This is a genomic window from Mucilaginibacter sp. L196 (assembly GCF_009765905.1).
In the GTDB taxonomy this organism is placed as follows: Bacteria; Bacteroidota; Bacteroidia; order Sphingobacteriales; family Sphingobacteriaceae; genus Mucilaginibacter.
Genome location: NZ_LMUO01000015.1, coordinates 746,927 through 977,612 on the forward strand (window position 1 = coordinate 746,927; position 230,686 = coordinate 977,612).

Consider the following 230,686-nt stretch of genomic DNA (forward strand, 5'->3'; position numbering starts at 1 on the left):
CGGAGCGCGCCAGCGCTTTCGACCGACAGGGTGGAGATATTTTATAATCAAAACGACAGCGTGCTCATATCGCCGAAAGATCAGGCTGAGTTTATTGAGCGGTTAAAGGCGGTTAATGGGGAGATAGTCTGAACCTTGATTCGTTTGATTTTGGGATTTTCTTGATTTTGATTGGCATGTGGAATCAAGGGAATCTTTTAATCCGTTTAATCATGGTTCGGGCTATTTGTAAAAGCAGTGCCGGTGCTGGTATTAACGGTAGTCCAACTTAATATTAAACAACTAGATAATTTTTTCGATAGCTGTTTTCACATTGCGGGCAAACTGTTCAGCTTCATTTTCATGTATAATAGTCACCTTTACATCATTATTGCTTTGTGATAATGTATCTTTAATAAAAATATTTAAATGTTCACTTGTCTTTGGTGACGTTGTTAGAAAAAACAAATTCATCTTTTCATTTGACGACTCAAGTTCTTTGATAATACCAGACCATTTATATACTTTGGTTTTGATTGAATCTTCTCGTTTTAAATCAAAAGAAAGGCTTTGATAGCAGTTCCAAACTCCATTTTTCCAAGCCTTATCAAATTTAATCTGATCATTATGCGTTTTGATTGTATGATCTTTCAATCTTGGAGTAATTCCTAACCTATCAAAATGAGCTTTGTACACTTTGGTCCAAACATAGGCGTCGGTATGAACTTCTTTGCTCGCATCAATATTATATTTATCAACTAACCGTTCATATAAATCATCTAATGCTTTTCCTGCATCCAGATCTAGTCCATATTTTACATTAGAAAGGTAAAGCGCACTATCATCTTGTACTAGAATTTTTTTTGTTATATCCGACAAATTATAGTCTTTTTCGGAATCAAAAGAATTACTTGAATTGAAAAAGTAAAGATCTAAGTTTACAGAGCGAATTTCCTTCTGAAAATGCTTCAGTGTGTTTAGTAAGAAATAGCCATTAAATTCCTCAAAAAAATTAGATATTCGACTAAATTTATTTAGCATCTTAGCTTCAAGGAATCGACCAGTAGGTTCAAATAATACAATGCCCACATTTACAAACTCGCCAGTAGTTCGATCGTGGAGATATCTGATGATTTGATACTCGAATTTTTTCATAATAGTATCCTATTTAATTCGCTCGTAAATATATCAGCGCGTGACATTAATGTATTTAAGTGTTTTTTAATCTCGTCAACTTGTTCAGTTAACCAATCAGGAGGTAAAATGGTTTCTATTTTATCCCAAAATGAATTATCAATTAATTCAAGTTTACTTTGGAACGAAGAATAATCAAATTGCTTTCCTTTTAATCTATTGAAACAAAAATTGTCGTTAATCCAATTTAAATCTTGTGACCGAATTTTCCAAGGTTCGGAATTTCGCAAAAAGGACAATTCCATTGTAAATCCGAAAGCAAGTTCATGATCGAAAATAATTATCTCATCACCGTTCGTCAAAAAATTTGGTTTTTCAATTCTCCGATCCGCATTGCTTATAAAAATATCGAATGCGTAAAGTTCGATAAGTTTATCTTCGAGAGAACTGCTAATTGTTTGATCTTTTATAACGGAATAATAGCCAGTTTTATATTCGTTACCGAAATTAAATCCTAAGCTATTGCTAGCAACTAGATAATTATCATTTCCTCGCATCAGTTCAACGAATTCATCTGAGATATGAATAATTACAGGTTCGGGAACATTAAAGTCAAGTTCTTTAGCTATTAAAGCAGCAATCAACTCACGAGCACTTGCCTCTGGAGACATGCGCTGTGCTCCTATAAATTTAATAACATAATCTGACTTTATTCCAGTTTGTTCGCATATGCCTACGACAAGTTGCGGCATTGTAGTACCGGATTGAAGAATTTCGCCAAATGCCACAGCGTGGACAGTTGGCAAGAAGTAATCAGGATGTGATAGTTTAAGCACTGCGCATAATTGTGATCTGCAAATTTACGCTTTTCTGCTTAATATAATTTATTTTATTGCGCATCAGAATTTTGATAGAGTTTAGAGATGTTTTTAAAGTTTTTGTTAGTAAGTTAACCGGTACATACAAATTTCGGGAAATGGGTTGGGATAAGTGCTGACAGTGTTTTGTCATATTGGTATTGCATTGATTTTTATGTGATTGCAACGATGGAGTAGGGTCGTCGCTCATACTCGAGTACCTACCCATAACATGTTTGTTTAAATCCTGTTTTTAACGATTTTCCGCCCCCGCAGGAAACTAAACTAAAACTTGCTTAAAATAGCCATCTTTATAATACTCATTACAGCAAACATGAAAACAGTATTTGACAAAACGACAAGAGATGAATTGATCAGTAGGATCGATACGGTTAACGAAAACAGCCAGAACGAGTGGGGCAAAATGAGTGTGTACCAGGCGCTGAAGCATTGCACCCTGTGGGACGAATGGATACAAAGTAATAAAAACAACAATCAGGCATTCATTGGCCGTTTGTTTGGGAGAATGGCCTTAAAAAAAATACTGAAGAATGAGGCCCCTTTGGCACGTAATACACCCACGCTTAGTGAACTTAAAGTAAAAGAAACCAACGGCGATATTGCATCAGAAAAAAAGAAGTGGATTGCCTTGATTAACGAATATGTTCATTTCTCGAACCCCGGTTTCGTCCATCCCTTCTTCGGGAAAATGACAAAAGAACAGGTCGGGCAAGTGGCTTATAAACTGACCACCATCTGCGGCAATTTAATTGTTAGATCTGCTTTTTTATGGTGCTTAAAGTGGTCATAACTCAATGAATAGCCACGAAAGTTCCGCTCCTCATCTTCCAACAAAACACTCTCCTCTCTTTGCAATCTCCCGCACTTTGCTATTTTTACAACATTATCCATTATAAGCGCTTAAGAACATGATCACAATCAATACCCACGCTGAATTTGAATCTTACTTAGGTAAGGAATTAGGCACATCCGGCTGGCATACCATTACCCAGGAACAGATTAATAAGTTTGCCGATGCAACCATCGATCATCAATGGATACATACCGATGAGGAAAGGGCTAAAAATGAAGGACCTTTTGGAGGCACTATAGCACATGGATATTTAACGGTATCGTTACTACCTTACTTCTGGCACCAGATAGCAAATGTGCAGAACCTTAAGATGGAAATTAATTACGGTATTGAAAGCATGCGGTTTGCCCAGCCGGTACTGGTAAACAGCAACGTAAGGCTTATAGCAAAGCTTGCAGGTATAGTTAACCTGAGGGGCGTTACTAAAGCTAACATTGGCGTTACCATGGAAATTGAAGGCCAGAAAAAACCTGCTTATGTTGGCGAGGTGGTTTTTCTTTACCATTTTTTGGATTAAATTTAGGGCTTAAATAATATTTATGGCCCGAATTTATTTTAACCGTTATAAGACTTTCTTTTTGCTGATTGGCCTGTTGTGCATCAACGCAGTAGCGTATGCACAATCGTCTATCCCGTTTACCATTACGGCGCAGGGCCACATCATGGTAAAAGCTAGTATAAATGGCGTTGAGGGTAATTTTATATTTGATACCGGTGCGGGATTAACGGTTATTACTAAAGCATTTGCCTCGAAAATTAATGGGGCGGCTAAAGAGGATGGTGGTTTAACATTATTCCGCGCAACGGGCGAAAAAATGACTGTCGACCTTTACAAAGCGAATATCTTATCGTTAGGTAGCTTTGTAGAGCAAAATCCGCAGCTCACTATTGTTGATGCCATTTTTGGTGAGATAGATGGTTTGATATCTTTAATGAGTTTCAGGAACCAACCCTTCACCATCGACTACAATAAAAAACAGATCGTATTTGAAACCGGCGAAACACTTGCCGCGATAAAAAAACAAGGTTCGATAGTACCCTTACAAATGGACATGTCGCGCGATAAAACGCTTGATGTTTTTGTTTACGTAGTGGTGAACAATAAGCTCACCCTGCAATTTTGTATTGACAGCGGAGCGGGTGCCAATATTTATCGTATCAATGGCAAATACATTTCGGCTTTGGGGGTTGATACCGCGGCTGCCGTTAAAACCTATCATCCAAGTGAATTTAACCCTCAAATTAAAACGGTTATTTATAGCGCTAACTTACAATCACTGGCTATTAAGGGTTTTCCTGCTATTAACGTCCAAAATGTTAAGACCCAATTTATTGATGGTTTAATTTATGACGGCATTGTATGGTTAAGCTGGATAGGTAAGCAAGTCACTTTTGATTTACCGCACAGCGAGATGGTGGTGAGGTAGATGTGATTCCAAAAATCACTAATTTCGCACATCACATGGAAAATCAACTGACCGTTTTTCTAAAAAGCTTTGGTACATTTCAGGATGCTGATACGGCCCTAATAGCCGCGGCAACCGAAAGTCGTATTTACCACGAGGGTGATTATCTTTTTAAATCGGAAAAAATTTGCAGGGAAATGTTTTTTGTTTGCAAAGGGGTATTGCGGGTTATGGTGGTTAATGAACAGGGCCACGAGGTAACGCACTTCTTTCTAAAGGAAAACCAGTTTTGCAGCATACTAAATAGCTTTAACAACCGGGTTGTAGCCCATGAAAGTATACAGGCAGCCTGCGATGCTGAAGTATTGGTTTTCAGCCGTAAAAACCTGGATCAACTTTATATTCAAATTCCTTATTTAAAAGAACTCATCACCCAAATCACCCACCAGGGTTTGCTGGATAAGATCGCATTGAGGAATAGCTACCTGGGGCATGATTCCACAGCGCGTTATAAATTATTTCTGTCGCAGCAACCGCTTGTTGCTTCGCAGGTGCAATTGGGGGATATTGCTTCTTATCTGGGCATTACTCCCCAATCGTTGAGTCGCATCCGGAAAAATATTCGCTAAAATCGCTTTTTACCATTTGTTAAGTGTATTGGGGATGCGTTTTCGGAAATTTGCTTCATCTAAAAAGAAGTATAATTATGAAAAACCAAACATCGGAACAAAATGGATTTTTAACCGGTAAAAAAGTAGTAATACTTGGTGGTAGCTCGGGCTTGGGCTTGGCAACTGCGATAGCAGCTTCACTAGCAGGAGCTGAATTAACCATCGTATCCAGCAATCAGCAACGTATTGATAAGGCAATTAAGCAATTACCCAAAGGCGGCAAAGGGCTGGCAATTAACCTTACTGATGAAGAGCAGGTGCAGGAAATGTTTACCGAGATAGGTGCATTTGACCATTTGGTTTATACTGCTGGTGAATCGTTAGTATTGAAAAACATAGAAGATGTAACCGTTCAGGACGCGAAAAGCTTTTTTGATTTGCGCTACTGGGGTGCTTTTACGGCAGTGAAATACGCGGCGCCACATATCAATGCGGGCGGATCGATAACCTTAACAGGTGGTGTTGCCAGCGCAAGGCCGGGGAAAGGATGGTCGTTAGGGGCGAGCATTTGCGCGGCAATGGAAGGGTTTACCCGTGCTATGGCTATTGAACTTGCTCCATTAAGAGTAAACCTGGTATCACCGGGTATGATAAGAACTAATTTATGGTCGGACATGCCGGATGCTGATAGGGACGCGATGTATGAACATGTTGGTAATGGTTTGCCTGTAAAACGCGTAGGCGAGGCAGAAGATATTGCCCAAACTTATATCTACCTTATGCGGCAACAATTTAGTACCGGCCAAATTATAATTGCAGACGGCGGGTACGTGCTGGTATAATAGCTTAAGATTAGTGTGAAAAACAGATGCTTTTTGATGGGAAATGAACAAAAAAACGACTTTTTGGAGTGTTTTTCAGACTAAAACGGGTGTTTTTCGTCAGAAAATCGAAATATAAAGCATCTGAAAATGGCCTTTTTAGATATAAAAAGGCCATTTTTTGGTATAAAAGTGTACCATTTGTACCAGGTGTTCCATTTGTGTCGTGATACAATAATGTTGAAATAAATAACAATTTGATTACCTCTGTTTTCCGTCTTTTTTATACGTTTGCCGCCAATGGAACACGTATTAGATAACCCGGGCTGGAACGCGCTGATCTCGGGGAATAAACATCTCGCTCACGGTGATGATCAGGTTAGGTATTTCGCTTCGGAGGTTTCGCCCTTCATTGGGCTGAGGGATCAATCGGATAAGCAGTTCCAGGTGCTGTATGATATGATAGCGCATGACGGGCCTGTAGGTTTTATCACCAATATAGAAACAGAAATACCTGAGATGTGGAAGCTGATACAGCCCAATAAAGCATTCCAGATGATATACAACCTACCGGCTGATCCGCCCGCGGTTGAGATTGAGATCGTACCTTTAACAGAACAGCATGTGCCCCAAATGCTGGCGCTCACTAAATTGACCAACCCGGGGCCCTTCGCCGAGCGTACTATAAATTTTGGCCACTACTACGGTGTTTTTGATGGTGATAAGCTGGTAGCCATGGCTGGGCAACGCCTGCATATTGGCGAGTACGCCGAGATCAGCGCCGTTTGTACCCATCCTGACTATTTAGGCAGGGGGTATGCTAAACAATTGCTGCTGAGTCATATCCATCGAATCAGGGCGGCTAAAAATGTTCCTATACTTCACGTTCGTACGGATAACCACCGGGCTTTACGGGTTTATGAGAGCCTGGGGTTTAAAGCGAGGGCTATTATCTACTTCAATATTCTGATGAAGAATAAGCAGGGGTGATCCTATTTGTAATTTTCCTAATTTGAAAATATCATTTGTTCTTTAGTTAAAAAACCAATACTGGCAGGATATTTGCGCATTTTTCAACGAAATGTGCGCAAATATGTTATTGTGGAAACCATAGAAAAACAGTTAAAGTATTGGATGATCTGATCTGGATCAACAGTGACTGTATCGCAGGATTTGATCATGCGAGTAATTTATAGCAAAGCCGCACTCATTAATAATGGTACGGTTTTTTTGTTTTTATTCAGTCCTCTTTAACAATATGTTAATATGGGTAAATTATACTTGTAAACATTCTGCTTTCAGTATAAATTAAAAAATGAATGTAAGATGGACAACACCCCAATAAAATCAAGCCAAACTGTTCCTATGTGTCCTTGTGGACAAACAGAAAAAGCGAATCTCGCAAGAATCAGGCGTACAGCTTTTATGAAGTTTTTTTTATTTTGGTTGCCTTTAAAGCGATACAAGTGCTATAAGTGCCAGCAGAATAAATGGATTATGCAGTCTAACTAAATTGTCATAAAAATTAATATATATGATTATGGTGTAGGTGCATATGGTTTCAAAAAACTTTTTAATATATTAAATCGTATCTTTGAAAACTAGTTTTTTATTTTTATCAATACCAATTTCGTGATTATATTAATTTTCTTTTTGGCTCACTGGTTTCTTTCCCTGTTTTTCCAAACATTTTTTCTTCATAGATACGTATCGCACAAGATGTTCTCAACCAACAAGTTTAATGAGCGCATTTTTTATTTGCTGACGTTTGTTTTCCAGGGATCGTCATTCTTAAACCCTCGTGCATACGCAATTATGCACCGTGAACACCATGCTTTTAGCGATACCGAAAAAGATCCGCATTCGCCACACTTTTTTAAGGATGTGTTCCAAATGATGATGTACACCGCGACCAGCTACAAGGCTTATGAAAGCCGTTTAAAAGAACCTGATGCGCAATTTGGTGGCCATTACCCTGAGTGGAAATTTATTGATACTGTAGGCTCAAGCCTGGCAACCCGCATAGGCTTTGGTGTGTTGTATGTTAGTTTTTACGTAGCCTTCGCTACACATTGGTGGATGTTTTTATTATTGCCGATACACTTTTTAATGGGCCCTATCCAGGGTGCTATTGTTAACTGGTGTGGCCACAAATACGGTTATTCTAATTTTGATAATAACGACAAATCAAAAAATACAACTCCATTTGATTTCTTATTATTAGGCGAATTATTCCAGAATAATCACCACAAACGCCCAAACAACGCCAACTTCGGTGCACGTTGGTTCGAGGTTGATCCGGTTTATCCAATCATGAAGTTTATGCACTGGATACGCCTCATCAAATTAAAGCCAGCAACCTTAAACAGGTAATCCTAAAATTTTTACTGAACAGTTCATTTTCAATCTGCACATTTAAAATTCATCTAAAATGAATGTATCTAAATTAGCGCAAGGCCTTCGCGGCTCCGAGATCATCAAAATAGCCGGCGAGATAAACGAATTAAAACGCCAGGGAAAAAATATTGCCAACCTAACCATTGGCGATTTCGACTCTAATATTTACCCAATCCCTGCCGAAATGAAGGAAGGCATCATTGCTGCTTATAACGATAATCAAACCAACTATCCGCCTGCGGATGGTATGTTGAGCCTGCGCGAAAGTGTATCTTCATTTTTAAAAAGCAGGTATAATTTAGATTACACCCCTACACAAATTCTAATCTCAGGCGGTTCACGCCCTTTGATATATTCTATATTTTTGGCTGTGGTTGATCCCGGCGAAAAGGTGGTTTTTCCTACCCCATCATGGAACAATAATCACTATTGTGATTTGCTTGGTGCCGAATCAGTAATGATTGCTACTCGCCCCGAAAATAATTTTATGCCTACGGCGGATGAGATCCGTTCGCATTTAAAGGGAGCGGCTTTGCTGGCATTATGCTCGCCATTGAATCCAACCGGTACCATGTTTGGTAAAAAAGATCTGGAAGAAATCTGCGACCTGGTAATTGCCGAAAACAAAACCCGTGCAGGAGGCGAAAAGCCTTTGTACTTATTATACGATCAGATCTATTCGCAATTAACCTTCGGTGCTCACGAGCATTTTAACCCGGTTAGTTTGCGTCCTGAATTAAAAGACTACACCATATTTGTTGATGGCTCATCCAAATGCTTCGCCGCTACCGGCGTGCGGGTAGGCTGGGGTTTTGGCCCTGCCAACGTGGTAAACAACATGAAAGCCATCGTAGGCCACATGGGTGCCTGGGCGCCAAAGGCCGAGCAGGTAGCCATGGCTAAATTTTTAGCCAACGACACCTACGTAAATAACTACCTGGCCCAGCTAAAAACCAACATACAGGCCAGCTTAAACACCCTGCACGAAGGCTTCCAGCAATTAAAAGCTGAAGGTTTTACAGTTGATTCTATCGAGCCAATGGGTGCCATATATTTAACCGTTAAGGTTGATTATAAAGGCAAAACCACACCCGATGGAGCGGTATTAAACAGCCCTGCCGATATTAATTTCTATCTCATCAAAGAAGCAAAAGTGGCATTGGTGCCATTCTCCGCTTTCGGTACCGATGAAGATCTAACCTGGTTCCGTGTATCCGTAGGCGCAATCACCCTACAGGATATCCAGGCGATGATCCCGAGGATTAAAGAGGCCTTGGGTAAGTTGAAATAAGAATTTGTCTGAACCTGAATTTATGGAATTTGAGAATTAATCGAATTTAAAAGCATTCTGCCCATTCTTTAATTCCATAAATTCGAGTTCAGACAATATTTGGGCGTTCCCGCTGATAGAAGCGGGCGGGCTGTGCGTTCATACTGCTTCAGGCCTTAAGCGCAAGGCCGGTATCTACTCCCATCCCTAACGCAGAATATCCAATTAGTAAATAAAAGCACCAACCCTCCGTTAACCGCAAAATTCGGCATCGGCTGGTTCGGCAACCACACCAGAAGTTCAAGCACTGAACATTCAAAGAAGCAGGCGCAGCCGAGAGTTTTCTTTTGGTTACTTTTCTTTTGGCGGTCAAAAGAAAAGTGACACCTAGCGTAGCGATACCAGCGACAAGCAAATATTGCAAATTCTACAAAAGCAACTAATCTTCAATTAACCATCTCTACTGACAAAACAGTGTCAGCACTTATCCCAACCCATTTCTCGAAATTTGTATGTACCGGTTAACTGCTCTTGCGAAAGGGCCAATAATGTTCTTTGAAGTATTGAAAATCAAACCAGGAAAAAATACTTGCGCTCGTTTATAGGAAGTAATAGTTTTTCGCATTTTAATGTTGTCATCAAGAAAATATTATTCATTAAAAGCATTATACTGATAATATTAACATGGGTGGAAATATGTTTATATTTACAGATATTTACCTATTCCTATCAATAGTCTCAATGAAAGAAAAGAAAATTAAAAAGGAAGATGCTTTAAGCCTTATAGAAAAAGAAGAGTCGCATTTCTTTGATCATAAGGCCTTAGAAATATCTGGAGCCAAAACTCAAAAAATAGCTATTGCATTTGCTAATGCGGATGGTGGGGAATTTTTAATTGGAATTAAAGATCCTAAAGATGAAGCAGATCCAAATAAAAGATGGAATGGCGCTAAACCATCGAAAATTTTAACTCTCACTTACAAGCTATTTCGGAAATTCAACCAACTTTAGATTTTAGCTGCACATTTTTATTTTGTGATGATTTCCCGGGATATGTAATGCAAATTAAAATTGAAAAAAGTGCAGGCGTGCATGAAACTTCCGGAAAAGAAATTTACGTCAGAAATGGAGCCCAATCGTTAAAAATAACTGACAAACAAAAAGTTATTGAATTGCAATTTGCAAAAGGGGCAACTTCATTTGAAGATTTTGTAGTTGTCACAGTTCCGCCAGAATCTACATATGAATCTAAAGAAATAGCCTCATTTCTAAGTGATTTTTCTCCCCGTACAGAGCCGCTTGAATATGTAATTAGTGAGAATTTAATTGATTTAAAAACGTATGATCCTCGGGTGTCAGGGCTGCTTTTATTTTCCGATAATCCTTCAGCTCTGTTGCCTCGAAAATGTGCCGTAAAAATCATAAGGTATGAAACAAGGGAGGACGAACCTGAGCGAGATTACTTAAAAGAAACAATTTCTGTTGAGGGAGCTTCATATCATTTAATAAATCAAACGGTTAAGATTGTTTGTGAGATAATGTCCAGTATAAAAGTTTGGACACCACAAGGTCTCAGAGCAATGGAATATCCACCAGAAGCTATATGGGAAATCATTACAAATTCCATTATTCATAGAGATTATTCGATATCTGATGATGTTCAGATTATGATCTATGATAATAGAATTGAGGTGATTAGTCCGGGTAAATTACCGGGTTATGTAACCGTAGAAAATATTTTAGAATCAAGGTATGCCAGAAATCATAAAATTGTAAGGACATTAAGTAAGTATAAAAACGCACCAAATAAAGATATTGGAGAAGGATTAAATACGGCTTTTGAAAAAATGAAAGAGTGGAAGTTGAAATCTCCTATTATAGAAGAACTGGAAAGAAGTGTAAAGGTAATTATTCCTCATGCACCCTTAGCAAGGCCAACTGAACTTATATTAGAGTTTTTGCAAAATAATCCTACAATCAATAATAGACAAGCACGTGAACTGACAGGAATAAAATCAGAAAATTTGGTGAAAGTTGAGTTTTATAAACTTAGGGACGAAAAATTAATAGAGCGCGTTCCCGGTTTAGAAGGTCCAGCTTCAGCATGGCGATTAAAATAATATCCTTTTTTGGTACACGCGACCTGCGTGTACCAAAAAATTAACCCGCGTGTGTTATTTAAATTACAAGCCCCACATCTCTAACCCAATTACAGCGAATATCGGCTCGCGCAGTATAAGCGAAAAGCAGGACTACCATTTAATAGCAGCATCGGCACTGCTTTTCCAAATAAGTCTGAACTATGATTAAAAGGATTAAAAGATTTCCTTGATTCCACTTGCCAATCAAAATCAAGAAAATTCTCAAATCAAGCGAATCAAGGTTCAGACAAAATAAAAGGTTTCTCTACCTTTGTATGTTTAGGTAATTCAAACATGGCCGATAATATATTAGAGCTTTTTAATCCACAAACCAAATCCTTAGCCTTTAGGGTTCTTTCTTTTGATGATGCCGGTTATTTTAGTGGCTTAAATAAGTATAATTATTTTTCACTGATTTTGATTTTACAAGGCGAGGGGAGTGTTACCGCGGATGTTTCCGAATTTAGTTTTAATCAAAATAGCCTCATGTGCTTTTCGCTTTACCAACCATTTAAAATCACAGCAAATGACGAATTAAAAGGGATTATGGTCAATTTTCACCCGGAGTTTTTTTGCCTTCATAAACATCGTCACGAAGTTTCCTGCAATGGTGTTTTATTTAACAATATCTATGAATCGCCGGTTATTAATTTAAGCGAAGAAGAAAGGGAGTCGCTTTTAACAACCATCATGGGGCTTAAAACTGCAATGTCGAGCCCGGGCACGGCACAATTGGAGCTGCTGATCTCTTATTTGAAAATATTGCTTATCAACGCTTCCCGGATCAAAATTGATCAGCGGCATCCGCAGGGTACGCGTTTGGAAAAAGAGCCTGAGGCTTTGAATACTTTGAAAGATGCGATAGAGCAGCACTTTAAAGTATTGCATAGTGCTGGGGAATATGCGGAACTGCTTAATATGTCGATAGCCACATTAAACAGGCTAAGCAAAAAGTATTTCAATAAAACATTGTCAAACCTGATAGCGGACCGGATAATAATAGAAGCGAAACGACAATTATACCTTACTGCAAAATCCGTTAAATTAATCGCTTTTGAGCTGGGCTTTAATGATGAATTTTATTTCAGTCGTTTTTTTAAGGGCCATGTAGCTATCTCGCCCCAATTTTTCAGAGATACTGTTGGGGTTGACCAGGAAAACGCTTAATGCTTTGCAATAGTCGGTTAAGATATTCTTTGTCCTAAATATCCATGTTAATATAGGATTTATCCATGTTGTTTCAGCAGGCATAACCTCACATTTGTATCATGAAAAACGAAAAACGATACCCGCTGCCTCCATGGGATATGGAAACCGCGGCTGAGAAACTGCAGTTGATTGAGAACGATTGGAATAGCCTTGATCCCGAAAAAGTGATCGTGAATTATACCGAAGATGCTGAGATGCGTTTTGGAACAGCATTTTTAAATGGCCGTGAAGAGATCAAACAGTTTCTGATTGCTAAGTGGCAGAAAAACCTGCAATTTAAATTGAAACTGGATTTATGGGGAGCACTCAAAGGCCGTATGGCTGTAAGGTTTGAGTACGAATGGAAGGATACTGAAGCTAGATCATATAAAACTTACGGTGTTCAGGTTTTTCAATTTGATGATGACGGATATGTGCAAATGAACTTTGCAAGCTATAACGACGATCTTGTCAAATAGTAAACGGTAAAATAGTCTGAACCATGATTTAGCGGATTAAAAGATTCCCCTGATTCTACCTGCCAACCAAAATCAGGAGAATCCGTAAATCAAGCAAATCAAGGTTCAGACAACCATCAGAAAACTTACGAAGTTTTAAAAACTTCGTAAGTTTATTTCCGCCAATCCATCCGCTCTTCGCTCCAAACTCCCGCACCTTAATAAAAAACCTAAAATCCATTTGTAAATCACACAAAAACATCTATCTTTGCAGTCCCGAAAATGCGGGGTATAATAAACGTTTAATTAATTTAATTTAAAGCAAGTGAATACGTTAAGTTACAAAACTGTCTCAGCCAACAAAAAAACCGTTAACAAGCAATGGGTTGTTGTTGACGCACAAGGCGAGATTTTGGGGCGCTTGTCCACTAAGATCGCAATGATCATCAGAGGAAAAACCAAGCCAGATTTTACCCCAAACGTAGACTGTGGTGATAATGTAATAGTTATCAACGCAGACAAGGTTAAACTGACCGGAAACAAATTCAGCGAAAAGCAGTATGTTTCTTACACTGGATATCCAGGAGGTCAGCGATTCATTTCTCCTAAGGAGTTAATGGCAAAACATCCAACACGCGTAATTGAAAAAGCGGTTCGTGGTATGTTACCTAAAAGTCGTTTGGGCAAAGCATTGTTTGGCAATTTGCATGTATATGCAGGCGCCGAGCATCCTCATGCAGCACAAAACCCAACAACCATTTAATTTTTAAAGGAGAAAAGAAATGCCAACAACAACTAACACTTCGGGCAGAAGAAAAACAGCAGTTGCACGCATCTACCTAACAGATGGAAGCGGAGCAATTATCGTAAACGGTAAAGATTACAAACAGTATTTCCCTACATTGCCTTTACAATACATCGTTACACAGTCAACAGAAGTTTCTGGTTCAACTGGTTTGTTTGATGTTAAAGTAAATGTTGCAGGTGGTGGTGTAAAAGGACAGGCTGAGGCCGTTCGTTTAGCTATCGCGAAAGCCATTGTTGAACTAGATCCTGAAAAGAAACCTTCACTACGAGCTAAAGGTATAATGACACGTGATGACCGTATGGTTGAGCGTAAAAAACCAGGTCGCAAAAAAGCACGTAAGAAATTCCAATTCAGTAAACGCTAATCAACAAAGGAGGACAACAAAATGGCAAGAACAACATACGACGAATTACTGGACGCTGGTGTACACTTTGGTCACCTTACCCGTAAATGGGATCCGAAAATGTCACAATACATTTTCATGGAGCGTAACGGTATTCACATTATCGATTTAAATAAAACCTTAACTAAGGTTGAAGAAGCTGCTGCAGCTATAAAACAAATTGTAAAATCAGGCCGTAAAGTATTATTCGTAGCTACAAAGAAACAAGCGAAAGATATCGTAGCTGAATATGCGAAAAATGTAAACATGCCTTTCATCACCGAAAGATGGTTAGGTGGTATGTTAACTAACTTTGCAACTGTACGTAAGTCAATCAAAAAGATGTCAAACATTGATAAATTGACTAAAGATGGTACTTACAGCAACCTTTCTAAAAAAGAAAGACTGATGATACAGCGTGAGCGTATCAAATTAGAAACTTTGTTAGGTGGTATATCGGATCTTAACCGTTTACCTGCTGCATTGTTCCTGATCGACGTTAAAAAAGAACACATCGCGGTATCTGAAGCATTAAAGTTAAATATCCCAACCTTCGCGATGGTTGATACTAACTCTGATCCTTCAAACATCGATTTCCCTATCCCTGCGAATGACGACGCTACCAAATCAATTTCATTGATCACCGGTATCATCATCAAAGCTATCGAAGAAGGTTTGGAAGAACGTAAACGTGAGAAAGATGACGAAGCTGAAAAAGAAGCAGCCGCCGCGAAAGCTAAAGCAGATGCTCCTGAGTCAGTAACGCCAGATAGATCAGCAAACGAAGGTGGCAAAAGAAGCCGTACTAAAGCAACAACTGCTGAAGTAGCAGAAGCTGCTGCCGAAACCGGTACCGAGCCAGCTGAGAACGAATAATAAAATTTAGTTTAAAGTTGAAGGTTGAAAGCGATAAGTTAATTCTTATGGCTTTCGACTTTCAACTTTTCACTTTCAACTTTAAAATAAAAAACAATGTCAACAGTACAAATATCTGCAGCTGATGTGAACAAATTGCGCCAACAAACTGGTGCAGGCATGATGGATTGCAAAAAAGCTTTAACTGAAACCAATGGCGATTTTGAAGCTGCTATTGATTTTTTAAGAAAAAAAGGTGCTAAAGTTGCTGCCAGCCGTCAGGACAGGGAGTCAAACGAAGGTGTTGTTATCGCACGTACATCTGCAGATGGCAAACGTGGTGTGATCATCGAGTTAAACTGCGAAACTGATTTCGTGGCTAAAAATGCTGAATTTATTGCTTTTGCTAACGCGATCGCAAATGAAGCGGTACAAAACAACCCTGCTTCTATCGAAGCATTGAGCCAGTTACAAATTGATACCGAAACTAACCGTGGTACCATTGCTGAAGCAATTATCAGCCGTACAGGTACAATCGGCGAAAAAATCGGTGTATCTAAATACGAAGTTATCGAAGGCGAAAAAGTTGTTGCTTACATCCACGGTAATTTCCGTTTAGGTGTATTAGTTGCACTTAGCGCTAACGCTGCCGGTGTTGAAGAAGCAGGTAAAGATGTTGCGATGCAAATTGCAGCTATGAACCCTGTTGCTTTAGATAAAGACGGTGTTGATGCTACAGTTATCGAGCGTGAATTAGAGATCGCTAAAGATCAGATCCGCGCTGAAGGCAAACCTGAAGAAATGGTTGAAAAAATCGCTGCAGGTAAGCTTAACAAATTCTACAAAGACTCAACTTTACTAAACCAGGAGTTTGTAAAGGACCCATCTAAAAACGTTGCTCAGTTTTTAAGCACCGTTGATAAGGGACTAACAGTAACCGCCTTTAAGCGGGTAGCTTTAGGAGCTTAAATATATTATCCCCCTCGTTTATTAACGAGGGGGATTTTTTTTGCAATATTGTTTTCCAAATGGTTATTCTTAACAAATTGTCATTCTGAGCGGAGCGAAGAATGACAAATAAAAAAGATATTTTTTATGACCACTGCCCTCCACAATCTCCAACTCATCTCCGATGGTGTGATCACCAGCGGCAAGGCCATTTTAATTGATGGCGAAAAGATCATCGATGTTATTGATGATTCTGCTATTCCACAAGATTTTAATAAAATTGACCTGAACGGTGCAAATGTTGCCCCGGGATTGATCGACCTGCAAATTTATGGCAGTGGCGGCAAGTTGTTTGGCGGTAAACCCGAAGTGTCGGCATTGGAAAGGATGGAGGAAGACCTGCTAGGTCAAGGCACAGTAGGATTTTTTGCTTGCATTGCTACCAACAGCGATGATATAGTGGAACAAGGCATCGCGGCAGCCAAAGCTTACCGCGAAACAGCCAAAGGCAACTTTTTAGGTTTACACTTGGAAGGCCCGTTCCTGAATTCCGTAAAACGTGGTGCGCATCCTGAGAAATACATCAAAAAAGGTACAATGGACTTGGTGCGCCGATGGATTGAAAGCGCCGACGGTGTGATCAAAATGATGACCATCGCCCCGGAATTGCAAGATCAGGAGGTGGTTGATTACCTGAACGATCATGGTGTGATTTTATCATCCGGACATAGTAACGCTACTTATCAGCAAGGCAAAACATTTCTAAATAATCCTGTAAAAGCGGTAACGCATTTATTTAATGCGATGCCACCAATGCATCACCGCGAGCCGGGCTATATACCCGCCATCTTCGAAGAAAAGCCATACACCAGTATCGTAAATGATGGTGTTCATGTTGATTTCACGATGGTTCGTTTAGCTAAACGCGAGTTAGGTGATAAGCTGTTTTTTATTACTGATGCTGTTACCACAGCCACTGAAGGAACGTATCAACATGTGTTTTCCGGCGATCGTTATAGCATGCCCGACGGAACTTTATCAGGGTCATGTTTAACTATGCTTAAAGCAGTGCAAAACGGTGTGGAGCATGTTGGCATAACTTTGGCAGAGGCTATCAATATGGCTTCATTATACCCTGCTCAGTTGGCATCGTTACCAACAAAAGGAAAAATAGCAGCCGGTTATGATGCCGACCTGATTGTTTTTAATGCAGCCTTTGAAGTGCAGGCAACTGTGTTTAAAGGCGACTACTTAACAAAGTAGATATATAATTTTAACATTAGATTTATTTCTATAATTTTGACAAACTCTCCTCATGCGATATAAAAGAATCCTACTAAAACTTAGCGGCGAATCCCTTATGGGTGACAGGCAATACGGTATTGATAACAACCAGGTATTGCAATATGCAAAAGATATTAAAAGTGTTTTTGATGAAGGTATCGAAATTGCGATTGTTGTAGGAGGCGGTAATATTTTCAGAGGCCTTAGTGCCGAAAAATCAGGTATGGAGCGTGCCCAAGCTGATTATATGGGAATGCTGGCAACCGTTATCAATTGCATGGCCCTTCAAAATGCATTGGAAAGCATCGGAGTAGAGACCCGCCTGCAATCGGCCATCAAAATGGAACAGATCTGCGAGCCTTACATCCGCCGTCGCGCGATGCATCATTTAGAAGTTGGTAAAATTGTAATTTTTGGAGCAGGTACAGGTAATCCTTATTTTACTACCGATACCGCTGCTTCCCTTCGCGCTATCGAAATAAAGGCCGATGTAGTATTAAAAGGTACCCGTGTTGATGGTATCTATTCTGCCGATCCGGAGAAAGATCCATCTGCAACGCGTTATGATGAAATTTCTTTCCAGGAAGTGTATGACAAAGGTTTGAACGTAATGGATATGACCGCCATTACCCTTTGTCAGGAAAACAACTTGCCTATCATAGTTTTTGATATGAATAAGGAAGGTAATTTTATGAAAATAGCTAAAGGCGAACCAATCGGTACTTTAGTAAAATAGATAGCCTAGTTACTATAAGAAGCTGCTTAATAGCGATAAAACTATCGTCATTGCGAGGTACGAAGCAATCTCTACATAAGTAAGTCTGCTATGTATAGTTTAGAGATTACTTCGTACCTCGCAATGACGTTTTGTGTTTGTATGAAAATAAGATTGAACCATTTTAAACAATTTCCAAGGATGGCCTTAGCGCCATGCTAATAAAACACCTTTGAGGCTGAAGCCTCGATATTCAAATAAATAATTTTCATTCTGCCAAAAAACTACATGTGGGTTAATTACGTAAAATAATTAACAAACAACCCGTATGAAATCGCTTTGTATCGCCCTTTTTGTATTGTTTAGCATGTCGGCAGGCTTGCCAAATAAGCCTGTTGAAAAACTGGATGTTAAACGTTTCGCTGGTAAATGGTATTCATTATACTCCATACCAACCATGTTTGATAAAGGCACGCGCGAAACCACGGCTACTTACACGCTAAACAGCGATGGTTATTATAACGTACTTACCTGTGCAAAAAAAGGTACTGATGAAGATATTCATACCTACAACTCCAAACTATTTCCCCAAAAAAATGGCGAACTGAAGGCCCAGTTCATTTGGCCTTTTAAAATTGATTATTGGGTGATAGACCTTGCCGATGATTACTCCTATATGGTAGTAGGTAACCCTGATCATAAATTTCTGTTCATCATGAGCCGCAAGCCATCAATGGATAAAAAGCTGCACGATGAATTGGTTGAAAAATGTAAAGAAATGGGATACCCGGTAGATGAATTGACCGCGCAGAGGTAAACTATATGCTCACCAATTTGTCATTCCGAGGAACGAAGTAATGATGATAGATTTTGAGATTTACGAAGTTTTAAAAACTAAATCTTGAATTTGGAAGATCAAGAAGGGTGTCATAGTGAGCGTAGTCGAAGTATGTGGGCGGGCCTCTGCGCCAACCCTTCGACTACGCTCAGGGTGACACCCACTACACATAACTCACGTTAATTTAAGTGCAATTTTCGTCCCCGCAGGGCTCTCTAAGAGAACCCTGCGAACTCCCCCAAAACAATTTTCTATTTATACGCTTTGTAGAGTTGAGATTAGATAACCCTAAAATCATACTTTTTACTATTTTTGTCAAAAATCTATATCGATGAGCGAACTCATTAAAAAACAGGTGACTGAAACAAAGGCTTTAATGGACAAAGCCATTGACCATTGCGAAAACGAATTGCAAAAAATACGTGCCGGTAAAGCAAGCCCTGCTATGCTGGATGATGTGTATGTTGATTATTACGGTACCGCTACGCCATTAAGCCAGATTGGTAACGTAAACACGCCAGATGCCCGTACCATTGTGGTACAGCCATGGGAAAAAAATATGTTAGGCCCAATTGAAAAAGCGATAATGGAAGCCAACCTGGGTTTAAACCCTCAGAACGATGGTATCATTATCCGCTTAAATGTTCCGCCATTAACAGAGGAACGCCGCCGTGATTTAGTTAAAAGAGCTAAAGGCGAGGCCGAAACAGGAAAGATCGCTATCCGTAACCTGCGTAAGGATGCGAACGAAAAAATAAGAAAACTAAAAACAGAAGGTGTTTCAGAAGATGAAATGAAAGTTGGCGAAGCCGAGATTCAAAAATTGACTGATGCCTATATTATCAAGGTTGATCGGCATTCTGAAGCTAAGGAAAAAGATATTATGACGGTGTAAATACCAACCTAATGTCAAATTAAAGGGAATGAGCTACTTAGCCATTCCCTTTTTTTATTTTTGCATCAAGCATGAAAATACTCTTATCATATCTTAAAAAACACCGCTGGATAGTAGCCTCCGCATTGTTATTTGCAGCGATTAACATCGGTTTTTCTTTACTTGATCCATATATCTCCGGCCGGATTTTCGACACCGTGATCAACCAACATAATAAGCTGGATTACCATGTATACCTTTCCAGGGCGCTTAAACTGGTAGGTTTAGCTATTGGCGTTGCGATGGTATCTCGTATAGCAAAAAACTTTCAGGATTATTTTACCAATATTATCACACAAAAAACAGGTGCAGAAATGTATGCCGATGGTTTAAAGCGCTCCCTTGAATTACCTTACCAGGTTTTTGAAGATCAGCGCAGCGGCGAAACTTTAGGCATCCTGCAAAAAGTACGTTTAGATTGCGAAGCGTTTATTACTTCGTTTATTGGAGTATTATTTGTGAGTATTACAGGGATGACGTTCGTAATAGTGTACTCGCTGTTTGTGAGCTATAAAGTAACATTGGTATATGTTGCCGCTATCCCAATTATCACATTCGTGAGCGTGGTGCTGAGTCGCCGTATCAAGAAAATTCAACGTAGCATTTTATCTGAAACAACCGCTTTGGCAGGTTCAACAACCGAATCATTAAGAAATATTGAATTGGTAAAAAGCTTAGGTTTGGTTAAGCAGGAAATTAACCGCTTAAATAATACCACCTATAAAATATTAGGTCTCGAGCTTAAAAAAGTGAAGTATGTACGTAGCATGAGCTTTGTGCAGGGTACAACCGTAAACTTTGTAAGGAGTACTATGGTTGTGGTATTGTTGTTGTTGATCTTCGGGCAAACTATTACTCCGGGTCAATACATCAGCTTATTGTTCTACTCTTTCTTTTTGTTTAACCCTTTACAGGAACTTGGTAATGTGATTGTTGCCTGGCGTGAAGCAGAAGTTTCTTTAGGTAATTTTGAAAAGATTTTGAATACGCCGGTTGATGAGAAGCCGGAAAAACCGGTATTGTTAGAAACTGTTAACAAACTTGCTTTTGATAACGTAAGCTTTAAACACCTAACTGCCAATCGCAACGCGCTTAACCACATCAGCTTTGAAACTAACATCGGCGAAACTATCGCTTTCGTTGGCCCATCAGGTTCGGGTAAAACTACTTTGGTGAAATTGCTGGTAGGTTTATATCAGCCTTTAGAGGGCGATATTTTATACAACAATGTATTAAGTAAGGATATTGATCTTGACCAATTGCGTGAAAAAATTGGTTTTGTAACACAGGATACCCAATTATTCTCTGGTACTATACGTGAGAACTTATTGTTTGTACGCCCCAATGCTACGGATGCTGAGTGCATGCAAGCTCTTGAAAAAGCCGCTTGTCAAACCTTATTAGCCCGTGCGGACCGTGGTTTAGATACCGTGATAGGTGAGGGTGGTGTAAAAGTATCAGGTGGTGAGAAGCAACGTTTATCCATTGCCCGTGCTTTATTGCGCAGGCCTGATATTTTGGTATTTGATGAGGCTACCTCTTCACTCGATTCATTAACCGAAGAAGAGATCACCGAAACCATTAAGGATGTATCTGTATTTGGTGATCACATCACGATATTGATCGCCCACCGCTTATCAACCATTATGCACGCCGACAGGGTTTATGTGCTGGAGAAAGGCAATATCATCGAATCCGGCAAACACACCGACCTGCTCGCCCAAAAAGGCCTTTACTACGCCATGTGGAGGCAACAGATAGGTGAGAAGGATGTTGTGGAGGCATAAGGTTTATCTTATTCTATTTAAGCGCGTCATTGCGAGGAACGAAGCAATCTCTACATAAGTAGGTCTTGTTATTTGATTTGTACAGTATAGAGATTGTTTCGTTCCTCGCAATGACGTTTGTATTTAAGCAATGCACTTTGTTGGTGTTGTCACCAACAAATAAATTAATCTTCAGTCTCAGTCCTATTAATATCCTCTAGTCCCAGCGGTATCAAATTCTTAGTTTTGAAGTAGGTAACAGTTACCACTGTCAACGTAACGCACCCACCAAAAAGCACAGCAGGAATTAAACCCATAATACTTGCGGCAGTGCCCGATTCAAAATCACCGAGCTCATTTGACGAACCAATAAACATGGAGTTTACTGCCGATACCCTGCCCCGCATCTGGTCGGGGGTAAGTAATTGCATAATGGTGCCACGAATAATTACACTTACGCTATCAAATGCACCCTCAACAAACAGGAAGAATAGAGAAAGATAAAAGTTGCGTGACAGCCCGAAGCAAATAATAGACGCGCCAAAGCCGGTAACAGCAATCAATAAGTTACGCCAGGGCCTGTTCATGGGTGAAAACCTCGACATGGCCAGCATGGTCAACACGGCCCCTGCCGAACCTACCGCACGCATAATCCCAAGGCCTTCGGGGCCTACTTTTAATACTACGTTGGCAAAAGCTGGTAATAAAGCCACAACGCCGCCGAAAAACACCGAGAATAAGTCCAGACTCATCGCGCCCAACATCATCTTGTTTTTAAAAACAAAATTTATACCCTCGCCAAGGCTGGTCCAAATATCTTCTTTCGGTTTAAAAACCGCCGGGTATTGCTTCAGGAAGTAAACTAATATTAATGCTACCAGTATAAAAAACAGGATAACGTAAAACGTTGCTGTAATACCGGCAAATCCATAAATTAACCCACCTGCTGCCGGGCCTAATATGGATGCTATTTGCCAGGTCGAACTGCTCCATGTGCTACCGTTAGGGTAAAGTTCTTTGGGGATGCTATGGGCGTAAATGGTAAATGTTGCCGGGCCAAAAAAAGCTCGTGCTACGCCATTGCAAAATATCATACCGTATATAATCGGTACTATCCAGCCTGCATGTATATATGCCCCCATGCTTTTAAGCGTAACGATATACATTACCGCCGAGGATAAAAATACGCCGGTATAAATCCACAAAAGCATTTTTCTTTTTTCAGATTTATCAGCGATGTAGCCGCCATATAAAGCGATTCCTACTGCCGGGATAGCTTCGCTGAGGCCAAGCATGCCCAGGGCAAATACACTTTTAGTTAGCTGGTAAATATAAAAACCGATAACAACGGTTTGCATTTGGTAAGCGAAGGTAAAAAAGAAGCGCATGCCAATGTATGCGCGAAAATCCTTGTATCGTAAGGCTGCAAATGAATCTTTTTTGGGTTGACTGAGTGGGTCGGGCACTATGTTATTGGGGTTGATGTGGGGTAAAAATACTATTTATACCGCAATTTGCGCCGATTGAATATATATTATCACCGTAAAATTACATTTAGGATATTTTATCCCAACTCAAACCCTGCTCTTTTGATTGCAGCGAAAGATGCAAAATCTGGTGCTCAGGATTCGTCAGTTGTGGGTCAGCCTCAAAAATACCTTCCACAATTTTGCGTACCTGTATTAATAATTGCTGGTCGGTTGCCAGGTTTGCCATCTTTAAATCAAGCACGCCACTTTGCTCGGTACCTTCAATATTGCCGGGGCCGCGCAACTCTAGGTCTATCTCCGCTATCTCGAAGCCATTGTTGGTTTTAACCATCGTATTGAGCCTTTTGCGGCCATCGTGGCTTAGTTTGTGGTTGCTCATGAGTATGCAATAGGATTGTTCGGCACCGCGCCCTACACGGCCTCTTAGCTGGTGTAGCTGCGACAGGCCGAAGCGTTCAGCATTCTCGATGATCATCACAGAGGCATTGGGTACGTTAACACCCACCTCAATTACCGTGGTGGCCACCATAATATGCGTTTCACCTTTAATAAAACGCTTCATCTCGTAAGCTTTCTCAGCGGCCTTCAATTTGCCGTGAACAATGCTAAGCTGATAATCCGGCACCGGAAACTCATGGCTCATTGTATTAATGCCATCCTCGAGATTTTTCAGGTCGAGTTTCTCACTTTCTTTAATCAGTGGATATACTACATATACCTGCCTGCCCAGGGCAATCTCCTGTTTCATAAAACCGAACATCCGCAATCGCTGGTTCTCATAAAAATGAACTGTTTTTATAGGCTTGCGCCCAACGGGTAACTCATCAATTACCGATATATCCAAATCGCCATATAAAGTCATGGCTAAAGTTCGGGGTATAGGGGTAGCCGTCATTACCAAAATATGGGGAGGAATAACATTTTTTCGCCACAGTTTGGCGCGTTGTTCCACACCAAAGCGGTGCTGCTCATCAATCACCACCAGGCCAAGGTTCTTATATTGTACCTTATCTTCGATGAGGGCATGGGTGCCGATCAGTATTTTAAGTTCACCGCTTTCTAACCGCTGGTGTAAAACCTTTCGTGCCTTTTGCGGGGTTGAGCCGGTAAGCAGGGCCACCTCAATAAAATCATCGCCCACTAAATCTTTAATAGTTTGATAGTGCTGATTAGCCAAAATTTCTGTGGGTGCCATAATACAGGTTTGGAAACCGTTGTCAATGGCTATCAGCATGCTCATTAAAGCTACCACGGTTTTGCCGCTGCCAACATCGCCTTGCAGCAATCGGTTCATCTGTACGCCGCGCTGGGTGTCCTGCCGAATCTCTTTTAAAACCCGTTTCTGCGCATTGGTTAGCGGAAAGGGGAGCTTATGCTCATAAAAATCGTTAAATATATTACCAACAGTGCCGAATATATTCCCCTTAAACTTTAAAGTGCGATGCATCTTGCTTTTCAGCATCCGTAGTTGCAACAAAAATAATTCTTCAAACTTTAATCGATGCTGCGCTTCGTTCAACGCGGCGGCATCACCCGGGAAATGGATGTTGCGGTATGCGGTAGCTTTATCAACTAACCGATATTTATTGATAATATATTGGGGGAGATTCTCATGAATGTCCTTAGCGCATTGGTCCAGCAGCGTAGCAACCAGCTTTTGCAGGCCTTTGCTATCCAGCATAAACTGCTTTAGCTTTTCGGTAGAACTATATGCAGGCTGTAAAGTTAAGTTACCATTACGTGCCAGATTAGCCGGTGAGTAAAGTTCCATCTCCGGATGCGCCATTTGGGCTTTGCCGTTAAAAAAGCCAGGCTTACCAAATATCACATACGCTTTGCCAGGCACCAGCGTTTTCTCCATCCACTTAATACCCTGAAACCATACCAGTTCCATCACGCCAGTATCGTCCTGCGCCTGGATGACTAGGCGCTTGGTGCGTTTATCGCCTAAAAGTTCTTTACTGGTAATACGGGCAATAACCTGTACATAGGGCAATTCAGGCTCAATGTCGCGTATTTTATAAAACCGGGTACGGTCAATATACTTATACGGGAAATGCCTAAGCAGGTCCTCAAAGGTAGCCAGCCCTAATTCCTTTTTCAGAACACCCGCACGGGAAAGGCCTACGCCTTTTAAATACTCAATGGGTGTTTGAAAAGGGTTCAATAAAAAGCAGTTTAGCTATGGTGGTTAAACTAAATATCAGGATTTTAACGCGGTAACAGAAATTTCCACATTTACATTCTTAGGTAAACCTGCCACGGCCACAGTTTCGCGTGCCGGGAATTTATCGGTAAAGTATGAGCCGTAAACTTCATTCACCTGTGCAAAATTCTGCATATCGGTTAAAAAGATAGTGGTTTTAACAATATGCCCGAAACCGATACCCGCCTCAGTTAATATCGCCTTGATGTTTTCCATTACCTTGGTTGTTTCGGTTTTAATATCATCCAAAACCAATTCACCGGTAGCGGCGTCAATAGCCACCTGGCCTGACACAAAAATAAAATCGCCGGCAATAATAGCCTGGTTGTATGGGCCTATAGGAGCAGGGGCATTAACGGTATTGATTACGGTTTTCATGTATGTGTAGTAAATTTATGATGTAAGATAGATAGTGATTAGCACGACAACTAATGCTTTAATATAAACATATCGATAAGTTTCCAGATGATACCCAGCACAAAAACGGTAATAGCGATGGCATTGATGATATGCATCACTTTAAGGTTAAAGCTGGTAGGCCGGTTAGGATCTTTTTTTCTGAAAAAGTACATATACAAATATAAGCAGAAGCAAAAAGATTTATGCAAATATAAAGCAACAAAAAAGCCTTCCGAATCTCGGAAGGCTTTTTTCAATATATTATTTTATCTAATAATTATTGGTGGAATTCAACACGACGGTTAGCCACGCGGCCTTCTTCTGTTGAATTGTCAGCTATTGGATGAGTTTCACCGTAAGCTTTGATTTTTAAATGTTTAGCTTCAACACCTGAGTTAACAAGGTAAGTTTTTACTGATTCAGCACGGTCTTTAGATAGACGCATGTTGTGAGCAGCAGTACCTTCAGATGAAGCGTAACCAGCTAAAGTGATAGTTTTACCAGAAGCACGTAGATCAGATGAGCTAGCATCTAACGCTGGGTAAGATGAAGTTCTTAATACTGAGCTATCAAATTCAAACTGGATGTTAGAGAAAGGAGATGCTTTAACTGAGTCCATTTTAACTGTATCCTTAGGGAATACAATAACGCAACCAGAACCATCAACCACGCTACCAGCAGGAGTGTTAGGGCATTTGTCAAATTGATCAGATACACCGTCACCATCAGAATCTTTCTTCAAGTCAGCAACTGCAGTTTCAACGTTAGTTACACGACCTTTTAAAGCTTCAACTTCTTGACGTAATGCTGCATCATATAATTCATCATACATCATTGCAACTGGGTTAGCCCAAGCTAAAGCTGGTTTTGATTTTGTACCTAAAGTGAACTCTAAACCTGCGTAACCGTAAGCATAGTGATCTTTTTGAGGATAACCTGAGTTAGTTCCGTCAAAGTTGTTAGCATCAATAAAGTTCTCAGTGTAACCTAAGTTTAATGCAACAACATTAGAAAGGCGGAAATTAACACCTGCACCTGCATCAAGTACTAAGTTGCTGATGTAATGTTTGCTTCCGTCAGCATTGTCAAAATCAATTGCTGTTCCGTTAGCAAGTGTACCTGTAGGGCGGTACTGAGCTAAACCTGCACCACCTTTTAAGTAAAAGTTTACAGTTCTTTGGCGGTGTAAGTAGTCCATATCAATGCTTGCAAAGTTATAGCTACCGTTTAAAGTTTCTTGGTAGAAATTGGTTTTGTAGGCACCTGGGTTGTTGCTACCATTGTTACCTTTAACCTGGCCACCTGTCAAATCTAATTGAGTTGACCATGATTGAGCCCATTGTTGTTTTAACGAAAGGCCGTAACCGTAATCAATAACTGCTTTTGAAAAACCGTTATTGCGGCTACCAGTTAAAAGTGCGTCACCAGTAACACCACCGTTAATACCAATGCTAAATGTTCTGTACTGTTTTGCTCCACCAAATACCTTGGCTGAAGACATGTCAGAAGATGTCTTAGTTGTATCTGTAGTTGTAGTCTGCGCGCTAGCGATTCCTACAGCCATCAAACTTACAACCGACAATGCTACTGTTTTCTTTAATGTAGAATAGTTCATAGTTTTAAGATTAAACAATTTAATTGTGATTTTTTTTCAAAATTAGTAATTATGTTTGAAACGATTACCAAATTTTGTTCCAAAAATCATATTACTTATACAAATAAAGTAAAAAGATTGTTTAAATAAAGTTGATAAATACACCTAATATGAAATATCTACCTGTAAATCAGCAGCTTTTTCTCTATAATAGAAAAAATTTCGTTTCGAGATTAAAGCCCTCATCCATAGCTATTTTCAATGCAAATGATGAGTTTCCACGTAGCGGGGATCAAACTTTTGTATTTAAACAAAATGCTGACTTTTTTTATCTCACAGGTATCGATCAGGAGCAAAGTATATTAATTTTATTTCCTGATTGTCCTAATACACTATACAGAGAAGTACTGTTTTTAAGACAAACCAGTGAACATATTGCTGTTTGGGAAGGACATAAGTACACTAAAGAGGAGGCAAAACAGGCATCGGGCATTGACAGTGTGTTTTGGCTGAGTGAATTTGACGCTATTTTACATAGCATTATAAATTACGCGGAGAACATCTATATCAATACAAACGAAAATGATCGTTTTAGCTTTGATGTGCCGTACCGCGACCTTCGTATGCTGGATAAATTGCGCGTACAATATCCATTGCATCATTATCAGCGATCGGCTCCAATTATGCGTGATCTGCGGGTAGTGAAATCTGAAATTGAGATCGAGCTGACTAAAAAGGCTTGCGCTATTACCCGCGATGCCTTTATCCGCATACTTAAATTTGTAAAACCAGGGGTTGCCGAATATGAAATTGAGGCCGAAATAACGCATGAGTTTTTAAGGCAACGTGCAACCGGGCATGCATACTCACCTATAATAGCATCCGGTAAAAATGCCATAGTGCTGCATTATATCGACAATAACCAGGTTTGTAATGATGGCGATGTGATCTTGTTCGACTTTGGCGCCGAGTACGCGAACTATAATGCCGACATGAGTCGCTCGATACCCGTGAACGGCCGTTTTACAAAACGCCAGCGCCAGGTTTATGATGCGGTATTAAAGGTAATGCGTGAAGCCACAAAGCTAATTGTAGCCGGTGCCATATGGAATGATTACCATGATGAAGTTGGTAAAATAATGACCAGTGAATTAATCGGCTTGGGCTTATTGGATAAACACGATGTTGAAAAACAAGACCCTAAAATGCCTGCATATAAAAGGTACTTTATGCATGGTACATCGCATCATTTAGGGTTAGATGTGCATGATTTTGCCAGTAGATACAAACCTTTTGAAGTTGGAAATATTTTAACCTGCGAGCCGGGCATCTACATACCACAAGAAAGCTTAGGCATCAGGCTGGAGAACAATATATTAATTACCAAAGACGGAAATATCGACCTGATGGCGGATATCCCAATCGATGGTGATGAAATTGAATTAATAATGAATTCTTAAGCTCTAAGTTCCCCTTCCTGGGGGGCGCGAAGGAGACGCGCAATAGCAGGGGTGAGTTTCTACGCTATGCTAATAATATTCATCCAAAAATTTATACAGATTAAATTCAGGATCAACTAAAGCTTTGGCAATATCTTGCTGAAGCTTTTTTTTGTCGATAGTAGCCATTCTCTTTTGCTGAATCAACTTGTAGGCTTTATCAGCAAGTAACATTTCCTTGCGATGATGTTTTTTATTTGCGGCAGATGCAATGAAATTAATAATAGCGCCAACTCCATCTGCCTGTGATGCCACACTTTTAAAAACCGGAACCCGATCAGTTAGTTTTTTAAGGTTATTGGCAAAAATATCTGCGCCCTCGCGATCAGCTTTATTAACGATAAAGGCATCTGCAATCTCCATCAGGCCTGATTTAATGTTTTGTATCTCGTCGCCACTCTCGGGCACTAATACCACCAGGGTAACATCAGCAAGGCCAGCAATCTCCACTTCGCTTTGGCCAACACCAACTGTTTCCACAAAAATATAATCAAATCCGGCGGCACGCAGCACATCGGTCATCTCAATTGTTTTTGCAGATAATCCGCCTAATGATCCGCGTGTAGCCAGCGAACGTATATAAACTTTAGGGTGATTAAAATAAGCCGACATCCGTATCCTGTCGCCCAATAAAGATCCGAAGTTAAAAGGGGAGGTGGGGTCAATAGCTAAAATAGCTACTTTATTATCCTTAGCGATAAGATCACCAATAAGCGCGTTAACAAGTGTGCTTTTACCTGCCCCCGGAGGCCCTGTTATACCTATAATAGGTGTGGGGTTAATAAAACGCAGACTTTTTAAAAGCTCATCGGCACCACGCAGGTTATTCTCAACAATGGTTAAAGCCCTCGCGACCGATTTAAAGTTATCGCTGTTTAAAGATGATAAAATATCGGGAGCGGTTTTTAATGCCATTGCAGTGCAAATGAAAATAAATTACCACAAGTTATTTAATTATTTGCCCGAAAATTATTTGTTTAGATAAAAAAGCGAATATTTACAGGATCAATACATATTAATATAGTGTCAAAACCATCCATACTGCTCACCTTCGATTCCATGAAATATCCAAACTCTGGTTTTTTCTCCTTCGGGAAAAGCCTGGGCGATGCGATATTGACTCAAAATAAAGCACGTTACAGGCTGTACTACTATGTACATAAAAGGTCGACGTACTTATTTAACCGGAAAGTAAGCCTCGTATACCTGTCAAAGCTTCATAAACTATTTTTCCCTGAGCCGAAACGATTTGAGCTGATCCATTTTACCGACCAGTATTGCAGGTTAAAGCCACAAAAGGTAAAAGGCAAAAAAATATTAACCATACACGATATTAACCCGGTACACGAGCAGCGTAAATCTTCAAAAAAAATAGAAAAACACCTTAATAAATTAAGAGGCTATATAAATGCTTGCGATAAGATTGTAACCATATCAAATTTTGTAGCTAAGGATATTTTAAAATATTTTCCGGAGGCTGAAGGTAAGGTGAGCGTGATATACAATGGTGCCGATCAATTACAGGTTACCGAAGGCCATACACCAAAATATCAACCTAAAAAAGCATTTTTATATACTATAGGATTTGTAGCCCCAAAAAAGAATTTCCATGTATTACCGCCTTTATTGGTAGGTAACGATTACGAATTGATTATAGCAGGTGTAGAAACACCCTATAAAAGTGTGATAATGGAAGAAGCGCAAAAGTTTGGCGTTGCCGATAGGGTTAAAATAACCGGCCCGATAAGCGAGGACGATAAAGCCTGGTATTATAAAAACTGCGAGGCCTTTGTTTTTCCATCCATAGCCGAGGGCTTTGGCTTACCGGTTATTGAGGCCATGCATTTTGGCAAGCCGGTTTTCCTGTCAACCCATACCTCGCTGCCCGAAATTGGTGGTGATGCCGCTTTCTACTTTGAAAACTTTGAGCCGGAAGTTATGCAAAGCGCTTTCGCGAAAGGCATGGAAGCGTTTAAAACCAATGATATGCAGCAAAAAGTTATTACCCATGCCATGCAATTTGATTGGCAGAAAACGGCCCGCCAGTATCTGAAATTATACGATGAATGCCTCGGTTTATAATGACAATTTAATTATAGCGTTAATTAGCTAATTACTTTAGATTTGCATTCTTTTATTTAATTATTTGATGAAGACATATTTCAGGCTACTCTCTTTTGCAAAACCCATCGAAAAGTACGCCATACCATACATTATATTTACCCTGCTTTATGTAGTTTTTAGTACAACGGTGTTTACCTTGTTAACACCGCTTATGAACACGCTTTTTTCTGCAGATAGTAGTGCAACGCATGTTGTACACGCTATGCCAAAAAGCGCTTTAGATGTTACCGGCTGGTTTAATTATTACATGGACTACTTTATACGTACGCATGGTGCCTGGGGCGCATTGCAGTTTGTATGTATGACGCTGATAGTAACCATATTTTTAGGTAATTTTTTCAGATACCTATCTGCCCGCACTATGGAAAATCTTCGGGTACATACACTGTTAAATCTTCGTCGCAGGGTTTTTAATAATGTAATGGATATGCACCTGGGCTTTTTTAATAACGAGCGTAAAGGCGATATTATATCAAAAATCGCATCAGATGTACAGGTGGTACAATACTCGGTTACCGGTACATTGCAGGTAATATTTAAGGAGCCAATTACCCTGATTGCATTTATGGTAATGCTGTTCATTTATTCAACCAAGCTTACCCTTTATTCGCTGATGGTGGTGCCTGTATCAGCCTTTATTATCTCCAAAATAGTTAAGAAGCTTAAATCACAAGCGATAGCAGCGCAGCAAACTTATGGTAACATGATTAGTTATCTTGATGAGGCACTATCGGGAGTTAGGATTATAAAAGCGTTTAATGCCACCAATTTTATCAAAAATCGTTTTGATAACGAGAACGTCAAATATTCAAAAATAATGCGTTCAATGGCCAGGCGGCAGCAGTCTGCCTCGCCGGTCTCCGAGACGCTATCAGTAACCATGATCTCCTGTATAGTGTTATATGGGGGCTATCTTATCCTCAACCATAAATCAGATCTTAACGCCGGGCAGTTTATTGCCTACATAGCTATATTTTCACAAGTAATGCGCCCGGCTAAAGCTATTTCTGATTCCTTTAGCGGAATACACTCGGGCATAGCGGCAGGCGAGCGAGTATTAGCACTTTTGGATGAAAAACCCGCTATTGTTGATGTGCCTAATGCTAAACCCATCGGCGAATTTAAACAAGCCGTTGAATTTAAAGATGTTTCTTTCGCCTACGGTGATAAGAAAATTTTACAAAACATTAATATAACCGTTCCGAAAGGAAAAACCATTGCACTGGTTGGCCCGTCGGGTGGTGGTAAATCTACTTTGATTGATCTGATACCGCGTTTCATCGTGCCACAATCAGGGCAGGTATTAATTGATGGGGTTGATATAGCAACCGTTACGGTTGATTCGGTAAGAGGTTTACTGGGTATAGTAAACCAGGAGTCGATATTATTTAACGATTCTATTTTCGGCAACATTGCATTTGGTAAAACCGATGCAACTATGGAGGAGGTAATGGCGGCTGCTAAAATTGCCAATGCCCATAACTTCATCATCGAAACAGAAAAAGGCTACGAAACCAATATCGGCGACCGCGGTACCAAACTATCAGGTGGGCAAAAACAGCGTATTTGTATAGCCCGTGCGGTACTGGCTAATCCGCCTATCATGTTGTTGGATGAGGCTACATCTGCATTAGATACTGAATCGGAAAAATTGGTACAGGATGCCTTAAACAACCTGATGAAAAACCGTACCTCATTAATTATAGCACACCGTTTAAGCACCATACAAAACGCGGATTTGATTCTTGTGTTAGAGAGCGGTAAAGTTGTGCAGCAAGGCACTCACCAGGAATTGTTAAGCCAGGATGGCTTGTACAAAAGGCTTATCAATATGCAAACCTTTAACGGGGACTGATATAATCAATAGCTTTTTTATATTTTTCGATAGTAACCGGCCAGCTATAATTGTCGGCAACGTATTTTTTAGCGTTGTGGCTTAAAATAACAGTGTCAAAATCCGGTTTAAGTATGGCATCCAACGAGTTTTTGAAACTCTGATAATCATTAAATAAGAATCCGGCATTGCTGTTATTAATGTGGCCCTTTAAAACTTCACATTTCTCATTGGCTATAACCGGCACGCCATAAGCCATGCTTTCCAATGTTACTAACGACAGGCTTTCGTACAGCGATGGGATAACCAAAGCTTTAGCCTTTAAAAGCAACGAGGTTTTAATATCATCAGCTACAAAGCCAGTTAATATAATATCCGGATTGGCAGGTGCATCCATAAATAGCTCACCCACAACAACCAGCTTTAAATTGCTATTCGACGTTTTTTTATAGGCCGAAAAATAATCAAACAGTGTACCGCAACCTTTTGATGGATCAACGCGGCCAATGTATATCAAAAACGGATCTCCGGGTTTTATTATATCATCAATAATTTGTGGCGCTATCTCTTTCGGTGGATCAATCCCCACACCAACAATTTCTGAAAATATGGCTTCGTTATGAAATTGCTGATTCACAAAATGCTTCTCACTTAAAGTATTATAAAGTATAGCAGCGGGCTTTTTAAAAAATTCCTTGAATATATTTAAGTAAATAGGTGGTTCGTCATGCGCAGTTGGTACCAAAATTGATTTTTTCGGCGCTGCATTCATCCCAAATACAGTAGGGTAATATAAATAGGTGAAAAATATAAGCGCATCGTAGTGGGACTGATTCCCGGTAAGATAATTGACAAGGGTTGGTATATAAGGCCCCTGGCATTTTATCCATTCCTCTTCCTTTTTTTGGATAGCATCTGTAGGTTGCACCTTTTCAAAGGCATTTAATAAACCAAACAAGCGTAAGGCTTTTTGATATAGCCTTCGTTTACCAATTAATAGCCGGCTCAATGAGTTGAATTTTTTCCAGTTTCTTGATTCCTCCACTGCAAATCTGCGTACGGTTATGTCATTTACAATACTAATTCCCTCAGTATACTCATTCTTCCACGATAAATAATCTTTGGCGCATGAGGTAAGCACCTCAACATCATAAATATCTTTTAACTTTTCAGCTATAATCCGGCAGTGGTATTCGGCGCCGCCGTTAACTTCCAAACCATAGCGCTGCACAATAAAGGCTATTTTTTTTCTCAAAATCTATCTGGTCATTGTACTGCTTATGTAGCAATAGTATCGTAAAAATTGTTTTGCAGTACCTGTTTATTAATATCCTTAATATGTATCAGGCAATAATCTTCGTTTTTTGATGGCAGGTAAAAATGCTTTTTATAACCTATCACTTCTTCGTGCACAGCATTTTTCCATTTTATTACCCCATTTAATTTAAATATCCTGAATTGGTAGTCCGGGAAGTTTACGCGGTTGTTCTCGTCAATATTCCACTTCCACTGGTTTATATGTTCGGTGGTTAAGCCATTCACAATATTTATTCTCGGCACCAAAAAACAGTCGCGCTTACTTTTTTGCCTTAATATCTTTTTAATCTGCCTCACTAAAGTCTCCTTCGGTATCTCATCAGCATCAATCTGAAACAAGTAATCGCCTTTGGCATGTGCTATAAGCTTGTTTTTAAATGTAGCAAAATCATTGTTAAGCCTGGATTCAATAACAACCACCTTGCTTCTGTAATTATCAATTACCTCGGTAGTGGGGGCATCTTTATTGGTTACATCCTGCAAAATAATAATCTCATCATCCTCATCAATAATAGGGATCAGCATAGCAAGTAGTTTACTCAGTTCAACCGATTCGTTACAAACGGTAATGCCGTATGATATTTTTATTTTTTTTCGTGTAAAAAACATTACTGAGGGGAATTAATAAGTTGCTTTTCGTGAGTTGCGGGTTTAAGTATCCGGATGGTAAAAATGCTGAATTTTAAATTAAACCGGTCCTTTTTAAATAATTTTTCAAAAAAAGTGGCAGGTGCGTTTATTTGTTTGGTGATGATTTCATTAATACGCTGAAGCTTATTGAATGTTTTTTCGTTAACATCATTTCCATCCAGCGTTATTAAAACATCATTATTTTTAGCCGAATTTAAGGGTTTGATCCTGTTTTTTAGGATGATGTTTGTATTTGGCTGTTCCTTATTAATATAATCCGAAGCATCAACATCAATATATATTACCGAGCACCATGGCTCTAGTTTTGCAAGCAAATTTTCATTGCCGTTTTGTACCACCAGGCCAATATCATACTTGTTTTTTATGGGTGATGAGTTTTTAAATCCCCACTTGCGCACAAAGTTTTTATTGGAGTTTGCTTCAATTTGTGCCGTTCTGTTTTGATACTCCTCAGAAAAGCGTGAAGTTTTACTCACAAAGTGATAACAAATAGCATCAAGCAGGGTAAGCGTTTTTAACCCGGATAATCGTAACCTTAAAATCAGGTCATCATCCTCACAAAACATCGGGTTATATAAAGGGTCGAGGCCGCCAATAGTTAACAGTACCTGCCTGTTGGCACATAAAAAAAACGAGGTGCCGGCATCTGGAATAATAGCATCTTTATTTTTCTGCTGTATCTCAAGCGCGAATTGATATAAGCCGTTTTTATCCAATGTATCAACATCAGCGCCAAAATCTTTAACAATTTTTCCCGGTCGTTCATCACCCGAAAATATGGGCGGTTCAATGGTAGTGTAATAAATTACTAATTGCTCGGCAACATGCTTTTCCATGTTCTCGATAAATCCGGGTGTAAGTACCACATCATTATGTGCAAAAGTCACATATTCACGGGTTGCCAGTTGTGTGCATTTGTTAAAGGTATCCGAAAAGGTTTTGTCTTCGGTAGAAATGAAATAAATAAGATTTTTATCCTGTAATGAATTTATCCATTCATGTGTGCCATCGGTACTGTTATAGCTTGTAAATACAATTTCAACATCCGGGTATAATTCGCGTGTGGTATAATAAAAGTTCTTGCTGTATTCCAGGTTATTTTTTAACCCAACCAATAAAGAGATATTGTTTTTTATTGAATTCATTGGTTGTTTAACTAAATTGAGCTGTATTTTTATTGTGAATAAGCTCTAATTGTAAATCTTTCGATGCAAAGATAAGTACTTGTTTACGTAAGCCCTATTTTAGCAGGTATTATACAATGGAAAAAAAAGTAGCCGTAATAATACCCTTTTATAGGGAAGAATTATTACACAACGAAAGTGTATCACTACATCAATGTTTTAAAATTTTAGGTAACCATACTATCATAGCCATAAAGCCCGAGAGGCTGGTTTTACCTGAAACTATTACTCAATATCCTTTTTCTAAGATTACCTCTTTTAATAATAGTTTTTTTGCTAATGTACAAGGCTACAATAGGCTAATGCTTTCTGCTGAATTTTATGATAAGTTTATTGACTACAAGTACGTTTTACTATACCAGTTAGATGCATTTGTTTTTAAAGATGAGTTGCTTTATTGGTGTAACCAGGATTTTGATTATATAGGCGCACCTTGGATGCGAAAAAAACAATACCCGAATATAATTATAGCCACACTGTCAAAAGGATTACAATATTTTGCTAAACGCTATGATATTAAGAAACACGGATTGCCTAGCAAAAAGCAATTTGATGATAGTGTAGGGAATGGTGGGTTTTCGTTGAGGCATGTGCCTTTGTTTTATAAAATATGCGTAGAGCACCGCGAGAAAATAATTGAATATAATAAGCATACCACGCATCATTTTAATGAAGATGCTTTTTGGGGAATTGAGGTGAATCGTAAAAAAAGAGTATTAAACATACCTGATTATGCAACAGCCCTGAAATTTGCTTTTGAGATGGCACCCGGGCGGGCTTATAAAATTAATAATAGTCAGCTGCCATTTGGCTGCCATGCATGGGACAAGCATATTGATTTTTGGAAGGATATATTTAAGCAACAAGGGTACACTATATAGCTATCACCGTTTTATATGGAAAATTTGCCGCTGGTTTCAATAGCTTTATGTACTTATAATGGTGAAAAATATCTATCCCAACAGATAGATACTTTGCTGGCTCAAACCTATCATAATTTAGAGATTATTGCCGTAGATGATTGCTCAAGTGATAACACACATAATATCCTTTTAAATTATGCTAAAAAATATCCTGGTTTTACTGTTTACAGGAATGAAATAAATGTAGGTTTCCTGAGAAATTTTGAAACTGCTTTAGGATACTGTAAAGGCGAATATATTTCGTTTTGTGACCAGGATGATTTATGGCATCCGAATAAAGTAGAACTAACTGTTGCCGCTATTAAGGATAGTCAATTTGTTTATCACGATTCGGAATTTATTGATGATGATAATAATTTGATGGGTAAAAAAATGTCTGACATCTTTAAATTTTATCGTGGAGACAGGCCTGAACCTTTTTTGTTAGACAACTGTGTGTCGGGCCATGCAATGCTTGTCAGGCGCGATCTCATAAAACATGCCCTACCTTTTAAAAAAGGTTTTTATCATGATTGGTGGTTAGCTTACGTAGCTACCAATGTTGGAAAGATAGATTTTATACCGGATTGTTTGGTGCAGTATAGACAGCATAAGGGTAGCAATACAGATTTGCTGGATCTAAGCAAAGTTGAAAAAAGAAAACTTGGGGCTGCATCAATAACAAAAAAGTTGTTAAACGAAAAACGATGGCTTGAACATTGTTTAAGTTATCAGGAAAACAAAAATCCGGAATTTGTTAAAACGCTTTATCAACTATATATTGGAAGATTTAATTCTTTTACTGCCATAAGCTTTTATCTTTTCTTAAAAAAGCATGCAGATGTACTTTTCTTTTTTCAAAATTGGAAAAAGAAGGCGCTATATAAATATATATGGGGGTATAAAGCCAAGAATTATTGGTATTCCTATGTTAGGCCTAATAAGGATAAGATATTAAAACTTGAAGATTAATATATCAGCGCCGGTGATCACCCGAAAAAATACGTTTTAAACACATAATATTTCAACTTCCAGTAAAGCCCCGATTTTTTATAAAATTTATTCTTTAGTACAGCGTAAGCAATGCCGGATGGGAATTTTAACGCAACCAGCCTTTTTATAAATTCTTTAAAAGTCACCTTTTCCATATAAACACACTCGGCGGCTGTAAAAGCCCCAACATTTATAGGCAAATAATCTTTCCATTTGTTATGTAATATTAAGGTATCCTCCATCCATTCACGGCTATATTTTCCTTCAGAAAGGTGATTGATTAATATTTCATAAGTAACGGCTACTTTATAACGCGACCCAACGGCTATTGAATAGTCAATGTCATAAACATGAAACCCTTTGAACGTGTCTTCGTCAAACTTAAATTCAGTTGCAACCTTACTTGTTGTAGCCAAGCATACACCATCAACACATGCTACACGTTCAAGTAAGCTGTTTTTAGGATTTCTATAGTCATGATAAGTTTCTTTTTTTGAGTACTTGTAGCTTTGAATAATATTGCAAAAAGTGTTCTTTACACCTAATCCTTCCCAGGTTGATGGTGTAAATGGTTTATAACTGCCTCCAACAACACCGAGCAAACCAATATCTATGTTATTGTCAAAAATATTTTTTAAAATCGCGCCCCAGTTATCAGTTTTTATAATAATATCCTCATGCATAAAGCAAAGTATATTATACCTGGCTTGTTGTATGCCGCTGTTATAAATTTCGCAAATGCCTTTGCCGCCATCGCTGTTATTAATTGCTATTATCTCAAAGGGCACGCCAATAGTGATCTCAATATTTTCGGTAACCTGTTGTAATTGGTTGGGATCAGCCGAAGCGATTATTATGGAGATCATTTAATTTAAAGGCAGATTTACGCTTGCAAATATAACAATCAATAAAAATAATGGGTAGTGCCACACAAGGTATAAAAAATGGAGATTAGAGATCGGGTTATAAAATAAAGGCTATCATGAAACACAAATTCAACAACACCAGCCTTTAAATATAAAACCCTACCCTCTAATCTCCATTAAAGATTAGCAGATCAGGATTTAAAGCTCTTATCACACAATACCCAAACCAAGCTTTACAATCCTAATCACTAATCTGAAATCTTATTTAGTCAAACTTAATACCTAAGCCAATTTGAAACACCTGGTTGCGGTAATCAGGTACGTATGAATCTCCGTAACCGTCACCCTGGTTAAAGTCTATGGTATAACGTGCACGTAACTCAACGTTCTGGTTAAGGTCAAAACTAACGCCAATTACACCATCAAGAAAAGTGTTGTTGCCATTATTATTGTTTTGATGATCCTGCTCTGTAACGGTAAAGCCGCTACTGTAAGTGTTAGTAGTATTGGTTAAGAACGATAATTGTGGGCCAATCAGGAAGTTAAACCCCGGTGTTAATTTAAATTTAGCTAACAACGGCACATCAATAAAATCTTCACGCGAAGTAAAATGTCCATCAGGTGTGTTTGCACTATATCCCTTTTGTGAGTATAAAACTTCAGGCTCAAAAGATAGTGGATAAATCAATGGTACTTCAAGAAATAAACCCGCGTTAAAACCTGCAATTGTACCGGTACTAACTTGATTATCATAACCGGCTACAGTATTTGCAAGGTTTAAACCACCTGTAACACCAACTCTTACGCGATTAAAATCGTCGTGATTGTCTTCTTCTCTTTGTCTGTGATGTCTAACTACACGTCGTGGGCCATAATAATATTCCTGCGCGCTAACCGAACCTGCAAACACGAGGCCCATTGCTAATAGTAAAAGAACTTTTTTCATGTTTTCATATTTTAATATAACACATAGAGTAATTATTAAACCAAAGGTTTATTTTACTTTGTATTTTTTTTACAAGGTGAAACTAAAACCATGCCATACAATTTAAGTTTTACCTACATTTGAACCATGGCCACTATCAGAAAAAGCTTTATTTATAGCTTATTGTTAACCTTAAATTTTATTACCGTTAGCGCATTCGCGCAAAAAGAAAGCTATATACAATCATTAAATAAGCAAAACCATTGGGTCGATTCGGTATTTAAAAAACTTAACCGGAGACAAAAAGTGGCGCAGTTATTTTTTGTGCGGGCGCATACTAACCTGGGGTTGACTTATGAAGATTCGGTAGCTAATGTCATAAAAAATGAACAGGTTGGCGGTTTAGTGTTTTTTCAGGGAGGACCGGTGCGGCAGGCGCAGTTGATCAATCGTTATCAGAAAATATCAAGGGTGCCATTAATCATAGCTCAGGATGGAGAATGGGGTTTGGGTATGCGCCTGGATTCAACTATCTCATATCCTTACCAAATGACCTTAGGCGCCATACAGGATAATACCCTGATTTACAAAATGGGGCAAATGGTAGCTTATGATTTTAAGCGCATGGGCATGCAAATGAATTTCGGGCCCGATATGGATATTAACAATAATCCGGATAACCCCGTGATTGGTTACCGCTCCTTTGGTGATAATAAATATAATGTGGCCGCTAAGGGCATAGCTTACTTTACCGGTATGCAAAGCGAAGGCTTACTCACTACGGCAAAGCATTTCCCAGGCCACGGCGATACCAATGTAGATTCGCACTTTGATCTGCCGTTATTACCTTTCAGCAGGGAGCGTTTAGACACTTTAGAAGAGTATCCCTTCCGCGAAGCGATAAAAGCAGGCATCAGCGGCATTATGATAGCCCATATGGATATTCCATCGTTAGATAGCACCAAACATCTGCCATCAACATTATCCCGCAAAATAGTAACAGGTATTTTAAAGGATTCGCTGGGTTTTAAAGGGCTGGTGGTTTCTGACGCGATGGAAATGAGAGGCGTTGTGAAATATTTCCCTAATGGTGAGGCCGATGTAAGGGCATTTTTAGCCGGAAATGATATTTTAGAACTATCGCCAAACTCAGAACTGGCCATCAAAAAAATCAGACGGGCTATTCGTAAAGATGAAATAACGCAGGCAGAATTTGATACCAAAGTTAAAAAAGTACTGGCGGCAAAATATTGGGCAGGCCTGAATAATTACCACGAAACGCCAATAAACAATTTAGTTGCTGAGTTAAACCGCCCGGCAGCAAAAGAGCTTGTAAGCCAATTAAGCGATGCTGCTATTACACTTTTAAAAGGCAATGCAGCCTCGTTGCAACTTAACCCGATTATTAAAACCGCGATAATAAGCATAGGTGGCATGCAACCAACCGTATTTCAGCAGGATCTGACGCACTGGTACGTGAATAGCCGAATTTTCATGATCAGTAAAAATGAATCTGCCAGTGATGTGAAGAATCTTTTAACCGTATTAAAAAACTACGGACAGGTTTATATCAGTATTCATGATACCCGTATTCGCCCGCAAAGCAAGCTTGATTATAATGTATATGTTAAACAACTCATCACCGAGCTTGCCTCACGCAGGAATACGGTAATAAGTGTTTTTGCCAATGCATATGCTATTGCCGGTTTGCCGGGTATTGAAAAAGCAGGCGCATTAATGGTTGCTTATCAAAACAGCGACTACCTGCAACACTCAGCAGTTAAGGTTATTACACAGCGTTTAAAACCAAGCGGTAAACTATCAGTTAGTATAAATGAGTACTTTAAAAACGGTGCAGGCATAAGTTTATAAAATCATGGACAAAAAAATCAAGGTAATTGTAACCGGCGCAACCGGCATGGTAGGCGAGGGCGTAATGCACGAGTGTTTACTCAACCCGCAGATTGAACAGGTATTGATCGTAAACCGGAAACCATCCGGCTTTACCCATCCAAAGCTTAAGGAAATTATTCATGCTGATTTTTTTGATTTGTCGCCCATTGCCGATCAGCTTGCAGGATATGATGCTTGTTGCTTTTGTCTCGGCGTTTCCTCAGTAGGTATGAAAGAGCCTGAATATTACAAACTAACCTATACCCTTACCATGCACTTTGCTGAGACGGTAGTTAAACAAAACGCTAACATGACTTTCTGCTACGTATCGGGAGCTAGCACTGATAGCACCGAAAAAGGCAGTTCGATGTGGGCAAGAGTAAAAGGGAAGACAGAGAATGATTTAACGAAACTACCCTTTAAGGCAGTTTATAATTTCAGGCCCGGCGGCATGCTGCCTACTAAGGGATTGAAAAATACATTGCCTTACTACAAGTATTTTATATGGTTATTTCCGATTATGCGAAAATTCTTTCCGAAAACGGTTTGTACCCTTGCGGAAGTAGGCCAGGCTATGATCAATAGCACATTGATTGGTTATGATAAACATGTTTTAGAAGTGCTGGATATTGTTAAGCTGGCACATGAGGGCGAAGTGGAAAATTGATGGAATTATAGTAAATTTGAATATGAAAATAGTTCCTGTAGTTAGAAGGTCTGTACTTAAAGATATTGATGAGGGGTATGAAGATCTATTATATTGGCTTTCAAAATCTCCGCAGGAACGTATGGCGGCTGTAACGCAATTGCGCTCCCATAGTCTTACCCCGGGACAACGCATCGATAAATCTGTTGTTATAAAAAGAAAGCTTCATTCATGACTCTTGATAAAGATTTCGAAGACTTTGTTTTCTTATTGAACAAGTATGATGTTAATTACATGATAATTGGGGGATATGCATTAGCTTTTCACGGCAGGCCGAGACATACGGGTGATTTAGATATTTGGATCGATGTATCTGAAGAAAACGCTCGGAAAATGTTCAATGTTATTAATGAATTTGGACTGGCATCATTAGGTTTAAAAATTGAAGATTTTTTAGAAAAGGGGATTATTACTCAAATTGGTTATCCGCCTTTGCGAATTGATATCTTAAATGAAATTGATGGCGTTCAGTTTAACGAAGCTTATCAAAATAAATTAATCATCGATATTGATGGTTTGCCAATAAGTTATATTAGCTTGGATGATTTGATCAAAAACAAACAAGTTAGTGGGCGGCAAAGAGATTTAAGCGATGTAAGTGAGTTAAATAAATTAAAAAAGAATAAATAGTTCTCCCACCTACCTTTTATTCTTATATTCTTACATTCTTAAATTAGGAAATATCCATTTACCTTACTATGCAACCATCTGCCAATAAATACAACGAAAAATTTCAGGAAGCTTTAGCCAACCTTAACCCTGAGCAGTTGGCTGCGGTTAATACAATGGATGGCCCGGTGCTGGTGGTTGCAGGGCCGGGTACTGGTAAAACCCAGATTTTGGCGGCACGTATAGGTAAAATTTTGACCGATACCGATGCCCTGCCCAACGAAATACTTTGCCTTACTTATACCGATGCTGGCGCTATTGCCATGCGCAAGCGTTTATTTGATTTTATTGGACCGGATGCATACCGGGTTAATATTTATACTTTCCACGCCTTTTGTAACGAGATCATCCAGGAAAACCTGGAATATTTTGGTAAACTAAATCTGGAACCATTGTCGGAACTGGATGGCGCTATGCTGTTCCGCGAGTTGGTGGATGAATTTCCGAATGAGCATTTATTAAAGCGTTTTACAGGTGATGTTTATTTTGATGCACCACGATTAAAGCGCCTATTCTCCACCATGAAAAGTGAGGGCTGGAGTGAAGAATCTATTGCGGCAGCTGTAAAAGAATATTTAGACGACCTACCTAATCGTGAAGAATTCATCTATAAAAGAGCCAATGCCAAAGCAGGCATAAAAATTGGCGATCCGAAGCAAAAGGATATTGATAAAGTTGCTGAAGCGATGCAAAAGCTGATGGCTGCTGTTAACGAGTATAAAAACTATTCGGCTAAAATGGCCACCAATAACTGGTATGATTATGACGACATGATCATCTGGGTGCTAAAGGCTTTCCGTGAAAACGAGGAAATATTGCGCAAATACCAGGAGCGCTATCAGTATATTTTGGTTGATGAGTTTCAGGATACCAGCGGTTCACAAAATGAGTTGTTGAAATTTCTGCTGAACTACTGGGAAATCCCTAATGTTTTTGTGGTGGGCGATGATGATCAATCCATCTTCAAATTTCAGGGTGCTAACATGAAAAACATCCTTGATTTTGCGAACGATTATGTGAGTACCTTACACACCGTAGTGCTTAAACACAATTACCGTTCAAATCAGCAAATTCTTGATATTTCCAAAGCGCTTATTAATAACAATAACGAGCGTTTAACCAGTCAGCTTGCGCTGGATAAAGATTTAAGAGCATCGCATCCTCGTTTCGGTGAGCTAACTGTTCAGCCCACCATTCGCGAATATGAAAACCCCGGCAAAGAGGTAGTGGACGTTGCCATGCAGATTAAAAAACTGATTGAAAAAGGCACACCGCCAAATGAAATCGCGGTGATATACCGCAATCACAGTCAGGTTGAAGAATTACTGCAATATTTAGATGTTGAGAAGATAGCCGTTAATACCAAACGTAAAATTGACATACTGGAACAGCCTTTCGGCGAAAAGATCATCACGATTCTGCGCTACCTCGCTATGGAAATGGATTCGTCCTACAGCGGTGATGAATTGCTGTTCGAGATCATGCATTATGATTTCTTCGGCATCGCGCCGATTGAAGTGGCTAAGGCAAGCATCGCGGTAGCAAAAGAAAACTATGCGACCGCGTCTAATAATCAGCCTAAAACATCATTACGAAGGTACGTAAGCGAAATGCGAACACCAACACAACCGGGCTTATTTGATACCGTGCAGAATGTGGAAATGAAATTCCTCATCAACAATATTGACTTTTTATTGAAAGAATCAGTTAGCGTTACGCTGCAACAGTTCTTCCAGCAGGTGATCGGTAAAATGGGTATCCTGCGTTACATCATGCATCAACAAGATAAAGGTACGTACATGCAAATGTTGACTAGCTTTTTTGATTTCCTGAAAGATGAAAGCCGCAAAAATCCTGAGATAAAGCTAAGCGACCTGATATTGACCATCGACCTGATGAAAAAGAATAATATCCGTTTGAGCTTAAATCAAATGATATTTTCTGAAAAAGGCATCAACTTTTTAACCGCCCACGGCTCAAAAGGATTGGAATATGAGTATGTGTTTTTCATCGGTTGTGATAAAAAAACGTGGGACAGCAAAGGCCGGAATACAGGCTTCAGTTATCCGGATACCCTAACGCAAACTAAAGGTGATGACATCGCCCAAAAAGAAGAATCGCGTAGGTTATTTTATGTGGCGCTTACCCGTGCTAAACAATGTTTGATGATCTCTTATTCAAGTACCGATAAAAACGGCAAGGATCAGGAATCGTCGCAATTTGTAGGGGAAATTTTGGCCGATACGCATTTACAGGTACAACATCCACAGGTTAGCGAAGAGGATATGATCGGCTTTTACGCCACCCAGTTTAATGTGGATGATAAGCCAAAAGTTGAATTGCTGGATACCAACTATATCAATCAACTCCTGCAAAATTATACCCTTTCGGTAACACATCTGAATAATTACCTGGATTGCCCGTTGCGGTTTTATTTCCAGTGTTTAATCAGGGTGCCATCGGGTAAAAGTCCTTCCGCTACGTTTGGGCAGGCGGTGCATTGGGCGCTTAACCGTACATTTAAAAAGCTGAAGGAGTGGGGCGATGAATTCCCGCCTACTGAGGAGTTTATGAAGGAATTCCGCTGGTATATGTACCGCAACCGGGATTCATTTACTAAAGAAGAATTCAAATTGCGTCTTGCCTACGGCGAAAAAATAATGCCAGCCTACTACGAGCAAAATATTACGCATTGGAACAAAGTTGCTGTAACCGAACGTGCTATTAAAAATATTGAAATACAAGGTGTGCCGATTAAAGGTAACCTGGATAAAATAGAGTTTGAAGGCAAGAATGTAACCGTTATCGACTATAAAACTGGTAAACTTAAAAATGCCAAAGATAAACTGGTAGGTCCGACAAATGATCAGCCCAACGGTGGCGATTATTGGCGCCAGGCTGTTTTCTACAAAATACTAATAGACCACGACCGCACAAACGATTGGCAGGTGGTGGGTACAGTGTTTGATTTTGTGGAACCGATAAAAGATAACGAGTACCACAAAGAAAAAATATTTATCACTGCCGAAGACACCGAAACAGTTACAGAACAGATCACCTCAGTATACAAAAAAATAATGGCGCATGATTTTAATACCGGCTGCGGTAAAAAGGAATGTGACTGGTGCCATTTTGTAAAAAGCAATTTTAACCAGGTTGAAGGTGTAATGGAGGAAGCCGAATAAAACTTTTAATTAGGATTGCATTCTTTGGTGAAGTTTAATAAATTAGTACTGAATTACTTAAACTTATTACATGGCATTTGGCTTTACTCCTAAATTTGAACAGGACCTTGAATTAAATGGGCTTGACCCCAAACACTACCTTGCTATTGCACTGGAAACAGTAAAAAGCTTGGGTTGGAGTGTGAGCTACACCAGCAAAAGTGGTTTTATTGCGATTGTTGGTGGTGGAATGTTTAAAAGCATGGAAACCTTCCAGGTGTCCACACATGATAATAGGGTATACATAGTCAGTAAAAATGCTAAAGGTGGCATGTTTGACTGGGGTAGAAATAAGAAGCACGTTAATGAATTTATAGATGCTTTCATAAATGTTCAGGCCAATTTATCAGAACAACAATTAGATGATAAGCTGACAGAATTAACACCTGTGTTTGAATCTACAGACGAGGATAGATTAGCGTTGCCACCAGCGAACTTTAACGATAACATAAAAAGCTTCTTTGAAATCTTCGTTCCCCGAAAGGGATTTTTCGTTACCCCATTAATTATTGATGTCAATCTTCTGGTATTTATATTGATGGTGGCCTCGGGCGTAAGCTTTTTTGAGCCTACAACCTTAGACCTGTTACATTGGGGCGCAAATTTGCGTGTTATGACTTTGGAAGGCCAGTGGTGGCGGTTAATTACCAATACCTTTTTACATATTGGCATATTTCATATCCTATTTAATATGTATGCACTGTTATACATAGGGTTGATATTAGAACCTTATATCGGAAGGGCCAGATTTGCAGCAGCCTATTTGTTTACTGGTGTAATTGCAAGTTTAGCAAGTATTTATTGGCATCCTCAAACGGTAAGCGCCGGTGCTTCAGGAGCAATATTTGGGATGTATGGCGTTTTCCTGGCTATGCTAACCACAAATATTATTGACAAGTCGGCACGCAAACCATTGCTAATGAGTATTGGTGTTTTTGTGGCGTATAACCTGATGAATGGGATGAAGGAAGGTATTGATAATGCGGCACACATTGGCGGGCTGGTAAGTGGTTTAGCAATTGGGTATAGTTTTTACCCGAGTTTAAAACAACCATCACAACCAAGGTTAAAATATATAACCATATCGCTTCTTCTTATCGCAACGTTAAGCACATCATTCGTTATTTATCAAAATATCCCAAAGGATACGATCAAGTATGACGCTTATATGAAAGATTTTGCCACGAATGAAACGGCAGCGCTTTACGTGTTTTCATTACCCAAAAACTCATCTAATGATGTTGTAGCCTCGGCACTAAGAAACAATGGACTACCTAACTGGGATAAAAATTTATTGGTACTCGATTCAATGGATAAACTTGATCTTCCGGCAGAATATACTGCACGAGTGTATACACTAAGAAAATATTGTAAATACAGAATTAAGGTATATAATTACGCTTTAGAAGATTTAAACGAAAATACAAATGCCCACCGTGATTCAATCGTATATTATAATCAAAATATTAAAGCCATAATTGATAGTTTGAAGGGTGGGGCTAATTAAAAGGGAGATGAATTAAGACTGTTATGACACTGCAATTACGATACTAATCTGTCTTATACAAAACGTATCAGTATTACCCACTTCTGTATAAATCTGCCCCTGTAATTGCCCATAGTTTTGTATCAACATTAAAAAACAAAGCAATGGCAAAAACAATTTTTATTACTGGAGCTTCCAGAGGATTTGGAAGAATATGGGCAGAAGCATTTTTAAAACGTGGCGACAAAGTTGCGGCAACTGCAAGAAATTTAGATACCTTAAATGATTTGGTAGCTACGTATGGCGATGCTATATTACCTATACAATTAGATGTAAACGATAGAGCAGCTGGTTTTGCCGCTGTTAAAAAAGCAAAGGAAACATTTGGCAGTATTGATGTATTGATTAACAATGCAGGTTTTGGCTTATTTGGCGCGATTGAGGAAACTACCGAGCAACAGGCACGCGAACAAATTGAAACCAATGTGTTCGGCTTATTATGGATAACACAGGCGGTGCTGCCGATTATGCGTGAGCAACGTCATGGGCACATTATCCAGGTATCAAGTGTATTGGGTGTGGCTACATTGCCGGTATTGGGCATCTACAACGCATCAAAATTTGCGGTTGAGGGTTTGAGTGAAACTTTAGCAAGCGAAGTAAAGGATTTTGGAATTAAAGTTTCTCTGATAGAACCTAATGGTTTTTCAACCGATTGGGCCGGCGCGTCATCATCACAAACTGAGCCAATTGAAGCTTATGCAGGTATTAAAGCAGCTTTCCAGGCAGGGCTTACCGATGACGCATTTGGTGATCCTGAAGCAACCACCCCGGCAGTTTTAAAGCTGGTTGATAGCGAAAACCCGCCGCTTAGGTTGTTTTTAGGTAAGGTTGCTTATCCATGGGTAAAACAATTGTACGCAAGCCGTTTAGCTGAATGGGAAGAATGGAGCGAAGTAGCAACAGCCGCTCATGGTCACTAATTAAATTCTATTTTATCGTGACAAACCTACGCCGATTTCGATGTAGGTTTGTTTAATTTATCTCAGCATGAAACACTTCACAAGCATTGCCGAACTACATAAATACAACGGCTTCCCGCCACCTGAGCACCCGCTGATCAGTCTTTTTCAATGCAACAAAACCTGTAACATCGGGGATCGGGAATTTACCTCTGATTTTTATATGATCGGTTCTAAAAAATTGAAATCGGGCGTGGTTTTATACGGCCGCACTAAGTACGATCATGATAATGGCTCAATGTCGTTTTATAAACCGAGGCAAGTGGTTGAATTTAGGAATCTGGAGTTTGAAGAAGATGGTTTCCTGATATTTATTCACGAAGATTTCTTAAACGGACACGTACTGCATAACGAGATAAAAAAGTATGGTTTCTTTGATTACGAAGCCAACGAAGCACTGCATTTATCGCCAAGGGAAGAAGAAATAGTGTGGGACTTATTTCATAAAATACAAACCGAATACAACAGCAACCCCGACGAATACAGTCGCGATATTATGTTAACGCATATCGATTCCATGTTAAAATATTCGCAGCGATTTTATAACAGGCAGTTTATAAATCGGACGCAATTATCAGGCAAAACAGTCTCCAAATTCAACAACTCGTTGGCAACCTATTTTTCAAACGGTGGATTAGCTAAAGGTTTACCTACGGTAAATTATATGGCTGAGCAGCTAAACCTTTCGTCACGCTATTTGAGTGACTTGCTAAAAAAAGAAACAGGCAAAACCGGACTTGAACTGATCCATATCTATTTAATATCGGAAGCAAAAAACCTGCTGACGGTAGCCGATCAAAGCGTATCAGAAATTGCGTATGCCCTAGGTTTTGAAAACCTCCCTTACTTTTCAAGACTCTTTAAAAAAGAAGTAGGCATCAGTCCAAATCAGTTTAAAAAGCAGTTTTATAATTAATGATCTGATGATGGTATCACCACTTTCTTTGTCTTATCGCGTTTAGCAACAAATAATAAAAGCGGTAATACAATCGCGAAGAATGATCCGATCAGGAAAAAGCCATCCAGATAGCTGGAAAACGAAGATTGTTTAACCACCACCAGCTCGATTAGCTGCATAGCTTTTTGCTTCGCATCCAAAAAACCAAAACCCTTCTGCTGAAACAGTTGAGTATAGCTATTGATGCGTGCAACCGAAATCGGATTATCTGATGTGATATGCGTGATCAGATCCATACGGTGCGAGGCAATTCGCCTGGCAACATAGGTATTGATGATGGAGATGCCAAATGAGCCGCCCAGTTGTCGCATCATATTATTTAACGCCGTGCCTTGCGGCATATCCTTTGCTTCCAGCGATGAAACGGCGAGTGTGCCTAATGGCACGGTTAGCAAAGCCATGCCTATCGCCCTAAAAATTAAATTCAAAGTAATATCTGATGCCGGTGTTTGCAGGTTAATTCTTGACATTGACCAGTTAAAATAGATAAAACATAAAAAGCCCAATAAAACAATTAATGCCGGTGATACGCCCTTTTGTAGCAGCTTACCGGTTATAATGAGCGCCAAAACGGCTACGATAGATCCGGGTAATAATAGCAAGCCCGATTGCGTAGGTGTAAAGCCCAGTAAACGTTGCGCCACAACAGGTGTTAGGTAAATAGAGGTATACATCCCCATCCCGGTAATAAAAGTGAGTACAGCGGCAATGCTTAATGATCTGAACCTTAAAATATGCAGATTGACCACCGGGTTTTTGGTATGCAGTTCCCATATAATAAAAGCGGTAAGCGATAGCGTTGCCAGTACGGTTAAAAAAGTGATGTAATCCGCCGCAAACCAGTCGTCGGTTTGGCCCCGCTCGAGTACTACCTGTAAGGAGCCGATGCCGACAATTAGCAACATAATACCCAACCAATCTATCTCCCTGATCTTTTGTTTGATCGGTTCGTACAAAAAGAACATACAGGAAACCGCCGCGGCTATGCCGATAGGTACGTTAATATAAAATATCCATGGCCAGGAATAATTTTCGGTAATATAACCACCTAAAGTTGGGCCAATTGTTGGGCCGATAAAAATCCCTATACCAAACAAAGCCCTTGCGGTTGCCTGTTTTTCCTTCGGGAATAATTCATAAACTACCGTTGCCGATACCGATAATAATGCACCGCCACCTAATCCTTGTAGAAACCGGAATGCCACTAACTCCCAAATACCTGTAGCGTTACCACACATAAATGAGCAAACAGTAAACAATATAATTGAACCGATATAATAATTACGCCGCCCCAGGTTATTGGCTAAAAAACTGGTCATGGGGATGATGATCACATTAGCTATGGCGTAAGAGGTGATCACCCAGGATGTATCTTCTAAAGTTGCACCCAAATTACCGCTCATGTAATTGAGGGCTACGTTTACTATGGAAGTATCAATTAGTTCCATAATTGCTGCAGCAATTACGGTGATGAGGAGGATTTGTCTTTTTAGTGGGCTCATATATATTATACCAATCGGTATATTTTAAAATGTGATTTTATGTAGATTTTTCCATGTGATCCACAAATATACCAATTGGTATATTTTATAATGATAATGGATGCCAAATGACGTAGAAATGGCAATGAACTCTGTTTATTCTCAAAAAGCAAATCCATCAGGTAGTGTATGCTTCCTCGATTTAGCTTTTTTGTAATAATGTGGTGATAATGTAAAAAATCGGATTAAATTTAGCCAGCTATTACGTATTTATAAGGTACATGTAATATAATTGCACCTTAATATAACTGACACGTATCACCCCTATTAATAAGGCATCTGCCTTAAAATTTACATTGATGAAAAAAATACTCATTATTATTATCGCCTGTTTACCGCTATTTACATTTGCACAGGTTGTTAAACAAACTGATCTGGTTGAATATATAAACCCGCTGATGGGTACGGCATCTAAGCCCATCATGTCTAACGGTAATACCTATCCTGCTGTGGCTGTTCCTTGGGGCATGAATTTTTGGACGCCGCAAACCGGCAAAATGGGAGATGGCTGGCAATATACCTATGATGCTGATAAAATACGCGGCTTTAAACAAACGCATCAGCCATCGCCATGGATGAATGATTACGGCATGTTTTCTGTATTTCCTGAAACCGGGAAAGTGATCATCGACGAAAATAAACGCGCCAGCTGGTTTTCGCACAAAGCCGAAACCGCCAAACCATATTACTATAGCGTTTACCTAGCCGATTATGATGTTACCACCGAAATTACACCAACCGAACGTACTGCAAACTTTAGGTTCACATTTCCTAAAAGCGATAGCTCACATATTTTGATTGATGCTTTTGATAAGGGATCATATGTAAAGATCATACCCGAAAAGCACGAAATAATAGGCTATAGCACCCGGAATAGTGGCGCTGTTCCTGCTAATTTTAAAGATTATTTTGTTATTTATATTGATAAGGATTTTACCGGCAATATCTGGCACGATAAAGATATTGAAGAAAATGCATTAGAATATAAAGGCGATCATGCAGGGGCTATCATCAGCTTTAAAACTATCAATGGCGAAAAGGTGCATATGCATGTTGCTTCGTCCTTTATTAGTATTGAGCAAGCCGAGCTGAATTTAAAACGCGAACAAGGAACCGATAGCTTCGATGCTACCGAACAAAAAGCAAAAGCCATCTGGAATAAAACTCTTAACCATGTACAGGTTGAGGGTGGCACAATCGATCAGATGCGCACTTTTTACTCCTGTTTGTACCGGATGCTTTTCTTTCCGAACCGTATGTATGAGGTTGATGCCAAAGGGCAGATAGTACATTACAGCGTTTATAATGGCAAAATTATGCCGGGCTACTTGTTTGCAGGTACCGGCTTTTGGGATACCTTCAGGGCTTTATATCCGTTCCTGAATATGGTTTATCCGTCCATCGTTAAAGAAATGCAACAAGGCTTAATAAACGATTATAAAGAAGGTGGCTGGCTGCCTGAGTGGTCGAGCCCGGGTTATGCCGATTGCATGGTGGGCAACAACTCCGCATCGGTAGTGGCAGAATCATATGTGAAGGGCCTGCGCGGTTATGATATTGAAACTTTGTACAAAGCATTAATCCACGGCGCCAACAACACCGGGCCAAACGCTACCGGCCGTATCGGGGTGGATTATTACAACACATTGGGCTATGTGCCCTATGATGTAAATATTCATGAAAACGCTGCCCGCACGTTAGAATATGCTTATGACGACTTTTCAATCTATACCTTAGGTAAAGCGCTTGGTAAACCGGCATCAGAGATCGACATATACAAAAAGCGGGCAATGAACTACAAAAACCTGTTTGACCCTAGCACAAGGTTAATGCGCGGTAAAAATAAAGATGGTTCATTTGAAACACCTTTTAACCCGTTTAAATGGGGCGATGCTTTTACCGAGGGTAACAGCTGGCACTATACCTGGGGTGTTTTTCAGGATGTACAGGGTTTGATTAACCTGATGGGCGGAAAACAAAATTTTGTAGCCAAGCTTGATTCTGTATTTACCCTGCCACCAATATTTGACGATAGCTATTACGGGTACACCATACATGAAATACGCGAAATGCAGGTAGCTGATATGGGACAATACGCGCATGGGAACCAACCCATTCAACACATGATTTACCTATACGGCTATGCAGGCGAACCATGGAAAACCCAATACTGGGCCCGCGAAACCATGAACCGGATGTATAGGGCAACACCTGATGGTTATTGCGGTGATGAAGATAACGGCCAAACATCGGCATGGTATGTATTTTCGGCGATTGGTTTTTACCCGGTATGCCCGGTTAGCGGGCAGTATGTGTTAGGTGCGCCACTGTTTAAAAAGATCACCATTAATTTGGAGGATGGTAAAAAGCTTATCATCAACTCGCCAAAAAACAGCGCCGATAACAAATACGTTAATACCATGACCTATAATGGCAAACCGTATGACTTAAACTGGGTTAGTCACCTGGCTTTAATGCAGGGAGCTGTTATCAATATGGATATGTCTGCGGCACCTAATAAAGCCCGTGGCATCAAAGCTTCGGATGTGCCTTATTCATTATCAAATGATAAATAAATAGAATATATCAAATCATTACTAAACAAAAAAGCTTGCTGATTCAGCAAGCTTTTTTGTTTAGTAATATATTATAAGTTAATTATAAACAGGATTTACCTCTGATGGCGCTAAGTGTATTTCAGGTATTTTGCTTGCTTTCTCAGTTGGTGATTCTTTATCTATATCAATACGTACAACCGGACCATCGGCGGAAAGCTCACTACCCGGTACTTTTGATTTAAATATAGGCCAAAGTAATTGCGCGTACCATTGGTCGCCCTCGTAATGAGAAATACCGTAAGCTTTTGGGTATTGGCGTGATATTAGCGCGGTGCCAAATATAATATCCCACAAAAAGAACATATTACCAAAGTTGCCTTTGTAATAGCCTACGCCATCATCAGTAGTTGCCGCGTGGTGCGCATGGTGTGTTGCCGGGGTTGATATTAAACGCTCCAATACCCAGGCAATAGGATGTAATGCTTTGTATTTGTAGAATGGTTTATCCCACGCAATACTAGAGTGGGCAAGCGTAGTAATAGTTGATTTAATTAATCTTACCGCAATAGCAGGTATACCCAAACCAAGGTAAACTAGTGCCGCTGTTAAATATGTCTGCGAAAAAAAGAGCGTATAAATAAGATTTTGACGGCTTGCCATTGCCATACCCATATAGTTAGCCGAGTGGTGGGTACGGTGAAAACGCCATAACCACGGGATTTCATGGTGCAGGCGGTGATACCAGTATTGAGTTAAATCGTCGGCAACAGCAATAATGGCGAAACCCCATAAAAATGGTACCCAGCCAAATACATTTTTAAATCCGGGTAAGGCGTACGGTAAAAATTGCAGCGCGTAGTAAGCGAAAGCCGGCCGTATAACCAGCCGTGGCAACGTAAAGCAGGTAATATCTACCCATCTTTCGTTTTTAGGCCACTTCCTTTTATATAACCCGAATGAAAATTCGAGTACCCCGATAAAGAATACCAGGAATGGAAATCCAAAACCGTTAAGGTTTTCCACTATTTTCTTTATGAACTCAATCGTTGCTTCCATTGTTCAAATTGGTTTTGTTGGTTACTGGTTTTGTGTTAGCTGCTTTTTGGGTTTTCTTTTCCCATGGTCTTTGGCCGGTTATGGTAAATGTTAAAAACATTAATGCAATCGGCAGCAGATAGATAAATAGGCTCAAAGCCACGTTTCTTACTATCCGCTCTTTGGTAGCTTGTTCAATTTTCATGGTTTATTAGTTTTATTAGTTTTTGAAATTTGTTGCTGTGGTTTTGGATCACCGCCTAACGCTTTTTGTGTGACCCACAAGCCACCTGCGATAATGATAAAAGGCACCAGGGTGATAATAATACCAACCAGGATTTTTTTACCTAAAATGGATACATCTGATAGTGTCATATATAAATTAGTTTTAATGGTTTATGATTTAGTTATAGCCGGGATTTTGTTTCAGTTTTGCATTCTGCTGTATTTCCACCAATGGAATTGGGAATAAGGTGTTTTTTGAAGTAGCTGCAGATTTTGCAGAAATTTTATGCAAGGCATCAACCAAAACTGTACCGCCCTGGCGCACCAGGTCAAACCAGCGGTGGCCTTCCTGTATAAACTCTTTTCTTCTTTCCAGAAAGATCGAATCCCTGAAAGCAGCTTGGTTAAGGCCCGGTGTTAAGTTGGCTATTTGAGCACGTGTTCGTACCTGGTTTATTGCGGTGTAAGCATCGCTAGTTGGCCCACCGTTTATTTCATTTAATGCTTCTGCTTTCATTAGCAATACATCCGCGTAGCGTAAAACCGGGTAATTAACGCCACTTAAACTTTGTGATGATAAAGGGCTAAGACTATAATCAACAAACTTGTTAAAATATGGCGTGTAGGCATTGTTATATACTACATTTTGCCCTGTAGCGGCATTGTAAACGGTATTGTAGAAAGTAACTGATCTGCGGGTATCATTGGCACTAAATAGGTTATATAAGCTAGTATCTACAGGTATATCAATAGGGAAGGTGCCAGTATTGAATGAGGTGAAACTTTCGCTCAGGTATTGTGTGCTGTTTGCTTCGCCTAAATTGGTTTCAAACTGTACCGAGAAAATGTGTTCAACACCATTCTTGGTTGCTTTCTGAAAAGCATCATAATAATTAGGGAACAGCGCATACCCATAGCCACCGTTTATAACCAAGTTAAGCTGGGTAAGGGCATCCGGCCAATCCTGTTGTGTTAAGTATACCTTAGCTAATAAAGTGTGCGCGGCACCCGAGGTTGCACGACCTAAATCGGTAGAACTATATGATTTAGGCAGATTGGTAGCATCTTCTAAATCGGCAATAATCTGTGTATAAACATCAGCAGCGGGCGTACGTGCAGTCAATAAATTATCAATATTGGTGCTGTTGGGGTTATGCAATACTAAAGGCACATCGCCATACAGGCGTACAAGATCAAAATAAAGTAAGGCCCTGATAAATTTAGACTCCCTTACCAAACGCGCACGTAATGTGGTGTCCATTTGTATTGTCGGGACATTATCTATAGCGATATTAGCACGGTTAATGCCATAATATAATTGCTGCCAAACCTTTTGCACACGGCTGTTTGCCGATATATAGGTTTCAGTACCCAACGCTCTTACATCGGGGTTGGTATTGCTTGGGCTATATAGCTGGTTATCGCTGGCATTTTCTACTAACAGATTTAATTGCCTACCGTACAGCGGGAAGTCACCTGCAGGGTCGCTGTTTAATGTGCTGTAAACAGCATTTACAGCCGATGTAGCATCAGATGTGGTTTGATAAAACTGAGAGGATACGATAACTGATTTTGGGTCCTCCGATAACTTATTGCAGGATGTTAGCCCAACGACTGAACCGGTCAGTAATAATATAATTTTATATGGTGATATATTTTTCATTTTGTTGTGTTATGGATTTAATTAAAAAGTGACGTCAACGCCCGCTAAAAATGTGCGTACAGCAGGGTAGGTGCCATAGTCAATTCCCTGTTTGGTATTATCGTTGTCGTAAAAGTTTACTTCCGGATCTAGTCCGCTGTATTTAGTTATGGTTAACAGGTTTTGGCCGGATACATAGATCCTTAATTTCTTTGCTCCAATTTTTGAAGCAAGGTTGTTGGTAAACGTGTAGCCTAATGATGCATTTTTAAGTTTTAAATATGATCCGTTTTCTACATAGCGGTCAGTTACCTGTGGCACCGGCGAGTCCGTAGCGCGTGCAACTGTACCATTTGGATTTGTTGGGCTCCATCTGTTTAATAAAGTTGCCGATGCATTTTGGGTAAGTGTTGGGCGCTCTAAAGTTTGCTGCAACAGGTTGAATATTTTATTGCCGTATGACCCCTGGAAGAATACTGAAAGATCAAACTGGTTGTAGCTAAATGTATTGGTGATACTACCTGTAAACTTAGGCTGGGCGCTACCAAGGCTGTGTTTATCGGCGGTGGTAATTACCCCGTCGTGGTTGTTATCTACATACCTGGTATCACCTACTTTTTGAGGCACACCATTTAAAAGCGGTACGCCTTTAGCAATATCAGCAGCGGTCAATAACCCCTGGGTTGAGTATCCCCAAAAAGTACCAACCGGTAAACCAACCTGTACAATTACTGGTGATACCTGCCCCGTTGGTGCTACAGGAAAATAACTGCTAACACCTGGGCCCAAGCTTAATACCTTGTTACGGTTTTCGGCAAACTCTATGTTGGTTTTCCATGAGAAATGATCCGTTTTTACGTTATCAGTATTAATACCTAACTCAATGCCTTTATTTTCAACACTACCCACGTTTTCTAGCTCACTTGCATAACCTGAGTATAAGGGCAATGGTACGTTAAGTAAAAGATCGGTAGTTTTTTTATAATAAGCGTCGAACGTAAGGTTAACCCGGTTATTAAACAAACCAAGATCAAGGCCGGCATCATATTGTGTAGTAGTTTCCCATTTAAGGTTAGGGTTATCTATTTGTACAGGTGATATACCCGTTACCAGCTTACTGCCAAAATAATAATTGGTTGGCGCTAATGCGGCTAATGAGCTATATGGTGGCACCTCTGAGTTGCCTGTTTGCCCTGCACTTACCCTTAGTTTTAAACTGCTGATGTCCTGTGCCAGTGGTTTAAAAAAGTCGTTCTTATCAATGTTCCATGAAAAGCCTGCTGATGGGAAATAGCCCCATTTATTATTGGCCCCTAACTTAGATGAGCCATCCGCGCGTGCAGAAACAGTTAGGTTATAAATATGCAGATAAGAATAATTCACCCTTGCCAAATAAGAATCCAAAGCTTGGCTGGCAAAGCTTGATGTTGGCAAATTAGCCACACCTGCATAAGAAAGATTATTGTAAGAGGTTAAATCATTCGGGAATTTTTGGGCAGATGCTGTTGATGATGAAAAACGAGTGTATTGAGTGGTATAACCCGCCAATATGTTTAAAAAGTTGGTGTTGTTAAAGGCATGATCATAAGTAAGCGTGTTCTCATTCAACCAGCTTAACTCATTACCATTCCCTATTGATGCGTAACCTTGATCGGCATATCCACCAGATGTATTCGATGGCGCGTAATAATCCTGAACAGTATTTAGTATATCAACTCCGGCGGTTACTTTTAAAGTAAGGTCGGGTAGTATCTTATATTCACCGGCAACATTACCTAATACACGTGTTAATGTGGTAGTGTTGGTTGTGGCAGTTATATCCTGTAATGGATTAGTTGGTGTGGCAATATAGGGGCTATTAGTATAATAACTACCATCTGGATTTGTTATTGGCGATGTTGGTGGGGTTAGCAATAAGGTTGCAAATGCATTGCTAAAGTTAATGCTGTTGTATGCACTACCTACAAGCTTGTTTTCTATCGACTGGCTGCCAAAAACGTTGGTTGATATTTTAAACTTGTCGGTTACATTTTTTTCATAATTAACCCTTGCAGAATACCTTTTGAACCCGGTATTTAAAATAGTACCCTGTTGGTCAAAATAATTACCTGATATCAGGTAACGGGATTTTTCATCACCGCCAGATATAGATAACTCTCCATTATATTCAGGTGCATTCCTAAGCGCGGCATTTTGCCAGTTTGAACCTGTTCCTAAAGCAGCTAACTGTGCAGGGGTATAAGTTGGTGCAACACCATCGCTTAAGTTTATATCGTTTACTAATGATCCCCATTGTGAGGCATCTAACAGATCAAGTTTTTTAGCGATGGTCTGATCGCCAAAATAACTGCTGAAGTTAACATTGTTGGTGCCTTTTTTTCCTTTTTTAGTGGTGATGATAACCACACCATTGGCACCATGTGAACCATAAATAGCAGTTGCCGAAGCATCTTTTAATACTTCGATGGATTCAATATCACTCGGATTGATGGTAGATAATGCGTTTACACTGGTACCGTTTGAGCCTACGTTCGCATAGTCGTTATCATTATAAATAATAAAACCGTCTATCACATAAAGCGGTGCATTACCAAATGAAATGGAGTTACCGCCACGTACCCTGATGGTAGCGCTACTGCCCGGCTGGCCGGAATTTTGTGTAACCGCTACGCCAGATACTGCACCCTGTAGCAAATTATCAAATGAGGCGGCAGGTTGATTTAAGATGTTTTTTGGTACTGATCCGATAGCACCTGTCAGATCACTTTTTTTCTGTGTACCGTAGCCCACTACAACTACATCGTTCAGTTGGGCAATGTTTTCGGCAAGTTGTATGTTAACCGGGCTGCCATTGGCAACAACTTCCTTGGTTTTATAGCCAATAAAGCTTACTACTAAGGTGTAAGGTAGCTTTTGGCCGGTAACAAATGTAAAGTGGCCATTTGAACCTGTAGTTACCTCGTGGGTTACGTTTTTTATACGCAGGGTAACACCGGCTATGGGTTGTTTGCTAACGCTGTCAACAACGGTACCTTCAATTCTTGAGTTAATTACAGGCACATCTTTTTGCTGCGCGAGGGCAGAGAAAGGTATAATTAAGAATAAAAGAGCTTTTAAAAACTTATTTAGTACGTGTTTTGCATGGATATATATTTCCATATATTTAAATGTTTTATGTTAATGATTCAATTCGTTCGTAAAACTTTGATGATCAGTGTGTGATTCGCAGTCGTTGCTGATCCATCATGTAATTAACCGGCAAGGCTTCCTTGCCGGTTTGTTTTTATAGGTAAATTTAAAGGGCCATTTGTATCTTCTTAATTGTAATGTAAGGACTGTAAATTGCACATGCCATTGCCTAAGCAAATCGCACTCATGTAACAATAAATAAATTTTAAGGTGGAGGTTGGTATTTTAGCAACAACAACAGGCACAACACATCCGCTGTACCGGGGCGGTACTCAAAGCGGTTAATGTATTAATGTAAAAATGTAAAAAAGCTTTCATTGCGTTTGTTCTACGCAGCAAATATATAAAATAATTTAAATATTCTAGTAAATGTGTAGATTTTATAGAATATGTGCGATGTAAATCGAATTTACATTCAGATTCAGCTCAAAAAAATCAAAATAGTATCAAATTTATATCTTATATATGGCTATAAATGCTGTTTCCCTACCAAATCTTCATAAAATGTAGCAGCGTTTTAGTGTGTATGCGAAATCGTAGAAAATGGAATAATCCATTCATTTAATTGTTTCATCTACAATTATAATTTATATTTTTACGTTGCAAGCCAATTGTAATATGAAACCAAAATTATACTTGTTATCACTATTGTTGATATTTTCCTGTATTAAATCACAAGCCCAAACAAGCGTTAGCATAAGCTTTCCTGCCGACTCAGGATCAGTTAAAATAAGTAAATACATCTATAGCCATTTTGCCGAGCATTTAGGCCGGGGAATATATGATGGTTTTTATGTCGGCGATACTTCCAAAATACCCAATACCCACGGTGTTAGAAATGATGTAATCGCGGCATTAAAAAAAATGAAGATCCCGGCCCTTAGGTGGCCTGGCGGCTGTTTTGCCGACACTTATCATTGGAAAGACGGTATCGGCCCTAAAGATAAAAGACCATCTATAGTAAACCGCTGGTGGGGTGGCACGGTTGAAGACAATAGCTTTGGTACCAACGAATTTTTAAATATGTGCGAACTGCTGGGTGCTGAACCTTACATCTCTGGTAATGTGGGCAGTGGTACTGTTCAAGAGCTGTCTGACTGGGTCTCTTATGTAAGTTCTGATAATAAAAACCCGATGTCTGACCTGCGCCGTGCCAATGGGCGCGATAAACCATGGAACGTAAAGTTCTGGGGCATCGGTAATGAAGCCTGGGGTTGCGGCGGCAATATGGCGCCTGATTATTATGCAAACGAATTCAGGAAATACTCCACCTTTATGCCGGGATCTGACAATACCACCAAAATTTACAGGATCGCTTCCGGAGCGAATTCTGATGATTATAACTGGACAGAAACTCTTATGAAGCAGATCCCGCTAAACCTGATCGAGGGAATCGCTCTGCACTATTATTCTGTTATTGATTGGGACCACAAAGGTCCGTCAACCAAATTTAATGAGCAGCAATATTTCACCACCATGAAACGCGCCCTGTTTATGGATACCCTGATCACCAAACATTCCCGTATTATGGATAAATATGATCCGAAGAAAAAAGTCGGCTTGGTGGTAGATGAATGGGGCGGCTGGTACGATGTAGAGCCGGGCACTAATCCGGGTTTCCTGTTTCAGCAAAATAGCATGCGCGATGCCATGATCGCGGGCGTAACCCTAAACATATTCAATAACCATTGCGACCGTGTACGTATGGCTAACCTGGCACAATGCATCAATGTATTACAAGCGGTTATCCTTACCAGTGGCAATAAGTTAATACTTACGCCAACTTACTACGTAATGGAAATGTACAATGTGCATCAGGACGCTACTTTATTGCCGATAACTATTAATAGCGATGATTATGTGTTAGGTAATGAAAAGTTGTCGGCTATTTCTGTATCTGCATCAAAAGATAAAAATGGCGTGGTACATATATCGCTTGTAAATATTGATCCTGACCATGTGCATAAGATAAAGCTTAACCTTAACGGCAAAAAATTTGCTGCCGTTACCGGAAGGATACTGGTTTCAGCCAAAGTACAGGATTATAATTCCTTCGATAACCCAGGAAAAATAAAAACAGTAGCTTTTAACGGAGCAGCTTTAAAAGGAGATGGCCTGGATGTGAGCCTGCCGGGTGCATCGGTAGTGGTACTTACATTAAATAACTAAGATGAAACTGATCAAATATACAATGCTATTGGTTATGCTGTTTGCAATGCAAATAACAATTGCGCAGACCGATAACACATGGAATGGTAAAAAATGCGCAGTTGTATTAACCTATGATGATGCGATTAATGTTGATTTAGACAACGTTATCCCCGCGCTTGACTCGTTGGGTTTTAAAGCGACATTTTACCTGATAGGCTCATCGCCGGTAGTTAATTTAAGGGTTAATGAATGGCGGGCAGCAGCAAAGCACGGGCACGAATTGGGTAATCATTCTCTTTTTCATCCATGTGATGGTAGTTTGCCCGGACGTGGGTTTGTAACCGCGGATAATGATCTAAGCAAATACACCGTAACCCGGGCCGTGAATGAGATCAGGGTAAATAACACCTTACTAAAAGCTATTGATGGTAAGGACCTGAGGACCTTCGCTTATCCATGTGGCGATCTGACCGTATGCGGACAATATTTTTATGATCAACTGGCAAATGAGTTTGCTGGCGCGCGCGGGGTAATGCCGGGATTACAAACTATAGATGAGGTAAACCTAACAAATATTGAATGCTATGGTATCAACGGGCAATCCGCCGGTTATATGATTGATCTGGTGAAAAAAGCCATGGAAACACATACACTGCTTGTTTTTCTTTTTCATGGCGTAGGCGGCGGGCATAGTATCAATGTTTCCCTTGGTGCCCACAGCGCGCTGCTGCACTATTTGAATCAGAACAAAAAATATATATGGATAGCGCCTATGGTACAGGTAGCGTCATATATAAAAAGCCATCAAACTGTCGCCTCTGGCAAAACAAAATAAATGTTTTTGTTATTATATTATTAGGTATTAATTAAAATATATAATACTTAACTTAGTATATACCAATTATAACATACTATGACTACACTCGATAAAATTAAATTTTGGGGTGATCATCACAATCCCAAATGGCTGGTGTTTTTTAGAATTGCACTTGGCCTGGCGCTTGTTTGGAAAGGCATCGCGTTTATATTAAATTTAAATGTACTTGCCGATTTTCTGCACGATACCGGCTTAACGGAGAGTATAAGTGCTTCGGTATCTATCTCAGTATTAGCAGATTTGATTATCGCGCTGCATCTGATCGGTGGTATTTGTATTGCTTTCGGTTTGCGTACCCGCTTGTTCTGTTTGCTTAACTTACCTGTTTTATTAGGGGCCGTATTTTTGATAGGCCTGAAAGAAAGCGTTTTAAAGCCCTATTCCGAAATATGGTTATCCATAATAGTACTTATAGCAATTATTGGGTTTCTAATTGAAGGCAACGGGCAAATCGCGGTTGAACACGAGGCACGGGAAACAATCACCTAGATTCCCGTTTTAAATCCAGTAATTTCCACCCATTTTGCAAGGTCTTTTTCGCAAGAATAGGGCCTTTTTTATGTCCCTAAATTCCAACCCATGCTGTACTGTACCACGGTACAAGTGGAACAGGTGGTACACTTGGTACACTTTTCGCCCCAAAAACGCCCGAAATGACCCTGAAAAGGTGGTTTTTACATTGGTTTTAGAGTGATTTTTTACTGAAAAACACCCATTTTATGCAAAAAAAAGATTAAAAAATGATATTTTTTGCTTGTTTTTCGTCAATTTTTGGTGAAAAAATACGTGTTTTTATAGCTTTTGGATTGCGTTTTGGCACAGATTGAAACAGCAGTACATGTCATTTTTACTGGTTTAAGAGTTAGCACCGCGCTCTTAAATCAAATTATAAAATGAAGGACTCCGTCCGGGTAAAGACCGCGATAGCTATTGCACCGTAAAGCTTTTCGTTTCGTACGCCAGACGGAGTCTTTGTTTTTCATGCCGGGTTTAAGAGTGCGATGCTAACTCTTAAACCAGTGGGGCTTTGAAAGTATTTATTGATATGTATTAAAAAGTCCCCTATGCTGGCGCAAGCCCAATGTCATTAAGTTAAGCCCCACCTAAATCCTCCCCGGTAGGGAGGACTTAAAAAAAACAAACGCGGGCGAAGCTAAAGTCTCCCCTTCCGGGGGAGATTTAGAGGGGGCTATATGCTTGGCGCCCCCTTAACTTAATGACATTGGGCGCACGCATTCTGCGTATACTGTCTTCAGATTTAGCCGGAACGCGATTCCAACCCGTACATCCCTAACCGATTTGCTTATGTTACTTATCGGATGTTTTGCCCATGGCATATTCTATACCACCCAAAATATGTTTCAGGTAAAGCGGATCGGTGTATGATTCATCGGTATGGCCCAATTCAGTATAAAAAGCCCGGCCACCATCATAATTATGATACCAGGCCATAGGGTGGTTATCACCCATTTTAGCAGGGCCGGCATCATAACTTTTTTCATCAATTTTAATCAGCACATGCAAGTCGTTTGCCATCCACTTAAAATTGTACCACTCATCTTTTCGTTTCCAGTGCCGGGGCAAATGCCTGGTGGCTATATTGGTCGAATCTACCACATCCAACACGGCCTCCTGTTGGGATGGATGGGCACTAAAATATGCGCCAGATAGGTTGCCGTACCACTGCCAGTCGTAACAACAATCAGTAGCGGCGTGGATGCCTACATAGCCGCCACCATGTTCAATGTATTGCATCAACGCGTTTTTTTCGTCTTCTGTAAATAACGCCGAGGCTTTGCCGGTGGTGCTTAAAAAAATAATAGCCGCATACTGTTTTAAGTTAGCCGGTGTGAATTTTGAGGCATCCGACGTGGTATCAACGCCAAACTGATTTTCAAGCCCCAATTTTTGTATGGCAATATTGCCTGCGGCGATACTTTGATGATGATAACCCGCGGTTTTGCTAAATACCAATACTTTTAACTGCTTATGCAGATCAAGCAGCCCGGAATGGGCGTCAAAATTGATAGCGCGTGAATCATGGGTTGTTGCCACCCTAATAGGCGAGGCGCATAACAGGCCACCCCATGTCAGCACAAGCGCAAGTAGTGCCGGCCTTAAGTCTTTCTTGTTCATAAATTGATTTTGGTTATAAACGGTAAGCCGTCGGTTACTGATTTTATGCAAATCAATAAAAGACGATTAAAAATTCATTAACAGATGATTAACATTAGCGTTGCTAAGTTGTGAAAAAAGCGGCAATATTCAGCCCGTGGTCAGTGTTTTTCATAAGTGTTCGAAAGATGAGATTTGCTTTTTTTCAAATGAATTTTTTATAAAAAGAGAGGGGTGTCATGCTGAGGCACTCGAAGCATGAGCGTAAAGGCCTTTGCCCACATGCTTCGAGTGCCTCAGCATGACACCCTTTTTAAATCTTCCGAACACCTATAGTGTTTTCACCGCACCACCTTCACCGTCCCTTCAGTTGGCGTAAGCGTGCCGGATGTGCTGCCTTCTAACTATTTTCGACCCTCTTTCCGGCTTGCCGGAGAGAGGGTCGAACAGCGCAGCGCATTCGCGGTGAGTCAGTTGTACACCTAAAAACTATACAAATTATCACCCCCATTGGCTTAAAAACTTACCAAAAGGCTCTTTATACTGTTCACCCACAGGGATATTTATGGTGTCGATTTGAACGGTGTTCCGGGTAATGGACTTAATTTTATCAAGCGAAACTATAAATGAACGGTGTATGCGCATAAAACGTTTCGCGGGTAATTTTTCCTCTAATGCCTTAAGGCTGGTAAGGGAAAGTATTGGCTTTTCGCTGCTCGTTAACCACACCTTTACATAGTCCTTTAACGATTCTATATAAATAATATCATTCAGCGCTATACGCACCAGGTGATATTCAACCTTTAAAAATAAGTATTCATTTTCAACTGTATTATTTTCCGCTGTTGGTTTGCTGTCGGGGCGGTTAACCAATTCATAATAGGCCAGCGCCTTGTTGGCTGCCCGCGAAAATTCTTCATAATTAAACGGTTTTAACAGGTAATCCAAAGCATCAACTTTATAACCTTCCAAAGCAAACTGGTTATAAGCGGTGGTAAATATTACACGTGGTTTATGGGTATTGCTGTGGTCCAGTATGCGGGCCAGCTCAATGCCGTTCAAATCCGGCATTTGAATATCTAAAAATATCAAATCAATTTTTTGCAGATGCAGATCCTTCAAAGCAGCTATTGAGCTTGAATATTTACCAACGAGGTTTAAAAATGGAATTTGCTCAATAAATGAACAAACCAACCCAAGGGCTAGTGGTTCATCATCTACGGCTATGCAATTCAATATCATTACAGGTTGAGCGTTAAGTGAATAATATATTCGTTAGTTTCAGTCGAGGTATTGATCAGCAATTCGTGCTTGCCCGGGTAAAGGATTTCCAACCTGCGACGGGTGTTCTCAAGGCCAATGCCTCCATATTCATCAACTGGGATATTGGGGTTCTTAATTATAGTATTTTTCACCTTCAGTTTTAGCTGGTTGTGGTATTGGGTAATCTCAATATCTATTTCACTCGGTTCGTTTACACTGGTGCCGTGTTTAAAGGCATTCTCTACAAAAGGCAAAAAAATCATTGGCGCAACAGGTATATCAACCAGGTTTTCAGGTTGTTCAAATTTAATCTTTACTATGTCGGTGAGCCGCAATTGCATCAGGTTTATAAAATCTTTAATAAAGTTAATCTCCTGGCTTAATAGCGTATGCGATTGCTGGGCTTCATACAATAAATAGCGCATCATCCGTGATAATTGGTGAATAGCCGCGCGTGAAGTTTCTGCATCAACATAAGTTAGCGCGTAAATATTATTAAGGGTATTGAAGAAAAAATGCGGATTTATCTGGGCCTTCAAAAAGGAGAGTTCCGATGATACCTTCTCCTGTTGCAGCAACAGGTTCGATTGCTTATCGGCCTGCCATTTTTGTATGGCGGTTATACTGGTACCTATACCCAAAACTAAGGCAATAATGATGAAATCCACAACATCAAAATGGGAATGCTCATCAGGCCGGTGATGCCCCTGGTGCCTGAAGGCCGCCTGCATTAGTGCCGGAAGATCAAGCCATTGATCTGAATACTTATTAACGAGTAAAAAGGCAGTTATAGTTAGGACAATGAAAAAGAAATAATAACCCGTGCGACTTTTAAGTAAAAAATTGGGCATCAGGATGCCTGAATTAATATAATATGCACCTGCCAGCAGGCATAGGGCAATTACTTGCTTTATCCACAATTGATAAGGCACGGGAATATCGCCCGTTAAAGGCTGGTAAAAAAATATAGCCAGACCAAATACGCCCCATACCAGCACATGGATAATGATGGCGATAAACCGGCTATTGTTTTTTTGAATGATCATGAGGACAATAGTACAAATGATTGCGACTTACAGCAATTAAAACCGATAAGGACTTACTCTTCACCGATAAAGGCAAAAAACTAATCTATAAAGCGTCGCTGCTCATAAATATAAAACTTTAAAAGTATACAAAGTGTGCTCCGTCTATGTTTTAGTGGTGCCCGTCTATTTGATTCTTTGCCTTAAAAACAAACAGGCTTTTTTGTAGCATGAAGATCAGATACTTTTTATTTGCACTGCTACTATTGGCTTTAACACAAGCTGATGCGCAAACCGGCCGGTTAATTAAGGGTACAGTAACCGATTCAACTAAACTTTCGGTTATTGGCGCTACGGTTAAATTATTAACCGGTACGGATAGCCTGGTGACCACTACTGATGCTAACGGCGCTTTCGCTTTCGCGGCTGTAAAAGCAAGCCAGATTAGCTTGGTGGTAAGCTCAATCGGTTATGATCCTATCCGTCGCCGCATTATGTTGGATAATGCTACCACGCCGGTTTATTTGAAGCCGATCGTACTTAATATTTCCACCAATACATTAAATACGGTAAACATTACCGCCATTAACCCGGTAAAAATTAAGGAGGATACGGTGGAATTTAACGCCGCCGCCTACCCGGTAAGGGATGGCGCCATGGTTGAGGATGTAATTAAAAAACTACCCGGTGCCGATGTGGACAAGGATGGCAATGTAACCTTCCAGGGTAAAACAGTAAGCAAAGTAAGGGTAAATGGTAAGGACTTTTTTGGGGGCGATATCAAAACAGCTACCCAGAATTTACCCGCCAACGCGGTATCAAGCATACAAATGGTAAACGATTACGGTGACCAGGCAAACATCACCGGCATCAAATCCGGCGAACCTGAAACGGTGCTAAACATCAACGTAAAACCCAGCTTGAACAATGGTTACTTTGGCCAGGTGAGCGGCGGAGATGGTCGCGATGCGATACCGCAGATTGACGGTACAAAAGACGACAACCGCTACATAGGGCAGGCAAACTTGTTTAGTTTTAGCGGGGATAGACAGATAGCGGTTTTGAGTAATTTTAATAATACCAACACCAGCCTGTTCAATTTCGGCCCTCCGGGAAGCCAGACGCCTACTAACGGTATTACCACCGCGCAGTCTATCGGCCTTAACTACCGCGATTCCTGGGGCAAAAAAATCACCGTTTACGGTAGCTATAGTTACTCCAATAATTCGGTGAACCAGCTAACATCTACCATACAAAATAACATCTCGGTAACCGACCCCACTACTAATACCTCCAGCAGTACCGAGCACGATTCGAAAAAGAATCACCGTTTTACTTTCAACATGGAGTACAAACCCGATACCCTTAACTATATAAAAATAAGCCCGTCTTTTTCATACGCGGGAGTTAATACCACTGCCAGCGGCTCAAATATGCTGGCGAATGATACGGCTACGCTATCTAACTACAACTATAAAACTTTAAGTAATTCATCAGCCCCCAATTATGGTATAAATGTATTGTATAACCACCGCTTTAATAGCCACGGCAGAAACTTTAGCGTTGATGTAGGTGCAGGCAGGTCGACAAGTGAAGCCTATGATAATCCGGTTTATACCTATATCAATACCGCCGCGACCGCACCTTTAGATCAGTTCATTAATACCAACAGCCATACTGACACCATCGGGACATCGGTTTCTTATATCGAACCTTTAGGCAAACATTCTTACTTTGAGGCCAACTATAAATATCACCGTGCCTATACAGCTGCCGATAAGGAAACGGATACCCTTACCGATGCCGGTATTCAAAATAATTATCCCCTTTTAAGTAACGATTATAATTTTACGCTTACCACTAACCGGTTTGGATTAAACTACCGTTATATTCAAAAAAAGTTTAACTACGTGGTAGGCGTGGTTGCACAACCAACATTATTGCAGGGTTATTCGCCTACCACCGGTTTGCTAACCAGTAACAGTACATTTAATTTTACACCCGATGCGCATTTTGTTTATAATTTCTCGCGTTCGCAAACCTTGAGCGCCAATTATACGGGTACCAGCAATGCCCCAACCTATAGCGAGCTGCAACCCGTAACCGATTTTTCAAATGCGTCATATCCTATCACCGGTAACCCATATTTAAAACCGGAGTTTAACAATACCTTCTCGCTGCGTTATAATAAGTTCAATTTTGAGAGCGGCAATGTGTTTTTCAGTAATCTGTCTTTTACCCAAACTGATAATAAGATCGTATCTAACACCATTACTTACCCGGCTAATTACACGCCCGATACAAAGTTATCCAACACCGTAGCAACACAATATTTAAATGCCGCGGGTTATTATTCAGCATCAGGCTTTTATGTGTTTGCCAAACCTTTCGATAACCGTAAGTATAATTTATTCTTCATCGGTAACATTGCCTACAATAACAACATTTCCTACATCAGCAGTGTTGATCCTACAACGTTTGAAGAGACAACTGAAAAAAATATCGCTAAAAACCTGGTATATACCCAGGGTGTGCGCTTCCGGATCGATATTGCCGATGTGATTGATGCGGAACCAAATACCAGTTACAGCATCAATTCCTCTAAAAATTCACTGAATCAACCGGGTATCAATGACAATTTCAGAACCTGGAGCCTTGGGCTTACCGGCAAAAATTATTTTTGGAAAGACTGGACATTCAGCTATGATTATACTAAAACACTATATTATGGCTACCAGGGCTCAACCAACCCCAACATCCTGAACACTTACGTTGAGCGGAGATTCCTGAAAAGTAAATTAGCATCATTTCGTCTATCAGCATTCGACCTTTTCAACCAAAATACAGGCTACACCAGCACACAGAACGGTAATTATATCACCCAAACAAACGTGAATAGGTTAGGGCGTTATTACCTGCTGACTTTCACCCTCCGTTTACAAAAGAACGCCGGAAAAGGTCAGGGAGATCATGGGCCGGGTGGCCCCGGTGGTGGCCCTCCGCCGGGAGGTGGTCCTGGCGGTCCGGGCGGCCCTTCGGCTGATTAGGTGTTTTTGCCGATATGAACTATCTTTAATTTCTCGTCGCTGCAAAGTATTCTGAAATCAGAACAAAGAACTCGGACTTTATTTGATTATTGCAGCTTTTCCATTTGCATCCAGCGTTTCAATTACCGGTTGGTTATCTTTATTGATATAGATTCTCAGCCTTGGTTTTCCGGTAGAATCCTGCGAAAACAAATGCATTTGCGCTTATTTCTTCGCCTCCACCAAAACCTCGGTATTTAAGCGAACATATTCGGTAACTTTAGCTGTCTGCGCGGCCGCGATGCCTTCCTGCGCTGCCTTTATGGCGGCAGCTTTATCGCCAAGTCGTAATTCCACCCTTGCCAGCCATAATTTAACAACCATCGGCGGGAAACCCGGTGCCGTTTGCAGAGCCAGTGCCCATGGTAAGGCTTTAGTCATATCCTTATTATTGTTCCAGTAATAGATTATGGCGTCATAATAAGGTTTTTTGTCAGTTTGCATAGCCGAGTCTATTCGGGCCATCACCCTTGCATCAATATCTGTTGTCAGATGGATGGCAAGCGCGGTATGCTCCCACAAAAGGTTTAGGTCGGCACTGGTTGGGAACACATTAGTGAATTGCAAAGTAAGGGTTTCCACGTTTTCCTGTATTTTCACAGCCTTCACCGTAAAACGCAGGTAATCGTCGGCAGCGTTATAATCATAGGCACCCCACTGCTTAGCGGTTTTGTTTAGGATGATGGTCCACTCATCCTCGCCTGGGATACTGAAGAGGCCATAAGTGCCTGCGGCAACTTTATGCCCCTCCAGTGTTACATCATCAGTAAAAGTAATGGTGGTGGCTGCATTTGCGCCGGTACGCCATACCGCGTTGTAAGGCTCGGTATAGCCAAATATTTTACGGCCTTTTACATTGGGGCGCGAATAAGTTAAGGTGATTTTACCCAGGCCAAAATCCTGTATAATGGTTTGGGTTGAGCTTGGCGCCGGAGTAAGCTGTGCAAAGCTATTATAGCTGAATAGCAAACATGCTATCATAAAAAACAGCAATAGGTTCTTTTTCATGTTGAAAAGGTTTTATGATTTTAAATAAAATTACGGTTTACTAATTTAAAAATACCTGTTCACATCGCAAAGCAAATAATTTCGCCCGCAAAACCCTGAAACCCAAAAACATTCATGGCATCTCCCATGTAAATCACTTTTGATAATTTTAAGTACTTTATGAATGACTTTAATCTGCAAAATAGGGTGCAGGCCCTGTGCGATACCTTTCCCTGGAATAGGGAAAGGAGGAGGATAGGGTAAAATATGCGACTAGCTTTAAAAATGACTTCTCTGCACCCTCTCCGCAAAAGAAAATAAATACTCCTAAAAAGAGTAAATTGCTCCATTCAGGTATCATTAGCAACATTTACTATTTTTGTGCGTAGAAAATTATCGACATGAAAAAAATATTGGTAATCACATGGCTAGTAGTGTTACTCGGGGCAATCGGGGCATTATTTTGGTATAACGAACTTCAATATCAATTACCTACTCCCGTACCGCAAAATTACAAGGCGGTAAATCCAGGTGAGCTAATTAAATTAAGTGCCAAACTAAAAACAGATGGCACTAAGCCACTGTTTTTGCATTTTTTTAATCCAGTGTGTCCATGTTCAAGGTTTAATATAAAAATGTTTAAATCGTTGGTTGCCCAATACGGTCAAAAAGTAAATTTCGTAATTGTTGTAATCAGCGATAGAACTTATACCGCAAAGGAAATTCAGGATAAATTTGATCTGGCTATCCCCGTAACATTCGATCAATCCATAGCGCTTGCATGCGGGGTTTACTCCACGCCGCAGGTGGCCCTTATTGATAATAAAGGGAAGTTATATTACCGTGGTAATTACAACATCAGCCGTTATTGTACCGACGAAAAAACAAATTACGCTCAGCAGGCAATCAACGGGTTACTTGATAATAACAAAAAACTGTTTTTCAACAAGCTGGCGCTAACTTCCTATGGTTGCCGGTTAGCAAACTGTAAATATTAAATGCCGATCTAATTCAATATATTTTGCAAGCAACACTAACACAAAACCTGATATTTCAGTCTGAAGTTAAGGAACGTTCTGATAAGCTCATAAACTATTTCCTGGCCTTTTATTTTTTGGTGGGCCTGGGTCTGGCATTTTTTTACGATACCTGGTTAATTGCTGTCGGTATAGGTGGTATTTGTGTATTGGCTTATTATTCTACTAAGCTATTATTGCCTGAATCATCGCTGTATCAGTATGTATTGAGTGCCGTACTGGGAATATTTATGGCCCAGTTTATTTACCAGATGCACGGCATGTTCGAGATGCACTTTTTTGCATTTATCAGCAGCGCCATACTCATTACCTATCAAAAATGGAAGCTGCAATTACCCTTGCTTATTGTGGTGGTTATACATCACGCTACATTTAGTTATTTGCAGGATATAGGTGTCGGCGGTATTTATTTTACGCAGTTGAATTACTTCGATCTGCAAACATTTATCATACACGTTTTACTAACCGGTGTAATCATGTTTATCTGCGGCCTATGGTCATACCAGCTCCGTAAATATAACGAACAGCAGGTTGTACAGACCATGAAGATGGCCGAATTGCAGCAAGAGGCAATGCTGTCCTTAGAGCGCAAGCAGAACCAGGAGTTGCTGGAACATTCCAACCAGCAATTACTATCATCAAACAAGGAGTTGCTGGAGGCCAGGCAGGCCGCCGAACAGGCCAACCAGGAAAAAAGCATCTTCCTTGCCACCATGAGCCACGAGATCCGCACACCTATGAACGGTGTTATCGGTATGTCGTCCCTCCTTAACGAGACCGCTTTGAATGATGAGCAGCGCATGTTTACCGATACCATAATCAACTGCGGCGAAACATTGATCCATGTGATTAATAACATACTTGATTTCTCCAAAATAGAATCAGGAAACCTGGAGTTGGAGCGCGACGACTTTAGTTTGCGCCAATGTATTGAGGATGTATTGGATATGTTCGCGGTTAAAGCAGCAGAACTAAAGCTGGATCTGGTTTACGAAATTATTGAAGGTGTACCGACAAACATCATGGGCGACCCATTGCGGCTTAAGCAAGTGCTGATAAACCTGCTAAGTAATGCTATTAAATTTACTGAAAAGGGAGAAATCGGTATAAAGGTAGATATCCATAAAATTGGTGTAGATGGAAATATGACATTGCGTTTTGATGTTTGGGACACGGGTATCGGTATACCGCAAGATAAATTACACAGGCTTTTCAAAGCATTCTCGCAGGTCGATTCTTCCACTACACGTAAATACGGCGGTACCGGCTTAGGCCTTGCCATCTGCGAAAAATTGGTACACTTGATGGATGGCGAGATCAATGTGGAAAGCAAAGATGGCGAAGGATCGTCTTTCTACTTCACCATTAATACCATGGCTGGTATGAACAATTCCGCTGCGGCCGATAGTTTTAATATAGACGACCTGAAAGGAAAAAAAATATTGGTGGTGGATGATAACCAAACCAACCTTGCCATTTTAAAACGCCAGTTCGAAAACTGGAACCTCCGCCCAATACTTACCAGCTCAGGCGCCGAAGCACTCGTGGCCCTGCAAAAAGATAAACAAGTAGACCTGGTAATTACCGATATGGAGATGCCGGTAATGGATGGCATGATGCTGGCTAAACTAATAAAGGAAAGCTATCCGCAACTGCCAATTATCTTGCTCAGTTCCATCGGCGAGGAGTTTAAAAGCGATGAGCGCAAGATGTTTATCTCCATTATGAACAAACCGATAAAACAACAAGTATTAAGCAAACAAGTATTTACAGCTTTAAGAAACAGATCGGCGAAACAGGAAGAGGTGACTATAAGGAGTAAGCTCTCGGTAGATTTTTGTGATCAATACCCTTTCAATATTTTAATTGCCGAAGACAACGAGGTAAACCAGCATGTTATCAAACACATCCTCAACAAAATGGGTTACCAACCGCATATAGTTAACAATGGTAAAGAAGCGGTTAAAGTGATGCAGGAAGGGCTATATAGCCTAATACTAATGGATATGCAAATGCCGATAATAGATGGCCTTGAAGCTACAAGAATGATCAGGGCGATAAATATAAAGCAGCCCGTAATTATAGCGCTTACAGCTAATGCTATGGATACCGATCAGCAACTATGCCTGCAGGCCGGTATGGATGATTACATTTCCAAACCGGTAAAACTAGACGAACTGATGAATAAATTAAGCAAGTGGCATACCATCAGCCTGAAACCGCAATACGATTAATATTACGCTCTTCTTCCGTCCATATCCTTATGCTGGCGCACACCTGCCGTGTGTGCTGTCTTTAGATTTAACCGGAACGAGATTCGAACTCGTACTTCCCAAATCACTAATTAACTGTGCGGAAGAAGGGACTCGGACCCCACGCCTTTGTACCCCCTGGCATATTAAGGTCGAAATAATTTAAAGATGATTTAAATTAGAATAGCATCTATACAACAATGAATCACCGCTAACACAAGCTCATGGTCGACTTATTTGATACAGATCAGGTTGGAGAGTCCTTAACATAGTGGCGGCTGACTGATTTAAAACTCCAGGGCAAGTTTCTTTATATTAATATTATCCATTAGGATGCTGTGGTTTATGAAAAACAGTGCACGGGTACAATAGTATTACGTAAACGTTTACGTAAATAAATGCTAAATATAAACGCAACAATATTAAAATTTTAACAAATTTTAGTCAACAATATAAATTGCCGGAATTAATAAAATTATTAGTTTAAAAGTTGAACACCTTTTCAATGCACATATAATATCCATTGTGAAAATATTTTGTTTGATGTATATAAATAGAGCAATTATATCACCCTTATTACTAAAACCTCATTGAAATGGAACGCAGAGATTTTGTTAAAAACGCAGCGATAGCAGCCATAGGTGCAACATTGGTAGGGCCTTTTATTGCTTCGGCAGAGCCTGGAATAACACATTTGCAGAGCGATGATTTGTCGCCCTCTATCTTACAGGATGATTACAAGCTGCACTTTATGGCGATAGGTGATTGGGGGCGCAATGGCGAATATGATCAATTACAGGTAGCGCAACAAATGGGTTTATGGGGAGCTTCGCACCCGAATAACTTTGTGATCTCTGTGGGTGATAATTTTTATCCTAAGGGCGTCATCAGCGAGCAGGATCCCTTATTTCACTATTCTTTTGAAAATGTATATACCGCGCATTCGCTGCAATGCGATTGGTACCCGGTTTTAGGTAATCACGATCATCTGGCCGATGCGGGTGCGCAAGTGCGTTACAGTAAAGTAAGCCGCCGCTGGGATATGCCAGCCACCTATTATTCAAAGGAGATTAACCTAAGTAAAGATGTTAATATAAAGGACAAGGCACTTTTTATAATGATAGATACCGACTCTTTTTTGCACGAGGATAAAATGGATTATTCAGCAACGCAAATAGCCTGGTTAAAAGATACTTTGGTAAATGCCTCTGCTGATATAAAATGGAAAATTGTTGTAGGGCATCACCCTTGTTATACTGCAGGCCCGCGTATTAATAATTATGATACCTTAACCGTTCGGCGGACGCTGACAAAAATATTTGAGGATTATAAAATTGATGTTTATTTATCCGGACACGATCACTCTCTGCAGCATCTTAAACCAGATAATTTTGTTCACCAATTTATTTCAGGTGCAGGCTCAGAGCTGACAGCGGTAACGCCGGGCGTTCCTGGTAGCCGTTTCCAAGCTTCGGAAAATGGCTTTCTGTATTTTTCTTTGGATAGTAAAAGGTTAAATGTTAAAGCTGTAAATAATATCGGTACGATGTTATACGAAACGGAGCTTACCAGATAGGAGGGGACTTTTCCCGTTCCCGCAGGATCTTCTGAAAGAGACCTTGCGAAAACAACAAGTGATTTGATCTCCTTATTTTAATTTAAGTTTCATTCCCTCATGCGTAGGGTTGAAACCTAAGGATTGATAAAACCGGATCGCATCACTTCTTTTCTTGTCGGTAGTAAGCTGAACTAAATCGCAGTCTTGTTCTTTGGCACGATTAATAATGTATTGAAAAACCTGGGTGCCTATACCCCTGCCACGGTATTTAGAATCCGTTCTTACCGCCTCAACCTGGGCCCTGAGGCCGCCGCTATAATTCAGGTACTGGATAAAAGTCAGATGAAATGTTGCCACTTTTTCGCCGTTTAATTCAACTATAGTCAGCTCCTGGTTAGGGTCGCTATCAATTCGTTTAAAAGCCTGCAAAATTTTTTCGGACAACTCTCCCTCTATATTTTCACGCTTCGCGCCAAGCACATCATCGGCAAGCATTCTTATAATATCGTGAAGATCGTCTTGAGTAGCCAGTCTGAATTTAAGTTCTGAGTTCATTGATTATTTATGGAAACTATTTTAACGAAACATGATTTGCATACCGTATAAACAAAAGTACTGAACATCGGTTATTTAACAATTCAACCTGCGGTAGGTATTTTAACTATAGGTGTTAGGAAGATTAAAAAAGTGCCTCAGCATGACATCCCTCTCTTTTTTTATAAAAATTTATTCGAAAAGAAGCAAACCTCATCTTTCGAACACTATAGTGTTTTCACCGCACCAATTTTAAACTTCCACTAATTCAAATGCCTATACTCGCTCGGCGATTTCCCAGTCTTCGATTTGAATATTTTTGTAAAGTGCGAAGGGTGTTCAAATCCAAGCCCATAAGCAATCTCGCTAATAGAATTATTTGTGCCCCACAACAGTGATTTAGCTTTATCTATCAGTTCAAGGTGGATATGTTCCTGCGTGGTTTTGCCTGTAAATTTGCTTAACAGATCGGATAAATAATTAGGCGATAGGTTAAGCCGGGAAGCAAAATATTTAACATTCGGCAAGCCTGTTTCAATTAGGGTGCTTTGCGAAAAATAGTCTTTCAAAAGCTTTTCAAACTGTTGCAGCACATCTGAGTTAACTTTTGCACGAGTGTAAAATTGCCGGTCGTAAAAGCGGCTGCAGTAATTAAGCAACAACTCAATATTACTAACGATTAGGCCTTGCGAATGCTTGTCTATATTTTGCGAGTATTCTCTTTCAATCTTTGCCACACAATCTTTAATAATGATTTTCTCCTCTTCCGAAATATGCAGGGCTTCGTTGGCCTCATAATTGAAAAACGTATATTGATGTATCTTTTTACCCAAATCGGTTCCATGTATCAAATCGGGATGAATAAATAATGCCCAACCTTCTTCAACAATAACATCCGGCCCGGGCGCTATAACCTGCTCCGGCGCGGTAAATAACAGGGAGCCCTCACTGAAATCGTAATATCCTTTACCATATTTTAACAAACCTTCAAGTTTTTTGCAGGAAATGGTATAAAAGCCGAAGCGGTATAAAACATCCTCCTTCGGGCGTTTCCGATAAAAGTCGGCATGGTCTATCACGCTTACCAGTGGATGTTTTGGCGGCGCGTATTTTACCAGTTTATGCAAATCGCTGATAGACTGAAGATCAATATATTTATCCGGCATGTTTTTTCCTTTGTTATAAAGTTACCAATAAAACCACTGGCTGCCCAAATTTCGGGCAGCCAGTAGTTTTTAGATACTCATTTGAGCAAGCATCATTTTTTTGAAATCCACATCAGTCATTTGCTGCCTGGCTTCTATCAAGTGAGCGGCATCATGCCCTACAGGGTAGCGTAATTTTTCAGTACGATCTGTCGCGGCTTCATAAATGGCTTCAGCTACTTCACTAATATTCTCCGACATTGGCCAATTATTCAACATGCCGATAAATTTATCAAACGAGGTTTTATAACCATCTAAACCATCAGCTTGTAAAAGCGTCAATGATCGGCCCGAGAATTCAGTTTTATAACCGCCGGGTTCAACTATTTTTAAATTGATACCGAACGGGTTCAGTTCATACTGCAAAGATTCCGTCAAACCCTCTACCGCGAATTTAGTGGCATGATAAAGGGAAGAGAACGGAAACGTAATCCTCCCGCCAACAGAAGAAACATTAATAATAGTGCCCGATTTTTGTTGACGCATACCCGGCAATACCGCTTTTGTCACTTCTATCAACCCGAAAAAATTAACTTCAAACTGCTTTCTGATTTCTTTTTCCGGGGCGGCTTCTAATGCACCCAGTGCGCCATAACCCGCGTTATTTACCAATACATCAATTTTGCCAAATTTCTCAATGCCCGCTGCCACGGCGTTTTTTATGCTTTGCTTATCGGTCACATCCAGCTTGGTGATAAAAACATTGTTCAGCATAGATAGTTCCGTTTCTTTTTCAGGTGAACGCATGGTGGCAATTACGTTCCAATCTTTAGTGTGAAATAATTTAGCGGCTACTTTTCCAAATCCGGATGAAGCCCCTGTTATTAATACTGTCTTTTTCATTGCTTTATATTTAAATTTCTAAAGCAAAAGTCTACTAAAGCACACTGCTCAACTTATATTTTTCAACTGATCTCTTATACATTTCAAGGTGTAATTTTTATGATTTATACAAATGGGGTGATGATAGCTGTTATAAGACTAAAAAAAGTCTACTAATATTGTAGAGTATTTAAAAATTCTTACATTTGTACCATGATTACTACCGAAAAAAAATGTTATTGTTGCCTTTAAGCCATTCTTCGCTTATACAACTTCATTTTTTTAAAGCCCATGAACTTTCGATTTAACTTCCTTTTTCTTATTGTACTAATTACTTACCTTTTTGCCCGAACGGCTTCAGCGCAATCTCCTGTCTATTTAACTGCGGTTAATGATGAGCCCCGGTATACCACTAACGTTATCGGTGCGGAGATAAAGGTAAGCAGGGTCGAGCAAAAAAAAGAGCTTATTGACTATCTAAAGGAGGTAGAGACTGGTAATGTCAATTATAACCCGGCGAGAATTAAACGGCTATATTACCTGGCCAATTTATTAACCCGGTTGAGGCTTTACCCGCTGGCAATGAAATGCTTTTTTAAAACTATGCAGCCAGAAAGCGACAGCATCGGTACAACTGATCTGCCTATTACATTAAATGACGATTCGTTGCTTGTAAAACAAGAAAAACTGCTTGGCGCCGATACTGATAAAGAAATCAACAGTAAGCCCATCAGCAATGAAAGAATCAGTGCAACATTTGATGATGGTAAAACCGCTATCGCTTACGCGCTGGTTTTTCATGTTAAACAGCCTGTTCGGGGCAAACCCCAAATTTTTAAATTGGCTAATACAGGGCATACTTTTATTACCCTTATCAAATATAATTCCGACTCTACCTATGCGGCTATTTCTTATGGATTTTATCCCAAAAAAGATAATCCACTTTCTGCCACGCCCCTTATACCTTCAACGTCCTCAACATTTAAAGATGACTCGGAACATGCCTGGGATGAGGTTTTGGGTAAGTTTATTTCCAAACGCCGTTTTAATAAAATATTGGCGCTCACCCGGCAATATCACAACATCGCTTATCACCTTAGTAAAAATAACTGCACCGATTTTGGTTTAAAAGCGGCAGCGCTGGCCGGGCTCAAAGTTTGGGATACCAAAGGCAGCTGGCCATTGGGTAGTGGTAATAATCCCGGCGTTACCGGCCAAAGCCTCCTCGAAGGCAAGTTTGATAATACCGATACCGGCGACAGACAAAATTTGTTAATTACCAACCGAAATTAGATATTTCCACGTTTAGTTTAAGTATAACACAATAGTATAACATATGGAAAATTATAAGAATTTAAAGGAGCTGATTGCTTTAGCTGATAAAGATGCGGTTGCGTTTTTCGAAAAAGGTAATAGTACAGCCGGAATCCGTTTGCGCCGTACACTGCAACAGGTTAAAATTTCGGCAACAGCTGTGCGCCAGGAAATATCAGAAAAGAAGAAGAGGAAGTAATGGATAGCGATTTTTTTGACACCCTTTTTGAAAAATACTGGCAACAGGTATACACTTCTGCATTTAAACGTGTGGTCAATGCCGACACGGCTACTGAAGTAACACAGGAAGCATTTTTTCAGTTATGGTTAAATAAAGATCAGGCGAACAAGGAAAATATCTTAGACTTTCTATTGGCCGCAGTACACGATGAAATATTTAAACTAATAGAAAAAGAGTGCCTTGATATCGTTAACCCACCCGGTAAAATATTTGAGCATATGGAGTTTCCCGGAGCTAATTAATATGGAAGTTTTAAATAGACTAAAAGTAACCGATATGTTTACTGGAAAAAACGATTTAGTAATTGAATTTTTTCTGACTGAAAATCAGCCTTTTGTAAAGGATAAAGAATAATAATTATAAATATTCTATTAAATCGATAGATTTAATAGAATATTTTATATATTTGCATCAAGTAATTGAAAATTTTTATTTGACTGACCTCATAATAATTGTCTTCTCATCTAGGTTTATAATTGGTTGTAAAGAGTTCCTGCCCATCAGGAGCTCTTTCTTTTTTTATGCTGATACCAGGAAGTACTCCTTAAAATCTGTTTAAAAACTATCGTCATTGCTGTAAGGAACGAAGCAATCTCTATACTTTACAGAGCGGCTGTGCAAATTCAATATCCTTCTAATCGTCTTGCCAATGTAGAGATTGCTTCGTTCCTCGCAATGACGTTTGATTTTTTGTGTTCATATAAAACAACAACATTTAATCATCGTTAAACAGCTTCCTGGATGTTTTAATCACTAAAAATATAAAATGTGGGCCTCGTGCCATACCTTTCCCCAGTATAGGGAAAGGAGAAGGATAGGGTAAAAGTTTAATTATCTTTTTATATTCTATAATTCCTATATATATTATAGAATATAAAAAGAAATTATATATTTGCGGCGTAAAAACAAACGAATGACAACATTTTTACGTCAACCCATTTCTTTTGTCCACGTTGTATGCGGCGCTCAACACAGCTGCTGTACCTGTTGTTGTTAATTAAACGACACGCCCCCCACTGACCTTTAACGAATTGGTATCTACTGGTATTAGGCAACCCTCATACCGTTGAGCCTGCAATATTAAAACCCCTAATTAATTGCACTTATGAAATTATAACAAGCAGAAAAGCAAACCGGCAAGGAAGCCTTGCCGGTCAATTACTTGATAGATCAGCAACGACTGCGAATCACACACTGATCATCAAAGTTTTACGAACGAATTGAATCATTAACATAAAACACACATATATATATGGAAATATATATCCATACTAAACGTTTTCTTTCCGGGATTATTGGCGTCCTGTTATTTCTAGCCATTCCTGGTATGGCCTTCGCCCAAACAGAAGTGCCGATCATTAACTCCAGGATCGATGGTATTGTTACCGATAGTACTACCAAACAACCCATAACCGGTGTGGTGTTACGTATTAAAGGCGTAACGCACGAAGTGGTTACCGGTTCTGATGGCCGGTTTAGTTTTGTTACAGGGCAAAAATTGCCTTATACATTAGTGGTTAGCTTTATTGGGTACAAAACCAAGGAAGTATATGCCACAGGTAGCCCGGTTAACATTCAATTATCTGATAAGGTATCACAATTAAACGATGTAGTTATTGTAGGTTATGGTACACAAAAGCGAAGCGATATTACCGGCGCTATATCCACGGTACCCAAATCAAATTTAAGCCAGGTTTCCTCATCGGTTGATAACTTATTAAGAGGTGCTGCTCCGGGTGTTCAGGTTACCCAAAGTTCAGGCCAGCCGGGTGCATCAGCTAGTGTTAGGATACGTGGTGGTAACTCCATTACCGGCGGTAACGAGCCGCTATATGTTATTGACGGATTTCCGGTGTATAACGATAATACCACCATCAGCAGCAGTGCAGGTACGGGCGGCGCTGTAAATGCATTATCAACCATAAACCCTTCGGATATTGAATCGATAGAGGTATTAAAGGATGCATCAGCAACCGCTATATATGGTTCCAGAGGGGCTAACGGCGTTATCATAATAACCACTAAAAAGGGTAAAAGAGGAACAAATGATGTTACATTTCAAACTTATTATGGCCTCCAAAAAATAAGCAAGGAAGTCCCGCTTTTAGATGCCACGCAGTGGGCGGAATTGCGCAATAGTATATTGGCCAGTTCTAATCAGCCCCCATCATTTACATCGGCTCAAATAGCTGCGTTTGGCACTGGAACCAATTGGCAGGATGCCGCTTTCAGAACAGCCCCGGTAGAAAATGATGAATTGACCTTCTCTGGCGGCGATGAAAAATCACGCTACAATATCTCCAGCAATTACTTCAACCAGGAGGGTATTTTACTCAATACCGATTTTAAAAGATATTCTTTAAGGTTTAATTACGATAGGGACATATCGAAAAACTTTCACGTAGGTATTAACGCGACTACCAGCTATTCCACATCACAGGGTGCTGCATCTAATATTGCTTCCAATAGCTTAAATAGCCCCAATATTATCACCAATATATTAACTACTCCGCCGGTACTGTCGGTAAAGGATGCTAATGGCAATTACGTATTGAATACTTATTCAACAACGCCATCAAACCCGATACAGGATTTGCTTTCCATTGTTAATCAAACCAAAGTGAACAGATCATTAGGTAACCTGTTTGCTGAATATACACTCGCCCCGGGATTAAAAGCGAAGGTTAGCCTTGGTGCCGATCTCATCAACTCAAAATCTAATTTTTACGCGCCGTCCTATACAGGCGATGGTTACTCAACTTTAGGTTACGCGACTGTCGGTGCTGCATCATCAAACAGCTGGCTGGATGAAAATACCCTTACTTACAGCAAAACGATTAATAATGATCATGAGCTAAATATATTGGCTGGTTACACTACTCAATATTTAAGTAACGAATCCCTAACCGCTGGTTCAAAAGATTTTGTGAGCAATTTAACAAGCTACAACAGTTTACAAAGTGGTTCACAAATTCTAACACCAACCTCAAATGCTTATAGCTGGGCATTGGATTCTTACCTGGCCCGGATCAATTATTCTTATCAGCATAAATATAATTTTACAGTATCAGGCAGGGCCGATGGATCATCAAGATTTGGTGCAGGCAATAAATGGGGTTATTTCCCGTCAGCAGGATTTTCATGGAATGCCGGTGAAGAAGATTTCATAAAAAGTGCTCCTGCCGTAAGCAACCTTAAAGTAAGGTTAAGCGCCGGAGAAACCGGAAACCAGGAAATAGGCGAGTACCAATCATTAGCGCTATTCAGCCCCTTTAATTACGACTTTAATAATACACAAGTAGTAGGGCTGGCGCAAACACAGTTGGCTAACGCAGATTTAAAATGGGAGAAAACCGCGCAATACGATGGTGGTATTGATTTAGGATTATTGGATAACAAGATAAACTTTGTTTTTGACGCTTATTACAAGAAAACTACTAATCTATTATTGGCTGTACCGGTTCCTTTGTCATCAGGATATTCTCTTTCTCTGCAAAATATTGGTAGTGTAGAAAATAAAGGTATAGAGATAGGGATAAACACGGAGAATATTAATAGCGATGGATTTGTTTGGAAAACAGCTTTAGTTTACTCCGAAAACCGCAATAAAGTATTAAGCCTTGGCAATAACGAAACCTCATTTTTCCCAACTATACCGGGTACTACTTTAGGCGTGTTACAGCCTGAAATTATAAAGGTAGGATTGCCTTTGGGTACGTTTTGGGGATATAAAACTGTTGGTATATTCCAAAATGCAGCTCAAATAGCGCAATATCCAACGTTAAATAGTAAAGCTAATACCCAACCGGGCGATGTCCGTTACCAGGATACCAATAATGATGGTGTAATTACCACGGCTGATAAAACAAACCTCGGTAGTGTACAACCTAAATTTACCGGGAGCCTAACCAACACGTTCACCTACAAAGGGTTTGATCTGGTTGTGTTTTTACAAGGATCATATGGTGGCAAAATTTATAATGCATTACGCCAGCAGCTCGAGATCACTAACCTTTCTCAAAATGCCTGGGGCGATGTTGCTAACCGTTGGACACCGACAAACCCAAGCAATACTATTCCACGTGCGTCGAATAACCCGGTGGCCCAAATGTCAAGTCAGTTTGTGGAAAACGCCTCTTATCTGCGCCTAAAGAACCTGGTATTAGGCTACACATTTACCAATGCGGTGTTAACCAAGATCCATGCTAAACAAATCAGGCTTTATGTATCTGCCCAAAACCTGGTAACCTGGACAAAATATACCGGTTACGATCCTGAGGTAAGCAGTTTTGAACAGAACAACACCGCACAAGGCATCGACTATGGCGCTTACCCTAACTACAAAACCTATTTGCTTGGTTTAAACGTCACTTTTTAATTCATCCAACAATGAAAAAGCTACTATTATTGATAATTACCGCAAGTGTTCTAACCGCTTGCAACAAGTTGGCCGAGAATCCGACTTCATACATCACTACTACCCAGTACTTCAAAACGCAGTCTGACGCTACTGCTGGCGTAACCGCTATTTACAGCGAACTCATAAGCGATGGCACAGAACAGCCGCTATACGGCCGTGAGATTAACTTTTTAGCCGATATGACAACGGATGACCTCGCCGCAGGCCCATCGGCTATTAACCCGAATGTTAGGGCGTTAAGTTCAATAACCTACACGGCTACCGATGACAGGCTACAGGTGATCTGGCGCCAGAATTATACTGGTATCAGCAGGGCCAATGCCGCTATCGACGCTATTCCAACCATCCAGTTTGATACAACACTAAGGTCGCGTTTAGTACGTGAGGCGAAATTTTTAAGGGCCTTGTTTTATTTTAACCTGGTTCGTTTTTATGGTGATGTTCCGCTGGTGCTTCATAACCCGGCAGATGCCTCAAACTTAAGCAGCTTAAACGTTAACAGGACGCCGACAGCTACAGTGTACGCGCAAATTATAGCGGATTTAACGGATGCGGAAAACCTTCCATCAAGTTACTCTGGGGCAGACATAGGCCGGGCTACCGGCGGTGCTGCCAAGTCGCTTTTGGTTAAGGTTTATTTAACCCAACAAAACTGGACGGCCACAGTAAGTAAAGCGTTGGAGGTAATTAATGGTCCATATGGTTATGCGCTTTTCCCTAATTATGCCGATGTGTTTAATCCGGCTACAAAAAATGGTGTAGAGCATATTTTTTCTGCTCAAATATCATCAAACGGAGGGTTGGGCAACAGCAGTACCTTAATGGGCGCGAATTTCGCGGGCTTTGTTGGCAATGTGCCGGCCGACATCCCGGCCGACAGCTCTGTTTATAAACAGTTTAGCAATACCGATACACGCAAAGCGGTTACTTTTTACACCTCATTGGTTAATCCTGCAACAGGTTTAGTGTATAATTTCCCAACCTTCTATTTTGGGAAGTTTGTAGATAGAAGCGAATTAGCAACACCGGGACAAAGCAATATCAACTTTCCAATCCTTCGTTATGCCGATGTACTGCTAATGTACGCCGAAGCACTAAACGAAACTCAAGGTCCGGTAGCTGCCGCATATGCTGCGCTTAATCAGGTGCGGGTTCGTGCCAATACAGGCAACCTAACTCCGGGGCTTTCGCAAGCTGCATTTCGCGATTCTTTGTATGCGGAACGCAGGCGCGAATTTGTACAGGAAGCCCAACGCTGGTTTGATTTAGTAAGAACCAAGCAACTGGTACAAGCAGTATTAAAAGTTGCCTCAAAAACCAATGTTAGCACCAAGAATTACTTATTCGCTATTCCCGCAAGCGAGATCAGCATAAACCCTGATTTAACACAAAATCCGGGCTATACCAACTAAGATCGAATTAACACTAAAAAACAACAATTATGATACATTTTATTGAAACAATCGCTAAAAGTATAAACACCTGGGGGTTCCCGGCTATAATCCTGTTACTCGGTGTAGTAGAGTTTTCACTGGGCCTTTATGAAAAAAAGTGGACAAAAAACGAGAGCCTGCTTAATATTTTCAGCTTTGTTTTTCCTCCCATTATTCTTTATCCGGTTATAGCATTCCTGGGCCTTAAATTTTTACCGGATGTAATACCACAGTATAAAAACATATTCTCGTGGGTGCCTTTTATATGGGGCTTTATTACCATAGCCATTGCTGATGACCTTACACAATACTGGTATCACCGGCTGCATCATCAAATACCATTTTTATGGCGTTTCCATCGTACGCATCACTCAGCGCCGTACATGGGTATGGCAATGGCCAGCAGGCAAAATGTTATTTATACCTTCCTGTTCTCGCAGATATACCTCACCACTATTTTAATATATCTTGGGTTAGGCTACCCGGCAATATTTGTTAGCGCTTTAAAAACACTCATCACCGTTTTTGCTCACTCCAGCATTAAGTGGGATAAACCTTTTTATAAATATAAAGTACTGCATCCGGTAGCATGGGTGTTGGAAAGGCTTATATCAACCCCGGCAACGCACCATGCGCATCACTCAAGTTCTACAGATGATGGCGTGGGTTATTACAAAGGCAACTTTGGTAATATGTTTTTTCTGTGGGATGTAATTTTCGGCACCGCGCATATATCAAGGCAATATCCTGAGGCATATGGCATCTCGCATTACGAGGGTGACGAGTGGTATGCACAGCTATTCTGGCCTATATTCAAATCCAGCCGGGAAGGTAGCGAACTGGCTAAAAGCGGCCCCGCTGTGCGCGAAGATATACCAGTAGAACAATCACCGTCAGATGACTATAAGATCAAGCCGATAAAATCACAACGACTGATCTATTCACTTACCAAAGAATCTATTTCAAACCCAAACAGATGAGAAATATCACAATTTCAAGTAAGAAGATCGTCTTCCTTGCCGGTACGCTATTAATATTAGGCCAGTCTGCCTTCGCGCAGCATGATCCCAAACCAGTATTCCAGGGCAAAATCGGGAAGACGGTAGATGAAACCACAGAATGGTACCCCGAAGCAAAAAAAGCACCCAAAGGCGCACCGAACGTAATTTGGCTTTTGCTGGATGATGTAGGCTTTGGCGCTTCCAGCACCTTCGGCGGTTTAATCAGCACGCCAACGTTTGACACATTGGCGGCAAATGGTTTGCGTTACACCAATTTTCACACTACAGGTATATGCGCGCCATCACGTGCGGCATTGCTTACCGGGCGCAACCACCATGCGGTACATATGGGGCTGTTCACCTTCACCGCTATCGGCACACCGGGTTACGATGGCCGGATCCCATTCGAAACAGGTACAGTTGCTGAAATATTAAAAGAAAACGGCTATAACACTTATGCCGTTGGCAAGTGGAACTTAACGCCCACAGCCGAAGAAACCCAGGCAGGCCCTTTTAATCGCTGGCCTACAGGCCGTGGATTCGAGCATTTCTATGGATTCTTGGAAGCCGAAACCGATGAATGGCACCCACAATTATGGGAAGAGAATCAGAAAATTGAAAGGGATACTAACCCTAAACATTTAAACGAGCTTTTAATTGATAAAACGATCAATTATATCGCCAACCAAAAATCAAGCGAACCGGATAAACCTTTTTTCATATACCTGGCACCGGGGGCAACGCATGATCCTCATCAGGCGCCAAAAGAATGGATAGATAAGTACAAAGGTAAATTTGATGGCGGATGGGATAAATACAGGGCTGAAGTTTTTGCGAACCAGCAAAAACTGGGTTTGATACCCAAAGGCACCGTACTGCCTCCGCGTGACCCAAGGGTAAAAGCATGGGACTCGTTATCGGTTGATGAGAAGCATATATTTTCCCGCTTTATGGAAGTATATGCGGGTTATCTGAGTTATACTGATGATCAGATTGCTCGCCTTATTCATTATTTGAAAGACATTGGTCAACTGGATAATACGGTGATCTATGTAATGATTGGCGACAACGGAGCCAGCAAAGAAGGTTCTGACAGAGGTAGCAGCATTGGAGATAAAGTGCTTATTGATGGTAAACAGGACTTGAGCTATCTAATCAAACAGTACGACAAATTGGGGTCGGAATATGCTGCTTCAAATTATCCTTTAGGGTGGTCGCAGGCAGCAAATACGCCTTTCAGGGAGTGGAAGCAGGATGCGAATGCCGAAGGCGGAACACATAACCCACTGATTCTTTTTTATCCAAATGGGATTAAAGATAAAGGCGGAATACGTTTCCAATACACTCACCTAATCGACCTTTTACCCACTACGATTGACCTGACAGGTGCTAAATTACCTGATACTATCAATGGTTATAAACAGGAGCCCTTACAAGGAACCAGTTTTGCTTACTCTATTGATAATGCAAAGGCGGCGTCCAAACACACGTTGCAGTATTATGAGATTGCGGGTAGCAGGTCGATCTATAAAGACGGATGGAAAGCAGAGGCTTATCACAACCTGGGCGGAGAGTTTGACAAGGATGAATGGGAGCTGTATCATTTAGATAAAGATTGGACAGAATCAAAAAATCTGGCCGCTGCCGATCCACAAAAACTAGATGATTTAAAAAAAGTATTCGATTCCGTTGCTATTAAATACAATGTATATCCGCTAAAGGAACTGATGGGTAAAACCAATAAGCTAATACCATCATCAGCAAAAAAAAGCGCGACACTATATAACGGGATTTCACAATTGGTTACAGCACCGGTTAACCTGGCCTTCCAATCTTTTACGGCGGTAGCCTATACAACTATACCCCAAAATGGCGCAGAGGGTGTATTGTTTGCCGGTGGCGGAAGGTTTGGCGGAATAAGCTTCTTTATACAAAACAACAAGTTACATTTTGTTCAAAATGACGGCGTTTCAGATCCAATAGATGTAGTAAGCGAAAACCCGTTGAAACCGGGTAAAGCAATATTAAAAGCCGAATTTATCCGCAAAGGGGTATTTGGCCCTACCGGTACCATCAACCTTTATGTAAACGATGAGAAAGTAGCCACAGGTGAATTAAAGTTAAAAAGGGGAATCCTCTATTTCAATTTGAATGATGGCTTTGATGTTGGTAAAGATTCTAATACAGAAGTTAGCCCTACTTACAAAGTACCCTTCGCGTTTACCGGCGATTTAACAAAGGTCGTATTTGAAACTCATTAATGATAAACCTCACGAAAATGAAAAAAACAATTGTCGCATTCCTGCTGATTACGGGGTCCGTATCGCAGTTAGCCAGGGCCCAAAACATCACGCAGCAACAGCAGCCTTTTAAGGGTGTTATTGGCAGAACATTGGCTGAATCCAAAGAATCCTGGACAGACCAGATCAAAGCGCCAAAAGGCGCGCCTAACGTAGTTTGGATAATACTTGATGATGTGGGCTTTGGCGCATCAAGCACATTTGGCGGGGTAATAAACACCCCTACATTTGATAGTTTGGCAAATAATGGCCTGCGCTACACCAATTTTCATACTGCTGCCATATGCGCCCCAACCAGGGCCGCCTTGCTTACAGGCCGTAACCACCATTACGTACACATGGGTGGCTTTGCGCATACCATTTTATCAGCAGGCTTTCCTGGTTATGACGGTCGCATACCATCGGACAAGGGAACCGTTGCGGAGATTTTGCGCGAGAACGGCTACAATACATTTGCCGTTGGCAAGTATGGTTTAACGCCCGACGAAGATGCTACCGATGCCGGTCCGTTTGACCGTTGGCCAAGTGGCAAAGGCTTTGATCACTTCTTCGGTTTCCTGGGTTCACAAACCGACCAGTATAAACCAGATTTAGTAGAAGACAATGCCCATGTTACCCCTGATGGCAGGCACTTAAATGAGCAGATAACCGATAAAGCAATTTTTTACATAACCCGTCAGCACCAGGTAGCACCAAACAAACCGTTCTTCTTGTACTACGCGCCGGGAGCAACCCATGCTCCGCACCAGGTATCAAAAGAATGGAGCGACTTGTATAAAGGTAAATTTGACGGCGGCTGGGACGTGTTCAGAGAGCAGGTTTTTGAAAGACAGAAAAAGCTGGGCATTATTCCGGCTAACGCCGTATTGCCTGCCCGTAATCCCGACATAAAAGCATGGAATACTTTAAGCCCTGATGAAAAGAAACTTTATTCCCGCTTTATGGAAGTTTACGCAGGGTATTTAACCTATACGGATCATGAAGTTGGGCGTTTAATTGATTACCTAAAACAAAGCGGCCAGTTAGATAACACGCTGGTATTTGTGATTATTGGTGATAATGGCGCCAGTAAAGAAGGTACCCTTAACGGTGATATTGATCGCCCGCTTTTTGGCAAGCCACTTAGCGAGCAGGAAAATATCCAACATAATTTAGATCGCATAGGTGAAATAGGAACCCCGGAAGCTAAAGAAGGCAACTACCCATTGGGTTGGGCGCAAGCTGCGAATACTCCTTTTAAATACTGGAAACAGGATGCCAATGCCGAAGGTGGTACACGCAATCCGCTGATTGTTTTTTATCCGAAAGGGATTAAAGATAAAGGAGGCATACGCACCCAATATGGGCATGTTAACGATGTGTTGCCTACAACTTTAGAGTACCTGGGCATTACACCGCCGGAATATATCAGGGGCATTAAACAGGATACCTTGCAAGGCACATCGCTGGTTTATTCTTTTGATCATCCTGATGCACCATCGCGTCACCGAGTACAGTACTATTATATTTTCGGATCAAGATCTATTTATAAAGATGGTTGGAAAGCCGAGGTTTACCATCACCCAAATACAATTGATGAAGGAAATAGTATAGGCGGCCCTGCAACCAAGCCTTCGAGCGGTTTTGATAATGAAGTTTGGGAACTATATGACCTGAAAACCGATTTTAATGAACGTATCGATCTTGCAAAAAAATATCCGGAGAAGTTAAAAGAATTACAGGATCTGTTTGATCAGCAGGCCAAAATAAACAATATTTATCCTTTTATTGATTGGGATGATGTGCTTAAACTAAGGATTCATAAAAAAACGGGTGTTGCCCAAACATTAAATATAGGCACAGTCCCCGCTGCCGAAACACCAAACAAATAATTAAGAATGAAAAGAATAGGAATTGCATTTACAATGCTGCTGGCCGTTATTGGCTGGCAGCATGCAAATGCTCAAAGTAAAAAACCCAACATCATACTTATTGTGGTTGATGATATGGGCTACTCCGATCTGGGGTCTTATGGCTCAGAAATACATACCCCGAACCTTGATAAGCTTGCAGCGCAAGGTTTACGTTTAAAAGAGTTTTATAACAATGCGATATGCGCGCCAACCCGGTCATCCATACTAACCGGGCAGGATCAGCATAAAGCAGGAGTGGGATATTTTGATGTTAACCTTGGTTTGCCTGCTTACCAGGGTTATCTTAATAGAGAATCCGTTACCCTGGCCGAAGTATTAAAACAAGATGGTTACAGCACCCTGATGTCAGGAAAATGGCACGTGGGTAATGATAGTCTTGCCTGGCCGAACCAACGTGGATTTGAAAAATTCTTCGGCATAATAGGTGGCGCGGCAAATTACTTTAATACCAATTACATGCCTTTGGGCGGAGGTAAATATCCTGTCATCATAGAAGAGAACAACAAGCGCTGGCATAAAGCCGACGATAGCTATTATATGACCGAAGAGATTGGCGACCATGCAGTGAAGTTTCTGGATGAGCAAAGCAAAACCAATAAGCCTTTCTTTTTATACCTGGCATTTAACGCCCCGCATTGGCCATTACAGGCTTTGCCGGAGGATATTGCCAAATACAAAGGCAGGTATGATATCGGTTGGGATTCATTACGCAGGGAGCGAATAAAAAAACAGGTGGAATTAGGAATACGCGATCCGAAGCAAACGGTAGCGCTGCGTGATGCCGATGTGCCTAACTGGGATAACCTAACCTATGATGAGCAGCAATTATGGAAAGCCAAAATGGAAGTATACGCCGCGATGGTTGACCGTATGGATCAGAACGTTGGTAAGGTATTGGATAAATTAAAGGAACTAAAAAAGGATGACAACACCTTAATTGTGTTTATATCAGACAACGGCGCGCCTGCTGAAGATGTGGCCCATGGCAAAGAGCACGCAGCCAGGAACCTTGGCCCGGTAGGTACTTCCGGCTCTTTTGAGGCTCAGGGTAAAAACTGGTCGTTTGTTTCCAATTCTCCATTGCGCTCATTCAAAGGAGCTTTATACGAGGGCGGTATGAGCTCACCGCTTATTGCCTGGTTCCCGGGTAAAATAAAACCCAATACCATAGAAAAAGGTACAGCTCATTTAATTGATCTTGCTCCTACTTTTTACGATATTGCGGGGGCTAAATATCCGTCTACGTATGAGGGGCATAAAATTAACCCGCTAATTGGGCAAAGCCTTACCGGTTTGCTCTTTAAAGGTGAGCCGATTAATCGCGAAAAGCCACTTTTTTGGGAGCTATGGGGTAACCGCGCAATGCGCGAAGGAAAATGGAAACTAGTGTCTGCTTTCCCCGCCAATCGCTGGGAACTATATGATTTGGACGTAGACCGCGGTGAAACTAATAACCTGGCAGCTAAATACCCTGACGTGGTTAAAAAGCTTTCGCTGGAATACCTGACTTGGGTTAATGAAAATAATGTGGTGCTGGATTTTAACTTAATCAATCCAAGATCTAATTTTGACCTGAAGATCGGTCAATAAAAATAAAATGATGGTGATTAAAAAAACCTTAATACTTAGTCTTTTTCTTAGCGGGATGCTATGGTCTGCCTGTAATCATAAACAGCAGTCCGTTACTACCGTGAGTAAGCCTGCGGTTACGCTTAAAAAGGCCATTTGCTGTGAGTCGGGTATTCCTAAACGTTTTGCATCTCTAGAGACGCATCAAATTGGTGTGCCCGATTTAAATCACGATAATGCCTCTCATAAAGGAATGATCTGGATAAAAACAGGGACTTTTTTAATGGGAGCCGATAACAAACAGGCCGCGCCCGACGAATATCCGAAGCATAAAGTTACCGTTGATGGTTTTTGGATGGATGCTACGGAGGTTACTAACGCCCAATTTGCCCAATTTGTGAAGGCAACAAACTATGTAACCACTGCTGAACACAAGCCGGATTGGAATGAGCTGAAAAAGCAGTTACCGCCCGGAACACCAAAACCCGATGACAGTCTATTGGTGGCGGCCTCGTTGGTTTTTGACCCACCTAAACACGTTGTTGATTTAAATGATTACAGCCAATGGTGGGCTTGGAAAAAAGGTGCTAACTGGCGCCATCCGCAGGGGCCACGCAGCAGTATTAAGGGGAAAGATAATTACCCGGTAGTGCAAATTTCGTGGTATGATGCGGTTGCCTACTCTAAATGGGCAGGCAAGCGTTTGCCTACAGAAGCGGAGTGGGAGTGGGCGGCACGTGGCGGCCTGCAAAATAATATATACCCGTGGGGAAATGAAGCCATTGATAAGGGCAAACCCAAAGCAAATACCTGGGAAGGGCATTTCCCTGATCAAAATACCCTCCGCGATAAGTTTTATGGCCTTGCTCCGGTAGCCTCGTTCCCTGCAAATGGTTATGGACTGTATGATATGGCGGGCAATGTGTGGGAGTGGTGCGCTGATAATTATGATAGTAATTACTACAATACCATAGCCAATAACCCGAATATAAAAAACCCACAAGGCCCAACTAAAAGTTATGACCCTGATGAACCTTATGCTAAGAAGCGGGTAATACGTGGCGGCTCTTTTCTGTGTAACAATAGCTACTGCTCAGGCTTTAGGGTAGCCCGGCGAATGAAAAGCTCCGAAGACAGCAGCCTGGAACATTTAGGGTTTAGATGTGTGGCGAATTAAACGCGATTAATTCATAAATTTATTGCTGAAAATAAGTTTCAGGTATGACCAAGTTAGCCCAGGCGTTTAAAGAGTTTGATAATTATAACCAGAAAGATCCCCATGTATTTACATGGGGTGATCTTTCTTATCCCCAGGAATACTTTTTAGCGCTAAAACTGTACGAATGGGTGCTGAAATTAGATCCGAATGCGGATGAAGAGCTTTTATTAGCATCGCGCAGCCAGCATATCGGTAGATGGGAAATCCCCCGTGAAACTTATCCCGATGGCAGGGAAGCCTATTTAAAATGGCGCAAAGACCTTGCATTGTTTCATGCCGAAAAAGCATCATCAATTATGCACGAAGTAGGATATGATGATGAACAAATTGCCCGTGTAAGGCAAATTCTATTAAAACAAAAGCTAAAGGTGGATGCCGATGTACAAACGATAGAAAACGCGCTCTGTTTAGTGTTTCTTGAATTTCAATATGAAGATTTCTACCCCAAACATTCGCCTGAAAAAGTGGTCAACATATTGAGAAAATCATTATTAAAAATGGATAGCCATGGCCATCAGTTTGCACTCGGTTTAAACTTTTCAGAACAAGGCCTCGCTTATATCAACGAAGCCTTAAATAACATCAAACAAAATAAATAATTAAAAATATTTACGATCAGAGAAATCGCTTTTAAGAAGCTCTTTAAAAAAAATAAACAAAGCGTCATTGCGAGGTACGAAGCAATCTCTATGCTGTACAGAGCAGCTTTGTAGGTTCAATACCTATCTAATCGCCTTGCTTATGTAGAGATTGCTTCGTGCCTTACAGCAATGACGCTTTGCTTTTGTGTTTATATAAAACAACATTGAATTATTTTAAAACAGCTTTTAAGCATTTTGTAGATGACTTTAATTTCCCCAAAATAGAATGGCCATATGCGATACCTTTCCCTAATATAGGGAAAGGAGGAGGATAGGGTCAAAACAAAGCGACAGGTTAAACCCCTACATTCACAACTGAAGCTTTCTGCTGATATGCTCCTTTATAACTATATACGGTATAACTGCAAATAAGCTGTGCTGAATATTTAGCTATAAAACAGGCAATAATTATCGGTACAAAAAGTACAAAGCCCCCTGTAACTAAGCTACAGGTTAGAAAAACAGATGTTAAAGGCCCATGTATGGCCGCGCTCAAGGCACCGGCAGCCCCCACCAACGCGAAGTTTAAAACAATAAGCTGGGTATTGAAAAAGTGATTTAACATTACGGCAAACAGCATTCCCAATATCGCGCCTACAACAATGCTTGGCGCAAATACACCGCCGTCTCCGCCTGCTCCTAATGTAAGTGAAGCTACCAGCGGTTTCAGTATAACCAATGCTGTTAATAATAGTGCTAAACCTATGGTAAACGTTTGATGGTTGATTTGATTTAATAACTCAGGTATGGCACTATAGCTATCCCCATATAATTGTGGAAAGCACATAATGGATAGCCCCACTAAAATAGCGCCAGCATTTACCCTTATAAAGTTGTTGTTGATCTTTCCAAACCGGTCTTTAAGAAAAATTACTGTTTTAGTAAAATAAACAGACACGAAACCTGCTACTATACTCAGCATGATCAAGTATGGGGCTGCATGAAAATTCCAACCCGTTACCGTAAAATTAAATAATCTATCGTGCTCGAAAAGAAATATAAAGCCCCAGGCCACTAAAGCCGAACAGGCGCAGCTAATGAAGATGGTTTTGGTGAGTTTTTTAGCGATTACTTCAATAGCAAACAAGAAACCAGCCAGCGGGCTGCCAAATAAAGTGGCGACTCCTGCAGCAACACCTGCACAAATCAGTTCCGTTTTGTAAATATTTGCAATGGTTTTCTTGTTGTGAGCGGCGGCGCCAATAGCAGCAGTTGCTACAACAGTTGATACTTCTACACCAGTAGATCCACCAAAAATTACGGTTAAAAACCCATTAAAATAATGCGAGGGAATCTTGTAAGCGGGTAATTCATCGCGTCGGTTCTCTATCGTTTGGTATATTTCTTTAATACCCTTATTGGCCTTACCCTTAAATAAATACTTTCTTAAAAAGTAGATCGCGGTAATGCCTATTGTTGGCAGGAAGACAAACAACAATGGAGTATGGGCGACTTTATGAAAGACTTCATCTTCATAAAATCCGGTTATTTTCTTTAATGAATCGGCAAGAAGCACGGAAAGAAAAGCAACAATGATGGATACAATAATTAACTTAAAATAGTGAAAGCGAATGATGGCTTTTCTCATGACATTTAATAATTGCCGCAAAACTAATATAATTGCGAGCTATTACAATCAAAATAATGTAATAAATATTGCATGTGCAATGTTTTGTTGTATTTTGTTGGCTATAATTGTATTATTGTATGTTGCTCGCAATTTTATATCGATACGAAATGATAAAAAAACAACACCTGTGCGATTTGAATACATGTTTCCTGTGTACCAGCTGTTTAAGCGACTGGAAACCCGCTATTGAATCGAATAAACAGAATATCCAGTTTAAAAAAGGACAGCAAGTATTTAAAGAAGGGGACCCTGTAACGGGTATTTACTTTGTATATGAAGGAAATATTAAAGCGCATAAGAGATGGGATAGTGAAAAGGAACTGATTGTTAGGTTTGCGAAAAAAGGAGACATTCTGGGGCATCTTGGTCTGGAAGGTGATAGGATTTATCCGGTAACGGCTACGGCGATGGAGGCGGCAACTGTTTGTTATCTGCCGATGGAATTTTTCGAGTCTTCGCTAAAAATAAATAATGGCTTCGCGATAAAACTCATGCGATTTTTTGCCAGCGAATTACAAAAATCAGAGAAAAGGATGCGCAATTTGGTGCATATGCCGGTTAAAGCACGTGTAGCGCAGGCGATCATCACCCTGAAAAATCAATTCGGTATCAATGCCGAAGGTTTTATAGATATTGAACTGGCAAGGCAAGATCTGGCCTCATTTTCAGGGGCGGCTTATGAATCGCTGTTCCGAACCATTAATGACTTTGTTGCTGAAAATATCATAACGGTTTCCGGAAAGAGTATGACCATTAAAAATGAGGATGCGCTTTTGCAGCTGATTGCCAAAAGCGAATATTAATAACGGTGACATGCTGGCTGATATTTTTCACCCTCTTTCCGGCAAGCCGGAGAGAGGGTCGAACAGCGCAGCGCATTCGGGGTGAGTCAACTGTGCGCCAGGTATTAGCGCTAATGTCACTCGTGTAGTTTACTCACCCGGTCTTTGCTTCGCTCGACCACCCTCTCTTTTGCAAGCAAAAAAGAGGGTAAAAAGCATTGAAATAAGTTCTATTTTCAGTCCAATTTACTAGCTTTTCCCAGATAAATTGGGTATATTTAAGCTCATCAGCCCTAGGATATTAATGATCTTTAACACCCTCACTACCCATATTTTAACCGTTATTTTTATTGCTACAGTTTTCCGTTCAGCCTTTGGTTTTGGCGAATCATTGATAGCCGTTCCTTTGCTTGCCCTCTGGATGCCACTGGATGTTGCGGTTCCTTTATCTGTTCTGGTATCCATAACCATTGCCGGCATTGTAGTAATACAGGATTGGGATAAAATACACCTTAAAAGTGCCGGGGGGCTTATTGGATTTACGCTTATTGGCATACCCATAGGATTGTTGTTACTGGTAAAAACAGATGAGCGGATTGTGAAAGCGGCTCTTGGTCTTGTTGTCAGCCTATTCTCTCTGTACCTTTTAACTGGCAAACAGCTTAAGGAATTAAAAAAGGATAGCCTTCCATGGCTTTTTGGGTGTGGATTGCTTTCCGGAATTTTGGGTGGGGCTTACGGAATAAATGGTCCCCCGCTGGTGGTTTACGGCGCTAAAAGGCGATGGTCGGCCCAGCATTTCCGCGCTACTGTGCAAGGGTATTTTCTTATAGCCAGCGCTGTTGGGATGATCGGTTACTGGCTAACCGGTTTATTAGTTACTGCTGTATTTCATTATTATTTGTTAAGTCTGCCGGTAATGGTTCCTGCAGTCTTTATCGGGAGGTTGATTAATAACCGTCTTAACAGCGAAAGCTTTTTCAAATATGTTTACGTTGTGCTGTTAGGCATCGGGTTATTTCTGCTTATTAAATCTATTGTAGGTTAATGATGCTTCTTTGACTGTAATAGTATTCGTTATCTGTTTCTATTTTTCCTTTTTGAACGCAGCCACAGCGATCATAAAACTCGATGATAATATATCATAATATCCTGACAATCTTTCATCACAAAGCCGCCTGATATTATAATAGTTTTGAAATATCATCCTATGCGATGCCTTTTCGCAGATGGGTGATTATAGGATATTGATTTTTCCTGTAGTCCAATTTAACCAGTTTTTATAATACAGATGAGTAATAAAGCAACCTTAGGCGTAATTATTGGCAATCGCGATTTCTTTCCTGACCGTTTGGTTTCAGAGTCACGTGCAGATCTTATTGAATTGTTCGGCAAATTAAATATCACACCGGTGATGCTTACCGAAACAGACTCCAAGCTTGGCGGAGTTGAAACATTTAAAGATGCCCAAAAATGCGCTGATCTTTTCCGCAAACATCAGGACGAGATCACAGGTATATTAGTATTGCTGCCAAACTTTGGTGATGAAAAAGGCGTTGCCGAAACCATCAAATTATCAGGATTAAATGTGCCCGTATTGATACAGGCTTATCCCGATGAACTGAGCAAACTTGATGTTGCCCGTCGCCGCGATTCATGGTGCGGTAAGATCTCGGTTTGCAATAACTTGTATCAGTATGGTATTAAATATACACTTACAAATAACCATGTAATACACCCATCAGCACCGGAGTTTACTGCCGACCTGCTGGATTTTGTGGCTGTTTGCCGTGTTGTTAAAGGTTTGCGTAAAGTGCGAATCGGCGCAGTAGGTGCCAGGCCGGGAGCATTCAATACTGTCCGCTACAGCGAAAAAATATTACAGCGCAACGGTATATCGGTAACAACGGTCGACTTATCCGAAATATTAGGAAACGCCAACAAGTTAACAAAAGATCACGCCGAGGTAAAAGCACATCTCGATAAAATACTTGCTTATACCCCCATCGGTAAAACGCCTGATGAGGCTCTGATACAAATTGCCAAACTCGACGTAGTCCTCAACCATTTTATGGAGGAAAACGCACTTGATGCCACAGCCATACAATGCTGGACTTCGCTGCAAAAAAACTATGGCTGTAACGTATGCACCAGCATGAGCATGATGAGCGAAGACATGTTGCCAAGCGCCTGTGAAGTTGATGTTACCGGCACACTAACCATGTATGCCATGCAGTTGGCATCAGGATCGCCGAGCGCACTGGTTGATTGGAATAACAATTATGCCGACGATGAGAATAAATGCGTACTGTTCCATTGTGGTAACTGGGCAAAATCATTCCTGCCTGACATCGAGATCAGTACCGCGCCAATTTTAGGGACAAGCGTTGGCGAAGAAAACACCTATGGCGCTTTATCCGGCAGGACACCGGCATCACCGTTAACCTTTGGTCGGATAAGCACCGATGATCCAAAAGGCATCATCAAAGCCTATTTTGGCGAAGGTGCATTAACCGATGATGCCTTAAACACTTTCGGTAACCGCGCTGTAGCGCAGATACCGGATCTGCAAGGCTTAATGCAATACGTTTGTCGCAATGGCTTTGAGCATCATGTGGTGATGAACGCGTCAAAAACAGCAGGCATTCTAAAAGAAGCTTTAGGTAACTACATGGGTTGGGAAATTTATAACCACGGATAAATTATGGTGATGACTGATAAGCAATTGGCAGAGCGATCAATAACCTATCGTAAAAAGATACTCAAATACATTGTGGGCGCTAAAGCCGGGCATACCGGCGGAAGCTTATCATGTATTGATATTTTAAATGTGCTATATAATGAGGTGCTAAATGTTGGTCCGCAAAACTTTACCTCGCCGGATAGGGACATATATATCCAAAGCAAGGGCCATTGTGTAGAGGCATTATATGTTGTTTTGGCCGATAAGGGTTTCTTCCCTGAAAGCGACCTGGAAACATTATGCAAATACAAATCGCACTACATAGGCCATCCTACCAAAAAAGTACACGGTGTTGAACAAAATACCGGGGCGCTTGGTCATGGTTTACCTATCGCTGCCGGAACTGCCCTGGCAGCCAAAATGGACAAAAAAAATTACCGGGTTTTTACCCTTTTAGGTGATGGCGAACTACCCGAAGGCTCAAATTGGGAAGCCGCGCTAACTGCCGCGCATTATAAGCTGGATAATTTATGCGCCATAATAGATAACAACAAATTACAAATAACCGGCACCAACGCCGAGGTATGCAATACCGACCCGATAGATGCCAAATTTGAAAGCTTTGGATGGGCAGTGCGGCATGTTGATGGTAATGATGTAAATGCTTTGAAAGAAGTTTTGTGTTCCATGCCTTTTGAAAAAGGAAAGCCAAGCCTGGTTATTGCCCATACTATAAAAGGCAAAGGGGTAAGCTTTATGGAGAATAGTGTTAAATGGCATCACGGTGTGCCCGATAAAGACCAATATGAAACAGCCATAGCCGAACTGGATATGGAAATGGCGAACGTTTAAAATAGAATTGACTTGGGAGCAGTAATTGAAAATAATACAATAAACGGCAAGCCTAACCAGGATGTGTTTTCGGCTACACTATTGGAACTGGCTGATAAAGACAGGAATATAGTGGTAGTCACCAGCGATTCCCGTGGTTCGGGTAAACTGGTAGCTTTTGGACAACAATTGCCCGGGCAGTTAGTAGAAATTGGCATTGCCGAACAAAACCTGGTTGGTGTAGCCGCGGGCCTGGCATCTGCCGGAAAAAGAACATTCGCGGTATCTCCTGCCTGCTTTTTAACAGCAAGGGCCCTGGAGCAAATCAAAAATGATGTATGTTATTCTGATAATCCTGTACGGTTGATCGGGATTAGCGCGGGAGTAAGTTACGGGGCACTGGGTTCAACACACCATAGCCTGCACGATTTTGCAGTACTGCGCACCATAAATAATATTATCATAGTAGCGCCTGCCGATAATTTTGAAACTACTGAAGCAGTAAAACTTGCCGTAAAATTGAATAAACCTTTATACCTGCGCTTTGGAAAAAAAGCCATGCCTTTGTTAACCGATGATAAGCAGAATGGCTTTGAATTTGGTAAAGGAAGGGTAATTAGAAAAGGTAGTGATGTAACTATTATAGCAACAGGCGAAACCGTTTATCCAGCCTTACAAAGTGCCGAAAAACTAATACAGCAGGGCATCAACACAACCGTGGTTAGTATGCATACGATAAAACCATTAGATGCAGAGCTAATACTGCAATTAGCGAAAGATACCGGAGCGATAGTAACAGTTGAAGAACATAGCGTAAATGGCGGTTTAGGCGAAGCTTGCGCATCGTTGTTATTGCAGAATAAATACAATAAGCCATTTAAAATAATGGGTATACCCGACGAGTACACGGTTACCGGCTCACAAACAGAAATATTTGATCATTACGGCTTATCCGCGGATGGGATCGCTCAGGCCGTTTTAAACTTATTGCAAACCTGATGTAACCCGTAAGCAACCAATTAAAACCTAATGATGAAGTACTTCAAAATATTACTGTTGGTGATGCTTGCTTTTGCGTCCTGCCAAAACCGGTCGGGGTCGGCAAAGCAAAAAAAGATAGCCATTATCGTGTCTACATTAAACAATCCCTGGTTTGTTTTTTTGGCGCAAACGGCAGCTGCACGGGCCAAAACATTGGGTTATGATTCTAAAATATTCGATTCGCAAAATAATACCGCTTTAGAAACTGATCATTTTGAGAACGCTATCGCGGATGGCTATAACGCTATTTTATTCAACCCAACAGATGCCAACGGATCAGTAGTTAACGTTCAAAAAGCAAAAAAAGCAGGGGTTCCGGTTTTCTGTATGGATAGGGAAGTTAACTCGCCCGATGCTACTTCGCAGATCTTTTCCGACAGCTATTCAGGTTGTGTAGCTCTGGCTAAAGATTTCGTACAAACGCTTAATAAAAAAGGCAATTACGTTGAGTTGTTAGGCCTAGTTGCCGATAATAATACTTGGGCACGCTCTAAAGGTTTCCATAGCCTGGTTGATTATTATCCGGGCCTGAAAATGGTAGCCCAGCAAAGTGCCGACTTCGACAGGAATAAAGGCCTCGAAGTAATGGAATCAATATTACAGGCGCATCCCAATATCGATGCCGTTTTTGCCGGTAATGATGCTATGGCCATGGGGGCTTACCAGGCCTTGGTTGCCGCAGGTAAAGCCGACCATGTAAAGGTATTTGGTTTTGATGGTGCTGAAGATGCGATACAGGCTATCAAGGATAAAAAGGTATCAGCTACCGCCATGCAATTCCCAAAAGTAATAGCGCAAGCCGCAGCCGACGATGCTGATGCCTACTTTAAAGGAAAGCGCGATTTCCCTAAAAAATTACCAGTAGCGGTTGAATTGGTTACTTACGATAATGTTAACGATTATATAGCCTACGGAAAAAAATAGCCATCATGAAAAAAGCGATAAAATACATATTGGCTATCATTTTGGTATTATTCATAGCCTCAAACTCCATCTACTTTAAAAAGCTAAGCGATGTTAAGGCATCAGCGGCAAAGCAATTTGATGCCGCGAAATATGCACGCAATTACTTAAATACCCAGCTAATACCGGCTGCAGATAAAGCGCCACAGGCCGATGATTTATTAGCCATCTTAAAAAGCAGTCCGGATACCGCGTTCAAAACTTATTCGCATGGGTTGGATATTGGTAACATCCGTTTTTTTATGGTGCAGGGGCAAGGCACGGTTACGGCTGTTGATGAAAATGATATCTATATACTCACTAAGGATAAGCAAGCCCTTAAAATTGCCATTGAATATGTTTTTGGCAATGCTTTACGCGATGCACCCGGGTTGATCAATATAAATGATTTTACCAATACGATGGACCTTAACAATATTGCTGCCGAGGTAGATAAGATAGTTAGGGCAGAAGTATTGCCACCCATAAAAAGCAAGATAAAAACAGGTGATAAACTAACTTTCGCAGGCGCTTTCGAACTAAATCAGGAACATATTAACCTGGATAAAATTGAGGTTATTCCGGCTATATTAAAGATTGATAAATAAGATGTTAGCGGCACATCATATCAGTAAAAAATTTTCAGGCGTTACCGCGCTTGATGATATTAACCTGGAACTGCCTGCCGGGAAAGTAACCGCTATTATTGGCGAGAATGGCGCGGGCAAATCTACACTGATGAAAATTCTGTCGGGTGTGTATGATGACTACGAAGGCGATGTGATCTATAAAGGCAACAAAGTTCGGTTTAAAAATCCGCGTGAAGCGCAAAATGCGGGTATTGCCATCATCCATCAGGAATTGAACCTGGTGCCTTATTTAAGTATAACCGAGAATTTATTTTTAGGCCGGGAATTAAAAAACTCCGTTGGCTTTTTGGATAAAAAGGCTATGCGTTTAAAAGCAGAAACACTGCTGCAAAAATTAAAACTATCTGTACCTGCCGATACGATTATTGCTGATTTGAAAGTGGGCCAGCAACAAGTTGTTGAGATAGCTAAGGCCCTGCTTTATGATGCCGAGGTTATTATTATGGATGAACCTACATCTGCCATCAGTGAGAGTGAGGTGGAAATATTGTATGGTATAATTACCGATCTGCGGAAAGAGAATAAAGCGGTAGTTTATATATCGCATAAGCTGAATGAGCTGTTTAAAATAGCCGACAATTATATTGTGCTGCGCGATGGCAGGACAATTGAAAGCGGTGAGATGAAAGGCATGACCCATGATGACATCATCCATAAAATGGTAGGCCGTAATATCGACATCATCCGCAATAGCAATATTGCTAAAGAAAAAAATGTATTGCTTAAAGTGGATAATCTCTGCCTGGGCAAAGCCGGAAACGCACAAAAGAACATCCTTAACAACATTTGCTTTGAGCTGTACAAAGGCGAGATACTAGGCATATTTGGACTGATGGGAGCAGGCCGGACCGAGCTGATGGAAGTACTACTTGGTTTACACCCTGACCTTACCAAAGCAACCATCACACTTGATAAAGACATCGTAAGGTTTACATCGGCAAAGGATGCTATTAAAGCAGGCATGGCGCTGGTTCCCGAAGACCGGAAAAAGGACGGCCTGATTTTAGGTCTGGATATTAAAACCAATATAAGCTTGAGTTCAATAGACCAACACGCATCTACAGGCCTGATCAAGCATGGAGCCGAGCTTACAAAAGCGCATCATTATATAAAGGCGCTGAGAATTAAAACCACGTCTGAAAAACAAACGGTTAAAAACCTGAGCGGCGGTAATCAACAAAAAGTGGTTATAGCTAAATGCCTTGCTACCAAGCCCAAAGTTTTAATGTTGGATGAACCTACCCGTGGTATTGATATTAATGCCAAAAACGAGATATATAAACTCATAAGTGAATTGGCGGCATCCGGCCTGGGTATTATCATGGTGTCATCAGAGTTACCTGAAATACTGGCTATATCCGATAGGATATTGGTAATGGCCGAAGGATGCATGACCGGAGAGTTTGAAGCCGCGAATGCTACCGAAGATAATTTATTAAAAGCAGCCATACCGAAAACCATCTAAAAAACTGGATATGATCCTATCACAATACCGTTCGCATTTGGTTAAATTTCAATCGCTCATCGCGCTGGTGCTGCTCTGCATAGGCATAGGTTTGCTGTCGGATAAGTTTTTTACTGTTGATAACGGCTGGAACGTTATGCGCCAGATATCCGTTAATATTTGTATTTCTGTTGGGATGACACTGGTTGTGTTAACCGGAGGGATAGATCTATCTGTGGGTTCAGTTTTGGCAATAGGTGGCGCAATTGCCGCGGGTTTGCTCAAGTTTGGTATCGAGATACCGTCCGGTAATTTATACATCGGGTTCACGCTTTTAGGCTCCATACTTGGCGGGCTGGTTATTGGTTCATTATTGGGGTTATTTAACGGGTGGACGATCACAAAATTTAAAGTACCGCCATTTGTGGCTACCCTGGCTATGCTTACCATCGCGCGCGGATTCACCATGTTGTACACCAAAGGCTTCCCAATATCAAATCTGGGTGACAGCTTTGCCTACATTGGTACGGGTTGGTTTATAGGTATACCTGTTCCGGTTTGGATATCGGCCGTTGTTATTGTTGTTGCGATTGTCATCACCCAAAAAACAGCACTGGGAAGATATATTTACGCTATCGGTGGCAACGAACACGCTTCCAAACTGTCGGGGATCAACATCAGCAAAGTAAAAATAATAGTATATGGCATCGCTGGGATGTTGGCCGCTGTTGGTGGCATAATAGTAACTTCAAGGCTCGACTCAGCACAACCCAACGCGGGTATGAGTTATGAATTGGATGCAATAGCCGCAGTGGTTATTGGCGGTACATCGCTTTCTGGCGGGCGCGGTACTATTATGGGCACAGTGCTTGGCGCGCTAATTATTGGTGTATTAAACAATGGTTTGGTGTTATTGAATGTATCACCATTTTGGCAACAGGTGGTTAAGGGTGGGGTGATATTGTTAGCGGTTATTATTGACAAGGCTAACTCGAAAAACGATTAAAAATATGGGTAAGCAGTATATATTGGCGATAGATCAGGGCACCAGCAGTACCAAAACTATTGTTTTTGATAATAAAGGAAATGTTATTGCGAAAGCTACCGAATCGCTTAAAACTTTTTACAACGATGGCGGATTTGTAGAACAAGACCCTGAAGAAATTTACATCAATGTGCTTGCCTCGGTTACCAATTGTTTAACCGAGTTTAAACAGGTTGGTGGCAATATTACCGATATAAAAACCTGTGGCATATCAAACCAGCGCGAAACTTTTGTGGTATGGGATGAGAACGGAACACCACTGTACAATGCCGTAGTGTGGCAATGCAAGCGTTCCATTAGCATATGTAAAGAGTTAGAGGATCGTGGGATTACAGCCGAGATCAACAGCAAAACCGGCCTCATTATCGATCCTTATTTTTCAGGTACGAAATTGATATGGCTATACGAGAACGAGCCCTTAGTAAAAACTGCTATTGACGAAGGCAAGGCCTATTTTGGCACTATTGATACATGGCTATTGTATAAACTAACCGATGGCACGCAATATTTAACCGACTATACCAACGCCTCGCGTACCTTGTTTTTTAATTTGCATACACTTACCTGGGATAAAGAATTACTGCAAAAACTTAATCTTTCAAATATCAATCTGCCGCAGTTAAAACCGTCATCAAGTAATTTTGGTGTATCAGATATTGGCGGCCTTTTCCCTCATTCAATAGTTATTGGCAGTATGATAGGCGACTCCCATGCCGCGGCTTTTGGCGAAGGTTGTTTTGATCCCGGTACTGCAAAAGCTACGCTCGGCACAGGATGTTCTATATTGATGAATATTGGTAACAAGCCCAAAGTATCCGGTAACGGCATGATCACCACTATTTGCTGGAGTATGGAAGGACGGGTTGATTATGCTTTGGAAGGTGTTATTGTATCATGCGGTGCAACTATTGAGTGGTTGAAAAGCGAACTGGGCTTATTTAAAGATAGTAAACAAACCGAGGCAATGGCAACCAGCGTTGCCGATAATAACGGCGTTTACCTGGTGCCTGCTTTTAGCGGCCTTGGCGCGCCGCACTGGGATATGAATCGCAAAGCCGAAATAAAAGGCCTAACATTCAATTGCAATAAGAATCATGTTGTACGTGCCGCGCTCGAATCCATCCCGTACCAGGTTAAGGATGTGATTGTAGCTATGGAACAGGATACCGGCATACCCTTGCAGCAACTAATGGTTAATGGTGGTATAACCTCCAATCATTTTGTATTGCAGTTTATGGCTGATCTGCTTGATCGTTACCTTATAAATCGGGGGATTGCTGATGTATCTGCCCTTGGTGCTGCCTACCTCGCAGGTTTACAGGCCGGGATATTTAAAGATCTTGATCATTTAAAACAGTTAACCGGCAACCCATTTGCCTTTTCACCTGTTGGACAAAAAGATAAAGTGCTGGCATGGTACGAGGGTTGGAAAATTGCCCTGGCACTATAAAAGGCTATCTAAATTTTTTATATAAACACAAAAAACAAGCGTCATTGCGAGGTACGAAGCAATCTCTACATAGGCAAGGCGATTACAAAGGTCTTGAATCTGCAAAACCGCTCTGTAAAGTATAGAGATTGCTTCGTACCTCGCAATGACGATAGCTTTATATTTTAGCTTGTGGTGCTGTAAAAACACCGACCACAGGTGAACAAGCAAATGCTGCTATATTAAACTTTTTCTGATCTTATATCCACTCATACCAAAGTACAATACCACTAAAAAGCATAGTAATGGTATAATATAGCCGATCTGTATCTGGTCGCCATTTAGGTCGATAACCGTTGCCATGATGTAGGGAATTACTGCCCCGCCAACTATCGACATGATGAGCCATGATGAACCGGATTTGGTATCGTCGCCAATGCCATCAATACCCAACGCGAATATAGTAGGGAACATGATCGACATGAAGAAACCTATCGCACCTAAACAATAAACAACGTAAGCCCCTTTGCCCAAAATAGCAATGGCACAAAGTAAAACCGCGATCACAGAATAAATAGATAACAGTTTATACGATTTGATAAATTGTAAAAAGAAAGTACCGATAAATCGTCCTCCCATAAAAAGGAATCCATAGATAGCCAAATAATAACCAGCCGTTTTTTCGTCGAATCCCGCGCCTTGTTTAGCCATGCGGATAAAAAAGCTGGTTACACAAACCTGTGCGCCAACATAAAAAAATTGGGCTACTACTGCCATCGACAAATGCCGGTGCCGTAAAGCGCCAAATAAACTTCCACCCGCGCTGGGCTCTTTACTCACATTTTTAACTTCAGGAAGTTTTGCAAAGAAAAACAGTACCGCTATTACTGCAAGCGTGCCAGCCAACACACCATAAGGCAGTTTTACCGACGAGGCTTCATGTAATAGGTACGCTGATCTCGATGCATCCGGCATAGCCTTTAATTGATTGGCAGTATATTCCTTACCCGATAATATGAAAATGGCCCCAACCAACGGGGCAACAAATGCTGCCAACCCATTAAAAGCCGCTGCCAGGTTTAATCGTGTTGTCGCTCCTGCCGGGTCTCCCAGTATGGCGGAGTAGGGGTTTGCCGCGGTTTCCAGAATCGCTATGCCACAGCCTAGAATAAATAAGGCACCCAAAAAACCGGTGTAGGCCATTGTATTTGCTGCTGGTATAAATAGCGCGGCACCAATAGTTGCCAATAATAAACCAATAATAATACTGTTTTTATAACCGAATTTTTTAAGCAGCATCCCCGCGGGAATAGCCATCAGAAAATAAGCCAGGAAAATAGCGGTATCAATCAGTGTGGATTGCCGGTTATTTAACTGACATGCCTTTTTTAAATGCGGTATCAGTATCCCGTCGAGGTTTTGTACCATTCCCCATAAAAAGAAGAGTGTACATATCAATATAAAAGGCAGCAGTAAAGTTTTGCCTTTTAACGAGCTTTCGGGTATTGCTTCGGTTGGTTCACGTACTATTTGCATGATGTTTTGTTACGCTTGTTTTTTAACAAGTAATAGGTGGTCGCATACCTGCACCACTTCACCGTGCTGGTTTATAATTTCCACATGTTCAGTAACGTTGCCGTATTCAGGTTTCTTTGCATCTTCTTTTGCCGAAATGACGATCTCGGAATGAATGGTATCACCAATAAAAACCGGTTTTATAAAACGCAATTTGTCATAGCCTTTCGACATTGCTTCAGGATTGATCTCTGATGCAGTTAACCCGATGCCGATACTAAATACCATGGTGCCATGCGCTATGCGTTGTTTAAATGGCTGCGTTTTGCACCACTCTGCATCCATGTGGTGCGGGAAGAAATCGCCGGTATGGCCCGCATGTACTACAAAATCAGTTTCGGTAATGGTACGGCCAAAGGTTACACGTTTATCGCCAACGGTATAACCCTCAAAAAAAGTCGATTTAAAATACATGGTATTATAATTGTTTATCAATAAATCTGTCTGCTACAACCACACCACCGGTGTCGCTGGAGATATAAGCACTCTCAACCACCGCCATAGTTTTTATCACATCCTCAACGTTGGTTGGTAAAATATCAGTCTCGCCATTTTTGTAGCGCATCAGGCTTGCCATAGTGCCAATAAAAGCATCAGGAAACCAGGAGCCTTCCAGCTTAACTTCCGTCCATTCCGGTGCTTTACCTTTTTCAATAATGCAGTACTCAAACTTGTCTGGCACGCCATGCGGATAATCCATCAGCAAACCCATGCGGGCTTTAATCGCGCCTTTGGTGCCTTCCCATTTAATAAAACTTTCCTGGTTATGCGGCCCGAAGGAATGATCATGATTAGTATTGATAACCGCATGTATGGTATCACCGTAATCAAATAAAATAGTTGAGCGGGAGGAAGACAACGTTTTAGCCGGATGTTTCAATGTTTTAGCCATTATGCTACGCGGATCACCTAAAAATGACCGCATCAAATCGATGTAATGAATGCTGTGGTACTGTATTTCCAATCGTGGATGGATCATCACATGCGGAAATAATTCCCAGGGCGTTTCTAAAGTGACCCTAACTTCCATGTCATATAATTCACCAATTAACCTTTGTTCAATTAAATAGCGGGCAGCACTTACAAATGGTGCAAACCGCAACTGGCAATTAATAGCGGCCACCAGTTTTTTACGGCGACAGACCTCCAGTATCTCTTTACTTTGCCAGAAGTAATCGCCCATTGGTTTTTGAATAAGCACACCGGCACCGTCAGGCAATTTGTTTAATGTTTCAACAAATTGCTCGGGCATAATGGTAATATCGTAAACCGTATTAGGAGCCGAGTTGGCAACAGCCTCTTCAACCGTATCAAACACATTGGCAATATCAAATTGCGCCGCCAGTTTTTCGGCCCTAGGGCGGGTTCGGTTCGTTATACCTGTCACCTTAAAACCGGCTTTTTTATAAGCAGGTAAATGGGCATCGCCAACAATTCCGCCTGCCCCAATAATTACTATAGGCGGTGCATTTTTGGGCAATATGGGTTTATAGGGTATTTGCATAATTTAGTGATGTTTTATCAATAGCATTTATTTTTTGCTGGCCCGCTTCAAGTAAACGGTAAATAGGGGTATCGGTATTAATGGCCTGCAGCACAACCTCATCAATTATTTTAGCTATTTGCGACCAGTTTGCTTTTTGCGGCAACGATCGTGCATTTTGGTGCAATTTTTCCAGTTTATGATAGTAGGGGATAATAGCATTAACGCCGCTATCTTTCCATGTTGAAATACGGCAACCAATGCCGCCTTCTAATGTTAATAATTTATCATTCCGTCGGTTTGTAGCAAAACGTATAAAGTCATAAGCCACCTGTTTGTGCCTGCTGCCCGAACCAATGGTGTATAGCCAGTATACATTCAATGAAGCTGATTCATTCCCTGCCGTGCATGGTATCGGGGCAATATCAACTCTACCTTTAACTTTAGATTCATCGATCACCTCGCACATTGATGCGAAACCGAACCAATTCACCATCATGGCAGCTTCACCACGGGCAAAAGCCATACCTGTTTGTACCGATTCGTACTGCATAGAGTTTGGATGGATCATAGTATTATCACGTAAGGTATCCCGATAAAAGGCAAGCCCTTCAGCAGCAGCTTTTGTGTTGATTATTACCTGTCCGTTTTTGCCTGTCAGTTCGCCACCGCGCGTCCATAGCTGCAAGCAAAAATCAAACACGGTATTATGCCCGTCAGGTAAACCGGCAAAAACCGTCCCATAAAGGTTATCTTCTGGTCGGGTGAAAAACTGCGAAACGGTTTTAAAATCATCCCAGGTTTGTGGTGCCTGCAATGTTTTACCAAACTGGTCGAAATACCTTTGCTGCTCATTACTATCATCAAACAAATCTTTACGATAGATTAAACATTCCGGCCCATCATGAAAAGGCAATCCCACTATGGAATCCCCAAATTGCTGCATTGACAACAATGATTTGCTCCATCCATTAGGGAAATCATCCGGCGGATTATGATTAATGTAAGGCTGCAAATCCTCGAGCGCTCCGCTTGTCCAGGCTTCAAAAAGCCAATCAGTAACTACATGCGCGATATCCCAATCGCCATTTTTTAAACCGTGTTTGCCAATTATAGCTTCATAAAGGTCATCCAGATCCATAGGCACCATTTCGACCTTTAGTTTGCAGCCGGTTTCGGCGCAATAGCTATCCCACAGCTTTTGTAATGCCGTTTCAAACGGGCCGAATTTGCGTACGGCTATCCTGAAAGAATCATTACTTGCCATGTTGCCGGTTTATTAATTGGGATATTATATGCTTATTATCTTCGCCGAGTTTTGGCGAGCCTTTGGGTGATTTCAGTACTTCACCGTCAATGCGGATGGGGGAGCGGGTAGTTTGATATTTAAATCCATCGCTCATGCCTACCTCTTGCAACATATCCAGTACTTTAAAACCCTCTTTTTGCATCAACTGGTCCCATGCCAATACCTCAGCACACCAAATGTCAGCCGCCTGCAAAATACCGAGCCATTGCTCATTGGTGCCTTTTAATAAATGTGCTGCAAGTATAGCTTTGATCTCATCACGTTTATTAAATGCTTCTGCACCATCAGCATAACCCAGCAACGCATCGCAGCCAAGCAAAGCACCCAGTTGGGGTATAGAACCCATTGCTAGCGCGATATAGCCGTTATCGGTTTTATATATCCCATAAGGCGCACCCAAATACGCATGGGCATTATTATGTTCAGACCGCTCGGGTAACTTGCCGTCATAATAATAGGTCGTGATGGCTTCAAATTGAAAATCAATAGCTGCTTCAAGCATACTTACCTGTACAAAAGCGCCTTCACCACTAATGGTGCGGCGAAACAAACAAGCTAAAATTCCTTGTGCCAAATGATTACCAGCCAACATATCGATAATTGACAATCCCATCGGCACCGGCGAACCGGCATTGCCTGTTAACCAGGTTAATCCCGATAATGATTGTAACAGCAGATCCTGGCCCGGTTTATCTTTCCACGGGCCTTCATTACCATAACCGGAAATTTCACCATAAATAACAGAAGGATTTATTTGTTTTACACGCTCATAATCAAAGCCCAGGCGTTCCATCACTCCGGGGCGGAAATTGTGCATTACCACGTCGGCCTGCTTTACCAGAGCCCGGATTTGCTCTTTATCAAATTCATTTTTAATATCAGCAGCAAAGCTTTCTTTATTACGATTGATGGCATGAAATACAGATGACTCACCATTCATGATCACATTCGAAGTATATAAATGGCGGCAAATATCGCCCGTGCCTGGCTTCTCAATTTTAATTACCCGCGCACCCAAATCGGCCAGTTTTAAACTTGCCGATGGCCCTGAAAGGAACTGACTGAAATCAATAACTAAATAATCTTCAAGTGGCTTCATAGCAAGTTAAATTGATGATTGATCACTGCTGTATGCGCGCCTGGTTTAGGTGCAGCTATATCGCTATAAAGTTTGTTGTTATTAATGCGGATAGGGCAGCGGGTAGTAGTCAGGTCTCCACCATCAGGCAGTTTAACCTCTTGCTGCATGCCCAAAACCCGGTAGCCTTCGTGCTGTAAAGTTTGCTCGTAGGTAAAAACCTCTGAGCACCAAATGCCTTCGGCTTCCAGTTTGCTTAGCCATTCGCCGGTAGTTTTATCTTTTAGTTTTTCGGACAACAAGGCCATTATCTCATCCCGTTGTTCAAACCATTGGGTTTTATTGGTATAAGTTTCCTCTAAATCACAGCCTATGGCGTTTCCTATATGGTGCAGATCGCCCATGGCCAAGGCCAGGTAATTATCTTTTGTTTTATAGATGCCATAAGGCGCACTCAAATAAGCATGTCCATTGCCTTTTACGCTGCTGCGTTGTGGTAATTTGCCGCCATCGTTTAAATAGGTGGTCAATACTTCAAATTGCAAGTCGAGTACCGATTCGATGAGGCTCACCTCAACAAGCGCACCGGTATTTGTTTTGGCTCGTTTTATTAAAGCAGCCAGTAGCCCTTGTACAAAATGTGCCCCGCAAATAATATCTGCGGTAGCCAAACCAAATGGTACAGGGCCCGCGTCGGAGGTATCTGATAAATAAGTTAACCCCGATAACGATTGAATTAAGAGATCCTGTCCCGGGCGTGAAGCCCATGGCCCCTTGCTTCCATACCCGGTAACCACGCCGTAAATAATGCGAGGGTTAATTGCTTGTACCGATGCGTAATCCAAACCGATCTTCTCCATCACCCCCGGGCGAAAATTATGAGTAATGATATCAGCTTTCTGGATCATTTTTTTAATGCGTTCCATGTCCGCCGGGTTTTTCAGATCGGCAGCATAACTTTCTTTATTACGGTTAATGGTATGGAAAACCAAGCTATCGCCATCAATAAATATATTGCGGATGGCAATTTGTCGTCCGGATTCACCGTTAACCGGTCGCTCAATTTTAATGACACGTGCCCCCAGATCGGCTAAGCGTAAACCCGCTGTTGGGGCAGCCATAAACTGCGCAAATTCAAGTACCAGCAAACCTTCCAGTGGTTTCATAAGGCTTGTATTTTTAGCGTTGATTGCTGATAAAGGTCATTCAATTGCGATAGAATATTCTTTTCACCGCCACCCTGCATCAGGTAATTACGAACCACATCACCAGCATGATCCTGGAAAAACATATGACCAAAGTAACGGGGCCTTAAATAGGCACGTTGCAGCGCCGGTAAAGTATTATGGAAATAGTTGTGCGTTTTCTGATTGTTTTCTTCATCTGTCCAGGCCGATAAATGACCGGGTTGGCCGCCGTTATCAGTATACAATCCGCGCTGGCAAAAATCAGAAGCTACATATGCTGCATACTGCATGGCGACATCCACATTTTGGCAATTTGACGAAACTGCCAAACCCGTACCACCAAGTGAACTGCGTAGATTTGTTTTACCATCAAGTGTTATCATATCATGAAAATGCAACAGCTTGCGCGCATAGCCATTGCGCGAATAGTTGGAATAACCGTATCCAAAAGGACAATAAACGATTTCATCCTCCAAAGTCATAGCTTCGTAGGTTTGTATAGGATTACGATTAAAGCAAGCAGGCTTGATATATGAAGCCAGTTCGCGATACATTTGCAACGCCTTTATCCCGATTGTTTCACTAATCACTTCATCGTGCTGCTGACAAGGATCTTCACCCAGGGAACAACAAAAAGTATAAAAAGTCATTAATGAATCAATTGGAATAGCGGGGAAAGCAACCAATCCTTTTTTAGCTAACCGAAGCAGGTCATCATAAGTTTTCGGTAATGCAAGGCCATGTTTTTCAAATAAGTCTGGTCGACTTGCTGCAACAGGGGTAGCGGCATCAATAGCCAGCGCCCATTGTCGGCCGTTGTAATTATAGCTTTCGTAAGAATGACCAACTGTATTTGTTGCCTGATCGGCCAGAAATTCTTTTGGTAAATATTCATCAAACGGAAGGATACTTTTAGTTTTCGCGGCAAATCCAGCCCATGGGTGGTCAATCACTAAAAGGTCATAGCGTTCCGCCAATTGTTGGATAGACAGATCGGCGAATTGCTGTAACGAGCGTTTCTCCCAGGTAATAGTTACCGAAGGGTTTAACTCCGAAAAGCGTTGCGCTGTAGCGGCCATTGGCACAAAGCCACGGCTGTGATTCCAGGTTATCCCCTTTAAAAAAGTATTTTCGGCCATATGTGATTATTATTCATCTCTGTTAAACAGTATGCACAACTTGCATGGATGTTATCTGCTATAACCCATGCAGGCATGGATTTAATTGGTTAGCGATAAATAGCAAATTTATTCGGAAAGCAGGTTGATGCCCTGTATAATCTGTGCAAGGCATTGTACGATGTTACCATAGAAGCCGAAACGTTAAATTAACGCGTTCCTGACAGTAAAGATTTATTGGTAAGGTTAGTATTGAAATAGATTATTAATTTAGGATGGCAGCGCAGTAAGGTCGGGGTGGGTGATGATATTATATTGACTTGTTGTTAAGTAGTGTTTTATTTACAATTAAAGTTGTGTTCTGCCTTTTAAATTAACTATTTTTTACTTTGATAAAAATATTGATTATTTTTTGTATTTATAAAATAATTCACCTATGTTCGTTTTATAAAATAATTGTTAAAATAACAATTATAAACCATTTTTAAAATCCTAATGAGAAAAGTACCTTGCATCATCACTGCATTATTGCTGCTATTTGCCATAAATAATTTGAAGGGACAAACCCCGAAATTGACTTTAGATTTTAATAAATCAAATGTTGATGTTAGTCCTAAGCTTTATGGGCTAATGACGGAAGAGATCAATCATTCTTACGATGGCGGCCTATATGCTGAACTGATACGTAACCGCATTTTTAAAGATAATCCCAATTCACCCGATGGGTGGTCCTTGGTGCTGGATCGTGGAGGCAAGGGGTCGATCGACTTAATTGGTGCAGATCCGTTAAATGTCCCCTGGGAGCAGTCCCGTAATTCAATTAATGATGCACTTACCACCTGCTTAAAACTAACGGTTTCCGGTGGGGATGGAAGGACTGGTTTGGCAAATGAAGGATTCTGGGGAATTCCGGTAAAACCTAATACAATTTATAAAGCATCTTTTTATGTAAAAACAGATACGATTGGTGCCCCATTGGTCGTGAGCATCGAAAGTAATGATGGAACTATCACCTATGCCTCATCACAAGTTGTGTTAAGCAAAAAAGGTTGGACAAAATATGCAGTGCAATTAACCACTAATGGAGATGTAAAACCTACCTCATCGGCCCATTTTGTAATTTCAACCAGCACAGTTGGGTCGTACTGGTTTAATCTGGTGTCTTTATTTCCACCAACTTATCATAACCGCCCTAATGGTAACCGTACTGACCTGATGCAGTTGATGGCAGATATGAAACCTACGTTTTTAAGGTTCCCTGGGGGTAATTTCCTGGAAGGCGATTATTTCGGAAGCCGTTTTCCGTGGAAAACTACTTTGGGGCCGCTTGAACAACGCCCCGGGCACCCGGGTTGTTGGGGTTACCGAGCCTCTGATGGATTGGGATTGCTTGAATTTTTGGAATGGTGCGAAGATTTAAAAATTGAACCATTGCTGGCGGTTTATGCAGGATATTCACTCCGTGGTGATCATGTTGAGCCGGGACCATTGCTGGAACCCTATGTTGCAGACGCTTTAGACGAAATTGAATATGTTACAGGCCCCATTACCAGTAAGTGGGGGGCAAAACGTGCACAGGATGGGCATCCTGCGCCTTTTAAACTTACAGATATTGAGATCGGCAATGAGGATTGGTTTGACAAGTCGCTGAGTTATGATGGCCGTTTTAATCAATTCCGGACGGCAATTAATCAGAAATATCCACAGCTGAGATGCATTTCAACTATTGCAGATTTTGACAGGGGAAAGGTTGTGAGTTCAAAACCCGAAATGGTTGATGAGCACTACTATCGTACGGCCTGGGAAATGGAAGAAGATGCCGGTCACTATGATCGCTATAATCGCTTAACCAGTCCAAAGGTGTTTGTAGGTGAATGGGCCACCCGTGAAGGCGCGCCGACTACGAATATGAATGCAGCCCTAGGCGATGCAGCATGGATGACGGGAATGGAGCGAAATGCTGATATAGTTCAACGGTCATGCTATGCCCCGCTTTTTGTAAATATAAACCCGAAAACGGATCATAGTCCGAGAGCCTGGCAGTGGGACTCAGATTTGATCGGATATAATGCCATCAATAGCTTTGGCTCCCCTTCTTATTATGCACAAAAAATGTTTAATAATTATTTGGGTAACAAGATAGTATCGGTTATTGGTGAATATATACCAACTCAAATGCGGAATCCCAACAAGAAGGAAATTGCAGCCGGTACTTTGCCAAAGGCCATTCCCGCATTATTTTATGTTGCTACCAGGGACACTAAAAGAAATAAGATTTTTTTGAAAGTAGTAAATACTTCAGGAACACTGCAACCGGTTACAATAATCCTTAATGGTCCAATTAGGGTTACAGGTAATGGCACGCTGGTAGTTTTAAAAGGTAACGGACCTGACGATACCAACTCTATTGATAACCCTAAAAACATAGTGCCGGTTACTACAAATATTTCAGGTATCAAAAAAGAATTTATTAGGAGTTTTGCACCTTATTCTGTCAATGTAATTGAATTGAACACATATTAAAGTTGATAAAAATGAATTATAGAATTAGCCTTTGCATTCTGATTGTTTTCTCCTTTGCGGGAAATGTGCTGGCCCAATCATACCAGCGTACAGACCTCGGTGTTAAAGCCAATATTCAATCTATGGATGTTGAGGTACAGTTTTTTTCTCCTGATATAGTTCGGATACTTAAACAACCGGAAGGAACTGTATTGAAGAAAGAAAGTCTTTCCGTTATTAAAAAGCCGCAGAACACTCGTTTGGATATTAGCGATCAGGATAATATCGTTACCATAAAAAGCGAATCAATTCAAGCTAAACTTAATTTAAAGACAGGCAGTATTAGTTTCGCGACAATAAGCGGTGTGTCATTATTTACCGAGAAAGATTACGGTACACAGTTTACACCGGTTAAGGATGCCGACAAAGCGACTTATAGTGTGAGGCAGGCTTTTTTATTGGATAAGGACGAAGTTATATACGGACTTGGTCAGCAACAAAATGGCAAACTTAATCAACGCGGTCAAAAGATATACCTACGCCAGGAAAACATGAAGGTTTGTATTCCGTTCTTTAATTCCGTAAAAGGATACGGTGTTTTCTGGGATAACTATTCACCAACCACATTCACTGATAATATTCAGGAAACCTCATTTGACTCTGAAGTCGGCGATTGTTCCGATTATTATTTTATGTATGGCCCGGGTGCTGATGGTGTTGTAGCCCGGATGCGCGATCTTACCGGCCAGGCACCTATGATGCCGTTATGGGTTTATGGCTTCATTCAATCCAGGGAGCGCTATAAAACGCAATATCAACTTGTGGATGTAGTCAAAAAATATCGTGCACTTAAGGTACCGCTCGATGGCATTGTTCAGGATTGGCAATACTGGGGTAAAGATGACAATTGGAATGCTATGAGTTTTGATCCTTCTACTTACCCTAAACCGCAATTAATGGTCGATAGTGTGCATCAGCTAAAAGCGCACTTGTTTATTGTTTCGTGGCCCGGTTTTGCCCCTAAAACGCCGCAATATCAGGAGTTTAAACAGAAAAATATGCTCATTAATTTTGATACCTGGCCGCCGGGCGCAAATACCAAACCTTACGATGTATATAATCCTGAAGCCAGGGATATTTACTGGCGTTTTCTTAACAAAGGCATTTTTTCATTGGGAATTGATGCATGGTGGTTGGATTCTACCGAACCGGATCATATTAACGTTAAAGAAGCAGATTTTGACCAGCCGACCTACCTGGGTACTTTTCGAAGCGTTGAAAATGCCTTTCCATTGGAACACACCAAAGGGGTGTATGAACATCAGCGCCAAACTACTAATTCAAAACGGGTGATCCTGCTTACCCGGTCGGCATTTGCTGGTCAGCAACGCTATAGCGCAAATACATGGAGCGGTGATGTAGGGTCTTCCTGGCCTACTTTAAAGAAACAAATACCCGCGGCGGTGAATTTCTCGCTTACTGGGCTTCCTTATTGGAATGGCGATATCGGAGGCTTTTTTGCAGGCGCTTTCGTGAATGGTGGCGGCGCAAAGAATCCTGACTTTCAGGAATTGTATGTGCGGTGGATGCAATTTGCAACTTTTACGCCAATGATGCGCTCACATGGAACAGATATTCCACGCGAAATTTACCAGTTTGGTAAACGTGGTGACTGGGCATTTGATGTACAGGAAAAATTTATAAACCTGCGCTATCATTTATTGCCGTATTTATATGCAACCGCCTGGAATGTAACCCATAATTCCGGCTCCATTATCCGGTCTTTATATTCCGAATTCGGGCAGGATAAGCAGGGTTATGAAAATAACAGTGAGTTTATGTTCGGCAAATCATTCCTGGTTATACCGGTTACTGAAAAAGGTGTTAAAAGCCAAAGCATTTATCTACCTGCCGGTACGCAATGGTTCGATTTCTGGACCGGGGATGTTACCAGCGGAGGTAAAAACATTGAAAGAGCCACACCTATTGACATCATGCCGCTTTATGTACAAGCGGGATCGATCATTCCATGGGGGCCGAAGGTTCAGTATGCCACTGAAAAGAAATGGGATCACCTAACGATACGTATTTATCCTGGTGCCAACGGTAAATTCACGTTGTACGAAGATCAAAATGACAATTACAATTATGAAAAAGGCCAGTATGCTACGATAGATTTTACTTGGAACGATAAAGCTAGAACATTAACCATTAATGATCAGCAAGGCGCATTTACAGGTATGATTAAAAAAAGAACATTTGATCTTGTTCTGGTCGGCCCGGGCCACGGTAGCGGTTTAGATACGGGCACACCCGATAAAATCATTAGCTATGAAGGAAAGATTAAAATTGTACAGCTATAATCATTTCTCCGATGCTCCGACATCCGCGCATTAAAGAGATTTATACAAAATAAGATACAATGAAGCCACGCTTCATTAAACATAAGGTTTAGTTGCTGTAATCAGACAGTAACAATAATGAAACGTTAAAATCCTCCCCCTGATTTGACTTTATGCCCCCCCATGTGCTTGAGTTATTTTCTATTAATTAGCAACTAAATCAAATTAGTTTTAATCATAAATGAAATTTTCATCAAAAATCAAGGGGGCTGTAATTTTTCTTGTAATTCTGGCCTCCAACTCAAGCTTTGGTCAATCAAAAAATGATACCATAAAGCCAACCGAAGTATGGCCCGATGAGCAGGGTAATCACATACAAGCGCATGGTGGAGGTATAATAAAAGTTGGGAGCAGCTATTATTGGTATGGCGAGGAACGTAGAAAAGGGTTAGACACCAATTATCGTTATGTAAGTTGTTATACATCCAAGGATCTGGTTAACTGGGTATTTAAAAATGATATTCAAATATCCAGGCCGGATTCTGTATTAGTACATTGGGTGGTTGAGCGCCCTAAAGTATATTACAACAAACAAACAAAAAAGTATGTAATGTATATGCATGTTGACGGGGAGGTAAAAGACCCTGTAACCGGAAAAATTGCCAGTGGTTATGCTTATGCCAGGGTTGGCGTAGAAACCAGCGATAAACCCACCGGTCCCTTTAAGTTTATCCATACCTTTCGTCCCCTTGGTCACGAGAGCCGGGATATTGGACAGTTTATTGATGACGACGGCACCCCTTACCTGGTTTTTGAAGACCGGCCTTTTGGTTTTAGAATCGCAAGACTATCTGAAGATTATTTGACTGTTGAAAAAGAAATGAGTCTTATCCCGGCGCATATGGAGGGCGGTGCTATTGTTCATTATAAGGGCCTTTATTATGCCATAGGTTCGGCGTTAACAGGCTGGACAGCCAACCCTAATAAATATGCCACCGCGACTTCGTTATCTGGCCCCTGGAGTGATTTTAAGGATATTGCACCACCCGAGACAAATACGTACGGCGCACAATCAACCATGCTGATAAAAGTAGTAGGCACCAAGCAAACCACGGTGATTTTTATGGGTGATATATGGAAACCCAAAACACAGTGGGACTCCCGTTATCTGTGGATGCCTTTAGAGATTGGTGATGGTAAGATATGGCTTCCTAAACCACAACCATGGGCCTTAAATATTAAGACAGGCGAAGCCAGAATAATTGCAGACGACAAATAGCAAATTTGCATGAAGCCTCTGATAGAAAGATTTTCCTAATTGTGCGCGTATCGAGATAAGTAAAGCGGTTTTTCGTTGACTGATACTGTTCGTTGTTACTGCTAAAAACGGATTGCATTTTGGGCTAACGCAAATGCAATCCGTTTTTAGATCATATTGTTAGGCATCCTTAATTTTAATATCGCGCGCAGGCGAGACTCTCCCACTACGCATGAAGAGGTTGGGTTGCATGATCTTTTATTCTTTTATCCTTAAAGCTATTGTAGTTACGGCCGGGTCTAACCGTGCGGTGTCTATTGTAAGTTTAACGCCGTTCTTTCCCTGCTGAAATTTTACTTTTTTATCAGCTAAAATGCGGCAGGATAATATTTGCTGACTAATAGGTGGTAAGTCCAGTTCCAGTGATACTTTAGATGACTTGATCAGGTGAATATAAATCATATTGCCCTTATGTGTACTCCCGTAAAGACTGTCTACAGGCTCGAATGGGCCGGGCCGCGTTCCGTAAATGCTTTTGCCATTCTTATTTAGCCATTCGCCAACTTCTTTTAAACGCAATACGTGGCTCGCGGGAATAATACCATCTTGATCAGGGCCTACATTCAGCAGCATATTACCGCCCCTGTCCACTACATTTACCAGCATTTGAATTATACTGCTGCGCGACATGAGATGCTGAGCTTTATTATATCCCCAACTGGCACCATTAAGGTTCAGACATTTTTCCCATGGAAAATTTAAAATGGGGCCTTTTACTTCAGCACTTCCCTCGTTAACCTGGAAGTCACCAAACATCCCTGACCGGGGATTGATGACAATATCAGGCTGATATTGCCGCACCATGGTATTTAATTTTAATGGTTCCCAAAACCATGCGGCATCAGCATCGGTACCTTTATGTGAAAGCCATCCTCCATCGTACCACAAAATATCAACTTTGCCATAGTTTTTCATTAATTCTTCTACCTGTCCATAGGCCTGCTGTTTCATAAGAGCGGCATTTTCAGGTTGTCCCTTCGGGTCAAAATAGCCTGGAAAACGCCAATCCATCGGTGAATAGTAAATGCCTACCTTCAGGCCTGCTTTGCGGCAAGCTGCTGTATATTGCGCAACAAAATCTGCATGCGCTGCAGTTTCCATACTATTAAAATGATGATAACTTGAAGGGCTGTTCCACATGGCAAAACCATCATGGTGCCTGGCGACCATCACCATGTATTTCATCCCGGCAGTTTTAGCAATTGCGGCCCATTGATCTGCATTAAATAATTTCGGATGAAACTGATCAGCTAGTTTAGCATACTCTTCAGCGGGGATTTTCTGATTAAACATGGTCCACTCACCAGTTGCCAGTATAGCATATAGCCCCCAATGGATAAACATCCCAAATTTAGCGTCTTCCCACCATTGCATTTTTTCTGCCGGTAAATTAAGTCCGGGGCCGGTTACACCCTTAATTCCGCCTTTAAATGCAGAATTGCTTTTTTCCATTGATTTTAATTCGTCCTTACCCAATTGCTGAGCGTATATGGATGTAGAGAACATGGAAATAAATAAAAAAAGAATAATCTTGGTTTTGAACATATGCGTTGATTTATCAATTAAATTCTAATAATTACCAGCTGCGTTGGCTGATTATTTTACTGTCACCATAATTTAAGGCAACAATTATATGGTTTATGCGATCGGGATTTGAATAGCTATCCTCTTGTATTAATAAAATATGGCCCCCGCCAATTGAGAGTTGGCAAAGGGGCCATTACCAATTATAAGGGGGATCGTTATGAAATTAATATCGTCATCAGGTTATAATGTTATATCCGCTTTTATCGCCATTTAATCTCAGGATGATTTGATCCTGAATTTTGCTGTAAAGAAACAGCTCATTTATTAGGTCCTAAATTAGAGCATAGGTATGAATATGAAGGGGGGCTATTCGTTCAAACAACGGGGACAATAACCTCAAATAGTCAAAAAATATGCTAGTTTATTCTTCAGGCTGGATTTTATTATAATTAACCCCTTTGTTTAACCCGATACCCCCCCTTGTGCTAAAGCGCGTTCAATTATTTTCGGGGCGGAATAATTTTAAGAGAATGCATCATTCGTGTATCATCCTGAAATTAATCATCAAAGCTTAACCCATTTATAGTTTTCTAATCATGAAGAGTATTGTACTTTTTATTTTAATTTCTCTGAATTTTTCTACTAATATTTTTGCGCAACTAATAACCTACAAAGCCCCCGAAGGCATGGCTTTAAATAACGACTTTTCTGTTAAAGTGAGACAGCATGGTGAAGATTGGCATCCTCTTTCGATCTACCTGGCCAAAGTTGCCGGCAATGTAGGGGGTGACGGCAGGATGCATAGCGAAAATACTTCATTTTGTTATTTTGACTTTTCAGGAGTAGTTGAAGTTGCAGTAACCTATAATAAAGGAGTAGTGAAACATGCCAGGATAAGGCCACTTGCGGGCACCAACTCTGTAAAAATAAACGGCAATGTTATTTCATTCAGATTAACTGACCCACGAAATCTTTCTGTAGAAGTGAATGGCGATATTTTTCATAACCTGCAGTTATTTGCAAATAGTTTGGAACGTTACCATGTTAAGCCCCTAGATACCAATGTAATGTATTTCGGCCCCGGCATACACCAAATAGATACCATAAATCTCACATCCAATAAAACTGTGTACATAGCTGGCGGGGCTGTATTAAGAGGGAGTTTCAAAATATATCATGCAAATAATGTAAAAATTATTGGGCATGGAATAATCGAGCATTCATCGATGGCGGTAGAAATCAGTTATAGTAAAAACATAACTATTGACGGACCAATTATACTAAATCCGAGGCATTATACAACAACAATAGGTCAATCAGACAGCATTACCGTAAAAAATATAAAGTCTTTTAGCAGTGAGGCATGGGGGGATGGCATCGATATTTTTTGCAGTTCTCACGTAACACTTGAAAATTTATTTATGCGAAATTCTGATGACTGCATAGCAATATATGGGCATCGTTGGAAATGGTTTGGTAATACAAAGGATATAACTGTATCAAATGCTATCCTTTGGGCTGATATTGCTCATCCCATACTTATTGGCACACATGGCGACCCGCCACATCCGGATACATTAGGAGATATGAAGTTTACTAATATTGATATTCTGGAACAAAATGAAAACCAGATCGACTACCAGGGCTGCATCGCCTTAAACGCGGGGGATAACAATTTGATCAGCGATATTCGCTTTGAGAATATTAGGATAGATGATTTTAAAAAGGGGCAGTTCGTAAATCTTCGTGTGCTGTATAACCGCAAATACAATACATCCCCCGGTAGAGGAATTGAGAATATTTATTTAAAAAATGTTACTTACACCGGCTATCATGCCAATACTGCAATAATTGCGGGCTATGACGACAGTCGTAAAATTAAGAACATAGTATTTGAAAATCTTACTTTAAATGGGAAAGTAATTTCAGACGATATGCCGAATAAACCCGGTTTTTATAAAACCACTGATATGGCCAACATTTTTGAAGGTGAACATGTAGAAGGGCTTCGTTTCATTTCAACAAGGAAGTAATCTATTTTAGTTCTGTTTAAATCACCCTGCTGTTTGACCTATTAACCCCCTCTGTTCAATTATTCTTTACTCTACTTTCGGCATCTAATTATAACACTGCGCAAATGTAGTCCGTCATTTTTGGGTATCATCTTATAATTTTTGGTTGGGATGTAGCATGCTATGCTATAGCATAGGTAGCCAACTGATTCTGAAGAGTTTTATCAGAATGATGGATCCAGTTTCATTATTGCGTTAGCTGGTGATAGTTATAAACCTGTTAGTATTAATAAATATGTATAAAAAAATAGTACTGGTTGTATTTGCTTTACTTACTTACGGTAGCGGTATTGCGCAAACAGTGGTTTTTGACACCTTGCGTGTGTATTCACCTAATCACAGTCAATTAGTTAAATTTTATCAGAAAGATGATCTGGCCAAAAAAAGAATGATGTATTACCAGGTATTTCACAATAATAAACCTGTAATACTCGAATCTCAGTTGGATATACAATTGGATAATACCTTGTCTGAAAAAGCTATGGCGTTAAAGGTTGATCATCATACAAGATGGTGTGAAAACCTGGTCGTCAGCAAAATCAGTTCCCTTACAAAAGACACCGTATGGATACCGGTAAATGGAGAACAATCAAAAATTCGCGATCATTACAACGAGTCGGATATTGAATTAGTAAAGGATGATAATCCTATTTATCTCATGCAGGTTCAAATTCGCGCGTATAATGAAGGTATTGCCATCCGTTATTTTTTTCCTGAAAATGTTAAGGGAACTTACTATAGTGTAACTGCCGAAAATACAACAGCCCAACTGCCGGCAGGTACACACGCCTGGTTCGCAAATTGGGCGCAAGCACCATATTATAAACTTCCAATATCAAATTGGCCCGGAGAAAGTGAGCGACCGCTTACCATGCAATTAGCGGATAGCCTCTATGTATGCTTAACTGAGGCCAGAATGGTGGATTATGCCCGTACCAAGTTTAAACTGGATACGCATATGCCAAATACCATCGTCACCTCCATGTATGACCGGGCCGACCTGATCTCGCCCGTAGGCACTCCATGGCGGGTAGTTATGATCGCCGATAAGCCGGGCGATTTAATTGAACATGATTACCTAATTCAAAACTTAAATGATGCCAATAAGATAATTGATACCCGGTGGATAAAGCCCGGTAAAATTATGCGGGTAATGACGCAGACTACCGCCGCCGCCAAAGCCAATATTGATTTTGCTGTAAAACAAAACTTACAATATATACTGTTCGATTGGAAGTGGTATGGGCCTGCATTTGATTTTGCCTCTGATGCTACAAAAGTTGCTATACCTGATTTTGATTTACCGGAAATAATTCGATATGGAAAGGAACGAAATATAGGAATATGGTTATATGTTAATCAACAGGCCGCATTGGCTCAGTCCGATAGTCTTTTTGCAGTGTACCACAGGTGGGGAATCAAAGGCGTCAAGATTGGCTTTGTACAAGTTGGTTCCCATAGATGGACCACCTGGTTGGAAAAAGTTATTCAACAAGCAGCGGACAACCATATTATGCTTGACATACACGATGAATGGCGACCTACCGGTGAGCAACGGACATGGCCCAATATCATGACGGTAGAAGGAATTCGCGGTAATGAAGAAATGCCTGATGCTACCCATAATACGGTGCTGCCATTTACCCGGTTTATTGCGGGCCCAGCAGACTATACTATTTGCTATTTCGATAAGCGCATTAAAACTACTCACGCTCATCAGCTGGCCCTGGCTGCTATATACTACAGCCCTCTTCAAACCTTATTTTGGTATGATCAGCCAACTGATTATCATAATGAACCCGAGTTGGAGTTCTGGAATAAGATACCCACAACATGGGATGAAACAAAAGTTATACAAGGTGAGCCAGGTAAATTCATAACCACCGCCAGGCGGAAGGGCCATGATTGGTTTGTTGGAACCATTACTAATAATGACGCTCGTGATTTGACTTTAGCGCTGAATTTTTTGGATCAAGGCAGGCAATATATAGCCACGATATTTAATGACGATGATTCGGTGGCGGGTAAAGGCCATGTGAAAATTGAAAGCAAAATAGTTACTGCAAACAGCTTAATTAAAGTTAATCTTAAACCTTCCGGAGGCCAGGCTATTTACATAACGCCAAGAAATTAAATAAGCAAATTAGGACAATAAAAACACGATTAAAACATATATGCAAATAAATAAAGCGCTATCGACATATATTCTAACAACCGATATCGGCGGTACACATATAACCTCAGCTATATGTAATCTGGAATTAAAAACGATTATTCCTGAGAGTTTAACCAGGGTTGAAGTATTTAGCAAGGGTACTGCGGATCATATATTTAACGCGTGGAACACCGCATTTCAATATTCCCTTGCTAATTCTCCCGGCACTGTTTCTGGAGTGGGGGTAGCGATGCCTGGGCCATTTGACTATGAAAATGGAATTAGTTACATAAAAGGATTGGATAAATATGAGAGTATTTATGGTTTAAATATAAAAAGCCAATTAGCCGGAAGTTTTAATCTAAACCCCTCAAACATCAGGTTCAGAAATGATGCCGAATCAGCTATTGCGGGTGAAATTATAGCTGGTGCAGGTCGGAAATATAACGATGTTGTTGGCATTACTCTTGGAACAGGGTTTGGATCAGCTTTTAGCAAACACAAAATAACCAAAGATATTAATTGGGGAAGTGATAATTATAAGAATTCAATTGCCGACGATTATTTTTCTACCAGATGGTTTTTAAAGCGTTACCATGAGTTAACCGGAAGGTTTATTGCAGGGGTGAAGGAATTGGTGATCTTGGCGGAAAGTGATGGAAATGCAATAAAGGTGTTTAATGAATTTGCCATTGATTTAAATACATTTTTGAAACAGAAACTGCCCGTTTTTTCGCCGCAAGCCTTGGTTATATGTGGAAATATTGCGAAAGCCAATCATCTTTTCCTTCCATACCTGGAAGAAAACCTTGACCCCATCAAGGTTGAATTGGGACAATTGGGTGAACACGCTTCACTTTTGGGTGCCGCATCCTTATTTGAAATAACCAGTGGCGTTGTCATAAATACGTCTGTTAATTAAGTTATTAAGTGTTTAATAAATAAAGTGCCAAATTTATGGAGACCAGAACGTTTATGAAACGTTTTTAAGTTAACCAGCCTCTAAACTTCTTTTAGTTTTTTATCAAATGAAGAAAAAAATAACTATAGATGATATTGCCAGAGAGTTGAATGTGTCAAAAACAGCTGTGTCTTTTGCGTTAAATGGTAAAGCCCGTGAAAAACTGATTAGCGTTGAGTTGGAAAATCGAATAATGACCTATATAGAAGAGGTGGGCTATCGTCCCAATCATTTTGCTCAGGGCCTGCGAACCGGCAAAACTAAAATGATTGCCATGATGGTTGAAGATATTTCAGATCCGTTTTTTTCTGCCATTGCACGCTTGATGGAAGAAGCCGCCTACAGAAGAGGTTATAAGATTTTATACAGCAGTACCGAGAATGATCACCAAAAAACAAGGGATTTGATTGAGACATATCGGGGGATGCGGGTTGATGGTTACATTATTGCTCCGCCTTTAGGAATTGAAAATGAATTAAAGGGATTGACAGATGATGGTTATATTGTTGTTCTTTTTGACCGTACCTTACCGGGTATTGAATTGAATAGCGTTGTAGTGGATAATTATTCAAGCAGTTATTCAGCTATAAAATATTTATTAAATAATGGTTATGAAAATATAGCCATGATTACCTTATTGTCTGAGCAGATACAAATGGCAGAAAGGCGGTATGGTTACATGGCTGCTGTTACGGAGGCGGGTAGGCCTTTCTATCTAAAAAGAATGATCTACCATGATCAGCAGGAACATGCCATTTTTGAAATAGAGGGATTTTTAAAAGCCCATCAGCAAATAGACGCGGTTTTTTTCGCGACAAATTATATTGCGGATAACGGTCTTGAGGCAATCAGAAACCTAATGCTGCAAATACCTAGTGATATAGCCGTGATTGTATTTGACGATGATAATTTCTACCGTTTACATACACCCTCTATAACAGCAATAGCTCAGCCAATAAAGGAGATTTCAGAGCAGGTCATTAATATGATCTTAAAATTACTGACCAGCCCCGGATCGGAGAGAGGGGTTAACTCTATTATTTTACCGACAAAATTAATGATTAGAAATTCTGCTTTGCCCAAAGTATCCAAAATGAACTAGTGCCCTGTTTTATCAAAGAATTATGGTTCTTAAACTGGAGTTAATAGCAGCCATTTATTTAATTTTTCGATAAAGTTTAAAGTTGATGCTTTTTGTTCTAAGGGCTTTGATTTGACTGCTGATACAAGCATATGCGCCTGTTTATAAATGATCGATTAATTTGTTTTTAAGAATAAATATTATCTTTATTTGGCTTCTGATCAATTGTTCATCTATAAGTTTTCAATGCATGGCATTATTGATTTTTTAGTCTATTGTATCATACGACGGTTAAATGCGTGTTTTTGTTTAAATCGACGTTTTTGCGCCTTTATACCCCTCTTGTTTGACCCAATAACCACCCTCAGAATTTGTTTAAGCCCAATACTTTAGTAACTGGATAATTAGAAATTGATGTTTGCGTGTCCATTCGCATAAATCAATAAATCCATTTAGTAACCAATTATTTATTATTAACCTATTTCAAATTATGGAAAATTTTACTTTTCAGTCCCGCTATAATATTGCGGCGATTTTTCTTTTTTTGTCCTTGTTGTTTAGTTTGAACTCAATGGCCCAAACCACACAGATAAGGGGGAAAGTCATTGACAAAAAAACGAATGAGACTCTTATTGGTGTTACCATAAAAATAAAAGGAACAACAATAGCAACTACTTCAGATCAGGCTGGTGAGTTCAAAATTAAAGCAACCAAAGGCGATGTACTGCAAATTAGTTATGTTGGTTACGATCTGCGGGAAATCATTGCCGATCCGACTAAAGAAATGACTGTCTCGTTGTCACCAAAAAGCAGTAACCTCGACGAGGTGGTTGTTGTAGGTTATGGTACCGAGAAAAAAGCTACGTTGACAGGTGCCGTGGAAGTAGTAAGCGCAAAATCGTTTGCCGACAGGGCAGTTAGCAATGTTGGTTTGGATTTACAGGGGCAAACACCGGGGTTGCTAGTAACGAGGAGCTCACCACGGCCAGGTAACGAAGGCATCAACTTTCAAATCCGTGGGGCCACTTCAGTAAACGGCGGTTCACCTCTTATCGTAGTTGACGGGGTTCCAACCCTTAGTTCAACATCGTTCCTGAACATGAACTCGGACGACATTGAAAGTGTAACCGTATTAAAAGACGGTATGGCGGCCATTTATGGTGCCAATGGCGCAAATGGAGTAATCTTGGTAACAACAAAAAAAGGGAAAGGAAAACTGAGTATCAATTATACCGCCAATATGCGTTTGGAAACGCCAGGTATTACCGCATTTTCGGCAAGTGCGCAGCAATATGCACAATTATGGTTAGATGCCAACAAAGAAGAAACGACACCCGACTGGTGGGGCTGGAGCACCCAGGCCAATATGCAACAAATAGCGAATGGCTACCAGGGGATTGTATCTACACTATATTGGGGGGATGTTTATATAGGCCAGGGCAACCGTATAGCCGAAATGTTTTCCCCTCGCACCTCCTATCAGCATAATTTAAGCATTTCAAATAGTACCGAAAATTCAAGCTACCGCCTATCATTAGAATATGCCAATAACCAGGCAAACCTGGCAACCGCATACGACGGGCAAAAGCAATATGATTTCAGGTTTAGTTATCAAACAAAACTGTCCGACAGGGTAAAGTTTTCAACCAACATTAGCCTGGTAGATGCCATTACCTCCAGCCCGTCAACAGGGCTCGATCAAACGTTATATGCCGAGGATATGCCGTTCTTTCCGGCCAAAAACCCTTATGGGGAATGGAACGCCAATTATGGTAATGTAGGGAACAGGAATGCCGCAGCCGCCACTGCTGATGGCGGGCGGAACAACATTACCGACCCAACGGGCCGGATTGACCTGTTAGCCACCGTTAACATACTAAAAGATTTGAATTTTGAGGGGACGGCATCTTTGCAGGATGAACAATACAGGATGGAAAATTATATAACACCAGTTCAGTTGTACGATTGGTATGGCAACCCATCAACGGAAGCACTCACCAATACAATTCAAAGTTCCACTAACCCCGGCTATACCACTACTGCTAATAATTATTTTTATCAATATTATTCGGGCCTGTTTAAATATAATAAAACTAAAGGGCTGAGCAATTTTTCTGCGATGGCCGGCGTCGAAGCCAAGAAGTGGCAAGGGGAAACTTTTTCAGCAAGCCGTGTTAATTTCAACTATCTGGGCTTAGCTGATATAAACCTTGCTAATCCTACTACGATGACCAATAGCGGAGGAAAAGATCAAAACGGAAGCTATTCATATTTAGCGAGGTTAAACTACAACTATGGAGAAAAATACCTGGTAGAAGTATTGGGACGTGACGACGGCGCGTCCAATTTTGCTCCCGGCTATAAGTTCATACAATATGGTGGTGCGTCGGTGGGTTGGGTATTTACTAAAGAAGACTTCCTGAAAAGTATAGCTTCGGTGGTCGATTTTGGTAAAATCCGGGCCAGCTATGGTGTTACGGGTAACAGCTCGGGCGTAGGCAGCTTCAATTATCTTGCCGCCGTTAATAACGGGACAGTTGTACTGGGTTCGCCTGCGGCACTGCAACAATCGTCCACCTTACAAAATAACGATATATTTAGTAATACAACTACATGGGAAAGTGTATCACAAAAAAATATAGGTATCGACCTTCAGTTTTTAAACAACCGCTTAACAACAAGTTTTGATTCTTATATAAAAGATAATAACCACATGTTGGAGCATATAAATTACCCCTCAGTATTAGGTGGTTCATCGCCTTTAACCAATACTGGCGAGCTTACAGTAAAAGGATGGGAAGCTGTAGTAAGTTGGAATGACCATATAGGCAGTTTCAATTACAACATAGCAATAAATATGGGGAATAGCCAAAGCCTTTTAAGGCGGCTTGAAGGTGCCAATACTTATGGGGCAGGCGAAAACGCTACAGTAAACGGCTATCCGTTAAATTCATATTTCTTATATAAAACCGCGGGCTATTTTCAAAACCAGGCCCAGGTAAATGCATATTATGCTAAATACGGGCCAGGCGGCGGCGATATGGTCAATATCCCGGCGGGTTCTACCAATGGGTTGCGCCCCGGCGATGTTATAAAGGTCGACTTAAATGGCAATGGGGTAATTACATCCGGCGGCGGTAATATAAACGGCAACACCAGCGACCTTCAGTTTATGGGTAATGGCGACCCACATGACCAATTTGGGATAAAATTGGGCGGCTCGTGGAAAGGGTTCGACTTTAGTTCGTTCTTCCAGGGCGTAGGCAAGCAATTAATTCTGCCTTCCGGGTACCTTGCTTATCCTTTCGAAACCATATATACTAACCAGCCTACTTATTTTACCGGAAAAACATGGACGACAACAAATACCAATGCGCAGTTTCCACGTCTGACCGTGTATCAGGGCCTTTCACAATGGAATTATGCCAATAATGATTTTACGCTGCAAAACAACCGATATATCCGCCTTAAATCTTTGATAGTGGGCTATACCATCCCACAAAGCATAACAAAAAAGTTAAAATTAGAAAAAGTGCGGGTTTATTTCTCGGGGAACGATTTGTGGGAAGCTACCAGCATTAAAAACGGTTACGACCCGGAAATGGGTGAAGCAACAAATGGCGGCTATCCGTTTTACCGGACCTGGTCTTTTGGTGTAAACGTAGGTTTTTAACGCACTATAATTAATATTATAATAAATAAAACAGCATGAAAAAATTACTATATATAGCATTGGTTGGGAGCCTTTCATTGGCTTCCTGCCAGAAAAATTTTATAAACCTGAGCCCGCAGTCGTCCATTACCGACGCGGCCTATTTTAAACAGCCATCTGATTTTAAAGCCTATACAACCAGTTTTTATGGGGAGTTAATGGGTTGGCAATCACCGTATGGCGGCAATGATGTTTATAACCACATGGATGTAGCAACAGACCTGTCGACCTATTTCGCTTTTTCTTCAGATGAGAGCCGCGGAACGTTAACAATACCCACAAGCGATAACCGCTGGGATAACTCATATGGCTGGATACGCAGTGCGAATATATTATTGGCGAAGGCGGCTGCTTACACCGGCAGCCAAAGTAGTATAGCGCAATATGTGTCCGAAGCATATTTTTTCAGGGCGAACGCTTATTATCAGTTGTTAAAGGTTTTTGGTGGGGTACCCATTGTTACAACCGTATTGGATGTAAATTCCCCGGAATTATTTGGCCCCCGTAATAGTCGTTACGAAGTTGTGACACAAATTTTGTCGGATTTAGATAATGCAATAGCCAACTTACCCATTGAACAAAATATTCCTTCAACAGATAAGGGGCGCATCAGTAAATGGGCCGCTGAAGCTTTCAAAGCCGAGGTTGAACTGTATGAAGGTACATGGAGAAAATATAATGGCACATCTACCGACTTTGCAGGTTCAGCAGGGCCGACATCAGACCAGAAAAACCAGTTTTTTACAGATGCAGCCGCCCTGTCGCTGGATGTAATGACCAATGGAGGTTATGCATTGTGGAACTACAACAGCAATCCCGCGATGCTAAACCAAAGCTATACTTACCTGTTCAACCTGGAAGATGCGGGCAGTAACCCAGCAGGGTTAACCAAAGCGAGCAACAACGAATTTATCCTGTATGGCGTTTATGACTTTACGCTGAGGCCTGGCGGTCAAAACTTATCATTTACAGCCTACATGATGACACCCAGCCGTAAAATGATGGACATGTTTTTATGTACCGACGGTTTGCCCCCTTCCGTGTCCCCATTGTTTAAAGGTTACCACAATGTGGGCGATGAATATCAAAACAGGGATTTAAGGTTATTAGGATATATAGGAGCTACCCCGACAACAGTGAACCTGAATTTAGGAGGACCTGGATATGGAGATATAAAATTTGCAAGTTATAACTACGGGACTTACAGGAATGCCGATCAGGAGTCACCAAATTTTCCCATTATAAGGTTGGCCGAAGTGTATTTGATATATGCGGAAGCATCGTTTGAAGCAAACGGCAGTATTACAGATGCTCAGCTGGATGCATCCATCAACCTAATACGAGACAGGGCGGGCATAGCCCATTTATCTAACGCATTGGTTACCACCAATGGTTTGGATATGCTCACAGAAATAAGAAGAGAAAGAACCTTGGAGTTATACCATGAAGGTTTTCGTTTCGACGATTTAAAACGCTGGGGAATAGCCGAAGCATCATTGAACGCGTCCATTTGCGGCGAAGTGGTGGGCAACGGTTCTTACCCTACAGCTTTCAGGACAGCTACAGGCGCTGCTACCTCTTACTATGTACCCAATACCTATGTTTGGGGAGAGGAGGCTGTACCCACGGCTGCCGGTACGCTGAATTGCGTGGTAATAGACAGCAAGACCAACCGTAATTTCACCAAGAAAGATTACTTATGGCCTTTACCACAGCAGCAGATAAACTTAGCACCCAAGTTGAAACAAAACCCGGGCTATTAATAAAAATAAGCAACAGCAGGTTAAGTCTGAATGACTTGCCTGTTGCCGTAAAAAATTGAATTATTCATTTTAAATATTTTAATTATGAAACAATTTCTAAAATATAGCATCAGTATAATGCTGGTGTCAATTATAGCAACCATGTATATTAGTTGCCAAAAAGGGCCGAATTTCGAAATCGTCCAGTACCCTGCACAAACGGTAACGGGCATGACACCCAACAGCGGTTATCCTGGCACTTACATTACCATAAGCGGGAAAAACTTTGGTACGTTGACAGGCGCGGTAAAAGTGTGGTTCGGTGGTGTAAAAGCCGATTCCATAATTTCTTGTGCGAATACGCAAATTGTAGCGAAAGTGCCAGCCACGGCAATTACCGGAAAAGTAACGCTGCAAGTATGGACACATACAAATGATTCGATAGGTAACTTTACCGTTATTCCGCCTCCAACTATTACAGGCACTAGTAACAGTGCCGCTGCTCCTGGTGATACATTCACTATTACGGGAACAAATTTTGGAACAAGCATTTCAGCCATACAAGTAAAATTTTCGGGTACAAGCGCAACTGTAACTGCTGTAACAAGTACGCAAATTACTGTTACTGTTCCAACCAGTTTTACTTCAGGTAATGTAATCGTTTATGTTAATGGATATCCCGTTGTTGGTCCGGCAATTGCTTATCTGGTTTCAGTGCCTGATCCTGTTTATCAACTTGATTTTGAGAATAATTTAACTCAAACGATTGGCATTGCCCCGGCAACCTATATACAGGGCTCAGCTTCATCATTAACTTATATAACAGGCATTAGTGGAAAAGCTGCATACTTAGCAGGTTATTTGTCTACCGCTGTTGGAGATAATAATCAGGCCATTTCGTTACCTCAAAATGTAGCACAATATAATGAACTTTCTGTCTCTTGCTGGGTGCTATATGATGGCTCTGGCACTAACTCTGACTATGGGACGCCAATATTTAGTTTTGGACATACGCGGGGAAACAATATAACCTTAGATGCATCTACCGGATATCCGGCCCTGAACCAGCAAATTTCTGCAGCAGTTGTCTTCGAGAATGTAACAGGGTTTAGCGGTTATAATAATTATCCGCTAGCAACTACAAAATCAATTGTTGGTACAGCATGGCATCATCTTGTTATGACGCTATCAAAGAGTAGTCTTACTGAGAATATCTATTTGGATGGGGCCCTGATCGCATCACAAGCGCTGCCTGCTGCCTACGATTTAACTGCTTATGTACAAGATCGTAATTATTTAGGGGTAGGATGTGTATCCAATACCGGTGAACCGGGAATGAAGGGGGGAATAGATAAATTCCAAATTTATAATTCTGTTTTAACCGCCAACCAAGTATATACGCTTTATTTTAAGAAATAATAAGTATTAGGGATTTTTAATATCCGGGGTGCCTTTTTGGACGCCGGATATTAATTTCTTTCCTGCAAAGGATTAAGTAGCCATAAATTTTAATATATTTAATATGAAACACATAAGGTTTTACCTCGCCCTGCCAATTATAAATTGTTTATTATTTTTATCTTGTTCAAAGACACCAAAAAGCGCTTTGGCGTCAACGGCTGATACCACTAAAACTACTGCTACTATAAAATATATAGATACCCTTGCAGACAATGTAGCAATGAAACATAATGGTATATTAGCTACAACTACAGATTTTACGCGAATTAAAGCGATGGTAGCAGCTGGTACTGAACCATGGAATTCCGCCTGGGCTAAGTTAATAGCTAATTCGCATGCGCAATCTTCTTATACGCCTAGTCCTACAGTTTTATTGATAAGAGGGGGGAATACTCCTGAGCAGGCTCAACCAGACAATTATCCAAATGCGATGAATGATGTGGCCGCCGCTTATCAGCTTGCTATAAGATGGCAGGTAACCGGTGATACGCAATTTGCTGATAGGGCTATTCTTATACTGAATGCATGGGCAGCTACCTGTACTGCGGTAAGTGGCGATCCTAATGTGGATTTAACTGCTATTTATGGCGCTCAGTTTGCTATTGCCGGAGAGATGATGAGAAGTTATACAGGATGGAAACCTGCTGATTTTGCTGCTTATCAGCAATGGATGCTAAAAGTATTTTATTCTGAAGAAAATCTTTATTTAACTACGCACAAGGGTGCCTGTTGGCAGCTTTACTGGTCGAGTTGGGATTTGTGTAACCTGCAATCTATTATGGCTATTGGTATTTTAACTGATAAACGGGCATTATATAACCAGGCTGTAAACTATCTCCAACACGGTATCGGCAATGGAAACCTGGTGTTAGCCATTAATAATGTATTTACAGGGGCAAATACCGGATTAGCCCAGATGGAAGAGAGTGGCCGCGACCAGGGCCACTGTACGCTTGATATAGCATTATTGGGCGCGATATTTCAAATAGCCTGGAACCAGGGAGATGACTTTTTTAGCTGGGATGACAATTTGTATCTTAAAGCCTGTGAATATGAGGCAAAATATAATGTCGCAAATCTTGATGTACCCTTCGTTAATTACAACTATTATAATTGCTCAACCACAGTAACGCAAACCGTAGTTAGCTCTGATTCCAGGGGTACTATTAGGCCAATGTGGGAAATAGCGTATAATCATTATGTGAAGATTAAAGGCTTAACAGCTACTTACACACAATTAGGTGCTAGTACCACACGGCCCGAAGGCGGTGGCGGCGACTATGGCCCAAACAGCGGTGGCTTTGATCAATTAGGAGAAGGTACTCTATTGTATGCTTTGCCATAAAATCACTTCACTTCATTAAGGTATGAAGTGAAGTATAGCACAGCACTTCCAGGTAAATATGGAGGTGTTGTGCTAAATAAAAAGCATCATGTTAACATTTTTCGCGCTTTGGCTAGTAGCAGGCCTGATAGTAGTTTTTTTTGCTACAAAGCTCATGCCCGGTGATGGGAACGAGGATTGAACTACTGGGATCCCATAATTAAATCATTCAAATAAAAATAAAAATTTGGCTATATTTATACTATAATCAATTATCAGAACTACCAATTAAAAATCAAGCTTGTAGCTAACTATTGGCTATGAACTGTATTTCTAACTTTTCGTATGGAATGAAACTTTATAAATTATTAATAATTCTTTTTCTGGGTATTAGTGGGCTTGCACAAGGTCAGCAAATATCGTTTTTAGGTATTGATCAGGGTTTGTCCAATAATTCTGTAAGGTGCATTTACCAGGATCATGAAGGATTTATGTGGTTTGGATCTTACGATGGCCTTAACCGGTATGATGGGTACAATTTTAAAATATTCCGTAATAAATTCGCCGATTCCAGCTCATTAATTAATAATTATATATTTTCTATTGATGAAGATGATGCCTTCAATATGTGGATAGGGACACATGGCGGAGCATGTATATTTAATAATCTATCTGGTAAATTTTCACCTGTCAGTTACCGTTCCAGTACAGACGGACAAATTAGGAAAATAACAGTCGGTGTACGGGTAATCCAATCGGATCATAATGGAGATATGCTCCTGGGAACACTGGGAATGGGGATGCTGGTTAAGAGCAAAACCAGCCAGTTTCCGGTCGAAATTCCGGTAGCCAATGGTAATGAAAAACTATGGGATTACGATGTTCAATCCATCAAGATAAACAGCAGGGGGGAAATATGGGTATTTATCCCCCAGATTGGCCTTTGCAAGCTCAGTGCAGATCGGCATCAATTAATAATTGTCAGCCAGGCAGTACGCAGCGCCTATTGCATTGAACCCCAGGATGACAATATCTGGATAGGAACCGGGTACGGTTTGTTTTTGTTCGATGGCCACTCAAAAGCTGTAGTTAAGGTACTCGACCAGGCTCCCGGCAAGCTTACTTTTGATAAGGTTTCGGATATGACACTAGACAAAAAGGGGCAGTTATGGATGGCCCTCAATGGAGGGGGAATCAATATTTATAATACCTTAACGCACACGGTAAGTTACCTGAATACTGATAAAGCTGAAAATCCCGTTTCAAGTGATGCCGCTTATTCTATATACCAGGATAAAGACGGTCGGTTTTGGGTAGGTATTCTAAACGGAGGTGTTAATATTGTAGACCCGCAAAAAGAACGGTTTAAAACCCTCGCACATGACCCTGGTAATCCTAACTCACTACCCAAAAAGTCAATATATGGTATATATGAAGATGTAAATAACGACTTATGGCTCGGAACAGAGGGGGCAGGTGTTGTGGTATGGGATCCGCAGAAAAATGTTTTCAGCCAATTTAAAAATCAACCCGGCAACGCCAGGTCGCTCAGCGACAATTTTGTAACAAACATTATTAAAGATGATGACAATAATATCTGGGTGAGTACATTTTTTAATGGCATCAACAGGTATGACCGCACCTCACATACTTTTGAACGTTACAAATGCATAAATTCCCTTAATGGTATCGAAAACAAGGTGGTTTCCACTGTTTGTTTAGCTGATAAAACACTTTGGGTCGGAACCTTAAAGGGGGATGGAAGTAATGGCGCGCTATATAAGTTTGATAAGGCACACAACCGCTTTAACGCATTTGATACCAATCTTTCTGACTTGTGGAGCTTAATGGAGGATCAACAAAACAGGCTTTGGGCGGGGATGCTGACGCAGTTAGTTCAAATTGACAAACAAAACCGGAAACATCATTTTTTTGACCTTGGCTATTACATACGAAATATTTACGAGGACCGTCAGCATAACTTCTGGATCGGTACCGAGGGAGGCGGACTGGTTCTTTTTGATCGGGCAAAATCCAGGATACTGGCGCGTTATACTACCGAAAATGGGTTATGTAATAATTCAGTCTTAAATATTCTGGAGGATAAGGAGGGAAATCTTTGGTTAAGTACATTCAACGGATTATCCAAGTTTAATCCTAAAACCAAAGTTTTTAAAAACTACTATAAAAGTGATGGTTTGCAAAGCAATCAGTTCCATTATAACTCAAAAGCTGTTTTACATACAGGCGAACTGGTATTTGGAGGCGTGGAGGGAGTTAATATTTTTCGCCCCGAAAATGTTAATGATATAAGTGACCATCCCGAGTTGATTTTATCAGGGATCGCAATTAATAACATACCGCTGGAAAAGAATGCATCATGGGTTAAGGAAATTACTGCGAACAAAATAAAAAGGATAGAAGTTCCTTATAATAAGGCCGTTTTTTCCATTCAATTCACGGCGCTGGAATATACCGCCCCAGATAAGATAAAGTATGCCTATTTTATGGATGGATGGGACCGGGGATGGACTTATTCTGAAAATATACGTTTTGCGAATTATACCCACCTGGATGAAGGGACCTACACGTTCAGGGTAAAATGTACCAATGCAGCGGGTAAATGGATGTCGAAGGAAATATCCCTGGAAATTCATGTGCTGCCACCATGGTACAAGACCTGGTGGGCATACCTTTTATATTTGGTATTTATTATGGCGGCTATTTATGGCTATATATTCTATAATAAAAAACAATCCCAATTAGAATATGAGGTGAAGTTTGTAAAGGAATTAAACGAAAAGAAAATCGCTTTTTTTACCAATATATCTCATGAGCTGAGAACGCCTCTCACGCTGATCGTTAACCCGATAAAGGATCTGTTGCATAGCAACGGTGTAAATCTTGATTTAGTTGACATTAGCGCAGTTTACCGTAATTCCAGGCGGTTGCTCAGTTTGGTGGATCAGTTGCTGCTCTTCAGAAGTTCTGAAAATGAAATATCAGATCTGAAGCCGGGGTGGTTAAATTTAAAGGACGTTTGTTATGAGGTTTTCTTGTGTTTTAATAACCAGGTAAAAGCTAAGAATTTGAACTATAACTTTATTTGCAGGGATAATGATACCTTAATATTTGCCGACCGGGAGAAGCTCGAAATAGTATTATTTAATTTACTCTCCAATGCGATAAAATATACACCAAATGACGGAGAAATCAGCCTTGAAATAAAGGAGAGCGACCATGCGATAGAAATCCTGGTAAAAGATACCGGGCATGGCATTCCAATAGAAACGGGTGACAAACTATTTGAAAAATTCTACCGGTTTCATAATGCAGATGAAATTCTACCTGAAAGTGGATTTGGAATAGGCTTGTTTCTGGCCAAAAAATATATGGAACTGCATAAGGGTAGTTTAACTTATACTAGCCAGGTAGGTGCCGGTACAACCTTTAAAATTGTATTTCCAAAGGCTGACCAGCAACTGCTACCAAATGAATATGCACATCATTTAGCTGCCAATACCAACGCCCTGCTCAAAGAACTTATTACCGAGGGTGATGAAGCTCATAACAATCTGAAACCAAATAATGATTATGTTGGCGAGCTGTTGGAAGGAATTGTGAACAAACGGCCTGTTATATTATTGATTGATGATGATGCCGGGGTGCGCACTTACCTTAAAAACTTATTGAAAGACGACTACACCGTTTGCGAGGCTGCCGATACTGAAAAAGGATTCGAAGTTGTATTGGAAAATGAACCGGATATTATCGTTTGTGATGTTGTAATGAAGGGCATGAGCGGGGTAGAATTCTGCTCGAAAATAAAGGAATCCCAATCATTCAGCCATATACCGGTTATCCTGCTTACCGGCAGTTCATCACCTGAAATCAAATTGAAAGGTATCGAATGTGGTGCGGATGACTATATAACCAAGCCTTTTGAGAATGAATTACTGGTAGCCCGAATAAAAAGTATGTTAAAGGGGCGGGATACCCTAAAGAATTATTTCTTCAACGAGATCACCCTTAAAAACAACAGCTTAAAGATCCCTGCCGAATACAGCGATTTCCTGTCAAAATGTATTACTATCGTGGAAGATCACCTGGAAGACGAGACATTCTCCCTGAAAATTTTCACAGATGAAATCGGCATGAGCCGGTCAAAATTATTCCGGAAAATAAAATCGATTTCGGGTTTGTCCAGCACAGAATTCATCAGGTATATCAGGCTCAGAAAAGCGGCTGAACTGATGATCCAGACTGACCTGCAGATTAAGGAAATATCATTTAGGATAGGATTTCAGGATATCAAATATTTCAGGGAGCAATTCCACAAATTATTTGAAATGAATCCTTCAGAATTTATAAAAAAATACCGCAAAACATTTATAAACAGCCACAACCTAAACTCCGGAATATCCCACCAAAAAAACAGAGTATAACGGCTGGGCATCCCAAACTGCCTGCTTAAAGGAGAATATTCAATATGATTTTTAATGAATAGATTTATTTTAACACTTACGCTCCTGAATATACCGCTGTTTTTGCATGCCCAGTATATAGGCCAGCACCAGGGTCTTGTAAAAGTTCCTGCAAAAATAGAGGTAAAAGCATACAGTTTTGACTTGCAGGATGTCAGCTTGTTGCCAAGCCGTTTTAAAGATAATATGGATCGTGAAGGTAAATGGATGCTATCATTACCGGTGGACAGGTTATTACACAGCTTTCGCGTAAATGCGGGTATGCTAAGCGAAGATAAAAACAGCTTAACAAAAATGCCCAAGCCGCTAGGCGGATGGGAGGAATTAGACATGGAACTTCGTGGCCATAGTATCGGGCATTTATTGTCCGGCTTGTCTTTCCAGTATGCATCAACAGGGGATACCGTATTTAAAAAGAAAATTGACAGCTTGGTCCGAGGGCTGGCTGAAGTGCAGGCAACGCTAAATGAAGGCGGTTATTTGAGCGCGTTTCCTCAAAATTATATAGACCGCGATATAGCAGGTCAGCAGGTTTGGGCTCCGTGGTATACTTTGCATAAAATTACCGCTGGCCTTATTGATGCCTATTGGTACGCGGGCAATACACAGGCCCTGGATGTGTTAAACAAAATGGCCGACTGGGCCTATAAAAAGCTGCTGCCACTTAGTTCAGCACAACTGGCAACCATGCTGAGAAATGAATTTGGGGGAATGAATGAGGCTTGGTACAATCTCTATTCCATTACGGGTAATCCTGAGCATAAAAAACTGGGCGATATGTTTTACCACCATGCAGTTCTCGATCCACTGGCAAAGCATCAGGATAAACTCAGCAAACTACACGCCAACACTGTTATTCCGAAGATCAATGGAGAAGCGCGGGCTTATGAACTTACCGGTGATACTACTGCTGAAACTATCGCAACTTATTTTTGGAATCTGGTAATTAATACCCAAACTTTTGTTACCGGTAGTAACAGCGATAAAGAACATTTTATTGAATCCGGAAAAATATCAAAGTATATAACCGGTTATACAGGCGAAACATGTAATACTTACAATATGTTGAAGATAACCAGGCACTTGTTTACCTGGAGTGCCGATGGAAAATACGCCGATTTTTACGAGCGGGCCCTTTATAACCATATCCTGGGCCAGCAAGATCCGGAAACGGGTATGGTGTGTTATTTTACGCCCTTAATTGCTGGCGCATACCGGTTATACAGCACTCGCGATAGCTCGTTCTGGTGTTGCGTGGGTACTGGCTTTGAAAGCCATTCTAAATATAATGAGGCTATTTATTATCATAATACCAATGGCGTTTTTGTAGACCTGTTTATTCCTTCCCGCCTGAGATGGAAAGAAAAGGGCTTACAGTTAAGGCAGCAAACCAGTTTTCCGCAGGAAGCCACTACGCGACTGTTCATTGAATCGGCGAGTAAAGCTCCGCTTTCGATGTATATACGTTACCCGTATTGGGCAACAAACGGCGCTGTTATCAAAGTTAACGGGGAAGGCATTCCTGTAAGCCAAAAGCCTGGTAGCTTTATTACTTTAAACCGGAAATGGAAGGCAGGAGATGAAGTGGATATTACTTATCCTATGACCTTAAGGCTGGAAGCTACTCCAGATAACCCGAAAGTTGCCGCTGTAATGTACGGCCCGCTGGTTTTGGCCGGAGAAATGGGCACCGGGGGCATGGCAAAACCAGCCCCATTTCACGATCCTTCAGATCCTTATCAATATTATAACTATGATTATCACATACCGGCAAACCTGGTACATACTTTAGATGTTCAGGGTAAGGATATAAACGACTGGCTGAAACCTGTTGCAGGTGAATTCCTGACGTTTAAAACTGTGCATGTAACCGATGGAGGTTCGGTAGAAATGAAGCCTTATTTTGATCTCCATCATCAGCGGTATGTAGTTTATTGGGATCTGAGGTGAGTTTTTTCAAGTACATTCATCTCATTAATGGCTGTAAATTTAAAAGCTTTGTGATCGCACAAAAATGAAACAGGGGCTTTGTATTATGAATAATACCTTGAGGCTGTTTTACCCCCTTTTTAGACCCATTTACCACCCTTAGTTTTTCGTCCCGGACCTTATTTTAGCGACTTATAAACCAAGTAATTTACACAAATTAAATTTGCAGGCTAAGTTAGCGTTTTAGCTGGCAGAACTGCTCTTTATCTATGTACAAGCGACTCTTTTTTTATTTATTTTCTTTCCCGATTTTTTTACTGTCCGTTCCTGTTGCCAGGGCACAGCAGGCAGCCTGGCAATGGTCTGTACTGGTTAACCATACACAACATGAAGAAGTGCCCTCACGGGCCTATTTGTGGATTCCAGCTGATTGTAAACAGGTAAAAGCGGTAATATTTGCGCAGAATAATATGGAAGAACAGTCGATTCTGGAAAATACCAATTTTAGAAAAGCGATGGCCAGGCTGGGCGTTGCCGAAATTTGGGTGAGCCCGGCATATGACCTAATGTTTAATTTTGATAAAGGTGCGGGTGATGTCTTTAATGGTATTATGAATGATTTGGCTGATGTTTCCGGATATACAGAACTCCGTTATATTCCTTTTATAGGTATGGGGCATTCTGCTGCTGCCAGCTCGCCTTATTATATGGCGGCCTGGAATCCGGACAGGGCACTGGCAGCCATATCTGTTAGCGGGCAATGGCCCTATTTCCGGCATCCTGCATTTGCGCCCGATATATGGGGTAAACAAACTATTGATTTTATCCCCTGCCTGGAAACCATGGGCGAATACGAAGCAGCCAATAATTGGTCGGCAGAGGGGCTAAGGGAAAGGCAGCAACACCCTTTGATGCCGCTGAGTATGCTTGCTAGCCCTGCCCAGGGTCATTTCGCTGCTACTGATGAAAAATGTGCTTATATCGCCCTGTACATAAAAAAAGCCATACAGTACCGCATTCCCGTACATACGTCGTCTAATGAGGCCCCGAAACTTATTCCGGTTGATCCAACGAAGACTGGCTGGCTGGTGGATAAATGGCGATATGATCAAAAGCCTGAAGCTCCCGCTGGCTCGGTCAGCCGGTATTTGGGAGATCCTAAACAGGCGTTTTGGTTCTTTGACAAGGAAATGGCAGAGGCAACTGTTAAATATGAGGCTACCCACCGGTTTCAGCAACCACAATTAATTGGTTATGTACAGAGCGGTAAAATGGTTGCCCAACATGATACCCACCAGCAGGTTAACCTGAAGTTTGAGCCTGAGGCCGATGGCATAACCTTTAAATTACATGCTTCATTTTACTATACCGTTGGTGATGGAAGCCCGAGGTTGGCGATGTGGGCAAATATGCCAGCCGGCAGCACCATTGGGCATGCCAGCGGCGGTGGGCCAATTGTTATCAACCGGATAACCGGTCCAATGATCAAAGTAAATGATTCCACATTTCGGCTGAACCCGCAGCGGGGTTTCTGGCAGGATCAGCATAGTTACGAGCTATGGTTTGCAGCAACACACCCGGGCGACAAAAGTTATAAACCGGCCGTTCAGCAGGCGCAGATGCTGGTACCGCCACGTAATAAAGATGGCAGGGAGCAACATATTACATTTTTGCCGATTGCGGATCAGCAGCCGGGGGCGAAAAATATCAAATTACAAGCCGTTTCTGATGCGAAAGTACCGGTATTCTTTTATGTGCAGGACGGCCCTGCGGCGATACAAGGGAATACCCTCGACCTGACGAACATACCACCCAAAAGCAAATTCCCGGTAAAAGTAACGGTTGTGGCCTGGCAATATGGCAACAGCCGCGAACCCAAACTCCAAACGGCTGAGCCGGTTGAACGGGTATTCTGGATAAATAAATAGGTTAAAAATAACGATATATAATATAGGCTCTAATGAAATGTATCCATAAATTATTAATGTTTATTTGCTGCCTGTTTTTGTCGGGTAGCCTTTCCCCTGCGGCCGCGCAGGGCTTTACACACCCCGGGTTATTACAAAGCAAAGAAGACCTTGAAAGAATAAAACGCGCGGTAGCAGATAAGCAGGAACCTATATACAGCGGTTATCTGGTGTTTCAGGCAAATGCGCAATCACAATATACCTATCATCTGCAAGGACCGATGGCCATGGTTGGCCGTAACCCTACCGTAGGGCAAAATATTTACGATACGGATGCGGCAGCAGCCTACCAAAATGCCATAATGTGGGCCATCACCGAAAAAAAGGAATATGCCGGAAAAGCAGAGGAGATCATAAATGCGTGGTCATCTACCCTGAAATCCATAACCGGGCGCGATGCTGTATTGATGGCGGGACTGGGACCGTTTAAAATGATCAATGCCGCCGAGATATTACGCTATACGGATGCGGGCTGGTCGGCGGCTGATATTGAAAAAGCACAAAAGCATTTTAGGGAGGTTATATACCCTGTGATAAAAAATTATGCATTGTTTGCCAATGGTAATTGGGATAGCGCAGCCATCAAAACCGACATGGCAATAGGCGTATTTTGTAATGACAGGGCGATTTTTGAAGACGCGCTGCGTTATTATGTAAACGGAGCAGGCAACGGACGGCTTTCAAATTATATTATAAACAATGCAGGCCAATGCCAGGAAAGTGGGCGCGATCAGCAGCATACGCAGCTGGGTATCGCCCACCTGGCAGATTGTGCTGAGATCGCATGGCATCAGGGGCTTAATCTTTATGCTTATAACGATAATCTTTTATTAAAAGGATTTGAATATACTGCGAAATATAACCTGGGCATGGAGGTGCCTTATACTCCTGTTATTGATAAAACCGGTAAATACCTGAATAAGAAGCTATCCGCCGAAGGCCGCGGACGGTTCCGCACCATATATGAGCAGGTTTATAATCATTATGTGAACCGAATGGGACTGCCGGCACCGTATACGCAACAAGTTGCCGAAAAAATAAGACCGGAGCAACAAGGCTCGGGTGGCGATAATATTGGTTTTGGAACTCTGCTTTATTCTAGGTCAAGCGTGGTAAATACAAAAAATGTTATCACAATACCAACGCCCCCAGCAGGCTTAATAGCTAAGGCCACACCTAACAATGGAAATTTTATTACATGGATTGAATCCATAAATGCGGAAAGTTATACAATTAAAAGGAGTGAATCACCAAGAGGGTCTTTTAAAACACTCGCTGTGGGTATTAAAAAAACTGTTTACGACGATCGTGATGTAATTAATGGGAAAACCTATTACTACACCGTATCGGCAGTTAACAACACCGGGCATAGCAGAGATGCTTATCCTGTTGGCATAACTTCAATGCTTCCGATTAGCTGGGATTTAGCTGCGTTGGATACTGCTAAACAAGGATATGCCGCATTTGATGGTAGGATTTTTACCATACAAGGCGAAGGGATATCAACCGACAGCGTACATGACTCAGGGCAATTCTTATATCGCCTGTTAACCGGAAATGGTACCATTATAGCTCGCTATGTGCCGCAAATTAGTTCACAACTCACCACTTTTGGCCTTACCATACGGCAAGGTTTGAAAGATGGCGACAAACAGGTTTCATTATTGATGAGCCCTGAAACATCCCGGCAGGTTGAAGCACCGCACTGGAATTTGAAATTAATGCTTCGTGGTAACGCCGGGGCCAAAGCCATGACAGCCGTAAGCGTTCCTGTAGACGATGAGCCTATAGTTACTTTTAGTCGGCTTACAGGATACTGTTGGATTAAATTACAGCGACAGAACAGCGAATACTCGGGTTATTATTCAACCGATGGCATTACCTGGAAAAAAATAGGTATGGTAAGCAGTCCGCTTGCAGGCCAGTTATATGTTGGTTTTTATGTAACTTCCGGAATGCCTGGATTGGCGACAACTGTGCATTTTGATGAAATATCGATCAACAATAAACCATTAGGTGAAAAGTAAATGATATTGTCTTAGTCTGTTTAGTTACATGCTTTTAAATCTAACTCACATGTATTTAAAGAAAATCGGTAAGTTTTTCAGTGCAGTGTTCATCCTGCTTTTAATGGCAGCCAATACGTGTACTGCAGCCGTTTGGCAATGGTCTGTTAATGTAAAAGGCGTAATTTCTTCTGAAACCAACGAGCATCCTACGGCTTTTTTATGGATTCCACCAAATTGTAAGCAAGTTAAAGGAATCATCATTGGCCAGCACAACATGTTGGAAGAAGGTATATTGGAGCATCCGGAGTTTCGTAAGACATTGACAGATTTGGGATTTGCCGAAATTTGGATCACACCAAGCATCGATATGGTGTTCGACTTTAACTCGACTACCCCTGCATGTTTCGAAGGGATGATGAAGGACCTTGCAAATATATCCGGTTACAAGGAACTGGCTTTTGCACCGGTGGTGCCTATCGGCCACTCTGCGGCTGCAAGCTACCCATGGAATTTTGGCGCCTGGGATCCGGGCCGCACATTGGCCATATTGTCCATACATGGCGATGCTCCTTTAACCACACATACTGGCAGCGGGAGGCCAAATCCAGATTGGGGCCAGCGTAATATTGACGGTATACCCGCGCTGATGGTAATGGGAGAATATGAATGGGGTGAACAACGTATATTACCGGCTATGCAATATAAAAACGATCATCCGCATGCGGCACTGGCATTTCTTGCAGATGCAGGGCACGGCCATTTTGATTATTCTGATGAGTTGGTCCGCTTTCTGTGTTTGTTTTTGAAAAAAGCTGCAGAATACCGTCTTCCGACCGTAATGCCTTTGGATGGCCCTGCCAAACTAAGGCCGGTTGACCCTGCAACGGGATGGCTTGTTGACCGCTGGCGATTGGATAAGCCATTACATGCACCAGCCGCAGCGTATAAAAAATATACAGGTGACCGTAAAGAAGCATTCTGGGTGTTTGATGAAGAAATGGCAAAGGCCACAGAAAGTTATTATACTGAAGCCAGGGGGAAAACCAGGCAATATATCGGTTTTGAACAGCATGGCGACCTGCTTTCAGGTGGCAATTCCTTTGCGGGTAACAGAATAGAATTTATTCCGTATGAAGATGGTATAACCTTTAATCTCAGTGCTGCATTTAAAGATTCTGTACAGGCGCGAACTGCTACTGATAAACATGCAGATGGGAAGATAAATATTACCAGGATCTGTGGCCCGATAGAAAAAATAAACGATACCACTTTTCGCATCTCTTTTTACAGGATGGGATTTAATAATGCCAAACGTTCCGGCGATATATGGTTAATGGCCAGCAATGCAGGCGACAAAATATATAAATCAGCAGTACAGCAGGCTAATCTTAAAATACCTGTACGCAATCAGGAAGGGGCAGATCAGCAAATTAATTTTCCGACTATCGCTAACCAATCTTCAAAACAAAAGTACATCGAACTGAAAGCCAGTTCTAGTGCCGGGGCGAAGGTTTATTATTATGTTGAGGAGGGCCCCGCAGAGATAGATGGCGACAAACTGAAGTTTACCAAGATCCCGCCACGAGCCAAGTACCCGGTAAAGGTTACCGTTGTGGCGTGGCAATGGGGTAAAACTAATGCACCTAAGCTCAAATCTGCAGAACCTGTTACACAAAGCTTTAATATTTATTAAGGCTGAGCTTATTGCTATCATAAAATACCCCTTTGTTTGACCTGTTTAACCCCCTTCCGTATCTGTTGTAATAAATACTTTTAGCAACCGATTTAATAACCAGTTATCAGGTCAATTTTTTTGATGAAGTATTCAGTTTTTTCAGTTTTATTTATTTTTATATGGCTATGCGGCTATAGCAGTTTTGCAGGGACGAGAAACGACTATAAATTGGTGTCTCCGGATAAATCTACGGTATTACATATCGGTCTTGATGCACAGGGGAAATTGATTTACCATATTGACTATAAGCATCAGACAGCCCTTCTATCATCAGCAATGGGTTTAAATATCAACCATGTGAATATCGGCGACTCGGTGTTGATCAGTGGAAGTGTTACCAGCAGGCACAACGAAATCTTCGACTGGCCTCTTGGTGAATCATCACGGGTGGAAAATAATTATACCCAACTGATCCTACATTGCCAAACTGCAGGCGTAAAATTTGATGTTATTTCACGGGTGTTTAACGGAAGTGTTGCCTTTAGGTACCGGATAGTGGCAAAGGATTCCCTTCAGCAGTTCCAGTTAAGGAACGAAGCCACATCTTACAACCTGCCTGAACCCGCAACCATCTACCAATATAATCAGGAATCTATTTTTAGGCCTTTGGATGTAAATGATTTCAATACCTGTGACTTTCCTGCCACACTAGTCTGCCGAAACCACTTATATTTAACGATAGGGGAGGCCGAAAATCGGAACTTTACCAAATGCCAATTAGATAAGGGGAAAATAAAGAATGGGCTGGCTTTAACTTTTTATGTCGATACCTTGTTCAAAAACCACCAGGTAGACCATATCAATAAAGATACTTTAGTCAGGTTTACCGGCGGTTTCCAAACACCGTGGCGAACGATCAGCATTGCCTCATCTGCAATAGGTTTGCACGATTATAGTCAGCTGTACTTAAAACTAACAACTCCCACATCCAATACCTTCCCCGTTTTTGTAAAACCGGGCAAACTGATCCGTGCGCAACTGAACACGCAGAGCGGAATTGATTGTATAGATTTTGCGTCCAAACATAATTTTCAATATGTGATGTTTGATGGCGGATGGTACGGTGCGGAGTTCAGAACCGTATCTGATCCCCTTAAACCGATTCCAGCCATTGACCTGCCAAAGGTAATTGCCTATGGAAAGGAAAAAGGTATAGGTGTGATACTTTATGTAAATTACGTTGGACTCAGGTCGAAATTGGATTCCATACTCCTGCAATACAAAAAATGGGGCGTGAGCGGGATGAAGTTCGGATTTGTGGACGGAGGAACACAAAATGGCTTATCATGGCTGGATAGTGCTATGCGCAAAGTTAACGATCATGGATTTATATTAGATGTTCATGACAACTATAAACCGACGGGATTAAGCCGGAGTTATCCGTTTAGTTTAACACAGGAGGGTATAAGGGGGGATGAAAATAGTCCGGATGCTTTTCATACCACCGTATTGCCGTTCACCAGGTTCCTGGCGGGTCCAGCCGACTTTACCTTTTGCTATCCTAACGCAAAAAATAGTTTTGTCAAAAACATAAAGGTCTCCATGGCGCAACAGCTGGCATTAACGGTAGTTTACTTCAGCCCTTTGCAGTCGATCTTTTGGTACGGAAACCCCAAGGATTATACAAATGAGGATGAAATTGAGTTTCTTAAATACGTGCCAACCGTTTGGGACGAGAGCCATTACCTTGCTGGTGAGATTGGGGAATACATCAGTGTCGCACGCCGGAAGGGAACTACCTGGTTTATGGGTAATATAGCCGGATTATCCGATTGGAAACAGACTATTAAACTGGACTTTTTAACCAAAGGCAAAGTATATAACCTTACAATTTATGAAGACGATGACCTAAAAAGCATCTGTAAAAGGATATTGACTGTAAAGAAAGGTGATTTGTTAAATGTTGAGCTTAAAGCAAAAGGCGGGCAGGCATTGATCATCAGGCCCGTGATTTAAATTTAATGCATCTGCGAATATTATTAATGCCGAAAAATAAAAGAGAATATTGCAGTTTTTCAGATATTTTAAGATTGAAATTTTGGTTATCATTAATGAATTAATAGAACTTTTGATGAAAATAAAAACCGCTCTCAAAAGACCAATAGTATTCACATTATTTTGGAGTATAACCTGCCTGATGCCTTTCGCAGCGTTAGCGAATCCAAAGAACATCTATGTAGCCAAATCGGGCAATGATGAAAATTCAGGCAGTGCCGGTTCTCCCGTATTAACTATTACCAGAGCCGAATCTATGGCCCTTCCGGGCGACAAGATTATTATACACCGGGGGATCTACCGTGAAATGATCGTTTTTAATAAAAGTGGCGAAGCGGGTGCCCCTGTTTCTTATATTGCCTACCCGGGTGAGGAGGTTGTCATTAAGGGATCTGAAAGGGTACAAGCATGGGCAAAGGTAGGCGGCTATACATGGCGTGCGGTAATCAATGACGATTTTTTTCATGGCACCAATCCGTTTAAGGAGTGGATCAACAAGGATTCTTCCTACCGGCATCTGGGCGAGGTTTATTTGGATAACAAGCCGCTAAACGAACAAAAGGTAAAGGGCGATGTTACACGGGTGGTGGACAGTTGGTTTACCACCCAGGAGAACGGTAAAACCATTATTACCGCGAATTTCGGCACAAAAAATCCGAATGAAAAACTGACAGAGATCAACGTAAGGCCCTCTGCATTCGCTGCGGAAAATCCGGGCATAAACTTTATAGTTATCGATGGTTTAAAGATTACCCAAATTGCCAGCGGACCCGCTTTCGTTAACGGTGCGCAGCCCGGTGCTATCAGTGTAAATGGTGGCACGCACTGGGTGATAAAAAATTGTTCGCTTAGTTTTTGTAAATCTGTAGCGATCTCTATTGGGCAAACGGGCCATGACTACCCCGCCGCTAATCCAGGAAACCCGGAATATCGTGATCTTTCACAGGATATCGCAAATGTTGGCCATGATACCATCAGGCACAATCATATATACTATTGCGGGCAGGCCGGTATATTGGGCTTGTTGCATGGTACACAAAGTGTAATTGTCGATAATTTGATTGAAGATATCAATCCGGATAATGATTTTCCGGGAAACGAGATAGCGGGTATTCGACTTGCGCTTGCGGTAGACGTCCTGATCGGCCATAACCTGATCCGTAGGGTACATGGTGCAAGCGCGGGTTATGGCATTTATCTTGGTCCGCTTTTTCAGGGCGCACGTATTAGTCGTAATATCATCACAGAAACCAGCCAAAGCGCAATTTATTTATATAATAGTCATGGCCCCGCTTTATTCGATAACAATATCATTTCGGGCGTTGGCATGTCAACTGGCGAGGGTGTAAAAATGATCAGCGCAGAAGGCAATGTATTTGTTCAGAACATGTTTTATGATTGCGCCTTTATCAATCAAAAAGCTCCGGGTCGTACATTTGCTACAAGTAATTTTCTGCTGCATTCGCTGGTCATTAAACAAACCATACCCGCGTTGGCAATAGATGACCGCTGGTTCAGCAATGTGTTTATCAAGGGGGGGCTCAGTAAGCTCAATAATGATCCGGATTGCCTCGCCGACCACAACGTTTATTTGCAGGGCGCATTACCGACCGGTTGGGGAGATAAGCAAAGTCACACGATTGGCAGAGGGGTTGACTTTGAGCTGATCAATACTGCCACTTCTGCCAGGCTGGTGCTGGATTCTAAAGTAATACCAAAAGTAGCCAGCCCGGTGCTCGGCCCGGTATATATCGGCTTCTTCGCGCTCAGTAAGCAATACCTTGAATATCCCAACGGTAAAGCCATTACTATAAATACGGATTTCAAACACGTATACAAAGGTATTTCATCAAGGCCCCCCGGTCCGTTTTATGAGTACGGGCCAGCTAAATACCAATCATCATTATTCACTTATTAATTGGCAGCAAGATGAACGCTATATCCCGATCTGAACGTTTTTTTAAAGATAAACGCACCAAGGCTGCTTTATATGCTATCTTATTGTTGCTAGTGAGCTGTTCCGCTCAGTTGCAGGCCCAGGTGCTTCAGCTGGATAGCCCAGCTTCCTATCATTCCCAGCCTTTCGTTCACCCGGGGCTCTTACACACTGTAAAGGATTTGCAAAGGATGAAAGAAATGGTAGCAAAAGGCAAGGAACCATGGAAAAGTGGTTTTGCCATATTTAAAGCCAGCCCTTATTCAAGCGCGCAATGGGTTCCTCATCCTGCGGAACACGTGGAAAGGAGTTTACTAGCGGGGGGCGGTAAAAATATCGGCGACCTGGAAAGAGATGTTTGCGCAGCCTATCAGAATGCGTTAATGTGGGCCATAACAGGAGATGAAGCCCATGCGAAAAAAGCAATAGAAATACTTAACGCCTGGTCAGCAACCCTCAAGGTTTTTGACGGTACGGATGTAGAACTTGGTGCAGGCTTATGCGGTTTTAAAATGACAAGCGCTGCCGAAATTATGCGTACTTATCCCGGCTGGGCACCTACTGATATTAAACGATGTCAGGACATGTTTATGCGGGTTTTTTATCCGCCTATCCAATACTTCGCACTATGGGCACACGGTAATTGGGACCTGGCCTGTATGAAGGAAATGATGGCCATCGGTGTGTTTTGTGATGATCATGTACTTTTTGACAAAGCCGTTGATTTCTTCTATAAGGGGCCCGGTAATGGCAGTTTACCCCATTATATTATTAATGAAACAGGGCAGGTTCAGGAAAGTGGAAGAGATCAGGCCCATACCCAATTAGGGATTGGCCATTTATCGGAGATGTGTGAAATTGGCTGGAGCCAGGGCATGGATATGTATGGCGCTAATAATAATCGTTTGTTAAAAGGATTTGAATATTGCGCAAAATATAACCTTGGGGAAGATGTGCCTTTTCAGCCTTATACGGATATAAGCGGAAGATTTCCGGCAACCCATATTTCCGATAACGGGCGGGGTAAGTTACGCTCGATATATGAAATGGTGCTGAATCATTACAAATACAGAGCGAAATTGCCTGCCGGCGAATACAAATACACACAAATGGCCGCCGATAAATTAAGACCGGAAGGAGCCGGGTTCAATGCGGATAATCCCGGTTACGGTACCTTGTTGTTTTCACTGGAGGAAATACAATAAAGTTAATTATGGAAACTATTAATCGATTGAGCGAGAATAGATAAGCCGATATTGATAGATCGGCCTGCATTAATTTGAAATGTCACACTTTAATAAAATAATCACTTGAAAAAATTAGCAACAGCAATCATCATTTTACTGGTTTTTAATATTACGGCTAAAGCACAGTCAAAACTGGTAACACTGGATTCCTATTTTAACGATGAACACCGGAAGAATGCCGCCGGCGCCTGGGAGTCCTATCATTATAAATGGGAAGAAACAGATAACAATGGCTTTTCTATTCTAGGGGATGTTTTCAAAAAACATGGCGCAACATTAACAACGTTATATACCGCCCCCACGGCCGCAAATCTTAAAAATACTGCTGTATATATTATTGTTGATCCGGATACCAAAAAGGAAAGCCCCGACCCGAAGTATATTTTCCCCGCTGACGTAAAAGTAATAAGTGAATGGGTGAGAAATGGCGGTGTACTGCTTTTGATGGCTAACGACAGCGCAAATGTAGAATTACCTCATTTTAATACGCTAGTGAAAAAATTTGGAATGCATTTTACCGATGACCTGATTAGCCACGTGACCGATGATCAGCATTTTGAGGATGGCGCTATACCGACAGTAAATCATCCCATATTTAAAACATCTATCAAACTTTTTATGAAGGATGCCTGCGCGATTACCGTGAGCGGGCCTGCCAAAGCCGTACTGTGGTCGGGCAAATCGATTATTATGGCAAGTGCCACCTATGGCAAGGGAGTGGTACTGGCGGTGGGCGACCCATGGTTGTATAACGAATATGTGAACGGGCGTTTGCCGGTTGGATTTACTAATGATAAGGGAGCTGATGACTTGGTGGTATGGCTATTAAGCAAAGCGACAGATAAACAATAAAAGAGGAAAAGTATAATATATACTCTGATAAATATATTGATAACTATGAGGAATCTTACCATAAAAGCATTGATTTTAGGCTTCTTTTTATTCAGCCTGCAAACAGGTTGTGCCCAGCTTCAATCCGCAGTGGCAATAAGGTACTGCGCTGCGCAGGCAGAGAAGACCTTGGCCGCCGCCCCCGCCGATACGCTGAATAATCTTCCGCGCAGCATCAATCACGATAAAACCACCTGGCATTATGTAAATTATAATGACTGGTGCAGCGGTTTTTGGCCGGGTATTTTGTGGAATTTATATGCAGCCACACACGATGAAAAATGGAAAATAGCAGCGGATAAATATACAAGAGAGCTTACCCCGCTTGCTGTAAAGAGTGGCTTTGATCATGACCTGGGTTTTATGGTATTCAACAGTTTTGGGAACGGTTATCGCCTTACGAAGAATCCGGCCTACAAAGCGGTTATACTTAAAGCGGCTGATTCGTTGGCTACTCTATTCAATCCAAAAGTAGGTACGATACTGTCGTGGCCGTCACAGGTAAAAAAGATGGGTTGGCCGCATAATACCATTATTGATAATATGATCAATCTGGAATTATTATTCTGGGCTTCCAAAAACGGTGGCGGGCAGCATTTGTATGATATTGCTGTAAAACATGCCGAAACAACTATGCAAAACCATTTCAGGCCGGATTATTCCGCCTATCATGTGGTGGTGTATGATACGGTAACCGGAAAAAAGATCAAAGGCATTACTCACCAGGGCTATTCAGATAACTCGATGTGGGCCCGTGGGCAATCGTGGGCCATTTATGGCTTTACTATGTGTTACCGGGAAACCAAAAAGCCCGAATTCTTAGATTTCGCACAAAAGGTGGCTGATATATACCTGAAGCGATTGCCTGCCGATCATATACCCTACTGGGATTTTGATGACCCGGCCATACCAAACGCCCCACGTGATGCCTCGGCTGCTGCGGTAACGGCATCGGCATTACTGGAGTTGTCGGGCTTTGTAGCTGATAAGGTAAAAGCGGCTTCATATCGCAAACAAGCCATCGAAATGCTTGTCGTGTTATCATCATCGCAATATCAAAGCAGGGATGTTAACAGCGCGTTTTTGTTGCATTCAACCGGCCATCATCCGGCAGGTAGTGAAATAGACGCTTCTATTATTTACGCCGATTATTATTATCTGGAAGCATTACTGCGCCTTGAAAACTTAAAATATTAATGTCAGCTGGTGAATGAAAAATCAGCGATGACCCGTATATCTCTTTTATAAACGCAAAAAAAATGACAGACAAACCTGCCTTTACCGAGAAAAAATTTATTGTAACCTTTATTTTCGTGACATCACTTTTTTTGATGTGGGGCGTATTGCACTCCATGAGTGATGTGCTTAATAAACATTTTCAAAATGTGCTGAACCTTTCAAAATCCAAATCCGGCTATATCCAGATGTCGGTTTTTGGAGCCTATTTTATCATGAGTATTCCGGCCGGCTATTTTTTAAAGAAGTTTGGTTATAAATCGGGTGTTTTGATGGGGTTGTTGCTATTTGCCGCGGGGATATTCTTATTCGTACCGGCTGCGAATGCATTTTCATTTACATTTTTCAGGATAGCATTATTTATTATGGGTTGTGGAATGGCAACGCTGGAAACGGTTGCACATCCTTTTGCGGCGGCCTTAGGCGATCAGCGCAGAAGTGATCAGCGTATCAATTTTGCACAAACGTTTAATGCGGTAGGCACGATGATTGGTCCGGCCATTGGTTCTATGTTTCTGTTAAGCACGGATAATGTACACTCAACTGATCTGACTTCGGTAAAAACACTATATGTGGCTATCGGTTGTGTGATCCTGCTGATAGCAGTTGTTTTCGTGTTTTTGAAAATACCGGTTTTAACAGATCCGCATGTTAACCCGGTGCTTGCAGATTCAGCAGCTGTCAATGTAGATGTGGATCCGGGTAGGAAACTGTATCAGCATAAGCATTTTATATGGGCTTGTGCGGCACAGTTTTTTAATGTGGCGGCACAAGCGGGTACCTGGGCCTATTTTATTAATTATGGCGTTGATGTAATGCATTTCAGCAATGAAAAAGCAGGCTACCTGATGATCGTTTTTATGGGGATGATGGTGCTCGGCCGGATTGTAGGTACTTCACTGATGACTTATATCGCCCCGAATAAACTATTGGCATCATTTGCCTGTGGAAGCATATTGATGTGTCTTATTGTCGCTCAGGGATGGGGATGGTCGTCCTATATCGCCCTGATGATGATCAATTTTTTCTTCAGTATCATGTTCCCTACCATCTTTAGCCTGGGATTGAAAAACCTGGGAGAGCATACACAGCAGGCCTCCTCATTCATATCCATGGGGGTAGTCGGCGGTGCATTTTTCCCCCTTATTATGGGCCAGGTTGCTAATCATAGCGTTGCCCAGGCCTATTATGTGCCCGTGATTTGTTACCTGGTTATATTTCTTTTTGCTTACCGGTTCTATAAAGTGAAATATTGATGAAACTGAGAGTTATAGGTTTTCTTGTATCCGTCAGCTGCTTTTTTGCGATGCCTGATGGCAGGGCACAGCAGGCGGTAAAAAAAAGCTATGATTTTTCAACTTTGGATAATAAAATATCATCTTGGGTCGATAGTGGTTACTACAAAGGGGCATCTATCATCATAGTCAAAAACAACCATGTGATCTATCAAAAATACTTCGGTAACTATACGCCGGAAACAGTGGCCTATATAGCTTCAGCCGGAAAATGGTTGGCTGCGGCAACCATTGCCGCGGTTGTTGATGAAGGTAAATTATCATGGGACGACCCGGTGAAAAAATGGATTCCCGAAATCAGTGGCAGTAAAGGCGATGCTACCTTACGGCAATTACTTTCGCATACTTCCGGTTATCCTGATTATCAACCTAAAGGTAACCCTATCGATAATTATCAAACGCTAAAAGAATCGGTAGACCATATCGTTCCTTTATTAGCCGATACCTTACCCGGTACAAAATTTAAATATGGCGGCCTGGCTATGCAGGTAGCCGGCCGCATGGCCGAACTAGCAACGGGTAAGGATTGGGAGACGATATTCCAGGACAAGATTGCCCAGCCTCTGCATATGCGCCTCACCCATTTTACACCCGTGAGCGATGTGGGTGGCCAAAGCCCCATGTTAGGCGGCGGAGCCAGGAGTAGTTTACAGGACTACGCTAATTTCTTAAACATGATTAGTAACGATGGCTTATTTAATGGTAGACGCATCTTGTCAATAAAAGCCATACGGGAAATGCAGGCCAATCAGGTAAAGGATGCCAAAGTAAATTCCGGTGAATTTGTGGAGAAGGTCCGCAAAACCCGCCGCAAGGATATTTATGGCTTAGGAGAATGGCGTGAAGAAGTTGACAGTTCGGGAAATGCGGTGCTGATTAGCAGCCCCAGTTGGGCCGGAGCTTACCCATGGATCGACAAACAATACCATATTTATGGATTTTTCCTGGCGCGGGTGGACATGATGAAAAACGGATTCAATCCTTTCCTGAGTAGCCCTGTGTTGCCCGTTATGGTTAGGGATATAATTAAAAAATAAATAAATGGGAATAATTTCCCATAAAAAAATAATGTGATGGCTATTAAAAGAGATGAGATAATGAATTATTTAACTAGTGCCCGATATGTGATCATTGCTTTTTTTCTGTTTTTATTACCGCTTGGCCTGGTCGCACAGGGGCGGAAGATATCTGAGGTATGGGTGGCGGATAATGGTAATGGCACCTACAAGAATCCGGTTTTGAATGCCGATTATTCCGACCCCGATGCCATTAGAGTAAGAGATGATTATTATCTGGTATCCTCTAGTTTTAGTTGTATGCCGGGGTTGCCTATTCTGCACTCCAGGGATCTGGTTAATTGGACGGTCATCAATTATGCGTTAAGAAAGCAGGAGCCGGCTGCGCTATATGATATTCCGCAGCATGGTAAAGGTGTTTGGGCACCTTGTATCCGGTATCATGACAACGAGTTTTATATCTATTATCCAGATCCTGACTATGGCATCTATATGATCAAAACAAAGAATATATCAGGCGAATGGTCAAAGCCAGTATTGGTATTGCCCGGTAAAGGTATCATTGATCCGGCACCATTTTGGGATGATAACGGTAAGGCTTACCTGGCGGTTGCGTGGGCTGCCAGCCGAGCATTCGTAAATAGCCTTATCACACTTTTTACCCTTAATTACCAGGGTACAGCTGTTACAGATGAAGGTAGGAATATTTATGATGGTCATGACGCAAACCCTACCATTGAAGGCCCCAAACTGTATAAGCGTAATGGCTATTATTATGTTTTTTCTCCGGCTGGTGGCGTTAGTACCGGGTGGCAGCTGGCCCTGCGTTCAAGGAAAATATATGGGCCATATGAGGCCAGGATTGTGATGGACCAGGGCAAGACAAATATCAACGGGCCGCATCAGGGCGCTTGGGTGGAAACGCAAACTGGTGAATCATGGTTTCTGCATTTCCAGGATAGAGGGCCATATGGCCGCGTGGTGTATTTGGAGCCCATGAAGTGGATCAATGACTGGCCCGTTATTGGTATCGACCCGGATGGAGACGGTAAAGGCGAGCCCGTAGCTGTTTACAAAAAGCCAAATGTTGGTAAAACCTATCCTATAAATGCCCCTGTGGAAAGTGACGAATTTAATGATGGTCTGCCGGGCCTGCAATGGCAATGGCAGGCTAATCCAAAAGTGCAATGGGCTGCCGGGATCCCGGCTAGCGGGCATTTGCGGTTGTTTGCATTCCCTTATGATAAGGATAGCCCTAATTTATGGAACGTGCCTAACCTGTTGCTCCAAAAATTACCAGCCCCCGACTTTACAGCTACCACAAAGGTTAATTTAAAAATAGAATGGGAGGTATGGCAAAGTAAAAAGGCGGGCTTGCTTATAATGGGCAACGACTATGCTTACCTGTCTATATCAAAGGATGATAAAGGCTACAAGGTTAGCCAGGTGGTGTGCAAAAATGCGGCTAACGGAACTACTGAAGATATAGTGGAAGAGAAAAGGCTTGACACTGCGGAAGTCTATCTGCGTGTAACCGTAAAAGCACCCGGCGCGGTCTGTCATTTCAGCTACAGCCAGGATGGCAAAAGTTTTGAGCCAATAGGAGGTGATTTTTATGCCCAACCTGATAAATGGACAGGTGCCAAATTAGGCATATTTTGTGTAAGTAGTCCGGATGTCCGTATCGGCGGTTATGCAGATTTTGACTGGTTCAGGGTGCAAAACGTTAACCATGATTAATGAGGTAATAATACATGGAAAGAAGAAAATTTATTAAAAATACTATCCTCACTTCTGCCGGATTAATAGCGGCCACCTATATCTATAAAGCTTATGGCGAAGGCTACGGGGATGATGCCCCGGCTTTCTTATTTGCTAACCCGCCTGATAGTGCGCGTCCATGGGTTTTTTATATGTGGATGAACGGTAACATAACAAAGGAAGGAATTACTCTTGATCTTGAAGCCATGAAGCGCATGAATATAGGTGGCTTTGTTAATTTCAACAGCGCGGTTGGGATTCCCCGCGGCCCGGTTGACTATGCGGGCAGTGTTTGGGCCGATGCTGTTGTTCACACGGCAAGTGAATGTAACAGGTTGGGTATTGATATGTTTATGCATAACTCTCCCGGTTATTCTGGTTGTGGGGGACCATGGATAACACCGGAATATAGTATGCAGGAATTGGTTTGGACGGAAGCATTGGTCAATAACACCACGGGTATCATCGACATAAAACTCGATAAACCGTATGCTAAACAAAGTTACTATCGAGATGCGGTTACGATCGGTTATCCATCATTGGTGGTTGAAAAGGTGTTAATGAAGGATAAACTGATAAAAGCTACCGTAAACGGAGGGGTGGTTGATACACTCCTGATTTGTGATGGTAATCCGGAAACAAAGATAAGACTGGAAGCTTCAAAACTGGCGATAGGCACTTTGTTACTGGAGTTTTCGGAGCCATTTGAGGCCCGTGCCATCAGTATACTGCGTAAACCGGAAATACCTGAAGATTTGTTTGACGGTCCACGTGATCATCCGCCTCATATACTTTTAGAATCCTCGGATGATGGCGTACAATTTAATCCGATCGGGCAGATAGCTTGTGTAGAATTAAGAGCGATGGACACTCCGTCGACTTTGAGTTTTAAGCCGGTTAAGGCCAGTTATTACCGTTTAACAACAACCTCGTCAACCTGGATCTCTGATGTACAGCTGCACAATGGCCCCCGGCTGGCTGGTTGGGCGGGGAAAACCAGTTTTACCCACGGGAATTCTTTTGGAGATACACCATCTGTCGAAAGTAGCCTTGTAATTGATCCACTTAGCGTTGTTAATTTATCGGAACATATGGATAAAGGTGGCAGGCTGGTATGGAGAGCCCCAGCTGGCAATTGGACAATATTGAGAATAGGGCATACAACTACTGGTGAGGAAAATGCCGCGCATCCTGATTCGGCAAAGGGGCTTGAAACGGATAAATATAGCAGGGCTGCGCTGGATCAACATTTTGAACATTTCCTGGACCCATTGCTGAAAATGCTGCAACCCCAAATTGGCAAGGGCATGAAAGGTATAACAGTTGACAGTTGGGAAGCCGGAAAATCTAACTGGACTATTAATTTCATGGAGGAATTTAAAAAACGGAGAGGTTACGAGATGTTACCCTGGTTGGCTGCGATGACAGGCAGGATTATTAGTAGTATAGACGATAGCGAACGGTTTTTATGGGATGTCCGTAAAACCCATGCAGATTTGCTGGCCGAAAATTTTTATGGTTACTACCAGGAAAAATGCCACCAACGCAGCCTTCAATTTAATGCGGAGCCTTATGGCGATGGCGTATTTGACAGTGTGCAAGTTGGGCAATACCTGGATACACCCATGTCTGAATTTTGGACACGTTATATCTACGGCAGCGATGCCACTTCAAAGCAAGCTGCTTCTATTGCCCATGTTTATGGGCGTAAGGTAGCGGCGGCCGAAGCATTTACCTCCATGCCGCTTAATGCGAAATGGGCGGATTATCCGTACTCGCTGAAGACTGAAGGTGATTATTTTTTCACACGGGGTATTAACCGGCTGGTGTTTCACACTTTTGTACATCAACCCTACAAAACAGGTAAACCCGGTATGACCATGGGGCCTTTCGGCAGCCACTTTGATCGTAATAATACCTGGACCGAACAGGCTTACGGCTGGACCGGTTATATCAAACGAATGCAATACCTGTTACAGCAAGGGTTGTTTGTGGTTGATGCCTGCTATTTTAAAGGAGATGAACCTGAGTCGGGGGTGCCTGATACCTATGAATTTATGCCCTATGGTTATGTTGCGGATGTGGTGGGGGCCGAAGGTTTAAACAGGTTCTTTATTAAAAACAACCAGATAATATTACCTGATGGAATGACCTACAAGGTATGTATCCTTGGGAAATCAGAACATATTTTACCGGCAACCCTTCAAAAACTGATGGCGTTGGTAAATGCGGGTATGGTGATGCTGGTTTTGGACAGGCCATCCAAAACTTATGGACACCAGGAAAGCGACCAGTTTATTCAGCAGAAGGTGAATGAGCTATATGGCGGTATTGATGGTAAAAGTGTGATGGAAAATACCTATGGCAACGGTAAGGTTATTTGGGTGGAGGATATGAAAACTGCCTTACAACTTTTGCCAATTCATCCGGATTTTCAATATACGGCCCAAAATACCGATGCCGCCATCTATTATATCCATAAACAACTGAACGGGGCCGATTTTTATTTTATCAGCAACCATCATCGGAGGTATGAGAAAATAGTTTGCTCTTTCCGCATAAGTGGCATGCAGCCGGAAATATGGAACAGCGAAACCAATGAAATTTACGAAGCGGCGGTTTATGCCTTTAATGGCAATCGTACAACACTCTCCCTGGAACTGGGGCCTGCCGGCTCTCTTTTTGTCATATTTCGAAAAAAGGCGGGCCAAACAGGGTATAGCTCTATTACTATGGACGGAAGCCCTTATTTATCGCTGGAAGCATATCCCTCTTGCGTAAACGGTGCCTATCCCGGTATTACCAATAATTTCAGTATCACCTTGTGGGCAAAACCTGATGTGTTTACCCAGGAATCAAGAGGTATGTTGTTCCATGCTCCTCAAGCTGAAAAACTTTACGGACCAGGGCATGTGGCAGTCGCCTTAGGTGCGGGCCAAAATGGTGTTCAAGTATATGAGCGGGGCAGCGGAAAAAATAGATTGGTTTTAAATGACACACAATTGCTGCAGGGTTACACCTTTATCGCTGTGGTTTATGATCAGGGACAGCCCAATTTATATATCAATGGCAAGTTAATCGCCAGTGGCAAAGTATCAGGAAATATTGTTCATCCCGGCCTTGGTACTGCGGCTGAAGAAAGCCACATAGCTACCGGTTTCGAGGGGAATTATACAGCCCCGCAGCTGTTTAGCGAAGTGTTGACCGCACACCAAATTACAAAACAGTATGAAGCGGGTTTGCCTGCACCATTGCAGCCGGTAGCCGTTAGTGTAAAGCAATTGGCCAACAATAAGCTGGAATTAACGGCTTTCAAAAATGGGAAATATACTTTTATAGGTCCCTGCAAATCCAAAGAAATTCTTATCAATACTTGTAGCACGACGGAATTAAGTAATAACTGGGTTGTTGACCTGCCCGGTAATAGGGAAAGTCCCTCGAGAATAAAGTTGCCCAAACTGTTGTCACTGAGCAAGCACCCCGATCCTGATGTACGCTATTTTTCAGGTACTGCGGTCTATCATCAATCCTTCGTTATAACTGAAGCAGATATGCATCCCGGGTATCAGATTTTACTGGACTTAGGCAGGGTGGAAGTAATTGCCGAGGTTAAAGTTAACGGAACGTTGCTGGGGAATTTGTGGAAAGAGCCTTTTTGTATCAATATTACACCAGTATTGAAACCCGGGATCAATCATATGGAGATAAGCGTGACTACGCTTTGGCCCAATCGATTGATAGGTGATGAACAGTTGCCACAGGAGAACGATTATAACGTGCAAGGCTATGTGGAAAGACTTCCAGATTGGTATGTGCAAAACGAGCCTAAGCCCGGCCAGCGCCACACGTTTGCAACCTGGAAATATTTTGATAAGGATTCACCGCTGTTGGAATCTGGTTTACTGGGACCAGTAAGGTTAATGACGGCTGTTAAAAAAATGATCTGATCAATAAAGGAAAACGGATAATGAAAAAACACTTTATTTTAACTTTTGTAATTATTTTACGAACAGGATTCAGCTCGTTTGCAATGGCCCAGGCTCAAATATCTAAAACCCAGGCGCCGCTTTATCAACCTGCCGATCATGTTTATCAATACATGGTTAAAGCCGGAGGTCGTAATGTTTATCTGTGGATACCACCCCATTGCCCTAAGGTGAAAGGCGCGCTGGTCTCGTTTTCAAACCTGCTGGAGCGCCAATGGTTAGAAGACCCGCTGATACGCCGTACCGCTGCCGACATCGGTTTAGCGATTATATGGATTGGCCCGGCAAATAATGACGACAGATCATTTACCGCCGATATGAAGCCGGGAATGGAAATAATATTTCAACAAATGATGGATGAGCTGGCCGATGAGTCGGGCTATGCGGAATTAAAAAATGCGCCTGTAATTGCTATGGGGCACTCGGCCAATGGGCAATTTGCCTGGACATTTGCAAACGCTTTTCCGGATCGCACAATCGCGGTTATTCCTATCAAAACTGTTCCGCCACCTGATTCACTCGGGTTCAGCAACATTCCTTTTTGCTATATAGTTGGTGAAACAACCGAATGGCCGCAGTACCGGGTGCCTGATCCGGCAACCAAGCCAGGCGACCGTGATTTTTATTGGCCGATTGTACGCAAAGGAGCGCTGTTTTTGCGAGCACGAAATCCTGATAACCTGGTCGGGGTAGTAATTGATCCCGGTGGGGGGCATTTCGACTGGTCGACACATTTGGCACAATTTGTCGCTTTATATATCCGCAAAGCTTGCCAGTATCGTTTACCGGCTAAGGGGCAAAGCAAGCTAAAACCTATCATCAAAAATGCAGGCTGGTTAACAGGCAATGGCGGGATGAATAAGGATGAATATATTCTCGCTCCATACGTACTGTTTAAAGGACCGGCAAGTGAAGGCTACTGGTTTTTTGATAAGGAAACAGCTACAGCCGCAGCCAATTTTGAGGGCGATCGCATCAAAAGAAAAAAGCAAATGCCCACATTTATACAGGACGGGCAACAGGTTCTGGTAGCTAAATTAGGTTACGCAGCATTGAAGTTTGAACCCGATCCAGATGGCGTATCATTTCACTTTCGGGGCGGTTTTTTGCCACAGCTGCCTCCTGAACTTATCGGATCCGGAGAAGCGCTAGGGCATTCATCAGGCGGGATTACATTCAGGGTAATCACCGGCCCGGCTATACAAATAGGGCCCGATTCGTTCCGGCTGCAATTTGACCGCACCGGCATGGGAGGCGAATTATGGATACAGGAAGTGCAGGTCGGAGATAGCGAGTATCGTTATGCCGTGCAACCCGGCATGATTCGTATTCCTACAAAATTAACCACCGGAAAGCCGCAGAAAATCAAGTTTGCCCAAATCCCAGACCTAACAAAAAATGCAACTTCAGTGCCTTTGCAGGCTGAGTCAGATAGTGGCTTGCCGGTGTCATATTACGTAGTAGCGGGTCCTGCCTATGTTGAGCATAACCATCTTATAATTACCCCGGTTCCTGTTAATAGCAAATACCCGGTAAAGATAACTGTAGTAGCTTACCAATGGGGGCGCATGGGCGAACCGTTGTTCCAATCTGCAGACCCGGTGGAACAATCTTTCAGCATTTACCGGTAATTGTAACGCGGGAATTTTTCTACCGACCAGGCGGCTATTACGGGAAGATCGGAGAGATACATTCACCGGTTGCATATCGGTGGGCCAGGGGTATGCTTGTTGATAATAAGATCATTTACATTATTACACCCTCTATTTGGTCTAATTACCCCACCTGGTTAAGTGACATATCATATATCCTACACTTTGTTAACCAATTGCTTTTAAAACCAGGTTTCAATGTTCAGAGAATAACCATGCTTTTTATAATCTAAGATCACGTTTGCTAACTCACCTGTAATGGGTTTTTATATGCATTATAAAATACAACCTTAACCTAATTTCTCTTGATAATTAAATCAGTAAAACTAAAGCTATGAACTTAGTATATCGTGTTGTTTTATCAGTTTTGATTTCTTGTTATAGTTTATTTGCACTATCTCAGGCCACCCCCCAAAATCAATTCATTAATAACAACCATAAATAATAATTCAAATCAAATACCAATTGAAAAACTGTACTTGCAATTAGATAAACCAGCATATACGCTTGGTGATACGATCTGGTTCAAGGCCTATCTGCTCAATGGCGACTTCCTGACATCATCCACACGCAGCGGCTTGCTTTATGTTGAATTGGACGACTTCGAAAATAAATGCGTAAAAAGGATGGCTGTCCCGTTAATTTCGGGACTTAGCTGGGGTAATATAACATTAACAAAAGGTGAGATTCCGGAGGGCAGTTATACGCTTAGGGCGTATACCAAGTGGATGGTAAATTTTGGTGAAGATTATGTATTTAAAAAGAACTTTTATGTAGCGTCAGCAGAACCGGAGACACGTTTTCTCACAACTGATTTTAAGGAAACAAAACAGGCTGATGAAATCAATATCCGCGCAGGTGTTTTATTTACTGCCTCATTCCTTATCCAAGCCAGAAATAAACGAGGAAAAAGTTTTAATGTAGGAATTTCTGTCGATGAATTTAAGCCACCTGTATTTTTGCAAACATCGGAACGATCCTATCCATGGTATGTAAATACCGATACACTGTTACTTCATTATCTTAAAAATAAAGTTATAAAACAGCAGGAAGAAGCAAAATTGCAAGACCCTGGGCGCATGTTAAAAGAAGTATCGATAAAGGATACAAGAATTGTTAAGGATTCGAAAAATCTTAATGGCCCGGGGCAGGTCGACTTAGTACTCGATGAGCAGGATATGCTAAAAGCAGGAAAAATGACACTAGGCGATCTCCTGAAAAATAAAATCAAAGGCTTTGGCGAGGCCTATGTGCTTCATAGCCCAAACATGGAGTATGAAATTTATGATGAAAATGTACATTTCGTTTTTGATGGTGTTTATTTGGATAAGTTTTATAGTCCTTCAGGTGAAGCTAATGGCCTTTATCAATATATTAAACAATACCTGGATTACTATACTGCTGAAGATATTACCGGTATAGAAGTAATGTATAATTTACGTTATACTGATAATTATGTTTCAACTTTTATGTCTGCTATGAAGGTAGGCGACCCAATAGCTTTTATAGAAATTACTACAGGATCCGGTGATGGGCCATTCATGAAAAAAATAACCGGAACCTACTTGTATAAACCACTGCCAGTAACCCTGCCGAAAGAGTTTTATCGCCCCAAATATACTATAAATAGCAAAATCGTTGGAACAGACCTACGTTCAACTATTCACTGGGAGCCCAATATTTATAACAGACACTGCCGGAAAAGCCACTCTATCCTTTTATAGCGCTGATAAATCAACCCATTATACCATCATCGTGCAGGGTACTAATTTTAACGGATCTATGGGCTACCTGCATAGTATTATTACTGTGAATAACGTGCAATGATTATTATAAAATAAGTTTATTAATGCCACCAGAGCCAAAGACTATTTAGCTATTGAACTCGTCAATTTAAATCATTTAGGAAGTTGTGGCCTCGAAGAATTTCTTATAAATAGTTTGGTAGGCAACATTACAGTTTCAAATTCTAATACAGGTCTTTTCTTTTCTATCAGTTCAATTAATATTTCAGCTGCTTTTCTGCCCATTTCAAAACCAGGCTGATAAACTGAGCTTAATGAAGGCTTGAAAATTTCTGCGAGATCCGTATTTGTAAATCCCATTAATGCAATTTCATTTGGAATTTTAATGTTTCGATTACGCAGTAACGAAAAAGTTGTGGTTGTTATCCTGTCAGAAGCGGTAAAAATGGCATCGGGCCTATTCTCATCTTGTAGTAATTCAGCTAGCGCATTCTCTATTTCCAGGTTATCTTTCCCACCATGGTTGCAATATTTAATTTGTTTTTCATCTATTACAATACCACTGTCTTTAAGTGCAGTTTTATAGCCATTTAATCTTTGAACTGTTAAAGGTATATGTTCACTACTGGTGATGTGAGCAATTTTCTGATAGCCTGCACTTATTAAATGCATTGTTGCATCATAGGCGCCCATGAAATTATCAGCTACTACCTTATGTGTATCTATTTCATCCGGCACCCTGTCAAAAAAAACTATTGGCAAACCTTTATCGTTTGCATTTTTAAAATGGCTTACATCCTGAGTTTCTGTCGAAAGAGAAACCAATAAACCATCTATAGATTTGGAAGTAAGATGCTGTACATTACAAACTTCCAATTCATAAGATTCGTGGGATTGTGTAATAAAGACATTGTAGCCTTTATCATTCGCCACAGATTCTATACCGTTAACTATTTGAGAGAAAAAACTATTTTCAATAGTTGATACCACAATTCCAATAGTTTTGCTTTGCCCCATTTTAAGTGTTTGGGCTATTGAATTTGGCTGATAATTATATTTTTGAGCACAGGCTACAACAATTTCTTTTGTTTTGGCACCTATTTGATACGAATCTTTTAATGCCCTGGAAATAGTGCAAGCAGAAAGGTTAAGTTCCTTTGCAATGTCTTTAATGGTGGTAGCACCAAAATTTATTTTTGTTCCCTTCAATTTTCAGTTATAACGGATTGTTTATAGTATTCAAATGTAATTTCTAAAAAAAGGAAGTAAAGGGGGGCGAGGGGTCAACCAAGGGGGTTAAACGCACTCGTTATCAAACTAATAAAGACATAGGTAAATAGGAATCCATTGTTTTTGTGAAGCTGTTAGTACACAATTAGTAAACTGATCTGCCGAAACCGAATGCTATTAATGAAAACAAAATTGCTTTAAATGGGGTGGAAAAGATAACCGGCGATGCTACTTTAATTGTGTTAAAGGGGAATGATCCTGAAGATACCAATACTATTTGCCATCCTGAAAAATATTCCGGTTGTTTCGAAAGTTCCAGGTATCGGTAAAATATTTTACCGAACCTTTGAACCGAAATGCTTTTTATAAGTTTAATGCCTTACTAAGTATTTTAACAGGTATTAAAATATTTCTAATAACTATTAGAATCTCCTAATGTTCACTGCAATAATATTAAGTCGAACTATATTTGAAGAACTGTTTTAGAACACATAAGCTATTATGCCAGTTTGACGAATAGCTTATGATCACTTAAACATCTACTTATGAAATATTTGTACCAACTAAAAAAAGTAAAATTAATATTTCTGATTCCCCTGTTTATAATAATTACTGCAAATCGGGGATTAGCGCAATTAATTTACCAACCCTATTCCTATCAGTTTTATCAAAAACTTGATGCCGCGGAATATTCCCCGGCAACAAGTTTACATACATCCCTTAAACCCTATCTTATTGCTGATTCAGGCGCTGTTAGACAGATGTATGATTCGTTAATGATGTCAAATGTAGATAACACCGGAAAAAGCTGGATCCATAAAGTGTTATTCAGCGGGCATTTAGCTGAGGTAAGAAATAAGAATTATACATTTTCTATAGATTATTTACCTGATCTTCAGGCTGGTCGTGAGTTTGAGGGTAAGCAAACGACCTATTTAAATACACGCGGGTACCAAATATCAGCTACTATTGGTTCAAATTTCTTCTTTTACACGAGTGGGTATGAAAACCAGGGCAAGTTCGCTAACTACGAAGCTAATTATATCAGTAAAACCGACATGATACCCGGTGAGGCTTATGACCGGAGTTTTCTTGGTTATAATGATTGGTCATATGCAACCACCTTAATGGGTTATAAGCCCACAAAAGCAGTCACTATTGTTTTGGGTGAAGATAAAACCTTTATTGGTGATGGTTACAGGTCGGTGTTATTGTCGGATTATGCTGCCAATTACCCATTACTGAGGCTAACTGCCGATTTGGGGCCAAATGTACAGTATATGGCGATGTGGGCCTATATGGAAGATCCAAGTGCTGTTCAATTTAATTCTTTTACAAATAACAGGCGAAAATGGGGCGCATTCCATTATATCGACTGGAATATAAATAAAAGGGCATCAATTGGTTTTTTTAATGCATTGATAGCTGAGGAAGCCAATGACCAGGGAAAACTGCACGGTTTTGATGTGAATTATATTGATCCGCTATATTTTTCCTCTTCTTTAGGGCCATCCGGTAGTGGTACTATTCCTGATCATACTTTGGTCGGATTTAATGGCAAGTACAAAATCTTTAATAAAACTACCATTTATGGTCAATTGCTTTTTGATCAATCATTGTCGCCGGTTAATAACAGTGGTGGCAAAGCCTGGCAATTAGGTTTCAAAGGTTCCGATCTATTTAAAGTTAAGAGCTTAAACTATTTATTTGAATATAATACGGCCGCCCCTTACACCTATGCCAATCGAAACCCTATTGTTAATTATACGGAATTGGATGAGCCATTGGGTGATCCATTAGGCGCTAACTTTAAAGAACTATTGGGTATCGTCAATTATTCTATTGGCAGGTTTGATTTACAAGGTGAGATCGACTATGCCAAGACCGGTCTTAATATCGGCAACATCAATTATGGACAAGATATAACCCTGGCTGATAACATAAATCTTCCTGCTGTTACTACCGGAACCACCGGACAGGGCTTAGCCACGACTATAAAGTATGCAGAGGGTACGGTTGCATATCTGCTGAACCCCAAATATAACTTTCGCTTAGAAGTTGGCGCACTCCTTCGCCAGGAAACAAATAGCGAAACGAGTTTAAAAACGGCTATGATAACTATTGGTTTAAGGAGTAGTTTCAGAGATCTGTATCACGATTTTTAAGCTATCTATATTATTTAACAAGAATAAATATCGGCATTATGAAATACATTTACCAGCTAAAAAAATATAGATTTTTCTTTACCATATTACTATTAAACTTTATTGCTAATACCAATGCTGTAGCGCAAATGGAATATCAACCCTATTCCTTCCAGTTTTATCAAAAACTTAATTCGACGCTATATTCAACAGGCACAGATATACACACCTCGTTAAAACCATACATTATAACTGATTCGTTATTAAAACATAAATATGATTCGTTAATGAATTATGGGTCAGATGGCGAGCATCATAGTTGGGGTTACAGAAAACTATTTAATGAGCATATGATAGATGTGAAGAGTTCTGGTTCCACATTTTATGCTGATCTTTTACCCGATTTTGGGATAGGCCGGGATTTTTCGAACAAACAAACAACCAGTACAACATCTTTGGGTTTACAAGTTGGGGGAACCGTTGGCAATAAATTTTATTATAACATAAGTGGTTATCAAAGCAGTGCTATTTTTCCTGAGTACATGTCCACTTATATAAACCAGGTAGGCATTATCCCCGGGCAGGCATACGCCAAAACTTATACTACTAACGGGTACGACTGGTCATATATCACTGCCACCGTATCCTATACCGTTAATGATTATTTTAATATTACCGCGGGGCGTGATAAAACGTTTATTGGAGATGGATACCGGTCTATGTTATTATCTGATTTCGCATCGCCATATCCATTTTTTAGGCTTACGGGAACCTTGGGAAACGTAACCTATATGGCCATGTGGAGCTATATGGATGATCCGGCTTCTACCTCCCAATATGGTATAAACAGGCATAAATTCGGGGTTTTTCATTATCTTGACTGGAACGTAAATAACAGGATTTCTTTAGGTTTTTTTGAAAATATTACCGGCTTTTTCACAGACGATAATGGGGTAAAACGTCCTTTTGATTTTAACTACATAAACCCTATAATCTTCATGAAACCTGTTAATAATTCGAGTGATGATCCTGATAAATCATTGCTTGGGTTTACCGGTAAATATAAGATCAGCGATGGGATAACTGCCTACGGGCAATTTGCATTAGACGAATTTCACTCCAAAGATTTTTTCTCTAATGATGGTGCTGTCGATAATAAATACGGCTGGCAATTGGGCTTTAGAGGGACTGATCTGTTTGCTATTCATAATTTGAACTTTCTATTAGAATATAATACAGCAAAACCTTATACCTATTCTGCGCGCTCGGCAATTGAAAATTATTCAGAAAACGGCGAACCATTGGCACATCCCTGGGGCGCTAATTTCCGGGAACTTGTAGGTTTACTAAATTATACGTATAAGAGATTTGATTTCAGTACCGAGGTCGATCTCGGCAGATATGGGTTAGATATGAATGGGTTAAACTATGGTGGGGATATCTTCCAGATTTACACCGATCCGGCGCGGCCTTATGGCAATTATACAGGACAGGGCCTAACTACCAATATGGTTTATCTTGAGGGAAAAATAGCCTATGTAATCAATCCAAAATATAATATGAGGCTTGAGCTTGGCGGAATATTCAGGACAGAGCAAAATAGTGAGTTTCATGACAAAACAACTATGTTAACTATTGGCTTACGCAGTTCGTTCCGTGATTTATATACCGATATTACCAGTTTTAAAACGCATTAATTGATTAATATGTAAAGTAGCCTTGCAATTAAGGTATTAATAAAATTTTCCCAGTACTCTTTCTGCTTTCCAAAAAATCATGAGCTTGCTTGCCCTCTGAAAGTTTGAAACGCGCAGGATCGGCGATTGTTAACTGATTGCTGCTGATCCACCCAAACAATTGTTGCGCCCTTTTAATACGTTCTTCTCCTGATGTGAGATAATTCCATAAGTCGCCCCCTGTTATTGTTATAGAGTTAGCTATGATCAGTAGCGGATTGCCTAATTCTAATTTATCGCCTGCCAGGCCAAATAAAACTACTTGTCCGCAAATTCTGGTTACTTCAATACTTTCTTTCATGGTGCTGCCTACACTTTCATAAACTACATCTACTCCGTTTGGGAATAGTTCTAAGATCTTTGTTTTCCAATCTTCGCTATATAAAAAAACATGGTCAGCACCTAGCGAACGCGAAACATCCCGTTTGCTTTCTGAAGATGTTAAACCAATTACTCTAGCACCTAATAACCTGCATACCTGTATCAACAGCTGCCCAACTCCTCCTGCTGCTGCGTGTATCAGTACTGTTTCTCCCGGTTTTACCTGATGGCTGTCTGATGTTAAGTATTGCGCGGTAAGTCCTTGCAGCAATACCGAGGCTGCTGTTTCAAAGCTAATATCGGCAGGTAGCGGTATGGCATGAGCGACCGGAACAGCCACCAGTTCCGCATTTGCAAATGGGACATCGGCGAAACCAATTCTGTCGCCTACCTTAAACATTTTATTGTTGTTATTGTCAACCACTACACCGGCTCCCTCATACCCATTTATATAAGGAGCATGACCTCTTAGTGGATAAACGCCATTCCTCCGCATAATGTCGGCAAAGTTCAGGCCGATAGCTTCCATTTTTACTAATATTTCATCAGATTTTAAGATGGGATCGGCCACATCTTTATATTCAAGTACATCAGATTTTCCGGGCGTAGATAATGTTAGTGCTTTCATATGAAAAATTAATTCAATACTGTTTAGTTATTAATCGGCATAGCAATGGTTAACGTTATTAATCAAAGGTAAGTATGAATGAGGTATCTATGATAATAACACTGATGAATATGCCAAAAGCATAAAACATTAGATTGTTGTTTATTACTTATTTACAAATCATATGATCATAAGCAAAAAGCGATTCTTTTCATCAAATAACACGTTGTTTTATGCCATAACCAGCCTGCTGATCTTATTATTCTCATTGCCTGTAATGGCACAAAAAATGATTATAGAAAGCCTTAGCGGGCCGGTTACTCAAAACGAGATCAACGCTTTTAAAGCTCATATTCAAAATGTGGATGCGCCATCAGGCAACGGTAATGTATGGGTCTTTGGCAATGGCGGTAAAAGTATTGAGGCTTGTGGCTTAATGTACGAAGTATCACATGACCGAACCATTTTAAATAGGATGATCTGTTATTGTGATGAAATGCTTTCACGCCGTAATGACCTATGGCCGGCCGAAAAGGGTGGTCAGCATATTATATGGACGGGTAAGATTGAACCGGTATGGCCATCATCTAACCCTGATGTAACACCTGCGGGGGCCGGTATTGAACAAGGAGATGAGATAGCGCACATGAGCTATTGCGCAAGGCTGATCTTATCTGATTCATCTTTATGGAATGAGAAGGTTGACATTGGCGACAGTTATCAATTTGGTGCCACTTATAAAGAGCTGGCGTTAAAATATATTAATGAAGGTGATTACGTAATTGATAACTGGATAATCTCGCATTTTATACGTACTAACCAAAGCAATCATTATTACTTCCCCGGTTCGCCAAATACCTATAAGGCTAATGAGCCTGCTCCCTGGAACCAGGCATGGATGCTCACCAATGCTTTGGTAAGATTGGTAGAGTGTCATTTAATTTTAAATGATGATATGCAAAGGATATCACGTTACGATGCTATTATCCAGCCCAATATTGATTGGTTTAGAGCTAATGTAAGGCCAACTAAATCAGCAAAAGGTACTTTATGTTATACCTGGGCCTATGCTTTACCTAAAGGTATAGAAGATACGAACCATGCTGCTTATGATAGTGAAGGTTTATGGATAGCTTATGATAGCGGGCGGTATAAATTAAACTTTGACGACCTTTTACCTTTTGCCAATACCTATTGCGATATAGTAATGGGTACGGTAACAAATGGCAAATTTGCCGGCAGAGTTGACGGTACAACCGGAACAGGGCATGGTGGTGGTGATAATTATGTACGCGACGAATATATTTATTTGGCAGAGTTCAGGCCGGACATGTTTATGGAGATGGCCAATACCGAAATTAATGCAGATAAAATAGCTTCGTCAATACCCATTACCGCCAGATTACTATGGGAAAAAGACCGCAGGTATAAAAGCCAAAAACAATAATTATATGAAAAAAACACCCTTCATTATATTATGCCTGTTTACACTAATATGTAAGGGCCAAATTAAAGGTACCATATGGGACGTAAAAGGCATATATGATATTCCTAAATATAAAACCATAAGTACCGATTCTGCTATAGGTATCACTTATCATGGTTTAATGTATAAAGGTAAACCCCAGAATGTTTTTGCTTACTATGCCACACCCGGCACATTAAGCGGCGACCGCAGTAAAGATAAAAACCTGCCTATGGTAATATTGGTACACGGTGGAGGGGGAATAGCTTTTAAGGAATGGGCTATAATGTGGGCAAAGAAAGGGTATGCGGCGTTATCGATGGACCTCCGTGGCAATGGCCCTGGTAGAAAGCATATTGAAGGGGGATTTGATGAAGATAATGCTCAGACACCCTATTTTACTATAACGCCCAACATTAACGAACAATGGATGTTCCAGGCTGTGGCAGATGTGATACTGGCCAACAATCTGGTGAGAAGTTTTCCAGAGGTTGACGTGAACCGCACAGCAATTACAGGTATTAGCTGGGGCGGTATTATAACCTGCCTCATAGCCGGTGTTGATCAGCGGTATAAGGTGGCAGTCCCGGTATACGGCTGTGGTTATTTGCTGCAAAATAGTTCAATGCGCCAGGGTTTATTACAGCTAAACGAGCAGGACAGGCAAACCTGGGTAAAGCAATATGATCCATCAAATTACATTGGCAAAACTAAAATGCCCATGTTGTTTTTAAATGGCGCTAATGACCCGCATTTTTATTTAGATAGCTATGCTAAAACTTACAGGCTGGTGAAAAATAAAAACCTGTGCATAAAAATGGGTTTAAAACACAGCCACCATTACGGTTGGGCAAGCGATGAAATATTTGCTTTCATCAATAGCTACCTTAATCACAGCGCACCTTTAGCTGTAATTGATGAACCTGCACATAATGAAAATGCAACTATCATCGCCGGGGTCAAATACTCAACGCCCATAAGCAAAGTCTTTTTGAATTTTACTCAGGATACTACCAGCGTATTAATGAAAAGAAAATGGGAATCTACAGAAGTGAAAATTAATAAAAATCAGATCATCGCGCCACAACCGCCCGCTGGTACAACCATCTGGTACCTGTCTTTAATTGACGATAAGGGTTTGCAGGTTTCAGGCCCATTACAGTTTATTGATCCGAAACTATGATTTTAATTATCTCCAATAACCTTTATTTACTTATATGAAAATGATTAAAATAAATTTACAGAGCGCTAAAAAATTAAATCTATTATTGTTAGTAATGCTGTTTTGGCATAACCCTGTTTTTGCTGATATTATTAAAGTTACCTCTATAGATGCACTTCAAAATGGCATAAATAATGCTAAACCCGGCGATATATTAATACTGGCAAATGGTACCTATACCACAACCCAGGATATTACGGTTGACAGAAAGGGTACACCCGGCCAACCAATTACTATTTGTGCTGAAACAATAGGTAAAGCCGAGATTAGCGGATTAGGCGGGTTCAATTTGGTTAACCCCGCGGCTCATATTATTATTAAAGGCTTTAAGTTCACGGATAAATCGTCCAGGGATAGAACAGGTGGCGGTACCAGCTTTTGCCGATGGACACAAAATATTTTTGAAAATAGTGGTAACGGTGAAGATCTTACCATTGCAGGCAGCGACCATGAGATAGATTATAATACTTTTCAGCATAAGAATGCTATGGGGCGATTTTTGGCTATTCGTGGCACTGGCAGTCAGATAGCCGAACGGTTGCATATTCACCACAACTATTTTAATGATTATATTAGTCAGAATGGTAAGAATGGCGCCGAAACATTGCAGTTTGGTTTAAGTGGTTTTAGCATGTCGTCAAGCAATAGCGTGGTTGAATATAACTTATTTGAGCAATGCGCCGGTGAGACTGAATTAATTTCGGTTAAAGCCTCGGCAGTAACCCTCAGATATAACACCATCCGCAATTGCCCTGCCCAATTTACACTGCGGCATGGCAATAAAAATATTGTATATAACAACTACTTTATTAATACGCCAGGGATACGGATTTTTGGCGATGATCACCTGATAAGCAGTAATTATTTTGAAAACTGTAAACCGGCAATTACTATAGGTAATGGCGATGGCGAAGTAGCAGATGGCGCTAAGCTTACCGTGCATGACCGCCCGGACAGAGTAGTTATCAGCTATAATACATTAGTTAATAATCAGCAAAATTTTGTGATGACTGCGCGTAAAGATGGCATGGGGGCAACATATACCATCTTTGCTAATAACATTATACAAGGCGGCGGACCGGCATCAACAATAAAAGGTCCGTATACTAATGCAAAATGGGAAAACAATATTTTATTCAATGTAAAAGATGCCGGAAGCATTCCTTCAGATGGTTATATTACAGCTGATCCAAAATTAGTGAAAACCGCATGGGGCTATTATGTGGGAAATGATAATCCTGTTATTAAAAACAGTAAATTTTATTACCCCTCTGTCAGGTCTGATTTAGATGATCAAACAAAATACGACAGTAAAGCAAACTATGTGTTAACCCCTGAAGATGTAGGTTTTAATGCTACTAAATAATAGCTCAAATTAATGTTATCGGCCTTAATTGATTACGGGGAATAAATTATCAATTTTATAATTTTTAAATAAAAACACGATGAGAAAAATGTTTATTAAACGAATATTGCCTTTCATAGCTATAGCTTATTCTGGTTTAGCGTTTGGTCAAACTACAACTAATAGTGAAGAAATAGTTCGCAGGGTTGCCGACAACATTATTCAAAATACCTCATTCAAATTGATAGATGGTAAGACCGGGCAGAAGTATGATTCAACCAAAGGTTTACCGTTAAATGGGGATATTAAAGCTGATAGCAGGTACAATAAATGGGCTTACGTAAATGGCGTTTTAGCTATAGGTATGATGCAAACTGCCAATATTTTGAATGATAAAAAATATTCAGATTATTCACTGCATAATTTTGATTTTATATTTAGCAACATCCCTTATTTTGAGCAGCAATATAAAGCAAAAACACCTAAACCAGAATTTGGTAGCTTTTTTAGCATGAGTAACCTTGATGCATGTGGGGCTATGTCGGCCGGGCTTTGTGATGTTGATGCCTTGGCGCATAAGAAGGAATATCGCGCATATTTAGATAGGGCAGCTAATTATATTTCAAACAAACAATTGCGACTTTCTGATGGTACGCTTTGTCGCCCGCAACCCCGTTACATGACTATTTGGGCCGATGATCTATTTATGAGTGTGCCTTTTTTGGCACGCATGGGTAAGATTACCGGTGATGCCAAATATTTTGATGATGCCATTAAACAGGTAGAGAACTTTAACAAATATTTATACGACCCCATGACGGGCCTTTTCATACACAATTATTACAGCGATGTAGAGATGAACGGTGTAGGGCATTGGGGGCGGGCAAATGGTTGGTTAGCTATGGCACAAGTTCAACTATTAAATTATTTACCCGTTAACCACCCTAAACGGGCTGAGTTGATTAAGCTTTTATTAAGGCAAATCGTAAATTATTCGCGCTACCAGGATCAAAGCGGTTTATGGCACCAGCTATTAGATAAGCCAGACTCTTATTTAGAAACTTCTGTTACGGCTATGTTTACTTATGCTGTGGCACGTGCAGTTAATGAAGGTTGGATCAACAAAAAATATATGGCTATTGCTAATGAAGGCTGGCGCGGCCTTAGCAGTAAGGTAACAGCCGATGGCCAGTTACAGGATGTTTGCATTGGTACCAATATAGATGATGCAATTAAATTTTATTACACCCGGCCAACAGAATTAAATGATACTCATGGGCTAGGCCCATTCTTACTCGCCGGAACAGAAATGATCCGTTATGAGAAGGCTAATAAAAAATAGTATCAATATTATATTGCTATATATAAATCATTAATTAATAAGCATATAATCATATATCAAAAAAACAGCATATGCTTATTAGCATATGCTGTTTTTTTGTGTAAAAATCACTGAATAATTAGCCAATAGTATTCATAATAGGTTAATAAATAATTTGGTAATTGCATTAACCAATTATTTATTAAACCACCTAAAAAATTGTTATGAACAAAAGTATTACGCGCCTTTATTATTAAAAAGTAATCAATCTTTTTTTAAATAATTAACTAACTCACTCTTAATCTAAAATGGTGTTATGGTCAAACTCTTTACCCAATTTTTTTCAAAACTAAGTAAACCTGGAATTTGGTTACTTATGTTTATGCTTGTAATGTTAATTCAAGCACAAATATTACACGCACAAACCCCCGTTAAAGTTATAGGTACCCTTACCGACTCAAAAGGTGAAACTTTAATAGGCGTTAGTGTTAGGCAAAAAGGCACCACTAATGGTGTCCTTACTGATGCAAATGGCAAGTTTGCCTTAACATTACCAAATGAGCAAGCTACAATAGTATTCAGCTACATTGGTTATGTTACGCAGGAATTTGTTGTAAGCACACGCCATATTTTTAATATAAAACTCAACGAAAGCTCTAACAGCCTTGAGGACGTTATTATAACCGGTTATGGACAAACTGTTAAAAAACGTGATTTAACCGGATCAATTTCTACAATTACTGCCAAACAAATACAGGAACGCCAGCCTGTTACAATTTTTGATGCATTGGAAGGCCAGGCAGCAGGTGTTTTGGTTAGCAATGATAATGGCGACCCATCAGGCGAAGGAACAATTGTGATACGTGGTACCGGAACGCTAAATTCAGGAACAGGGCCTTTGTACGTAATTGATGGTGTTATTAATACAGATGCTAATTATATTAATCCGGCTGATATTCAATCTATCGAAATTTTGAAAGATGCGGCTTCAGCAGCTATTTATGGATCTCGTGGCGCCAATGGCGTAATTATTATTACTACAAAACATGGTGCAGATGGCAAGCCGATGATTTCGTCAACCTATTCTCATTTATTCGGAGAACTTGCACATAAACTTCCTACTGTTTCAGCCAATGATTTACGCTACTACAGAAAAAATCGTCTCGATGGTAATAATGGAATAAATACAGACTCTGTAAACCATTATCTGAACGCTGATAATGATTATCAGGATCTGCTATTCAGAACAGCTAATAAAGATACTTATAATTTGAGCATTAGTGGTGGTCAAAAAGGCCTGACTTATTATGGCGGTCTTAATTATATTAATGACCAGTCAATAGTTATAAACAGCTACCTCAAAAGAGTTCAGAGCACTATTAATATAGACTACCAGGCTTCTGATAAATTTAAGATCAGTAATAACTTCTCATTTGCCTATCAATCGGGTAATAATATCCCGGTTGGAACAACTGTTCAGGGGATTTTTGACCGTAATCCATGGACAACTATTTATACCCCAACCGGAGCCCTGGCAGGATATGTAGAGTCAAAAAGAAACCCCGTTGCTTACGCTTTGTTAGCAACAAATCTTGCAACAAGTTACCTGGCTCAATATAACACAGCAGCTAATTATTTGATAACTAAGGATCTGAGATTTACTACAAGTTTTAATGTAAAATTATATAATCCTACAACCCAAAGTTTCACACCCTCTTCATTAACCAGCGGGGGAACAGGGCTTGATGTAGGTTCTACGGGGAGCGACAGGCAGTTCTCTTATGATTTACAATCGTTTTTAAATTATAATAAAACGGTTGGGAAACACGGTGCTTTTACTGCTACAGCAGGGTTCAGCCGTGAGTATTTTGGGGATTATAATTTCAATATCGCTGATAATAATTACTTGAACGAAACGGTTTTTACCTCTAATGTAGGTACTGTTAATCTTACACAAACAGGTACCACTTCAACCGCGTATACTACCGAATCGCTTTTTGGCCGTGTAGGTTATAATTATAAAGAAAAATATATAATGACCGCAACCTACAGGCGTGATGGTTCATCAAGATTTGGGCCTGACGATAAATGGGGTAATTTTTATTCGGCTGGCTTTGCATGGCGCTTTACTGACGAACCTTTTCTGGCATGGACAAAGAAGTTTCTTGAAGATGGTAAGCTAAGATACAGTATTGGTCAATTAGGTAATGACCAGCTAAGTAACAACTATTTGTTTTCAACGCTTATGAATTTTGGCACTTCAAATACAAGTGCATCTTACAATGGTAACAGTACCGCGGCATTATCTACCACTCTAGGTAACCCAATTATCCATTGGGAAACGGTTACTACCCAGAATTTTGGTATGGACCTTACCTTTTTGAAAGGACGTTTAACATTTACGCCAGAATACTATATTAAAAACACAAATGGTCTACTATACACTACAGCCCTGCCAGAAGAAACGGGTTATAAAAACGTAACGGTTAATCTTGGAAATATACAGAATACAGGGTTAGAGCTTACTTTAGCCGGATCGCCAATTGTTAGCAAGAATTTTAACTGGAATGTTAGCGCTAATATTACCTTTCAAAATGCAGGTTTAATTAAGAGCCTGGCTAATCACACATCTTTTGTAACAGGCTCATACATTATACAAGAGGGTGGCCACGTTGGCGATTTTTACTTGTATAAAAATTTAGGTGTGTACCAATATGATGTATCAAACTCTTATGCCGTTAACGGCGATAGATTAACACCTGTAGGTGTGGGCAACAAAGGTACAACAGCTAAAAGCTTTCTTGATGATGGCAAACCATATAACGGTCCAATACATCACCTTACCAGGAATGGACTTTTATTAAAAGGTGGTAACACTATTTGGCAAGATGTTAATAATGATGGGGTGATAGATGCCAATGATAAGGAAGTTGTAGGCAATGGTATACCCAAATATTATTTCGGGTTCACTAACTTTTTTACCTATAAACGTTTTACGCTTAATATAACCTTTAACGGGCAAATTGGTGGCAAAGTTTATAACGCAACCGCCAATAGCCAAAATGCAAACAGCTCAACTTACTCGCCCCCAACTGTTGATGCCATTTACCACTCATGGCTTCATGAGGGCGATATAGCTAAATATCCACTGTTTACAAACAAGGATGCTTACGGTGATATTAGTAGCGGACTGAACAGCCTTTATCTTCAGGACGGTTCATTTATCAGGCTGGCTAATGTAAAATTCACCTATACACTTAATCCGAGGATAGCAGCAAAGATAAAAGCTAGGAATATAGGGGTTTATCTATTCGGAGATAATCTGCTTACGTGGACAAATTACACCTGGTATGATCCTGAATTTAGTTCATCTAATCCACTTACACCAGGTATGGACAATGGTCAGTATCCGAAAAGAAGAGAAGTTGGATTTGGAGTTAATGTTGGTTTTTAAGAAGAAGGACATTTTTAAAAGAAAAAGACGATGAAAAAACTTATAGGTATTGCTGCTTTTATTAGTGTAATTACAATAATAAGCAGTTGCAAAAAAGATGTAACACAGTCGCCGCTTTCTGCGGTATCTGTAACAGCTTACTTTAGAAGCACCAAAGATATCACAGCTGCTTTAGCAGGTATATATGGTTCTTTTCAGGAAGAAATGACTGGTGATGGAACCGGTAAAACTGAAGGGTATGGCGGCCGTTATCATTACTGGGGCGAATGCAGGTCTGATAATTTTGATCGTAGCCAATATGTAAATACTACTGAAACAGAAATGGCATTTAATGCGCTCACCATAAATGATGCTGCAACCGACTGGGCCGGATTATACAGGACAATAGCAAGCGCAAACCTGGCAATTAAATATTTTCCGCAGGTGCCGCAATATGACCCTAACGCCACTCCAGTGTTAGTTAATAACTCATTAGCGCAATGCTATGCCATGCGGGCCGAATGTTATTTTTACATTGTAAGGCTTTGGGGTGATGCGCCTATGTGGACAACGCCGTACCTGGATGCTACCCAACCGAGTGCAAAACCAAGAACCCCAGCAGCTAAACTTATCGATTCACTCATTATTCCTGATCTGCAAAAGGCGTATTCGCTCATGCAAAAAGGGCAAATTCCGGTAGTATGGTATATTAATGAGGCAACTATTTGTGCTATCATGGCTGATGTTTACATGTGGAGGGCAGGGCAGCCCGGTGGTGGCCAAGCCGACTATCAGAATGCAATTGCCTGGACCCAGAAATTATTTTTGGCAAAAAATCCTTTGGGTAAGGCCAATTATGGAGGAGGGGCAGCCGGTCTGGAAACAACAGCCAACTGGAAAAATTTATTTTTAACCCCTACAACTTCAGTTGAACCAATATGGAGTATAGCTTGGGATAATACGGTAAATGGATGTGCCTGTATACCTGTTTCAATAATGCAAAATACCAATAACCCCATAAAGGTTGACTCTGCTATTTATTTCAACTGGAAAGCAATTAAGGCGGATACAAGGTTTGCTAAAACCGTGGATACTTCAGCGGTTGCTACCGTATCAAGTTCAGTACTAGGGCATGAGGACAAAGTATTGAAATATTATAACGCTGGGTTAGCCAGTCAGCTTGTTTCAGCTAATGCGCTCCAATATAATGTTTACCTGGTAATGTACAGGCTTGGCGATGTTTACTTAACCTATGCAGAGGCTTTAAACCAAACAAATGATATGACTGATGCGCTTACGTATCTAAATTATATACACACAAGGGCAGGTTTACCGGCTTATACCGCGGCACAACTACCAACAACAAGCGCTATGCAGGATGCTATTCTGCAGGAACGGCAATATGAATTATTTGGAGAAGGTAAGCGTTGGTTCGACCTTGTACGTACAAATCATGTTCAAACAGTTATGGATCCAATAGTATCAAGACGGCAGAAAAGTTTTGGCACCACCCCAACCGGATTTTCAAATTTGGCTAAAGTGCTTTGGCCATTAAGCCAAACTGCACTTAATGCAAATACGCAATTGGTTCAAAATCCATCTTACTAATTATTAACTGATAAATAGGAAAGCATGATGGGCGATGGCTCAAAACAGGATTTGAAAAATCGCTCATGAAAAGCTTGAATAACGTAAAAAATAATATTCAGATGAAAAAAGCAAAATATCTTTCAGCAATATTTTCTGTATGCCTGGCAGCGATGTCAGTAATACTGCTCCCGGGTTGCCTTAAACTGCAAAAGAATTTTAACCGGAGTACCACAGATACACTTAATGCGCATTTGTATAAAAACTCATGGCAATATCTAAAATCCCGTGCGTACGGAAGTGGTACTGATACTATTTTCAGGAGGATGTACGATGCTATTATATACTCGGGCATTGATACCAGTGTGTACACACAAACCGGAAAAACATATATATACTTTACCAATGCAATGGTAACTACAGCAAAAACAGGCTTGTGGGCTGCGGTGCTTACTTCAAGCAACAAAGCTGCTACCAGTTGGAAAAGTTATTCTCCGGCTGATGTGAAAAATTACCTTGAATATTTAATTCTTGATGGTACATATTCTCATTATAATTTACCAGTTCATGATGTAACTGTACATACAATGGCACCGGCAGGCACTTACACTACTAATCCTCCGGGGTTCCAGATACCAGGTTTTGTTACCAATCCAAACTCAACCCTGTATATTGAGGTGTTAAATGCTTCACCAACCAATACATCAAACTATCCAATTACTGTTAACGATGTTTTTTATATCGCTACAAGCGATCTGTTAGCAACTAATGCGGTGGTTGATGTTATAAGTACCCCAATATATCCCATTTTACCTTATTAATGCTGTAAACATTGGTTTAACGGAGCAGTATAACACTGCTCCGTTATTTTTAAATAACATCTAGCAGCAATAATCATATTGATTATTGCTGTATGTATATAATTAACACCAGTAACATCTAACCCGGCTTGAAAAAAATAAAAATCGTTATAATACTATTTGCTATCCTATGTAGTTACGATGTATCGGCACAGCAAATAACACACTTAAATAATAATTGGGAATTTTTAAAGCAGGATTTAGGTGGTATATGGGAAGCTGTAAGGCCTGTAATCCCAGGTAACCCTGAAAGCGTCCCCATTTGGAGCCCGGTAACATTACCCCATTGCTTTAATGAACGCGATGCGGTTGATCCTGATGGTAATTATTACCAGGGACCGGGTTGGTACCGTACACAGTTAGATATTAAGAACCCATACAACAATGGCCGTACATTATTGCACTTTGAGGGTGCCGGACCAAAAACAGATGTATATGTATATACCACCAAAGTAGGCAGCCATTTAGGTGGTTATGATGAGTGGACCGTTGATATAACCCAGGCCGTTGAAGACTTTAAAAAAACGGATGTATTTAAAAAACAATTCCACGGCAAAATACCTATAGAAATTCGTTGTGATAACTCGCGGGATCTGAACCGTATTCCTTCAAGTCTTTCTGATTTTTGCATTTACGGGGGCATTTACCGCTATTTAAACTTGGTTTACACGCCGGCTATATCGGTAGATAAGGTTTTCGCATCGGCACAGGTTAATAAAGAAGGTAAGCAAGGAAAGTTGAATGTTAAAGTCCGTTTTTATAACCCCGTATCGGATACAGGTGCTACCGTAGATGTAAACCTTATTAACCCAAAAGGTAAAAATATTAAAACCAGCACAATTAAGCTGAGTAACCTGAATGACGATATTCAAGTTGGTTCTTTTGATGTTAAGGCGCCAGCCTTATGGTCGCCATCAAATCCGGAATTATACACAGTTGAAATAACGGTTAATAGTAAATATGGTACTTGTAAACAAATTGAAAAAGTAGGCTTCCGCAATTTTGAATTTGTAGATAACGGGCCATTTATGCTGAATGGTAAGCGTTTGTTATTAAATGGTACCCAACGTCATGATGACCAGACGGGGGTTGCGGCAGCAATTACTGAAGACATGATGCGCAAAGAAATGCAGCTAATTAAAGATATGGGTGTCAATTTCATCCGTTTAGGGCATTATCAGCAATCAAGTATTATACTAAATCTATGCGATAGTCTTGGTATTTTGGTTTGGGAAGAAGAGCCCTGGTGCAGAGGAGGCTTGGGTAATGATGTTTATAAAGATCAGGCACGCGGTATGCTTACCAATATGATAGAGCAGCATTACAATCATCCCGCTGTAATTATATGGGGGCTGGGTAATGAAAATGATTGGGCGGGTGATTTTTCTGAATTTGACAAACAGAAGATCCACGCATTTATGCAGGAGCAGAACGACAGGGCACATCACCTTGACCCTTCCCGGGAAACAGGCCTCCGCAGATGTGATTTTTGTAAAGACATTCCCGATGTGTATTCACCTTCCATATGGGCTGGTTGGTACCGTGGTGCTTATCAGGATTATAAAAACGCTACGGAAACTGAATTTAAAAAAGTAAAACATTTTATACATATTGAATGGGGAGGAGATAGTCATGCGCTTCGCCATTCGGAAACGCCATATAGTTTTATACATAAAATACCTGTAGGTAAGGGGGATGACGAACGCCTGGGCGATGCCAACTTGCATAGCGGTGAACCAAATGTTTCTAAAGATGGCGACTGGAGTGAAAGTTATATTTGTGACCTGTTCGACTGGACGCTAAAAGAACAACAAACAATGCCCTGGCTTACAGGATCAGCCTTTTGGACATTCAAGGATTTTGCCACACCCCTAAGGCCCGATAATCCGATCCCATTCATGAATCAGAAAGGTGTTGTTGAGCATGATCTTACCCCAAAAGAATCATATTACGTTTTTCAATCGTATTGGGCAGACAAACCTATGGCGCATATTTATGGGCATACCTGGCCTATAAGATGGGGAAATGATGGAGAGCAGAAGATGATAAAAGTTTACTCCAATTGTACTGAGGCCGAATTGTTTTTAAATGGTAAAAGTTATGGCGTTAAAAAACGCGATAGCCAGGATTTTCCAGCAGCGGGTTTACATTGGATGGTGAATTTTAAAAAAGGTAACAACCATATTAAGGTTATTGCGAAAAGAGGAACAGCTGTTATAACAGACGAAATAGACCAGGTTTATCAAACAGATAAATGGACTAAGCCAGAGAAATTAATACTTGAAAAAATAGCCGAAAATGATGGCACTGCCACTATACAGGTTAAGTTAGTAGATAATAATAACATTCAATGCCTTGATTCAAAAAACGATATAGAGTTTTCGCTGGCAGGGGATGGAAGGCTGATTGATGACATGGGTACTTCCAACGGATCGCGTAAAGTACAGGCCTATAATGGCCGGGCCATTATCCGTGTAGAAACTAACAAGGGTAAGAGTGTAATATGTGTTAAATCGCCGGGTTTGCCAAGCGCGTTTATAAACCTTTAAATCAGGAAAATGAGCTATCGAAAAAGGTAAAAACTATACTATAATTCCATTATAAATCTCTGTTATTATGAAATGTTATATTCCTCTTCTCTTAATACTGTTAAGTATCAACGTTAAAGCTCAGGACAAGGCCGCCTGGATGAAACAGGCCAAATTTGGCGTAATGACCCATTATTTACCCGATTGGCTTTCACAAACAGAGAACATAAATGTTAATATTACAAAATGGAACGAGCTGATTGATAGCTTTAACGTAAATACGCTTGCAGATGAGGTAAAGTCTGTTGGCGCAGGATACATGATATTTACTATAGGGCAAAACTCAGGTTTCTATGATGCACCCAATGCTACTTATGACAGGCTGGTTGGCAATAACCCAAGTAAATGCTCAAAAAGAGATTTAATAGCTGATCTGGGTGCCGCTTTACATAATCGCGGATTAAAATTGATTGTGTACTTGCCTTCAGGAGCGCCAAATGGCGATCAGGTAGCGAAAAATGCACTGGAATGGCAAAATGGCCCGCATCCAAACAAAGAATTTCAAAGTAAATGGGAGCAGATTATCCGCGAATGGTCGGTTCGCTGGGGTGATAAAGTTGATGGCTGGTGGTTTGATGGCTGTTACTGGCCCAATATAATGTACCGCACAGAAAGTGCACCCAACTTTAAAAGTTTTGCAGATGCGGCAAGAGCAGGCAACCCCAACAGTATAGTAGCATTTAATATGGGGGTATTTTACCGTTTAACAAGTGGTACCCCTTATGAAGATTACATAGCAGGTGAAATTAATAAGGATGATATGGTATCAATAAACCATCCGTATGATGGGAAAATAGATGGCGTTCAGATCCATGCTTTAAGTAACCTGGGTGAAAAGTGGGGTATGGGTAATCCGCGTTTTACTGTAGAACAAATAGTGGGTTATACTAAAAAGATCAACGATGCTGGCGGGGCAATGACCTGGGATGCGCCCATACAAAGCAATGGGGAGATATATCCGGCATTTATAACTCAATTAATCGCTATTGGCAAATCAGTTCACCAGTAATTGTAAATCAAGTAAGTATGCCATTATTTAGATATTCAATATTTTGCTGCCTATTTTTTATTATTACAGGTAAATTAAATGCCCAACAACTAACCTGGACGCAGGTTGAACCCGGTATATGGAAAGCTGTTGCGGGCAAGCCTGAAGCATTTGATTTGCTTAACGCTGCTGGTGCCATTCCGTATCATGCGGGTTTAGTACAAATGGGAAATACAGAATTTCCGTTGCCAAAAACAGAAATTAAAGTAACTATTATAGACGGTAAAACCTATCTGCGTTTTCCGTTAGATCGTACCGAACAACTTTATGGTTTTGGTTTGAATTTTCAAACTGTGCATCAGCGTGGTAAGGTTTTAACGCTGCATGTTGATAATTATGCCGGAAAGGACGATGGTCATACGCATTGCCCTACACCTTTTTATGTATCGTCAAAAGGGTATGGTGTTTTTATTAACTGTGCCCGGTATATTAAAGTTTATGCAGGTACAGCAGTGCGCATAGATAGCAGCACCCCGCCTGAAATAAAGGATAGAAATACGGATAAAGATTGGAATGCCCATCCTTATTCGGATGGTGTGGAAATGCTGATTCCGGCTGAAGGCGCCGAAATCTACGTTTTTGGTGGTCCGACAACTATGGATGCCGTGAGGCGGTACAACTTATTAAATGGCGGCGGATGCCTGCCGCCGCGTTGGGGGCTTGGCTTTACCCAACGTGTGCAGCGATTAACAGATGCTGCAGGTGTTGCCGCTGAAGCTGACTCATTTGCAGAAAAAGGATACCCTCTTGATTTTATAGGTTTAGAACCCGGTTGGCAAAGCAAATCGTATCCATGTACTTATGAGTGGGATAAAACCCGTTTCCCTGATCCGAAGGGATTGGTCCAGAATATGTTAAAAAAGGATATTCGTATTAATTTATGGATAAATCCTTATGTATCTCCCGAAGCACCTGTTTATCCTTTAATAAAACCCTATGCCGCATCGCACACGGTTTGGAACGGTGCGGTAGTTGATATCAGCATACCCGAAGCCAGGAAAGTATTCTTCGGTGAGCTGGAAAAAAACAAAGTGGATATTGGCGTAAGTGGTTACAAAATAGATGAAGTTGATGGCGGCGATACTTACTTATGGCCTGACGTTGCTATTTTCCCTTCGGGGCGTAGCGCTGAGCAAATGCGGCAAACCTATGGCCTTATGATGCAGCGTTATGTTACCGGGCTTTATCGCAAACGTAACCAGCGTACTTATGGGTTGGTGCGCGCATCTAATGGAGGAGGAGCATCCTTTCCATATGTTATTTACAATGATTATTATAACCATCAGGACTTTATAACGGCGCTAATTAACAGCGGCTTTGCAGGCGTACTGTGGACACCTGAAGTTAGAGCCTCCAAAACGGCAGAGGAATGGTTGCGAAGATTTCAGTCTAATGTGTTTTCGCCCATGGCCATGATTAATGCCTGGGCAAGCGGCACCAAGCCGTGGACCTTTCCCGAAGTTGCGGAACAGGTAAAACAGATGGCAAATCTGCGTATGCAAATGATGCCTTATTGGTACAGTGAATTTGCCAAATATCATTTTCAGGGTATCCCGCCATTTAGGGCTATGAATTTGGAACCCGGTTTCAGCGATGTTAAAATGCCTGAAAAAATAACAAAAAAGCAAGTGAACCTCGAGGAAAATCCTTATGAAGATTTATCGGGCAAGGAAATAAAAGACCAATATATGGCTGGCGAAAATATTCTGGTTGCGCCAATGTTCACCGGGCAAACATCGCGTAAGGTAATTTTACCTAAAGGCAGATGGTATGACTTTTACACCGGAAAACTGGCAGGCGACGGAGAGGTAATAACTGTTACACCTGGACTGGATAAAATACCGGTGTATGTAAAGGATGGAGGTATTATACCAATGATGCCAGCCATGCTGCATGCGCCTAAAGCAGGGCAGAAGGTTGATATTGAAGTGCGCTACTATGGCGAAAAGCCCGGAAATTACAAACTGTACGATGACGATGGCGAAACTTTTAATTATGAAAAAGGTGAATACAGCTTCAGAGATATTAAGGTTGAGAAAGCAAATGGTAAAATTATAGGAAGCATTAGCGATGCCATAGCCGCTAAACCCAACACCGTAGGCAAAGTAACTTTCAAAATGATGACTGATTAAAAGCGTTAAGCATCCGCAAATCCGGATCAATTAAATAATTATTATGAAAAGAAGAAACTTAGCTATATCGGGATGTTTGCTTGCCGCATTATTAAGCGTTAATGTAAGCTTTGCCCAGGATAAAGGTGATGAGGATAAAACAATGGCAAACCGGGTAAATACTCGCGACAAAAAAGCTATTGATGATGCAGTAAATGGTTGGTGGACAGCCAGCATGAAAACACATGATGCCCGTATAGCCTGGTGGCGTGATGCCCGATTTGGCATGTTTATACACTGGGGTATTTATTCGATGGCGGGCGGCGAATGGAAAGGTAAAAGGGTTGATGGTTATGCAGAACACCTAATGCGTAAAGAAAAAATACCACGTGCGAAATACCTGGAATTGGCCCACCGGTTTAATCCGCTGAAATTTGACGCGGATAAGTGGGTGAAAACCGCTAAACAAGCCGGTATGCGTTATTTGATTATCACGGCTAAACACCATGATGGTTTTGCCATGTATAACTCTAAGGTGTCTGATTATAATGTGGTTAAACAAACAGCCTGGAAACATGACCCCATGGCCGATCTTGCGGCTGCATGTAAAAAGTATGGATTAAAATTCGGGTTTTATTATTCGCATGCTTTTGATTGGGAGCATCCGGATGCGCCGGGCAATGACTGGGATTATAAAAACCCGGGTGGCGATTTGAACCTGTATGGCGGCCGCGATTGGTATGATATTCACCCTGAATTATTGCCCAAAGCAGTAAAGTATGTTAATGAAAAGGCGATACCGCAGATAAAGGAATTACTAACCATGTATCACCCTGATATTTTATGGTTTGATACACCACAAAAACTTCCGCTATCTGAAAATATCCGTATCCTGAAGGCCATTCGTGAAACAGACCCTAATGTTGTGGTAAACGGCAGGCTTGTCCGGGGTGATGATAACCTGAATATGGGGGATTACAAGAATACCGTCGACCGGCCTGCTGAATTTTTTCCTGTTGATGGCGATTGGGAGGCTATACCTACTACTAATGAATCTTATGGTTATTCTAAATTTGATAAGAGCCACAAACCCATAAGTTTTTTTATACAGCTGCTGGCTAAATCAGCTTCGCGAGGTGGTAACTTACTGATGAATATTGGCCCTATGGGTAATGGTGAATTTGCTCCAGAGGATATAAAGATTTTGAATGGGCTGGCTAAATGGATGAGCAAAAACTCCGAAAGTATTTATAAAACTACCAAAACGCCTTTGCCTTTTCAAAGCTGGGGCGTATCTACTCGTAAGGGCAGCCTTTTATATCTGCATGTATTCAATTGGCCATTAAACGGTAATCTTATAGTAGGCGGGTTGAAAAGCAATATACGGAAGGCATATTTATTAGCCGATCCATCAAAAAAAGCATTATCATTTAAACACATTGATCCGCTGGATGTGAGCATCAATGTTCCGGTACAAGCCCCTGATAGCGTGAATACGGTTGTCGTTCTGGAAACAAATGGCACTATGCAGACTGATTCCGTAAGGCTGCTGTCGACGAGTGCTGTTGCCAACCGACTGCTGGCATTTGATGCCGAATTGATAGGTAAAGGTTTTGGTTTTGGCGATGGCAAAACCGATAAATATTACGTGAATGGATGGAATAAAAAAGATCAGTTAATTAAATGGAATTTTAGATTGATACAGCCTGTTAATTATAAGGTTGTATTAAAGTACCTGGCTGATAACAGCGATGCAGGTAGTTATGAAATTAAAATAGGCAGTCTGGTTAAAAGCGGCGAGGTATTATCGTCCGAAAAAGATGAGGTTAAAACCGTAAATCTGGGCGAGGTAAACCTGCAACCGGGTATACATACGCTGCAAATAACCCCGATAGCGATAACAAAAAGTGGGTTAATGAAAATTCTGGAAGTTCAATTAATTCCTAATAACTAAAACATACGGAATCATATTAAAAAAGCAGCGGTACAAATATTTGTACCGCTGCTTTTTTTTAACCGAATGCCATTTGTAAAATATTATTGATGGTAATAAAACCTATTGCGTAGCAGGCCCTATAGTTATTTTTTTAGTTTGATAACCCACCTTTCCACTCAGGTCACTTCCTTCCATAATTATGGTATAAGTAGTTGGTTTATCTGCTGCATAGAAAGAAACGTTGGCTTGTCCGCTCTTATCGGTAACCACAGATGGCTGCCAGTGTATAGTTGAGCGAAGATCGTGAAAGTATGGTAGGCTATTTTTCACAAGATACCTGGGTCTGTAAAATTGCTTAGGCAATGTAACCGGCATAGGCTTATAAACGTATATGCCTGTAGCCGTTTTTGTAAAAGGCCCATTGCCTGATCGTGTAGTTATCTCTAAATAAGCGATGTCAGATCCTTTTGATCCGGCAGCGTTTACAGCCAACTGCTGATCGAGAGTAAGGTTTTGAGCCTGGTATGATGCGCTGTAAAGGCTGCTATATAATACCTCTACACCTAAAATATCTTCAGCTGTTAAATAATCAAGTGTTTGTTTCTCATACTCGTAATGTTCATTTGGCATCCCATCCGCAGTTGGCATGTAAAATCTGTCAAGGTCTACTCCATCAATAACAAATCTCACCTTTTTATCCTTTATAAAATATTGAATATTGGTTGATTTTGTTTTATAACCTATGCGGAAACCTGTAACTTTTTGCTGTAACAGATCAAGCAAACTTGCTTTACCAACCTTTTCAATATCATCTTCAGTAATTACCTGGTCCGAGTTACCTGCACCATTAAGATTTTGTGAACCCCTTATTATAGCTTTGTCTCTAACCTCCACCTCCTTTAATACATGACCGCCATATTTTCGGTTTTCAAGCTCATCACGGTAAGTATTATTTGTTTTTATATAATTAAGCATAGTTGCATCGGTATTTACATACCAGGGCGCAGGCATTATATTAAAAGGAATATTTGCATTTAGTTCGGGTACATCATCTATAGTGATGCCTCCGTTAATAGTTCGTCCTTTTGCATTAGTTGCCTGTAGTACATATTTTGTGCTATCTGATGCCGGTATCTTGTGGAAAGAAAACTCACCTTTATCATTAGTAACAGTATCCTTAACAAAGTGATACTTGCCGGTAGCTAACATCAATACTTTAGCATCGGCAATTGGTTTGTTTAACAGATTGCCAACCCTGCCTTTAACTGCATAGTCTGGCTCTGGCGAGAATTGTGCAACAGGGGCTCCGTTTATAATATCTTTCCAATTGTAACCAACCCATCCCTGTGTTAATAAAAGAGCATCTAATGCTTTCCATGATTGGGCATTATTTTCAAAGTAATATCCGGGGTCTTCAACAAAGCCCTTCATGTCAGATGAAAGCAGCATATCAGTAAGTATATTGCCTGTATTATTGGCGCCATCTTTTACCTGTGCATCATCAGTAACCGCTATGGAGAAGCTACCCACTGTAGGTTTGCCATCCTTGTCGTTAACACTGATATGCAGTGGTATACTATCCCGTGGTGAAAATGAGCTGGCCGGAAGTTTAATATCAATCTTTAAATTATCATCATGATTAATAAAAGCGAGCCTTTCATTAAATGGTTGATTTTTGGAATTAATGATAGTAAAGTGTGCTACACCTGTAGGGAATAAAGTTTTGGGTACATGTAAATTAAAAAACTGCTTATTGAGTTTAAATGATGCCCCATAACATACTACTCCACGCGATTGGCCAATAATGAAATAAGATTCATCGGGCGAAAGCATATCTGCTGTTGCTAATATGGATACATCTAACGTATCTGTATCAAAACCATTTTTTACTTTTAAAATCATGCCTGATTTTTTTAAATCGGGCATGCTAACGACTTTAGTACTGCCATCAGGTAAGGTTACTTTAGCGGTATAGGTTTCATCCTGTTGCGGTGCCATATTAAATACGCCCATTCCGGCATGCAAACTTTCAAACTGAGCTACTGTATTGTTTTCTTTATCAGTTATTATCCCTTTTATGTTTACACCTTTTCCGTCCTCTCCAATGGCTTTAAAGCCTACTTGTGTTGGCAATGAAGCTATAAACGAGCCACTTTCCGGCATAAATTGTATATCAACATCTTGTGCCCTTTCAACATTTAAAGGGATTTGAGCAACCTTTTTATTGTCTTTTTTATCGGAGGCAATTAGCATTAAATTTCTTAATAATGTATTTTCAGGAAGGGCAAAATCTATAATTGCTGATCCGTCGGCCCCGGTTACATCCGTGTTTTGAAGTAATGTTTTGTTGTTATTAACCAACTTTAACTGCAAATTTTGATTGCCTGAAGGCGTATTATCAAGCCCGGAAAACTTAAGGTCAACTTTAACACCATTGTTATTTAAACTGCTGTTGGCATTAATTATCCACGCGTTTGAAGATGAATTTGCAATATAAAAGCTTTGATAAAAAAGGGCGTCGATACCAAAGTTGCGCATCCAATTAGTATATGCCCTTATTGTGTAAGCACCTCCATGCAAATTTTCATCCAGCTTAATATTTCCCCAGCTTAAGCCAAATGATATTGGAAAAACAAGGTGCTTAACCACTTTATTACTATCGTTCACCAGGTCAACATATAACCTGCTACTTAATAATGAATAATTGAGGGCGGAATTGGTCAGGTATCCTTTAAACCAAATGGTATCACCAATAGCATAGTAGGGTTTATCAAACTGTAGATACAGTTTCTCGGTAGGGAGCTTAGTGTTATAATCATCTATTTTATCAACCACATTTTTAATAGAGTTAGTGGGTTGCTGCGCTTTTACCAGCAAGCCGGATAGTGTAAGCATTATGGTTAATAGTAAAATGATTTTTTTAGTGCAGGGGGATTTTTTAAGCATTTGAGTATGTGTTTATTGTAGGTTAGATTTATTGCTATAAAGCGTGAATTAATATTCAGATTAAATTAAATCAGCAAGAAATAGTTATTGGTAATAATATGGTTGCAGCTTGGTATAAAAACAATTATTTATTGGCTGCTTTTACAAATATAATGCACAAGTATTCACTCAAATAAGCATACTTGTTATGGAATATTGGCAATATTTAAGATGCTAAAATAGCTGAATGACTGGTATGTAGCTATTAACAAATCAGGTTTTAATAATTACGATATTGCGATAATCAATTTAATCCTAAAACAAAAATTTCAATAAAATATTCAAAGCCATGAAGAGAGCACTAGTTATTTTTATTGCCTTAGCCCTGTTTACAACGGGTGTATCCGCACAAAAAAAGTTAACCCGCGATGAGCGTATGAAATGGTGGCGCGAAGCACGCTTTGGCATGTTCATTCACTGGGGTGACTATGCGCAATGGGCGGGTAAGTATAAAGGGCATGAGATAGCGCATGGCGGCGAGTGGATCATGAACCGCGCAAAAATACCGGTAGTCGAATATCAGGCTGCAGCAAAAAACTTTAACCCTGTAAAATATGATCCGGATGCCTGGGTACGCATGGCTAAAGATGCAGGTATGAAATATATTGTGATCACGGCCAAGCACCATGATGGTTTTGCCATGTTTAAATCAAATGTCAGCAAGTGGAATATTGCCGATGCTACTGGTTATGGTAAAGATGTGTTAAAACCATTGGCCGCTGCATGTAAAAAGTATGGTATTAAACTAGGATTTTACTATTCACAGGCCCAGGATTGGAATAACCCTGGAGGAGCTGTTGCGCGTAAAGTGGCAACTGATGGCTGGGCGAACCCGGATTCGGCCAGAATAGATGCTTATACACTGGCAAATAGTGGGCATTGGGATCCTTATCAAACAACAGCAACCATGAGTGACTATATTGACCGGGTAGCAGTGCCGCAGGTTAAAGAACTGTTAACCAATTATGGTGATGTAGCTGTATTATGGTGGGATACGCCTACCGGGATGACTGATGAATTTGCGGAAAAGATAAACGCGGTATTGGCCTTACAGCCTAATATTATTACTAACGATCGTTTAAAACGGCCAAATTTTGCAGGCGACTATAAAACCCCCGAGCAAAAAATACCAAACCTAAGCGAATTGGATGGTAAGGATTGGGAAACTTGTATGACCATGAATGGAACCTGGGGATATAAAAGTTATGATAACAAATGGAAAACGCCTGAAACGCTGATCCATAATCTTGTTGATATTGCTTCAAAAGGTGGTAATTATTTATTGAATGTAGGGCCTGATGCAGAAGGACAGTTTCCGCAGGGCAGCATTGATGACCTGAAAGCCATTGGTGTATGGATGAAAGTTAACAGTGAAAGCATTTATGGTACAACAGCTAGTCCTTTAACTCCGGAGGCATGGGGCCGTTGTACTAAAAAGGTATTGGGCGATAAAACCATCCTCTATTTATCAGTATTTAATTGGCCTGCCGATGGTAAGTTGCTTATTCCGGGTTTAACTAATAAGGTTATATCTGCTAAACTATTGGCTGATGGTACAACTTTACAATCATCGCCTGGAAAAGATGGTTTGACGATCAGTGTTCCGGCAAATGGACCTGACCCTGTTGCATCTGTAATTAAAATTGAAGTAAAAGGTAATATGGATCATAATGCCAATGCTAATGGTAAAATGAAATCGGGAGAGCTTGATTAAACAGTTAGCACAACCATGAGAAAATTATTTTATGCATTGTGCCTGGTAGCAGCATGTAATTTAAATGCAGTTGCAAAAGAGGTAAGTGTTGTAAAAGATAGCCTGAAAAGCGAAGCTTATATTACCCGCTATGGCAACCTGGATAATGTGGCATACCAGATAAAAAACAAGAAAAACGCTAACATCGTTTTTTTTGGAGGATCAATAACCAATATGGTGGGCTGGCGCGATAAGGTATGTAAATATTTAAGCGATACTTATCCCGATACACATTTTAACTTTATTAACGCGGGCATTCCTTCGCTTGGTAGTTTGCCCCATGCTTTCCGGATGGAGAAAGATGTGTTGAGCAAGGGTAGGGTAGACTTGCTCTTTGTAGAATCGGCAGTTAATGACAGAGGAAATGGCACCAATGAGACCACCCAGCGGCGGGCGCTTGAAGGAATAGTAAGACATATGCTTAAAGTAAATCCTTATACCAATATTGTTATGATGGCTTTTGTTGATGAAGATAAAATGGCCGATTACAATGCCAATAAAATCCCTGCTGAAGTTCAGGTTCATCAGGATATAGCTGAGATGTATCATCTGCCCTTTATTAATCTGGCTAAAGAAGTAACTGATCGTATTAATGCCGGTGAGTTTAACTGGAAGGATGATTTTAAATCCCTCCATCCATCACCTTTTGGGCAGGATATTTATTTCAGAACAATAAAACAGCTATTATCTGTTGGTCTTGGTAAGGGCGGGAGGCAAAAGCCCGTTGCTACCCACCTGCTTAAACCTGCCGATGAGTTTAATTATGAGCATGGTGAGTATTTGGACATTAGTAAGGCAATTATTAAACAGGGGTTTGTGTTAGACACCGCCTGGCGGCCAACCGATGGTGTGCACACCAGGCCGGGATTTGTACACGTACCTATGCTGGTGGCTGATAAGCCATCTGCATCATTGGAGTTACCTTTTACAGGCAGAACCATTGGTATAGGTGTAATTGCCGGCCCCGATGCCGGAATAATTAATTACAGCATTGATGGTAAAGATTATCCGGCGATTGATTTATATACCCGCTGGAGTAAAACCCTGCATTTACCCTGGTATTTAATATTGGGTGATGGGTTATCGCCAAATAAGCATTTATTAAAAATACAGGTAAGCGATCAGCATAATGATCAGTCAAAGGGAACGGCCTGTAGAATAGTTTATTTTTTATTGAATAAATAAGATGAAAATATTGTCATTAACACTGCTGACAGTTATAATCAGTATGTCAGTGCGGGCACAGGTAGTATTAAAAGCTGATGGTAAAGACGATGCTTATGCACATATTTCACAGGTACTTGGCGGGCAGGCCTATGAGGTGCCTGATTGTATACACCCTGTTAAGCATATTACAGAAGAATTTGATAAAGAGTTGAATGAATACGTTTTTATATTCCATATTCACGTACACCCCGATAATGATCGTTGTAAAGGTTTTGACCGTCAGCGGGTTGAAATAAAAACCTACGGGCCGTCGCCTGCTAATTTGAAAGGTGAGCGTGGTAAAATAGTAATATATCAATGGAAATTCAGGTTAGATAGCAATTTTAAAGCACAGCCAACTTTTACACACATACACCAAATAAAGGCTGGCGATGGAGATGACGGGATGCCAATAATTACCTTAACACCCAGGTATGGTAACCCGGATAAGATAGAAGTTATTCACAACGGTTCTGCAAAAAATACCAGCCAGGGGGTATTAAAAAGTGTTAACCTTGTTGATTTTAAGGGCACGTGGGTGCAGGTTACTGAAAAGCTTAAATATGATACCCATGGCACTTATGATATAGAGATCAAAAGAATTAGTGATGGCAAAATTTTACTAGTATATAGTTCGGCTGATATTGATTTATGGCGCAATGGCACTAGTTTTTGTCGCCCTAAATGGGGAATATACCGAAGTTTGAAGAGTCCGGATTATATAAGAGATGAAAATGTAAAAATCGCTGATTTTTCAATAAATGAACTTAATTAAATAATAACACAACGTGTTTAGCGATTGTTTTTTTTATCATTATATACACTTTTAAGTGTGCACCATAATTTATAATTGACACACTTGGTACAGTTGATACACTTTTGACCCGAAAAATACCCAAAAAAGCCCTGAAAAGGCAGTTTTTACTTCTCTTTTGCATCGTTTTTCAGACAAAAAATGACTTATTTTAGCATAAAAAGACCTTGAAGGATACCTTTTTTTGTGTTTTTACCCTGTTTTTTGCACAAAAATTTAGCTTTTTTACTCTGTTTTACACTCGTTTGCAGCAATAGCTAATTGTACTGTTCTTTGTAAGGGTATTAGTTTAATTTCTAAATCGCTAAACACATTAACACTTTTTTTAACTAGTAGTACTTTATAATTATTGAATCGATTGGTCATCTGATAATCACTGGTTATTTAGATGATGATGATGACACCCGGAGCTTTCTTTATCACCAGATAAAATGCACTTAAGCAAATCTCAATACACTAAGTATCGTAACAACTTGTGGATATACAAAAAAATCGAGTAGATTAGTGTCGATCAATTAAATTCATAAACTATACAGGTTAAAAGTTGAAGACCCGCGTAATTGTATTTTCCTTTTTTTGTATTTTTTTTTTACAGATAAATGGTTTGTATGCCCAAAGTACGCTCATTTTTAAAAACATTAACGTTGATAACGGGCTACCCCAAAATAGTGTTTTATCTGTATTACAAGATAGAAAAGGTTATATATGGGCAGGGACATTTGATGGGCTAAGTAAATTTAACGGTCTTGATTTTAAGGTTTATAAAAATGAGACTAACAACAACAAAAGCATAAGCAATAACAAAATAAGTAAGCTGTTTGAGGATAAGAATGGTAACTTATGGGTCGGTACTTTTGATGGGTTAAACTTATTTGACCCCAATACGGAAAGTTTCACCCGGGTTACACTTGCAAACCCGTCTGAAGCTAATGGAGTACTGAGTATTGCCCAGGATAAGAAAGGTGTTTTATGGGTTGGCACCGATAAGGGGGTATTCAATGTTGTCCCATCTCCAAAATCAGTGAATTCATATTCCTTTTTTAATGTCGGAATTTGCGGGAAAAATAAAATCACAAGCCTATACATTGATAATGACCAGAATATATGGATAGGTACTAAGCAAGCCATTGAATTGTATAGCATTGCAAAAAAGCGATTTTTACCATTACCTGCAATATTGCAAACAAATAAGAAGCTTTTAAGTAGTGTAACACGAAGTGTCATCCAGGATTACTCGGGAAGCTTTTGGATAGCTACTGAAACAAATGGGTTATTTTATTATAATGTTAAAGATGGAACCTGTGTAAACTATACTCAGGAAAATGGCTTGTTAAGCAATACCATAAGAGCCCTGTTAGAAAAGGGGAACCATGAAATATGGGTTGGAACAAAAAAAGGTTTAAATATCATCAATACACAAACAAACAACATCAGTAAGTTTGTTAATGACCCTATTAATTCCAATTCTTTAAGTCAAAACTCCATTCGTTGTTTTTTAAAAGATAATGAAAACAATATATGGATAGGTACCTATAATGGGGGCCTAAATTCTGTTTATAGCCAATATGATAACTTTTATTATTTGGGCTTAAAAAAAGGCGGCACTACTGGCCTCTCTTATAATATTGTAAATGCTATTGCTAAAGATCATGCAGGTGATTTTTGGATGGGTACAGACGATGGCGGCCTCAATCATGTTGACAGCGCTTTACAACACAACCATATCTATTATAACGGTTCAAGCCGCGAATTGTTAGGCAACAGTATTAAGAGTATCGCGATGCATGCTGATCCTAATAAGCTTTGGATTGCAACAGGAAGCGGTTTAAATACCTTCGATAAAAGGAATGGATCTTTTACGGCAGTTGATGTTATAGATAAACCTACAATGTCGGGTTTTATTCAAAACTATGTTTTATTAAACGATGGATTGGGTTTATGGATAGGTACGAACTTTAACGGTTTGTATTACCTGAAAAAAAACGGCACAGTACGCCATTATCATACTTCGCAAAATAACATTATTGCCTTATTTAGAGATGGAAATGATTTATGGATAGGCACAAACGATTATGGTTTGGACCGCTTAAATATTTCTAAACAAGTAATTACTTCATACAAGGCTGCTGTAAATAATCCATATAGTTTAACCAGTAATTCCATCTTATCTATTTATAAAGATTTACAAAACAGGTTATGGGTAGGAACTGATGGTGGTGGGTTAAATTATTTTGACGAAAAGACAAACCTGTTTTATAGTATAACAGAAACAGACGGCATTAGTAATAATACTATACATGGTATTTTAGATGATAAACAAGGGCGCCTGTGGATAAGTACAAATAAAGGAATATCCTGCATAGGCTTTAATAAATTCAGGTTGCCTTTTAATAAGGATGACCTTACAATTGCTAATTATACTGTTGAAGATGGCTTGCAAAGTAATCAATTTACAACCGGGGCGGCAGTTAAAACCAATAACGGGAAATTGGTTTTTGCAGGTATTAACGGTATAACAGCATTCAATCCAATCAAAATAAAAATCAATAAGGTTAAGCCCGCTATTGTTTTTACTGATTTTTTGATATTTAATAAAATTTTGACCTTCGGAACTCCCGGTTCTCCGCTTAAAAAACCTATTGATGAAACGCATGAAATTACGTTAAACTATAATCAAACTTTTTTTAGTATAAAGTTTGCAGCGCTTAATTATATCAACCCTAAAAAAAATCAATTTGCCTATAAATTACAGGGATTCTCAGATAAGGAATGGCATTTTGTAGGCAACCAGCAAATAGCAACCTATACCAACCTTGATCCGGGGACGTATTTCTTTAAAATAAAAGCGGCAAACAACGATGGCATATGGAATGAAACCCCCAGGGTATTAAAAATAATTATACTCCCTCCCTGGTGGAAAACCTACTACGCTTATGCAGGGTATACTATTATTATAATATTTTTATTATACCTTTTTAACCTGTATTCCAAAAAAACAGAACGTTTAAAAAACGAACTGAAATACGAGTCGATAAGCCATATTAAAGACCAGGAACTGGCACAAAAGCAGCTAAGTTTTTTTGTGAATATTTCTCATGAAATTAAAACGCCATTAACAATGATCATGGCTCCTTTAGAAAGGATGCTTGAAATGAATATTAGCAATGGCAAAGTTCAGAATCAATTAATGTTGATGCAAAGAAACGGCGAAAGGCTAATAAAACTTATTAACCAGTTGCTTGATAAGAAGAAACTGGAATCGGGCCAGATGTATTTGCAGGCGTCAGAAGGTAATATTGTGAGTTTTGTACAAGAGATACTATTAGCATTTGATGGCTTGGCCAAGTTGAAAAATATCACACTGAAACTGAAGTCCAAATGCCCTGATGTGAGGGTTTGGTTTGACAATGATAAACTTGAAAAAGTACTTTATAATCTTTTATCAAACTCAATTAAGTTTACGCAAAATTGGGGGAGCATAACAATATACATAACAACTCCTGATGAAAATAATAAGATACTAATTACTGTTGAGGACAACGGTTGCGGAATACCACCTGAAAACATAGACAAGATATTTACGCAGTTTTATCATTATGATAATCAATTAAAAATTGAGGGGGCGGGCCTGGGCCTGGCTTTTTCAAAAGAACTGATGGATTTGCATCATGGCGAATTAAGTGTTGAAAGCCAGCCTGAAACATTGGATAAAAACGGACTTACACGTTTTTATATAAAACTACCTGTCGGGAACAGCCATCTTAAAGAAACTGAAATAGCAGATAATTCCAGAGATAGCGAATATATACTTAGCTATGATCAAACAGAAAAATCAAAAGTGAAATTTGATTTAAGAAAGGCTGAAATTTTAGAACGAGGAAAGATCAATGCTATTTCCATGTTGATTGTAGAAGACAACCAGGATGTGCTGGATTTTATTAAAACAGGATTTGAACAGGATTTTGAGGTTCATACCGCAATGAATGGATTAGATGGCTGGGAGTTAGCAAAAAAGATCAGCCCCGATATTATCATCAGCGATGTGATGATGCCCGGTATGAATGGCATAGAATTATGTAGCAAATTAAAATTAGATATTCTGACAAGTCATATACCGGTTATATTATTAACCGCACGAACTCAGCTTATATTTAAAATGGAAGGCCTGGAGACTGGGGCTGATGATTATATTACCAAACCGTTTAACTTTAGTATGCTTGAGGTGCGGGTTTGGAATTTAATTGAAACCAGGCAAAAACTTAGAGAACGGTATCAAAAGGAAATAAACCTTGATCCGCAAAATATTGAGATAAGCAACCTGGATGAAGTTTTTTTAAAAAAGGTTTTAAACTACATTGAACTTCATATTGCCGACTCTGAATTAAGCGTAGAACAGTTGAGCCAGGAACTTGCCATGAGTAAGAGTTTGTTTTATAAGAAAATTAAGTCGCTTACCAATTTGAGTGGGGTTGAGTTTATTAGAGTTGTTAGAATAAAACGAGCAGCCCAGATATTGGCCCAGGGCCAACTAACAGTTAACGAGGTTGCTTACATGGTAGGCTTTTTAGATGTGAATTATTTTAGAAAATGTTTTAAAGAACAATTTAATTATACCCCAAAAGAACACCCTATCTCAAGAATGACTGAAAGTTAATCAATTTTTAATTAAAATATTGATTGTAAAGCTATTACGTCTAAATAAACCAATTTTATCTCAATTTCAAGCCTTCTGTAAAACACATTTACCATGTACTTTTTATTTAAATAACATGGTTGTTGTGCTGTTTTCAAACATAACTTTGGTATTAAGCGCGTATCGCTATTGCAAAATAGTTGCTGCGTTGTAAAGCAATTTAATCTGTATTTATTCGGATAATTTACTTTACCTACAATATAAACCAATATGCTGCCAAAGCATTTTTTATAAACCAAACTAAATACTTATTGGGGAAACTATACAAAGTTGACTCTTTAATTTAATGTGTTATTTTTTGCAAGCAAAGGCTTCCCCTGGGTCAAACTATAATGGTACAACGCGAAAAATATATAAGGTGCTATAATTAGCTGATGGCGTAATATTTTAAGTATTTAACCAATAGTAACATAATTATGAAGCCACAATTACTCAAAGTTTCTACCGGGCCTGCACATTCTTTTAGTGTACGTCAGGACTTGGTTCCACAATTTAACAATGTATGGCATTATCATCCCGAAGTTGAATTGATTCATCTAAAAAAGGGTGAAGGAACGCAATTTATTGGCGATAGCATCAGGCAATTCAAGATGGGGGATGTTATGCTGATAGGCAGCCAGCTGCCACACTATATGCGGTTTGATGAAGCTTATTTTAGAGAGGAGTCCAATAAAAGCGCAGACGTTAGAGTGGCCCATTTTTGCGAGAATTTTTGGGGAGATCAATTTTTGCAGTTACCCGAAAATAGAATGTTAAAAACGGTACTTGAAAAAGCCAGGCGCGGAATAATTGTAAATGGTAAAACTAAAATTGTTGTTGCCGAGATAATGGAGAAAATGCTGAATAGCAACGGCTCAGAGAAAATTATTTTACTGATGGAAGCTTTGAATGCTATTGCTGCCTGTAACCAGGTAACCCTGCTTTCATCTATAGGTTTTAAGCATAACCCTGGATCGCCCGAAGATGACCGTATTAAAGCGATATATGAGTATTCAATGGCTAATTTCAGAAACAAGATATACCTGGAAGAAATTGCATCAATAGCCAATGTTAGCCCTAACTCATTTTGCCGTTATTTTAAATCGCACACTCAAAAAACTTATTCCCAGTTTTTGATTGAATTAAAGGTTGGTCACGCTTGTAAGTTACTTATTGAAAATAAGGTGATCATTAAACAATTGTGTTACGAGAGCGGCTTTAATAATTTTGCCAGCTTCCATAAATTCTTCAAGCAAATTACCGGCAAAAGTCCGCTTATATATCAAAAGGAATTTATGCAAAGCTAGCAATAGGTGAAGATTTAAGTACTAAACAATCTCCCGCGATAAATAATTATAACAAAGCCCGGTTAGTGAAATTACTACCGGGCTTTGTATTTAAAAGTAATGTTTTTTAGCTACAGATGCCTTGCCTTGAATTGCGCCATATAAAGAGATGAAGGTTCAATACCTTTGCGATTCTGGCCCTCCCAGTAACCCTCATTACGGTCTTTGAAATGACCAAGGTCTTGGCCGCCCTGCAAACCTATACAATAGTTTTGGCCGCTAACCCAGGGTTGTTGTACGGTAGCTTTAGATACCGTACAGTTCCACAATATCTGTGTTACACCGCTCCATCCATGGCCGCTGCCCATGTTACCCCTGTCTTGTACGTTAATTTCACCATCGCTAACAATATTGTCAAATAATGTTCCGCTTGCCCAGCGATGATGCGGGCCAATGTCTGCATGCGTTTTACTGGCGGTACAGTTATAAAAAACATTTGGCCCGCAAACTTTTGCACCGGTAACATAGTCATGTCGTCCGTCCTCGGCATGGCAGTTCATAAACAGATTAAGCTGCCCTGTATTATTAAATGAATATCGCCTCCCGCCGGTTATAATAGATTTGGCATCGGTGCATTTGCAATCTGTTACCGTAATGTTACGTGAGCCCTCGGCTGTACTTATACAAGCATAACCAAAATAGCGCGAGGCGACATTGCGTACCCAGCCGTTTTCTGTATTCCTGATCTCAACCGCAATCCATCCATGGTTTTCATCAACATCAGTGGCGTATTCTGATTCGAAATAAATATTCTCGATACCAACCTCATTAATGCGCCCGGCAAAGGTGTATTTGTAAATAGCCCCGCCTCCATATTTAGTTTCCATTTGCATTACAACCGGGTTATCTATATAAACCTTGTTGCCTTCAATTTTTGTAATTGTTCGTTCATAATACAGGTCGTATTCACCCGCTTTCCATTGTTTGGTCCCTTTACGCGCTACTATTTGATCCATTTTAAGGTCATGTATCCAGTTGTCGGTGCTGGGCCGGAACAAAATTATCCGGTCGCCAACTTTATACCCGCTTGTTGATTCAACATTGAAAGATTTTGCCCCCACTGGTACAAAGTCATCTGTAATTTTAACAGTTGAGCCCTTAACTTCTTTTATTGAACCCGTGCCGCTAACGTTAACCAAAGTACGCTGACCGGTGCCGGTTGCGATAATACGAGTACCATCCTTGGTTGAACCCTCACCTCTAAGTACAATACCGCTGGCGTTAATGCGTAAACTGTCTGGTACTTTGTAGGTTCCTTTTTTTAACAGGATAGCGCCACGGTAACCATTGGCATCCGGTGTACGTTTAGCTACCTCATTAATAGCATTCTGTATAACGGATTCAGCATCACCATCAGCGGGTGCTTCTACGGTTTTAACAACCGATATATTGGGAATAGCTTTATCACCCTCGTGATACCCTACTCTGCTAAAATCAGGCAATATATTGCCCTGGTCGTCCGGGTGGTAGGTGAGGGAGTCATTAGCATTCAGTGTTACTAATTTAGATTGCCATTCGTCTTTATAGCTATTAAAAGCCAGTGCTGTTAGTGCAGCTATTGAAAGCAATGCAGCACGTTTCAAAAAAATAATTTTCATGGTTTATTTGGTTATCGTGTGTTTAGTTTACAGGCTCCAGCCAAATGGTTTTTAGTTTAAATAATTCGTTACCATTATGTAACGGATGTATGTTTAACCGGTATAGCCCGGCTTTTAAAATGGTAGTTATGGCGATGGTTTGTTTAATAAAAAGCAATGGTTTATGGCTTTCGTAATCAGATGTTGCCAGTGTTGCAAACTGATAGTTTTTCCCGTTCAAATTCATAACGCCTTCTTGCCCGGCCAGAGCAGGGGGACATGCATATTCTAAAGTCACCTTGTAATCACCCGGGGTAGTGATATTGGCAAGGAATATGGCCCCGTCTTCCGGTGTGGCCATTTCTACAAGGCAGAGAGTATGTTTCCAATCTCCAAAATAGTGACTGTAAGTAATGCTTTTGATCTGTGCTTTTCCTGATGGATGTGCATTTATGGCATCAAGCGCATTGTTGGTATATTGGTTTGATACAGTTACCGGTGCATCCACATTTAGCGATATTGGTTTGCTTTTTAAATCAACAGCTATTACCGTATTATATGGATCAATCAAATAAGGTAATTTAATGCTGATGCCCCCGTTGGCCTTAACAAAAGCAAGGGGCTGTTTATTAGCCAGCAGATAGGCTTTCTTTATTTGATATAAACCGGGTATAAATATGAGGCCATCTTTAGGCCGCTCAAAAACATGAAGATAAAGCTTATCCGGTTTAGAGGTTGTAAGCCCCCAGGGCTGCGGATTAATAAAACCTGCTGTTGTACCATAAATAGCTTCTCCGTTTACTTTAAGCCATTTACCTACCAGGCGCAGGTATTTAACAGAGTATTCAGGCATTTGACCGGTACTATCTGGGCCAACATTTAATATCAGGTTACCACCTTTAGAAGACACAGTAGTTAACAGACGAACAATCTCTTTCGGTGTCTTGAAGTTATAATCGAACTTGCTGTAGCCCCATGAATCATTATGTGTAAATAATGCCTCCCATGCGCCGTCACCGGGTGCCGTTGCCGGTATTTCACCGTCACCATAATCCTTGAAATCGCCGAGCCCGTTACCAACGCGGCTGCTGATGAGGCAACCCGGTTGAATCTTTCTAACATCATCAATCAGTTTTTGGGTTTCTTCCTTACTTAACCCTCCGGGCATATCAAACCATATTAAACCCAGCGAGCCATAATTGTTCAGCAATTCTTTAATCTGCGGAATAGACTTAGTACGGTAATAAGCCTGGTAATCCTTTTTAGCTTCATTAAAATCCCATCTGTTGCCGCCGCCGTTCGGTTCATGCCAATCTAAATATTGAGAATAATAAAACCCAAAATGTAAACCGGCATCGCGTACAGCCTGTGCCAGGGATTTCATAGGGTCCTGATGATAAGGTGTAGCTTTAACGATATTAAAATCAGATACCTTAGAATCAAACATGGCAAATCCTTCATGATGTTTGGCTGTTATAACCATGTATTTCATACCGGCATCTTTAGCTAGTTGTGCCCATTCTTTTGCATTAAATTTAGTTGGATTGAATTTTTTAGCGAGTTCAGCGTAATTAACGGCGGGTATTTTACCGCGGTTCATCATCCACTCAGATATGCCATAGTAATCTTTCCCCTGCCACACTCCGCCAGCCTGCGCAAACAAACCCCAATGAATAAACATTCCAAATTTGGCATCTTTAAACCATTGCTGGCTAGGGTTTGGCGTAGCTGATACTTCCTTATCCCATCGTTCTGTTTCCTGTGCATTGGTTTTGATGAAAATAAACTGAGTTAATAGCAGGATGATGAGCAATTGTTTCATTTAAATACTTTGAGTTTGAATTTTAAAATGAGGAATAATATCCCTTTAATCATTCCATTTTATTGGCTTGTTGTTCAATGTAAATAACCATATCAATAATATTACTCAAGCGCATTTACTACATAGTACTGTATGCCAACATGCCTGCATAGAATGGTAACAGCAGATAATAATTAAAAGCAGGTTATGCTAATTTTGATCTGTTAACTATAAGCTCTTTATGAAAAGATTTAGCCGTGCCGTACTGCTGCAAATAATTCTCATTATTTCAATTAATTATATCGCTAATGCCCAAACATTAAGAGATGCTATACAACCCGCAATTAAAAATGCAGGTTTTAAAATGGATGGGTATATACTTTGGTGTTCATCAGTTATTAAGGTGGGTAATACGTATCATATGTTTGCATCTCGATGGCCGGAAAAATATGGTTTAGCCGGTTGGACAACCTATTCAGAAGTGGTACGTGCAACGGCCGATAATTTATATGGCCCCTACACCTTTCAGGAAGTTGTTTTGCAAAAACGAGAAGGTAAATGGGATAAGGAGCGCGCGCACAACCCCAAAGTAGTTAAGGCCGGAGATATTTATGTGCTATATTACATTTCATCCTCCAATAAAACTGGTTATGCATGGGCACGGTCAATAACAGGCCCTTGGAATAGGATTGATTCTGAAGCAATGCCTTTTTCAAATCCGGCAGTTTTGGTGAAAAAGGACGGTAGTATTTATGTTTTTGGCCGTAAAGCTGTAAATAATATTCGCATTGCACAGGTATATACGGCTCCGGCATTTAATGCGAAGTATACTTTACAGGGCGATGGTTCCAATTTATTGCCCGATAATAACGAGTTGGAAGATCCTACTATATGGTGGGCATCAAATCAATATAATGTATTACTAAGTGATTTTAATGGTAAGTTAACCGGGGTGGCAAAAAGTGGAGCGCAATATTATTCAAAGGATGGGGTCACTTATAAAGCAGTTTCTAAGGAACCGATATATACCAAAACAGTAACTTATGACGATGGTACCTCTCAAACTTTTAAAAGGCGCGAGCGCCCGTTTGTTTATCCTAATGAAAAAGGTGAGATAACTGCCTTGTTTACTGCATGCCTAACCGCAGAAGGACAATCGTGGATAGTAGTTAATCCGGTTAAAAACTATGTGCCACCATCGAATTAAGCATACGCATTTTCTGCTTATTGAATTATTATGAAGTACTTTAAAATACTAATAACCCTATTTGTAATACAGTGTTATGTAATGCATTTATATGCCCAAACAAAACCTTATCTGTTAGATATGGTACATAATAACCCTGGCGAACCTTTAACGCAATCAGATTATAATGATCCGGCGTATTTAAAAGCGCAGGGGTATACCGGGCAGGTAATTAACGATTTTACCTTTGCCCATGCAGCTATAACCTTTGATAGTTTGAACCCCAATATATTCCCGATAGGTTCAAAAGAAAGGGCATGGGTAATGCAGGCTGCGGAAAAAGTGAGGGCAAATATTAAAAGGGCACATGCAGCAGGCGAGAAGGCTTACTACTTTACCGACATTATTGTATTGCCAAAAAAGCTGGTTGAGATTTATCATGATGAAATATGTGATGAAAAGGGCAGGATATCATTTGAGCGGCCTAAAACCATAGAAATTCATCGAATAATGTTTAAGGAATTGTTTGATACTTTCCCTGATCTTGATGGGTTGGTGATACGTACCGGCGAAACTTATTTAAATAATGTGCCTTATCATACAGGTAATAACCCTATAACCAATGGAATTGAAAGCCATGTTAAACTCATAAACCTTTTGCGCGAAGAAGTATGTGTGAAAAGGAATAAAATGGTTTTTTACAGAACCTGGCTTTCTGCCGGGATGGATCAAAAGCCGGATGTTTATTTGGCGGTCACCAACCAGATAGAGCCGCATCCTAACCTTATTTTTTCAATTAAACATACGCGCGGTGATTACCAACGGACAATGGATTTTAACCCTACACTGGGTATAGGTAAGCAACCGCAAATTGTTGAGGTGGAATGTCAGCGTGAGTATGAAGGGAAGGGTGCTTATCCTGATTATATAATGGATGGTGTGATTAATGGTTTTGAGGAGTTTAATACCAATACCCCACAAATAGGCTATAAGGGATTGAAAGATATTGTTAACACTCCCCAGTTTCGGGGTATCTGGTCATGGTCGAGAGGTGGGGGATGGGTAGGTCCGTATATTACTAATGAGTTTTGGTGTAAATTGAATGCATATGTAATTAGCCATTGGGGTACTGATACACGGCAAACGGAAGAACAGGTATTTAATCGTTTTATGGATGAAAACGGCATAAGAGGCCAAAGTCGTAAAGCTTTTAGGGAGCTATGCCTGCTGTCAGCAAAAGCAGTTTTGCGGGGGCATGATTCTGCTACATTGCCTTTTCAAAGCGGTTGGACATTTTGGATGCGCGATGAATTTTTAAGCGGAACCGACGGTCGTTTGGCTATAATATTCAAAACTTATTATGATAAAGGATTACTGCAAAAATCGGTAGATGAGAAGCGCGAAGCCGTTGACATGTGGCAAAAGATAGTTGATTTAAGCAGTCGGGTACATCTTACTAATAAAGCTGATGAGGATTATATCAATGTATCCTGCAAATATGGTTTAATATTACACCAGATTATTGCCGAAGGTTGGAATATTATGGTTTTAGGGTATACCGGAGACCAGACAGGTAATTACGACAAAAAAAATATAGCAGCATCAATTAAAGCTTATGATGTTTACTGGAAAGCGTTCGATCAGTTAAAAGAAGATAATCCATCATGTGCCACCCTATATAAACCTTATATGTGGACAAACAATCCACCAGAATATCATGGTGAAAAGGGTATGGGCGCATCGGTAGATAAATACAGAAATTTGGCATACTAAAGCCACCGAATAAGGTTTAAGACACAATTCAGGCAAGAGTGCATGCCGGGATTTTCAGTGCTGGTATTTCCGGCATTGCTAAATATGTGCAATGCCGGAAATATATTACAGCAATTTTATTTATAGTGAAACACCTCTTTTCCAGGGTATAAAATCATCCTGGCCTAATTGGGTTGCCTTGGTTTCTAATTCACCGCTTGCCACTTTTATAATAAAATTCAGGATTCGTTCACCTGCTTGTTGAATTGTTTCTTTGCCTTCAATAATAGTCCCGCAATTAATATCTATAATGTCGGGCATACGTTCATATAACGCTGTGTTTGAAGAAAGCTTAATAACTGGAGTTATAGGGTTACCAGTAGGCGTACCTAAACCGGTTGAAAATAAAACAATATTAGCGCCTGATCCTACTTCGGCCGTAGTGCTTTCTACATCACTGCCTGGTGTACATAATAAGTTTAATCCTTTAGCTGTTACTTTCTCAGGATAATCAAGAACTGCGGTTATTGGGGATGTTCCTCCTTTCTTTGCGGCCCCGGCAGATTTAATTGCATCGGTAATGAGGCCATCTTTGATATTACCCGGTGATGGATTGGCATAAAAGCCAGAACCATCGCTCTCCGCCTTTTTATTATAAGTTATCATCAGGTCCATAAAACGATTTGCAGTTTGGTCATCAGCACAACGATTACTTAGTTCCTGTTCAACACCACAAAGCTCAGGAAACTCCGACAAGATCACCGAGCCATCTAAAGCAACCAACATATCAGAAACATACCCCAAAGCGGGATTAGCTGAAATGCCTGAAAACCCATCAGAACCGCCGCATTCTAACCCAATACAAAGTTTTGACAATGGCGCAGGTTGTCGGCTAATGTTGTTGGCCTCAATTAAGCCTGCAAAAGTTTGTTTTAGTGCTTGTTGTAATAAATTATATTCTGTGCCCAGTTTTTGCTGTTCCAGTATTACAAGGGGCTTGTTGAAGGCTGGGTCACGTTTGGTGATTTCAGCTTGTAAAATACTCGCCTGAGCGTGCTGGCATCCCAAGCTAAGCACTGTAGCTCCTGCCACATTTGGATGAGTAATATACCCGGCTAATAACCCACATAAAGCCTCAGAATCCAGGCGCGTACCTCCACAACCCAGGGTATGATTCAAGAATTTGATCCCGTCGATGTTTTTAAATAAGCGATTGCCCGCAGGATTTTCTTCTGAATCCAGCAAGTCTGCATTTAAAATTGCCTCGGCTGTTTGCCCTGTGTTATAAAGATTGATGAGTTGATCAACTTCATTTTCATAGCTGGCGGCTTTTTTATATCCCAGTTTTGTAGTTAATGCTTCCTTAAGTACATCGATATTGCGGTTTTCACAGAATACCAGTGGGATAACTAACCAATAATTTGCTGTACCTACTGAACCATCGGCCCTATGGAAACCATTGAAAGTTTTTCCGATAAAATCGTTAACAACGGGTTTGTTCCACTCCAATTCGCGTTTGCCCAGTGCAAAGTCATTTGTAGCGTGTTCTAAGTTATTTACAGATAACAAACCTCCCTGCGGGATAAACCGGGTTGCCTTACCAACTAATATACCATACATATAAACTTCAGCACCGGGTTGCAATGGTTCTAATGCAAATTTGTGCTTTGCTTGTATATCTTCAGAAATTGTAAAGTTTAAGTCCTTTAAATTTATTTCTGTACCTGTTTTCAACTGTTGCAAAGCCACAGCTACATTATCATCAGGATGGATTTTTAAAAAAATGTCTGTATTTTCCTTAATCATTACTTTTTGCAGTTTTAATATTTTCCATTAAGACCCATTTGTTGCCTTATTCGGGCCATATATTTTTATGATATTTAGTGTATTCGGTGATAAGTTTAGGATCATCCTTCAGATCAAGGGTTAAACAGAGATTTTATGTTGTTTATTAATGTCTTAATTCAGGTTTGTAGATGGATAAGTAACCGAATTATTGATTTACAAATAAAGTATTTGTTTAAGGCTTAAAGTTTTATGCTATTGTCAAACTATTAAGTGATTTTGCAGAAACTCAATCCGTTCTTAATGGTTATTTGGCTGGATTTTCCAATAGACACGTTTTATTGTATTTTCTTTTTTGTTGCGTTACTTAACTTGATATTAGGTATGTTATCACAATCATAAATATTGAAATTGCTCACATTGTTTAATACAGCGTCTATCGCTTTATTAATGCTTTGGGAACCTATTGTTTTACCATCTGTTGTCGTTATGATGTTATGCATGTATGTAGCCTTTAAAGCTGGCCCAACTATAACAATTATTAAGGATCTAAAATTGATTGTATTCATCAAATTTGACTCATTAACAAAAAAATATCATCAAAATGCAGATTTTACGCAAATAAATCTACCTTTGGCCTTATCCTATTCTATTCCATTATTGGCAGAGTCAATGTTCAATGAAAATGTCAAATCATAATAAAAATACGTTTGATGAGAAATATATATGACCAGATACATGAGCTTGAGGGCATACCCAGGCTAACCAAGCACGAACAGTTTGTACGGGGCATTATCAATGCAGTTGATAATAGAGTGGTTGCGGTAGGCGATCTGCTGCCATCAGTCAACAAGTTGATGAATGAGTTAGGCTTTGCCCGGGAAACCATAATGAAAGGCTACAAGGAACTCATTAAGCGCGGTATTGTAGAATCCCGTAACCGTATGGGCTTTTTTATTGCCAGTGCAGATACCGGGCAGAACTTGCGGGTAGCGTTAGTGCTTTACGCATTTGATACTTTTCAGGAGACGTTCTACAAAACATTTAAGCAGCACCTTAATCAGGAAGTGCTTCTTGATGTATTTTTCCACCATAACAATATCGATATTCTGGACACCATTATCAGCAACATACGTGGCAAGTATGGTATGTATGTGGTAGCGCCCATACCAAATCCACGAACCCGGGATATTCTAAAAAGTATCCCCCTGGATAAATTCCTGATGATCGATCGTTTTGAACAGATGGACGGCGACTTCTCATACGTTACACAGGAGTTTGAACAAGCAACATATAAAGCTTTCTGCGAATTAAAAGACGTAATAGCGCGCTATGACGAGTTTGTTTTCTACTACCGTCCATCTACAGATACACCAATTGAAATTCTGCGGTCTTTTAAAAGATTTATTAAAGAATACGACATAAAGGGAACAATACAAACGGAATATACTGTGGGAGCGATCACTAAGGGAAAAGTATATTTTACTATTAACAATACAGAACTATGGGCCATGCTGAAGGACTGCATAAATAAAAACCTGGATCTGGGTACCGACGTGGGTATCTTGTCGCACAATGATGACATGGTAAAAGAGATTATCTGCGGTGGTATCACCACTTATTCTACTGATTTCAGGTTAATGGCTGAAGCAGCAGCTGCATTTGTAATGTCAGGTAAAGCAATTAATAAGATCATTCCCACAACGCTAATCAGGCGCAAATCATTGTAGCGTCAATAAGTAGAGTGTATATCTATATTCTAATCAATATTATCAACATCGCTTTAGTTTGCCATGCTACTTAGTTTTATCATTTGTACCGGATTGGTAGCCTTAATTTCCTGGCTCAAAACAAGAAGGACACGCCTAAAAACGGTGAATGATTATTTTTTAAGCAATCGCAGCCTCGGTTTTGTGCTGGTTGGCTCCTCTATTTTTTTGACCAACCTGAGCAGCAACCTGCTTATCGGCGAAAACGAGTCTGTATATATCAATAACATGTCTGTTATGGCCTGGGGGATGACATCTATCCTGGCAATGCTTGTTGTGTCGGAATTTCTGCTACCGGTTTATCTGCGCATAGGTGCCATCACCACCCCCGATTTTTTAGAGCACCGTTTTGATGCAGTTACCAAGAGGATAGTATCTATTGTTTTTCTGGCCAGTTATGCAATCAACCTTATTCCCACCATTTTATACGGTGGTGCACTGGCTATGAACGGTATATTCCACGTTAGCGAGCGTACGGGGTGGGATTCAACCACCACTAGCTGCGTGCTTATTGTGATCATTGGGATTACGGGTAGTTTATACTCCATTCTTGGCGGCTTGCGGGCCATGAGTATTTCCGATACATTGTTAGGCCTGGGTATGATGACAGGGTGCCTGCTCATATCTTATTATGGGTTTAAATATCTCGGTCATGGCAATTTACTAAGTGGGGTGAAGGTTATATTACATCAAAAAAAAGAACATCTCAACGCCATCGGCTCAGTTACAGATGCGGTACCCTTCGGCACAATTTTTACCGGGATGCTGCTCATGAACCTGTATTACTGGGGCATGGAGCAATTTATAGTTCAGCAGGCACTCGCATCTAAAAATCTGAAAGAGTGTCAGAAAGGTATAGCGCTAGCCTGCGTGGGCAAATTACTATCTCCGTTAATTTTGAACTTGCCGGGACTAATTGCTGTGCACATGTATCCTCATCTTGATAATACCCGGGAGGTATTTCCAAGGCTGATCTCGGATATTCTGCCCGCTGTTTTCCAGGGTTTTATGGCATCCATCGTTTTAGGGGCAGTTTTCAGCACTTTTAATGCCGGCCTCAACAGTTCAGGAACATTATTTATCATGAACATTTACAAGCCCTGGTTTGATAAAGCAGGCAAGCAGAAAAGCGATGAGCAATTGGTGCGGGGTAGTAAGATCTTCCAGGTGTTGCTCACGCTGATGGGATGTTGTATAGCGCCGTTCATTATCTTGTTTAAAGGCGGCTTTTATACTTATATCCAGATGCTGTCCGGCTTTTTTAGCGTGCCCATTTTTTCTGTTTTACTTGTAGGCCTTCTGACCCGCAGAGTGCCGCCCGTAGCTGCAAAAATTGGACTGGCCTTTTTTATATTGACCTATGCTGGCGTTATCTTGATATTTCATCCGCCAATGCATTATTTGCATGTGTTGGCTATCCTGTTTGTAGTCACTATTGGTATAATGTTGTTGATAGGGCGACTGTTCCCGCTCAAGGTGCCTTATCAACCAGAAAAGCATCCGGTAGTAGATATTCAGCCCTGGCGTTACCGGCATTTGGTAAGTGCGCTGCTCATTACTCTGATGGTGCTCGCCTTTGTCTTGTTCTCGCCGCTAGGCATCGCCGGTGGATAGTACATGTAGTTCACAATTGGTATAATATTCGCAATCACTAACGAACAATCCTATTGGTAGGCTTTATCTGTACTATTCTATACTTTATTTAAGAATTCGTTTTTAAGTTTTTGTTAATTTTTCATGAAACAGAGTTGACGGTAGGATTATCAAGGGGGTGTTAAAAATAAAATATGCATTGGGTAAAATCTATCGCAAATGATTTTATACTTTCAATCGAATGATTAATAACGATTTAGCTAATAATAAATTAGCTAACTGTAGCGATTTTTAATAAGAAATAACTGCCCTCTAAATACAAAGAATTCAATACTTAAATAATCAGTATTATGAAAAAAGTAATGAAAAGTTTGCAAAAGTCATTTTATATTTTCACTTTTGAATTATAGTATAGTATAGAATAGATATACAAACTGTACTAGTATACCAATTATTAACCAGTTGCTTAAAGATTAGTGTTTTCCATTATATAATGTGCTGCTAATAGCGCATGGTGCAAATGGATGTTTGATATGTAGCCATAGCCAATTGTTTGCTGCGAAGTAAACCAGGGGTATTATGCGGCTGGTAACAGGATAGGTAAGTAAACAACCAATTTTAAACAACATAATTCCTCTCACATGAACCAAAAAAACAAACCACCGGAAGGTAAGACCTAAGGCCACGATGCTTAAAGTAGCTTTAATTCATTCTACAATGTCTATTACCATTCCATGTTAAACGAAACCAACTTAACTTAAATTATGAAAATTTTTACTCATTCCATTTTAAAGGATAGCGATATGAGGCAAGCTTTTTCCGGCGGTTGCCTCAAAAGGCGGCTTATTACCGGTAAATACAAGCTTGCTTTGTTTCTGCTGATTCTTTTACCATTATTCTCGCTGAACGCCCATGCGCAAACTAGTACAGTCAGCGGTACGGTATCTGATAACACCGGCACATTGCCGGGAGTTATTGTTACAGTTAAAGGCACAACCACAGGAGTAACCTCGGACATTAAAGGAAACTACACGCTTAAGGCGCCCGGAAATGCTGTGCTTGAATTTAAAATGATCGGTTATCAAACAAAAACGATCGACATCAATAATCAGCAAACTATTAACGTTAAGCTGGAAACAGACAACAAATCACTTGATGAAGTGGTGGTGGTTGGTTACGGTTCCCAGAAGAAGATTAATCTTACAGGATCAGTTTCGACTATATCCGGCGATGAGATGACTCAAAGACCGGTGGTAAACGTGACTACTATGCTGGAAGGCCTTGCACCTGGTGTGGCGGTAAACCAAGGCAGCGGTGAACCGGGAAATGAAAATGCTTCAATTTTAATCCGTGGTGTAGGCACATTTAGCGGTGCCGGTACCTCTCCGTTAGTTTTAATCGATGACGTGCCCGGCAATTTAAATGATGTTAACCCCAGCGATATCGAAAGCGTATCTATTCTGAAGGATGCTTCTTCAGCTGCAATATATGGCTCAAGGGCTGCTAACGGCGTTATCCTGGTTACTACCAAAAAGGGAAAGGCGGGAAAAATGAAGATTGAATATGACGTGAATTACGGTATAGCAAAAGCAACAAAACTTTTCCAGGTGGTGACCAATTCTGTACAGTATATGGAGATGTACAATCAGGCGCGGATCAATTCCGGCTTACCGGATACCTCCCAGATGTATAGTCAGGCAGATATCAACGCTTATGCAACTCATCCCAATAGTTCTTTATATCCCAATACCAATTGGCTGAATTATATTTTCAGGACAGCGCCCACTCAAACCCATAATCTTACATTTAGCGGTGGTAACGATAAGACTACCTATGACGTCAATCTGGGTTATTCCGACGAGCAAGGTATTATGAAAGGGTTTGACTACCAAAAGTATAATATTCGGACTAATATCCAGTCCAAGATTAATGACCATATTACATTTGGTTCAAACATCCTGTTAAAATCAGGGGTTAGGGATGGCACTTCTAATGGATCAGAGGATATGTTCTTGTCCGCATTATCTCAGGCGCCCACTTATGGCCCTTATACAACCGATGGTAGCGGGCATTATACCTTTAAAACTTATCCGTTTGAGTACAATAATAAAAATCCGGTAGCTGTGTTGAACAGCGGACTTTATAACGATGTCAATGATTATGTAACAGACATTCAGGGCTGGTTAAATGTAAATTTTACCAAAGATCTCTCCTGGTATACCAAAGCGGCGTTTAACGGGACGTTCACTCATTATAAAACTTTTGGGGAAAATATTCAGGAGTATTATTACACCACTGATCAGCCCGGAGAATTATTCGATGTAAATCAGGGACTGGAATCTCAGGATTACACCACATTTTATAGCAATATATTTAGTTACTTAAAGTATCAGCATTCCTTTGGCAGTCATAACCTGATGGTTCAAGGCGGATGGAGTTTGGAACAAAACACAGACGAAAATCTGGAGGCTTCCCGGCTAAACTATGTAGACAATAGCTTACAGGAGATCAATGCCGGAAGCCCGTCGGTTGAATCGAACGGAGGAGACAGCGACCAATGGGCATTGGAATCCTGGTTCGGCCGCGTGGATTATAATTATAAAGAGCGTTATTTGCTGGAAAGCAATATCCGCGTTGACGGTAGCTCAAAATTCGCTCCAGGTCATCAATGGGGAACCTTTCCATCTGCATCAGCAGGTTGGAGAGTTACGGAGGAGCCGTTCTTTAAAGATTTAAATGCAAACTGGGTTAGTAATATAAAAATCAGAGGATCATGGGGCCAAGTGGGAAATCAAAATATTGGAAATTATCCCTATCAGGCTTTGTTAAATTTAACCGGAGCCTATTCATTTGATAATCAAAATCTGACCCCCGGGGTTGCGCAGACAGCATTAAATGATCAAACAATAACTTGGGAAACCACGACAATGACCGATGTAGGCGCCGACATAGAATTATTCAACCATTTCAATGTTACATTCGATTGGTACAACAGGGTAACCTCCAATATTTTGCGTTCGGCACAAATTACAGCTGTAGTTGGCCTAAGCGCACCTACTATCAATGATGGGACCGTTGATAATAAGGGCGTTGAACTTGCGCTGAACTATGCTAATGCAGTAAAAGGGGGGACTTTTGGGGGACTTTCTTACGGCTTTGGGTTAAATCTGGATCATAACACTAATAAACTCGTTAAATTTGGTGCGCCTGAGATTAGCGGTAATACGATCAATGAACAGGGTTATCCCATCGGTTCTTTTTATATGTTGAAAGTGGCCGGTATTTTTCAGAACGCTGCCGAAGTTAGCAGTTCACCGAAACAATACAGCGATAACACGCAGCCGGGCGATCTGAAATATGTTGATGCGAACGGAGACGGTAAAATTGACGACAATGACAGGGTAATTATACCGGGGGTTGTTCCAAAATTGAATTATTCATTTAATATTAATACCGGTTGGAAAGGTTTTGATCTGCGTATATTCTTCCAGGGAGTGTATGGCGTAAAATATTTTGTAGACAGCTGGGGTACGATCCCGTTTGTTCAGGGAGCGGTTCCGACGACTAACTGGCTTAATGCCTGGACGCCAACAAACCCATCCACCACAATGCCTCGCATCTACTGGGGTTCTGATGCGCCTCAGTCAATTACCAGGCCTTCAACATTTTTCTTACAGGATGGTTCGTACCTGAGGTTAAAAAGCCTGGTTTTCGGGTACACACTACCTGCGAGTATGACGAAGCATATTGGACTTGACCGTGTAAGGGTATATTTTTCAGGAGATAACCTGTTTACAGACACCAAATACCCGGGCCTTGATCCTGAGCGCGGTGGTAGTGGGGATTATCTGACGTATCCACAAAACAAAGTGTATTCCTTCGGTCTCAATGTTACTTTTTAATAGTTATAATCATGAACACAAAAAAATATATTCTATTATTTGCAGCCATCTTATTGATATTTGATTCCTGCAAAAAAGATCCGCTGAACCTCAATCCGCCCGATCAGATCGCTACAACGACATTTTTTAAACAAAAAAGTGATTTTGATGAGGCCCTTGCGGCAGTTTACGGTTCAATGCAAACAGAAGAATTTTCCTACGGTATGGGTTTCCGGGATTGCCTTACGGATGATGCATACAATCAGTTTAACTCAGGAAGCGTAACTAGTATTGATCAGGGTGATCTGAGCCCAACAGTCGGCGGTTATCAACAGGCAATTTATGATGACGCTTATACCAGCATTGCACGTGTAAATAATTTTCTGACGCAGTTAGCTGCTTACAACGGCAGTGACGTTACAGATGCTATCAGGAAACAATATATGGGTGAGGTAATGTTTGTAAGGGCATTTATGTACTATCAGTTGTACACCATTTATGGCGATATACCGCTGGTTACTAAACCGCTTACACTTGCCACAGAGAACCAACCGAAAGTACCGGCGGCGCAAATACTGGCACAAATAGAGAGCGACCTGAATTATGGCATCGCTAACTTAGGCACTCAACCTTACATCTCTAACTATGGTCATGCTTGTGCATCTTCGGCACAAGCTTTGCTGGCTAGGGTGTTAATTTTCGCTGCGTACCAGGGAACAGGTGTGGTTGATCCTACCATTATGACACAGGTACTGAACCTCTGCAAGGCCGTTGTTCCGCAGTATTCTTTAGATCCCACTTATATCAATGTGTTCAGGGATGCTACACAAGCGAGCAGCAAGGAAGTGATTTTTACCATAAATTTCCTTGCTCCTAATAACACCGCACCATGGGATTTATACTATGGTAATTACGATGCCTGTGCGCCTTATGAAAATATGGTTGACGATTATGAGTGTACGGATGGTTTACCATGGGGGACCTCACCGTTAACGGATAAAGTGAACATATTTAACAATCGTGATCCACGATTATCCGTTAGTATTTTTAAAGGGTTTGTTGACTGGGGAAATGGAAATACTTATGTTCCTGCCAACCCGGTTCCTACCGGCTATGGAACAAAAAAATTCCTTGAACCCACAAATATACCGTACAGCTTCTCAACGCTTAGCCAGCAAGATGCTGTTATCTTACGCGAGGCAGAAGTTATGTTGATGTATGCTGAGGCGGAAAATGAGCTAAACGGGCCGGATGCTACTGTATATCAGCTGACGACAGCTATCCGTGCCAGATCTGGTATGCCAGCGTATCCGGCAGGTCTTACACAAGATCAAATGCGTCAGCGCATTCGTCATGAGCGCAGGATCGAACTGGCATTTGAAGGGCTTCGTCATTTTGATCTTGTTCGTTGGCATATAGCCGGACCGACGTTAAACGGACTGAATACGGGGGTAATTACTTTTAACTGGCAAGACAAATTTTATCAATGGCCATTGCCACAAACAGAAATTGATAAAAGCGATGGTGTGTTGGTGCAAAACCCTAATTATAAATAAATTGGTTTAATTGATTATATAATGAGTGCAATAAGGTTCATTAATTTGGACCTTATTCATTTATTATAATGGTTTTTAGATTTATCTTTTATGAAAAAAACGATAGTGTGTTTGTTTGGTTTATTGATGTTTTTTAATGCCGCTATCGCACAGCAATCATCCCCTCTAAAGTCAGATTACTGGAAAGGTTTTGACCGGGTTCATTTTTTAATTGGCATACATCCGGCTTACGTTGTTAAGCCCATAAAGGCGCTTCCCGGAAATCCCTGGGTCTGGCGTGCATCCTTTCCAGACTGGCACACAGACATTGATAGTATATTGCTTCGGAAAGGCTTTTATGTGGCATATGTTAGTTTTGATAATCAATATGGTAGCCCCGCAGCGATGCAGGTTTGGGACAGATTTTATAACCTGTTGACGGATTCACTCAAGTTGTCATCCCGCCCCGCTTTAGAGGCGGTAAGCCGTGGCAATCTATACGCCTTTGGCTGGGCCAAACGCAATCCGGATAAAGTAAGCTGCATCTACACTGAAACACCTATATATGATATAAAAAGCTGGCCAGGCGGTAAGGGAAAAGGTATAGGCGACCCTGAGTGCTGGAAACAGCTTAAAGAGGTTTATCATTTAACTGAAGAGCAGGCTATGGCTTATAAGGATAACCCGGTGGATAACCTGGAAGGACTGGCCGCTTTTAAAGTGCCTGTATTAAATGTAATAGGCCTGAATGATAAAATAGCCCCAAGGGAAGAGAATACAGATATATTTGTTCAACGATACACGGCGCTTGGTGGTCCGGCTGCAATATATCCTGTTGCTGATGGTCCTCAGGAATTACAGGGGCACCATTTTCCGATCAGGCGCCCCGAATATTTTGCTGATTTCATTTTTTGCAACAGCTACCCGGTGAAAAAGATATTGCCCTATATTGATTACATCAATACCAGAAGTGGGATCGCTAATTTTTATAAAACGATACTGAAAAACAAAAAAGCGACCGTTGCTTTCCTGGGCGGTTCTATCACTTTTAACCCCGGATGGCGTCAAATGATCTGTGCCTATCTACAGGAGCGTTTCCCTGATACACATTTTCATTTTATTGCAGCAGGCATTCCTTCACTAGGTAGCCTTGCTCATTCTTTTCGCCTGCAAAGGGATGTATTAGATTCCGGCAAGGTGGACCTAATGTTTGTTGAGGCCGCGGTAAATGACCGGGGTAGCGGTGTTGACAGCGCTACACAAATGCATTCCTTAGAAGGAATTGTACGGCATGCACGGAAAAGCAATCCGTCGATGGACATGATCTTTATGGAGTTTGCTGATACTTATAAAAATAACGACTATGATAAGGGTGTTGTGCCGGGTGAAGTCTTCCGGCATGAGGCTGTAGCTATCCACTATAACTTACCTTCTATTAACCTGGCAAAAGAGGTGCACGACAAGATTCTAAATGGGGAATTTGACTGGAATAATGATTTCAAAGATATTCATCCTGCACCCTTGGGGGAAGAATTATATTTTGAGAATATCAAAAAGTTTCTTGAGCTGAGCTTTGATCGTATCCCTGCCGATCTGAAAATAACAGACCATGCTCTTGCTAAGCCCACCAGCAAATACAGCTTTGAGGATGGGCGCTATGATGACGTAACTCATGCTCAACATGATGCCAACTGGATTTATAACAGCAACTGGACACCCTCCAACCATGAATCCACGCGAGATGGGTTTGTAAATGTACCGATGCTGACAACAGAAACGATAGGGGCAACCCTTAAATTTCCATTTACGGGTAATGCTGTCGGCATTGCCGTCGTATCTGGCGATGATACGGGCATCATTTCTTACTCGATTGATAATGACGCGCCGCAAAGGCTTGATCTATACACCGAGTTCAGCAACTGGCTGTATTTGCCATATTACCAATTGCTGGGTAAAGATTTAAAAAATGGCAAGCACATCCTGACAATTAAAATAGAAAAGGACAAAAATCCAAACAGTAAAGGGAATGCTTGTCGCATTGTACATTTCCTTGTTAACGGTTAATCATCAACAGTAAAATTCACCTGCAAAACTGATATAACAACATGTTCCGATCCTTATATAAAGCATTTTTTATTACGATAATAGCCCAAAGCGTTGTTGCCCAGGAGCCAGCCAGGAAACTAACCGCTTACGTTAATCCTTTTATCGGCACCGGCGCAGTAGCATCCAGTTTATCGGGTAATAATTTTCCGGGGGCAACCGTTCCGTTCGGCATGGTGCAACTTAGTACGGATACCCGAGATGCGCCGGATTGGAGCGTGGCTTCGGGTTATGATTATAATGACCATACTATAGTCGGGTTTAGCCATACCCATTTGAGCGGTACCGGCGCTGCCGAGTTATTCGACGTATTATTTATGCCAACCATCGGCGAAATAAAAACACGTGCCGGCAAGCCGGAACAAGTAGGGAGCGGTTATGGGTCAAGGTTTTCTCATGATCAGGAAAAGGCAACGCCCGGCTATTATCAGGTAAAACTCCAGGACTATAACATTAACGCGGAACTTACAGCTACTGAACACGCGGGGTTCCATCGGTATACATTTCCTAAAAATAGCCAGGCCCACGTGGTAATTGATCTTAACCACTCACTTAAAAAACCGGATTGGGGGTGCCATATTATTAATTCGCAGTTTAAAATGGTCAATCAAAATGTATTGGAAGGGTATCGACTAATAACTGGCTGGGCAAAATTGCGGAAAGTGTATTTTTATATAGAATTTTCGAAACCGATAACAGGCAACCTGTTTGTTGACGGAGATACAAAATATCTTGATCAAAGGCTGATTAATGGAACAGATCTGAGAGCGGTACTTAATTTTAGCACGGATGATTCCACCCCGTTACTTGCTAAAATTGGGCTTTCTGCTGTTAGTATGGAGAATGCAAAACTAAACCTAACTACAGAAATACCTGATTGGGATTTTGACAAAGTAGTATCTGAAGCAGACGCCAAGTGGGAGAAAGAATTACAAAAGATAAAGGTTGAAGGTACTGATGTTAAGAAGCAAATTTTTTACACTTGCCTTTATCATGCCTTGTTACAACCTAATAACCTTGCTGATGTAAACGGTGATTATATGGCTGCTGATTACACCACTAAAAGGGCCGAAGATAAAGTACATTATTCCACGTTTTCGTTATGGGATAGTTACCGCGCAGCTAATCCGCTTTATACCTTAATTGAATCTGAGCATGACGGGCAGTTTGTGAATAGCATGCTGCGCCAATACAAGACTTATGGTTATTTGCCGATCTGGCAACTATGGGGACAGGAGAACTATTGCATGATAGGAAATCATTCAATCCCTGTGATTGTCGATGCGGTATTTAAAGGCTTGCCGGGTTTTGATGTAAATGAAGCGTACGAAGCGGTAAAGAACTCTTCTATGACCGACCATCCTAACTCCCCGTTTACCATATGGGAGAAGTATCATTACATGCCTGAAAATTTACAATCACAGTCAGTATCCATCACTTTGGAAATGGCTTATGATGACTGGTGTGTAGCTCAGTTCGCAAAAAAATTGGGTAAGGATTCGGATTACGAACATTTTATGGCCCGGTCTCAATACTACAAAAATCTTTATGATGTTAAATCGGGCTTTTTCAGGGCAAAAAATGATGCGGGTAAATGGATAGAACCTTTTGACCCGGTTAAATATGGATCCAACGGGGGAAACCCTTATACAGAAGGTAACGCATGGCAGTATTTATGGTATGTGCCTCAAAATATCCCTAACCTTATAGCATTAACGGGAGGGGATAAATCGTTTGTAAATAAGTTGGATACTTTCTTTAACTTAAAAACGGGATCAGAAGAAGTTAACGGAAATGCATCTGGTTTTATTGGGCAATATGCCCATGGCAATGAGCCCAGCCATCACGTAACCTATCTTTATGATTATGCTGGTGAGCCCTGGAAAACACAGTATTATGCCTCTAAAGTGATGAATGAACTTTATAATGTTTCATCATCAGGATATGCAGGTAATGAAGATTGCGGCCAAATGTCGGCATGGTATATTTTCAGTGCAATGGGTTTCTATCCGGTAAATCCGGCCAGTGGCGTGTACGCTATCGGATCACCTCAGTTTAATGATGTACTGATTCAATTATCGGATAATAAAACATTCAGAATCAAAACGAAAGGCGTGTCTGCTCAAAATATTTACATACAATCTGCTATGCTTAACGGCAGCCCTTATTCACATACCTATATTACACAAAAGGATTTGATAGAAGGCGGCACTTTAGTATTTGTTATGGGGCCGAAGCCAAATAAAAAATGGGGCGTAGCGCCGGAAGACAGACCTGGTAATAATGGATTTTAATTGCATATAACAAATGCGCTTGGCTATATAACAGAGCCTCGTATTAAACTTTAAATAAATGATTAACCAACGAATTTTTAAGATTTTTATCGGGTTTACATTAATCTTTAATTACTGCTGCGCCCAGCAAAAGCCATTGCGCTTATGGTATGACAAACCAGCGACTCAATGGGAGGAAACACTGCCGCTAGGTAACGGCAGGCTTGGTATGATGCCTGATGGCGGGATAGATCAGGAGAATATAGTGCTCAATGATATAACATTATGGTCTGGAGCACCGCAGGATGCCAATAACTATAATGCTTACAAAGTTTTACCGCAAATAAGAAAGCTGCTTGTTGAAGGCAAAAATGACGAAGCGCAAGATTTGATTAACAAGGATTTTGTGTGTACCGGTAAAGGCGGAGCCTCTGTGCCATTCGGTTGTTACCAGGTGCTTGGCAATCTCAGCATAAAATATAAATACAATGGCGCTGATAGTACCGGCAGCCAGTTTAATAATTATGAGCGCGAACTATCATTAAACAATGCTATTGCCAAAACCACCTTTAAAGTAAATGGTGTTATTTATACAAGGGAATATTTTACCAGTTTTAATAACGATATCAGCATTATAAGGCTTACTGCCGATAAAGCGGGACAGCTAAATTGCAGCATTAGTATTAGTCGCCCGGAGCGGAGCAATGTAACGATAGCTGGTGGCGAATTGCAATTAAGCGGCCAATTGGATAATGGTATTGATGGTAAAGGAATGCAATATATAGCGCGTGTAAAGGCCAAACTGCAAGGAGGGACTATGAGCCTTGTAAATAACATGCTGACTATCAAAAATGCTACTGACGCTATAATATATGTATCAGCCGGAACAGATTTTAGGGGTGTAGCTTTCAAAAAAAATACTGAGGCCATACTCAATGCCGCTATAAATACACCTTATTCCATCGAGAAGCAAAAGCATATCAGCAATTACCAAAAGCTTTTTAACAGGGTGAATATCAATTTAGGTGACGCCAATAATATTAAAGAAACAACGGATAAAAGGTTAATCTCTTTTCATAAAGACCCGGCATCAGATAATGGCCTGCCCGTTTTATTTTATCAGTTTGGGCGATACCTGAGCATTAGCAGCACAAGGGTAGGTTTACTGCCGCCAAACTTGCAGGGCTTATGGGCAAACCAGATCCAAACACCGTGGAATGGCGATTATCACCTGGATATTAACGTGCAAATGAATCATTGGCCGTTGGAAGTATCAAACCTGTCGGAACTTAATTTGCCATTAGTAGAGCTGGTGCGCGAAATGATCCCGCATGGCGAAAAAACAGCAAAAGCTTATTATAATGCCGATGGCTGGGTGGCACACGTAATAACCAATCCCTGGCATTTTACCGAACCCGGAGAAAGTGCATCGTGGGGGGTAACTAAGGCCGGTTCAGGTTGGTTATGTAATAACATCTGGGAGCATTATACTTTTACTAACGATAAGAAATACCTGGCTAGCATTTACCCCATATTACGTGGCTCTGCATTATTTTATAACAGTATATTAGTTAAAGATCCTAAAACCGGTTGGCAGGTAACCTCGCCATCATCATCACCTGAAAATTCGTTTTATCTGCCAAACGGTAAAACTGCCAGTATTTGCATGGGTGCAACAATTGATAACCAGATCATCCGGGAGCTATTTAATAATGTAATAACCGCCTCGAAAATATTGGGCAACGATGAAGCCTTCAGGGCACAGCTAAGCGCTAGATTAAAGGAACTGCCGCCTCCGGGCGTTATATCTAAAGATGGCCGTATACAGGAATGGCTGGAAGATTACAAGGAAACCGATCTACACCATCGCCATGTTTCGCACTTGTATGGTTTATTCCCGGCATCATTAATAACGCCTGATGCTACACCTGCGCTTGCTGAAGCCGCGAAAAAAACGCTTAACGTTCGTGGAGATGATGGCCCAAGCTGGTCTATAGCCTACAAAATATTGTGGTGGGCAAGATTGCACGATGGTGACCGCGCTTTTAAACTCTACTGCCAGTTAATGAGGCCTACTTTGCGTAACGATGTTAATTATGGTTCAGGAGGAGGTATTTACCCTAACCTGCTCTCAGCAGGGCCGCCATTTCAGATCGATGGCAACTTTGGTGCAACAGCGGGCATTGCCGAAATGCTGATACAAAGCCATGCTGGTTATATCGAACTGATACCAGCAATACCAAATGAGTGGAAAGCAACGGGAGAAGTGACTGGCTTAAGGGCACGCGGTAATTTTACGGTAAGCTTTGCATGGAAAAATGGTAAGGTCACCAGCTATCACATTACCAACCCGGACGGAAAAAAAGTTCTGATAAAGATGAATGGGGTGCTGAAAGCTATAAGGTCAGAGAAAGCATAATTATTAGTAACATTTATAACATAATAAATTTGAAAAACAGTAGTATATTTTACAGAGGTTGCCTTACAGTTATTTGTATAACAGGTTTATTGGGGACAGGAAGCGCCTGTGCCCAAACGGTCACTATACCAGTTGAAACAGCCGAAACAGCTATCGTATTACAGGTGGCGCCAAATAAAGATGTGAACACAATTTATTTAGGAAAGAAGTTAAGCAATCCGGAGGAATACGGCGGTATCCCGGGCGTATACCAACAGGGAAACAATTATTCGGGGATGTACAATTCCGCGTATACACCGGCAGGATCGAGGAACCTGTTGGAACCGGCTATAGCGGTAACGCATGCCGATGGCAATAATTCGCTCGATCTGAAATATGTAAACCACTCGGTTACTAGGGTAAGTGATGATGTATCGTTATTGTCAATACAGCTAAAAGACCCTGTGTACGATTTTGAAGTTACACTATACTATAAATCGTATTATAAAGAAGATGTCATCGAACAATGGAGTGTTATTGAGCATCATGAAAAGGGTAATGTAGTACTGCAAAAATTTGCTTCGGCCAATATTAACCTGAATGCGGGCAGTTACTGGTTAAGGCAATATCATGGCGACTGGGCTAAAGAAATGCGCCCCGAAGAAACTGAGTTAACGCATGGCATCAAAACACTGGATTCCAAATTAGGAACCAGGGCAGATCTTTTTATGCCTTCGGTATTTATGGTTTCATTGAACCATCCTGCAACCGAAGATGAAGGCAGTGTCCTGTTTGGTTCGTTGGAGTGGAGCGGCAATTTTAAGACAGATCTGGAAATAGACCCGCAGGACAACCTGAGGATTATATCCGGTATAAACAACTATGCATCACCCTATCAGCTTGCCGCTGGCCAGCCATTTGAGACACCGGCTTTTGTGTATACATTTTCGAGTGAGGGCAAAGGCAAAGCCAGCCGTAATTTGCAATCATGGGCGCGAAATTATAAACTGGTGGATGGAAAGGGAAACAGGATGACCTTACTCAACAACTGGGAATCTACCTATTTTGATTTTAATGAGAATAAACTCAGCGAGCTGCTAAAGGATACGAAAAAACTCGGTGTAGATTTGTTTTTGCTTGATGATGGCTGGTTCGGGAACAAATATCCGCGTAACAGTGACCACGCAGGCTTAGGCGACTGGCAGGAGAACCGTAAAAAGCTGCCAAACGGCAT

At 40.7% G+C, this 230,686-nt stretch carries 161 protein-coding genes and 1 pseudogene (1 of these 162 only partly in view); 120 read left to right on the top strand and 42 right to left on the bottom strand.

What is annotated here, in order from left to right; genetic code table 11:
* On the top strand, window positions 1-132 hold a 132-nt coding region (locus GSQ74_RS22995; RefSeq protein ID WP_174236930.1), incomplete at its 5' end, for a PH domain-containing protein.
* Between the two features lie 150 nt (window positions 133-282).
* Here the strand turns inward: GSQ74_RS22995 and GSQ74_RS14195 are convergent.
* Entirely contained in the window at window positions 283-1,134 is an 852-nt protein-coding gene (locus tag GSQ74_RS14195; protein WP_158994363.1) for a DUF3037 domain-containing protein, read from the bottom strand.
* Complete coding sequence (locus GSQ74_RS14200) at window positions 1,131-1,949, bottom strand: HipA family kinase (RefSeq protein WP_158994365.1); 819 nt, start codon at window positions 1,947-1,949, stop codon at window positions 1,131-1,133. Before GSQ74_RS14200 ends, GSQ74_RS14195 begins: the two co-directional genes overlap by 4 nt.
* Window positions 1,950-2,304: 355 nt before the next feature.
* Here GSQ74_RS14200 and GSQ74_RS14205 point away from each other — a divergent pair, with 355 nt between their 5' ends.
* The 21 genes from GSQ74_RS14205 to GSQ74_RS14300 all read left to right on the top strand — a co-directional run bounded on the left by GSQ74_RS14205 (window position 2,305) and on the right by GSQ74_RS14300 (window position 21,687).
* Complete coding sequence (locus GSQ74_RS14205; RefSeq protein ID WP_216846745.1) at window positions 2,305-2,781, top strand: DUF1569 domain-containing protein; 477 nt, start codon at window positions 2,305-2,307, stop codon at window positions 2,779-2,781.
* Window positions 2,782-2,899: 118 nt separating this feature from the next.
* A complete protein-coding gene (locus GSQ74_RS14210) occupies window positions 2,900-3,361 on the top strand; it encodes a MaoC family dehydratase (protein ID WP_158994367.1) in 462 nt (153 codons plus the stop codon).
* 22 nt (window positions 3,362-3,383) lie between these two features.
* A complete protein-coding gene (locus GSQ74_RS14215) occupies window positions 3,384-4,271 on the top strand; it encodes a retropepsin-like aspartic protease (RefSeq protein ID WP_158994369.1) in 888 nt (295 codons plus the stop codon).
* Window positions 4,272-4,306: 35 nt separating this feature from the next.
* Window positions 4,307-4,879 carry a Crp/Fnr family transcriptional regulator gene (locus GSQ74_RS14220; RefSeq protein WP_158994371.1) on the top strand — a complete coding sequence of 191 codons (573 nt, stop codon included), beginning with the start codon at window positions 4,307-4,309 and terminating at the stop codon, window positions 4,877-4,879.
* Window positions 4,880-4,956: 77 nt separating this feature from the next.
* Entirely contained in the window at window positions 4,957-5,703 is a 747-nt protein-coding gene (locus GSQ74_RS14225) for an SDR family oxidoreductase (RefSeq protein WP_158994373.1), read from the top strand.
* Between the two features lie 279 nt (window positions 5,704-5,982).
* Window positions 5,983-6,672: a GNAT family N-acetyltransferase gene (locus GSQ74_RS14230; RefSeq protein WP_158994375.1), complete on the top strand. Its 690-nt coding sequence runs from the start codon at window positions 5,983-5,985 to the stop codon at window positions 6,670-6,672.
* A 642-nt stretch (window positions 6,673-7,314) separates the two neighbouring features.
* On the top strand, window positions 7,315-8,055 hold the full coding sequence (locus tag GSQ74_RS14235; protein WP_158994377.1) for an acyl-CoA desaturase: 741 nt from the start codon (window positions 7,315-7,317) through the stop codon (window positions 8,053-8,055).
* 58 nt (window positions 8,056-8,113) lie between these two features.
* Window positions 8,114-9,370 carry a pyridoxal phosphate-dependent aminotransferase gene (locus tag GSQ74_RS14240; RefSeq protein ID WP_158994379.1) on the top strand — a complete coding sequence of 419 codons (1,257 nt, stop codon included), beginning with the start codon at window positions 8,114-8,116 and terminating at the stop codon, window positions 9,368-9,370.
* Between the two features lie 720 nt (window positions 9,371-10,090).
* Window positions 10,091-10,360 (top strand): ATP-binding protein, encoded by a 270-nt coding sequence (locus tag GSQ74_RS22685; protein ID WP_216846746.1) that lies wholly within the window; start codon window positions 10,091-10,093, stop codon window positions 10,358-10,360.
* Window positions 10,361-10,407: 47 nt separating this feature from the next.
* The gene (locus GSQ74_RS14245) at window positions 10,408-11,469 is read left to right on the top strand and encodes an ATP-binding protein (protein ID WP_216846747.1); all 1,062 of its coding nucleotides are present in this window, start codon (window positions 10,408-10,410) and stop codon (window positions 11,467-11,469) included.
* A gap of 315 nt (window positions 11,470-11,784) precedes the next feature.
* The gene (locus GSQ74_RS14250; RefSeq protein WP_158994381.1) at window positions 11,785-12,657 is read left to right on the top strand and encodes a helix-turn-helix domain-containing protein; all 873 of its coding nucleotides are present in this window, start codon (window positions 11,785-11,787) and stop codon (window positions 12,655-12,657) included.
* Window positions 12,658-12,758: 101 nt separating this feature from the next.
* Window positions 12,759-13,157 (top strand): DUF1348 family protein, encoded by a 399-nt coding sequence (locus tag GSQ74_RS14255; RefSeq protein WP_158994383.1) that lies wholly within the window; start codon window positions 12,759-12,761, stop codon window positions 13,155-13,157.
* Between the two features lie 304 nt (window positions 13,158-13,461).
* Entirely contained in the window at window positions 13,462-13,899 is a 438-nt protein-coding gene (gene rplM / locus GSQ74_RS14260; protein WP_158994385.1) for a 50S ribosomal protein L13, read from the top strand.
* Window positions 13,900-13,918: 19 nt separating this feature from the next.
* On the top strand, window positions 13,919-14,308 hold the full coding sequence (rpsI, locus tag GSQ74_RS14265; protein ID WP_158994387.1) for a 30S ribosomal protein S9: 390 nt from the start codon (window positions 13,919-13,921) through the stop codon (window positions 14,306-14,308).
* Between the two features lie 21 nt (window positions 14,309-14,329).
* The gene (gene rpsB / locus GSQ74_RS14270; RefSeq protein WP_158994389.1) at window positions 14,330-15,202 is read left to right on the top strand and encodes a 30S ribosomal protein S2; all 873 of its coding nucleotides are present in this window, start codon (window positions 14,330-14,332) and stop codon (window positions 15,200-15,202) included.
* Between the two features lie 96 nt (window positions 15,203-15,298).
* On the top strand, window positions 15,299-16,150 hold the full coding sequence (gene tsf / locus GSQ74_RS14275; RefSeq protein WP_158994391.1) for a translation elongation factor Ts: 852 nt from the start codon (window positions 15,299-15,301) through the stop codon (window positions 16,148-16,150).
* A gap of 126 nt (window positions 16,151-16,276) precedes the next feature.
* Window positions 16,277-17,392 carry an N-acetylglucosamine-6-phosphate deacetylase gene (gene nagA / locus GSQ74_RS14280; RefSeq protein WP_158994393.1) on the top strand — a complete coding sequence of 372 codons (1,116 nt, stop codon included), beginning with the start codon at window positions 16,277-16,279 and terminating at the stop codon, window positions 17,390-17,392.
* Between the two features lie 52 nt (window positions 17,393-17,444).
* Window positions 17,445-18,149, top strand: coding sequence for a UMP kinase (gene pyrH, locus GSQ74_RS14285; protein ID WP_158994395.1), 705 nt, complete (start codon window positions 17,445-17,447; stop codon window positions 18,147-18,149).
* Between the two features lie 307 nt (window positions 18,150-18,456).
* A complete protein-coding gene (locus GSQ74_RS14290; RefSeq protein ID WP_158994397.1) occupies window positions 18,457-18,945 on the top strand; it encodes a lipocalin family protein in 489 nt (162 codons plus the stop codon).
* A gap of 352 nt (window positions 18,946-19,297) precedes the next feature.
* On the top strand, window positions 19,298-19,861 hold the full coding sequence (gene frr, locus GSQ74_RS14295) for a ribosome recycling factor (protein ID WP_158994399.1): 564 nt from the start codon (window positions 19,298-19,300) through the stop codon (window positions 19,859-19,861).
* A 71-nt stretch (window positions 19,862-19,932) separates the two neighbouring features.
* Window positions 19,933-21,687, top strand: a complete 1,755-nt coding sequence (locus GSQ74_RS14300) for an ABC transporter ATP-binding protein (RefSeq protein WP_158994401.1) — start codon at window positions 19,933-19,935, stop codon at window positions 21,685-21,687.
* Between the two features lie 164 nt (window positions 21,688-21,851).
* Here GSQ74_RS14300 and GSQ74_RS14305 read toward each other — a convergent pair whose 3' ends face one another.
* The 5 genes from GSQ74_RS14305 to GSQ74_RS14320 form a co-directional block, all read right to left on the bottom strand.
* Window positions 21,852-23,132 carry an MFS transporter gene (locus tag GSQ74_RS14305; RefSeq protein WP_254060891.1) on the bottom strand — a complete coding sequence of 427 codons (1,281 nt, stop codon included), beginning with the start codon at window positions 23,130-23,132 and terminating at the stop codon, window positions 21,852-21,854.
* Between the two features lie 88 nt (window positions 23,133-23,220).
* Window positions 23,221-25,323: an ATP-dependent DNA helicase RecG gene (gene recG / locus GSQ74_RS14310; protein ID WP_158994403.1), complete on the bottom strand. Its 2,103-nt coding sequence runs from the start codon at window positions 25,321-25,323 to the stop codon at window positions 23,221-23,223.
* A gap of 36 nt (window positions 25,324-25,359) precedes the next feature.
* The gene (locus GSQ74_RS14315; RefSeq protein WP_158994405.1) at window positions 25,360-25,740 is read right to left on the bottom strand and encodes a RidA family protein; all 381 of its coding nucleotides are present in this window, start codon (window positions 25,738-25,740) and stop codon (window positions 25,360-25,362) included.
* A gap of 50 nt (window positions 25,741-25,790) precedes the next feature.
* Window positions 25,791-25,934 carry a DUF6728 family protein gene (locus GSQ74_RS22620; protein ID WP_174236931.1) on the bottom strand — a complete coding sequence of 48 codons (144 nt, stop codon included), beginning with the start codon at window positions 25,932-25,934 and terminating at the stop codon, window positions 25,791-25,793.
* A gap of 104 nt (window positions 25,935-26,038) precedes the next feature.
* Window positions 26,039-27,376: an OmpA family protein gene (locus tag GSQ74_RS14320; RefSeq protein WP_158994407.1), complete on the bottom strand. Its 1,338-nt coding sequence runs from the start codon at window positions 27,374-27,376 to the stop codon at window positions 26,039-26,041.
* Window positions 27,377-27,525: 149 nt separating this feature from the next.
* Here GSQ74_RS14320 and GSQ74_RS14325 point away from each other — a divergent pair, with 149 nt between their 5' ends.
* Entirely contained in the window at window positions 27,526-28,815 is a 1,290-nt protein-coding gene (locus tag GSQ74_RS14325) for an aminopeptidase P N-terminal domain-containing protein (RefSeq protein ID WP_158994409.1), read from the top strand.
* A gap of 69 nt (window positions 28,816-28,884) precedes the next feature.
* Here the strand turns inward: GSQ74_RS14325 and meaB are convergent, their stop codons facing one another.
* On the bottom strand, window positions 28,885-29,769 hold the full coding sequence (gene meaB / locus GSQ74_RS14330; protein WP_158994411.1) for a methylmalonyl Co-A mutase-associated GTPase MeaB: 885 nt from the start codon (window positions 29,767-29,769) through the stop codon (window positions 28,885-28,887).
* A gap of 108 nt (window positions 29,770-29,877) precedes the next feature.
* Between meaB and GSQ74_RS14335 the strand changes: the two genes are divergently transcribed.
* Both GSQ74_RS14335 and GSQ74_RS14340 read left to right on the top strand, forming a co-directional pair.
* On the top strand, window positions 29,878-30,936 hold the full coding sequence (locus tag GSQ74_RS14335; protein WP_158994413.1) for a glycosyltransferase family 1 protein: 1,059 nt from the start codon (window positions 29,878-29,880) through the stop codon (window positions 30,934-30,936).
* Window positions 30,937-31,003: 67 nt separating this feature from the next.
* Window positions 31,004-32,833 carry an ABC transporter ATP-binding protein gene (locus GSQ74_RS14340; RefSeq protein WP_158994415.1) on the top strand — a complete coding sequence of 610 codons (1,830 nt, stop codon included), beginning with the start codon at window positions 31,004-31,006 and terminating at the stop codon, window positions 32,831-32,833.
* Here the strand turns inward: GSQ74_RS14340 and GSQ74_RS14345 are convergent.
* From GSQ74_RS14345 to GSQ74_RS14355, 3 genes are read right to left on the bottom strand one after another with little or no spacing between them, the layout of a single operon-like run.
* Complete coding sequence (locus GSQ74_RS14345; RefSeq protein ID WP_158994417.1) at window positions 32,820-34,067, bottom strand: glycosyltransferase family 4 protein; 1,248 nt, start codon at window positions 34,065-34,067, stop codon at window positions 32,820-32,822. The two genes, GSQ74_RS14340 and GSQ74_RS14345, sit on opposite strands and share 14 nt — an antisense overlap.
* A 23-nt stretch (window positions 34,068-34,090) precedes the next feature.
* Complete coding sequence (locus tag GSQ74_RS14350; RefSeq protein ID WP_158994419.1) at window positions 34,091-34,738, bottom strand: glycosyltransferase; 648 nt, start codon at window positions 34,736-34,738, stop codon at window positions 34,091-34,093.
* Window positions 34,738-35,925, bottom strand: a complete 1,188-nt coding sequence (locus GSQ74_RS14355; RefSeq protein ID WP_158994421.1) for a glycosyltransferase family 2 protein — start codon at window positions 35,923-35,925, stop codon at window positions 34,738-34,740. Before GSQ74_RS14355 ends, GSQ74_RS14350 begins: the two co-directional genes overlap by 1 nt.
* A 116-nt stretch (window positions 35,926-36,041) precedes the next feature.
* Here GSQ74_RS14355 and GSQ74_RS14360 point away from each other — a divergent pair, with 116 nt between their 5' ends.
* A complete protein-coding gene (locus GSQ74_RS14360) occupies window positions 36,042-36,845 on the top strand; it encodes a DUF5672 family protein (RefSeq protein WP_158994423.1) in 804 nt (267 codons plus the stop codon).
* 15 nt (window positions 36,846-36,860) lie between these two features.
* Entirely contained in the window at window positions 36,861-37,838 is a 978-nt protein-coding gene (locus GSQ74_RS14365; RefSeq protein WP_158994425.1) for a glycosyltransferase family 2 protein, read from the top strand.
* Between the two features lie 17 nt (window positions 37,839-37,855).
* Here GSQ74_RS14365 and GSQ74_RS14370 read toward each other — a convergent pair whose 3' ends face one another.
* Window positions 37,856-38,725 carry a glycosyltransferase gene (locus GSQ74_RS14370; RefSeq protein ID WP_158994426.1) on the bottom strand — a complete coding sequence of 290 codons (870 nt, stop codon included), beginning with the start codon at window positions 38,723-38,725 and terminating at the stop codon, window positions 37,856-37,858.
* A 265-nt stretch (window positions 38,726-38,990) separates the two neighbouring features.
* Window positions 38,991-39,671 (bottom strand): porin family protein, encoded by a 681-nt coding sequence (locus GSQ74_RS14375; protein WP_158994428.1) that lies wholly within the window; start codon window positions 39,669-39,671, stop codon window positions 38,991-38,993.
* Between the two features lie 126 nt (window positions 39,672-39,797).
* Between GSQ74_RS14375 and GSQ74_RS14380 the strand changes: the two genes are divergently transcribed.
* The 7 genes from GSQ74_RS14380 to GSQ74_RS14410 all read left to right on the top strand — a co-directional run bounded on the left by GSQ74_RS14380 (window position 39,798) and on the right by GSQ74_RS14410 (window position 49,566).
* Window positions 39,798-41,522 (top strand): glycoside hydrolase family 3 protein, encoded by a 1,725-nt coding sequence (locus GSQ74_RS14380; protein ID WP_158994430.1) that lies wholly within the window; start codon window positions 39,798-39,800, stop codon window positions 41,520-41,522.
* Window positions 41,523-41,526: 4 nt separating this feature from the next.
* Window positions 41,527-42,210: an NAD-dependent epimerase/dehydratase family protein gene (locus GSQ74_RS14385; protein WP_158994432.1), complete on the top strand. Its 684-nt coding sequence runs from the start codon at window positions 41,527-41,529 to the stop codon at window positions 42,208-42,210.
* 210 nt (window positions 42,211-42,420) lie between these two features.
* Window positions 42,421-42,879, top strand: a complete 459-nt coding sequence (locus GSQ74_RS14390; RefSeq protein ID WP_254060892.1) for a DUF6036 family nucleotidyltransferase — start codon at window positions 42,421-42,423, stop codon at window positions 42,877-42,879.
* Between the two features lie 68 nt (window positions 42,880-42,947).
* Window positions 42,948-46,103 carry an ATP-dependent DNA helicase gene (locus tag GSQ74_RS14395; protein WP_158994434.1) on the top strand — a complete coding sequence of 1,052 codons (3,156 nt, stop codon included), beginning with the start codon at window positions 42,948-42,950 and terminating at the stop codon, window positions 46,101-46,103.
* Window positions 46,104-46,173: 70 nt separating this feature from the next.
* The gene (locus GSQ74_RS14400) at window positions 46,174-47,649 is read left to right on the top strand and encodes a rhomboid family intramembrane serine protease (protein ID WP_158994435.1); all 1,476 of its coding nucleotides are present in this window, start codon (window positions 46,174-46,176) and stop codon (window positions 47,647-47,649) included.
* Between the two features lie 143 nt (window positions 47,650-47,792).
* Window positions 47,793-48,611 (top strand): SDR family oxidoreductase, encoded by an 819-nt coding sequence (locus GSQ74_RS14405; protein WP_158994437.1) that lies wholly within the window; start codon window positions 47,793-47,795, stop codon window positions 48,609-48,611.
* 67 nt (window positions 48,612-48,678) lie between these two features.
* Entirely contained in the window at window positions 48,679-49,566 is an 888-nt protein-coding gene (locus GSQ74_RS14410) for an AraC family transcriptional regulator (RefSeq protein WP_158994439.1), read from the top strand.
* On the opposite strand, the gene GSQ74_RS14415 is transcribed toward GSQ74_RS14410, so the two are convergent.
* A complete protein-coding gene (locus tag GSQ74_RS14415; protein ID WP_158994441.1) occupies window positions 49,563-51,110 on the bottom strand; it encodes a DHA2 family efflux MFS transporter permease subunit in 1,548 nt (515 codons plus the stop codon). The genes GSQ74_RS14410 and GSQ74_RS14415 overlap by 4 nt on opposite strands.
* Before the next feature lie 338 nt (window positions 51,111-51,448).
* Here GSQ74_RS14415 and GSQ74_RS14420 point away from each other — a divergent pair, with 338 nt between their 5' ends.
* Window positions 51,449-53,725 carry a GH92 family glycosyl hydrolase gene (locus tag GSQ74_RS14420; protein ID WP_158994443.1) on the top strand — a complete coding sequence of 759 codons (2,277 nt, stop codon included), beginning with the start codon at window positions 51,449-51,451 and terminating at the stop codon, window positions 53,723-53,725.
* 78 nt (window positions 53,726-53,803) lie between these two features.
* Here the strand turns inward: GSQ74_RS14420 and GSQ74_RS14425 are convergent, their stop codons facing one another.
* Genes GSQ74_RS14425 through GSQ74_RS14445 form a run of 5 tightly spaced genes read right to left on the bottom strand, consistent with a single transcriptional unit; the run spans window position 53,804 to window position 59,768 of the window.
* A complete protein-coding gene (locus GSQ74_RS14425; RefSeq protein ID WP_158994445.1) occupies window positions 53,804-54,763 on the bottom strand; it encodes a sterol desaturase family protein in 960 nt (319 codons plus the stop codon).
* Complete coding sequence (locus GSQ74_RS14430) at window positions 54,747-54,947, bottom strand: hypothetical protein (protein WP_158994447.1); 201 nt, start codon at window positions 54,945-54,947, stop codon at window positions 54,747-54,749. The genes GSQ74_RS14425 and GSQ74_RS14430 overlap by 17 nt, the downstream gene beginning before the upstream one ends.
* Window positions 54,944-55,117, bottom strand: coding sequence for a hypothetical protein (locus GSQ74_RS14435; protein ID WP_158994449.1), 174 nt, complete (start codon window positions 55,115-55,117; stop codon window positions 54,944-54,946). The genes GSQ74_RS14430 and GSQ74_RS14435 overlap by 4 nt, the downstream gene beginning before the upstream one ends.
* 28 nt (window positions 55,118-55,145) lie before the next feature.
* Window positions 55,146-56,630: a RagB/SusD family nutrient uptake outer membrane protein gene (locus tag GSQ74_RS14440; protein WP_158994451.1), complete on the bottom strand. Its 1,485-nt coding sequence runs from the start codon at window positions 56,628-56,630 to the stop codon at window positions 55,146-55,148.
* 21 nt (window positions 56,631-56,651) lie between these two features.
* Complete coding sequence (locus GSQ74_RS14445; RefSeq protein WP_158994453.1) at window positions 56,652-59,768, bottom strand: TonB-dependent receptor; 3,117 nt, start codon at window positions 59,766-59,768, stop codon at window positions 56,652-56,654.
* Between the two features lie 648 nt (window positions 59,769-60,416).
* Here GSQ74_RS14445 and GSQ74_RS14450 point away from each other — a divergent pair.
* From GSQ74_RS14450 to GSQ74_RS14460, 3 genes are all read left to right on the top strand, one after another.
* Window positions 60,417-61,967: an alpha-N-arabinofuranosidase gene (locus tag GSQ74_RS14450; RefSeq protein ID WP_158994455.1), complete on the top strand. Its 1,551-nt coding sequence runs from the start codon at window positions 60,417-60,419 to the stop codon at window positions 61,965-61,967.
* Window position 61,968: 1 nt separating this feature from the next.
* The gene (locus tag GSQ74_RS14455; protein ID WP_158994457.1) at window positions 61,969-62,784 is read left to right on the top strand and encodes a polysaccharide deacetylase family protein; all 816 of its coding nucleotides are present in this window, start codon (window positions 61,969-61,971) and stop codon (window positions 62,782-62,784) included.
* Window positions 62,785-62,862: 78 nt separating this feature from the next.
* Window positions 62,863-63,315, top strand: a complete 453-nt coding sequence (locus GSQ74_RS14460; RefSeq protein ID WP_158994460.1) for a DoxX family protein — start codon at window positions 62,863-62,865, stop codon at window positions 63,313-63,315.
* Window positions 63,316-64,134: 819 nt separating this feature from the next.
* On the opposite strand, the gene GSQ74_RS14465 is transcribed toward GSQ74_RS14460, so the two are convergent.
* From GSQ74_RS14465 to GSQ74_RS14475, 3 genes are all read right to left on the bottom strand, one after another.
* Window positions 64,135-64,962: a ThuA domain-containing protein gene (locus GSQ74_RS14465; RefSeq protein WP_158994462.1), complete on the bottom strand. Its 828-nt coding sequence runs from the start codon at window positions 64,960-64,962 to the stop codon at window positions 64,135-64,137.
* Window positions 64,963-65,442: 480 nt separating this feature from the next.
* Entirely contained in the window at window positions 65,443-66,183 is a 741-nt protein-coding gene (locus GSQ74_RS14470; protein WP_158994464.1) for a LytTR family DNA-binding domain-containing protein, read from the bottom strand.
* On the bottom strand, window positions 66,183-67,250 hold the full coding sequence (locus tag GSQ74_RS14475; RefSeq protein WP_158994466.1) for a sensor histidine kinase: 1,068 nt from the start codon (window positions 67,248-67,250) through the stop codon (window positions 66,183-66,185). The genes GSQ74_RS14470 and GSQ74_RS14475 overlap by 1 nt, the downstream gene beginning before the upstream one ends.
* 209 nt (window positions 67,251-67,459) lie before the next feature.
* Between GSQ74_RS14475 and GSQ74_RS14480 the strand changes: the two genes are divergently transcribed.
* The gene (locus GSQ74_RS14480; RefSeq protein WP_158994468.1) at window positions 67,460-70,276 is read left to right on the top strand and encodes a TonB-dependent receptor; all 2,817 of its coding nucleotides are present in this window, start codon (window positions 67,460-67,462) and stop codon (window positions 70,274-70,276) included.
* 204 nt (window positions 70,277-70,480) lie between these two features.
* Here the strand turns inward: GSQ74_RS14480 and GSQ74_RS14485 are convergent, their stop codons facing one another.
* Window positions 70,481-71,323, bottom strand: a complete 843-nt coding sequence (locus GSQ74_RS14485; RefSeq protein ID WP_158994470.1) for a DUF2911 domain-containing protein — start codon at window positions 71,321-71,323, stop codon at window positions 70,481-70,483.
* 380 nt (window positions 71,324-71,703) lie between these two features.
* On the opposite strand from GSQ74_RS14485, the gene GSQ74_RS14490 reads away from it, so the two are divergent.
* The 3 genes from GSQ74_RS14490 (at window position 71,704) to GSQ74_RS14500 (ending at window position 76,167) form a co-directional block, all read left to right on the top strand.
* The gene (locus GSQ74_RS14490) at window positions 71,704-72,300 is read left to right on the top strand and encodes a redoxin family protein (protein ID WP_158994472.1); all 597 of its coding nucleotides are present in this window, start codon (window positions 71,704-71,706) and stop codon (window positions 72,298-72,300) included.
* 23 nt (window positions 72,301-72,323) lie between these two features.
* The gene (locus GSQ74_RS14495) at window positions 72,324-74,573 is read left to right on the top strand and encodes a response regulator (RefSeq protein ID WP_158994474.1); all 2,250 of its coding nucleotides are present in this window, start codon (window positions 72,324-72,326) and stop codon (window positions 74,571-74,573) included.
* Between the two features lie 613 nt (window positions 74,574-75,186).
* On the top strand, window positions 75,187-76,167 hold the full coding sequence (locus tag GSQ74_RS14500; RefSeq protein ID WP_158994476.1) for a metallophosphoesterase: 981 nt from the start codon (window positions 75,187-75,189) through the stop codon (window positions 76,165-76,167).
* A 72-nt stretch (window positions 76,168-76,239) separates the two neighbouring features.
* On the opposite strand, the gene GSQ74_RS14505 is transcribed toward GSQ74_RS14500, so the two are convergent.
* From GSQ74_RS14505 to GSQ74_RS14515, 3 genes are all read right to left on the bottom strand, one after another.
* Entirely contained in the window at window positions 76,240-76,704 is a 465-nt protein-coding gene (locus tag GSQ74_RS14505) for a GNAT family N-acetyltransferase (protein WP_158994478.1), read from the bottom strand.
* A 242-nt stretch (window positions 76,705-76,946) separates the two neighbouring features.
* Entirely contained in the window at window positions 76,947-77,849 is a 903-nt protein-coding gene (locus GSQ74_RS14510) for an AraC family transcriptional regulator (protein ID WP_158994480.1), read from the bottom strand.
* Between the two features lie 69 nt (window positions 77,850-77,918).
* Window positions 77,919-78,731, bottom strand: a complete 813-nt coding sequence (locus GSQ74_RS14515; RefSeq protein WP_158994482.1) for an SDR family oxidoreductase — start codon at window positions 78,729-78,731, stop codon at window positions 77,919-77,921.
* A gap of 270 nt (window positions 78,732-79,001) precedes the next feature.
* Between GSQ74_RS14515 and GSQ74_RS14520 the strand changes: the two genes are divergently transcribed.
* From GSQ74_RS14520 to GSQ74_RS14570, 11 genes are all read left to right on the top strand, one after another.
* Window positions 79,002-80,003, top strand: coding sequence for a hypothetical protein (locus GSQ74_RS14520; protein ID WP_158994484.1), 1,002 nt, complete (start codon window positions 79,002-79,004; stop codon window positions 80,001-80,003).
* A 43-nt stretch (window positions 80,004-80,046) separates the two neighbouring features.
* The gene (locus GSQ74_RS14525; protein WP_158994485.1) at window positions 80,047-80,223 is read left to right on the top strand and encodes a histone H1; all 177 of its coding nucleotides are present in this window, start codon (window positions 80,047-80,049) and stop codon (window positions 80,221-80,223) included.
* Window positions 80,223-80,507, top strand: a complete 285-nt coding sequence (locus GSQ74_RS14530; RefSeq protein WP_158994487.1) for an RNA polymerase sigma factor — start codon at window positions 80,223-80,225, stop codon at window positions 80,505-80,507. The genes GSQ74_RS14525 and GSQ74_RS14530 overlap by 1 nt, the downstream gene beginning before the upstream one ends.
* Before the next feature lie 1,010 nt (window positions 80,508-81,517).
* Entirely contained in the window at window positions 81,518-84,643 is a 3,126-nt protein-coding gene (locus GSQ74_RS14535; RefSeq protein ID WP_158994489.1) for a TonB-dependent receptor, read from the top strand.
* A gap of 11 nt (window positions 84,644-84,654) precedes the next feature.
* On the top strand, window positions 84,655-86,097 hold the full coding sequence (locus GSQ74_RS14540; RefSeq protein WP_158994491.1) for a RagB/SusD family nutrient uptake outer membrane protein: 1,443 nt from the start codon (window positions 84,655-84,657) through the stop codon (window positions 86,095-86,097).
* Window positions 86,098-86,126: 29 nt separating this feature from the next.
* On the top strand, window positions 86,127-87,098 hold the full coding sequence (locus GSQ74_RS14545; RefSeq protein ID WP_158994493.1) for a sterol desaturase family protein: 972 nt from the start codon (window positions 86,127-86,129) through the stop codon (window positions 87,096-87,098).
* Window positions 87,095-89,380 carry an arylsulfatase gene (locus GSQ74_RS14550; RefSeq protein WP_158994495.1) on the top strand — a complete coding sequence of 762 codons (2,286 nt, stop codon included), beginning with the start codon at window positions 87,095-87,097 and terminating at the stop codon, window positions 89,378-89,380. The genes GSQ74_RS14545 and GSQ74_RS14550 overlap by 4 nt, the downstream gene beginning before the upstream one ends.
* Window positions 89,381-89,397: 17 nt before the next feature.
* Window positions 89,398-91,290 (top strand): arylsulfatase, encoded by a 1,893-nt coding sequence (locus tag GSQ74_RS14555; protein ID WP_158994497.1) that lies wholly within the window; start codon window positions 89,398-89,400, stop codon window positions 91,288-91,290.
* 6 nt (window positions 91,291-91,296) lie between these two features.
* Window positions 91,297-92,922, top strand: coding sequence for an arylsulfatase (locus GSQ74_RS14560; protein WP_158994499.1), 1,626 nt, complete (start codon window positions 91,297-91,299; stop codon window positions 92,920-92,922).
* Window positions 92,923-92,932: 10 nt separating this feature from the next.
* Window positions 92,933-94,078: a formylglycine-generating enzyme family protein gene (locus tag GSQ74_RS14565; RefSeq protein WP_158995219.1), complete on the top strand. Its 1,146-nt coding sequence runs from the start codon at window positions 92,933-92,935 to the stop codon at window positions 94,076-94,078.
* 44 nt (window positions 94,079-94,122) lie between these two features.
* Complete coding sequence (locus tag GSQ74_RS14570; RefSeq protein ID WP_158994501.1) at window positions 94,123-94,719, top strand: DUF4202 domain-containing protein; 597 nt, start codon at window positions 94,123-94,125, stop codon at window positions 94,717-94,719.
* Window positions 94,720-95,056: 337 nt separating this feature from the next.
* Here the strand turns inward: GSQ74_RS14570 and GSQ74_RS14575 are convergent, their stop codons facing one another.
* Window positions 95,057-96,349 (bottom strand): chloride channel protein, encoded by a 1,293-nt coding sequence (locus tag GSQ74_RS14575; RefSeq protein WP_158994503.1) that lies wholly within the window; start codon window positions 96,347-96,349, stop codon window positions 95,057-95,059.
* A 149-nt stretch (window positions 96,350-96,498) separates the two neighbouring features.
* Between GSQ74_RS14575 and GSQ74_RS14580 the strand changes: the two genes are divergently transcribed.
* The 10 genes from GSQ74_RS14580 (at window position 96,499) to GSQ74_RS14625 (ending at window position 107,259) form a co-directional block, all read left to right on the top strand.
* Window positions 96,499-97,194 carry a Crp/Fnr family transcriptional regulator gene (locus tag GSQ74_RS14580; protein WP_158994505.1) on the top strand — a complete coding sequence of 232 codons (696 nt, stop codon included), beginning with the start codon at window positions 96,499-96,501 and terminating at the stop codon, window positions 97,192-97,194.
* 283 nt (window positions 97,195-97,477) lie between these two features.
* A complete protein-coding gene (locus GSQ74_RS14585) occupies window positions 97,478-98,221 on the top strand; it encodes a sulfite exporter TauE/SafE family protein (RefSeq protein WP_158994507.1) in 744 nt (247 codons plus the stop codon).
* 243 nt (window positions 98,222-98,464) lie between these two features.
* Window positions 98,465-99,874, top strand: a complete 1,410-nt coding sequence (locus tag GSQ74_RS14590; protein ID WP_158994509.1) for an L-fucose/L-arabinose isomerase family protein — start codon at window positions 98,465-98,467, stop codon at window positions 99,872-99,874.
* 9 nt (window positions 99,875-99,883) lie between these two features.
* Window positions 99,884-100,708 carry a transketolase gene (locus GSQ74_RS14595; protein WP_158994511.1) on the top strand — a complete coding sequence of 275 codons (825 nt, stop codon included), beginning with the start codon at window positions 99,884-99,886 and terminating at the stop codon, window positions 100,706-100,708.
* 12 nt (window positions 100,709-100,720) lie between these two features.
* Window positions 100,721-101,686 carry a transketolase family protein gene (locus GSQ74_RS14600; RefSeq protein ID WP_158994513.1) on the top strand — a complete coding sequence of 322 codons (966 nt, stop codon included), beginning with the start codon at window positions 100,721-100,723 and terminating at the stop codon, window positions 101,684-101,686.
* 30 nt (window positions 101,687-101,716) lie between these two features.
* Window positions 101,717-102,652: a D-ribose ABC transporter substrate-binding protein gene (locus GSQ74_RS14605; RefSeq protein ID WP_254060893.1), complete on the top strand. Its 936-nt coding sequence runs from the start codon at window positions 101,717-101,719 to the stop codon at window positions 102,650-102,652.
* 5 nt (window positions 102,653-102,657) lie between these two features.
* A complete protein-coding gene (locus GSQ74_RS14610; protein ID WP_158994515.1) occupies window positions 102,658-103,278 on the top strand; it encodes a DUF2291 domain-containing protein in 621 nt (206 codons plus the stop codon).
* Window position 103,279: 1 nt separating this feature from the next.
* Window positions 103,280-104,785, top strand: a complete 1,506-nt coding sequence (locus tag GSQ74_RS14615) for a sugar ABC transporter ATP-binding protein (RefSeq protein ID WP_158994517.1) — start codon at window positions 103,280-103,282, stop codon at window positions 104,783-104,785.
* A gap of 10 nt (window positions 104,786-104,795) precedes the next feature.
* Window positions 104,796-105,770: an ABC transporter permease gene (locus GSQ74_RS14620; RefSeq protein WP_158994519.1), complete on the top strand. Its 975-nt coding sequence runs from the start codon at window positions 104,796-104,798 to the stop codon at window positions 105,768-105,770.
* A gap of 4 nt (window positions 105,771-105,774) precedes the next feature.
* Entirely contained in the window at window positions 105,775-107,259 is a 1,485-nt protein-coding gene (locus GSQ74_RS14625; RefSeq protein WP_158994521.1) for a glycerol kinase GlpK, read from the top strand.
* A gap of 216 nt (window positions 107,260-107,475) precedes the next feature.
* Here the strand turns inward: GSQ74_RS14625 and fucP are convergent, their stop codons facing one another.
* Genes fucP through GSQ74_RS14660 form a run of 7 tightly spaced genes read right to left on the bottom strand, consistent with a single transcriptional unit; the run spans window position 107,476 to window position 115,009 of the window.
* A complete protein-coding gene (gene fucP, locus GSQ74_RS14630; RefSeq protein WP_158994532.1) occupies window positions 107,476-108,774 on the bottom strand; it encodes an L-fucose:H+ symporter permease in 1,299 nt (432 codons plus the stop codon).
* Between the two features lie 9 nt (window positions 108,775-108,783).
* Window positions 108,784-109,227, bottom strand: a complete 444-nt coding sequence (locus tag GSQ74_RS14635) for a MaoC/PaaZ C-terminal domain-containing protein (RefSeq protein WP_158994534.1) — start codon at window positions 109,225-109,227, stop codon at window positions 108,784-108,786.
* Between the two features lie 4 nt (window positions 109,228-109,231).
* Window positions 109,232-110,317, bottom strand: coding sequence for a Gfo/Idh/MocA family protein (locus GSQ74_RS14640; protein WP_158994536.1), 1,086 nt, complete (start codon window positions 110,315-110,317; stop codon window positions 109,232-109,234).
* Window positions 110,301-111,563, bottom strand: a complete 1,263-nt coding sequence (locus GSQ74_RS14645; protein WP_158994538.1) for an extracellular solute-binding protein — start codon at window positions 111,561-111,563, stop codon at window positions 110,301-110,303. Before GSQ74_RS14645 ends, GSQ74_RS14640 begins: the two co-directional genes overlap by 17 nt.
* On the bottom strand, window positions 111,553-112,704 hold the full coding sequence (locus GSQ74_RS14650) for a CaiB/BaiF CoA-transferase family protein (RefSeq protein ID WP_158994540.1): 1,152 nt from the start codon (window positions 112,702-112,704) through the stop codon (window positions 111,553-111,555). The genes GSQ74_RS14645 and GSQ74_RS14650 overlap by 11 nt, the downstream gene beginning before the upstream one ends.
* Window positions 112,701-113,849: a CaiB/BaiF CoA-transferase family protein gene (locus GSQ74_RS14655; protein WP_158994542.1), complete on the bottom strand. Its 1,149-nt coding sequence runs from the start codon at window positions 113,847-113,849 to the stop codon at window positions 112,701-112,703. The genes GSQ74_RS14650 and GSQ74_RS14655 overlap by 4 nt, the downstream gene beginning before the upstream one ends.
* The gene (locus GSQ74_RS14660) at window positions 113,846-115,009 is read right to left on the bottom strand and encodes an ABC transporter substrate-binding protein (protein ID WP_158994544.1); all 1,164 of its coding nucleotides are present in this window, start codon (window positions 115,007-115,009) and stop codon (window positions 113,846-113,848) included. The genes GSQ74_RS14655 and GSQ74_RS14660 overlap by 4 nt, the downstream gene beginning before the upstream one ends.
* 474 nt (window positions 115,010-115,483) lie before the next feature.
* Between GSQ74_RS14660 and GSQ74_RS14665 the strand changes: the two genes are divergently transcribed.
* The 3 genes from GSQ74_RS14665 to GSQ74_RS14675 all read left to right on the top strand — a co-directional run bounded on the left by GSQ74_RS14665 (window position 115,484) and on the right by GSQ74_RS14675 (window position 121,111).
* Window positions 115,484-117,511, top strand: a complete 2,028-nt coding sequence (locus GSQ74_RS14665; RefSeq protein WP_158994546.1) for an alpha-L-arabinofuranosidase C-terminal domain-containing protein — start codon at window positions 115,484-115,486, stop codon at window positions 117,509-117,511.
* A gap of 11 nt (window positions 117,512-117,522) precedes the next feature.
* Window positions 117,523-119,853 carry a TIM-barrel domain-containing protein gene (locus GSQ74_RS14670; RefSeq protein ID WP_158994548.1) on the top strand — a complete coding sequence of 777 codons (2,331 nt, stop codon included), beginning with the start codon at window positions 117,523-117,525 and terminating at the stop codon, window positions 119,851-119,853.
* 220 nt (window positions 119,854-120,073) lie between these two features.
* On the top strand, window positions 120,074-121,111 hold the full coding sequence (locus GSQ74_RS14675; protein WP_158994550.1) for a family 43 glycosylhydrolase: 1,038 nt from the start codon (window positions 120,074-120,076) through the stop codon (window positions 121,109-121,111).
* A 237-nt stretch (window positions 121,112-121,348) separates the two neighbouring features.
* On the opposite strand, the gene GSQ74_RS14680 is transcribed toward GSQ74_RS14675, so the two are convergent.
* A complete protein-coding gene (locus GSQ74_RS14680; protein WP_158994552.1) occupies window positions 121,349-122,695 on the bottom strand; it encodes an alpha-L-fucosidase in 1,347 nt (448 codons plus the stop codon).
* 578 nt (window positions 122,696-123,273) lie between these two features.
* On the opposite strand from GSQ74_RS14680, the gene GSQ74_RS14685 reads away from it, so the two are divergent.
* From GSQ74_RS14685 to GSQ74_RS14800, 24 genes are all read left to right on the top strand, one after another.
* Window positions 123,274-124,710 carry a glycosyl hydrolase family 28 protein gene (locus GSQ74_RS14685; RefSeq protein ID WP_158994554.1) on the top strand — a complete coding sequence of 479 codons (1,437 nt, stop codon included), beginning with the start codon at window positions 123,274-123,276 and terminating at the stop codon, window positions 124,708-124,710.
* Window positions 124,711-124,984: 274 nt separating this feature from the next.
* Window positions 124,985-126,883, top strand: coding sequence for a glycoside hydrolase family 97 protein (locus GSQ74_RS14690; RefSeq protein ID WP_158994556.1), 1,899 nt, complete (start codon window positions 124,985-124,987; stop codon window positions 126,881-126,883).
* Between the two features lie 40 nt (window positions 126,884-126,923).
* On the top strand, window positions 126,924-127,826 hold the full coding sequence (locus GSQ74_RS14695) for an ROK family protein (RefSeq protein WP_158994558.1): 903 nt from the start codon (window positions 126,924-126,926) through the stop codon (window positions 127,824-127,826).
* A gap of 106 nt (window positions 127,827-127,932) precedes the next feature.
* The gene (locus GSQ74_RS14700) at window positions 127,933-128,967 is read left to right on the top strand and encodes a LacI family DNA-binding transcriptional regulator (protein WP_158994560.1); all 1,035 of its coding nucleotides are present in this window, start codon (window positions 127,933-127,935) and stop codon (window positions 128,965-128,967) included.
* Between the two features lie 550 nt (window positions 128,968-129,517).
* A complete protein-coding gene (locus GSQ74_RS14705; RefSeq protein WP_216846748.1) occupies window positions 129,518-132,619 on the top strand; it encodes a SusC/RagA family TonB-linked outer membrane protein in 3,102 nt (1,033 codons plus the stop codon).
* 35 nt (window positions 132,620-132,654) lie between these two features.
* Window positions 132,655-134,421 carry a RagB/SusD family nutrient uptake outer membrane protein gene (locus tag GSQ74_RS14710; protein WP_158994564.1) on the top strand — a complete coding sequence of 589 codons (1,767 nt, stop codon included), beginning with the start codon at window positions 132,655-132,657 and terminating at the stop codon, window positions 134,419-134,421.
* Between the two features lie 84 nt (window positions 134,422-134,505).
* Window positions 134,506-135,819, top strand: coding sequence for an IPT/TIG domain-containing protein (locus GSQ74_RS14715; protein ID WP_158994566.1), 1,314 nt, complete (start codon window positions 134,506-134,508; stop codon window positions 135,817-135,819).
* Between the two features lie 103 nt (window positions 135,820-135,922).
* Window positions 135,923-137,206 carry an alginate lyase family protein gene (locus tag GSQ74_RS14720; RefSeq protein WP_158994568.1) on the top strand — a complete coding sequence of 428 codons (1,284 nt, stop codon included), beginning with the start codon at window positions 135,923-135,925 and terminating at the stop codon, window positions 137,204-137,206.
* A 329-nt stretch (window positions 137,207-137,535) separates the two neighbouring features.
* On the top strand, window positions 137,536-141,630 hold the full coding sequence (locus GSQ74_RS14725) for a two-component regulator propeller domain-containing protein (RefSeq protein ID WP_216846749.1): 4,095 nt from the start codon (window positions 137,536-137,538) through the stop codon (window positions 141,628-141,630).
* 54 nt (window positions 141,631-141,684) lie between these two features.
* Window positions 141,685-143,619: a glycoside hydrolase family 127 protein gene (locus GSQ74_RS14730; RefSeq protein WP_158994572.1), complete on the top strand. Its 1,935-nt coding sequence runs from the start codon at window positions 141,685-141,687 to the stop codon at window positions 143,617-143,619.
* Between the two features lie 248 nt (window positions 143,620-143,867).
* Window positions 143,868-145,526, top strand: coding sequence for a hypothetical protein (locus GSQ74_RS14735; protein ID WP_158994574.1), 1,659 nt, complete (start codon window positions 143,868-143,870; stop codon window positions 145,524-145,526).
* Window positions 145,527-145,558: 32 nt separating this feature from the next.
* The gene (locus GSQ74_RS14740) at window positions 145,559-147,592 is read left to right on the top strand and encodes an alginate lyase family protein (RefSeq protein WP_216846750.1); all 2,034 of its coding nucleotides are present in this window, start codon (window positions 145,559-145,561) and stop codon (window positions 147,590-147,592) included.
* Window positions 147,593-147,641: 49 nt separating this feature from the next.
* Window positions 147,642-149,267 (top strand): hypothetical protein, encoded by a 1,626-nt coding sequence (locus GSQ74_RS14745; protein WP_216846751.1) that lies wholly within the window; start codon window positions 147,642-147,644, stop codon window positions 149,265-149,267.
* Between the two features lie 123 nt (window positions 149,268-149,390).
* Complete coding sequence (locus tag GSQ74_RS14750) at window positions 149,391-151,265, top strand: glycoside hydrolase family 97 protein (protein WP_158994576.1); 1,875 nt, start codon at window positions 149,391-149,393, stop codon at window positions 151,263-151,265.
* Between the two features lie 115 nt (window positions 151,266-151,380).
* A complete protein-coding gene (locus tag GSQ74_RS14755) occupies window positions 151,381-153,222 on the top strand; it encodes a right-handed parallel beta-helix repeat-containing protein (protein ID WP_158994578.1) in 1,842 nt (613 codons plus the stop codon).
* Window positions 153,223-153,233: 11 nt separating this feature from the next.
* Window positions 153,234-154,445: an alginate lyase family protein gene (locus GSQ74_RS14760; protein ID WP_158994580.1), complete on the top strand. Its 1,212-nt coding sequence runs from the start codon at window positions 153,234-153,236 to the stop codon at window positions 154,443-154,445.
* Window positions 154,446-154,550: 105 nt separating this feature from the next.
* Window positions 154,551-155,339 (top strand): DUF4350 domain-containing protein, encoded by a 789-nt coding sequence (locus GSQ74_RS14765; RefSeq protein WP_158994582.1) that lies wholly within the window; start codon window positions 154,551-154,553, stop codon window positions 155,337-155,339.
* Between the two features lie 45 nt (window positions 155,340-155,384).
* Window positions 155,385-156,575 (top strand): glycoside hydrolase family 88 protein, encoded by a 1,191-nt coding sequence (locus tag GSQ74_RS14770; RefSeq protein ID WP_158994584.1) that lies wholly within the window; start codon window positions 155,385-155,387, stop codon window positions 156,573-156,575.
* A gap of 62 nt (window positions 156,576-156,637) precedes the next feature.
* Complete coding sequence (locus tag GSQ74_RS14775) at window positions 156,638-157,870, top strand: sugar MFS transporter (RefSeq protein ID WP_158994586.1); 1,233 nt, start codon at window positions 156,638-156,640, stop codon at window positions 157,868-157,870.
* A complete protein-coding gene (locus GSQ74_RS14780) occupies window positions 157,870-158,946 on the top strand; it encodes a serine hydrolase (RefSeq protein WP_158994588.1) in 1,077 nt (358 codons plus the stop codon). The genes GSQ74_RS14775 and GSQ74_RS14780 overlap by 1 nt, the downstream gene beginning before the upstream one ends.
* Window positions 158,947-158,982: 36 nt before the next feature.
* Complete coding sequence (locus tag GSQ74_RS14785; RefSeq protein WP_254060894.1) at window positions 158,983-160,665, top strand: glycoside hydrolase 43 family protein; 1,683 nt, start codon at window positions 158,983-158,985, stop codon at window positions 160,663-160,665.
* A 14-nt stretch (window positions 160,666-160,679) separates the two neighbouring features.
* Window positions 160,680-164,633, top strand: a complete 3,954-nt coding sequence (locus GSQ74_RS14790; RefSeq protein ID WP_158994590.1) for a glycosyl hydrolase — start codon at window positions 160,680-160,682, stop codon at window positions 164,631-164,633.
* Between the two features lie 20 nt (window positions 164,634-164,653).
* The gene (locus tag GSQ74_RS14795) at window positions 164,654-166,303 is read left to right on the top strand and encodes a hypothetical protein (protein ID WP_158994592.1); all 1,650 of its coding nucleotides are present in this window, start codon (window positions 164,654-164,656) and stop codon (window positions 166,301-166,303) included.
* Window positions 166,304-166,803: 500 nt separating this feature from the next.
* A complete protein-coding gene (locus tag GSQ74_RS14800; RefSeq protein ID WP_158994594.1) occupies window positions 166,804-168,048 on the top strand; it encodes a hypothetical protein in 1,245 nt (414 codons plus the stop codon).
* A gap of 174 nt (window positions 168,049-168,222) precedes the next feature.
* Here GSQ74_RS14800 and GSQ74_RS14805 read toward each other — a convergent pair whose 3' ends face one another.
* The gene (locus GSQ74_RS14805) at window positions 168,223-169,278 is read right to left on the bottom strand and encodes a LacI family DNA-binding transcriptional regulator (protein WP_254060895.1); all 1,056 of its coding nucleotides are present in this window, start codon (window positions 169,276-169,278) and stop codon (window positions 168,223-168,225) included.
* 227 nt (window positions 169,279-169,505) lie between these two features.
* Here GSQ74_RS14805 and GSQ74_RS22890 point away from each other — a divergent pair, with 227 nt between their 5' ends.
* The 3 genes from GSQ74_RS22890 to GSQ74_RS14815 all read left to right on the top strand — a co-directional run bounded on the left by GSQ74_RS22890 (window position 169,506) and on the right by GSQ74_RS14815 (window position 173,140).
* Complete coding sequence (locus tag GSQ74_RS22890; protein ID WP_256366300.1) at window positions 169,506-169,628, top strand: hypothetical protein; 123 nt, start codon at window positions 169,506-169,508, stop codon at window positions 169,626-169,628.
* Between the two features lie 216 nt (window positions 169,629-169,844).
* Window positions 169,845-171,464 carry a gliding motility protein RemB gene (locus GSQ74_RS14810; RefSeq protein WP_158994596.1) on the top strand — a complete coding sequence of 540 codons (1,620 nt, stop codon included), beginning with the start codon at window positions 169,845-169,847 and terminating at the stop codon, window positions 171,462-171,464.
* Window positions 171,465-171,502: 38 nt separating this feature from the next.
* A complete protein-coding gene (locus tag GSQ74_RS14815) occupies window positions 171,503-173,140 on the top strand; it encodes a gliding motility protein RemB (RefSeq protein WP_158994598.1) in 1,638 nt (545 codons plus the stop codon).
* A gap of 28 nt (window positions 173,141-173,168) precedes the next feature.
* Here the strand turns inward: GSQ74_RS14815 and GSQ74_RS14820 are convergent, their stop codons facing one another.
* On the bottom strand, window positions 173,169-174,128 hold the full coding sequence (locus tag GSQ74_RS14820) for a quinone oxidoreductase (protein ID WP_158994600.1): 960 nt from the start codon (window positions 174,126-174,128) through the stop codon (window positions 173,169-173,171).
* A gap of 163 nt (window positions 174,129-174,291) precedes the next feature.
* On the opposite strand from GSQ74_RS14820, the gene GSQ74_RS14825 reads away from it, so the two are divergent.
* From GSQ74_RS14825 to GSQ74_RS14875, 11 genes are all read left to right on the top strand, one after another.
* A complete protein-coding gene (locus tag GSQ74_RS14825) occupies window positions 174,292-175,554 on the top strand; it encodes an alpha-1,2-mannosidase (protein WP_254060896.1) in 1,263 nt (420 codons plus the stop codon).
* A 4-nt stretch (window positions 175,555-175,558) separates the two neighbouring features.
* Complete coding sequence (locus tag GSQ74_RS14830; protein WP_158994602.1) at window positions 175,559-176,755, top strand: S9 family peptidase; 1,197 nt, start codon at window positions 175,559-175,561, stop codon at window positions 176,753-176,755.
* A gap of 40 nt (window positions 176,756-176,795) precedes the next feature.
* Window positions 176,796-178,160, top strand: a complete 1,365-nt coding sequence (locus tag GSQ74_RS14835; protein ID WP_158995233.1) for a polysaccharide lyase 6 family protein — start codon at window positions 176,796-176,798, stop codon at window positions 178,158-178,160.
* A gap of 79 nt (window positions 178,161-178,239) precedes the next feature.
* Window positions 178,240-179,481 (top strand): glycoside hydrolase family 105 protein, encoded by a 1,242-nt coding sequence (locus tag GSQ74_RS14840; protein WP_158994604.1) that lies wholly within the window; start codon window positions 178,240-178,242, stop codon window positions 179,479-179,481.
* Window positions 179,482-179,851: 370 nt separating this feature from the next.
* Entirely contained in the window at window positions 179,852-182,914 is a 3,063-nt protein-coding gene (locus GSQ74_RS14845; protein WP_158994606.1) for a TonB-dependent receptor, read from the top strand.
* Window positions 182,915-182,944: 30 nt separating this feature from the next.
* Entirely contained in the window at window positions 182,945-184,501 is a 1,557-nt protein-coding gene (locus GSQ74_RS14850) for a RagB/SusD family nutrient uptake outer membrane protein (protein ID WP_158994608.1), read from the top strand.
* 101 nt (window positions 184,502-184,602) lie between these two features.
* The gene (locus GSQ74_RS14855) at window positions 184,603-185,301 is read left to right on the top strand and encodes a hypothetical protein (protein ID WP_158994610.1); all 699 of its coding nucleotides are present in this window, start codon (window positions 184,603-184,605) and stop codon (window positions 185,299-185,301) included.
* Between the two features lie 128 nt (window positions 185,302-185,429).
* Window positions 185,430-187,889: a glycoside hydrolase family 2 TIM barrel-domain containing protein gene (locus GSQ74_RS14860; RefSeq protein ID WP_158994612.1), complete on the top strand. Its 2,460-nt coding sequence runs from the start codon at window positions 185,430-185,432 to the stop codon at window positions 187,887-187,889.
* A 67-nt stretch (window positions 187,890-187,956) separates the two neighbouring features.
* Window positions 187,957-188,937: an alpha-L-fucosidase gene (locus tag GSQ74_RS14865; RefSeq protein ID WP_216846752.1), complete on the top strand. Its 981-nt coding sequence runs from the start codon at window positions 187,957-187,959 to the stop codon at window positions 188,935-188,937.
* A 17-nt stretch (window positions 188,938-188,954) separates the two neighbouring features.
* The gene (locus GSQ74_RS14870; RefSeq protein WP_158994614.1) at window positions 188,955-191,108 is read left to right on the top strand and encodes a TIM-barrel domain-containing protein; all 2,154 of its coding nucleotides are present in this window, start codon (window positions 188,955-188,957) and stop codon (window positions 191,106-191,108) included.
* Between the two features lie 43 nt (window positions 191,109-191,151).
* Window positions 191,152-193,041 carry an alpha-L-fucosidase gene (locus tag GSQ74_RS14875; protein ID WP_158994616.1) on the top strand — a complete coding sequence of 630 codons (1,890 nt, stop codon included), beginning with the start codon at window positions 191,152-191,154 and terminating at the stop codon, window positions 193,039-193,041.
* Between the two features lie 102 nt (window positions 193,042-193,143).
* Here the strand turns inward: GSQ74_RS14875 and GSQ74_RS14880 are convergent, their stop codons facing one another.
* Window positions 193,144-195,918, bottom strand: a complete 2,775-nt coding sequence (locus tag GSQ74_RS14880; RefSeq protein WP_158994618.1) for a TonB-dependent receptor plug domain-containing protein — start codon at window positions 195,916-195,918, stop codon at window positions 193,144-193,146.
* Between the two features lie 379 nt (window positions 195,919-196,297).
* Between GSQ74_RS14880 and GSQ74_RS14885 the strand changes: the two genes are divergently transcribed.
* From GSQ74_RS14885 to GSQ74_RS14905, 5 genes are all read left to right on the top strand, one after another.
* Window positions 196,298-197,722 (top strand): alpha-L-fucosidase, encoded by a 1,425-nt coding sequence (locus GSQ74_RS14885; protein ID WP_158994620.1) that lies wholly within the window; start codon window positions 196,298-196,300, stop codon window positions 197,720-197,722.
* A gap of 15 nt (window positions 197,723-197,737) precedes the next feature.
* Window positions 197,738-198,946, top strand: a complete 1,209-nt coding sequence (locus GSQ74_RS14890) for an SGNH/GDSL hydrolase family protein (RefSeq protein ID WP_158994622.1) — start codon at window positions 197,738-197,740, stop codon at window positions 198,944-198,946.
* Window positions 198,947-198,989: 43 nt separating this feature from the next.
* The gene (locus GSQ74_RS14895) at window positions 198,990-199,742 is read left to right on the top strand and encodes a heparin lyase I family protein (RefSeq protein WP_216846753.1); all 753 of its coding nucleotides are present in this window, start codon (window positions 198,990-198,992) and stop codon (window positions 199,740-199,742) included.
* A 583-nt stretch (window positions 199,743-200,325) separates the two neighbouring features.
* On the top strand, window positions 200,326-204,435 hold the full coding sequence (locus GSQ74_RS14900) for a two-component regulator propeller domain-containing protein (RefSeq protein WP_158994626.1): 4,110 nt from the start codon (window positions 200,326-200,328) through the stop codon (window positions 204,433-204,435).
* Window positions 204,436-204,890: 455 nt separating this feature from the next.
* Window positions 204,891-205,760 carry an AraC family transcriptional regulator gene (locus GSQ74_RS14905; protein WP_158994628.1) on the top strand — a complete coding sequence of 290 codons (870 nt, stop codon included), beginning with the start codon at window positions 204,891-204,893 and terminating at the stop codon, window positions 205,758-205,760.
* A gap of 110 nt (window positions 205,761-205,870) precedes the next feature.
* On the opposite strand, the gene GSQ74_RS14910 is transcribed toward GSQ74_RS14905, so the two are convergent.
* Window positions 205,871-207,397 (bottom strand): hypothetical protein, encoded by a 1,527-nt coding sequence (locus tag GSQ74_RS14910; protein ID WP_158994630.1) that lies wholly within the window; start codon window positions 207,395-207,397, stop codon window positions 205,871-205,873.
* Between the two features lie 22 nt (window positions 207,398-207,419).
* Window positions 207,420-209,198: an alpha-L-fucosidase gene (locus GSQ74_RS14915; RefSeq protein ID WP_158994632.1), complete on the bottom strand. Its 1,779-nt coding sequence runs from the start codon at window positions 209,196-209,198 to the stop codon at window positions 207,420-207,422.
* Window positions 209,199-209,418: 220 nt separating this feature from the next.
* On the opposite strand from GSQ74_RS14915, the gene GSQ74_RS14920 reads away from it, so the two are divergent.
* Entirely contained in the window at window positions 209,419-210,384 is a 966-nt protein-coding gene (locus GSQ74_RS14920; protein ID WP_158994634.1) for a glycoside hydrolase family protein, read from the top strand.
* 30 nt (window positions 210,385-210,414) lie between these two features.
* On the top strand, window positions 210,415-212,136 hold the full coding sequence (locus GSQ74_RS14925) for a hypothetical protein (RefSeq protein ID WP_216846754.1): 1,722 nt from the start codon (window positions 210,415-210,417) through the stop codon (window positions 212,134-212,136).
* 120 nt (window positions 212,137-212,256) lie between these two features.
* Here GSQ74_RS14925 and GSQ74_RS14930 read toward each other — a convergent pair whose 3' ends face one another.
* Entirely contained in the window at window positions 212,257-213,921 is a 1,665-nt protein-coding gene (locus tag GSQ74_RS14930; RefSeq protein WP_158994636.1) for a UxaA family hydrolase, read from the bottom strand.
* Window positions 213,922-213,967: 46 nt separating this feature from the next.
* Window positions 213,968-214,042, bottom strand: a pseudogene (locus GSQ74_RS23000) (L-fucose mutarotase); the annotation flags it as partial.
* Between the two features lie 263 nt (window positions 214,043-214,305).
* On the opposite strand from GSQ74_RS23000, the gene GSQ74_RS22690 reads away from it, so the two are divergent.
* The 9 genes from GSQ74_RS22690 to GSQ74_RS14980 all read left to right on the top strand — a co-directional run.
* A complete protein-coding gene (locus GSQ74_RS22690; RefSeq protein WP_216846755.1) occupies window positions 214,306-214,599 on the top strand; it encodes a hypothetical protein in 294 nt (97 codons plus the stop codon).
* A 14-nt stretch (window positions 214,600-214,613) separates the two neighbouring features.
* Entirely contained in the window at window positions 214,614-215,630 is a 1,017-nt protein-coding gene (locus GSQ74_RS14945; protein ID WP_158994640.1) for a GntR family transcriptional regulator, read from the top strand.
* Between the two features lie 63 nt (window positions 215,631-215,693).
* Window positions 215,694-217,283, top strand: coding sequence for a solute:sodium symporter family transporter (locus GSQ74_RS14950; protein WP_158994642.1), 1,590 nt, complete (start codon window positions 215,694-215,696; stop codon window positions 217,281-217,283).
* A gap of 743 nt (window positions 217,284-218,026) precedes the next feature.
* Entirely contained in the window at window positions 218,027-221,164 is a 3,138-nt protein-coding gene (locus GSQ74_RS14955; protein WP_158994644.1) for a TonB-dependent receptor, read from the top strand.
* 11 nt (window positions 221,165-221,175) lie between these two features.
* Window positions 221,176-222,699, top strand: coding sequence for a RagB/SusD family nutrient uptake outer membrane protein (locus tag GSQ74_RS14960; RefSeq protein WP_158994646.1), 1,524 nt, complete (start codon window positions 221,176-221,178; stop codon window positions 222,697-222,699).
* 90 nt (window positions 222,700-222,789) lie between these two features.
* Window positions 222,790-224,742, top strand: coding sequence for an SGNH/GDSL hydrolase family protein (locus GSQ74_RS14965; protein WP_158994648.1), 1,953 nt, complete (start codon window positions 222,790-222,792; stop codon window positions 224,740-224,742).
* A gap of 41 nt (window positions 224,743-224,783) precedes the next feature.
* Window positions 224,784-227,075: a GH92 family glycosyl hydrolase gene (locus GSQ74_RS14970; RefSeq protein ID WP_158994650.1), complete on the top strand. Its 2,292-nt coding sequence runs from the start codon at window positions 224,784-224,786 to the stop codon at window positions 227,073-227,075.
* Window positions 227,076-227,133: 58 nt separating this feature from the next.
* A complete protein-coding gene (locus GSQ74_RS14975) occupies window positions 227,134-229,473 on the top strand; it encodes a glycoside hydrolase N-terminal domain-containing protein (protein ID WP_158994652.1) in 2,340 nt (779 codons plus the stop codon).
* Between the two features lie 29 nt (window positions 229,474-229,502).
* On the top strand, window positions 229,503-230,686 hold the 5' portion of the coding sequence (locus tag GSQ74_RS14980; protein ID WP_158994654.1) for an alpha-galactosidase. Its footprint extends 1,030 nt past the window's final position; 1,184 of the gene's 2,214 nt are visible here — the first part of the coding sequence; it begins with the start codon at window positions 229,503-229,505; its stop codon lies beyond the right edge, outside the window.

Excerpts from the sequence above, each read along its gene's own strand:
- GSQ74_RS14700 (WP_158994560.1), top strand. The coding sequence starts at position 127,933 with ATGAAGAAAAAAATAACTATAGATGATATTGCCAGAGAGTTGAATGTG.
- GSQ74_RS14830 (WP_158994602.1), top strand. The coding sequence starts at position 175,559 with ATGAAAAAAACACCCTTCATTATATTATGCCTGTTTACACTAATATGT.
- GSQ74_RS14770 (WP_158994584.1), top strand. The coding sequence starts at position 155,385 with ATGAGGAATCTTACCATAAAAGCATTGATTTTAGGCTTCTTTTTATTC.
- GSQ74_RS14725 (WP_216846749.1), top strand. The coding sequence starts at position 137,536 with ATGAAACTTTATAAATTATTAATAATTCTTTTTCTGGGTATTAGTGGG.
- GSQ74_RS14840 (WP_158994604.1), top strand. The coding sequence starts at position 178,240 with ATGAGAAAAATGTTTATTAAACGAATATTGCCTTTCATAGCTATAGCT.
- GSQ74_RS14705 (WP_216846748.1), top strand. The coding sequence starts at position 129,518 with ATGGCCCAAACCACACAGATAAGGGGGAAAGTCATTGACAAAAAAACG.
- GSQ74_RS14855 (WP_158994610.1), top strand. The coding sequence starts at position 184,603 with ATGAAAAAAGCAAAATATCTTTCAGCAATATTTTCTGTATGCCTGGCA.
- GSQ74_RS14470 (WP_158994464.1), bottom strand. The coding sequence starts at position 66,183 with ATGATATTGAATTGCATAGCCGTAGATGATGAACCACTAGCCCTTGGG.
- GSQ74_RS14650 (WP_158994540.1), bottom strand. The coding sequence starts at position 112,704 with ATGAAGCCACTTGAAGATTATTTAGTTATTGATTTCAGTCAGTTCCTT.
- GSQ74_RS14675 (WP_158994550.1), top strand. The coding sequence starts at position 120,074 with ATGAAATTTTCATCAAAAATCAAGGGGGCTGTAATTTTTCTTGTAATT.
- GSQ74_RS14795 (WP_158994592.1), top strand. The coding sequence starts at position 164,654 with ATGAAAAAACACTTTATTTTAACTTTTGTAATTATTTTACGAACAGGA.
- GSQ74_RS14360 (WP_158994423.1), top strand. The coding sequence starts at position 36,042 with ATGGAAAAAAAAGTAGCCGTAATAATACCCTTTTATAGGGAAGAATTA.
- GSQ74_RS14395 (WP_158994434.1), top strand. The coding sequence starts at position 42,948 with ATGCAACCATCTGCCAATAAATACAACGAAAAATTTCAGGAAGCTTTA.
- GSQ74_RS14950 (WP_158994642.1), top strand. The coding sequence starts at position 215,694 with ATGCTACTTAGTTTTATCATTTGTACCGGATTGGTAGCCTTAATTTCC.
- GSQ74_RS14425 (WP_158994445.1), bottom strand. The coding sequence starts at position 54,763 with ATGGAAGCAACGATTGAGTTCATAAAGAAAATAGTGGAAAACCTTAAC.
- GSQ74_RS14580 (WP_158994505.1), top strand. The coding sequence starts at position 96,499 with ATGATAAAAAAACAACACCTGTGCGATTTGAATACATGTTTCCTGTGT.
- GSQ74_RS14715 (WP_158994566.1), top strand. The coding sequence starts at position 134,506 with ATGAAACAATTTCTAAAATATAGCATCAGTATAATGCTGGTGTCAATT.
- GSQ74_RS14290 (WP_158994397.1), top strand. The coding sequence starts at position 18,457 with ATGAAATCGCTTTGTATCGCCCTTTTTGTATTGTTTAGCATGTCGGCA.
- GSQ74_RS14550 (WP_158994495.1), top strand. The coding sequence starts at position 87,095 with ATGAGAAATATCACAATTTCAAGTAAGAAGATCGTCTTCCTTGCCGGT.
- GSQ74_RS14215 (WP_158994369.1), top strand. The coding sequence starts at position 3,384 with ATGGCCCGAATTTATTTTAACCGTTATAAGACTTTCTTTTTGCTGATT.
- GSQ74_RS14375 (WP_158994428.1), bottom strand. The coding sequence starts at position 39,671 with ATGAAAAAAGTTCTTTTACTATTAGCAATGGGCCTCGTGTTTGCAGGT.
- GSQ74_RS14405 (WP_158994437.1), top strand. The coding sequence starts at position 47,793 with ATGGCAAAAACAATTTTTATTACTGGAGCTTCCAGAGGATTTGGAAGA.
- GSQ74_RS14640 (WP_158994536.1), bottom strand. The coding sequence starts at position 110,317 with ATGCAAATACCCTATAAACCCATATTGCCCAAAAATGCACCGCCTATA.
- GSQ74_RS14535 (WP_158994489.1), top strand. The coding sequence starts at position 81,518 with ATGGAAATATATATCCATACTAAACGTTTTCTTTCCGGGATTATTGGC.
- GSQ74_RS14355 (WP_158994421.1), bottom strand. The coding sequence starts at position 35,925 with ATGAATTCAATAAAAAACAATATCTCTTTATTGGTTGGGTTAAAAAAT.
- GSQ74_RS14340 (WP_158994415.1), top strand. The coding sequence starts at position 31,004 with ATGAAGACATATTTCAGGCTACTCTCTTTTGCAAAACCCATCGAAAAG.
- GSQ74_RS14620 (WP_158994519.1), top strand. The coding sequence starts at position 104,796 with ATGATCCTATCACAATACCGTTCGCATTTGGTTAAATTTCAATCGCTC.
- GSQ74_RS14490 (WP_158994472.1), top strand. The coding sequence starts at position 71,704 with ATGAAAAAAATATTGGTAATCACATGGCTAGTAGTGTTACTCGGGGCA.
- GSQ74_RS14865 (WP_216846752.1), top strand. The coding sequence starts at position 187,957 with ATGAAATGTTATATTCCTCTTCTCTTAATACTGTTAAGTATCAACGTT.
- GSQ74_RS14415 (WP_158994441.1), bottom strand. The coding sequence starts at position 51,110 with ATGAGCCCACTAAAAAGACAAATCCTCCTCATCACCGTAATTGCTGCA.
- GSQ74_RS14905 (WP_158994628.1), top strand. The coding sequence starts at position 204,891 with ATGAAGCCACAATTACTCAAAGTTTCTACCGGGCCTGCACATTCTTTT.
- GSQ74_RS14465 (WP_158994462.1), bottom strand. The coding sequence starts at position 64,962 with ATGAACAAGAAAGACTTAAGGCCGGCACTACTTGCGCTTGTGCTGACA.
- GSQ74_RS14815 (WP_158994598.1), top strand. The coding sequence starts at position 171,503 with ATGAAATACATTTACCAGCTAAAAAAATATAGATTTTTCTTTACCATA.
- GSQ74_RS14530 (WP_158994487.1), top strand. The coding sequence starts at position 80,223 with ATGGATAGCGATTTTTTTGACACCCTTTTTGAAAAATACTGGCAACAG.
- GSQ74_RS14695 (WP_158994558.1), top strand. The coding sequence starts at position 126,924 with ATGCAAATAAATAAAGCGCTATCGACATATATTCTAACAACCGATATC.
- GSQ74_RS14690 (WP_158994556.1), top strand. The coding sequence starts at position 124,985 with ATGTATAAAAAAATAGTACTGGTTGTATTTGCTTTACTTACTTACGGT.
- GSQ74_RS14515 (WP_158994482.1), bottom strand. The coding sequence starts at position 78,731 with ATGAAAAAGACAGTATTAATAACAGGGGCTTCATCCGGATTTGGAAAA.
- GSQ74_RS14680 (WP_158994552.1), bottom strand. The coding sequence starts at position 122,695 with ATGTTCAAAACCAAGATTATTCTTTTTTTATTTATTTCCATGTTCTCT.
- GSQ74_RS14660 (WP_158994544.1), bottom strand. The coding sequence starts at position 115,009 with ATGGCCGAAAATACTTTTTTAAAGGGGATAACCTGGAATCACAGCCGT.
- GSQ74_RS14605 (WP_254060893.1), top strand. The coding sequence starts at position 101,717 with ATGATGAAGTACTTCAAAATATTACTGTTGGTGATGCTTGCTTTTGCG.
- GSQ74_RS14895 (WP_216846753.1), top strand. The coding sequence starts at position 198,990 with ATGTCAGTGCGGGCACAGGTAGTATTAAAAGCTGATGGTAAAGACGAT.
- GSQ74_RS14850 (WP_158994608.1), top strand. The coding sequence starts at position 182,945 with ATGAAAAAACTTATAGGTATTGCTGCTTTTATTAGTGTAATTACAATA.
- GSQ74_RS14400 (WP_158994435.1), top strand. The coding sequence starts at position 46,174 with ATGGCATTTGGCTTTACTCCTAAATTTGAACAGGACCTTGAATTAAAT.
- GSQ74_RS14485 (WP_158994470.1), bottom strand. The coding sequence starts at position 71,323 with ATGAAAAAGAACCTATTGCTGTTTTTTATGATAGCATGTTTGCTATTC.
- GSQ74_RS14880 (WP_158994618.1), bottom strand. The coding sequence starts at position 195,918 with ATGCTTACACTATCCGGCTTGCTGGTAAAAGCGCAGCAACCCACTAAC.
- GSQ74_RS14825 (WP_254060896.1), top strand. The coding sequence starts at position 174,292 with ATGATCATAAGCAAAAAGCGATTCTTTTCATCAAATAACACGTTGTTT.
- GSQ74_RS14610 (WP_158994515.1), top strand. The coding sequence starts at position 102,658 with ATGAAAAAAGCGATAAAATACATATTGGCTATCATTTTGGTATTATTC.
- GSQ74_RS14975 (WP_158994652.1), top strand. The coding sequence starts at position 227,134 with ATGATTAACCAACGAATTTTTAAGATTTTTATCGGGTTTACATTAATC.
- tsf (WP_158994391.1), top strand. The coding sequence starts at position 15,299 with ATGTCAACAGTACAAATATCTGCAGCTGATGTGAACAAATTGCGCCAA.
- GSQ74_RS14755 (WP_158994578.1), top strand. The coding sequence starts at position 151,381 with ATGAAAATAAAAACCGCTCTCAAAAGACCAATAGTATTCACATTATTT.
- GSQ74_RS14210 (WP_158994367.1), top strand. The coding sequence starts at position 2,900 with ATGATCACAATCAATACCCACGCTGAATTTGAATCTTACTTAGGTAAG.
- GSQ74_RS14410 (WP_158994439.1), top strand. The coding sequence starts at position 48,679 with ATGAAACACTTCACAAGCATTGCCGAACTACATAAATACAACGGCTTC.
- fucP (WP_158994532.1), bottom strand. The coding sequence starts at position 108,774 with ATGCAAATAGTACGTGAACCAACCGAAGCAATACCCGAAAGCTCGTTA.
- GSQ74_RS14255 (WP_158994383.1), top strand. The coding sequence starts at position 12,759 with ATGAAAAACGAAAAACGATACCCGCTGCCTCCATGGGATATGGAAACC.
- GSQ74_RS14665 (WP_158994546.1), top strand. The coding sequence starts at position 115,484 with ATGAGAAAAGTACCTTGCATCATCACTGCATTATTGCTGCTATTTGCC.
- nagA (WP_158994393.1), top strand. The coding sequence starts at position 16,277 with ATGACCACTGCCCTCCACAATCTCCAACTCATCTCCGATGGTGTGATC.
- GSQ74_RS14735 (WP_158994574.1), top strand. The coding sequence starts at position 143,868 with ATGTACAAGCGACTCTTTTTTTATTTATTTTCTTTCCCGATTTTTTTA.
- GSQ74_RS14250 (WP_158994381.1), top strand. The coding sequence starts at position 11,785 with ATGGCCGATAATATATTAGAGCTTTTTAATCCACAAACCAAATCCTTA.
- GSQ74_RS14775 (WP_158994586.1), top strand. The coding sequence starts at position 156,638 with ATGACAGACAAACCTGCCTTTACCGAGAAAAAATTTATTGTAACCTTT.
- GSQ74_RS14810 (WP_158994596.1), top strand. The coding sequence starts at position 169,845 with ATGAAATATTTGTACCAACTAAAAAAAGTAAAATTAATATTTCTGATT.
- GSQ74_RS14435 (WP_158994449.1), bottom strand. The coding sequence starts at position 55,117 with ATGACACTATCAGATGTATCCATTTTAGGTAAAAAAATCCTGGTTGGT.
- GSQ74_RS14245 (WP_216846747.1), top strand. The coding sequence starts at position 10,408 with ATGCAAATTAAAATTGAAAAAAGTGCAGGCGTGCATGAAACTTCCGGA.
- GSQ74_RS14365 (WP_158994425.1), top strand. The coding sequence starts at position 36,861 with ATGGAAAATTTGCCGCTGGTTTCAATAGCTTTATGTACTTATAATGGT.
- GSQ74_RS14545 (WP_158994493.1), top strand. The coding sequence starts at position 86,127 with ATGATACATTTTATTGAAACAATCGCTAAAAGTATAAACACCTGGGGG.
- GSQ74_RS14385 (WP_158994432.1), top strand. The coding sequence starts at position 41,527 with ATGGACAAAAAAATCAAGGTAATTGTAACCGGCGCAACCGGCATGGTA.
- GSQ74_RS14315 (WP_158994405.1), bottom strand. The coding sequence starts at position 25,740 with ATGAAAACCGTAATCAATACCGTTAATGCCCCTGCTCCTATAGGCCCA.
- GSQ74_RS14925 (WP_216846754.1), top strand. The coding sequence starts at position 210,415 with ATGAAGTACTTTAAAATACTAATAACCCTATTTGTAATACAGTGTTAT.
- GSQ74_RS14625 (WP_158994521.1), top strand. The coding sequence starts at position 105,775 with ATGGGTAAGCAGTATATATTGGCGATAGATCAGGGCACCAGCAGTACC.
- GSQ74_RS14525 (WP_158994485.1), top strand. The coding sequence starts at position 80,047 with ATGGAAAATTATAAGAATTTAAAGGAGCTGATTGCTTTAGCTGATAAA.
- GSQ74_RS14785 (WP_254060894.1), top strand. The coding sequence starts at position 158,983 with ATGGCTATTAAAAGAGATGAGATAATGAATTATTTAACTAGTGCCCGA.
- GSQ74_RS14835 (WP_158995233.1), top strand. The coding sequence starts at position 176,796 with ATGATTAAAATAAATTTACAGAGCGCTAAAAAATTAAATCTATTATTG.
- GSQ74_RS14480 (WP_158994468.1), top strand. The coding sequence starts at position 67,460 with ATGAAGATCAGATACTTTTTATTTGCACTGCTACTATTGGCTTTAACA.
- GSQ74_RS14750 (WP_158994576.1), top strand. The coding sequence starts at position 149,391 with ATGAAGTATTCAGTTTTTTCAGTTTTATTTATTTTTATATGGCTATGC.
- GSQ74_RS14885 (WP_158994620.1), top strand. The coding sequence starts at position 196,298 with ATGAAGAGAGCACTAGTTATTTTTATTGCCTTAGCCCTGTTTACAACG.
- GSQ74_RS14870 (WP_158994614.1), top strand. The coding sequence starts at position 188,955 with ATGCCATTATTTAGATATTCAATATTTTGCTGCCTATTTTTTATTATT.
- GSQ74_RS14440 (WP_158994451.1), bottom strand. The coding sequence starts at position 56,630 with ATGAAAAATATATCACCATATAAAATTATATTATTACTGACCGGTTCA.
- GSQ74_RS14920 (WP_158994634.1), top strand. The coding sequence starts at position 209,419 with ATGAAAAGATTTAGCCGTGCCGTACTGCTGCAAATAATTCTCATTATT.
- GSQ74_RS14520 (WP_158994484.1), top strand. The coding sequence starts at position 79,002 with ATGAACTTTCGATTTAACTTCCTTTTTCTTATTGTACTAATTACTTAC.
- GSQ74_RS14500 (WP_158994476.1), top strand. The coding sequence starts at position 75,187 with ATGGAACGCAGAGATTTTGTTAAAAACGCAGCGATAGCAGCCATAGGT.
- GSQ74_RS14955 (WP_158994644.1), top strand. The coding sequence starts at position 218,027 with ATGAAAATTTTTACTCATTCCATTTTAAAGGATAGCGATATGAGGCAA.
- GSQ74_RS22620 (WP_174236931.1), bottom strand. The coding sequence starts at position 25,934 with ATGTACTTTTTCAGAAAAAAAGATCCTAACCGGCCTACCAGCTTTAAC.
- GSQ74_RS14540 (WP_158994491.1), top strand. The coding sequence starts at position 84,655 with ATGAAAAAGCTACTATTATTGATAATTACCGCAAGTGTTCTAACCGCT.
- GSQ74_RS14510 (WP_158994480.1), bottom strand. The coding sequence starts at position 77,849 with ATGCCGGATAAATATATTGATCTTCAGTCTATCAGCGATTTGCATAAA.
- GSQ74_RS14320 (WP_158994407.1), bottom strand. The coding sequence starts at position 27,376 with ATGAACTATTCTACATTAAAGAAAACAGTAGCATTGTCGGTTGTAAGT.
- GSQ74_RS14590 (WP_158994509.1), top strand. The coding sequence starts at position 98,465 with ATGAGTAATAAAGCAACCTTAGGCGTAATTATTGGCAATCGCGATTTC.
- GSQ74_RS14965 (WP_158994648.1), top strand. The coding sequence starts at position 222,790 with ATGAAAAAAACGATAGTGTGTTTGTTTGGTTTATTGATGTTTTTTAAT.
- GSQ74_RS14420 (WP_158994443.1), top strand. The coding sequence starts at position 51,449 with ATGAAAAAAATACTCATTATTATTATCGCCTGTTTACCGCTATTTACA.
- rpsB (WP_158994389.1), top strand. The coding sequence starts at position 14,330 with ATGGCAAGAACAACATACGACGAATTACTGGACGCTGGTGTACACTTT.
- GSQ74_RS14875 (WP_158994616.1), top strand. The coding sequence starts at position 191,152 with ATGAAAAGAAGAAACTTAGCTATATCGGGATGTTTGCTTGCCGCATTA.
- GSQ74_RS14595 (WP_158994511.1), top strand. The coding sequence starts at position 99,884 with ATGACTGATAAGCAATTGGCAGAGCGATCAATAACCTATCGTAAAAAG.
- GSQ74_RS14960 (WP_158994646.1), top strand. The coding sequence starts at position 221,176 with ATGAACACAAAAAAATATATTCTATTATTTGCAGCCATCTTATTGATA.
- GSQ74_RS14450 (WP_158994455.1), top strand. The coding sequence starts at position 60,417 with ATGAAACCAAAATTATACTTGTTATCACTATTGTTGATATTTTCCTGT.
- pyrH (WP_158994395.1), top strand. The coding sequence starts at position 17,445 with ATGCGATATAAAAGAATCCTACTAAAACTTAGCGGCGAATCCCTTATG.
- GSQ74_RS14560 (WP_158994499.1), top strand. The coding sequence starts at position 91,297 with ATGAAAAGAATAGGAATTGCATTTACAATGCTGCTGGCCGTTATTGGC.
- GSQ74_RS14685 (WP_158994554.1), top strand. The coding sequence starts at position 123,274 with ATGAAGAGTATTGTACTTTTTATTTTAATTTCTCTGAATTTTTCTACT.
- GSQ74_RS14570 (WP_158994501.1), top strand. The coding sequence starts at position 94,123 with ATGACCAAGTTAGCCCAGGCGTTTAAAGAGTTTGATAATTATAACCAG.
- GSQ74_RS14890 (WP_158994622.1), top strand. The coding sequence starts at position 197,738 with ATGAGAAAATTATTTTATGCATTGTGCCTGGTAGCAGCATGTAATTTA.
- GSQ74_RS14350 (WP_158994419.1), bottom strand. The coding sequence starts at position 34,738 with ATGTTTTTTACACGAAAAAAAATAAAAATATCATACGGCATTACCGTT.
- rpsI (WP_158994387.1), top strand. The coding sequence starts at position 13,919 with ATGCCAACAACAACTAACACTTCGGGCAGAAGAAAAACAGCAGTTGCA.
- GSQ74_RS14585 (WP_158994507.1), top strand. The coding sequence starts at position 97,478 with ATGATCTTTAACACCCTCACTACCCATATTTTAACCGTTATTTTTATT.
- GSQ74_RS14230 (WP_158994375.1), top strand. The coding sequence starts at position 5,983 with ATGGAACACGTATTAGATAACCCGGGCTGGAACGCGCTGATCTCGGGG.
- GSQ74_RS14915 (WP_158994632.1), bottom strand. The coding sequence starts at position 209,198 with ATGAAACAATTGCTCATCATCCTGCTATTAACTCAGTTTATTTTCATC.
- GSQ74_RS14930 (WP_158994636.1), bottom strand. The coding sequence starts at position 213,921 with ATGATTAAGGAAAATACAGACATTTTTTTAAAAATCCATCCTGATGAT.
- GSQ74_RS14710 (WP_158994564.1), top strand. The coding sequence starts at position 132,655 with ATGAAAAAATTACTATATATAGCATTGGTTGGGAGCCTTTCATTGGCT.
- frr (WP_158994399.1), top strand. The coding sequence starts at position 19,298 with ATGAGCGAACTCATTAAAAAACAGGTGACTGAAACAAAGGCTTTAATG.
- GSQ74_RS14845 (WP_158994606.1), top strand. The coding sequence starts at position 179,852 with ATGTTAATTCAAGCACAAATATTACACGCACAAACCCCCGTTAAAGTT.
- GSQ74_RS14380 (WP_158994430.1), top strand. The coding sequence starts at position 39,798 with ATGGCCACTATCAGAAAAAGCTTTATTTATAGCTTATTGTTAACCTTA.
- GSQ74_RS14445 (WP_158994453.1), bottom strand. The coding sequence starts at position 59,768 with ATGGAAATATATATCCATGCAAAACACGTACTAAATAAGTTTTTAAAA.
- GSQ74_RS14720 (WP_158994568.1), top strand. The coding sequence starts at position 135,923 with ATGAAACACATAAGGTTTTACCTCGCCCTGCCAATTATAAATTGTTTA.
- GSQ74_RS14635 (WP_158994534.1), bottom strand. The coding sequence starts at position 109,227 with ATGTATTTTAAATCGACTTTTTTTGAGGGTTATACCGTTGGCGATAAA.
- GSQ74_RS14645 (WP_158994538.1), bottom strand. The coding sequence starts at position 111,563 with ATGGCAAGTAATGATTCTTTCAGGATAGCCGTACGCAAATTCGGCCCG.
- GSQ74_RS14780 (WP_158994588.1), top strand. The coding sequence starts at position 157,870 with ATGAAACTGAGAGTTATAGGTTTTCTTGTATCCGTCAGCTGCTTTTTT.
- GSQ74_RS14475 (WP_158994466.1), bottom strand. The coding sequence starts at position 67,250 with ATGATCATTCAAAAAAACAATAGCCGGTTTATCGCCATCATTATCCAT.
- GSQ74_RS14945 (WP_158994640.1), top strand. The coding sequence starts at position 214,614 with ATGAGAAATATATATGACCAGATACATGAGCTTGAGGGCATACCCAGG.
- GSQ74_RS14370 (WP_158994426.1), bottom strand. The coding sequence starts at position 38,725 with ATGATCTCCATAATAATCGCTTCGGCTGATCCCAACCAATTACAACAG.
- GSQ74_RS14225 (WP_158994373.1), top strand. The coding sequence starts at position 4,957 with ATGAAAAACCAAACATCGGAACAAAATGGATTTTTAACCGGTAAAAAA.
- GSQ74_RS14390 (WP_254060892.1), top strand. The coding sequence starts at position 42,421 with ATGACTCTTGATAAAGATTTCGAAGACTTTGTTTTCTTATTGAACAAG.
- GSQ74_RS14740 (WP_216846750.1), top strand. The coding sequence starts at position 145,559 with ATGAAATGTATCCATAAATTATTAATGTTTATTTGCTGCCTGTTTTTG.
- GSQ74_RS14655 (WP_158994542.1), bottom strand. The coding sequence starts at position 113,849 with ATGAAACCACTGGAAGGTTTGCTGGTACTTGAATTTGCGCAGTTTATG.
- GSQ74_RS14820 (WP_158994600.1), bottom strand. The coding sequence starts at position 174,128 with ATGAAAGCACTAACATTATCTACGCCCGGAAAATCTGATGTACTTGAA.
- GSQ74_RS14790 (WP_158994590.1), top strand. The coding sequence starts at position 160,680 with ATGGAAAGAAGAAAATTTATTAAAAATACTATCCTCACTTCTGCCGGA.
- GSQ74_RS14565 (WP_158995219.1), top strand. The coding sequence starts at position 92,933 with ATGGTGATTAAAAAAACCTTAATACTTAGTCTTTTTCTTAGCGGGATG.
- GSQ74_RS14555 (WP_158994497.1), top strand. The coding sequence starts at position 89,398 with ATGAAAAAAACAATTGTCGCATTCCTGCTGATTACGGGGTCCGTATCG.
- GSQ74_RS14195 (WP_158994363.1), bottom strand. The coding sequence starts at position 1,134 with ATGAAAAAATTCGAGTATCAAATCATCAGATATCTCCACGATCGAACT.
- GSQ74_RS14505 (WP_158994478.1), bottom strand. The coding sequence starts at position 76,704 with ATGAACTCAGAACTTAAATTCAGACTGGCTACTCAAGACGATCTTCAC.
- GSQ74_RS14455 (WP_158994457.1), top strand. The coding sequence starts at position 61,969 with ATGAAACTGATCAAATATACAATGCTATTGGTTATGCTGTTTGCAATG.
- GSQ74_RS14460 (WP_158994460.1), top strand. The coding sequence starts at position 62,863 with ATGACTACACTCGATAAAATTAAATTTTGGGGTGATCATCACAATCCC.
- GSQ74_RS14575 (WP_158994503.1), bottom strand. The coding sequence starts at position 96,349 with ATGAGAAAAGCCATCATTCGCTTTCACTATTTTAAGTTAATTATTGTA.
- GSQ74_RS14970 (WP_158994650.1), top strand. The coding sequence starts at position 224,784 with ATGTTCCGATCCTTATATAAAGCATTTTTTATTACGATAATAGCCCAA.
- meaB (WP_158994411.1), bottom strand. The coding sequence starts at position 29,769 with ATGGCATTAAAAACCGCTCCCGATATTTTATCATCTTTAAACAGCGAT.
- GSQ74_RS14670 (WP_158994548.1), top strand. The coding sequence starts at position 117,523 with ATGAATTATAGAATTAGCCTTTGCATTCTGATTGTTTTCTCCTTTGCG.
- GSQ74_RS14220 (WP_158994371.1), top strand. The coding sequence starts at position 4,307 with ATGGAAAATCAACTGACCGTTTTTCTAAAAAGCTTTGGTACATTTCAG.
- GSQ74_RS22685 (WP_216846746.1), top strand. The coding sequence starts at position 10,091 with ATGAAAGAAAAGAAAATTAAAAAGGAAGATGCTTTAAGCCTTATAGAA.
- GSQ74_RS14430 (WP_158994447.1), bottom strand. The coding sequence starts at position 54,947 with ATGAAAATTGAACAAGCTACCAAAGAGCGGATAGTAAGAAACGTGGCT.
- GSQ74_RS14730 (WP_158994572.1), top strand. The coding sequence starts at position 141,685 with ATGAATAGATTTATTTTAACACTTACGCTCCTGAATATACCGCTGTTT.
- GSQ74_RS14300 (WP_158994401.1), top strand. The coding sequence starts at position 19,933 with ATGAAAATACTCTTATCATATCTTAAAAAACACCGCTGGATAGTAGCC.
- GSQ74_RS14745 (WP_216846751.1), top strand. The coding sequence starts at position 147,642 with ATGTATTTAAAGAAAATCGGTAAGTTTTTCAGTGCAGTGTTCATCCTG.
- GSQ74_RS14615 (WP_158994517.1), top strand. The coding sequence starts at position 103,280 with ATGTTAGCGGCACATCATATCAGTAAAAAATTTTCAGGCGTTACCGCG.
- GSQ74_RS14325 (WP_158994409.1), top strand. The coding sequence starts at position 27,526 with ATGAAATATCTACCTGTAAATCAGCAGCTTTTTCTCTATAATAGAAAA.
- GSQ74_RS14910 (WP_158994630.1), bottom strand. The coding sequence starts at position 207,397 with ATGAAAATTATTTTTTTGAAACGTGCTGCATTGCTTTCAATAGCTGCA.
- GSQ74_RS14240 (WP_158994379.1), top strand. The coding sequence starts at position 8,114 with ATGAATGTATCTAAATTAGCGCAAGGCCTTCGCGGCTCCGAGATCATC.
- GSQ74_RS14760 (WP_158994580.1), top strand. The coding sequence starts at position 153,234 with ATGAACGCTATATCCCGATCTGAACGTTTTTTTAAAGATAAACGCACC.
- GSQ74_RS14205 (WP_216846745.1), top strand. The coding sequence starts at position 2,305 with ATGAAAACAGTATTTGACAAAACGACAAGAGATGAATTGATCAGTAGG.